At 59.3% G+C, this 208,263-nt stretch carries 179 protein-coding genes, 4 tRNA genes and 2 pseudogenes; 92 read left to right on the forward strand and 93 right to left on the reverse strand.

All coding sequences use genetic code 11. The features are described 5' to 3' along the window. Together M5G26_RS14195 and M5G26_RS14200 are read left to right on the forward strand one after the other, a co-directional pair. On the forward strand, positions 1-732 hold a 732-nt coding region (locus M5G26_RS14195), incomplete at its 5' end, for an RHS repeat-associated core domain-containing protein (RefSeq protein WP_273915764.1). Then, entirely contained in the window at positions 729-1,148 is a 420-nt protein-coding gene (locus M5G26_RS14200; RefSeq protein ID WP_273915765.1) for a DUF6896 domain-containing protein, read from the forward strand. The genes M5G26_RS14195 and M5G26_RS14200, both read left to right, overlap by 4 nt. Before the next feature lie 126 nt (positions 1,149-1,274). On the opposite strand, the pseudogene M5G26_RS14205 reads toward M5G26_RS14200, so the two are convergent. From M5G26_RS14205 to M5G26_RS14215, 3 genes and pseudogenes are all read right to left on the reverse strand, one after another. Beyond that, positions 1,275-2,276, reverse strand: a pseudogene (locus tag M5G26_RS14205) (chitinase); the annotation flags it as partial. Between the two features lie 43 nt (positions 2,277-2,319). After that, the gene (locus tag M5G26_RS14210) at positions 2,320-2,955 is read right to left on the reverse strand and encodes a lytic polysaccharide monooxygenase auxiliary activity family 9 protein (protein WP_134176569.1); all 636 of its coding nucleotides are present in this window, start codon (positions 2,953-2,955) and stop codon (positions 2,320-2,322) included. 221 nt (positions 2,956-3,176) lie between these two features. Continuing rightward, positions 3,177-3,614, reverse strand: coding sequence for a hemerythrin domain-containing protein (locus tag M5G26_RS14215; protein ID WP_134176568.1), 438 nt, complete (start codon positions 3,612-3,614; stop codon positions 3,177-3,179). 147 nt (positions 3,615-3,761) lie between these two features. On the opposite strand from M5G26_RS14215, the gene M5G26_RS14220 reads away from it, so the two are divergent. Continuing rightward, positions 3,762-4,187 carry a GNAT family N-acetyltransferase gene (locus tag M5G26_RS14220; RefSeq protein ID WP_007908103.1) on the forward strand — a complete coding sequence of 142 codons (426 nt, stop codon included), beginning with the start codon at positions 3,762-3,764 and terminating at the stop codon, positions 4,185-4,187. A gap of 116 nt (positions 4,188-4,303) precedes the next feature. On the opposite strand, the gene M5G26_RS14225 is transcribed toward M5G26_RS14220, so the two are convergent. Next, on the reverse strand, positions 4,304-4,654 hold the full coding sequence (locus M5G26_RS14225) for a hypothetical protein (RefSeq protein WP_273915767.1): 351 nt from the start codon (positions 4,652-4,654) through the stop codon (positions 4,304-4,306). A gap of 134 nt (positions 4,655-4,788) precedes the next feature. On the opposite strand from M5G26_RS14225, the gene M5G26_RS14230 reads away from it, so the two are divergent. The 8 genes from M5G26_RS14230 to M5G26_RS14265 all read left to right on the forward strand — a co-directional run bounded on the left by M5G26_RS14230 (position 4,789) and on the right by M5G26_RS14265 (position 9,515). Continuing rightward, the gene (locus tag M5G26_RS14230; RefSeq protein WP_134176699.1) at positions 4,789-5,118 is read left to right on the forward strand and encodes a DUF6388 family protein; all 330 of its coding nucleotides are present in this window, start codon (positions 4,789-4,791) and stop codon (positions 5,116-5,118) included. 25 nt (positions 5,119-5,143) lie between these two features. Continuing rightward, complete coding sequence (locus M5G26_RS14235) at positions 5,144-5,848, forward strand: YoaK family protein (protein ID WP_273915768.1); 705 nt, start codon at positions 5,144-5,146, stop codon at positions 5,846-5,848. Between the two features lie 200 nt (positions 5,849-6,048). Then, positions 6,049-6,441 (forward strand): sulfurtransferase complex subunit TusD, encoded by a 393-nt coding sequence (gene tusD, locus M5G26_RS14240; RefSeq protein WP_134176567.1) that lies wholly within the window; start codon positions 6,049-6,051, stop codon positions 6,439-6,441. A gap of 1 nt (position 6,442) precedes the next feature. Then, positions 6,443-6,799: a sulfurtransferase complex subunit TusC gene (tusC, locus tag M5G26_RS14245; RefSeq protein ID WP_273915769.1), complete on the forward strand. Its 357-nt coding sequence runs from the start codon at positions 6,443-6,445 to the stop codon at positions 6,797-6,799. Further along, positions 6,799-7,092 (forward strand): sulfurtransferase complex subunit TusB, encoded by a 294-nt coding sequence (gene tusB / locus M5G26_RS14250; protein ID WP_273915770.1) that lies wholly within the window; start codon positions 6,799-6,801, stop codon positions 7,090-7,092. The genes tusC and tusB overlap by 1 nt, the downstream gene beginning before the upstream one ends. Beyond that, a complete protein-coding gene (locus M5G26_RS14255; RefSeq protein ID WP_095118237.1) occupies positions 7,089-7,424 on the forward strand; it encodes a TusE/DsrC/DsvC family sulfur relay protein in 336 nt (111 codons plus the stop codon). Before tusB ends, M5G26_RS14255 begins: the two co-directional genes overlap by 4 nt. Continuing rightward, the gene (locus M5G26_RS14260; RefSeq protein ID WP_273915771.1) at positions 7,421-8,422 is read left to right on the forward strand and encodes a glycosyl transferase family protein; all 1,002 of its coding nucleotides are present in this window, start codon (positions 7,421-7,423) and stop codon (positions 8,420-8,422) included. The genes M5G26_RS14255 and M5G26_RS14260 overlap by 4 nt, the downstream gene beginning before the upstream one ends. Positions 8,423-8,513: 91 nt before the next feature. Then, positions 8,514-9,515 (forward strand): glutathione S-transferase family protein, encoded by a 1,002-nt coding sequence (locus M5G26_RS14265; protein WP_273915772.1) that lies wholly within the window; start codon positions 8,514-8,516, stop codon positions 9,513-9,515. A gap of 94 nt (positions 9,516-9,609) precedes the next feature. On the opposite strand, the gene cysG is transcribed toward M5G26_RS14265, so the two are convergent. The 6 genes from cysG to M5G26_RS14295 all read right to left on the reverse strand — a co-directional run bounded on the left by cysG (position 9,610) and on the right by M5G26_RS14295 (position 17,242). Beyond that, entirely contained in the window at positions 9,610-11,004 is a 1,395-nt protein-coding gene (gene cysG / locus M5G26_RS14270; RefSeq protein WP_134176563.1) for a siroheme synthase CysG, read from the reverse strand. Next, on the reverse strand, positions 11,005-12,285 hold the full coding sequence (serS, locus tag M5G26_RS14275) for a serine--tRNA ligase (RefSeq protein ID WP_038369693.1): 1,281 nt from the start codon (positions 12,283-12,285) through the stop codon (positions 11,005-11,007). Between the two features lie 15 nt (positions 12,286-12,300). Beyond that, positions 12,301-12,675: a fluoride efflux transporter CrcB gene (crcB, locus tag M5G26_RS14280; RefSeq protein WP_007908079.1), complete on the reverse strand. Its 375-nt coding sequence runs from the start codon at positions 12,673-12,675 to the stop codon at positions 12,301-12,303. Further along, entirely contained in the window at positions 12,675-13,997 is a 1,323-nt protein-coding gene (locus M5G26_RS14285) for a replication-associated recombination protein A (protein ID WP_273915773.1), read from the reverse strand. Before M5G26_RS14285 ends, crcB begins: the two co-directional genes overlap by 1 nt. A gap of 148 nt (positions 13,998-14,145) precedes the next feature. Then, positions 14,146-14,766, reverse strand: coding sequence for an outer membrane lipoprotein chaperone LolA (lolA, locus tag M5G26_RS14290; RefSeq protein WP_127928929.1), 621 nt, complete (start codon positions 14,764-14,766; stop codon positions 14,146-14,148). A gap of 67 nt (positions 14,767-14,833) precedes the next feature. Then, a complete protein-coding gene (locus M5G26_RS14295) occupies positions 14,834-17,242 on the reverse strand; it encodes a DNA translocase FtsK (protein ID WP_034155142.1) in 2,409 nt (802 codons plus the stop codon). Positions 17,243-17,539: 297 nt separating this feature from the next. Between M5G26_RS14295 and trxB the strand changes: the two genes are divergently transcribed. From trxB to infA, 4 genes are all read left to right on the forward strand, one after another. Beyond that, positions 17,540-18,499: a thioredoxin-disulfide reductase gene (trxB, locus tag M5G26_RS14300; protein WP_273915774.1), complete on the forward strand. Its 960-nt coding sequence runs from the start codon at positions 17,540-17,542 to the stop codon at positions 18,497-18,499. Between the two features lie 62 nt (positions 18,500-18,561). Then, on the forward strand, positions 18,562-19,242 hold the full coding sequence (gene aat, locus M5G26_RS14305; RefSeq protein WP_273915775.1) for a leucyl/phenylalanyl-tRNA--protein transferase: 681 nt from the start codon (positions 18,562-18,564) through the stop codon (positions 19,240-19,242). 57 nt (positions 19,243-19,299) lie between these two features. Continuing rightward, positions 19,300-20,007 (forward strand): arginyltransferase, encoded by a 708-nt coding sequence (locus tag M5G26_RS14310; protein WP_007908064.1) that lies wholly within the window; start codon positions 19,300-19,302, stop codon positions 20,005-20,007. Between the two features lie 112 nt (positions 20,008-20,119). Further along, positions 20,120-20,338, forward strand: coding sequence for a translation initiation factor IF-1 (gene infA, locus M5G26_RS14315; protein ID WP_002553999.1), 219 nt, complete (start codon positions 20,120-20,122; stop codon positions 20,336-20,338). An 890-nt stretch (positions 20,339-21,228) separates the two neighbouring features. On the opposite strand, the gene clpA is transcribed toward infA, so the two are convergent. Continuing rightward, positions 21,229-23,499: an ATP-dependent Clp protease ATP-binding subunit ClpA gene (clpA, locus tag M5G26_RS14320; RefSeq protein WP_016987404.1), complete on the reverse strand. Its 2,271-nt coding sequence runs from the start codon at positions 23,497-23,499 to the stop codon at positions 21,229-21,231. A 30-nt stretch (positions 23,500-23,529) separates the two neighbouring features. Next, positions 23,530-23,913 carry an ATP-dependent Clp protease adapter ClpS gene (gene clpS, locus M5G26_RS14325; protein ID WP_011334948.1) on the reverse strand — a complete coding sequence of 128 codons (384 nt, stop codon included), beginning with the start codon at positions 23,911-23,913 and terminating at the stop codon, positions 23,530-23,532. 224 nt (positions 23,914-24,137) lie between these two features. On the opposite strand from clpS, the gene M5G26_RS14330 reads away from it, so the two are divergent. Continuing rightward, positions 24,138-24,449, forward strand: coding sequence for a cold shock domain-containing protein (locus tag M5G26_RS14330; protein WP_134176558.1), 312 nt, complete (start codon positions 24,138-24,140; stop codon positions 24,447-24,449). Between the two features lie 82 nt (positions 24,450-24,531). Here the strand turns inward: M5G26_RS14330 and icd are convergent, their stop codons facing one another. Beyond that, positions 24,532-25,788 carry an NADP-dependent isocitrate dehydrogenase gene (icd, locus tag M5G26_RS14335; RefSeq protein ID WP_007920207.1) on the reverse strand — a complete coding sequence of 419 codons (1,257 nt, stop codon included), beginning with the start codon at positions 25,786-25,788 and terminating at the stop codon, positions 24,532-24,534. A 481-nt stretch (positions 25,789-26,269) separates the two neighbouring features. On the opposite strand from icd, the gene M5G26_RS14340 reads away from it, so the two are divergent. The 23 genes from M5G26_RS14340 to M5G26_RS14450 all read left to right on the forward strand — a co-directional run bounded on the left by M5G26_RS14340 (position 26,270) and on the right by M5G26_RS14450 (position 54,308). Next, the gene (locus tag M5G26_RS14340) at positions 26,270-28,495 is read left to right on the forward strand and encodes an NADP-dependent isocitrate dehydrogenase (RefSeq protein ID WP_038362626.1); all 2,226 of its coding nucleotides are present in this window, start codon (positions 26,270-26,272) and stop codon (positions 28,493-28,495) included. Between the two features lie 167 nt (positions 28,496-28,662). Next, positions 28,663-29,109, forward strand: coding sequence for an NUDIX hydrolase (locus tag M5G26_RS14345; RefSeq protein WP_038362629.1), 447 nt, complete (start codon positions 28,663-28,665; stop codon positions 29,107-29,109). 59 nt (positions 29,110-29,168) lie between these two features. Next, on the forward strand, positions 29,169-30,293 hold the full coding sequence (gene mnmA, locus M5G26_RS14350; RefSeq protein ID WP_134176557.1) for a tRNA 2-thiouridine(34) synthase MnmA: 1,125 nt from the start codon (positions 29,169-29,171) through the stop codon (positions 30,291-30,293). Continuing rightward, on the forward strand, positions 30,290-30,913 hold the full coding sequence (hflD, locus tag M5G26_RS14355) for a high frequency lysogenization protein HflD (RefSeq protein WP_273915776.1): 624 nt from the start codon (positions 30,290-30,292) through the stop codon (positions 30,911-30,913). Before mnmA ends, hflD begins: the two co-directional genes overlap by 4 nt. A 127-nt stretch (positions 30,914-31,040) precedes the next feature. Then, positions 31,041-32,411 carry an adenylosuccinate lyase gene (gene purB, locus M5G26_RS14360; RefSeq protein ID WP_003223822.1) on the forward strand — a complete coding sequence of 457 codons (1,371 nt, stop codon included), beginning with the start codon at positions 31,041-31,043 and terminating at the stop codon, positions 32,409-32,411. 86 nt (positions 32,412-32,497) lie between these two features. Then, positions 32,498-33,667 carry a ribosomal protein uL16 3-hydroxylase gene (locus M5G26_RS14365; protein ID WP_273915777.1) on the forward strand — a complete coding sequence of 390 codons (1,170 nt, stop codon included), beginning with the start codon at positions 32,498-32,500 and terminating at the stop codon, positions 33,665-33,667. Further along, on the forward strand, positions 33,660-34,085 hold the full coding sequence (locus M5G26_RS14370) for a GNAT family N-acetyltransferase (RefSeq protein WP_150693917.1): 426 nt from the start codon (positions 33,660-33,662) through the stop codon (positions 34,083-34,085). Before M5G26_RS14365 ends, M5G26_RS14370 begins: the two co-directional genes overlap by 8 nt. A gap of 233 nt (positions 34,086-34,318) precedes the next feature. Next, entirely contained in the window at positions 34,319-35,080 is a 762-nt protein-coding gene (locus M5G26_RS14375; RefSeq protein ID WP_273915778.1) for a secretin N-terminal domain-containing protein, read from the forward strand. Positions 35,081-35,554: 474 nt separating this feature from the next. Then, positions 35,555-36,880, forward strand: a complete 1,326-nt coding sequence (gene aceA / locus M5G26_RS14380; RefSeq protein WP_007920195.1) for an isocitrate lyase — start codon at positions 35,555-35,557, stop codon at positions 36,878-36,880. Positions 36,881-37,647: 767 nt separating this feature from the next. Continuing rightward, complete coding sequence (locus M5G26_RS14385) at positions 37,648-38,061, forward strand: NADH-quinone oxidoreductase subunit A (protein WP_003223812.1); 414 nt, start codon at positions 37,648-37,650, stop codon at positions 38,059-38,061. Positions 38,062-38,071: 10 nt separating this feature from the next. Continuing rightward, positions 38,072-38,746 carry a NuoB/complex I 20 kDa subunit family protein gene (locus tag M5G26_RS14390; RefSeq protein WP_003223809.1) on the forward strand — a complete coding sequence of 225 codons (675 nt, stop codon included), beginning with the start codon at positions 38,072-38,074 and terminating at the stop codon, positions 38,744-38,746. A gap of 74 nt (positions 38,747-38,820) precedes the next feature. After that, complete coding sequence (gene nuoC / locus M5G26_RS14395; protein WP_016987416.1) at positions 38,821-40,605, forward strand: NADH-quinone oxidoreductase subunit C/D; 1,785 nt, start codon at positions 38,821-38,823, stop codon at positions 40,603-40,605. Between the two features lie 2 nt (positions 40,606-40,607). Further along, positions 40,608-41,105, forward strand: a complete 498-nt coding sequence (gene nuoE / locus M5G26_RS14400; RefSeq protein ID WP_007920186.1) for an NADH-quinone oxidoreductase subunit NuoE — start codon at positions 40,608-40,610, stop codon at positions 41,103-41,105. After that, on the forward strand, positions 41,102-42,457 hold the full coding sequence (gene nuoF, locus M5G26_RS14405) for an NADH-quinone oxidoreductase subunit NuoF (protein WP_273915779.1): 1,356 nt from the start codon (positions 41,102-41,104) through the stop codon (positions 42,455-42,457). The genes nuoE and nuoF overlap by 4 nt, the downstream gene beginning before the upstream one ends. Positions 42,458-42,593: 136 nt before the next feature. Further along, complete coding sequence (gene nuoG / locus M5G26_RS14410; protein WP_273915780.1) at positions 42,594-45,308, forward strand: NADH-quinone oxidoreductase subunit NuoG; 2,715 nt, start codon at positions 42,594-42,596, stop codon at positions 45,306-45,308. Next, on the forward strand, positions 45,305-46,312 hold the full coding sequence (gene nuoH, locus M5G26_RS14415; RefSeq protein WP_007920179.1) for an NADH-quinone oxidoreductase subunit NuoH: 1,008 nt from the start codon (positions 45,305-45,307) through the stop codon (positions 46,310-46,312). The genes nuoG and nuoH overlap by 4 nt, the downstream gene beginning before the upstream one ends. 11 nt (positions 46,313-46,323) lie before the next feature. After that, entirely contained in the window at positions 46,324-46,872 is a 549-nt protein-coding gene (gene nuoI, locus M5G26_RS14420) for an NADH-quinone oxidoreductase subunit NuoI (RefSeq protein ID WP_007920177.1), read from the forward strand. Positions 46,873-46,881: 9 nt separating this feature from the next. Beyond that, a complete protein-coding gene (gene nuoJ / locus M5G26_RS14425; RefSeq protein ID WP_007920176.1) occupies positions 46,882-47,382 on the forward strand; it encodes an NADH-quinone oxidoreductase subunit J in 501 nt (166 codons plus the stop codon). 3 nt (positions 47,383-47,385) lie between these two features. Then, positions 47,386-47,694 carry an NADH-quinone oxidoreductase subunit NuoK gene (nuoK, locus tag M5G26_RS14430; protein ID WP_003223790.1) on the forward strand — a complete coding sequence of 103 codons (309 nt, stop codon included), beginning with the start codon at positions 47,386-47,388 and terminating at the stop codon, positions 47,692-47,694. Beyond that, positions 47,691-49,544: an NADH-quinone oxidoreductase subunit L gene (gene nuoL, locus M5G26_RS14435; protein WP_123376613.1), complete on the forward strand. Its 1,854-nt coding sequence runs from the start codon at positions 47,691-47,693 to the stop codon at positions 49,542-49,544. Before nuoK ends, nuoL begins: the two co-directional genes overlap by 4 nt. Before the next feature lie 39 nt (positions 49,545-49,583). Further along, positions 49,584-51,116 carry an NADH-quinone oxidoreductase subunit M gene (gene nuoM / locus M5G26_RS14440; RefSeq protein ID WP_007920174.1) on the forward strand — a complete coding sequence of 511 codons (1,533 nt, stop codon included), beginning with the start codon at positions 49,584-49,586 and terminating at the stop codon, positions 51,114-51,116. Between the two features lie 7 nt (positions 51,117-51,123). After that, on the forward strand, positions 51,124-52,587 hold the full coding sequence (nuoN, locus tag M5G26_RS14445; protein ID WP_007920173.1) for an NADH-quinone oxidoreductase subunit NuoN: 1,464 nt from the start codon (positions 51,124-51,126) through the stop codon (positions 52,585-52,587). Between the two features lie 395 nt (positions 52,588-52,982). Next, positions 52,983-54,308 carry an OprD family porin gene (locus tag M5G26_RS14450; RefSeq protein WP_273915781.1) on the forward strand — a complete coding sequence of 442 codons (1,326 nt, stop codon included), beginning with the start codon at positions 52,983-52,985 and terminating at the stop codon, positions 54,306-54,308. Positions 54,309-54,865: 557 nt separating this feature from the next. On the opposite strand, the gene M5G26_RS14455 is transcribed toward M5G26_RS14450, so the two are convergent. From M5G26_RS14455 to M5G26_RS14480, 6 genes are all read right to left on the reverse strand, one after another. Further along, positions 54,866-55,246, reverse strand: coding sequence for a DUF6124 family protein (locus M5G26_RS14455; protein ID WP_273915782.1), 381 nt, complete (start codon positions 55,244-55,246; stop codon positions 54,866-54,868). Positions 55,247-55,718: 472 nt separating this feature from the next. After that, the gene (locus M5G26_RS14460; protein WP_273915783.1) at positions 55,719-56,051 is read right to left on the reverse strand and encodes a DUF2790 domain-containing protein; all 333 of its coding nucleotides are present in this window, start codon (positions 56,049-56,051) and stop codon (positions 55,719-55,721) included. A gap of 78 nt (positions 56,052-56,129) precedes the next feature. Next, positions 56,130-56,333: a co-regulatory protein PtrA N-terminal domain-containing protein gene (locus M5G26_RS14465; RefSeq protein ID WP_150693910.1), complete on the reverse strand. Its 204-nt coding sequence runs from the start codon at positions 56,331-56,333 to the stop codon at positions 56,130-56,132. Positions 56,334-56,554: 221 nt separating this feature from the next. Then, positions 56,555-59,704 (reverse strand): CusA/CzcA family heavy metal efflux RND transporter, encoded by a 3,150-nt coding sequence (locus M5G26_RS14470; RefSeq protein WP_273915784.1) that lies wholly within the window; start codon positions 59,702-59,704, stop codon positions 56,555-56,557. Between the two features lie 15 nt (positions 59,705-59,719). Then, entirely contained in the window at positions 59,720-60,907 is a 1,188-nt protein-coding gene (locus tag M5G26_RS14475; RefSeq protein ID WP_273915785.1) for an efflux RND transporter periplasmic adaptor subunit, read from the reverse strand. 49 nt (positions 60,908-60,956) lie between these two features. Then, on the reverse strand, positions 60,957-62,204 hold the full coding sequence (locus M5G26_RS14480; protein ID WP_273915786.1) for a TolC family protein: 1,248 nt from the start codon (positions 62,202-62,204) through the stop codon (positions 60,957-60,959). Between the two features lie 536 nt (positions 62,205-62,740). Between M5G26_RS14480 and M5G26_RS14485 the strand changes: the two genes are divergently transcribed. Continuing rightward, positions 62,741-63,415 (forward strand): heavy metal response regulator transcription factor, encoded by a 675-nt coding sequence (locus tag M5G26_RS14485; protein WP_095048087.1) that lies wholly within the window; start codon positions 62,741-62,743, stop codon positions 63,413-63,415. Beyond that, positions 63,412-64,845 (forward strand): heavy metal sensor histidine kinase, encoded by a 1,434-nt coding sequence (locus tag M5G26_RS14490; protein WP_273915787.1) that lies wholly within the window; start codon positions 63,412-63,414, stop codon positions 64,843-64,845. The genes M5G26_RS14485 and M5G26_RS14490 overlap by 4 nt, the downstream gene beginning before the upstream one ends. A gap of 262 nt (positions 64,846-65,107) precedes the next feature. Here M5G26_RS14490 and M5G26_RS14495 read toward each other — a convergent pair whose 3' ends face one another. From M5G26_RS14495 to M5G26_RS14520, 6 genes are read right to left on the reverse strand one after another with little or no spacing between them, the layout of a single operon-like run. Further along, positions 65,108-66,850, reverse strand: coding sequence for an ABC transporter substrate-binding protein (locus M5G26_RS14495; RefSeq protein WP_123376407.1), 1,743 nt, complete (start codon positions 66,848-66,850; stop codon positions 65,108-65,110). Positions 66,851-66,897: 47 nt separating this feature from the next. Next, positions 66,898-67,170, reverse strand: coding sequence for a DUF2160 domain-containing protein (locus M5G26_RS14500; protein WP_007912485.1), 273 nt, complete (start codon positions 67,168-67,170; stop codon positions 66,898-66,900). 10 nt (positions 67,171-67,180) lie between these two features. Beyond that, complete coding sequence (locus M5G26_RS14505; protein WP_090284391.1) at positions 67,181-67,981, reverse strand: carbohydrate ABC transporter permease; 801 nt, start codon at positions 67,979-67,981, stop codon at positions 67,181-67,183. A gap of 9 nt (positions 67,982-67,990) precedes the next feature. Continuing rightward, positions 67,991-68,857 carry a carbohydrate ABC transporter permease gene (locus M5G26_RS14510; protein ID WP_007912484.1) on the reverse strand — a complete coding sequence of 289 codons (867 nt, stop codon included), beginning with the start codon at positions 68,855-68,857 and terminating at the stop codon, positions 67,991-67,993. After that, positions 68,854-69,963 (reverse strand): ABC transporter ATP-binding protein, encoded by a 1,110-nt coding sequence (locus tag M5G26_RS14515; RefSeq protein WP_038362660.1) that lies wholly within the window; start codon positions 69,961-69,963, stop codon positions 68,854-68,856. Before M5G26_RS14515 ends, M5G26_RS14510 begins: the two co-directional genes overlap by 4 nt. Next, positions 69,963-71,057, reverse strand: coding sequence for an ABC transporter ATP-binding protein (locus M5G26_RS14520; protein ID WP_007912480.1), 1,095 nt, complete (start codon positions 71,055-71,057; stop codon positions 69,963-69,965). The genes M5G26_RS14515 and M5G26_RS14520 overlap by 1 nt, the downstream gene beginning before the upstream one ends. A 340-nt stretch (positions 71,058-71,397) precedes the next feature. Here M5G26_RS14520 and M5G26_RS14525 point away from each other — a divergent pair, with 340 nt between their 5' ends. Beyond that, a complete protein-coding gene (locus tag M5G26_RS14525) occupies positions 71,398-73,236 on the forward strand; it encodes a sigma-54-dependent Fis family transcriptional regulator (RefSeq protein WP_273915788.1) in 1,839 nt (612 codons plus the stop codon). A 307-nt stretch (positions 73,237-73,543) separates the two neighbouring features. On the opposite strand, the gene M5G26_RS14530 is transcribed toward M5G26_RS14525, so the two are convergent. The 3 genes from M5G26_RS14530 to M5G26_RS14540 form a co-directional block, all read right to left on the reverse strand. Next, complete coding sequence (locus tag M5G26_RS14530) at positions 73,544-74,761, reverse strand: MFS transporter (protein ID WP_273915789.1); 1,218 nt, start codon at positions 74,759-74,761, stop codon at positions 73,544-73,546. 452 nt (positions 74,762-75,213) lie between these two features. Then, on the reverse strand, positions 75,214-76,596 hold the full coding sequence (cysS, locus tag M5G26_RS14535; RefSeq protein WP_016986558.1) for a cysteine--tRNA ligase: 1,383 nt from the start codon (positions 76,594-76,596) through the stop codon (positions 75,214-75,216). A gap of 21 nt (positions 76,597-76,617) precedes the next feature. After that, on the reverse strand, positions 76,618-78,315 hold the full coding sequence (locus tag M5G26_RS14540) for a glutamine--tRNA ligase/YqeY domain fusion protein (RefSeq protein WP_016986557.1): 1,698 nt from the start codon (positions 78,313-78,315) through the stop codon (positions 76,618-76,620). A gap of 250 nt (positions 78,316-78,565) precedes the next feature. Between M5G26_RS14540 and M5G26_RS14545 the strand changes: the two genes are divergently transcribed. Then, positions 78,566-79,072 (forward strand): peptidylprolyl isomerase, encoded by a 507-nt coding sequence (locus M5G26_RS14545; RefSeq protein ID WP_093434208.1) that lies wholly within the window; start codon positions 78,566-78,568, stop codon positions 79,070-79,072. Further along, entirely contained in the window at positions 79,069-79,815 is a 747-nt protein-coding gene (gene lpxH / locus M5G26_RS14550) for a UDP-2,3-diacylglucosamine diphosphatase (protein WP_038362679.1), read from the forward strand. The genes M5G26_RS14545 and lpxH overlap by 4 nt, the downstream gene beginning before the upstream one ends. Positions 79,816-80,050: 235 nt before the next feature. Here lpxH and M5G26_RS14555 read toward each other — a convergent pair whose 3' ends face one another. The 5 genes from M5G26_RS14555 to M5G26_RS14575 all read right to left on the reverse strand — a co-directional run bounded on the left by M5G26_RS14555 (position 80,051) and on the right by M5G26_RS14575 (position 86,447). Further along, positions 80,051-81,580 carry a DHA2 family efflux MFS transporter permease subunit gene (locus tag M5G26_RS14555; protein ID WP_016986555.1) on the reverse strand — a complete coding sequence of 510 codons (1,530 nt, stop codon included), beginning with the start codon at positions 81,578-81,580 and terminating at the stop codon, positions 80,051-80,053. Between the two features lie 155 nt (positions 81,581-81,735). Further along, a complete protein-coding gene (locus M5G26_RS14560; RefSeq protein ID WP_273915790.1) occupies positions 81,736-82,938 on the reverse strand; it encodes an HlyD family secretion protein in 1,203 nt (400 codons plus the stop codon). A 15-nt stretch (positions 82,939-82,953) separates the two neighbouring features. After that, a complete protein-coding gene (locus M5G26_RS14565; RefSeq protein WP_273915791.1) occupies positions 82,954-84,423 on the reverse strand; it encodes an efflux transporter outer membrane subunit in 1,470 nt (489 codons plus the stop codon). Then, positions 84,413-84,895, reverse strand: a complete 483-nt coding sequence (locus tag M5G26_RS14570) for a MarR family winged helix-turn-helix transcriptional regulator (RefSeq protein WP_150693898.1) — start codon at positions 84,893-84,895, stop codon at positions 84,413-84,415. The genes M5G26_RS14565 and M5G26_RS14570 overlap by 11 nt, the downstream gene beginning before the upstream one ends. A gap of 223 nt (positions 84,896-85,118) precedes the next feature. Beyond that, complete coding sequence (locus M5G26_RS14575) at positions 85,119-86,447, reverse strand: hypothetical protein (RefSeq protein WP_273915792.1); 1,329 nt, start codon at positions 86,445-86,447, stop codon at positions 85,119-85,121. Positions 86,448-86,625: 178 nt separating this feature from the next. Here M5G26_RS14575 and M5G26_RS14580 point away from each other — a divergent pair, with 178 nt between their 5' ends. The 8 genes from M5G26_RS14580 (at position 86,626) to M5G26_RS14615 (ending at position 99,732) form a co-directional block, all read left to right on the forward strand. Then, positions 86,626-87,630, forward strand: coding sequence for a fimbrial protein (locus M5G26_RS14580; RefSeq protein WP_150693896.1), 1,005 nt, complete (start codon positions 86,626-86,628; stop codon positions 87,628-87,630). Between the two features lie 94 nt (positions 87,631-87,724). Continuing rightward, positions 87,725-90,538 (forward strand): ATP-binding protein, encoded by a 2,814-nt coding sequence (locus M5G26_RS14585; RefSeq protein ID WP_273915848.1) that lies wholly within the window; start codon positions 87,725-87,727, stop codon positions 90,536-90,538. Continuing rightward, positions 90,525-91,712 carry an EAL domain-containing response regulator gene (locus M5G26_RS14590; protein ID WP_273915793.1) on the forward strand — a complete coding sequence of 396 codons (1,188 nt, stop codon included), beginning with the start codon at positions 90,525-90,527 and terminating at the stop codon, positions 91,710-91,712. Before M5G26_RS14585 ends, M5G26_RS14590 begins: the two co-directional genes overlap by 14 nt. Positions 91,713-91,798: 86 nt before the next feature. Beyond that, positions 91,799-94,963, forward strand: a complete 3,165-nt coding sequence (locus M5G26_RS14595) for a hybrid sensor histidine kinase/response regulator (protein ID WP_273915794.1) — start codon at positions 91,799-91,801, stop codon at positions 94,961-94,963. Between the two features lie 22 nt (positions 94,964-94,985). Next, entirely contained in the window at positions 94,986-95,633 is a 648-nt protein-coding gene (locus tag M5G26_RS14600; protein WP_273915795.1) for a response regulator, read from the forward strand. Between the two features lie 109 nt (positions 95,634-95,742). Further along, on the forward strand, positions 95,743-96,339 hold the full coding sequence (locus M5G26_RS14605; protein WP_099756666.1) for a fimbrial protein: 597 nt from the start codon (positions 95,743-95,745) through the stop codon (positions 96,337-96,339). A 72-nt stretch (positions 96,340-96,411) separates the two neighbouring features. Further along, positions 96,412-97,161 (forward strand): fimbrial biogenesis chaperone, encoded by a 750-nt coding sequence (locus M5G26_RS14610; protein WP_273915796.1) that lies wholly within the window; start codon positions 96,412-96,414, stop codon positions 97,159-97,161. An 84-nt stretch (positions 97,162-97,245) separates the two neighbouring features. Beyond that, positions 97,246-99,732: a fimbria/pilus outer membrane usher protein gene (locus M5G26_RS14615; RefSeq protein WP_273915797.1), complete on the forward strand. Its 2,487-nt coding sequence runs from the start codon at positions 97,246-97,248 to the stop codon at positions 99,730-99,732. 203 nt (positions 99,733-99,935) lie between these two features. On the opposite strand, the gene M5G26_RS14620 is transcribed toward M5G26_RS14615, so the two are convergent. From M5G26_RS14620 to M5G26_RS14630, 3 genes are all read right to left on the reverse strand, one after another. Further along, complete coding sequence (locus tag M5G26_RS14620; RefSeq protein WP_273915798.1) at positions 99,936-103,610, reverse strand: translocation/assembly module TamB domain-containing protein; 3,675 nt, start codon at positions 103,608-103,610, stop codon at positions 99,936-99,938. Beyond that, positions 103,607-105,334, reverse strand: coding sequence for an autotransporter assembly complex protein TamA (locus tag M5G26_RS14625; RefSeq protein WP_273915799.1), 1,728 nt, complete (start codon positions 105,332-105,334; stop codon positions 103,607-103,609). The genes M5G26_RS14620 and M5G26_RS14625 overlap by 4 nt, the downstream gene beginning before the upstream one ends. A gap of 66 nt (positions 105,335-105,400) precedes the next feature. Further along, on the reverse strand, positions 105,401-106,051 hold the full coding sequence (locus M5G26_RS14630; RefSeq protein WP_134178259.1) for a GNAT family N-acetyltransferase: 651 nt from the start codon (positions 106,049-106,051) through the stop codon (positions 105,401-105,403). 321 nt (positions 106,052-106,372) lie between these two features. Between M5G26_RS14630 and xthA the strand changes: the two genes are divergently transcribed. After that, positions 106,373-107,185: an exodeoxyribonuclease III gene (xthA, locus tag M5G26_RS14635; RefSeq protein WP_123450839.1), complete on the forward strand. Its 813-nt coding sequence runs from the start codon at positions 106,373-106,375 to the stop codon at positions 107,183-107,185. Positions 107,186-107,362: 177 nt separating this feature from the next. Further along, the gene (locus tag M5G26_RS14640) at positions 107,363-108,697 is read left to right on the forward strand and encodes a phosphate ABC transporter substrate-binding/OmpA family protein (RefSeq protein WP_273915800.1); all 1,335 of its coding nucleotides are present in this window, start codon (positions 107,363-107,365) and stop codon (positions 108,695-108,697) included. A 145-nt stretch (positions 108,698-108,842) separates the two neighbouring features. Here M5G26_RS14640 and M5G26_RS14645 read toward each other — a convergent pair whose 3' ends face one another. Beyond that, on the reverse strand, positions 108,843-110,072 hold the full coding sequence (locus M5G26_RS14645) for an acyl-CoA dehydrogenase (protein ID WP_134178261.1): 1,230 nt from the start codon (positions 110,070-110,072) through the stop codon (positions 108,843-108,845). Positions 110,073-110,229: 157 nt separating this feature from the next. Here M5G26_RS14645 and M5G26_RS14650 point away from each other — a divergent pair, with 157 nt between their 5' ends. The 3 genes from M5G26_RS14650 to M5G26_RS14660 all read left to right on the forward strand — a co-directional run bounded on the left by M5G26_RS14650 (position 110,230) and on the right by M5G26_RS14660 (position 112,761). Continuing rightward, on the forward strand, positions 110,230-111,165 hold the full coding sequence (locus tag M5G26_RS14650) for a LysR family transcriptional regulator (protein ID WP_007917233.1): 936 nt from the start codon (positions 110,230-110,232) through the stop codon (positions 111,163-111,165). Between the two features lie 151 nt (positions 111,166-111,316). After that, positions 111,317-111,715 carry a MerR family transcriptional regulator gene (locus tag M5G26_RS14655; RefSeq protein ID WP_042559912.1) on the forward strand — a complete coding sequence of 133 codons (399 nt, stop codon included), beginning with the start codon at positions 111,317-111,319 and terminating at the stop codon, positions 111,713-111,715. A gap of 146 nt (positions 111,716-111,861) precedes the next feature. Then, positions 111,862-112,761 carry a hydroxymethylglutaryl-CoA lyase gene (locus M5G26_RS14660; RefSeq protein WP_038362704.1) on the forward strand — a complete coding sequence of 300 codons (900 nt, stop codon included), beginning with the start codon at positions 111,862-111,864 and terminating at the stop codon, positions 112,759-112,761. 665 nt (positions 112,762-113,426) lie between these two features. Here the strand turns inward: M5G26_RS14660 and M5G26_RS14665 are convergent. Continuing rightward, positions 113,427-115,124, reverse strand: coding sequence for an AMP-binding protein (locus tag M5G26_RS14665; protein WP_273915801.1), 1,698 nt, complete (start codon positions 115,122-115,124; stop codon positions 113,427-113,429). 294 nt (positions 115,125-115,418) lie between these two features. Here M5G26_RS14665 and M5G26_RS14670 point away from each other — a divergent pair, with 294 nt between their 5' ends. The 4 genes from M5G26_RS14670 to M5G26_RS14685 all read left to right on the forward strand — a co-directional run bounded on the left by M5G26_RS14670 (position 115,419) and on the right by M5G26_RS14685 (position 121,166). Further along, a complete protein-coding gene (locus M5G26_RS14670) occupies positions 115,419-116,582 on the forward strand; it encodes an isovaleryl-CoA dehydrogenase (RefSeq protein ID WP_102901262.1) in 1,164 nt (387 codons plus the stop codon). A 97-nt stretch (positions 116,583-116,679) separates the two neighbouring features. Next, positions 116,680-118,284, forward strand: coding sequence for a carboxyl transferase domain-containing protein (locus M5G26_RS14675; RefSeq protein WP_273915802.1), 1,605 nt, complete (start codon positions 116,680-116,682; stop codon positions 118,282-118,284). A gap of 117 nt (positions 118,285-118,401) precedes the next feature. Then, complete coding sequence (locus M5G26_RS14680; protein WP_150693882.1) at positions 118,402-119,217, forward strand: gamma-carboxygeranoyl-CoA hydratase; 816 nt, start codon at positions 118,402-118,404, stop codon at positions 119,215-119,217. Further along, on the forward strand, positions 119,217-121,166 hold the full coding sequence (locus M5G26_RS14685) for an acetyl/propionyl/methylcrotonyl-CoA carboxylase subunit alpha (RefSeq protein ID WP_273915803.1): 1,950 nt from the start codon (positions 119,217-119,219) through the stop codon (positions 121,164-121,166). Before M5G26_RS14680 ends, M5G26_RS14685 begins: the two co-directional genes overlap by 1 nt. Positions 121,167-121,206: 40 nt before the next feature. On the opposite strand, the gene M5G26_RS14690 is transcribed toward M5G26_RS14685, so the two are convergent. Continuing rightward, positions 121,207-121,866, reverse strand: a complete 660-nt coding sequence (locus M5G26_RS14690; protein WP_134178266.1) for a LexA family protein — start codon at positions 121,864-121,866, stop codon at positions 121,207-121,209. Between the two features lie 130 nt (positions 121,867-121,996). Here M5G26_RS14690 and M5G26_RS14695 point away from each other — a divergent pair, with 130 nt between their 5' ends. Then, on the forward strand, positions 121,997-122,335 hold the full coding sequence (locus M5G26_RS14695) for a DUF6124 family protein (RefSeq protein WP_116030176.1): 339 nt from the start codon (positions 121,997-121,999) through the stop codon (positions 122,333-122,335). A 164-nt stretch (positions 122,336-122,499) separates the two neighbouring features. On the opposite strand, the gene M5G26_RS14700 is transcribed toward M5G26_RS14695, so the two are convergent. Then, complete coding sequence (locus tag M5G26_RS14700) at positions 122,500-122,718, reverse strand: hypothetical protein (RefSeq protein ID WP_273915804.1); 219 nt, start codon at positions 122,716-122,718, stop codon at positions 122,500-122,502. A 96-nt stretch (positions 122,719-122,814) separates the two neighbouring features. Here M5G26_RS14700 and M5G26_RS14705 point away from each other — a divergent pair, with 96 nt between their 5' ends. Both M5G26_RS14705 and M5G26_RS14710 read left to right on the forward strand, forming a co-directional pair. Continuing rightward, on the forward strand, positions 122,815-123,966 hold the full coding sequence (locus M5G26_RS14705; RefSeq protein WP_273915805.1) for a M14 family metallopeptidase: 1,152 nt from the start codon (positions 122,815-122,817) through the stop codon (positions 123,964-123,966). 148 nt (positions 123,967-124,114) lie between these two features. After that, entirely contained in the window at positions 124,115-125,308 is a 1,194-nt protein-coding gene (locus tag M5G26_RS14710) for an MFS transporter (RefSeq protein WP_273915806.1), read from the forward strand. On the opposite strand, the gene M5G26_RS14715 is transcribed toward M5G26_RS14710, so the two are convergent. Further along, positions 125,305-125,850, reverse strand: a complete 546-nt coding sequence (locus tag M5G26_RS14715; RefSeq protein WP_273915807.1) for a cytochrome b — start codon at positions 125,848-125,850, stop codon at positions 125,305-125,307. The genes M5G26_RS14710 and M5G26_RS14715 overlap by 4 nt on opposite strands. Next, entirely contained in the window at positions 125,847-126,953 is a 1,107-nt protein-coding gene (locus M5G26_RS14720) for a catalase family peroxidase (RefSeq protein ID WP_273915808.1), read from the reverse strand. The genes M5G26_RS14715 and M5G26_RS14720 overlap by 4 nt, the downstream gene beginning before the upstream one ends. 157 nt (positions 126,954-127,110) lie before the next feature. Between M5G26_RS14720 and M5G26_RS14725 the strand changes: the two genes are divergently transcribed. Further along, on the forward strand, positions 127,111-127,617 hold the full coding sequence (locus tag M5G26_RS14725) for a sigma-70 family RNA polymerase sigma factor (RefSeq protein WP_273915809.1): 507 nt from the start codon (positions 127,111-127,113) through the stop codon (positions 127,615-127,617). Continuing rightward, a complete protein-coding gene (locus M5G26_RS14730) occupies positions 127,614-128,369 on the forward strand; it encodes an anti-sigma factor family protein (RefSeq protein WP_273915810.1) in 756 nt (251 codons plus the stop codon). Before M5G26_RS14725 ends, M5G26_RS14730 begins: the two co-directional genes overlap by 4 nt. Positions 128,370-128,492: 123 nt before the next feature. Here M5G26_RS14730 and M5G26_RS14735 read toward each other — a convergent pair whose 3' ends face one another. From M5G26_RS14735 to M5G26_RS14765, 7 genes are all read right to left on the reverse strand, one after another. After that, positions 128,493-129,464, reverse strand: coding sequence for a Csu type fimbrial protein (locus M5G26_RS14735; protein WP_273915811.1), 972 nt, complete (start codon positions 129,462-129,464; stop codon positions 128,493-128,495). Further along, positions 129,461-131,818: a fimbria/pilus outer membrane usher protein gene (locus tag M5G26_RS14740; protein ID WP_273915812.1), complete on the reverse strand. Its 2,358-nt coding sequence runs from the start codon at positions 131,816-131,818 to the stop codon at positions 129,461-129,463. The genes M5G26_RS14735 and M5G26_RS14740 overlap by 4 nt, the downstream gene beginning before the upstream one ends. A gap of 80 nt (positions 131,819-131,898) precedes the next feature. Next, positions 131,899-132,687 carry a fimbrial biogenesis chaperone gene (locus M5G26_RS14745; protein WP_273915813.1) on the reverse strand — a complete coding sequence of 263 codons (789 nt, stop codon included), beginning with the start codon at positions 132,685-132,687 and terminating at the stop codon, positions 131,899-131,901. A 33-nt stretch (positions 132,688-132,720) separates the two neighbouring features. Further along, a complete protein-coding gene (locus tag M5G26_RS14750; RefSeq protein ID WP_016983916.1) occupies positions 132,721-133,221 on the reverse strand; it encodes a Csu type fimbrial protein in 501 nt (166 codons plus the stop codon). 4 nt (positions 133,222-133,225) lie between these two features. Then, positions 133,226-133,762, reverse strand: coding sequence for a Csu type fimbrial protein (locus M5G26_RS14755; RefSeq protein WP_122600521.1), 537 nt, complete (start codon positions 133,760-133,762; stop codon positions 133,226-133,228). Between the two features lie 20 nt (positions 133,763-133,782). Continuing rightward, positions 133,783-134,316 carry a Csu type fimbrial protein gene (locus tag M5G26_RS14760; protein ID WP_150693872.1) on the reverse strand — a complete coding sequence of 178 codons (534 nt, stop codon included), beginning with the start codon at positions 134,314-134,316 and terminating at the stop codon, positions 133,783-133,785. 100 nt (positions 134,317-134,416) lie between these two features. Further along, positions 134,417-134,938 (reverse strand): Csu type fimbrial protein, encoded by a 522-nt coding sequence (locus M5G26_RS14765; protein WP_208867546.1) that lies wholly within the window; start codon positions 134,936-134,938, stop codon positions 134,417-134,419. A gap of 287 nt (positions 134,939-135,225) precedes the next feature. Between M5G26_RS14765 and zapE the strand changes: the two genes are divergently transcribed. Continuing rightward, positions 135,226-136,356: a cell division protein ZapE gene (gene zapE / locus M5G26_RS14770; protein ID WP_273915814.1), complete on the forward strand. Its 1,131-nt coding sequence runs from the start codon at positions 135,226-135,228 to the stop codon at positions 136,354-136,356. Between the two features lie 213 nt (positions 136,357-136,569). Then, positions 136,570-137,883 carry a protein kinase gene (locus tag M5G26_RS14775; RefSeq protein ID WP_273915815.1) on the forward strand — a complete coding sequence of 438 codons (1,314 nt, stop codon included), beginning with the start codon at positions 136,570-136,572 and terminating at the stop codon, positions 137,881-137,883. Positions 137,884-138,009: 126 nt separating this feature from the next. Here M5G26_RS14775 and M5G26_RS14780 read toward each other — a convergent pair whose 3' ends face one another. Then, complete coding sequence (locus M5G26_RS14780; RefSeq protein WP_099756686.1) at positions 138,010-138,714, reverse strand: YebC/PmpR family DNA-binding transcriptional regulator; 705 nt, start codon at positions 138,712-138,714, stop codon at positions 138,010-138,012. A 221-nt stretch (positions 138,715-138,935) separates the two neighbouring features. On the opposite strand from M5G26_RS14780, the gene M5G26_RS14785 reads away from it, so the two are divergent. After that, complete coding sequence (locus M5G26_RS14785) at positions 138,936-140,333, forward strand: type VI secretion system Vgr family protein (RefSeq protein ID WP_273915816.1); 1,398 nt, start codon at positions 138,936-138,938, stop codon at positions 140,331-140,333. Positions 140,334-140,438: 105 nt separating this feature from the next. Here the strand turns inward: M5G26_RS14785 and M5G26_RS14790 are convergent, their stop codons facing one another. Then, positions 140,439-141,830 carry an FAD-dependent oxidoreductase gene (locus tag M5G26_RS14790; protein WP_273915817.1) on the reverse strand — a complete coding sequence of 464 codons (1,392 nt, stop codon included), beginning with the start codon at positions 141,828-141,830 and terminating at the stop codon, positions 140,439-140,441. 72 nt (positions 141,831-141,902) lie between these two features. Further along, positions 141,903-143,228: an MFS transporter gene (locus tag M5G26_RS14795; RefSeq protein WP_273915818.1), complete on the reverse strand. Its 1,326-nt coding sequence runs from the start codon at positions 143,226-143,228 to the stop codon at positions 141,903-141,905. A 283-nt stretch (positions 143,229-143,511) separates the two neighbouring features. Between M5G26_RS14795 and M5G26_RS14800 the strand changes: the two genes are divergently transcribed. Beyond that, on the forward strand, positions 143,512-144,384 hold the full coding sequence (locus tag M5G26_RS14800; protein WP_273915819.1) for a LysR family transcriptional regulator: 873 nt from the start codon (positions 143,512-143,514) through the stop codon (positions 144,382-144,384). 122 nt (positions 144,385-144,506) lie between these two features. On the opposite strand, the gene M5G26_RS14805 is transcribed toward M5G26_RS14800, so the two are convergent. Continuing rightward, positions 144,507-145,367, reverse strand: a complete 861-nt coding sequence (locus M5G26_RS14805; RefSeq protein ID WP_273915820.1) for a LysR substrate-binding domain-containing protein — start codon at positions 145,365-145,367, stop codon at positions 144,507-144,509. Positions 145,368-145,479: 112 nt separating this feature from the next. On the opposite strand from M5G26_RS14805, the gene M5G26_RS14810 reads away from it, so the two are divergent. From M5G26_RS14810 to M5G26_RS14820, 3 genes are all read left to right on the forward strand, one after another. After that, a complete protein-coding gene (locus M5G26_RS14810) occupies positions 145,480-146,589 on the forward strand; it encodes a 2-aminoethylphosphonate--pyruvate transaminase (RefSeq protein WP_273915821.1) in 1,110 nt (369 codons plus the stop codon). Between the two features lie 142 nt (positions 146,590-146,731). Further along, positions 146,732-147,559, forward strand: coding sequence for a phosphonoacetaldehyde hydrolase (gene phnX, locus M5G26_RS14815; RefSeq protein WP_095050807.1), 828 nt, complete (start codon positions 146,732-146,734; stop codon positions 147,557-147,559). 189 nt (positions 147,560-147,748) lie between these two features. Further along, positions 147,749-148,297 carry a cytochrome b gene (locus tag M5G26_RS14820; RefSeq protein WP_273915822.1) on the forward strand — a complete coding sequence of 183 codons (549 nt, stop codon included), beginning with the start codon at positions 147,749-147,751 and terminating at the stop codon, positions 148,295-148,297. A 3-nt stretch (positions 148,298-148,300) separates the two neighbouring features. Here M5G26_RS14820 and M5G26_RS14825 read toward each other — a convergent pair whose 3' ends face one another. Continuing rightward, positions 148,301-149,227 carry a 1-aminocyclopropane-1-carboxylate deaminase/D-cysteine desulfhydrase gene (locus M5G26_RS14825; protein ID WP_273915823.1) on the reverse strand — a complete coding sequence of 309 codons (927 nt, stop codon included), beginning with the start codon at positions 149,225-149,227 and terminating at the stop codon, positions 148,301-148,303. A 226-nt stretch (positions 149,228-149,453) separates the two neighbouring features. After that, positions 149,454-151,493 (reverse strand): NADPH-dependent 2,4-dienoyl-CoA reductase, encoded by a 2,040-nt coding sequence (locus tag M5G26_RS14830; RefSeq protein ID WP_273915824.1) that lies wholly within the window; start codon positions 151,491-151,493, stop codon positions 149,454-149,456. Between the two features lie 208 nt (positions 151,494-151,701). On the opposite strand from M5G26_RS14830, the gene M5G26_RS14835 reads away from it, so the two are divergent. Both M5G26_RS14835 and M5G26_RS14840 read left to right on the forward strand, forming a co-directional pair. Continuing rightward, the gene (locus tag M5G26_RS14835) at positions 151,702-152,832 is read left to right on the forward strand and encodes a carbon-nitrogen hydrolase family protein (RefSeq protein ID WP_134178287.1); all 1,131 of its coding nucleotides are present in this window, start codon (positions 151,702-151,704) and stop codon (positions 152,830-152,832) included. 3 nt (positions 152,833-152,835) lie between these two features. After that, entirely contained in the window at positions 152,836-153,876 is a 1,041-nt protein-coding gene (locus tag M5G26_RS14840; RefSeq protein WP_273915825.1) for an AraC family transcriptional regulator, read from the forward strand. A gap of 418 nt (positions 153,877-154,294) precedes the next feature. Here M5G26_RS14840 and M5G26_RS14845 read toward each other — a convergent pair whose 3' ends face one another. After that, positions 154,295-155,173, reverse strand: coding sequence for a DUF2242 domain-containing protein (locus M5G26_RS14845; RefSeq protein ID WP_273915826.1), 879 nt, complete (start codon positions 155,171-155,173; stop codon positions 154,295-154,297). Between the two features lie 92 nt (positions 155,174-155,265). Then, positions 155,266-156,165, reverse strand: a complete 900-nt coding sequence (locus tag M5G26_RS14850; RefSeq protein ID WP_273915827.1) for a LysR family transcriptional regulator — start codon at positions 156,163-156,165, stop codon at positions 155,266-155,268. A gap of 118 nt (positions 156,166-156,283) precedes the next feature. Between M5G26_RS14850 and M5G26_RS14855 the strand changes: the two genes are divergently transcribed. Beyond that, positions 156,284-157,489, forward strand: a complete 1,206-nt coding sequence (locus tag M5G26_RS14855) for an MFS transporter (protein ID WP_273915828.1) — start codon at positions 156,284-156,286, stop codon at positions 157,487-157,489. 638 nt (positions 157,490-158,127) lie between these two features. Here M5G26_RS14855 and M5G26_RS14860 read toward each other — a convergent pair. The 10 genes from M5G26_RS14860 to M5G26_RS14905 all read right to left on the reverse strand — a co-directional run bounded on the left by M5G26_RS14860 (position 158,128) and on the right by M5G26_RS14905 (position 167,525). Continuing rightward, positions 158,128-159,999 carry a SurA N-terminal domain-containing protein gene (locus tag M5G26_RS14860; protein WP_273915829.1) on the reverse strand — a complete coding sequence of 624 codons (1,872 nt, stop codon included), beginning with the start codon at positions 159,997-159,999 and terminating at the stop codon, positions 158,128-158,130. A 228-nt stretch (positions 160,000-160,227) separates the two neighbouring features. Next, positions 160,228-160,500 carry an HU family DNA-binding protein gene (locus M5G26_RS14865; RefSeq protein WP_003183171.1) on the reverse strand — a complete coding sequence of 91 codons (273 nt, stop codon included), beginning with the start codon at positions 160,498-160,500 and terminating at the stop codon, positions 160,228-160,230. Positions 160,501-160,648: 148 nt separating this feature from the next. After that, a complete protein-coding gene (lon, locus tag M5G26_RS14870) occupies positions 160,649-163,045 on the reverse strand; it encodes an endopeptidase La (RefSeq protein ID WP_007917325.1) in 2,397 nt (798 codons plus the stop codon). 163 nt (positions 163,046-163,208) lie between these two features. Beyond that, on the reverse strand, positions 163,209-164,492 hold the full coding sequence (clpX, locus tag M5G26_RS14875; protein WP_003223632.1) for an ATP-dependent Clp protease ATP-binding subunit ClpX: 1,284 nt from the start codon (positions 164,490-164,492) through the stop codon (positions 163,209-163,211). Positions 164,493-164,604: 112 nt separating this feature from the next. Beyond that, positions 164,605-165,240 carry an ATP-dependent Clp endopeptidase proteolytic subunit ClpP gene (gene clpP, locus M5G26_RS14880; RefSeq protein ID WP_007951559.1) on the reverse strand — a complete coding sequence of 212 codons (636 nt, stop codon included), beginning with the start codon at positions 165,238-165,240 and terminating at the stop codon, positions 164,605-164,607. 93 nt (positions 165,241-165,333) lie between these two features. Next, on the reverse strand, positions 165,334-166,644 hold the full coding sequence (tig, locus tag M5G26_RS14885) for a trigger factor (RefSeq protein WP_134178293.1): 1,311 nt from the start codon (positions 166,642-166,644) through the stop codon (positions 165,334-165,336). Between the two features lie 402 nt (positions 166,645-167,046). Then, a tRNA-His gene (locus M5G26_RS14890) sits at positions 167,047-167,122 on the reverse strand. 77 nt (positions 167,123-167,199) lie between these two features. Further along, positions 167,200-167,284, reverse strand: a tRNA-Leu gene (locus M5G26_RS14895). A gap of 56 nt (positions 167,285-167,340) precedes the next feature. After that, positions 167,341-167,416 (reverse strand) — tRNA-His (locus tag M5G26_RS14900). Positions 167,417-167,448: 32 nt separating this feature from the next. Beyond that, positions 167,449-167,525: transfer RNA gene (locus M5G26_RS14905), tRNA-Arg, on the reverse strand. Between the two features lie 275 nt (positions 167,526-167,800). Here M5G26_RS14905 and folD point away from each other — a divergent pair. Continuing rightward, entirely contained in the window at positions 167,801-168,655 is an 855-nt protein-coding gene (gene folD / locus M5G26_RS14910; RefSeq protein ID WP_007917331.1) for a bifunctional methylenetetrahydrofolate dehydrogenase/methenyltetrahydrofolate cyclohydrolase FolD, read from the forward strand. 230 nt (positions 168,656-168,885) lie between these two features. Continuing rightward, a complete protein-coding gene (pbpG, locus tag M5G26_RS14915; protein WP_095123374.1) occupies positions 168,886-169,824 on the forward strand; it encodes a D-alanyl-D-alanine endopeptidase in 939 nt (312 codons plus the stop codon). Positions 169,825-169,877: 53 nt separating this feature from the next. On the opposite strand, the gene M5G26_RS14920 is transcribed toward pbpG, so the two are convergent. The 3 genes from M5G26_RS14920 to M5G26_RS14930 form a co-directional block, all read right to left on the reverse strand. Beyond that, positions 169,878-170,084, reverse strand: coding sequence for a hypothetical protein (locus M5G26_RS14920; RefSeq protein ID WP_127929015.1), 207 nt, complete (start codon positions 170,082-170,084; stop codon positions 169,878-169,880). Between the two features lie 12 nt (positions 170,085-170,096). Then, a complete protein-coding gene (locus M5G26_RS14925) occupies positions 170,097-170,303 on the reverse strand; it encodes a DUF6021 family protein (protein WP_034154676.1) in 207 nt (68 codons plus the stop codon). Positions 170,304-170,393: 90 nt separating this feature from the next. Continuing rightward, positions 170,394-171,065: a peptidase C39 family protein gene (locus M5G26_RS14930; protein WP_134178295.1), complete on the reverse strand. Its 672-nt coding sequence runs from the start codon at positions 171,063-171,065 to the stop codon at positions 170,394-170,396. A gap of 234 nt (positions 171,066-171,299) precedes the next feature. Here M5G26_RS14930 and M5G26_RS14935 point away from each other — a divergent pair, with 234 nt between their 5' ends. Continuing rightward, the gene (locus M5G26_RS14935) at positions 171,300-171,470 is read left to right on the forward strand and encodes a hypothetical protein (RefSeq protein WP_166675008.1); all 171 of its coding nucleotides are present in this window, start codon (positions 171,300-171,302) and stop codon (positions 171,468-171,470) included. Positions 171,471-171,727: 257 nt separating this feature from the next. Here the strand turns inward: M5G26_RS14935 and M5G26_RS14940 are convergent, their stop codons facing one another. Continuing rightward, entirely contained in the window at positions 171,728-172,477 is a 750-nt protein-coding gene (locus M5G26_RS14940; RefSeq protein WP_007917342.1) for a TerC family protein, read from the reverse strand. Positions 172,478-172,506: 29 nt separating this feature from the next. Beyond that, positions 172,507-172,749, reverse strand: a complete 243-nt coding sequence (locus M5G26_RS14945; RefSeq protein WP_122597351.1) for a hypothetical protein — start codon at positions 172,747-172,749, stop codon at positions 172,507-172,509. Positions 172,750-172,882: 133 nt separating this feature from the next. On the opposite strand from M5G26_RS14945, the gene nhaR reads away from it, so the two are divergent. After that, positions 172,883-173,782, forward strand: coding sequence for a transcriptional activator NhaR (gene nhaR / locus M5G26_RS14950; RefSeq protein WP_038362809.1), 900 nt, complete (start codon positions 172,883-172,885; stop codon positions 173,780-173,782). Here the strand turns inward: nhaR and M5G26_RS14955 are convergent. After that, entirely contained in the window at positions 173,777-174,940 is a 1,164-nt protein-coding gene (locus M5G26_RS14955; protein ID WP_273915830.1) for an MFS transporter, read from the reverse strand. The genes nhaR and M5G26_RS14955 overlap by 6 nt on opposite strands. Before the next feature lie 336 nt (positions 174,941-175,276). Between M5G26_RS14955 and sstT the strand changes: the two genes are divergently transcribed. Next, positions 175,277-176,509: a serine/threonine transporter SstT gene (gene sstT / locus M5G26_RS14960; protein WP_273915831.1), complete on the forward strand. Its 1,233-nt coding sequence runs from the start codon at positions 175,277-175,279 to the stop codon at positions 176,507-176,509. A 243-nt stretch (positions 176,510-176,752) separates the two neighbouring features. On the opposite strand, the gene M5G26_RS14965 is transcribed toward sstT, so the two are convergent. Next, entirely contained in the window at positions 176,753-177,262 is a 510-nt protein-coding gene (locus M5G26_RS14965) for a DUF1993 domain-containing protein (RefSeq protein ID WP_007917351.1), read from the reverse strand. Positions 177,263-177,387: 125 nt separating this feature from the next. Between M5G26_RS14965 and M5G26_RS14970 the strand changes: the two genes are divergently transcribed. Beyond that, entirely contained in the window at positions 177,388-178,035 is a 648-nt protein-coding gene (locus M5G26_RS14970) for a YceH family protein (protein WP_273915832.1), read from the forward strand. Positions 178,036-178,236: 201 nt separating this feature from the next. On the opposite strand, the gene M5G26_RS14975 is transcribed toward M5G26_RS14970, so the two are convergent. Beyond that, positions 178,237-179,055, reverse strand: a complete 819-nt coding sequence (locus M5G26_RS14975; protein ID WP_273915833.1) for a shikimate 5-dehydrogenase — start codon at positions 179,053-179,055, stop codon at positions 178,237-178,239. 256 nt (positions 179,056-179,311) lie between these two features. Between M5G26_RS14975 and M5G26_RS14980 the strand changes: the two genes are divergently transcribed. The 3 genes from M5G26_RS14980 (at position 179,312) to M5G26_RS14990 (ending at position 180,381) form a co-directional block, all read left to right on the forward strand. Next, a complete protein-coding gene (locus M5G26_RS14980) occupies positions 179,312-179,671 on the forward strand; it encodes a hypothetical protein (RefSeq protein ID WP_007917357.1) in 360 nt (119 codons plus the stop codon). 230 nt (positions 179,672-179,901) lie between these two features. After that, complete coding sequence (locus tag M5G26_RS14985) at positions 179,902-180,096, forward strand: hypothetical protein (RefSeq protein WP_016984641.1); 195 nt, start codon at positions 179,902-179,904, stop codon at positions 180,094-180,096. A gap of 102 nt (positions 180,097-180,198) precedes the next feature. Then, on the forward strand, positions 180,199-180,381 hold the full coding sequence (locus M5G26_RS14990) for a hypothetical protein (RefSeq protein WP_007917359.1): 183 nt from the start codon (positions 180,199-180,201) through the stop codon (positions 180,379-180,381). On the opposite strand, the gene M5G26_RS14995 is transcribed toward M5G26_RS14990, so the two are convergent. Next, entirely contained in the window at positions 180,378-181,439 is a 1,062-nt protein-coding gene (locus M5G26_RS14995; protein WP_064389213.1) for an AI-2E family transporter, read from the reverse strand. The two genes, M5G26_RS14990 and M5G26_RS14995, sit on opposite strands and share 4 nt — an antisense overlap. 201 nt (positions 181,440-181,640) lie before the next feature. Here M5G26_RS14995 and trhP point away from each other — a divergent pair, with 201 nt between their 5' ends. Beyond that, positions 181,641-182,972 (forward strand): prephenate-dependent tRNA uridine(34) hydroxylase TrhP, encoded by a 1,332-nt coding sequence (gene trhP, locus M5G26_RS15000; protein WP_273915834.1) that lies wholly within the window; start codon positions 181,641-181,643, stop codon positions 182,970-182,972. Positions 182,973-183,254: 282 nt separating this feature from the next. On the opposite strand, the gene M5G26_RS15005 is transcribed toward trhP, so the two are convergent. Further along, positions 183,255-184,121 carry a LysR family transcriptional regulator gene (locus M5G26_RS15005; RefSeq protein ID WP_273915835.1) on the reverse strand — a complete coding sequence of 289 codons (867 nt, stop codon included), beginning with the start codon at positions 184,119-184,121 and terminating at the stop codon, positions 183,255-183,257. Between the two features lie 101 nt (positions 184,122-184,222). Here M5G26_RS15005 and M5G26_RS15010 point away from each other — a divergent pair, with 101 nt between their 5' ends. Beyond that, entirely contained in the window at positions 184,223-185,116 is an 894-nt protein-coding gene (locus M5G26_RS15010; protein WP_273915836.1) for a DMT family transporter, read from the forward strand. 163 nt (positions 185,117-185,279) lie between these two features. On the opposite strand, the gene M5G26_RS15015 is transcribed toward M5G26_RS15010, so the two are convergent. Both M5G26_RS15015 and M5G26_RS15020 read right to left on the reverse strand, forming a co-directional pair. Beyond that, positions 185,280-185,513 carry a hypothetical protein gene (locus M5G26_RS15015; RefSeq protein WP_038364610.1) on the reverse strand — a complete coding sequence of 78 codons (234 nt, stop codon included), beginning with the start codon at positions 185,511-185,513 and terminating at the stop codon, positions 185,280-185,282. Between the two features lie 92 nt (positions 185,514-185,605). Then, entirely contained in the window at positions 185,606-186,319 is a 714-nt protein-coding gene (locus M5G26_RS15020) for a FadR/GntR family transcriptional regulator (RefSeq protein WP_134178302.1), read from the reverse strand. A 345-nt stretch (positions 186,320-186,664) separates the two neighbouring features. Here M5G26_RS15020 and M5G26_RS15025 point away from each other — a divergent pair, with 345 nt between their 5' ends. Continuing rightward, entirely contained in the window at positions 186,665-188,011 is a 1,347-nt protein-coding gene (locus tag M5G26_RS15025) for an MFS transporter (protein WP_273915837.1), read from the forward strand. A gap of 24 nt (positions 188,012-188,035) precedes the next feature. After that, positions 188,036-189,379 carry a glucarate dehydratase gene (gene gudD / locus M5G26_RS15030; RefSeq protein WP_273915838.1) on the forward strand — a complete coding sequence of 448 codons (1,344 nt, stop codon included), beginning with the start codon at positions 188,036-188,038 and terminating at the stop codon, positions 189,377-189,379. A gap of 102 nt (positions 189,380-189,481) precedes the next feature. Here gudD and M5G26_RS15035 read toward each other — a convergent pair whose 3' ends face one another. Next, a complete protein-coding gene (locus tag M5G26_RS15035; protein WP_134178305.1) occupies positions 189,482-190,354 on the reverse strand; it encodes a LysR family transcriptional regulator in 873 nt (290 codons plus the stop codon). 169 nt (positions 190,355-190,523) lie between these two features. Here M5G26_RS15035 and ampC point away from each other — a divergent pair, with 169 nt between their 5' ends. Continuing rightward, a complete protein-coding gene (ampC, locus tag M5G26_RS15040; protein WP_443218390.1) occupies positions 190,524-191,681 on the forward strand; it encodes a class C beta-lactamase in 1,158 nt (385 codons plus the stop codon). A gap of 99 nt (positions 191,682-191,780) precedes the next feature. Here the strand turns inward: ampC and M5G26_RS15045 are convergent, their stop codons facing one another. From M5G26_RS15045 to M5G26_RS15055, 3 genes are all read right to left on the reverse strand, one after another. Beyond that, a complete protein-coding gene (locus M5G26_RS15045) occupies positions 191,781-192,047 on the reverse strand; it encodes a hypothetical protein (protein WP_134178307.1) in 267 nt (88 codons plus the stop codon). Between the two features lie 16 nt (positions 192,048-192,063). Next, positions 192,064-192,390: a DUF6124 family protein gene (locus M5G26_RS15050; protein WP_273915840.1), complete on the reverse strand. Its 327-nt coding sequence runs from the start codon at positions 192,388-192,390 to the stop codon at positions 192,064-192,066. Between the two features lie 423 nt (positions 192,391-192,813). After that, a complete protein-coding gene (locus tag M5G26_RS15055) occupies positions 192,814-193,377 on the reverse strand; it encodes a DUF4174 domain-containing protein (RefSeq protein ID WP_141130124.1) in 564 nt (187 codons plus the stop codon). Positions 193,378-193,585: 208 nt separating this feature from the next. On the opposite strand from M5G26_RS15055, the gene M5G26_RS15060 reads away from it, so the two are divergent. Continuing rightward, the gene (locus tag M5G26_RS15060; protein ID WP_273915841.1) at positions 193,586-194,050 is read left to right on the forward strand and encodes a GNAT family N-acetyltransferase; all 465 of its coding nucleotides are present in this window, start codon (positions 193,586-193,588) and stop codon (positions 194,048-194,050) included. A gap of 36 nt (positions 194,051-194,086) precedes the next feature. Here the strand turns inward: M5G26_RS15060 and M5G26_RS15065 are convergent, their stop codons facing one another. The 4 genes from M5G26_RS15065 to M5G26_RS15080 all read right to left on the reverse strand — a co-directional run bounded on the left by M5G26_RS15065 (position 194,087) and on the right by M5G26_RS15080 (position 197,615). After that, positions 194,087-194,413, reverse strand: coding sequence for a hypothetical protein (locus tag M5G26_RS15065; RefSeq protein ID WP_273915842.1), 327 nt, complete (start codon positions 194,411-194,413; stop codon positions 194,087-194,089). Between the two features lie 7 nt (positions 194,414-194,420). Beyond that, the gene (locus tag M5G26_RS15070; RefSeq protein ID WP_007918673.1) at positions 194,421-195,206 is read right to left on the reverse strand and encodes a sulfite exporter TauE/SafE family protein; all 786 of its coding nucleotides are present in this window, start codon (positions 195,204-195,206) and stop codon (positions 194,421-194,423) included. Between the two features lie 228 nt (positions 195,207-195,434). Next, positions 195,435-196,649 (reverse strand): MFS transporter, encoded by a 1,215-nt coding sequence (locus M5G26_RS15075; RefSeq protein ID WP_273915843.1) that lies wholly within the window; start codon positions 196,647-196,649, stop codon positions 195,435-195,437. Positions 196,650-196,865: 216 nt separating this feature from the next. After that, on the reverse strand, positions 196,866-197,615 hold the full coding sequence (locus M5G26_RS15080; RefSeq protein WP_273915844.1) for a hypothetical protein: 750 nt from the start codon (positions 197,613-197,615) through the stop codon (positions 196,866-196,868). Between the two features lie 278 nt (positions 197,616-197,893). Here M5G26_RS15080 and M5G26_RS15085 point away from each other — a divergent pair, with 278 nt between their 5' ends. Then, positions 197,894-199,042, forward strand: a complete 1,149-nt coding sequence (locus M5G26_RS15085; protein WP_273915845.1) for an aldose epimerase family protein — start codon at positions 197,894-197,896, stop codon at positions 199,040-199,042. Positions 199,043-199,179: 137 nt separating this feature from the next. Here M5G26_RS15085 and M5G26_RS15090 read toward each other — a convergent pair whose 3' ends face one another. From M5G26_RS15090 to M5G26_RS15115, 6 genes and pseudogenes are all read right to left on the reverse strand, one after another. After that, positions 199,180-199,575: a hypothetical protein gene (locus M5G26_RS15090; RefSeq protein WP_007918678.1), complete on the reverse strand. Its 396-nt coding sequence runs from the start codon at positions 199,573-199,575 to the stop codon at positions 199,180-199,182. An 80-nt stretch (positions 199,576-199,655) separates the two neighbouring features. Further along, the gene (locus M5G26_RS15095; protein WP_007918680.1) at positions 199,656-199,919 is read right to left on the reverse strand and encodes a PAAR domain-containing protein; all 264 of its coding nucleotides are present in this window, start codon (positions 199,917-199,919) and stop codon (positions 199,656-199,658) included. Between the two features lie 198 nt (positions 199,920-200,117). Then, positions 200,118-200,435: a hypothetical protein gene (locus M5G26_RS15100; protein WP_150693835.1), complete on the reverse strand. Its 318-nt coding sequence runs from the start codon at positions 200,433-200,435 to the stop codon at positions 200,118-200,120. Beyond that, the gene (locus M5G26_RS15105; RefSeq protein ID WP_273915846.1) at positions 200,432-205,087 is read right to left on the reverse strand and encodes an RHS repeat-associated core domain-containing protein; all 4,656 of its coding nucleotides are present in this window, start codon (positions 205,085-205,087) and stop codon (positions 200,432-200,434) included. Before M5G26_RS15105 ends, M5G26_RS15100 begins: the two co-directional genes overlap by 4 nt. Further along, positions 205,084-207,990, reverse strand: a complete 2,907-nt coding sequence (locus M5G26_RS15110) for a type VI secretion system Vgr family protein (RefSeq protein ID WP_273915847.1) — start codon at positions 207,988-207,990, stop codon at positions 205,084-205,086. Before M5G26_RS15110 ends, M5G26_RS15105 begins: the two co-directional genes overlap by 4 nt. A 126-nt stretch (positions 207,991-208,116) precedes the next feature. After that, positions 208,117-208,263 (reverse strand): annotated as a pseudogene (locus M5G26_RS15115) (Hcp family type VI secretion system effector); the annotation flags it as partial.

Here is a 208,263-nt window from a genome sequence, read left to right on the forward strand (position 1 = left end):
GACCACCTCGGCACCCCGCAGGAACTCACCGACTACAGCGGCGACATCGTTTGGTCCGCGCAATACGACGCCTACGGCAAAGTCGCCGCACTGACCCTGGCCGGCGACGACTACCTGAACCAGCCGCTGCGCTTTCAGGGGCAGTACTTCGATGGCGAAAGCGGGCTGCATTACAACCGGCATCGGTATTACGACCCGAGGCTGGGGCGGTATCTGACACCGGATCCGATCAAGTTGGCTGGTGGATTGAATCAGTACCAGTACGTGCCGAATCCGACGGGGTGGGTGGATCCGTTGGGGTTGAACTCCAATTGTCCGCCGCCGAATAAGCCTGGGTGTGAGGTGCCGGGTGGGGTTGGTGGGACTAAGGTTGATGAGGGTGATCCACAATTACCGGACTTGATTCATGGCGTTGACCCACATTCAGTGAAGCGAACGCATGCAATTATGGGAAAAAATTCAACTAAACGCGTCGAAAAAATAAGAGATCAGATGCGAGCAGGTGGCTACGATGTCAGCTATCCCATAGACGTAGCAGAACATCAGGGCACCTTCTATATTCTAGATGGACATCACCGTGCAGCAGCTGCAAAACAAACAGCAACGCCAATAACTATAAATTTGATCACGAACATCAGAGAGCACAAAGGACAACTTAATACGATCGAAGAAGTCATTGAATCAGCTAACAATGTCGGACACGACCGATTGGAGCATCACAGAAGAAGATGAAAATAGCCGATAAAAATCTTGAGAACCTAATAACTGACTTTCTTTCAAAAGTTGAAAGTGGAACAGAATTACTACAAAAAAAATTTGGCACTCGGAATATTTTAAGACTCTGGCGGAGCAAGCAAATCGAACGCTGCGGTGAAATAACTGATGAAATTCAATATGAACTGCACGGCGTAGGGTGCGCCATTCATTTCCCATCAGAATCAGTGGACTTCGATTACGGCTCGAACAGCAGAATCGACGGCTTTGACGTATGGCGCCTTTACATTTACGCTTTGGACAGGCCGCTTACATATGAAAAATACTGCGACAAGAAAACACTCGAAAAAGAATTCAAAGAGCTTATCTCTTTAAACAGAATCGAAAAGATGTCGATCAATGACAATCTTTATGTCCTGGTTAAAACCGAATAAAAACATACCCACACGCATTCCAAACCAACAAAGAAGCCCGGCAGCGCTACCGGGCTTCTTTATTTGCAACTAACGAGCGATGAGCGAACGCGTGTCATCGATATCCTGCTCGGCGAAAGAGACCCCGTGAATCAACGGCCCATAACGCCGGCTGAACTCCCAGTTGTACGGCAAGCCATCCTTGCTGCTGCCGTTGTCCCAGTTCACCGACCAAGTCATCAAGCCTTTGATCGGCAGCCCCTTGATAGCCAGACGCTTAAGAACGTTACCGACCACAGTTTTGTCGATCACATAACCGGTGGCCGCCGCATCGTTGTTGGCCGGCAGGCCGATGACGAACTTGTCCGCCGGAATTCTGGTGAAGCCGCGAGTACCGGTCACCAGGCTTTCAGTCAGGTAGTAAAGGAAATCCTCCTTCAGCGGGTCGTTGTTCTGCGCAATCCACGCACCTGCACCGTCGTTGGCTTCCTGCACCCAGACACCGTCGCCACCCTGGTTGTAGAACTGTGGGGCGATGAAGTCGTAGTAGCCTTCCAGTGCCTGCAGGTAGCTCACGTATTTGCCGGTGCTGGTCAGATAAGGAAACTCTGGGGCCATGCTGATGATGAAATGTTTGCCTTGGCCTGCGTAGTGATCCTTGACCAGTTTCAGTGCGGCCGGCAGGACGGTCTTGTTGGCAGCGAATTCAATCGCGCTCTGTTCAAGATCGATGTCCAGCCCGTCGAAGCCGTAGGTTTCCACCAGACGGATGATTTCATTGGCCAGCGGTTGTTCCTGACCGCTGCGCAACTCGATGTGCGCATCGGCGCCGCCGAGGGAAATCAGTACCGCCCGCCCCTGACTGTTGAGCACGCCAACCTGACGGCGGAACTCGGCATCGGAAACGTTGAACGGCTTGAAGGTCGGAATCCCGCTGCCCTTCATAAAGGCCACCGCGACCACGTTGTACTCCTTGGGCACTTCTTCCAGCGAAAGGCTGGCAAAGCGGCCCTGGCGGTAACCATCGCTCGGGCCTGCGGGCCAGTTGTGCCAGAAGCCCATGAGGATCTTTTTGCCGGCAATGCTCGGCATCAGCGAGGCGGCATCGCTCGCGGCGTTTTGCACTAAAGAGAAATCGATTTTTGACATGTTCTAATCCTTCAGAACGTGTGGGTTTGGCGACGCAGCGCCGTTATTTGAAGTCGACGTCGAAAGCCTGATAGAAAGCGTTGCCGGTGTTGGCGACGATCCACATCAGTACGATCACGTGATGGCCCGTCTTGTTGGTCGGCAGTTTCACCGCGTGATTGACCTTGGCCTTCAGCTCATTCGGGTAGCTGTAATAAGGCACCTGAGTGTAGAAGTCCTCGAAGAACGGTTGGGCTTCCAGTTGCGCACGGGTAATACGCTGTTTCGGGTCCCAGCCATCCTTGGTGATCAGCCAACGGTAGCCGCGAGTGGTGTGCGGTGCGGTGTATTCCCACTTGATTTCGAGAGTTTGTCCCGGGGTGACATTGAGCAGCGGCCAAGTGAACGGACGAGCGAGTTTCTTGCTCATCTCTTCATTGGTGAAGTTCACACAGTCGCGGGCATCGCTCTTGCCGCCGCTGAGGATGTAGCCATCGGCCGGTGGCGTAACACTGTCCGAGTCGCTCTGGTAAGGCGCCGGAAATGGCCCCGCTGCCAGCGCCGGGAAGTTCTTCCCGCCTTCCATTTCGTTGACCTGCCAAGCGCCGAGCAATCCTTGCTCGATCGCTACCGCACCGCGGCTTGCAGGGGAAATGACACGACCGTGTCGCAGTTGGGTTTGTGCTTGTGGTTGATTCATGTTTTTCACTCCGTTGATTTAAGAACTCTCCTTTCCGAGGAGAGGCCTTCAAGCTAACGGAGACGGATTTTTTGTCCATCGGCGGTTTTGTCGCAGTCAGCAGCCTTGAACCGTAAAAACACCGCAAATACTGGATGCATATACAGCCTTTTGCGACAATGCCCACCAAAGATGACGACAAAAGATTACACGCCAATGCTACAAAGACTGCCATTCAGTGCTCACGGCAATTGTTCCTGGAACTCCTTTTCGTATTGCCCGGCGAGTTGTTCTTTCTGTTTTTCGCTGAGCAATTTGCCAGCCATCTGGAAGAACTTCTGTTCCTCTTCCTTCAGGTGATGGTGAACTTTGTCAGAGAGCTTTTTGGCGGTGGCCAGCCAGGCCGGGCTGGACATCTCGGTCTCGTCGAGTTCTTCCATCATCTCGTCCATTTCATGGTGTTCGGAGATGGCATGGCGGCTCAGGTCGACGCCGTTATCGAACTCCATCAACGGAATGTAGAAATGGCGCTCTTCAGCAGTTTCATGAGCCTGGAGTTCGGCTTTGAGCTGTTTGTACGCTTCGACCCGTTCCGGCGTATCGCCGCTGGTTTCGATCAGGGTTTTGGCGTAGCTACGCTGGCGGTCATGGCTTTCGCGAAGGGCTTCGAAAATATTCATGGGGATTCCTCATCAACCGCGTGCTGGAATGACGCTGTAAAGGCTAGACCCCGAGGCGAGAGCGGCAGTTCCACCGGGTTGAGAGGGGCTTGGAAGATCACCGCCGGGCAGGATAGGCTGCGGGTTCAAACCACAAGGAAGTCAGGCATGAACTTACGCATCGAGCTGTCACAAAACCCGACCGAAGAAGAACGCACAGCCATCCTCGCGCCGCTGCGTGCGCACAACGTTGCCAACGCCGGACCGTCGACCTTCGAGCCGATCGCTCTGTTAGTGCGTGATGAACACGACGCGATCCTCGGAGGTTTGTATGCCCACACGTTCTATCGTTGGCTGTTCATTGAGTTACTGGCCGTGCCGGAGCAAGGTCGCGGCAAGGGTATCGGCTCGCAGTTGATGCAGAGGGCGGAAGATCTGGCACGGGAAAAAGACTGCGTTGGCATCTGGCTCGACACCTTCTCCTTCCAGGCACCGGAGTTTTACAAGAAGCTTGGATTTAGCGAATGCGGAGAGATTCTGGATTATCCACTGGGACATAAGCGGCATTTCTTCCAGAAGCGATTGATCGGTTGAATGTTGCGGCCCCTTCGCGAACAGGCTCGCTCCCACATTTGGAATGCATTCCACGGTAGGATTGAGCCTGCTCCGGGCGGCGTTCCGACGATGCCGGCAGCCACCTCAACGCATGATCAGAGGCAAGTCGCTAAAGCCGCCAACCGGCGCTTGGCGACAAAGTCATCCTTCTGCGCGTAGTAATTCAACGTCGTACCCGATGCCTCGGTAATCACGTCGACAAACGACTCCGCCGAACGGGTGTACACCGTCGTCCCGCCCGACTTGCGCGGTTCCAGATACGCCGCCGCGTCCACGCCGAACACCGCCTCGTCCTGCCAACCAAACTGCACACACTGCGCCACGACTTTTTCAGCCTTGTCCGACGTCAACACCTTGTACGGGGTTTTCGTGCGAGCATCGTCCATCACCGAGCCTGCGCAACCGGCTAACAGCGTCGCCGCCAGCGCTACCATCAGAGTTCGCATTGCATTCGCTCATTCAGAAAAAAGCGGACTGTATCACCGCAGCAGCAGAAATCGTTCTGCTTTACTGCATTTATAGCGCGACACGCGCAGGCCGCTGCGGCAACCTAAGCTCATCAGCCTCACAAGGAAAACCCATGGCGCCTACCGACCAGCGACATGAACATGCCCTGAAAGTATTTCTCGACGCGCGTCCCGAACTGCGCGAAACCCTCGATCACCTCAACCCGTTGCTGGCCCAGGCCAAAGGCGAAACTCAAGCGCACTATCGCGAAGAGCGACTGCATGAAGCATTTGAGGCCGAAGCGGAAAGTCTCGGACTTTTTGCCTGGGAGTTGACCTTGCAACTGACGGCTGATTCGCCTGAGGAGTATCAGGCGCAGCGGTTGGAAGTGCACCGTGAAGTCGCGGAAATGGCCGGGATGGGTTGGCCGGAATATTGCGATCTGTATGGCATAGAACCATAACCGCCGCCCAAGGACACTTCTACCGATGCTGCCATCCGCCTCGACTCACCGCGCCAGCCCCGGCCATCTGCACACTCAGAAGTGGCGCGGGCGGATTGGTCTGGCGCTGGTGGCCAGCCTCTCGGTACTGGCCGGCATGACCGACGCCATCGGCTTTATGGCCAGCGGCGACTTCGTCTCGTTCATGAGCGGCAACACCACCCGACTTGCCGTGGCGATTAGCGATGGTGATATCGGGCTGACCCTGCGTTTGTTGATCCTCGTCGCCACTTTTATAGCCGGGAACGCCTTGGGCGTTATCGTTGCCCGTTTCGGTGGACGCCGGGCGCTGCCGTTGCTGCTGTGTATCGCCACCCTGCTGTGCGCGGCGGCGGCCTGGCCATTCGACACGCAACTGCCAGCGCTGCTGGCGGCGATCATTGCGATGGGCATGCTCAACGCGGCGGTCGAAGAGGTGAATGGCTTGCCGGTCGGGCTGACTTACGTGACTGGCGCGTTGTCGCGATTCGGCCGTGGACTGGGCCGCTGGATGCTCGGCGAGCGGCGCAGTGGCTGGCGGGTGCAACTGGTGCCCTGGAGCGGGATGTTTATCGGCGCGATTCTGGGGGCGGTGCTGGAGCATCATCTTGGACTCAAGGCGATGTTCGTCAGCGGGTTGCTGGCCGCGATGATCGGGCTGCTCTCCCTGAAAATTCCGCGGCGCTGGCAACTGGGCTACATGCCTCGCTAATCAACGCCCGCCCCGTACTCCCTGTAGGAGCTGTCGAGTGAAACGAGGCTGCGATCTTTTGATCTTGTTTTTCAAAATCAAAATCAACAGATCGCAGCGTGCCGCAGCTCCTACAGAGATCGTGTTTCCCTGTAGGCGCTGCGATCCTTTGCGGCCTGCAATGCTTTATCATGGCCGCAGTTTTGCTGATCGAGTCCGTCATGAAGTTCGCCATTGCGCTGTTTTCCGCCGCCCATGCGCCCTCCTCGCGCCGCGCCCTGCTGTTTGCGCAAGCCGCGCTGGCCGGTGGGCATGAAATTGTCCGGCTGTTTTTCTATCAGGACGGCGTCTATAACGCTTCGGATGCGGTGGTCACGCCGCAGGACGAACTGGACCTGCCCAAACAATGGCGCACCTTCATCACCGAACAGAAGCTGGACGGCGTGGTGTGCATCGCCGCCGCCCTGCGCCGTGGTGCGCTGAACGCTGAAGAAGCCAAGCGCTACCAGCGTGAAGCGATTTCGATCAGCGCGCCGTGGGAATTGTCCGGCCTCGGTCAATTGCATGACGCGGTGCAAGACGCTGACCGCTTGATCTGCTTCGGAGGTGCGTGAGATGGCCAAGTCCCTGTTGATCATCAGCCGCCAGTCGCCGTGGTCAGGCCCCGGCGCCCGTGAAGCGCTGGACATCGTGCTGGCCGGCGGCGCGTTCGATCTGCCGATCGGCCTGTTGTTTCTCGATGATGGCGTGCTGCAACTCGCCGCCGGGCAGAACGCCAAGGCCCTGCAACAGAAAGACCTCAGCGCCAACCTGCAGGCACTGCCAATGTTTGGTGTAGAAGTACTGTTTTACTGCGCCGACAGCGCCAGCACACGCGGTCTCGGCAATCTGTCGCTGGCCGAAGCGCAGCCGCTGGCCGCCGAACAAATCACCGCCCTTATTGACCGTTACGACCAGGTGATCACTCTCTGATGTCGACTTTGCACGTGTTGTCTCATTCCCCGTTCGGCGATGATCGCCTGAGCAGTTGCCTGCGCCTGATCGGCAGCGCTGATGCCCTGCTGCTGTCCGGCGATGCCGTCTATGCATTGCAACCGGGCACAGCGTCATTCACCGATCTGCAAAGCCGCCAGATCAAACTGTGGGTTCTGGCCGAAGATGCACAGGCTCGTGCCATCGAAGTCCCGGACTGGGCCGACGCCATCGATTACCCGGCCTTCGTCGAGCTGTCGATCCACCACGACAAGGTCAACAGCTGGCTATGAATTCCATGACCGTCGGCGCCCGCGCCATCGAACTGGACAAGGACGGTTTCCTCGTCGACCTCAGCGACTGGTCGGCTGATGTCGCCAGCGCCCTCGCCGCCGCCGAAGAGATCGAGTTGACCGCCGAACACTGGGAAGTCCTCGAACTGTTGCGCAGCTTCTACGAAGAATTCCAGCTCTCCCCGGCCACACGGCCATTGATCAAGTACACCGCGTTGAAACTCGGCCCGGACAAAGGTAACAGCCTGCACCTGAACCGACTGTTCAAAGGCACCCCCGCCAAACTCGCCGCGAAACTGGCGGGCCTGCCCAAACCGACGAATTGCTTATGACCGACTTTCCAGCACTGACCCTCGAAACCCCTGCCGAACACCCGTTCGCCCAATTCGTGCGCATTCTCGGCAAGGGCAAACGCGGCGCCCGCGATCTGACTCGTGAAGAAGCCCGCGAAGCCATGGGCATGGTGCTCGACGACAAGGTTGAAGACACCCAGCTCGGCGCGTTCCTGATGTTGCTGCGACACAAGGAGGAAAGCGCCGAGGAAATGGCCGGCTTCACCGAAGCGTTGCGCGCACGTTTGCAGGCACCCACGTTGAACGTCGATCTGGACTGGCCGACCTATGCCGGCAAGAAGCGGCATCTGCCGTGGTACCTGCTGGCGGCCAAGTGTCTGGCACAGAACGGCGTACGCATCTTCATGCACGGCGGCGGCGCTCATACCGCCGGGCGGATGTACAGCGAGCAACTGCTCGGCGAGTTGAACATTCCGTTGTGCCGCACCTGGCAACAGGTCGGCGCAGCGCTGGACAACGGCGGCCTGGCGTTCATGCCGCTGGTGGACTGGGCGCCGCAACTGCAGAACATGATCGATTTGCGCAACACCCTCGGCCTGCGTTCGCCGATTCATTCGCTCGCGCGGATTCTCAATCCACTGGGCGCGCGTTGCGGCCTGCAAAGCATTTTCCATCCTGGCTATCAGGCCGTGCATCGCGATGCCAGTGGTTTGCTTGGCGACACGGCGATTGTGGTCAAGGGCGACGGCGGCGAAATCGAGATCAACCCGGATGCCGACAGCCACCTCTACGGCACCACCGGCGGCGAGAGCTGGGATGAGGAATGGCCGCAGTTGTCGGCGCAACGCCACGTTAAACCGGCGACCCTGGACGTTGAACATCTGAAAGCCGTGTGGCGTGGAGAGGTGGTCGACAGTTACCCGCAAATGGCCTTGATTGCGACCATGGCGCTGGCCTTGCGCGGACTCGGCCAAAGCCGTGAGCAAGCCTTCGCCACTGCCGAGCAATACTGGGCCGCGCGGAACAAATCGATTTAACCGATCATTCGCGCCCGATCATTGCGCTTTTTGTTCGAACTCATCGGAATAGACTCGACTCCAACGATTATTGGTTTACGGAGTCTTGATCATGGGTTTACTCGTCGATGGCCACTGGCAGGACAAGTGGTACGAAAGCAGCAAGGACGGCGCGTTCCAGCGTGAACAGGCCAAGCGCCGCAACTGGGTGACCGCGAACGGCGAACCCGGCCCCAGCGGCGAAGGCGGTTTTGCCGCTGAAGCCGGGCGCTACCACCTCTATGTTTCTCTCGCCTGTCCATGGGCGCATCGCACGTTGATCCTGCGCAAGCTCAAAGGCCTGGAAAGCCTCATCGACGTCTCGGTGGTCAGTTGGTTGATGCTGGAAAACGGCTGGACCTTCGACACCGCGCTCGGCTCGACCGGCGACAAGCTCGACGGCTTCGACTTCATGCACCAGCGCTATACCGCCGACACTGCCGATTACACGGGGCGCGTCACTGTGCCCGTGCTGTGGGATAAAAAGCTAAAACGTATCGTCAGCAATGAATCGGCGGAGATCATCCGCATGTTCAACAGCGCGTTCGATGATCTGACCGGCAATGATCTGGATTTCTACCCGGCACCATTACGCGGCGAGATCGATGCGCTGAACGAGCGAATTTATCCGGCCGTGAACAACGGCGTGTATCGCGCAGGCTTTGCGACGTCGCAACAGGCTTATGAAGAAGCGTTCGATGAGGTGTTTGCCGAACTCGATTACCTTGAAGGCGTTTTAAGCGCAAACCGCTATCTGAGCGGCGAATACCTCACTGAAGCTGACGTGCGCCTGTTCACTACGATCATCCGGTTTGATGCGGTGTATCACGGGCACTTCAAGTGCAATCTGCGGCGCATTGCCGATTATCCGAACCTGTCGAACTGGCTGCGGGAGATGTATCAGTTGCCGGGGATTGCCGAGACGGTGGATTTCCAGCACATCAAGAATCACTACTACGGCAGTCACAAGACGATCAATCCGACTGGGGTTGTGCCGAAGGGGCCGGAGCAGGATTTCAGCGTGGCCCATGATCGGGCGCGGCTGGCTGGGAAAGGGGTTTGGTTGAAGGGTTAATAGCAAAAAGCAAAAGATCGCAGCCTTCGGCAGCTCCTACAGGGAACGCATTCTCATGTAGGAGCTGCCGAAGGCTGCGATCTTTTGATCTGACTCAGACCTGCGCCTGAGCCCCTTCGAACCACGCCAGTTTCTCGCGCAGTTGCACCACTTCACCAACGATCACCAGTGTCGGCGCATGCACTTCATGCTCCGCCACCAGTCGCGGTAGATCAGCCAGCGTGCCGGTAAAGACCCGCTGATTGACCGTGGTGCCCTGCTGAATCAACGCCGCCGGGGTATCCGCTGAACGACCATGCTTGATCAGTTGTTCGCAAATGACCGGCAACCCGACCAGGCCCATGTAAAACACCAGCGTCTGCGCCGGGGCGACGAGGTCGACCCATGGCAGATCAGTGGAACCGTCCTTCAAATGCCCGGTGACAAAGCGCACCGACTGCGCGTAATCACGGTGCGTCAGCGGAATCCCGGCATACGCCGCGCAACCACTGGCCGCCGTAATACCCGGCACGACCTGAAATGGGATGCCATGAGCGGCCAGCTCTTCGATCTCTTCGCCGCCACGGCCGAAGATAAACGGATCACCGCCCTTCAACCGCACCACGCGTTTGCCGGCCTTGGCCAGATCGACCAGTTGCTGGTTGATCTGATCCTGCGGCACGGCGTGATCAGACCGACGCTTGCCAACGTAAACCCGCTCGGCATCGCGACGGCACAATTCTAGAATCGCTGGCGCCACCAAGCGGTCGTACAGCACCACGTCGGCTTGCTGCATCAGACGCAAAGCCTTGAAGGTCAGCAGATCCGGATCACCCGGACCGGCGCCAACCAGATACACCTCGCCGGTGGTGACCATGGCTTCGCCATCGATCTTGGCTTGCAGCAGACGCTCGGCTTCAGCGCCCTGCCCGGCCAGCTGTCGATCGGCAATCGGCCCCTGAAACACGTCTTCCCAAAAACCACGACGCTGCTGCACATCCGGAAACAGGCTTTTCACCTGATTGCGGAAACGCGCGGCGAGTCCGGCCAACTGACCGTAAGTCGAAGGAATCCAGGTTTCGATCTTGGCGCGGATCAAACGCGCCAGCACCGGCGCATCGCCGCCGCTGGACACGGCAATGATCAGCGGCGAGCGATCGACGATCGCCGGGAAGATCACGCTGCACAAGGCCGGCGCGTCGACCACGTTGACCGGCACGCAGCGCTTGTGCGCATCGGTGGAGACTTGTGCGTTCAGCGTCTCATCGTCAGTGGCGGCAATGATCAGCCCGCAACCGTCCAGATCCGCCTCGACGTAACCGCGCAACAGGCATTCACCGCCAGAAGCGGTAACCAGCTCACGCAGTTGCGTTTCGATTTCAGGTGCGACCACCCGCAGCAGCGCACCGGCATCGGCCAGCAGGCGGGATTTGCGCAAGGCAATTTCCCCCCCACCGACGACCAACACACGACTGCCGCGCAGGTTGTGAAACAGCGGCAGATATTTCATTTAGCCGATGACCTCAAGGCCACCCATGTACGGCTTCAGCACGTCCGGCACACGGATCGAACCGTCGGCCTGCTGGTAGTTTTCCAGCACGGCCACCAGCGTACGGCCAACAGCCAGACCGGAACCGTTCAAGGTGTGCACCAGCTCAGGCTTGCCGGTTTCCGGGTTGCGGAAACGCGCTTGCATACGGCGGGCCTGGAAGTCGCCGCAGTTCGAGCAGGAGGAAATTTCGCGGTACTTGTCCTGGCTCGGAATCCACACTTCGAGGTCATAAGTCTTGACCGCGCTGAAGCCCATGTCGCCGGTGCACAGCGCGAGGGTGCGATAAGGCAGACCGAGCAGTTGCAGGACTTTTTCGGCGTTGGCGGTCAGGCCTTCCAGTGCTTCCATCGATTGCGATGGCTCAACGATCTGGACCATTTCAACTTTGTCGAACTGGTGCTGACGGATCATGCCGCGAGTGTCACGGCCCGACGCGCCGGCTTCACTGCGGAAGCACGGGGTGTGAGCGACGAACTTGATCGGCAGCAGTTTCGAATCGACGATTTCGCCGGCAACGATGTTGGTCAGCGACACTTCGGCGGTCGGGATGAGGTACAGATCGGCTTCGCCTTCGCGGGCGATCTTGAACAGGTCTTCTTCGAACTTCGGCAGTTGACCGGTGCCTTGCAGCGCCGGGGCCTGGACCAGATAAGGCGTGTAAGCCTCCTCGTAACCGTGCTCGTTGACGTGCAGGTTGATCATGAACTGCGCCAGTGCGCGGTGCAGACGCGCGATCGGGCCACGCAACAGGGCGAAACGCGCGCCGGACAGCTTGGCGGCGGTTTCAAAGTCCAGCCAGCCGAACTTCTCGCCCAGCGCCACGTGGTCTTTCACTTCAAAGTCGAAAGCAGTCGGCGTGCCCCAGCGGCGCACTTCGACGTTGTCGTCTTCGTCTTTGCCGACCGGAACGGATTCGTGTGGCAGATTCGGGATGCCGAGCAGGATCGAGTCCAGTTCGGTCTGGATTGCGTCCAGCTCGACTTTACCGGCACTCAGTTCGCCCGCCATGCGCTCGACGTCCGCCATCAACGGCGCGATGTCTTCGCCGCGCTGCTTGGCCTGACCGATGGATTTGGAACGCGCGTTACGCTCAGCCTGCAGTGCTTCGGTGCGGGTCTGGACGGTCTTGCGCTGTTCTTCCAGCGCTTCGATGCGCGCGGTATCCAGGGCAAAGCCACGGGAAGCCAGGCGGTCCGCTACGTCCTGAAGGTTGCTACGTAACAGTTTGGAATCGAGCATGTCGGTTTCTCGTTATCAAAGTTTGGTCAAAGACAGGCCAGCCCACGTCGCGAGCAGCCCGCCGAATACGCTGAGTGCCGCATAGCCCAAGGCCAGCGGCACTTGCCCGCTTTCCAGCAGGCGCACCGTATCCAGTGAAAAGGATGAAAAAGTCGTCAGCCCCCCGAGGAAGCCGACCATCAACCCGGCACGCACCTCGATCGGCACTTCCGGGCGTATCAAAAACAGGCCGTACAACACGCCAATCAGCAGACAGCCCACGATATTAACGGCCAGCGTCGCGGTATAGAAGTGCCGCGGCCAATTGGCGTTGACCCAATTGCCGGTAGCGAAGCGCAACAAGGTGCCGGCAACCCCGCCGGCGGAGACCGCAATGATCAATGGAAGCACTATTTTCTCCGTTGCCGAGGGCTTAAACGATCGAGTTGAGCGAGGTGGTTGAGCTTCTCGCCGATCTTCAATTCCAGGCCGCGCGGCACAGGCTGGTAGAACGGGATGGGATCAAGCTCTTCCGGGAAATAGTCTTCGCCAGCGGCGTAAGCGTCCGGCTCGTCGTGGGCATAGCGATATTCATCGCCATAGCCCAATTGTTTCATCAGTTTCGTCGGTGCGTTGCGCAAGTGCAGTGGCACCTCAAGCGAGCCGTTTTCAGCGGCGGCGCGCAATGCGGTTTTGAAACCCATATAAACAGCGTTGCTTTTCGGCGCGCACGCCAGATAAGTGATCGCCTGCGCCACGGCCAATTCGCCTTCCGGACTGCCGAGACGCTCCTGCACCTCCCACGCCGCCAGGCACAGGCTGAGGGCGCGCGGGTCGGCGTTGCCGATGTCTTCACTGGCCATGCGCACCACGCGCCGGGCCAGGTACAGCGGATCGCAACCGCCGTCGATCATCCGCGCAAACCAGTACAGCGCGCCATCGGGATTGGACCCGCGCACCGACTTGTGCAGCGCCGAGATCTGGTCGTAGAACGCCTCGCCACCCTTGTCGAAACGCCGACGCGTATCGCCGAGCAGGCTTTGCAACAGTTCAGTGCCGATTTCGCTATTGTCGTCGGCCAGATCGGAGGCGTTTTCCAGCAGATTGAGCAGACGCCGGCCATCGCCATCGGCGGCCGACAGCAACATCTGGAAGCCTTCGTCGTTCAGCGTCAGGTTGCGCTTGCCCAGACCGCGCTCTTCGGTCAGTGCACGGTGCACCAGTTTGCGCAGCGCCGCTTCGTCGAGGCTTTTCAGCACGTAGACGCGGGCGCGCGACAACAAGGCGTTGTTGAGTTCGAACGAAGGGTTTTCGGTGGTGGCGCCGATGAAGATCAGCGTGCCGTCTTCAACGTACGGCAGGAATGCGTCCTGCTGGGACTTGTTGAAGCGGTGCACTTCATCGACGAACAGAATTGTGCGCTTGCCGTACTGGCCGGCCTGCTGCTTGGCGATTTCAACGGCCTGACGGATCTCCTTGACCCCGGCGAGCACCGCCGAGACCGTTTCGAAGTGTGTATCGGAGACTTCTGCAAGCAACCGCGCCAGCGTGGTTTTGCCCACACCCGGAGGGCCCCAGAAGATCATCGAATGCAGGGCACCCTGCTCCAGCGCCTCACGCAGAGGCTTGCCGCGAGCGAGCACGTGCTCCTGACCGACGTACTCATCCAGATTGGTCGCCCGCAAACGCGCGGCCAGTGGCTGGGCAATCGGTGCACTGCGAAACAGATCCATCACGTAGCGTTGAAACCTCTATTTGATCAAGTCGATCATTTGCCCTTGTGGGAGCGAGCCTGCTCGCGAAAGCGGTGTATCAGTCACTATTAATGCTGGATGAAATATCGCTTTCGCGAGCAGGCTCGCTCTCACAGGGTTTACGGGTTTATTCCTGGATCACGTCGGCACCCTTGGGGATGTCGAACTTGAACTTGGACGGCGACACCGGCTCGTTGGCCTTGACCCCGGTAAACAGGATGTTGGTGCGCTGGCCGACGCTGTCGATCAGTTGCATGTCATTGAGCAGACCGTTGCGGAACGACAAGCGCAGGTTGTCGAACAGGGTGTCCTTGGTTTTCGGCTTGAGGGTGAAGTCGATCACGCCGCCCGCCTCTTTCGCGCTGATGTCGAAGCTCTGGCTGATCTTTGACACATCACCGGACAGCAGCAGCGCCGGGGTCTGGGTCAGACGCTCGTCGAGCTTCTTGATGGTCGCCTGTTCCAGATCCGGGTCCCACAGGGTGACTTTCTTGCCGTCGGAGACCATGGTCTGCTCGGCCGGCGCATTGGTGTGCCAGTAGAACAGGCCCGGACGCTGCAGGGTCATGTTGCCGGTGGTTTCCTGCAACTGCGTGCCGCTGCCGTCGAGGGTCAGCTGCGAGAAGTTCGCGCTCAGGGTCTTGGATGTTTCCAGCAATTGGGTCAGACGCGCCACGTCCTTGTCATCGGCGTGGGCCGTGAGAGTGGTCAGCGCCAGTACTGGCAGCAACATGCGGATAAGACGCATGGGAGTCCTCTTGAATACTCGTTGGGAGAGAGGCGGCACATCATTGTCCCGCCTCTTGCGTTTGCAATCAGTCGCGTACCGGGCCCGGGGCCAGGACTTCACGGGAACCGTTGGTGTTCATCGAGGTGACGACCCCGGCCATTTCCATGGCTTCGATCATCCGTGCGGCGCGGTTGTAGCCGATCTTCAACTTGCGCTGTACCGCGGAAATCGAGGCGCGACGGCTTTCGAGTACGAACTGTACCGCTTCGTCATACAGCGCGTCGGCTTCCGGATCATCGCCGTCGCCACCACCGCTGCTGCCTTCAAAACCGCTGCCCGCTTCTTCGACACCGTTGAGGATGTCGTCGTTGTATTCCGGTGCGCCGCGCAGTTTCCACGCTTCGACCACCCGGTGTACTTCATCGTCGGAAACGAACGCTCCGTGAACGCGGATCGGCAGGCTGGTGCCCGGTGGCATGTAGAGCATGTCACCGTGGCCGAGCAGTTGTTCGGCGCCACCCTGATCGATGATGGTTCGGGAGTCGATCTTGCTCGATACCTGGAACGCCATACGGGTCGGAATGTTGGCCTTGATCAGACCGGTGATCACGTCCACCGACGGCCGCTGGGTCGCGAGGATCAGGTGGATACCGGCGGCACGGGCCTTCTGGGCGATACGGGCGATCAGTTCTTCAACCTTTTTGCCGACGATCATCATCATGTCGGCGAATTCGTCGACCACCACGACAATGGTTGGCAGCTTCTGCAGCAATGGCGCTTCGTCGTGGATGCTTTCGCGTTTGTACAGCGGGTCGCTCAACGGCTCGCCGGCGTCCTGGGCTTCCTTGACCTTGGCGTTGAAGCCGGAAAGGTTACGCACGCCCATCTTCGCCATCAGCTTGTAGCGGCGCTCCATCTCGGCCACGCTCCAGCGCAGGGCGTTGGCAGCGTCCTTCATGTCGGTGACGACCGGGCACAGCAGGTGCGGAATGCCTTCGTAGATCGACAGTTCCAACATTTTCGGGTCGATCATGATCAGCTTGGCGTCTTCCGGGCCGGACTTGAACAGGATCGACAGAATCATCGCGTTCACACCCACCGACTTACCGGAACCGGTCGTACCGGCCACCAGCAAGTGCGGCATCTTCGCCAGGTCGGTGATGACCGGCTTACCACCAATGTCATGACCGAGTGCCAGGGTGACCGGCGATTTGAAGTTATCGTACTCGGGCGTCGACAGCACCTCGGAGAAACGCACGATCTGCCGGTCTTCGTTGGGGATCTCGATACCGACGGTGGTCTTGCCCGGAATCACCTCGACCACCCGCACACTGGTCACAGCCAGAGAACGCGCAAGGTCTTTGGCGAGGTTGGCGATGCGGCTGACTTTTACGCCGGCGGCCGGCTGAATTTCGTAACGGGTAATCACCGGGCCCGGGTGGATCGAATCAACCGTGACTTCGACGCCGAATTCCTTGAGCTTGATCTCCAGCAAGTGGCCGACCGCTGCCAGGGATTCCGGTGAGTAATTGAGTTGTTTCTTTTCCGCAGGATCGAGAATCGAGATCGGCGGCAAGGTGCCTTCCACGGCGCTGTCGACGAACAACGGCACCTGTTTCTCTTTCTGCACGCGCTTGCTCGGCTCGGGCGCTTTGGCTGGAGCTGGCGCAATGACCGGCGGCACTTGTTTCTCGCGATCGGACATGTGCTTGCTCAGGGCTTGCTCACGTTCGATCAGGCGTTCTTTGACTTTGGCCTGCTCACGCTTGTCGGTGACCGTTGGCGCGACCACGTCATGCACGCGATCGTCGACTTCACGCAGTTGCGCGACCAGTTGCTTGCGTTCGGTACGCGCCGACCACCAGCGGTTGAGCGCGCCCTGGAACAGTTCGAACAGGTCGAGGGTGATCTTGCCGGTGATGTCCATCACCTTGAACCACGACAGGTCGGTAAACACCGTCAGGCCAAACAGGAACAGCGCGATGAACAACAGCGTGCTGCCCTGAATGTTCAGCGCATTCTTCGCCAGATTGCCGAGGCTTTCGCCCAGCGCGCCGCCCGCACCCGCCGGCAGACCCGACGCTGCGTGGAAATGCAGATGCGCCAGCGCAGCGCCGGACAGCACCAGGAACACCAGACCAATCAGACGCCAGGAGAACAGCCAGCCGCTCCACTGCCACGGTTCGTGGCGCTGGCGGAAAATCTGATAGGCCTTGATCGCCAGCAGCAACGGGAAGATGTACGCAAAGTAACCCAGCACCATGAATAGGATGTCGGCGCTGTAGGAGCCCGCCGGGCCGCCGAAATTCTGTACATCATCGATCTTGCTGTTGTGGCTCCAGCCTGGATCGTCCTTGCCGTAGGTCAGCAAAGCCATCATCAGGAACAGGCACAAGGCACCGATGGCGATCAATGCACCTTCCTTGAGCCGGTAGTGCAACTGTTGGCGCCAGAGCGGAACGACTGTTTTTGGTGCTTCGGTGGATTTCTTCAAAACGCTTCTTTTCCTGCGCCCGAGGCGCGTCCATCTATTGAATGACGATAAAAAACTGCCCAATCCAGGCAGGTAAAAAAGTGAACGAGCGCAACTGAGACTACTTTTAACACTGCGTCGCGCTTTTTATAAACACAACGCACCGCGAATATTCTGTAACAGCCCGGCATTGTACGGGTTTGTGCGTCTGATGCCATGCTTCAAGCCTCAGGACTGAGCATAGTCAAGCACACAGAACCCGCGACTCAATTTGAGCATGCATTACCTTTTGTGACAAAGGCTTATGAGGTGTATTTGATGAACGTAGCGAAGCATTCACGCCTGATCATCCTCGGCTCCGGTCCGGCCGGTTACAGCGCCGCCGTGTATGCCGCTCGCGCCAACCTCAAACCCGTGGTCATTACCGGCCTGCAGGCAGGTGGCCAGCTCACCACCACCGTTGAAGTCGACAACTGGCCCGGCGACGTCGAAGGTCTCACCGGCCCGGTACTGATGGAGCGCATGCAGAAGCACGCCGAACGCTTTGCCACAGAGATCGTTTACGACCACATCCACACCGCCAAGTTGCAGCAGCGCCCGTTCGAGCTTATTGGCGACAGCGGCACTTACACCTGCGACGCGCTGATCATTGCCACCGGCGCCTCGGCGCAATATCTGGGGCTGCCCTCGGAAGAAGCCTTCGCCGGCCGAGGTGTTTCTGCTTGCGCGACCTGTGACGGCTTTTTCTATCGCAATCAGGTGGTCGCAGTCGTCGGCGGCGGCAATACCGCCGTCGAGGAAGCACTGTACCTGTCGAACATCGCCAAAGAGGTGCACCTGATCCACCGGCGCGACAAATTGCGTTCGGAGAAAATCCTTCAAGACAAACTGTTCGACAAAGCCGCCACAGGCAATGTGCGTCTGCACTGGAATCAGAATCTCGACGAAGTGCTGGGCGATGCCAGCGGTGTCACCGGCGCGCGACTGCGTGACAGCCACACGGGTGAAACCGCTGAACTGGCGCTGGCCGGCGTGTTCATCGCTATCGGCCACAAACCCAACACCGATCTGTTTCAAGGGCAACTGCCGATGCGCGACGGTTACTTGCTGGTCAAGGGTGGCAGCGACGGTGATGCTACGTCCACCGAGATTCCCGGGGTGTTTGCCGCCGGCGACGTGGCCGACCACGTTTACCGCCAAGCGGTAACGTCGGCAGGTGCTGGCTGCATGGCCGCACTCGATGCCGAGAAGTATCTGGACGACATTCCGGTCATTTAACGGCACACTTTATCGCGGGCGAACAGCCCGCACCGCCCTCCCCTTCTGCAAGCCTGGATGCCATGCTGACTTGGTTACAACGTAATTCCCTGACTTTTCCACCACTGGAAAAGGCCATGCGCGACCCCAACGGACTGCTCGCCGCCGGTGGCGATCTGTCGGCCGATCGACTGATTCAGGCTTATCGCCATGGCTGTTTTCCATGGTTTTCCGAAGGCCAGCCGATTCTCTGGTGGTCGCCGGATCCGCGCACGGTGTTGTTTCCCGACGAACTGCATGTCTCGCGCAGCCTTGGCAAACTGCTGCGCCAGGAACGCTACCAAGTGACCTTCGATCGGGACTTCGACGCCGTGATCCGCGCCTGCGCTGCACCACGGGATTACGCCGACGGCACCTGGATCACCGAAGCCATGCAGGACGCCTACGTTGAACTGCATCGCCGCGGCTTCGCGCATTCGGTAGAGGTCTGGGATCAGGGCGAACTGGTCGGCGGCCTGTACGGCCTGGCGATGGGCCAACTGTTCTTCGGCGAATCGATGTTCAGCCGCGCCGACAATGCTTCCAAATTCGGCTTTGCCACTCTGGTGCGCCATCTGAAAGACTCAGGATTCGTGCTGATCGATTGCCAGATGCCGACCGATCATCTGCACAGCCTCGGCGCGCGGGCAATTCCTCGTCAGCAATTCGCCGACTATCTGGCAAATCACCTGGATCAGCCCAATCGTGCCACCTGGGTTTGCTGAGCGACTTTTGCGCGCGTGGCTTACACTTAATTCACCAGCTTATCCCGAGGGTTGATCATGACCGAGTTGGCGCGTTTGAAGTTCTATGCCACTCAGCCTCACTCTTGCAGTTATCTGCCCGAGGAGCAGGCCACGACCCTGTTCCTCGATCCGAGTCAGCCCATGGATGTGCACGTCTACGCAGACCTGTCGGAAATGGGCTTTCGTCGCAGCGGCGATCATCTGTACCGCCCGCATTGCCAGAACTGCAATGCGTGCGTGCCTGCGCGCATTCCGGTGGCGCAGTTCACACCCAATCGTCAGCAGAAGCGGATTTTCAAACGCAACACGGATTTGCAGGTGCGCCCGGCCAAACCGCAGTTTAGCGAAGAATATTTCGATCTGTACCAGCGCTATATCGAACAACGCCACGCTGACGGTGACATGTACCCGCCGAGCCGTGATCAATTCTCGACTTTTCTGGTACGCGATCTGCCCTTCTCGCGGTTTTACGAGTTCCGACTCGACGGACGGTTGCTCGCCGTGGCCGTGACCGATTTGCTGCCGAACGGCTTGTCAGCGGTGTACACCTTTTACGAACCGGCCGAAGAGCGCCGCAGCCTTGGCCGATTTGCCATCCTCTGGCAAATCGCCGAGGCACAGCGTCTCGGGCTTGAAGCGGTGTACCTCGGTTACTGGATCAAGAACTGCAAAAAGATGAACTACAAGACACAATATCGCCCCATCGAATTGCTGATTAATCAGCGCTGGGTCATCCTCAACTAAACCCAAACCGTAAACCCCTTGGCGTAAACCCCATTTTTCGGGCACAATGCACGCCGCTTTTGCCTGGCGCAGTTGCACCGGGCCATTCATTGGATACCGAGGGCTTTACTGCATGTCGAAAGAAGACAGCTTCGAAATGGAAGGCACTGTCGTCGACACCCTGCCCAACACCATGTTTCGTGTGGAGTTGGAAAATGGGCACGTCGTAACCGCGCATATTTCCGGCAAGATGCGCAAGAACTACATTCGTATTCTTACCGGTGACAAAGTGCGCGTCGAGCTGACGCCCTATGACTTGAGCAAAGGGCGCATCACTTACCGCGCTCGTTAATCAAGTCAATACAAAACGCCCGGTTTATGCCGGGCGTTTTTGTTTGTGCGTTTTGGGGGTTGGTTTGGGTTTGGGGGCATATCCGTTGCTGCGGGCGCTGCCGCTGGCGGTTTCGCTCTTACAGCGAGTCACCTTTTCCAAACGCCGAAAAGGTAACCCAAAAGGCTTTGCCCCGGCGTACGGCACTTCGCTGAGGCTCAGTGTTCCCTCGCTACGGTGTCCATCCGGGGGCATCGCCTACGGTTTGCTTCGCTGCACCTCCTCTCGATGTATGCGGCTGCGCCGCACGGCGCTGCGCGCCTACCCCCCGGATAGACACCTACGCTCGGCCTGCCGAAGGGGCAAAAGATCAAAAGCCAAAGCCAGAGCAAGATCAAAAGCCAGATCAAGAGCCCCTCACCCTAGCCCTCTCCCGGAGGGAGAGGGGACTCACCGCGTGGACTGGAAGAGATACGCCGACGTGCGATTCCGCGTTGAACTCAGGTTTTGAAAAGCCCGAAAATCGGCCCCCTCTCCCTCGGGAGAGGGCTGGGGTGAGGGGAAAACCCACCACAAATCCAAAGCCGAACACCCGCTCTTCACCACTCAATAGGCCGAGTGTCAGCTCGCCTGCTCTTGATCTGTAAGGCGACGTCGGAAGGGCTGAGGAAGCAAACCGTAGGCGCTGCGCCCGGATCGATCCCGCAGCGAAGGAACCCCGAGCCCCGGCGAGCGGGCCGCACGTAGGAGCAAGCGTTTTTTGCTTACTTTTTTTGGCGTTTGAAAAAAAGTGAGTCGCCGTAAGGGCGAAACCGTAATAAGCCATCACCGCAGCAACGGATATTCACCCAAAAAACCCAAACGACAAATAACAAAAAGGCGCCCGAAGGCGCCCTCTTGATCTCAGGCCATCAGGCCATTTCTGCGGTAGTTTCGAAGTCAAACGTCAACTCACCATCCTTGATGTCGATGTGCACCACACCGCCATGCTCGGCCAGCTCGCCAAACAGAATCTCCTCCGCCAACGGACGCTTGATCTTGTCCTGGATCAGACGCGCCATCGGACGTGCGCCCATCGCCGAGTCATAACCACCCGCCGCCAGCCAACTCCGCGCGGCATCAGTGACCTCAAGCAGCACACGCTTGTCTTCCAGCTGCGCCTGAAGCTCGGTAAGGAACTTGTCCACCACGCTCTTGATGACCTCATGGCTGAGGCGACCAAACTGGATAATGGTGTCCAGACGGTTACGGAACTCCGGCGTGAAGCTCTTCTTGATCACTTCCATCGCATCAGACGAGTGGTCCTGATGAGTGAAACCGATCGAAGCCCGAGCAGCCGTTTCGGCACCGGCGTTAGTGGTCATGATCACGATCACATTGCGGAAGTCCGCCTTGCGCCCGTTGTTATCGGTCAGCGTACCGTGATCCATCACCTGCAGCAGCAGGTTGAAGACTTCCGGATGCGCCTTCTCGATTTCATCGAGCAGCAATACGCAGTGCGGCTGCTTGGTGATCGCCTCGGTCAACAGTCCGCCCTGATCAAAGCCGACATAGCCTGGAGGCGCACCGATCAGACGCGAAACGGTGTGACGCTCCATGTATTCGGACATGTCGAAGCGAACCAGCTCGATCCCCAACGCCTTGGCCAATTGCCGCGCAGCCTCGGTTTTACCAACACCGGTCGGACCTGCGAACAGGAACGAACCGACTGGCTTGTCAGGCGATTTAAGCCCGGCGCGCGACAGTTTGATCGCGGTCGACAGCGAATCGATCGCCGCGTCCTGACCAAACACCGTCAGCTTCAGGTCACGCTCCAGGTTGCGCAGCAGCTCCTTGTCGGAACTGGTGACGTGTTTAGGCGGAATCCGCGCGATTTTCGCGACGATGTCTTCGACCTGTGGCACTTCAATGCGCTTCACACGTTTTTCGACCGGTTGCAGACGCTGATAGGCGCCCGCCTCGTCGATCACGTCGATGGCCTTGTCCGGCATATGCCGGTCATTGATGTAGCGCGAAGCCAGCTCAGCAGCGGCGCGCAACGACTCATCGCTGTATTCGATGTTGTGGTGCTGCTCGAAACGCCCTTTCAGGCCGCGCAGGATGCCGATGGTGTCTTCTACCGACGGCTCGACGACATCGACCTTCTGGAAGCGACGCGCCAGGGCACGATCCTTCTCGAAGATGCCGCGGAATTCCTGGAACGTGGTCGAGCCGATGCAGCGAATGTCGCCAGACGACAGCAGCGGTTTGAGCAGGTTCGAGGCGTCCATCACGCCACCGGACGCAGCGCCGGCACCGATGATGGTGTGGATCTCGTCGATGAACAGGATCGCCTGCGGACGTTTTTTCAGTTCATTGAGCAGCGCCTTGAAGCGCTTCTCGAAATCACCGCGATACTTGGTGCCCGCGAGCAGAGCACCGAGGTCGAGAGAGTAAACAACACTGTTGGCCAACAGATCCGGTACCTGGTTGTCGACAATACGCTTGGCCAGACCTTCGGCAATTGCGGTTTTACCCACGCCTGCTTCACCGACCAGCAGCGGATTGTTTTTGCGTCGGCGCGCGAGAATCTGCGCGACACGCTCGACTTCCGACTCACGGCCGACCAGCGGATCGATACGACCCTGGCGCGCGAGTTCGTTGAGGTTGCTGGCATAAGCATCCAGAGGATTGCCTGAAGAAGAAGACTCACCGCCCTCGTCGTCCTGCATATCTTGTTCACCTTCAGAGTGATCGCCATGCCCCGGCACTTTGGAAATGCCGTGCGCGATGTAGTTGACGACATCGATGCGCGCAACGCTCTGCTGTTTCAGCAGGAACACTGCCTGACTCTCTTGCTCACTGAAGATTGCAACCAGCACGTTGGCGCCAGTCACTTCGCGTTTGCCCGAGCTCTGTACGTGGAAAACAGCACGTTGCAGTACACGCTGGAAGCCCAGGGTTGGCTGGGTTTCGCGATCTTCGTCATGAACGGGGATCAATGGCGTGGTGGAGTCGATGAACTCCTGCAGGTCATGCTTGAGTTTGTCGAGGTTTGCGCCGCAGGCACGCAAAACGGTGGCGGCAGCCTCATTATCCAATAGGGCCAGCAAAAGGTGTTCGACGGTCATGAATTCATGACGTTTCGAACGAGCCTCCTTGAAGGCAAGATTGAGGGTGACTTCGAGCTCGCGGTTTAACATAGCTTCACCTCATACCCAAGTGGTCGGCGATTAACCGTCCTTCTCGATTTCACAGAGTAGCGGATGCTGGCTTTCCCTGGCGTACTGGTTGACCTGCATGGCCTTTGTCTCGGCGATGTCGCGGGTAAACACTCCACATACTGCCCGTCCTTCTGTGTGGACGGCCAGCATGACCTTGGTCGCCAGCTCGCGATTCAGGTTAAAAAACACCTCGAGCACTTCGACGACGAAATCCATCGGTGTGTAGTCATCGTTGAACAAAACCACCTTGTACATCGGCGGCGCCTGTAACGCAGGCTTTGCTTCCTGAACAGCAACGCCTGCCGAATCGTCGTCGTGCTCCTGTGGAAGATCCTTTTGGAGAAGCGGGCGATCCTGATTGAATGTTAGTCGAATCTGGCTGATTGCATGCATGGAAAGAAAGGTTCGTCAGTTGTGCAATTACAGTGGTGGGGGCGGTTGTCCACGTTTTCAACTCCGACTGCCCGGTCACCTTGACTATCGGGAAAACGGTGTTACAACCAATAGAGCCCACAGTGGGTAAAAAAGATCCGCGGAGTCAATCCTTTTAACGGATTAGATTGCGGATGAATTGGATGATACTCCAGCGATGGAGTCTGTTGCAGAGGGATTTGAGCATGGCTGTCGGCAAGGTGAAATGGTTCAACAATGCCAAGGGATTCGGCTTTATCAATACCGATGCCCGCGAAGGCCGCGATGAGGATGGCAAAGAGATCGATTTCTTTGCGCACTACTCCGCCATTCAAATGGAAGGATATAAAACCCTCAAGGCCGGACAAGCCGTGGTTTTCGATATTGTTCAAGGCCCCAAAGGGCTGCATGCCGTAGGCATAAATGCTGTCATCGAAAAACCATCCAGTGCCGCTGAGGGCTCTGCTGTCGGCGCCGCTGCGGCTGCCGCTACCGCGACTGCCAAAGCGATGAGCTGACTGATTTTCACCTGAATATCCCAAGCAATAAAAAACCGCCTGACTCAATGAAGAGTCAGGCGGTTTTTATCTGCCCGCGTTTTTACATATGCGAAATCAGCGCATCGCCGAAGCCCGAAGACGAAACCAGCTTGGCGCCGTCCATCAGTCGTTCGAAGTCATAGGTCACGGTTTTGGCCGAGATAGCGCCGTTGGTGCCCTTGATGATCAAATCCGCCGCTTCCGTCCAGCCCATGTGGCGCAGCATCATTTCTGCCGAGAGAATCAGCGAACCCGGATTCACCTGATCCTTGCCGGCGTACTTCGGCGCAGTACCGTGAGTCGCTTCGAACATCGCCACGGTGTCGGACAGGTTGGCGCCCGGCGCGATACCGATACCGCCCACTTCCGCCGCCAGGGCGTCAGAAAGGTAGTCGCCGTTCAGGTTCAGGGTCGCGATTACATCGTATTCTGCCGGGCGCAGCAGGATCTGCTGGAGCATGGCGTCGGCGATGGCATCTTTGACCACAACGTTCTTGCCGGTTTTCGGATTCTTGAACTGCATCCACGGGCCGCCGTCGAGCAGGGTCGCGCCGAATTCTTCGGCGGCCACTTCGTAGGCCCACTCTTTGAAGGCACCTTCGGTGAACTTCATGATGTTGCCTTTGTGCACGATGGTCAGCGAATCGCGGTCGTTATCGACCACATATTGCAGAGCCTTGCGCGCCAGACGCTTGGTGCCTTCCAGCGAAACAGGCTTGACGCCAATGCCGCAGTTTTCGTCGAAACGGATCTTGGTGACGCCCATTTCTTCTTTAAGGAATTTGATGACCTTGGTGGCTTCCGGCGAACCGGCCTTCCACTCAATGCCGGCATAGATGTCTTCGGAGTTCTCGCGGAAGATGGTCATGTCGACGTCGCCAGGCTTTTTCACCGGGCTTGGCACGCCTTCGAACCAGCGCACCGGGCGCAGGCAGACGTACAGGTCGAGTTGCTGACGCAGGGCCACGTTCAGCGAGCGGATGCCGCCACCGACCGGAGTGGTAAGCGGGCCTTTGATGGAAACCACGTAATCCTTGACTGCATCGAGAGTTTCCTGAGGCAGCCAGGTGTCCTGATCATAAACCTGAGTGGCTTTTTCCCCGGCGTAGACTTCCATCCAGGAAATCTTGCGTTTACCGCCGTATGCCTTTTGAACTGCAGCATCGACAACCTTGATCATCACCGGGCTGATGTCGACACCAATGCCGTCACCTTCGATGAAGGGGATGATCGGGTTATCAGGAACATTGAGAGAATGGTCTGCATTGACGGTGATTTTGTCGCCGACGGCTGGAACCTGAATCTTCTTGTAACCCATGCTGAACTCCATTGTTTGGATTGAACATCTGGCTTGGTTCGAGCGTAACCCAGTTAAATCAACACGCAAACCCTCTGTTCGTGGCGCGGCTACATCTCGTTTCGTACAAGCCTGAAAGCAAAGGGAAAAGCGCCAAACTCAAGCATTCCCGACGACTCTACGCCCCACCCTGCCCTGCGACCTTTAGACCAATGGACGAGAATCGTTGCATATGAACCATCGGCAGATTGCCAGCTACCTATGTATAATGCCGCCCGCTGACCACAGGGTCACGACGGCTGGCCTCTCTAGCACGAGACTTTCCGCCTGATTGGTCGGGTTGTTACCGCAACCTGACTGCTTGACGCTCTACTGATGCACCCAACATCACCGCGAAGAATCTCGACATTCGGTTCATGGATGACTTTGAACGAACGCGCTTACCCGGCGCCCCTCGAGTTTCTGCGCACGCTTTAGCAAAGAAGAGAGAGTTAATCCGAATATGCCCACCCGCTCGAAGATCATCTATACCTTCACCGACGAAGCTCCAGCCCTCGCCACCTATTCCCTGCTGCCGATCATCGAGGCTTACACCGCCTCGGCCGATATCGCCGTGGAAACCCGCGATATCTCTCTTGCAGCACGTATTCTGGCCAGCTTCCCCGAGCAACTGGGCGACAAAGCCGTAGCCGACCACCTCGCCGAACTGGGCGACCTGGCCGTTACGCCTGAAGCCAACATCATCAAGCTGCCGAACATCAGCGCTTCGGTGCCACAGCTGCAAGCCGCGATCAAAGAGCTGCAAGCTCAGGGTTACAACCTCCCGGACTACCCGGAAACCGTGACCAGCGATGCCGACAAAGATGCCAAGGCACGTTACGACAAGGTCAAGGGCAGCGCCGTGAACCCGGTTCTGCGTGAAGGCAACTCTGACCGCCGTGCTCCGCTGTCGGTCAAGAACTATGCGCGCAAGCACCCGCACAAAATGGGCGCCTGGGCCAAAGACTCCAAGTCCCACGTCGCTCACATGAGCACCGGCGATTTCTACGGCAGCGAAAAAGCTGCTCTGATCGACGCCGCTGACGCCGTGAAGATCGAGCTGATCGCCAAGGACGGTACTGCTACCGTTCTGAAAGAAAAAACCACCGTTCAGGCCGGCGAGATCCTCGACTGCGCCGTGATGAGCAAAAACGCCCTGCGCGCATTCATCGCTGCTGAAATCGAAAGCGCCAAGGCTCAAGGCGTACTGCTCTCGGTTCACCTGAAAGCGACCATGATGAAGGTCTCCGACCCGATCATGTTCGGCCAGATCGTTGCCGAGTTCTATAAAGACGCCCTGACCAAGCACGCTGACGTGCTGGCCGAGATCGGCTTCAACCTGAACAACGGCATCGGCGATCTGTACGCGCGCATCAAGGCCCTGCCGGCTGAGCAGCAAGCTCAGATCGAAGCTGACATGGCAGCGGTCTACGCTGCTCGCCCATCGCTGGCGATGGTCAACTCCGACAAAGGCATCACCAACCTGCACGTGCCGAGCGACGTGATCGTCGACGCCTCGATGCCAGCAATGATCCGTGACTCCGGCAAAATGTGGGGCACCGACGGTCAACTGCACGACACCAAGGCGGTGATCCCGGATCGTTGCTACGCGACCATCTACCAGGCTGTGATCGAAGATTGCAAAGCCAATGGCGCTTTCGATCCGACCACCATGGGCAGCGTGCCAAACGTTGGCCTGATGGCGAAGAAAGCCGAAGAGTACGGCTCGCACGACAAGACCTTCCAGATCAAGGCTGACGGCGTGGTTCGCGTCACCGACAGCAAGGGCAACCTGCTGATGGAACAGGCTGTTGAAGCCGGCGACATCTTCCGCATGTGCCAGACCAAAGACGCGCCGATCCAGGACTGGGTCAAACTGGCCGTCAACCGTGCTCGCGCCAGCAGCACTCCAGCGATCTTCTGGCTCGACCCAATGCGCGCTCACGATGGCGTAGTGATCGAGAAAGTTCAGGCTTACCTGAAGGATCACGACACCACCGGTCTGGACATCCAGATCATGGCGCCGGTCGACGCCATGAAGTTCACCCTGCAGCGCACCCGCGAAGGCAAGGACACCATTTCGGTGACCGGCAACGTACTGCGCGACTACCTGACTGACCTGTTCCCGATCATGGAACTGGGCACCAGCGCCAAGATGCTGTCGATCGTGCCGCTGATGAACGGCGGTGGCCTGTTCGAAACCGGCGCCGGCGGTTCGGCTCCGAAGCACGTGCAGCAACTGGTTGAAGAAAACTTCCTGCGCTGGGATTCGCTGGGCGAGTTCCTCGCACTGGCAGCGTCCCTTGAGCATCTGGGCGTGAACTACAACAACCCGAAAGCACTGGTGCTGTCGAAGACCCTGGACCAGGCCACTGGCCAGTTCCTCGACAACAACAAGTCGCCATCGCGCAAAGTCGGCAACATCGACAACCGCGGCAGCCACTTCTACCTGGCAATGTACTGGGCTCAGGCCCTGGCCGCCCAGACTGAAGACGCTGCACTGCAAGCGCAGTTCGCGACTCTGGCCAAGACTCTGACCGAGAACGAAGCAACCATCGTTGCCGAGCTCAACGCCGTTCAGGGCAAGCCAGTCGACATCGGCGGTTACTACCACGCCAATGCCGAGCTGATCAGCAAGGCAATGCGCCCAAGCGCAACCCTCAACGCGGCGATTGCTGCGCTGGTTTAAGGTTGTAGCGCTGTAAACGAACCCCGGCCCTGTGCCGGGGTTTGTGTTTCTGCTCAAGATCAAAAGATCGCAGCCTTCGGCAGCTCCTACATTGATCCTTGTAGGAGCTGCCGAAGGCTGCGATCTTTTGATCTTCAATGCACCGAAAATTTTACAGAGGAAGACTCATGGAATGGCTCCCCCACATCACCGTCGCCACCATCGTCGAGGACAACGGTCGCTTCCTGATGGTCGAGGAACACAAGGCCGGGCGTAACGTGCTCAACCAGCCCGCCGGCCATCTCGACCCGGACGAAACCCTGATCGACGCTGCCATCCGCGAAACTCTCGAAGAAACCGGCTGGGACGTTGAACCCACCGGCGTCATCGGCATTTACCTGTACACCGCACCAAGCAACGGCGTGACTTACCAGCGCGTGTGCTTCAGCGCCAAAGCGGTAAAACACAACGCGGATTACCAGCTCGACGATGGCATCGTCGGCGCCAAGTGGCTGACCCGCGACGAATTAATCGCTCAACGCGACAACTGGCGCAGCGAGCTGATCATCCGTTGCATCGACGATTATCTGGCCGGTCATCACTTCAGCCTCGAACTGATCCGCCCTTCTCTTTAGCCTTGAGGCCGCGAGCCTGCTAGAATCGCGTCCTTTTTCAAGACACTCATTGAATCCCTATGCGTGATCCAGCCCCTTCTGACACATCCAAGAAGCGCGTCATTGTCGGCATGTCCGGCGGCGTGGACTCTTCCGTTTCCGCTCTCCTGCTGATCGAGCAGGGCTTTGAAGTGGAAGGCCTGTTCATGAAGAACTGGGAAGAAGACGACGGAACGGAATACTGCACCGCCATGGACGACCTGGCAGATGCTCAGGCTGTCTGCGACAAAATCGGTATCAAGCTGCACACCGCCAACTTCGCCGCCGAGTACTGGGACAATGTGTTCGAGCACTTCCTGGCCGAATACAAGGCCGGACGCACGCCGAACCCGGACATCCTCTGCAACCGCGAGATCAAGTTCAAGGCGTTCCTCGACTACGCCATGATGCTCGGCGCCGACCTGATCGCCACCGGTCACTACGTGCGCCGCCGCGACATTGATGGTCGTACCGAACTGCTCAAAGGCCTCGATCCGAACAAGGATCAAAGCTACTTCCTGCACGCCGTCGGCGGCGAACAGATCGCCAAGACCCTGTTCCCGGTCGGCGAACTGGAAAAGCCAGAAGTTCGGGCGATTGCCGAGAAATACGAGCTGGCCACCGCCAAGAAGAAGGATTCCACCGGGATCTGCTTTATCGGCGAGCGTCGCTTCAGCGACTTCCTCAAGCAATACCTGCCGGCGCAACCGGGCGAGATCAAAACCACCGAAGGCGAAGTCATCGGCCGTCACCACGGCTTGATGTACCACACCATCGGTCAGCGCCAGGGCCTAGGCATCGGCGGTTTGAAAGACGCTGGCGATGAGCCGTGGTACGTGCTGCGCAAGGATCTCGACAGCAACGAGCTGATCGTCGGCCAGGGCAACAACCATCCATGGCTGTTCTCCGGCGCCCTGCTCGCTTCGGAAATCTATTGGGTCAACCCGATCGACCTGAGCCAGCCGCTGCGCCTGACCGCGAAAGTGCGTTATCGCCAGAGCGATCAAGCCTGCACCCTGGAAAAAACCGCCAGCGGCTACCGCGCCGTGTTCGATGAACCGCAACGCGCGGTCACGCCGGGCCAATCGGTGGTGTTCTATGACGGTGAAATCTGCCTCGGCGGCGGCGTGATCGAAGTCGCCGAGCCGTGGAGCGGCCAGGCATGAGCCCGACTCAGGAGCAACTGACGGCGCTCGGCGGCGTTTTTCTCGCCGCCGTGCTGGTCGACCGGATCGCCAAGACCGGCCAGACCAGCGAAGCCGGCCTGACCTGCATGCTCGGCAGCCTGTTGGTGCGCGATCCGAAGGACACGCTGGACGTGTACGGCGGCGACGATCTCAATCTGCGTGAAGGTTACCGAGCGTTGATCGGCGCCCTCGAACGCGACCCGAGCACCTTGCAGCGCGAACCACTGCGTTATGCCCTGTCGATGCTTGGCCTGGAGCGTCAACTGGCCAAACGTGACGACATGCTCGATATCATCGGCAAGCGCTTGCCGCAGATCCAGTCGCAGGTCGAGCATTTCGGCCCGGCCCACGAGAACGTGGTGGCTGCCTGTGGTGCGCTGTATCAGGACACCCTGAGCACCTTGCGCCAACGCATTCAGGTGCACGGCGACATGCGCAACCTGCAGCAACCGAGCAATGCGTCGAAGATCCGCGCCCTGCTGCTTGCCGGTATTCGTTCGGCGCGCCTGTGGCGACAGCTCGGCGGCCATCGCTGGCAGCTGGTGATCAGCCGGCGCAAGCTGCTCAAAGAGCTGTATCCGTTGATGCGCAGCGAGTAAAACGCCGCGCAATAAAAGCTTTGTAGTCTGTAACGCGTAATACGCCGGTCAGTTGGCAACGGACCGGCGGATTTTTTCATGTATGATACGCGCCCCATTTCGTTGCCCGACTGTCCGAGAACACCCCATGCAGCTTTCTTCGCTCACTGCGGTTTCCCCTGTTGACGGCCGCTACGCCGGCAAAACCCAGGCCCTGCGCCCGATTTTCAGCGAGTACGGCCTGATCCGTGCCCGTGTTCTGGTTGAAGTGCGCTGGCTCCAGCGCCTGGCCGCCCACGCTGGTATCCCTGAAGTGCCAGCCTTCTCCGCCGAGGCCAACGCCGTTCTCAATGAACTGGCTGAAAACTTCTCGCTGGAGCACGCCGAGCGCGTCAAAGAGATCGAGCGCACCACCAACCACGACGTCAAAGCGATCGAATACCTGCTCAAAGAGCAGGCGGCCAAGCTGCCGGAGCTGGCCAAGGTCAGCGAGTTCATCCACTTTGCCTGCACCAGCGAAGACATCAACAACCTGTCCCACGCCCTGATGCTGCGCGAAGGCCGTGACGACGTGATGCTGCCGCTGATGCGCCAGACCGCCAACGCCATCCGCGAACTGGCCATCCGTTTCGCTGACGTGCCGATGCTGTCGCGCACCCACGGTCAACCGGCCTCCCCGACTACTTTGGGTAAAGAGCTGGCGAACGTGGTTTACCGTCTCGAGCGTCAGATCGCTCAGGTCGCTGCCGTTCCACTGCTGGGCAAGATCAACGGCGCTGTCGGCAACTACAACGCACACCTGTCGGCCTATCCGCAGATCGACTGGGAAGCCAATGCCCGCGCCTTCATCGAAGATGAGCTGGGTCTGGGCTTCAACCCGTACACCACGCAGATCGAACCGCACGACTACATCGCCGAGCTGTTCGACGCGATCGCGCGCTTCAACACCATCCTGATCGACTTCGACCGTGACATCTGGGGCTACATCTCCCTGGGCTATTTCAAGCAGCGCACCATCGCTGGCGAAATCGGCTCGTCGACCATGCCGCACAAGGTCAACCCGATCGACTTCGAAAACTCCGAAGGCAACCTGGGCATCGCCAACGCATTGTTCCAGCACCTGGCGAGCAAACTGCCGATCTCCCGCTGGCAGCGCGACCTGACCGACTCCACCGTTCTGCGCAACCTCGGTGTCGGCTTCGCCCACAGCGTGATCGCCTACGAAGCCAGCCTCAAAGGCATCAGCAAACTGGAGCTCAACGAGCAGAAGATTGCCGCTGACCTCGACGCTTGCTGGGAAGTGTTGGCTGAGCCGATCCAGACCGTGATGCGCCGCTACAACATCGAAAACCCGTACGAGAAGCTGAAAGAACTGACCCGCGGCAAGGGCATCAGCCCTGAAGCGTTGCAGACTTTCATCGATGGCCTGGACATGCCTGCCGAAGCGAAAGCCGAGCTCAAGCAACTGACCCCGGCCAACTACATCGGCAACGCTGTAGCGCAAGCCAAACGCATCTGATCGACCGCTTGATCCGTTTGAGACGCCCGGCCGCGCCGGGCGTTTTTATTCCCGTCTGAAAAGTGCTTTTTTTCAATAGGTTACATATGAATTCCGATATTCCTCTTCAACTTCTGGGCGGCCTCACTGCACGCGAATTCCTGCGCGACTACTGGCAGAAAAAGCCACTGCTGATCCGTCAGGCGATTCCTGACTTCGAAAGCCCGATCGACGCCGACGAACTGGCCGGCCTGGCCCTGGAAGAAGAAGTCGAATCGCGCCTGGTGATCGAGCACGGCGAGCGTCCATGGGAACTGCGTCGCGGCCCGTTCGCTGAAGACGAATTCAGCAAACTGCCGGAAAAAGAGTGGACCCTGCTGGTTCAGGCCGTCGACCAATTCGTCCCGGAAGTCAGCGAACTGCTGGAAAATTTCCGCTTCCTGCCGAGCTGGCGCGTCGATGACGTGATGATCAGCTTCGCCGCCCCGGGTGGCAGCGTTGGTCCGCACTTCGACAACTACGACGTGTTCCTCCTGCAAGGCCACGGCAAGCGCAACTGGAAAATCGGCCAGATGTGCGACTCCGAGAGCCCGCTGTTGCAACACGCCGATCTGCGCATCCTCGCCGAATTCCACGAGACCGAAGAGTGGGTGCTGGAACCGGGCGACATGCTCTACCTGCCGCCGCGTCTGGCTCACTGCGGTGTCGCGGTCCACAACTGCATGACCTACTCGGTCGGCTTCCGCGCACCAAGCGCTTCCGAAGTGCTGACTCACTTCACCGACTTCCTCAGCCAGTTCCTGACTGACGAAGAGCGCTACACCGATGCCGACGCGCAGCCAGCAGCCGATCCACACCAGATTCAACACGATGCACTGGATCGCCTGAAAGCCCTGCTCGCTGAGCACATGAGCGACGAGCGTCTGCTGCTGACCTGGTTCGGCCAGTACATGACCGAGCCGCGTTATCCGGAACTGGTGGCTGGCCCGGAAGAAATCGAAGAAGAAGACTTCCTCGCTGCCCTGCAGGATGGCGCCATCCTGATCCGCAACCCGAGTGCGCGCTTGGCCTGGTCGGAAGTCGATGACGACCTGCTGCTGTTCGCCAGCGGCCAGAGCCGTTACCTGCCGGGCAAACTGCGCGAACTGCTGAAGCTGATCTGCGCCGCTGACGCCCTGCACACTGACAACCTCGGTGAGTGGCTGAACGACGAAGACGCTTGCGGCCTGCTGTGCCAGTTGGTCAAGCAAGGGAGCCTGGGGTTCGCCGATGAATAAGATTCGCGTACGTGTCGCAGACTGGCAGAAGGACATCGCCGAGATCCGGCGCATTCGTGAAACGGTGTTCATCGCCGAACAATCGGTGCCACCCGAGCTGGAATGGGACGCGGATGACGCGACCGCCGTGCATTTTCTGGCGTTTGAAGGCGACTTTCCGATTGGCACTGCGCGCTTGTTGCCCGACGGGCACATTGGCCGGGTTTCGGTGCTGAAAGACTGGCGCGGGATGAAGGTCGGTGATGCGCTGATGCAAGCGGTGATCGCCGAAGCTGAAGAACGTGGTTTGAAGCAGCAGATGCTCAGCGCTCAGGTGCAGGCCACGGCGTTCTATGAGCGCTTGGGTTTCAAACTGGTCAGTGAGGAATTCCTCGAAGCCGGGATTCCGCATGTCGACATGGTTCGGCATTCGGCCTGAGCCCCGCCCTGATCGTTCCCACGCTCTGCGTGGGAATGCCTCTCGGGACGCTCCGCGCCCCTTGCGGCATGTGACGCAGAGCGTCACTGGCTGCATTCCCACGCAGAGCGTGGGAACGATCACGCCCCGACATCAACCGATGCCGGGGCGTTTTGCTGTCTACGATTCAACTTGCCCCACCCCAGGCCGACAAACTGGCAATATCAAGCCTTTCGAAAGCGGAGATAACGGACATGTCCCTACGCACCCTGCTCACCACCCTGCTGCTCGGTTGCAGTTTTTCGGTGATGGCAGCCACAGAAATCGTGCCCCTTAATTACCGCACCAGCGCCGACATGCTGCCGATGGCGCAAGACTTCCTCGGCAAGGACGGTCAGGTCAGCGCCTACGGCAACCAGCTGATCATCAAGGCCGAGCCGGACAAGATTCAGGAACTCAAGGCGCTGATCACCCAACTGGACACTGCGCCCAAGCGCTTGCTGATCACCGTCGACACCAATGAAAACAATGGCCGTGGCGACGAAGGTTATTCGGTCAACGGCGCTCAGCCGAATCAGACCCGCATCATCAGCCGCAGCACCACCAGCCGCGAAGGCGGCGTCCAGCAAGTTCAGGCCACCGATGGCATGCCCGCGCTGATTCAAGTCGGCCAAAGCGTACCGATCACCAATGTTCAGAGCGATTCCTACGGCGGTTACAACAGCCAGACCCAATACCGCAACGTCACCCAGGGTTTCTATGTCACCGCCAGCGTCACCGGCGACATCGTTCATCTGGCGATCAGTACCAACCGTGACCGCATGAGCCAGGAACGTCCCGATGTAGTGAACGTGCAAAGCACCGACACAACTGTCAGCGGGCGCCTCGGCGAGTGGATCACCCTCGCTGGCGTCAATCGCCAGACTCAGGCCGACAAACAGGGCCTGACCCGCAGCTACTCGACTCAAGGCCGGGACGACATGACCTTGCGGGTGAAAGTCGACGCCTTGGACTAAAGCACCGAAAACTGACTGATTAGTCGTATTAGACGAAAGATGTAGTGCTTGAAAAAAAGCACTACAAAACGTTTGACGGGGTAAAAAAGCGAAGGCATGATGGCCTCGCTCCCGCTAATCAGAGGCCCTGGCAAGGGCCTTCGAAGCGATGTTCGCACCTACCCCGCGAACCGCTTCGTGTCTGTACCGCCCACAAGGTGTGTTTGACGAGGTTGCCGACTGGAACGAAGTTGTCCCGAGGGACGGAAGCGTATTTAGGTAACCCGGCATCACACTGTAGACCGTATAGAGGCCCACGACGCCCGAATGCGCCCGCAGTCCGCCACTACCTGCTCACTTCCCCTCGAGCCCATCGTTCATCCCGTCGCCTACCCCGCCGAATCCGACTTGACCACCTAAGCTTCTGGTCAGCGAGCGCAGGAATTTTCCACCGCAGAACAACTTTTCATAAAAGACGCGACGAGGTTTATCTCCATGGCACTGACACGCGAACAGCAAATTGCAGCCCTCGAAAAAGACTGGGCTGAAAACCCGCGCTGGAAAGGCGTGACACGCACTTACTCCGCTGCTGACGTCGTCCGTCTGCGTGGCTCGGTTCAACCTGAGCACACCTTTGCAAAAATGGGCGCCGACAAGCTGTGGAACCTGGTCACCCAGGGTGCCAAGCCGTCCTTCCGTCCTGAGAAAGATTTCGTCAACTGCATGGGCGCCCTGACCGGCGGCCAGGCTGTTCAACAGGTTAAAGCCGGTATCCAGGCAATCTACCTGTCGGGCTGGCAAGTGGCTGCGGACAACAACTCCGCTGAATCCATGTACCCGGACCAGTCGCTGTACCCGGTGGACTCGGTGCCAACCGTGGTCAAGCGCATCAACAACTCGTTCCGTCGTGCTGACCAGATCCAGTGGAAAGCCGGCAAGAACCCGGGCGACGATGGCTACATCGACTACTTCGCGCCGATCGTGGCTGACGCTGAAGCCGGTTTCGGCGGCGTTCTGAACGCTTACGAGCTGATGAAGAGCATGATCGAAGCAGGCGCCGCTGGCGTTCACTTCGAAGACCAACTGGCTTCCGTGAAGAAGTGTGGTCACATGGGCGGCAAAGTACTGGTTCCGACTCAGGAAGCCGTACAGAAGCTGACCGCTGCGCGTCTGGCGGCTGACGTTGCCGGTACCCCGACCATCATCCTGGCCCGTACCGACGCCAACGCTGCTGACCTGCTGACTTCCGACTGCGACCCGTACGACCAGCCGTTCGTGACTGGCGAGCGCACTCAGGAAGGCTTCTACAAGGTTCGTGCCGGCCTCGATCAAGCCATCGCCCGTGGCCTGGCTTATGCGCCGTACGCCGACCTGATCTGGTGCGAAACCGCCAAGCCGGATCTGGACGAGGCTCGTCGCTTCGCTGAAGCGATCAAAAAGGAATACCCGGACCAACTGCTGTCGTACAACTGCTCGCCTTCCTTCAACTGGAAGAAAAACCTCGACGACGCGACCATCGCCAAGTTCCAGCGCGAACTGTCCGCCATGGGTTACAAGCACCAGTTCATCACCCTGGCCGGCATTCACAACATGTGGCACAGCATGTTCAACCTGGCGCACGACTACGCCCGCAACGACATGACTGCCTACGTGAAGCTGCAAGAGCAGGAATTCGCTGACGCCGCCAAGGGTTACACCTTCGTGGCTCACCAGCAGGAAGTGGGCACCGGCTACTTCGACGACATGACCACTGTGATTCAAGGTGGCTCGTCGTCGGTCACCGCACTGACCGGTTCGACTGAAGAAGAACAGTTCCACTGATTCGGCTTCGCTGAGCAAACGGCCTTTGCGGATCGTATAGAAAGCTAACCGCAGAGCCGCAAAACTGACGCCCCGACTGGTTCGGGGCGTTTTTTTTGCGCCCGGAAAACACACCCTCCCCTGTAGGAGCTGCCGAAGGCTGCGATCTTTTGATTTTGCTTTTAAAAGACAAGATCAAAAGATCGCAGCCTTCGGCAGCTCCTACAGGGAGCATGTGTTGGGTTCAAGACCTCCCAAGCGCCACGAAACCTTGTGGGAGCGAGCCTGCTCGCGAATGCGTTGTGCCAGCTTGCACACGTGGTGACTGACCCACCGCTTTCGCGAGCAGGCTCGCTCCCACAGGTTTTCTCTTCAGCCCGGGAGAGAAAACATTGATCCAGCGCGGTACATCCGTCAGAAAAATCCGCTAAAACGGGCGCCGTCGCTACTTGCAGTAACGTGCAAGTAAGACAACTTCCCAACTGACATCCCGTTAAACAGTTACAAAACCACTCCAAACGATATCAATTATCATTTAGCCGCAACTATGTTCGTTACATTCCCTACAAAACATTATTTGCATAAACCCGCCTAATGCCCGCAACGCATGGGCTGCAGGGCATTGGAGATGCGCTATGTCCTTATTCCAATAAATAATTTCGCTATAGGAATTTTACTTGCAGGGTGTTTAGCCATAAAATCAGCGCGATTGATTGCTGCGACATATCGTCACTGCCTATTTCTTTATCAAGCTCAGAGACCTTTGCTCTCTGTTAAGGATTACCAGCATGCCCGAAGCGACAGGACTCATGGCCCACAACTGGGGCTTTGCCATTTTCCTTCTGGGTGTCGTCGGCCTGTGTGCCTTCATGCTTGGCGTCTCCAGCCTCCTTGGGTCAAAAGCCTGGGGCCGCAGCAAAAACGAACCGTTCGAGTCGGGCATGCTACCTACCGGTGGCGCCCGCTTGCGGCTCTCAGCCAAATTCTATCTGGTCGCGATGCTCTTCGTGATCTTCGATATCGAAGCCCTCTTTCTCTTTGCATGGTCTGTGTCCGTCCGCGAAAGCGGCTGGACCGGATTCGTCGAAGCTCTCGTTTTCATAGCAATTCTGTTGGCAGGTCTTGTCTACCTGTTCCGAGTGGGCGCCCTTGACTGGGCTCCGGAAGCTCGTCGCAAGCGGCAGGCGAAGCTGAAACAATGAGGCTTTGGCAATGCAATACAATCTCACCAGGATCGACCCCGATGCTCCTAACGAGCAATATCCGATTGGCGAACGGGAAACCGTTTCCGATCCGTTAGAAGATCAAGTCCACAAAAACATTTTCATGGGCAAGCTGGAAGACGTGCTGAGTGGCGCGGTCAACTGGGGACGTAAGAACTCCCTGTGGCCGTACAACTTCGGTTTGTCGTGCTGCTACGTGGAAATGACCACCGCCTTCACGGCGCCCCACGACATCGCGCGCTTTGGCGCCGAAGTTATCCGGGCATCGCCGCGTCAGGCCGACTTCATGGTTATCGCCGGTACCTGCTTCATCAAGATGGCGCCGATCATCCAGCGTCTCTACGAGCAGATGCTCGAGCCGAAGTGGGTTATCTCCATGGGTTCGTGCGCTAACTCCGGCGGCATGTACGACATCTACTCTGTGGTTCAAGGGGTGGACAAGTTCCTGCCCGTGGACGTCTACGTACCTGGCTGCCCGCCCCGTCCGGAAGCATTTCTGCAAGGCTTGATGCTGTTGCAGGAATCGATTGGACAGGAGCGTCGTCCGCTTTCCTGGGTCGTTGGTGATCAAGGCGTTTATCGCGCCGACATGCCTTCGCAGAAGGAACAGCGCCGCGAACAGCGAATCGCAGTCACCAACCTGCGCAGCCCTGACGAAGTCTGATCCAGATCTGTTCTTACAAAAGAAACGAGAAGCTGGCTTCATTCTTTACGTTGACCGAAAGCGAAAAAATAACCATGACTACAGGCAGCGCTCTGTACATCCCGCCTTATAAGGCAGACGACCAGGATGTGGTCGTTGAATTGAACAACCGTTTTGGCCCGGAGGCGTTCACCGCCCAGCCGACCCGCACCGGCATGCCGGTGCTGTGGGTGGCGCGTGCCAAACTCGTCGAAGTCCTGACTTTCCTGCGTAACCTGCCCAAGCCGTACGTCATGCTCTATGACCTGCACGGCGTGGACGAGCGTCTGCGCACCAAGCGTCAAGGGCTGCCGAGCGACGCCGAGTTCACCGTGTTCTATCACCTCATGTCGCTGGAGCGTAATAGTGACGTGATGATCAAGGTCGCCTTGTCCGAGAGCGACCTCAGCTTACCGACCGTCACCAGCATCTGGCCGAACGCCAACTGGTACGAGCGTGAAGTCTGGGACATGTTCGGTATCGACTTCAAAGGCCACCCGCACCTGTCGCGCATCATGATGCCGCCGACCTGGGAAGGTCACCCGCTGCGCAAGGACTTCCCGGCGCGCGCCACCGAATTCGATCCGTACAGCCTCAACCTCGCCAAGCAACAGCTTGAGGAAGAAGCCGCGCGCTTCCGTCCTGAAGACTGGGGCATGAAGCGCTCCGGCCCGAACGAGGACTACATGTTCCTCAACCTTGGCCCGAACCACCCTTCGGCGCACGGTGCGTTCCGCATCATTCTGCAACTGGACGGTGAAGAGATCGTCGACTGCGTGCCGGACATCGGTTACCACCACCGTGGTGCCGAGAAGATGGCCGAGCGTCAGTCGTGGCACAGCTTCATTCCGTACACCGACCGTATCGACTACCTCGGCGGCGTGATGAACAACCTGCCGTACGTGCTCTCGGTCGAGAAGCTGGCCGGCATCAAAGTGCCTGAGAAGGTCGACGTCATCCGCATCATGATGGCCGAGTTCTTCCGGATCACCAGCCACCTGCTGTTCCTCGGGACTTACATCCAGGACGTTGGTGCGATGACCCCGGTGTTCTTCACCTTCACCGACCGCCAGAAGGCGTACACGGTGATTGAAGCCATCACCGGTTTCCGTCTGCACCCGGCCTGGTACCGCATCGGTGGCGTCGCCCACGACCTGCCGCGCGGCTGGGAAAAACTGGTGAAAGACTTCGTTGAATGGCTGCCAAAACGCCTCGACGAATACACCAAGGCTGCCCTGCAGAACAGCATTCTCAAGGGCCGTACCATCGGCGTTGCCCAGTACAACACCAAAGAAGCCCTGGAATGGGGTGTCACCGGTGCTGGCCTGCGTTCGACCGGTTGCGATTTCGACCTGCGTAAAGCGCGTCCGTACTCCGGCTACGAAAACTTCGAGTTCGAAGTACCGCTGGCTGCCAACGGCGATGCCTACGACCGCTGCATGGTTCGCGTCGAAGAAATGCGCCAGAGCATCAAGATCATCGACCAGTGCATGCGCAACATGCCGGAAGGCCCGTACAAGGCGGATCACCCGCTGACCACGCCGCCGCCGAAAGAACGCACGCTGCAGCACATCGAAACCTTGATCACGCACTTCCTGCAAGTTTCGTGGGGCCCGGTCATGCCGGCCAACGAATCCTTCCAGATGATCGAAGCGACCAAGGGCATCAACAGTTATTACCTGACGAGCGACGGCGGCACCATGAGCTACCGTACCCGGATCCGCACTCCAAGCTTCCCGCATCTGCAACAGATCCCTTCGGTGATCAAAGGCAGCATGGTCGCGGACATGATTGCGTACCTGGGTAGTATCGATTTCGTTATGGCCGACGTGGACCGCTAAGCATGAACAGCACGCTTATCCAGACAGACCGTTTCACCTTGAGTGAAACCGAGCGCTCGGCCATCGAGCACGAGCTGCATCACTACGAAGACCCGCGCGCGGCGTCGATCGAAGCCCTGAAGATCGTTCAGAAAGAACGCGGCTGGGTGCCGGATGGCGCCCTGTACGCGATCGGCGAGATCCTCGGCATCCCGGCCAGCGACGTTGAAGGTGTGGCGACGTTCTATAGCCAGATTTTCCGTCAGCCGGTTGGCCGTCACATCATTCGCGTCTGCGACAGCATGGTCTGCTACATCGGCGGCCACGAGTCGGTGGTCAGCGAAATCCAGAACAATCTGGGCATCGGCCTGGGTCAGACCACCACCGACGGTCGTTTCACCCTGCTGCCTGTCTGCTGCCTCGGCAACTGCGACAAGGCACCGGCGCTGATGATCGACGACGACACCTTTGGTGATGTGCAGCCTGCTGGCGTCGCCAAACTGCTCGAGGGCTACGTATGACCCTGACATCTTTCGGTCCTGCCAACCGCATTCAGCGTTCGGCCGAGACTCACCCGCTGACCTGGCGTCTGCGCGATGACGGCGAAGCCGTGTGGCTCGACGAGTACCAGGCCAAGAACGGTTACGCCGCTGCGCGCAAAGCCTTCGCCGACATGGATCAGGACGCCATCGTCCAGACCGTGAAAGACGCCGGCCTCAAAGGTCGCGGCGGTGCAGGCTTCCCCACTGGCGTGAAGTGGGGCCTGATGCCCAAAGACGAATCCATCAACATCCGCTACCTGCTGTGCAACGCGGATGAAATGGAGCCGAACACCTGGAAAGACCGCATGCTGATGGAGCAACTGCCCCATCTACTGATCGAAGGCATGCTGATCAGTGCTCGCGCGCTGAAAACCTACCGTGGCTACATCTTCCTGCGTGGCGAATACACCACCGCCGCCAAGCACCTCAACCGTGCCGTGGAAGAAGCCAAGGCTGCGGGCCTGCTGGGCAAGAACATTCTGGGCAGCGGCTTCGATTTCGAGCTGTTCGTCCACACCGGCGCCGGGCGTTACATCTGCGGTGAAGAAACCGCGCTGATCAACTCCCTCGAAGGCCGCCGCGCCAACCCGCGCTCCAAGCCGCCCTTCCCTGCCGCCGTCGGCGTGTGGGGCAAGCCGACTTGTGTGAACAACGTGGAAACCCTGTGCAACGTGCCGGCGATCATTGCCGACGGCGTGGACTGGTACAAATCGTTGGCCCGCGAAGGCAGCGAAGACATGGGCACCAAGCTCATGGGCTTCTCCGGCAAAGTGAAAAACCCGGGCCTGTGGGAACTGCCATTCGGCGTCACTGGTCGAGAGTTGTTCGAAGACTACGCCGGCGGCATGCGCGACGGTTTCAAACTCAAGGCCTGGCAGCCAGGTGGCGCCGGTACCGGTTTCCTCCTGCCAGAACACCTCGACGCGCAAATGTATGCCGGCGGCATCGCCAAAGTGGGCACCCGTATGGGTACCGGCCTGGCCATGGCGGTGGACGACAGCGTCAACATGGTCTCCTTGCTGCGCAACATGGAGCAGTTCTTCGCTCGCGAGTCGTGCGGTTTCTGCACCCCATGCCGCGATGGCTTGCCATGGAGCGTCAAGCTCTTGATGGCCATCGAACAAGGCCGCGGTCAGCCAGGCGACATCGAGACCCTGCTGGGTCTGGTCAACTTCCTCGGCCCAGGCAAAACCTTCTGTGCTCACGCACCGGGTGCCGTGGAGCCGTTGGGCAGTGCCATCAAATACTTCCGTCCAGAGTTCGAAGCCGGTATCGCGCCAGTCAGCGTCGCCGTCCCGCCTCTGGCAAGGCCGATCGTAATCGGCGCGTAAACGCTTAAAAAGGCGAAGGGTCCGTGCCCTTCGCCTTTCGTCCGATGACGCCTTTCGGGGCTGACTGGATTCGGACGGATAACAAGATTCCATTAGCCACGCCCGCTGACACCGGGCCAACGAAGACCTTTGAACCATGGCCACTATCCACGTAGACGGCAAAGCGCTCGAAGTCGACGGGGCAGACAACCTGTTACAGGCATGTCTGTCGCTGGGCCTCGACATCCCTTATTTCTGCTGGCACCCCGCGCTCGGTAGCGTCGGGGCTTGCCGCCAGTGCGCGGTCAAGCAGTACACCGACGAGAACGACACCCGTGGTCGCATCGTCATGTCCTGCATGACCCCTGCCACCGACAACACCTGGATCTCCATCGAAGATGAAGAATCCAAGGCGTTCCGCGCCAGTGTTGTCGAATGGCTGATGACCAACCACCCGCACGACTGCCCTGTGTGCGAAGAAGGCGGTCATTGCCACCTGCAAGACATGACCGTGATGACCGGCCACAACGAGCGCCGTTATCGCTTCACCAAACGCACCCACCAGAACCAGCAACTGGGGCCGTTCATTTCCCACGAAATGAACCGCTGCATCGCTTGCTACCGCTGCGTGCGTTTCTACAAGGATTACGCTGGCGGCACCGACCTCGGTGTGTTCGGCGCCCACGACAACGTGTACTTCGGTCGCGTTGAAGACGGCACCCTCGAAAGCGAGTTCTCAGGCAACCTCACCGAGGTCTGCCCGACCGGCGTGTTCACCGACAAGACTCACTCCGAGCGCTACAACCGCAAGTGGGACATGCAGTTCGCGCCGAGCATCTGCCATGGCTGCTCGAGCGGTTGCAACATCTCTCCGGGCGAGCGTTACGGCGAACTGCGTCGCATCGAAAACCGTTTCAACGGTTCGGTGAACCAGTACTTCCTGTGCGACCGTGGCCGTTTCGGTTATGGCTACGTCAACCGCACCGACCGTCCACGTCAGCCGCTGCTGGCCGACGGCACCAAGCTCGGTCTGGATGCCGCGCTGGATAAAGCCGCTGACCTGCTGCGCGGTCGCAACATCGTCGGTATCGGTTCGCCGCGCGCCAGCCTCGAAAGCAACTATGCGTTGCGCGAACTGGTTGGCGCCGAGCACTTCTACTCGGGTATCGAAGCCTCCGAACTGGAGCGCATCCGTCTGGTCCTGCAAGTGCTGAAAGACAGCCCGTTGCCAGTGCCGAACATGCGCGACATCGAAGACCACGACGCGATTTTCGTCCTCGGTGAAGACCTGACCCAGACCGCCGCCCGTGTGGCGCTGTCGCTGCGTCAATCGGTCAAAGGCAAGGCTGAAGACATGGCCGAAGCCATGCGCGTTCAGCCTTGGCTCGACGCTGCGGTGAAGAACATCGGTCAGCACGCGCTGAACCCACTGTTCATCGCCAGCCTGGCGGAAACCAAGCTCGACGACATCGCTGAAGAATGCGTACACGCCGCGCCTGACGATCTGGCGCGCATCGGTTTTGCCGTTGCCCACGCACTGGACGCCAGCGCCCCGGCCGTTGAAGGTCTGGACGCTGAAGCACTGGAACTGGCCAAGCGCATCGCTGACGCCCTGCTCGCTGCAAAACGTCCGCTGATCATCGCCGGTACTTCGCTGGGCTCCAAAGCCTTGATCGAAGCCGCTGCGAACATCGCCAAAGCCCTGAAGCTGCGCGAGAAGAACGGTTCGATCAGCCTGATCGTGCCGGAAGCCAACAGCCTTGGCCTGGCCATGCTCGGTGGCGAATCGGTCGACGCGGCGCTGCAAGCTGTGATCGACGGCAAGGCCGACGCCATCGTCGTGCTGGAAAACGATCTGTACACCCGCACCGCCAAAGAAAAAGTCGATGCTGCACTGAACGCTGCGCAAGTGGTGATCGTTGCTGACCATCAGAAGACGGCTACCAGCGATCGCGCGCATCTGGTTCTGCCAGCCGCCAGCTTCGCTGAAGGCGACGGTACGCTGGTCAGCCAGGAAGGTCGCGCCCAGCGCTTCTTCCAGGTTTTCGACCCGCAATACATGGACGCGAGCATCCTGGTTCATGAAGGCTGGCGCTGGCTGCACGCCCTGCGCGCGACCCTGCTGAACCAGCCGATCGACTGGACGCAACTCGACCACGTCACCGCTGCCGTTGCTTCGAGCACCGAGCAACTGGCGCGTATCGTCGACGCTGCACCGTCCGCCGCGTTCCGCATCAAGGGTCTGAAACTGGCGCGTGAGCCGCTGCGTTACTCCGGTCGCACCGCGATGCGCGCCGACATCAGCGTTCACGAACCACGCACCCCGCAAGACAAAGACACCGCGTTCGCCTTCTCCATGGAAGGTTACTCGGGCTCTGCCGAACCGCGTCAGCAGGTGCCATTTGCATGGTCGCCGGGCTGGAACTCGCCACAAGCGTGGAACAAGTTCCAGGACGAAGTCGGTGGCCACATCCGTGCCGGCGACCCGGGCACTCGCCTGATCGAAAGCACCGGTGATTCGCTGAACTGGTTCGCTGCAGCACCGCGCGCATTCAACCCGGCGCCGGGCACCTGGCAAGCCGTGCCGTTCTTCCACCTGTTCGGCAGCGAAGAAAACTCTTCGAAAGCCGCACCGGTTCAAGAGCGCATTCCGGCTCCATACGTGGCTCTGGCCAAGTCGGAAGCGGATCGTCTCGGCGTCAACGACGGTGCCCTGCTGAGCCTGAACGTGGCCGGTCAGACCCTGCGTCTGCCGCTGCGCATCAATGAAGAACTGGGCGCCGGTCTGGTGGCATTGCCTGCGGGCATCGCTGGCATTCCACCGGCATTCGCCGGCGTATCCGTCGACGGTCTGCAGGAGGCAGCGCAATGACCTGGTTCACCCCTGAAGTGATCGATGTGATCCTCTCGGTCGTCAAAGCCATCGTGATTCTGCTGGCCGTTGTGGTTGCAGGCGCGTTGCTCAGCTTTGTCGAACGTCGCCTGCTGGGCTGGTGGCAGGACCGTTACGGTCCGAACCGCGTTGGCCCGTTCGGTATGTTCCAGATCGCCGCCGACATGCTGAAGATGTTCTTCAAGGAAGACTGGACCCCGCCGTTCGCCGACAAGGTGATTTTCACCCTGGCACCGGTGGTGGCCATGTCCGCCCTGCTGATCGCCTTTGCGATCATCCCGATCACCCCGACCTGGGGCGTCGCGGATCTGAACATCGGCCTGCTGTTCTTCTTCGCCATGGCCGGTCTGTCGGTCTACGCGGTGTTGTTCGCCGGCTGGTCGAGTAACAACAAGTTCGCCCTGCTCGGCAGCTTGCGTGCGTCGGCGCAGACCGTGTCCTACGAAGTGTTCATGGGCCTGGCCCTGATGGGCATCGTGGTCCAGGTCGGCTCGTTCAACATGCGCGACATCGTCGAGTACCAGGCGCAGAACCTGTGGTTCATCATTCCGCAGTTCTTCGGCTTCTGTACTTTCTTCATCGCTGGCGTCGCCGTGACTCACCGTCACCCGTTCGACCAGCCGGAAGCGGAACAGGAACTGGCCGACGGTTACCACATTGAATACGCCGGTATGAAATGGGGCATGTTCTTCGTCGGTGAATACATCGGCATCATCCTGATCTCGGCGCTGCTGGTCACCCTGTTCTTCGGTGGCTGGCACGGTCCGTTCGGCATCTTGCCGCAACTGGCCTTCGTCTGGTTCGCACTGAAGACCGCGTTCTTCATCATGCTGTTCATCCTGCTGCGCGCTTCCATCCCGCGTCCGCGTTATGACCAGGTGATGGATTTCAGCTGGAAATTCTGCCTGCCACTGACCCTGATCAATTTGCTGGTGACCGCTGCGGTCGTGTTGTGGAACACGCCTGCAGTCGCGGTTCAGTGAGGATTTGACCCATGTTCAAATATATTGGCGACATCGTTAAGGGTACTGGTACCCAGTTGCGCAGCCTGGTCATGGTCTTCGGCCATGGCTTTCGCAAGCGCGACACCCTGCAATACCCGGAAGAGGCGGTCTACCTGCCACCACGCTACCGTGGTCGCATCGTCCTGACCCGCGACCCCGATGGCGAAGAGCGTTGCGTAGCCTGCAACCTGTGCGCCGTGGCTTGTCCGGTGGGTTGCATCTCGCTGCAGAAAGCTGAAACCGAAGACGGTCGCTGGTACCCGGACTTCTTCCGTATCAACTTCTCGCGCTGCATTTTCTGCGGTCTCTGCGAGGAAGCCTGTCCGACCACCGCGATCCAACTGACTCCGGATTTCGAGATGGCCGAGTTCAAACGTCAGGACCTGGTGTACGAGAAAGAAGATCTGTTGATCTCCGGCCCCGGCAAAAACCCTGATTACAACTTCTATCGTGTTGCAGGTATGGCAATCGCTGGCAAGCCGAAAGGCTCCGCGCAGAACGAAGCCGAACCGATCAACGTGAAGAGCTTGCTGCCTTAAGGAAGAACGATGGAATTCGCTTTCTATTTCGCATCGGGTATCGCTGTTGTGTCCACGCTTCGCGTAGTCACCAACACCAACCCTGTGCATGCCCTGCTCTACCTGATCATCTCGTTGATCGCCGTGGCCATGACCTTCTTCGCACTCGGCGCACCGTTCGCCGGCGTGCTGGAAGTGATCGCTTACGCTGGCGCCATCATGGTGCTGTTCGTGTTCGTGGTGATGATGCTGAACCTGGGCCCGGCCTCGGTTCAGCAAGAACGCGTCTGGCTCAAGCCCGGCATCTGGGCCGGTCCGGTGATTCTCGCCGCGCTGCTGCTGGCCGAACTGCTGTATGTGCTGTTCGCTCACCAGAGCGGCCAGGCCATCGGCCACACCACCGTAGACGCGAAAGCCGTGGGCATCAGCCTGTTCGGCCCGTACCTTCTGGTGGTCGAACTCGCCTCGATGCTGCTGCTCGCTGCAGCCGTCACGGCGTTCCATTTGGGCCGTAACGAGGCGAAGGAGTAAGACATGCCTGCTATCCCTCTCGAACATGGATTGGCCGTTGCCGGCATCCTGTTCTGCCTTGGTCTGGTCGGCCTGATGGTCCGCCGCAACATTTTGTTCGTGTTGATGAGTCTGGAAGTGATGATGAACGCCTCTGCACTGGCGTTCATTGTTGCAGGCGCCCGTTGGGGCCAGCCGGATGGACAGATCATGTTCATTCTGGTGATCAGCCTTGCAGCCGCCGAGGCCAGTATTGGTCTGGCGATCCTGCTGCAACTGTATCGCCGCTTCCACACGCTCGATATCGACGCTGCCAGTGAGATGCGCGGATGAATCTTATCTTTCTGACTTTCGTATTCCCTCTGATCGGTTTCCTGCTGCTGTCGTTCTCCCGTGGACGCTGGTCGGAAAACCTCTCGGCGCTGATCGGCGTGGGTTCCATTGGCTTGTCGGCGATTGTCGCCGCCTACGTCATCTGGCAATTCAACGTCGCGCCACCGGAAGGCGGTCACTACACCCTGGTGTTGTGGAAGTGGATGGCGGTCGAAGGCTTCAAGCCTGACTTCGCCCTCTACATCGACGGCCTGTCGATCACCATGCTCGGCGTGGTCGTTGGCGTCGGTTTCCTGATCCACCTGTTCGCGTCCTGGTACATGCGCGGTGAAGCGGGCTACTCGCGCTTCTTCTCGTACACCAACCTGTTTATCGCCAGCATGCTGTTCCTGGTGCTCGGCGATAACCTGTTGTTCCTGTACTTCGGCTGGGAAGGCGTGGGCCTGTGCTCGTACCTGTTGATCGGTTTCTACTACAGCAACCGCAACAACGGTAACGCCGCTCTCAAGGCCTTCATCGTGACCCGGATCGGCGACGTGTTCATGGCCATCGGCCTGTTCATCCTGTTCCAGCAAGTGGGCACGCTGAACATCCAGGAACTGCTGGTGCTGGCACCGCAGAAATTCCAGGTCGGCGACTTCTGGATCACCTTGGCGACTCTGATGCTGTTGGGTGGTGCGGTCGGTAAATCGGCACAACTGCCACTGCAAACCTGGCTCGCGGACGCGATGGCTGGCCCGACTCCGGTTTCGGCACTGATCCACGCCGCGACGATGGTTACTGCCGGTGTCTACCTGATCGCCCGTACCCACGGTCTGTTCACCCTGGCGCCGGAAATCCTCCACCTGGTGGGCATAGTTGGTGGTGTGACGCTGGTTCTCGCAGGTTTCGCCGCTCTGGTACAGACCGACATCAAACGTATCCTCGCCTACTCGACCATGAGTCAGATCGGCTACATGTTCCTGGCGCTGGGCGTTGGCGCCTGGGATGGCGCGATTTTCCACCTGATGACCCACGCCTTCTTCAAGGCCCTGTTGTTCCTTGCTTCCGGTGCGGTGATCGTTGCCTGCCACCACGAGCAGAACATCTTCAAGATGGGCGGTCTGTGGAAAAAACTGCCACTGGCCTACGCCAGCTTCATCGTTGGTGGTGCCGCCCTCGCCGCTCTGCCACTGGTCACCGCCGGCTTCTACTCCAAGGACGAAATCCTTTGGGAAGCGTTCGCCAGCGGCAACCACGGTCTGCTTTACGCAGGTCTGGTCGGCGCGTTCATGACTTCGCTGTACACCTTCCGCCTGATCTTCATCACGTTCCACGGTGAAGCCAAGACTGAAGCCCACGCTGGTCACGGCATCTCGCACTGGCTGCCACTGTCGGTGCTGATCGTACTGTCGACTTTCGTCGGCGCCATGATCGTGCCACCGCTGCACGGCGTTCTGCCAGAAAGCGTTGGCCATGCCGGTGGCGAAGCCAAGCACAGTCTGGAAATCGCCTCGGGCGCCATTGCCCTGGCCGGTATCCTGCTGGCAGCGCTGCTGTTCCTCGGCAAGCGTCGCTTCGTCACGGCGATCGCCAACAGCGGCATCGGCCGTTTCCTTTCGGCCTGGTGGTTCGCTGCCTGGGGCTTCGACTGGATCTACGACAAACTGTTCGTCAAGCCTTACCTGGCGATCAGCCACGTACTGCGCAAAGACCCGCTCGACCAGACCATCGGTCTGATCCCGCGTATGGCCAAGGGTGGTCACACTGCCCTGAGCCGCACCGAGACCGGTCAACTGCGTTGGTACGCTGCTTCGATGGCTGCTGGTGCCGTGCTGGTCATTGGCGCCATCGTGCTGGTAGCGGTCTGATATGAACCTTGCGAATTTGCGAAAGGAAACGAGCCCGTCATGATTCTGCCTTGGCTAATCCTGATCCCCTTCATCGGCGGCCTGCTGTGCTGGATGGGTGAGCGCTTCGGCGCTACCCTCCCCCGCTGGATTGCGCTGTTGACCATGACCCTGGAACTCGCCCTCGGCCTCTGGCTGTGGGCCCACGGTGACTATTCATTTGCACCGGCGCCTGGCGCCGATCCGACCTGGGCGCTTGAGTTCAAGCATGTCTGGATCCAGCGCTTCGGCATCAACGTGCACCTGGCCCTCGACGGCCTGTCGCTGTTGATGATCCTGCTGACCGGTCTGCTGGGTATCCTCTCGGTACTCTGCTCGTGGAAAGAGATTCAACGTCACGTTGGCTTCTTCCACCTGAACCTGATGTGGATCCTGGGCGGCGTTGTCGGCGTGTTCCTCGCCCTCGACCTGTTCATGTTCTTCTTCTTCTGGGAAATGATGCTGGTGCCGATGTACTTCCTCATCGCGCTCTGGGGTCACAGTTCTTCGGACGGCAAGAAAACCCGGATCTACGCGGCGACCAAGTTCTTCATCTTCACTCAGGCTTCCGGCCTGATCATGCTGGTGGCGATCCTCGGTCTGGTGCTGGTCAACTTCAACAACACTGGCGTGATTACCTTCAACTACGCCGACCTGTTGAAAACCAAGATGTCGATGACCACCGAGTACATCCTGATGCTCGGCTTCTTCATCGCCTTCGCGGTCAAGCTGCCAGTGGTTCCGTTCCACTCGTGGTTGCCTGATGCCCACGCCCAGGCGCCGACTGCCGGTTCCGTCGACCTCGCCGGTATCTTGCTGAAAACCGCTGCTTACGGTCTGCTGCGTTTCGCCCTGCCGCTGTTCCCGAATGCTTCGGCCGAGTTTGCGCCGATCGCCATGACCCTCGGTCTGATCGGGATCTTCTACGGTGCGTTCCTTGCTTTCGCACAAACCGATATCAAGCGTCTGATTGCCTTCTCGTCCGTTTCCCACATGGGCTTCGTGTTGATCGGCATCTATTCCGGCAGCCAACTGGCCCTGCAAGGTGCAGTAATCCAGATGCTGGCGCACGGTGTGTCGGCGGCGGCACTGTTTATCCTCAGCGGTCAGTTGTACGAGCGTCTGCACACTCGTGACATGCGTGAGATGGGCGGTGTGTGGTCGCGTATCGCTTACCTGCCGGCGATCAGCCTGTTCTTTGCAGCCGCCTCTTTGGGTCTGCCGGGTACCGGTAACTTTGTCGGTGAGTTCCTGATCCTGATCGGCTCCTTCGCCAGCTGGCCGTGGATCACCGCAATTGCCACGTCCGGTCTGGTGTTCGGTTCGGTCTACTCGCTGATCATGATCCACCGTGCTTACTTCGGTCCGGCGAAATCGGATTCGATCCTGCACGGTATGGACGCTCGCGAACTGATCATGGTGCTAGGCCTTGCGGTGTTGCTGATCTACATCGGCGTCTACCCGCAACCGTTCCTCGACACGTCTGCCGCCACGATGCATGGCGTGCAGCAGTGGCTCGGCACCGCCTTCACTCAACTCGCTTCGGCCCGGTAAGAGCGCTATGGAATTCACGATTCAACACTTTATTGCGCTTGCGCCACTGTTGATCACCAGCCTCACCATTATCGTGGTGATGCTGGCAATCGCCTGGCGCCGCAACCACTCGCAGACCTTCCTGATCTCGGTCGCCGGTCTGAACCTGGCCTTGCTGTCGATCCTCCCAGCCCTGAAAGTCGCGCCTCTGGCCGTGACCCCACTGCTGCAAATCGACACTTTCGCTTGCCTGTACATGGCGCTGATTCTGGTCGCCACCCTCGCCTGCGTCACCCTCGCCCACGCCTATCTGGGCGATGGCGGTTCGGGTTACCCGGGCAACCGTGAAGAACTCTACCTGCTGATCCTGATGGCCGCCGCCGGTGGTCTGGTTCTGGTCAGCGCGCAGCACCTGGCCGGTTTGTTCATCGGCCTGGAACTGCTCTCGGTACCGGTTTACGGTCTGGTGGCTTACGCCTTCTTCAACAAGCGTTCGCTGGAAGCCGGCATCAAGTACATGGTGCTGTCGGCTGCAGGTTCGGCGTTCCTGTTGTTCGGTATGGCGCTGCTGTACGCCGACTCGGGTTCGCTGAGCTTCGTCGGTATCGGTCAGGCCCTGGCTGCGACTGGCCTGCCTAGCTCGCTGGCACAACTGGGCCTGGGCATGATGCTGATCGGTCTGGCGTTCAAGCTGTCGCTGGTACCGTTCCACCTGTGGACGCCGGACGTTTACGAAGGTGCACCGGCTCCAGTGGCTGCGTTCCTTGCGACCGCTTCGAAGGTTGCGGTGTTTGCGGTGATGGTGCGTCTGTTCCAGATCTCCCCTGCTGCCAGCAGCGGCGTGCTGAGCGACGTGCTGACCGTTATCGCCATCGCCTCGATCCTGTTCGGTAACCTGCTGGCCCTGACCCAGAGCAACCTCAAGCGTCTGCTCGGTTACTCGTCCATCGCGCACTTCGGCTACCTGCTGATCGCGCTGGTGGCGAGCAAGGGTCTGGCGGTGGAAGCCATCGGCGTCTACCTGGTCACCTACGTGATCACCAGCCTCGGCGCGTTCGGCGTGATCACCCTGATGTCCTCGCCGTACAACGGCCGTGACGCGGATGCCCTGTACGAATACCGCGGCCTGTTCTGGCGCCGTCCGTACCTGACCGCCGTGCTGACCGTGATGATGCTGTCGCTGGCGGGTATCCCGCTGACCGCTGGCTTCATCGGCAAGTTCTACATCATCGCCACCGGTGTCGAATCGCACCAATGGTGGCTGGTCGGGTCCTTGGTACTGGGCAGCGCCATCGGCGTCTTCTACTACCTGCGCGTGATGGTCACCCTGTACCTGATCGAACCAAACCTGCGTCGCCACGACGCCCAGCTGCACTGGGAACAGAAGGCAGGCGGCGTGATGCTGCTGGCCATCGCCCTGGTCGCGTTCTTCCTGGGTGTGTACCCGCAGCCATTGCTGACACTGGTTCAGCAGGCGGGTCTGGCGGGCTGATTGCTTGGCTGGCTAGAAATGAAAACGGCACCTTCGGGTGCCGTTTTTGTTTTTGCGGGATTTAACATCAAAAAGATCGCAGCCTTCGGCAGCTCCTACATTGGGATGGTATGCGGTCTGTAGGAGCTGCCGAAGGCTGCGATCTTTTGACTTACTACGCTCTCCCCTTTTTAGGAATTTGTCTGAAAAGCGATCTATCAGACTCCCACAGTTTTATGTGGTGTTCACTCAATCCCTATAACCACATGACGAAATTGTAATTCCCCCATCACCTTGGCGTTATCCGCAGCTTGCAACGATGTGACCCGGCGACCATGCCGGCGGGCCCAGCCCCGCCGAACAATAAAACCCACGCCGAAGCACGTTCCCGTTCTGCCGAACCCAAGGAGTGTTTGATGGTTAACAATACAAAAATGTCGATGGCCGCTTTAGCGGTGGTGGTCGGCTCCGGGCCGTCCATGGTGTTTGCAGAAGAAAAAGCCGAAGGCTTTATCGAAGGCAGCAGCCTGACGGTGCTCAACCGCAACTTTTACTTCAATCGTGATCACCGCAACGGCCAGTCCAGCCCTACCGGCAACGGTTATTCCGAAGCCTGGTCGCACGCGGTGATCAGCAAGTTCGAATCCGGCTTTACCCAAGGCACCGTCGGGGTGGGTGTTGATGCGTTTGCGATGATCGGTTTGAAACTCGACACCGGTGACGGGCGCAACGGTGGGCGCAGTTCGTTTGATGTGTTGCCGGTCAACAGTGACGGCGAGGCGCGGGACGAATACACCAAGGTCGGTGGCGCGGCGAAAGTGCGGGCATTCGATACGGTGGTCAGGGTCGGTGATGTATTCCCGGCCAACCCGGTAGTGGCGGCGGGTGACTCGCGTTTGCTGCCGGAAAGCTTTCGCGGCGTGACAGCGACCAACACCAGTATTGAAGGTCTATCGGTTCAGGGCGGTCGACTGCATGCGATGAGCCAACCGGTGTCCAGCGACATGCGCGAGAACTTCGCGACCTTTTATGCCGGCCCGGTCAATTCGCCGTGGATCGCTTATGGTGGCGGCGACTATGTGTTGAACAAAAACCTCAGTTTCAGCCTGTATTCCAGTCGCCTCAAGGATGCCTGGAATCAGTACTACGCCGGCACCGCGTGGACGTATCCGCTGTCGGATGACTTGTCGCTGTTCGGCGGCCTGAACTATTACAAGGCAGTCGACGAGGGCAAACAACTGCTCGGCGAATTCGACAACAACATCTGGAGCGGCCGCGCCGGCGTGAAGTTCGGCGCCCACTCCGTCGCCCTCTCCCACCAGCGCAACAACGGCAATGACGACTTCGATTACCTGCGCCAGTCTGATTCGATTTTCCTCGACAACTCCATCCAGTACAGCGACTTCAACTCGCCCAAGGAACGTTCATGGATGGTGCGCTACGACCTCGACATGACCCCCTATGGCGTGCCCGGTCTGTCGTTCATGACCCGTTATGCGCGCGGCACCGACGCCGATTATTCCAACGCCAACGCCGTGTACATGCGCCGCGATGCCGAGGGCAATCCGCTGACTGATCAGAAGCGTTGGGAGCGCGATATCGAAGTCAAATACGTGGTGCAGAGTGGTTCGATGAAAGACCTGTCGCTACGCTTGCGCCAAGCCACAACCCGCGCCACGGCGTTCGAGTCGGATCTGGATGAAGTGCGGGTGATTGTCGAGTATCCGTTGGCGATTCTCTGATTACGCGGTTGATGCAAATTCACCTTTAGAAGCTCCTTGCTCCTTTGGTAAGAGGTGAATCTTTTGGCGTCCTTCGGGGCGCCTTTTTTTGCTTTGCGTTTTGCCGTGGTTATGTTTTCCAGGTTTAGGCCCGGCCCTCACCCTAGCCCTCTCCCAGAGGTAGAGGGGACTGACCGAGTTGGCTGTTGCAGATACATCGACCTGAAAAACCGGGGCGCACTCTGGTTTTGAATGGCTTGAAAACCTGCTCCCTTCCCCCTCGAGTAGAGGGGACTGACCGAGTTGGTTGTCGAAGATACATCGACCTGAAAAACCGGGGCGTACTCTGGTTTTGAGTGGCTTGAAGATCTGCTCCCCTCGCCCCCCTGAGGGAAAGGGGACTGACCGAGTTGGTTGTCGAAGATACATCGACCCGAAAAACCGAGGCGTACTCTGATTTTGAATGGCTTGAAGATCTGCTCCCTTTCCCCCTCGCCCCCTCGGGGGAGAGGGCTGGGGTGAGGGGGCAGGATTTTGAGTCAACGCAAAAACAACGGATAAAACCCGGCCATTGATAGCTACGCTGCAGGCTCGACGTTATCCAGCGCCTTGTTCACCGCCAGTTCGCCAAGCATGACCACCTGCGCGATACCGAGCAGGGTCTTGCGATGGGTGCCGCCTAGCAGCGCGGCGAAGTCACCGAGCATCACCGTGGCCGAGGCCAGGGATTCGCTGGCGTTGGCCAGTAATGATTCGGTGTCGGCTTTGGGATTGACGAGGAACATCTGGTTGGGGATGTACGGTGCGGACATGATGGCGGCTGAGGGTTTGAGGTAGAAATCGAGGGCGCGGTCGGCGGCTTCGTGGAGTTTTCGGGTGTCGACGGAGGCGTAAGGGGATGTTGAGTTGGCGTCGGGGATTGCGTCTGCTTCGGGGGGATTTGGGGTTGGCTTTTTCATGGTGTATCTCCAGTCTTGCGGTGGAGCTGGCCCATTCGGTTCCACGCGAGGGGTGGCAGCTGTACGCAGGTTGGAACCCGGGGACCAGAGAAAACCCGGCAGACTCGAAGTCTCCCGCGCACAGCCGCCATAACAGAGAGCACACCATGAAGGTGCGCAAGCATACGTCATGAAAGCCACTTTTGCGCTTCTTGGGTCCCGGGGTTCCAATCCCGATCGCTGAATTGGCAGCGACCCACACAGGCTAGAGAGCTGACGTCCGACGGACAACCTGAAAACATTGTGGGAAGGTTCCGTATTTCCAACACAGCCTTTAAACATCACGAATTGAAATACGCATCGTGATATTGAAATTCGGCCCTGTAGGAGCTGCCGAAGGCTGCGATCTTTTGACTTTGATTTTCAAGATCAAGATCAAAAGATCGCAGCCTTCGGCAGCTCCTACAGGGGACCGCGTTCAGACGTTACAGATTCAGCTCCCGCCGTTTCGACACACGCCCATCACGTTGTACTTGATGGTGTTGAGCTGCCCCTTGGAGTCCTCGTAGGTCATGGCCGTTGGCACCACTTTGCAAGCAGGCTGCGGCTTCACCACGCTCACCACCTTGGCCACGTCCAGCTTCATTCCGTAGGTGTAATCCTTCACTACCGGCGGCGCTTTGCCCTGGTTGGCGGCGTACTGTTCCATGGCTTTGCTGTTGGCGCTGAGCGCGCGTTCAAAAGTGCGGTCACCACCGCCTTCGGCCAGCACATTCACAGACATCGCCATGACAGCGGCGAATGCGATCAACTTGAGTACTTTCATATCTCTTTCCTTCCCGTCCGGGCGTAAAAAAAGCCCGGCATCGATGCGCGATAACGGGCTTGTTCAGGTGCAGCAGGCTTACAGATCGCGGGTCTTGTCATCTTTCTTGTCGTTGACGACTACCGGGTTGCCGGCGGCTTTTTCCTTGGCGACGAAGAGTTCCATAGAGCGGTCGTGGCTGGTCATCATCCGCTCGAAAGTGCGGTCGCCACCGCCTTCGGCCAACGCCACGGAAGAGATCGCCAGAGCGGCTGCGAAGGTACTGAGTTGGGCAAGTTTCATCGTTGATTCCTCGTTTAAGTAGCTGACGGGATCAAGGTAACAAGGCGCACCTTTCGTGACGGTGGCGGGGAAATTACATATCCGTTATGTGCCCGACACTCTTCTGAAGTCGAACACAAAACCTGTAGGAGTGAGCCTGCTCGCGATAGCGGTGGGTCAGTCAATGTAGATTTGACTGATAGACCGCTATCGCGAGCAGGCTCACTCCTACAGGAGATTACCTATTCAGATGAAACCGGTTCCTCATCCCGGCGATGGGCGAGTTGGTAGAGCGCCGGCAAGATCAGCAACGTGAGGATCGTGGAGGACAGGATTCCGCCGATCACTACAGTCGCCAGTGGTCGCTGCACCTCCGCACCTGTGCCGGTCGCAAGCGCCATCGGAATAAAGCCAAGCGACGCCACCAACGCCGTCATCAACACCGGCCGCAGACGCGTTAGCGCACCCTCATGAATCGCGTCCGACAGCGACCGCCCCTCTTCCCGCAAATTACGAATAAACGCAATCATCACCAAGCCGTTCAACACCGCCACCCCGGACAACGCGATAAACCCGACCCCGGCCGAGATCGACAGCGGAATATCGCGCAACCACAGCGCCATCACGCCCCCGGTCAACGCAAACGGAATCCCGGTAAACACCAGCAAGCCATCCTTCAGATTGTTGAACATCATGAACAACAACCCGAACACCAGCAGCAACGCCACCGGCACCACGATCTGCAAGCGCTTGGCCGCTGATTGCAGTTGCTCGAACTGCCCGCCCCAACTGGTCCAGTAACCGGCCGGCACCTGCACGTCACGCTCGATCACCTCGCCCGCCTCTGCGACGAATGAACCGATATCGCGCCCGCGCACGTTGGCGCTGACGATCACCAGACGCTTGCCGTTTTCGCGGCTGACTTGATTCGGCCCCAGCACCAGGTCGAGGCTGGCGACGTCTTGCAGGGCGATGAAACCAATCTGATTGGCCGTGCCGTTCACAGCAGGCACCGGAATCAAAAGCGCTGACAAGCCGTCGATGTCCTTGCGCATGGCATCGGACAAACGCACGACCATGTCGAAGCGCCGATCACCCTCATATAACGTCCCCGCCTTGCGCCCTCCCACCGCGACAGCGATCGTATCCTGCACATCACCGACGTTGAGCCCGTAACGCGCCGCTTTGTCGCGATCAATGTTGATGGTCAGCACCGGCAACCCGGTGGTTTGCTCGACTTTGACTTCAGAGGCGCCGTTGACCTTCTGCATCGCCGCTGCAATCTTCGCGGCGGTGGCGTTGAGCACATCCATGTCATCGCCAAACACTTTCACCGCCACGTCACTGCGCACGCCGGAAATCAGTTCGTTGAAGCGCAACTGAATCGGCTGCGACAGCTCGTAGTTGCTGCCCGGCAACGTCGCTGCGGCGGCTTGCAGCTCAGCCATCAGAGTCTCGCGGGACTTGCCCGGATCCGGCCACTGCTCTTTCGGCTTGAGCATCACGTAGCTGTCGGAGATATTCGGCGGCATCGGATCGGAGGCGATTTCGGCGGTGCCGGTGCGGGCGAACACGCGTTCGACTTCCGGCACTTTCGCCAGAATCAACGTCTCCAGACGCTGCTGCATATCCACCGATTGCGTCAGGCTAGTGCCCGGCACACGCAACGCTTGCAGGGCAAAATCGCCCTCACTGAGGCTCGGTACAAACTCGCTGCCCATACGACTGGTGAGCACACCGCTGAGCACAATCACACCCAACGCCGCGCCCACTGCGATTGCGCGATGGGACATGACCCAGGCCAGCGCCGGCGCATAAACACGACGTGCGCCACGCATCACCGCGCCCTCTTCTTCCTTGACCTTACCGGTCACGAACAACGCAATCGCCGCCGGCACAAAGGTCACCGACAACAGCATCGCGCCAAGCAAAGCGATGACCACGGTGAACGCCATCGGGTGAAACATTTTCCCTTCGACGCCGCTCAATGCGAAGATCGGCAGGTACACGACCATGATGATCAACTGGCCGAAAATCAGCGGTCGCCGCGCCTCTTTCGCCGCAGCGAACACTTCCTTGAACCGCTCGGCGCGAGTCAGCAAACGGCCGTGATGCTGCTGCGCATGGGCGAGTCGACGCAGGGTGTTTTCGACAATCACCACGGCGCCGTCGACGATGATGCCGAAGTCCAGTGCACCGAGGCTCATCAGGTTGGCGCTGACCTTGTTGCTGAACATCCCGGTGAAAGTGAACAGCATCGACAGCGGAATCACCATCGCGGTAATCAGTGCCGCGCGAATGTTGCCGAGGAACAGGAACAGAATCGCGATGACCAGAATCGCGCCTTCGATGAGGTTCTTTTTCACCGTGGCGATGGCTTTGTCGACCAGGTGCGTGCGGTCGTAAACCGGCACGGCGATCACGCCTTGCGGCAACGATTTGTTTATCTGTTCAAGCTTGCTGGCGACGGCTTGCGAGACGGTGCGGCTGTTCTCACCGATCAGCATGAACACCGTGCCGAGCACCACTTCACGGCCGTTTTCCGTGGCCGCGCCGCTGCGCAATTCGCGGCCGATTTCCACGCTGGCGACGTTCTTCACCCGGATCGGCGTGCCGTCGACATTGGCCATGACGATGTTGGCGATGTCTTCGGTGCTCGCCACTTGCCCCGGCGCGCGGATCAGCAACTGCTCGCCGCTGCGCTCGATGTAACCGGCGCCGACGTTGGCGTTGTTGCGCTCCAGCGCGGTGACCAGATCGGTGAGGGTCAGCTTGTACGCGGCCAGGCGTTTCGGGTCCGGCGCAATCTGGTACTCCTTGGCGAAACCGCCGATGGTATTGATCTCGGCAACACCTGGGACGTTGCGCAATTGCGGCTTGATGATCCAGTCCTGAATCACCCGCAAATCGGTCGGCGTGTAGGCTGTGCCGTCGTCCTTGAGTGCGCCCTCCTTGGCTTCCACCGTCCATAAGAAGATCTCGCCGAGGCCGGTAGAGATCGGCCCCATGACCGCCTCCGCGCCTTCAGGCAATTGCTCCTTGGCGATCTGCAAACGCTCGTTGACCAACTGGCGGGCGAAGAACAGGTCAGTGCCGTCCTTGAAGATCACCGTGACTTGCGACAGGCCGGAGCGCGACAGCGAACGGGTCTGCTCCAGCGCCGGCAAACCGGCCATCGCGGTTTCAATCGGGAAGGTGATGCGCTGCTCGGTTTCCAGCGGCGAGAACCCGGCGGCGCCGGTGTTGATCTGCACCTGGACGTTGGTGATGTCGGGTACGGCGTCGATCGGCAGTTTTTGATAACTGGCGATGCCGAGGCCGGCCATGAGCAGAACGGCGAGCAGGACGATGATGCGCTGCTCGATGGCAAACTGGATCAGGCGTTCGAACATGAGGACCTTCCAGAATTAATGACTGTGCTCGGCTGAGGCTTTGCCCAGCTCCGACTTGAGGACGAAGCTGCCGGCGCTGGCGACTTGCGCGCCCGCTTCCAGCCCTTGGGTGATTTCCACATGGCCGGCGGCGCGGCTGCCCAGCTCTACTGCGCGCGCTTCGAAACCATCGTCGGTACGCACGAACACCGTAGGTTTGTCCTCGACGGTCTGGATCGCGGTTTCCGGTACGGCGACTTTCGCTTCGCGGCTGTCGGTCGCCACCAGCGCAGTGACGAACAGACCGGGGCGCCACGAGCCTTGGGGGTTTTCCAGAGTGACGCGAACCGTCGCGGTGCGGGTTTGTTCGCCGAGTAAGCTGCCGACGTAAGCCACGCTGCCGACCACCTCAGCGTTCAGTTCGGGCGCGCTGACAGTGACCGACTTGCCCACTTGCACCTTTTTTAAGTCCTTCGGCGACACCCCGAACGTCACCCACACTCGCGACAAGTCCGAGAGCGTAAATGCCGCAGTGGTTTCATCAACCACCTCCCCCGGCGTCAGGTGTTTTTCCACCACCACACCATCGAACGGCGCGCGCAATTCGTAGCGGTTGCCGCCAGTGGCGACCACGCTGCCGCTGAGCACGCTGATCTTTTGCTGCGCATTGCTCAGGGCAATTTCAGCCTCTTGGAGTGCCTGGCGGGCCTGGAGGAAATCCTGCTCGGCGGAGATTTTGTCCTGCCAGAGTTTTTTCTCGCGCTCGTAGGTGGTACGCGCCAAGGCCAAACGACGTTGCGCGGCGGCTTGTTCGCTGCGCTGATCGGAGATCTGCTGACTGGCGATCACTGCCAGCAACTGGCCCTTCTTCACGGTTTGCCCGAGGTTGACCGTCACCGACTCGACCACGCCCGGGACGCGCGGCACGACGTGGGCGGTGCGGTCTTCGTCGAAGCGCACTTCGCCGGGGAATGGCAGGCCGCGGCTGATGCTATGCGCCTTCGCTTCGGCGAGTTGAATACCGGCAGCCGTGATCTGTTCGGCGCTCAATTCGATGTGCCCTTCTTCGGCATGTTCAGCCGCTGCGCCTTCTTCAGCGTGATCGGCGTGCTCGGAAGCCTCGTCGGCATGCGCGTCGATGCTTGCGTTACCTGACCACTGCGAGCCGATACCAATGCCCAGCGCCAACGTCGCCACCGCGACCACCATCAGTTTTTTATCCATGGAAACTCCTCTGCGTCATACCTGCGCGCAGTGCTGTGAAAAGTGAAATTCAAGGGCTGACGTTGAGGTCGCCGAAGATCCGTTCGATGCGTACGCGGGCGTCGGTGGCTTCGCTGACGGCCTGGATGTACTGGCTGCGCGCTGCGATCAGCGTGCGTTGCGCATCGAGCACATCAAGGAAGCCGAACTTGCCCATTTCGAAACCGCGCGTGGCACTGTCGACCGCACTTTGCGCGGCAGGCAGGATGGTCTGGTTGAACGCAGTGACTTCGCCGTTGGCGGTCTGCCATTGCTCAAGGCTGGTCTGGATTTCCGTGCGCAATCGCAGCTCGGTGGCGTTGCGCAGATCCCGCGCCTGATCGGTTCGGCGGGCGGCGGCGAGCACGTTGCCCTGATTGCGGTTGAACAGCGGAATCGGCATCGACAGGCCGACCACGTTGACCCGCTCGCGCTCGGTTTCGCTGTACTGGCTGCCGATGCTCACGGTGAGATCGGGAATGCGCTGGGACTTTTCCAGGCCCAACGATGCTTCACGCTGATCGATCTGCAACTTGGCCAGACGCAGTTCGGCGGTCTCGTTCAGACGCTCGAGCAATCTTGTCGCTGGTGGAACGGCCGGCATGCTTTGCGTGGGTGCCTGCACCTTGGTCGATGTCGGCAATGCCGCGCCCATGACTTGCGCCAATTGTTGGTACGCAGTGGCCTGATCGCGCTCTGCCCGGCTCAATTCAAGGCGCACTTCCGAGAGCTGCACTTGCGCGCGCGTACCTTCGACCGGGGATGATTTGCCTGCTTCGATGCGCCCTTGCGCCACGCGCACACCGTGCTCGGCCAGTTGCAGCGACTGGCGAGACAACTGCAAACGTTGCTGCGCGGTTTGCGCGCTGTTGAACGCCTGAATCACATCGGCACGCAAGACATTGCGCCTGCGCTCCAGTTCAATCCCGGCGGCATCTTGCGCACGGCTGGCGACGTCGATCCGTGCGCCGCGTTTGCCACCCAGTTCGATTGGCTGACTGAGCATCACCGTGGTGGTGCGTGAGTCACGGCGGGTGTCTTCGGCTTCCCACGACACCTCAGGGTTGGGGATCAGGCCAGCCTGCTGCCGATCGCCCTGGGCGATGCCGATTTCCCACTGCGCAGCGGCCAGCTCCGGGTTGCCGGCGAAGGCACTTTGCAGGGCTTGGTCCAGCGTCAGGGTCGATGCGTTCGCGAGGCTGGTACAGGCCAACAACAGGATGCCGCTGGCGGTTTTTTTCAGGCGTGATCGCGCCGTCAGTTCTATTAAACCGGGCAATGGAAGACTTCCTTTATTCAAGAATCTCGGATGCCGCCACGGTAGGGTTTTGAACTTATCGACAAGGTGACTGGAACATTACAAATCCGTTATCCACGGTTTGGGGAAGTTGTTTTGTTCTAGGATGCGAAGTGCAAACGGCTTTATCGAAATACATCGAAACAAAAACACGGTAGTTATCTGCTGAATTGCACTTGCCGGAATCAAACTGATGGGAATTTTGTGGCTTTTGCTGCGACCGGCTGTCGCAGAGCACCGTTTTAAAGGGCTTGGTGGTTGACCCTGTAGCCACTTCAACCTTTATCGTCCGGACTTCCCCTCACCCCAGCCCTCTCCCAGAGGGAGAGGGAGCCGACCGAGGTGTATGACACTTTCCATCGACCTGTTAAATCAAGTCGATTATGGATTCAGTAATGTTTTTTCACGTCGGCGTAGTTCTGAAATATCCCGCATTCAGTCCCCTCTCCCCCCGGGAGAGGGCTAGGGTGAGGGGCCTTTTTAATTAAATACCCATTAAATAAAAGTGGTGAAAGATCATGCGAATCCTTGTCGTCGAGGACGAGCTTAAAGCTGCCGAATACTTGCATCAGGGTTTGACCGAAAGTGGTTATGTCGTTGACCACGCAGCCACCGGTGCCGATGGCCTGCACCTGGCGCAACAACAGGCCTATGACCTGATTATTCTCGACGTGAACCTGCCGGAACTCGACGGCTGGGGCGTGCTGGAACAACTGCGCCGCACCCATTCGACGCGAGTGATGATGCTCACCGCGCGCGGGCGCCTGGCCGACAAGATTCGTGGTCTTGATCTGGGCGCTGACGATTATCTGGTCAAGCCGTTCGAGTTCCCCGAACTGCTGGCGCGGGTGCGCACATTGATGCGCCGCAGCGAAAACATCCCGGTGCCGCAGGTGCTGAAAGTGGCTGATCTGGAACTCGATCCGGGCCGCCATCGCGCGTTTCGCGGACAACAGCGTATTGACCTGACCACCAAGGAATTCGCCCTGCTGCATCTGCTGATGCGCCAGTCCGGCGAAGTGCTGACGCGCACACAAATCATCTCGTTGGTGTGGGACATGAATTTCGATTGCGACACCAACGTGGTCGAAGTGTCGATCCGCCGCTTGCGGGCGAAGATCGACGATCCGTTCGACAGCAAGTTGATCCACACCCTGCGCGGTGTCGGTTATGTGCTGGAGGCGCGGGAATGAAGCCTTCCAGCCTGTCGATGCGCTTGGGTTTGACAGTGAGTATTCTCGGCGCGCTGTTGGTGGTGTTCCTCGCGATCCTTGCCTATTTCGCGTTGACCCATGAGCTGAATTCGCTTGCCAGAGACAGTCTGGAAAAGAAGATGGCGCAGGTGGAGCACAGCCTGTCGTTGTACGTCGATGCCAATGAAATCACCGGCAAGCCGCATATTCTGCTCGATCAGGTGATGGGGCATGACAACCTGACGCTGACCATTTACGACCGACTCAATCAGCGCTCACCGCTGCTCAAATCCGGCTCGGGATTGAGCGAACCGCGCGTCGAACTGAAAGCGGTGCGCGCCACCACCGATCAACTGGCTTACAGCGACAGCACCGACGCTGAAGGCAAGAAATTCCTCACCGCCTCGAAACTGATTCGCCTCAAGGACAGCAGCAGCGTGCCGGTGCTGCTGTCCGTGGATAACGCCCACGATGAGGCCCTCCTCAGCGCCTATCTGCGCTCGACGCTGATTGCCTTGCCGTTGTTGCTGGTGTTTATCGGCCTGACCGCGTGGGGCGCGGTGCAACGCGGGTTGGCGCCATTGCGCGAGTTTCGCAAAGTGGCGGCGATGGTCTCGACCCAGGACCTGGAACATCGATTGTCCGTGGTGAACATGCCGCAGGAGTTGAGTGAACTGGCGCAAGGCATCAACTTCATGCTGCATCGGCTGGATGCCGGGGTGCAGCAGTTGTCGCAGTTCTCTGATGACCTGGCGCATGAGTTGCGTACGCCGATCAACAATTTGATGGGCAAGGCGCAGGTGACGCTTTCCCGCGAACGCTCGGTTGAGGAATACAAGGATGTGCTGGTGTCCTGCACCGAGGAGCTGGAGCGGGTCGCGCGGATTGTCTCGGACATGTTGTTTCTGGCGCAGGTGAGTCATCCGTCGGCGCTGGCGCCGTTTGAAGCGGTGGCGCTGGAGGTTGAAGTGACGAAAGTGGCGGAGATGTTTTCGTTGTCGGCGCAGGATAAGGGCATTCATTTGAACGTGGTCGGGAGCGCGACGGTGCTGGGTGATCGGCTGATGATTCAGCGGGCGATTTCCAATTTGTTGTCGAATGCTTTGCGGCACTGCCCCAACGGGAAAACCGTCACGTTGTTGATAGAACAAGGTGCGAACCAGGCCTCCCTGCTGGTCAGCAACCCCGGCGCCGGGATTGAGGCGCAACATCTGCCACATCTGTTCGACCGCTTCTACCGTGTCGACAGCAGCCGCTCACGCTCGCAGGGCAGCACTGGATTGGGGCTGGCAATTGTGCGCTCGATCATGAGCCTGCATCAGGGTGTGGCGGAGGTGAAGAGTTTGCCGGGTGCGATGACCGTGTTCCGGCTTGGGTTTCCTGCGGTGCCGCCAATGGCCCCTTCGCGTGCAGGCAAGCTCCCACAGTGATTTGCGGGGTACCCGAATCTTGTGAACACTAAAAAAACCTGTGGGAGCCTGGCTTGCCAGCGATGGCGGTGGGGCAGTCGATATCAATGTTGAATGTCAGATCGAATCGCTGGCAAGCCAGCTCCCACAGTGATCTGCGGCGTGCCCGGAGTTTGTGAGCGACGCAGAAACCTGTGGGAGCTTGCCTGCAAGCGAAAACGGTAGATCAGGCGCGAAAGAAAACGGCACCTTGCGGTGCCGTTCGCCTTTCACATTTCAGCTTTTACTTACGCGCATCCGCCCAGGATTTCAGCAGTTCGTTGTAGCTCACGGTCTCGCCCTTCGGCTTCTCGTTCGCCAGTTTCGGTTTCGGTGCGCCCGGTTGATCGAACCAGTACTGCGCGTCGCGCTCCGGATTCATCTTCGGTGCACAAACGGCCTGGGCCTTGGAGCGTTCGAGGCGCGTCATGATCGCGTCCTGATCCTTGGCCAAACCATCGAGCGCCTGTTGCGGGGTCTTCTCGCCGCTCGCCGCTTCGGCAATGTGGCTCCACCACAGTTGCGCCAGACGCGGATAGTCCGGCACGTTGGTCCCGGTCGGGGTCCATTGCACGCGGGCCGGGCTGCGGTAGAACTCGACCAGACCACCGAGTTTCGGCGCCAGATCGGTCATCGCCTGCGAGTTGATGTCCGACTCGCGAATCGGCGTCAGACCGACGATGGTTTTCTTCAGCGAGACAGTTTTCGAGGTGACGAACTGCGCGTACAGCCACGCTGCCAGCTTCTGCTTCTCAGGCGTGGATTTCATGAACGTCCACGAACCCACGTCCTGATAGCCGAGCTTCATGCCCTCTTCCCAATACGGCCCGCGCGGCGATGGCGCCATCCGCCATTTCGGCGTGCCGTCGGCGTTGACCACTGGCAGGCCCGGTTTGGTCATGTCGGCGGTGAACGCGGTGTACCAGAAGATCTGCTGAGCAATGTTGCCCTGCGACGGCACCGGACCGGACTCGGAGAAGGTCATGCCCGCCGCTTCCGGTGGCGCGTACTTCTTCAGCCAGTCGACATATTTGGTGGTGGCGAACACTGCCGCCGGACCGTTGGTGTCGCCGCCGCGGGTCACGCTGGAGCCGACCGGATGGCAATCCTCGACGCGAATCCCCCACTCGTCCACCGGCAAGCCGTTGGGAATGCCCTTGTCGCCGCCACCGGCCATGGAGAACCAGGCATCGGTGAAGCGCCAGCCCAGCGACGGATCTTTCTTGCCGTAGTCCATGTGCCCATACACACGTTTGCCATCGATTTCCTTGACGTCTTCGCTGAAGAATTTGGCGATGTCTTCATAGGCCGACCAGTTCACCGGCACGCCCAATTCGTAGCCGTACTTTTCCTTGAACTTGGCTTTCAGATCGGCGCGCTCGAACCAGTCGGCGCGGAACCAGTACAGGTTGGCGAATTGCTGGTCAGGCAACTGATAGATCTTGCCGTCCGGCGCGGTGGTGAACGAGATGCCGATGAAGTCCTTGATATCGAGGGTTGGCGAGGTGAAGTTCTTGCCTTCGTTGGCCATCAGGTCGGTGATCGATTCGGTCTTGCCGTAGCGAAAGTGCGTACCGATCAGGTCCGAGTCGTTGACCCAGCCGTCATAGATGTTTTTGTCGGACTGCATCACCGTCTGCATTTTCTCAACCACGTCGCCTTCTTGCAGCAGGTCGTGGGTAAGCTTGATCCCGGTGATTTCGCTGAAGGCCTTGGCCAGCACTTTCGACTCGTATTCGTGGGTGGTCAGGGTCTCGGAAACGACCTTGATGTCCATGCCGCGAAACGGCTCGGCGGCCTTGATGAACCACTTCAATTCTTCGAGTTGCTGCTCGGCCGTCAGGGTCGACGGTTTGAATTCACTGCCGATCCATTTTTTCGCCGCGTCTTCGTAGGCATCGGCCCACGCGGCGGCGCTCAAACCGCTGAGTGCCAGCATGGCTGCCAATGAAATGCTATGTCGCAGCTTATTGTTTTTGTCGAACATAGAGACCTCCTGTTTAAGTTGTGGAGCCGCGTTGCCGAACGACTCGACTAGCCCCAACGCATCACAGCCAACAGCCACACCAGGGACAACGCGGACGCCACCCAGATGCTCCAGTCGGTGGCGCCGATCACCAGCAAATGCAGGTAGGCGCTGCCGAGAAGACCGATAAACAAACGATCGCCACGGGTGGTGGCAATCGGCAGAAAACCTCGCCGCAGGATGCTCGGCGAACGCAATTCCCAGGTAGTCATGCCGACCAGAATCAGGCCGATGACGATGAAGAATGCTGCGGTAGGCGTGGTCCAGCTCATCCATTCCATCATCAGCTCCTCAGACCCGACCGAGGGCAAAGCCCTTGGCCACGTGGTTGCGAACAAACCAGATCACCAGCATGCCCGGCAGAATGGTCAACACCCCCGCCGCCGCCAGCACGCCCCAATCGATACCCGAGGCCGACACCGTGCGCGTCATCACCGCCGCAATCGGCTTGGCGTTTACCGAGGTCAACGTGCGCGCGAGCAGCAATTCGACCCAGGAAAACATAAAGCAGAAAAACGCCGTGACACCGATGCCGGAACCGATCAGCGGGATGAAAATCTTCACGAAGAACTTGGGGAAACTGTAGCCGTCGATGTAGGCGGTTTCGTCAATTTCCTTCGGCACCCCGGACATGAACCCTTCGAGAATCCACACCGCCAATGGCACGTTAAACAGGCAATGTGCCAAGGCCACGGCGATATGCGTATCGAACAGGCCAATCGACGAATACAACTGGAAGAACGGCAGCAAAAACACCGCCGGTGGCGCCATGCGGTTAGTCAGCAGCCAGAAAAACAGGTGCTTGTCGCCGAGAAAACGGTAGCGCGAAAACGCATACGCCGCCGGCAGCGCCACGCTCAGGGAAATCACCGTGTTCAGGCTGACGTAGTACAGCGAGTTCAGATAACCGGTGTACCAGCTCGGGTCGGTGAAGATCACCTTGTAGTTCGCCAGCGTAAAGGCCTGTGGGAACAGCGTCAGGCCGCCGAGGATTTCGGTGTTGCTCTTGAACGACATGTTCAGCAGCCAGTAGATCGGCACCAGCAGGAACAGGATGTACACCAGCAACGGAATCAGCTTTCTTTTGCTCATGGCCGGGCCTCAGCGGTTGGCGTCGGAGTGCGTCATGGCGGTGTAGAACAGCCAGGACACCAACAGGATGATCAGGAAGTACACCAGCGAAAACGCCGCTGCCGGACCGAGGTCGAATTGCCCTACGGCCATCTGTGTCAACGTCTGACTCAAGAAGGTCGTGGCGTTGCCCGGCCCGCCGCCGGTGAGCACGAACGGCTCGGTGTAGATCATGAAACTGTCCATGAAGCGCAGCATCACCGCGATCAGCAGCACGCTCTTCAGCTTGGGCAACTGAATGTGCCTGAACACCGCCCAGGCCGAGGCGCGGTCGATGCGCGCGGCTTGGTAATACACGTCGGGAATTGCGCGCAAACCGGAGAAACACAGCAGCGCCACCAACGAAGTCCAGTGCCAGACGTCCATCACCAGCACTGTCACCCAGGCGTCCATGGTGTTGGCCGCGTAGTTGTAGCTGATGCCCATCGCGTTAAGGCTGGAGCCGAGCAAACCAATGTCGGCACGGCCGAAAATCTGCCAGATGGTGCCGACCACGTTCCATGGGATCAGCAGCGGAATCGCCAGAATGATCAGCACCACCGACGACCAACGACCCTTGGTCGGCATGGTCAGCGCGACGGCAATACCCAAAGGAATTTCAATCAGCAACACGCAGGCCGAGTAGATGAACTGGCGCAGCAATGAGTCATGCAAACGCGGATCGAGCAGAACCTGCTTGTACCAGTCAGCGCCGACGAAGTAGCGGCTGGACTGGTCGAAGATGTCCTGCACCGAATAGTTGACCACGGTCATCATCGGGATCACCGCACTGAATGCCACCAGCAGGAATACCGGCAACACCAGCCACCAGGCCTTGTTGTTCTGCACCTTGTTCATGGCTGCACCTCTTCATCGGCTTCAAGCAGAAACTCATCGGCATAGACCATCAGCCACTGCGCCGGGAAACTGATGTACGCCGTGCCCTGTGGCACCGGTTTGTCTTCGGCCAGACGCACTTTCAGCGGTGCGCCGTCGAGATCGAGGGTCATGATTTTGTAGGTGCCGAGGTCTTCGACGTGTACGACCCTGGCCTGCATCGCGTCATCAAACGGCTCGTCCCACACATGAATAAACTCGGGGCGGATGCCGACCTTCAGATTCTTCCACTGACCGTGTTCGATATGTCGCTGCATGGCGTCGGACAACGGCAAATGCGTCGAGGCGAAACCAACGCCGCCGGGCTGCGGCTGCACGTCGATCAGGTTCATCCCCGGGCTGCCGATGAAATAGCCGACAAAGGTGTGGCTCGGCCGCTCGAACAATTCCCGTGGCGTGCCGAACTGGACGATCTGGCCGCCGTACATCACCGCAATCTTGTCGGCGAAGGTCGAGGCCTCCAGTTGATCGTGGGTGACGTAGACCATGGTGATGTTGAACTGCTCGTGGATCTGCTTGAGCTTGCGCCGCAGTTTCCACTTCAGGTGCGGGTCGATCACTGTCAGCGGCTCGTCGAAGAGGATCGCCGAAACGTCATCACGCACCAGGCCACGGCCCATCGAGACTTTCTGTTTCTCGTCGGCGGTGAGGTTGCGCGCCTTCTTGCTGAGGAGGTTTTGCAGGTCGAGGACTTCGGCAATTTCCTGCACCTTGCTGTGCACTTTCGCCTCGGCCATGCCCTGATTGCGCAGGGGAAACGCGAGGTTATCGAACACGGTCATGGTGTCGTAGACCACCGGAAACTGGAAAACCTGGGCGATGTTGCGCTTCTCCGGCGTCAGGTCGTTGACCGCTTTGCCGTCGAACAACACGTGGCCCTGCGAAGGGCTGAGCAGGCCGGAGATGATGTTGAGCAAGGTCGACTTGCCGCAACCCGACGGCCCGAGCAAGGCGTAGGCACCACCCTGCTCCCAGACGTGATCCATCTCGCGGATCGCGTAATCCTCGGCGCCGCTCGGGGTTTTGCTGTAGCTGTGGGCGAGGTGCTGCAAACGGATTTCGGCCATCAGGCAACCCTCGCGACACGCCGGCCCGGTGCTTGCACCAGACGGCCCTGCGCATCGAAAACGAACAGTTTGTGGGTCGGGATGTAAATGCGGATCGGCGCATCGACGTCGTACTCATGAACGCCGGGCAGGTGCAGCACCAACAGGAAATGCTCGTTGCGCACATGCAGGAAGGTTTCCGAACCGCTGATCTCGGCGACTTCGACGGTGACTGCCAGTTCAAGGTCGTCATCGTTGCTTGGCACCAGCGAGATGTGGCTGGGGCGCACGCCAAAACGGAACTCGCCCTCGCCCACTGGGCGCAGATCAACGTTCAACGGAAAGTGTACGAAGTTGGCGAAGCTGACTTCATTGCCGGCGATGCGTCCGGGCATCAGGTTGATCGGCGGTTCGGAGAACAATTCGGCGGCGAGCACGGTTTGCGGCTGGTGATAGACCGAAGTCGACGGGCCGCTCTGAATCACCCGGCCTTCGTGAAGAATCGTCGTGGTGCCGCCGAGTGCCAGCGCTTCGTTGGGCTCGGTGGTGGCGTAAATGGCGATGGTGTGGCGCGCCTTGAACAGCTCGCGCATTTCCTGGCGCAGTTCTTCACGCAGTTTGTAGTCGAGGTTGACCAGCGGCTCATCGAAGAGGATCAACTCGGCATCCTTGACCAGTGCGCGGGCCATGGCGGTGCGCTGCTGTTGACCGCCGGACAGTTCCAGCGGATAGCGCTGCAGAAACTTCTCGATGCGCAGCATCTTCGCGGTTTCCTGCACTTTGCTGTGGATGATCTCTTTCGACACACCGGCCTGACGCAACGGCGAGGCGATGTTCTCGAACACGGTCATGGTCGGGTAATTGATGAACTGCTGATAGACCATCGACACGTTGCGCAGACGCACCGGGCGTTGGGTGACGTCGACGCCATTCATCAGGATGCGGCCGCTGTCGGGCTTGTCCAGACCGGCCATTAAACGCATGAGGCTGGTTTTGCCGGACAGCGTGCGGCCGAGCAAAACGTTGAAAGAACCGGGTTCGAATTTCAGGCACGCATCGTCGATCCAGGTCTGGCCCTCGACGGTACGGCTGACGTGCTCCAGGGTGAGTGACATGGCTCGGCCTTTTTATTATTGGAGTCAAGCGACCTGTGCACGGGAGCGAGTTTCGTGCCAGAAATGGCAAGTGGTTGATTTGGTGTGAAAATCGTTGAAAGCGCGGGGAACAGGCGTTCATTGCTGAACACATTTGAACAGTTGGCCGATTGACAATGAACAATAGTGAACAACACTCTATGAACGCTTTTTGCGAACCGATCCCCTGTAGGAGCTGCCGCAGGCTGCGATCTTTTGATCTTGATTGTCAAAAAACAGGATCAAAAGATCGCAGCCTGCGGCAGCTCCTACAGGGGATCGAATAACAATAATAAGAATGCTGCATCAGAGGCTGACTGCCATGGCCGCACCTGCCCCGCCGCTGTCCCACGACGCGATCGTCCAGACTTCCTGGCAACGTTGCCGCGCGTTCGGTCTCGACCACCAAAGTACGCCCGCTTTCGATCAACTGCCCGCCGCCGGCATTGCGCAGTTGCTCGACAGCCATCATTCACTGGTGCAGACCACGCACCAGGAAGTCCTGCCCTACTACGAAAACATCCTCAGCAACTCCAACTGCCTGATCATGCTCGCCGACAATCAGGGCCAAGTGCTGACCTCGTGGGGCACGCAACGCTTTATCGAGCCGAATCTGGCCCGGGGTTTTCAGGCTGGGGCGAGCTGGATGGAGCGCTGCAGCGGTACCAATGCGATCGGCACGGCACTGGCGTGTGAGCAAGCGGTGCACATTGAACACGATGAACACTTTCTGAAAGCCAACCGCTTCATGACCGGGTCCGCCGCGCCGATTTTCGACGCCGAACGAAAGGTCATTGCGGTGCTCGACGTGTCCAGCGACAGCTATCTGCCGCCCTCACACACGCTGGGCATGGTCAAGATGATGAGCCAGACCGTGGAGAACCGGCTGATCCTCAACCTGTTCCATGGCCAGCATTTTCAACTGACTTTCAACACCGGGTTGAACAACCTCGACAGTCAGTGGGCGGGGTTGTTGATCTTTGATGAGAGCGGTCAGGTGCTGTCGGCCAATCGGCGGGCTGACAATTTGCTGGGTGTGCGTTTGTCGCGTATCAGCGTTGAAAGCCTGTTCAAGGTGTCGCTGCTGGAGTTGATCAACCAGCCGGACGGCTTGCCGTTTGCCTTGCAGACGTCCGGGCGCAACCGCTTCCAGTGTTTGTTGAAGCGGCCGAAACAGGCGTCAATTCAGCCGCGCGTTTTTGCTGCTGAACCCAAAACCGCCGCGCCCACCGCCATCAGCCTCAACACCCTGCACTTCGGCGACAGTCGCGTGGAAAAAGCCGTGCGTCAGGCTGAGCGGTTACTGGAGAAAGACATTCCGCTGCTGATCCATGGCGAAACCGGGGTCGGCAAGGAAGTTTTCGTCAAAGCCCTTCATCAAGCCAGTTCGCGTAGCAAACAGGCGTTCATTGCCGTTAACTGCGCAGCGATCCCCGCCGAACTGGTCGAATCCGAGTTATTTGGCTACGAGAAAGGCGCGTTCACTGGCGCCAATCAGAAAGGCAGCATCGGGCTGATTCGCAAGGCGGATAAAGGCACGTTGTTTCTTGATGAAATCGGCGATATGCCGTTGCCGACTCAGGCGCGGTTATTGCGGGTGTTGCAGGAGCGTTGTGTGCAGCCGGTGGGCAGTAGCGAGTTGTTCCCGGTGGATTTGCGGATTATTTCGGCGACTAACCGTTCTTTGCGCGAACAAGTGCAATTGGGGCGGTTTCGTGAGGATTTGTATTACCGCATTGGTGGCCTGACGCTGGAGCTGCCGCCATTGCGCGAGCGCAGTGACAAGGAGGCGTTGTTTAAACGACTGTGGGAGCAGCATCGTGAGCCGACGCAATGGGCGGGGTTGAGTCAGGAGGTGTTGGCATTGTTTGAAAGGCATCCGTGGCCGGGGAATTTGCGTCAGGTTAGTAGTGTGATGCAGGTGGCACTGGCAATGGCTGAGGAACAGCCGGTGAGGCCTGAGCATTTGCCGGATGATTTTTTTGTTGATCTGGAGATGGAGCCGGTTGAGAGCGCGGCGCCGTTGGGGCTGGATTTGAATGATGTTGAGGCGTTGAACCGGGAGTTGAAGGCTTCAGGGGGGAATATTTCACATTTGGCGCGTCGGCTTGGAGTTAGCCGCAACACCCTCTATAAGCGGTTGCGGCAGATTGAAGGTTGAGTGAATCCCACGCCCCTCACCCCAGCCCTCTCCCAGAGGTAGAGGGAGCTGACCGAGGTGTCTGGCGCTGGACATCGACCTGAAACATCGTGGCGATTATGGATTCGGCGCAAATCGATCAGGTCGGCGTATCTCGTGAACATCCCCCAATCAGTCCCCTCTCCCGGAGGGAGAGGGAGCTGACCGAGGTGTCTGGCGCCGGACATCGACCTGAAACATCGTGGCGATTATGGATTCAGCGCAAATCGTTCAGGTCGGTGTATTTCCTGAACATCCCCCATTCAGTCCCCTCTCCTGCGGGAGAGGGCTAGGGTGAGGGCGAAAAGGCCGGCTCAACATGCGCAACCGAAGCCGCCTCCAATGTGCGCAACCCGACCAGCACAACAACCACCATCATGATCCCAGCGCCAATGGCCACACCGAAACCCGCCCGCGCGCCCCACGCATCAATGACCAACCCCGCCAGCATGCCGCCCAGCGCGACGCCGATGCTGATCCCCGTGGTCATCCACGTCAGCCCTTCGGTAATCCGCGACGGCGGGATGATGATCGTCCCAAGCTTCATGACCACGACCATCGTTGGCGCAAACGAAATGCCGGCAATAAACAGCGTCGCTGACAGGACGTAAACGTCCGCGGCAAAAATCGGTAAAACGCCGGTGAACGCCGTGACCAATATCCCGATCAGGAACTGTTTTTCGATCGCCAGGGAAACCCGCAATGCACCAAACGTCAGGCCCGCCACCAGTGAGCCGAACGCATAAGCAGCGAGGATGAAAGTCGCCGACGCTGGCCAGCCTTGTGCATTGGCGAACGCGACAACGGCGACATCGATTGCTCCACCAATGACCCCCATTGCCAACAACGCGAGGACAATAGTGCGCACACCGGGGATCAGCAAGGTCGAGCCGCTATGGCTGGCGTGACCCACGACAACCTTGGGTTCAGTCTGGCGTTGCAGGAGAAACGCCGTGACTCCGACGGCCAGCAGCCCGACCGCGACCAGTGGCCCGGCCTCGGCAAAAAAACTAACGCTCAAGCCAATCGCCAGCGGCGGGCCAACGATGTAGGCCATTTCGGTGAGGACCGTGTCCAGCGAGAACGCCGTGTGCAGCTGCGGCTTGCCCCGGAACAATTGCGACCATCGCGCGCGGATCATCGACGGCATGCTCGGCATCGTCCCCGCCAGTGCCGCCAGCACAAACAGCAGTATGGCTGGCGCGCGCAAGTAGACGGCAATGATCAGCGCCAGCAACATGGCAATGCTGAACACCGTGACAACGGGAAGCACGCGGCTTTGGCCATGCTGATCAACCAGTCTGGAGATGGGCGGGCCCAGCAGCGCGTTGGCCAGGGTGAACGTACCGGCGACGGCACCGGCCAGCCAGTAAACCCCGGTTTGCTGCACCAGCATGGTGATGATGCCGATGCCGATCATTGCCTGCGGCAAGCGTGCGATAGAACTCGCGAGCACCAGCCCGGTGGCACCGGGGGTCCCCAGAAGTTCGCGATAGTGATTAGCCATGGTGTCTCCATTCGATATTCGTCGCCACTCAGCATCCTGCTGAACGCGTTGCCGACATCAAGACCTACGCGAACGTCAAAAGCAACCCTCACCCCAGCCCTCTCCCAGAGGGAGAGGGAGCCGACCGTGGTGTCTGACGTGATGCATCGACCTGAAAGAACCAGTCGATTATGGATTCGGTGCAGCACCTTCAAGTCGGCGTATTACTTGAATATCCCCCAATCAGTCCCCTCTCCCTCTGGGCGGTCCGACGTTTCGGGAGGGCTAGGGTGAGGGGCTTTTCTCGCGGCCAAACAAAAACCCGCACAAGGCGGGTTTTGTTGATCGTTCCCACGCTCCGCGTGGGAATGCAGCCCGGGACGCTCTGCGTCCCTGCAAAACCGAACGCGGAGCGTCCGAGGAGGCGTTCCCACGCAGAGCGCGGGAACGATCATCACGCCGAGCAGGTTCGGTCAGTCAGCCAGACGCCAGGTAGTCCCACCCTTGCCGTCTTCCAACACAACGCCCATCGCCGTCAGCTGATCACGAATACGATCCGACTCAGCCCAATCCTTACCCGCACGCGCCGCCAGACGCGCCGCAATCAGCGCATCAACCTCTGCCGCATCGACACGCCCTTCAGCGCCCGCCTGCAAAAAGTCATCGGCTTCGAGCTGCAACACACCCAACACACTCGCCAGCTCTTTCAGACGTGCCGCCAGACCTGCCGCCGCATCAAGATCGCTCTCGCGCAGACGGTTGATCTCACGCACCATCTCAAACAGCACGGCACAAGCTTCCGGCGTACCGAAGTCGTCGTTCATCACCGTGGTGAAACGTTCGACAAACGCTTCGCCGCCCGCCGGCGCCACAGTCGGCAGGCCTTTCAACGCGTGGTAGAAACGCTCGAGGGCGCCTTTGGCGTCCTTGAGGTTGTCTTCCGAGTAGTTGATCGCGCTGCGGTAGTGGCTCGACACCAGCAGGTAACGCACGACTTCCGGGTGGTACTTTTCCAGCACGTCGCGAATGGTGAAGAAGTTGTTCAAGGACTTGGACATCTTCTCGCCATTGATGCGAATCATGCCGCAATGCATCCACGCGTTGGCGTAGGTCTTGCCGGTGGCCGCTTCGCTCTGGGCGATTTCGTTTTCGTGGTGCGGGAACTCGAGGTCGCTGCCGCCGCCATGAATGTCGAAGGTCTCGCCGAGGCAGCAGGTGGACATCACCGAGCATTCGATGTGCCAGCCCGGACGCCCGGCGCCCCATGGCGATTCCCAGCTCGGCTCGCCCGGTTTGGCGGCTTTCCACAGCACGAAGTCCAGCGGGTCCTGTTTCGACTCGTCGACTTCGATGCGGGCGCCGATGCGCAGGTCTTCGATTTTCTTGCGCGACAGCTTGCCGTAGCCCATGAACTTGGCAACGCGGTAGTACACGTCACCGTTGCCCGGGGCGTAGGCGTAACCCTTGTCGATCAAGGTCTGGATCATCGCGTGCATGCCCGGAATGTGATCCGTGGCGCGCGGTTCCATGTCCGGCTTCTTGATGTTCAGGCGCGCTTCGTCTTCGTGCATCGCGGCGATCATGCGCTCGGTCAACGCTTCGAACGATTCACCGTTCTCGTTGGCACGGTTGATGATCTTGTCGTCGATGTCGGTGATGTTGCGCACGTAGGTCAGGTCGTAACCGCTGAACCGCAACCAGCGGGTCACCAGGTCGAACGCGACCATGCTGCGGCCGTGGCCGAGGTGGCAGTAGTCGTACACGGTCATCCCGCAGACGTACATGCGCACCTTGTTGCCATCCAGCGGCTTGAAAACTTCTTTGCTCTTGGTGAGCGTGTTGTAGATCGTTAGCACGTTATTTCCTTTGACGCTGAATCACTGGCCCCACGAATCACGCAGGGTCACGGTACGGTTGAATACCGGCTGACCTGGTTTCGAGTCCTTCAAATCAGCGACGAAGTAACCTTCGCGCTCGAACTGGAAACGGTCTTCCGGCTGTGCATTGCCAAGCGATGGCTCAGCACGACAACCGGTGAGTACCTGCAGCGAATCAGGGTTGATGTTGTCGAGGAAACTCGCGCTGTCTTCGGCCTTCTCTGGGTTGGCCGAACGGAACAGACGATCGTACAGACGCACTTCGCACTCGACGCTGGCCGCGGCCGGCACCCAGTGGATCACGCCTTTGACCTTGCGGCCTTCAGGGTTCTTGCCGAGGGTTTCCGGGTCGTAAGAGCAACGCAGTTCGACGATGTTGCCATCGGCGTCCTTGATCGCTTCGTCGGCACGGATCACGTAGCTGCCGCGCAGACGCACTTCACCGGCCGGTTCCAGGCGCTTGTAGCCCTTCGGCGGCTCTTCCATGAAGTCGTCACGGTCGATGTAGATTTCCCGAGCGAATGGCAGTGCGCGTACGCCCATGTCTTCTTTCGGGTGGCGCGGCAGTTCGAGGTTCTCGACCTGGCCTTCCGGGTAGTTGGTGATGACGACTTTCAGCGGACGCAGCACGCACATGGCGCGCGGTGCGGTCTGGTCGAGGTCGTCACGGATGCTGAATTCGAGCATGCCGAAGTCGACCACGCCGTCGGAACGGTTGGTGCCGATCATTTCGCAGAAGTTGCGGATCGATTTCGGCGTGTAGCCACGGCGGCGGAAGCCCGACAGCGTGGACATGCGCGGATCGTCCCAGCCGTTGACGTGCTTTTCATCGACCAGTTGCTTGAGCTTGCGCTTGCTGGTGATGGTGTAGTTGAGGTTCAGACGGCTGAACTCGTACTGACGCGGGTGCGCCGGCACTGGCAACGCGTCGAGGAACCACTCGTACAGCGGACGATGGCTTTCGAATTCCAGGGTGCAGATCGAGTGGGTGATGCCTTCGATGGCGTCCGACTGACCGTGGGTGAAGTCGTAGTTCGGGTAGATGCACCACTTGTCGCCAGTCTGGTGGTGATGGGCGTGACGGATGCGATACATGATCGGGTCGCGCAGGTTCATGTTCGGCGAGGCCATGTCGATCTTCGCGCGCAGCACACGGGCGCCGTCCGGGAACTCACCGGCGCGCATGCGCGCAAACCAGTCGAGGTTTTCTTCTACCGAACGGTCGCGGAACGGGCTGTTCTTGCCCGGCTCGGTCAGGCTGCCGCGGTATTCCTTGGCCTGCTCTGGGGTCAGGTCGTCGACGTAGGCCTTGCCGGCCTTGATCAGCTCGACGGCCCAATCGTGCAACTGGTCGAAATACTGCGAGGCGTAGCGCACTTCGCCGGACCATTCGAAGCCCAGCCATTTGACGTCGCTTTCGATTGCGTCGATGTATTCCTGATCTTCCTTGGCCGGGTTGGTGTCGTCGAAACGCAGGTGCGTGACGCCGCCGAACTCCTGGGCCAAGCCGAAGTTCACGCAGATCGACTTGGCGTGGCCGATGTGCAGGTAGCCGTTGGGCTCAGGCGGGAAACGGGTGACGATCTGCGTGTGCTTGCCCGAGTCCAGGTCTGCCTGGATGATCGGCCGCAGGAAATTGACCGGCACGGCAGGGCCGGACTTGGCATTCGAGGTAGGGTCGACAGTGGGCTTGCTCATAGGATCCTTGACTTACATGTGCGCGGCCGCAGAGGGGGCCAGACAAAACAAAGCCGCTATCATAGCCGATGCTGTCAAGGGGCTGACAGAGCACGGCCTTAAATCAGGTGCGTTTAATGCACCTGATTTCAAAAAACAGCCTCGAAATTCGCGCCTGTCACGCTAAACTGCGCACCTTGGCCCACGGGCTGAACCGGTAACGGGCGCAAATGTCCCATTGCCCACGAATTCCTTATAAAGAGTAGCGATCATGACTCAAGTTAAATTGACCACCAATCATGGCGACATCGTCATCGAACTGAACGCTGAAAAGGCGCCGATCACCGTCGCCAACTTCATCGAGTACGTCAACGCCGGTCACTACGAAAACACCGTTTTCCACCGCGTCATCGGTAACTTCATGATCCAGGGCGGCGGTTTCGAGCCAGGCATGAAGGAAAAGAAAGACAAGCGTCCAAGCATCCAGAACGAAGCTGACAACGGTCTTTCCAACGACAAATACACCGTTGCCATGGCCCGCACCATGGAACCGCATTCGGCGTCCGCACAGTTCTTCATCAACGTCGCCGACAACACCTTCCTCAACCACAGCGGCAAGAACGTGCAAGGCTGGGGCTACGCGGTATTCGGTAAAGTGACCGCCGGCACCGACGTTGTCGACAAGATCAAAGGCGTGTCGACCACTTCCAAGGCCGGCCACCAGGACGTACCCGCAGACGACGTGATCATCGAGAAAGCCGAGATCATCGAAGCGTGATATTGCTGATTTCAGACTTGCATCTGGAAGAGGAGCGCCCGGACATTACCCGGGCGTTTCTGGATTTGCTCGCCGGACGCGCCCGCTCGGCGAGTGCGTTGTACATTCTCGGCGACTTCTTCGAAGCGTGGATTGGCGACGACGCCATGACGCCCTTTCAGCGTTCCATCTGCCAAGCCCTGCGCGAACTGAGCGACAGCGGCACGGCGATTTTTCTGATGCACGGCAATCGCGACTTCATGCTCGGCAAGGCCTTCTGCAAGCAGGCCGGCTGTACGTTGTTGAAGGACCCGAGTGTCGTGCAGTTTTACGGCGAGCCGGTGCTGTTGATGCACGGCGACAGCCTCTGTACCCGCGACGTCGGCTATATGAAGCTGCGGCGTTATCTGCGTAATCCGATCACGCTGTTTATCCTGCGCAATCTGCCGCTCAGCAGCCGCCATAAACTGGCGCGCAAACTGCGCAGCGAGAGCAAGGCGCAGACGCGGATGAAGGCCAATGACATTGTCGATGTCACGCCGGAGGAGATTCCGCGGATCATGCAGGCGTTTGGCGTGAAAACCTTGATCCACGGGCACACCCATCGCCCGGCGATTCACAAGTTGCAGCTTGGTGAGCAGGCGGCGAAGCGGATTGTGCTGGGGGATTGGGATCGGCAGGGTTGGGCGTTGCAGGTGGATGAGAGCGGCTACGCGTTGGCGCCGTTCGACTTCGCCCCGCCACTGGCTTTGCCGCACGGCTGAAGATCGCTACCCCCTCACCCCAGCCCTCCCGAAACGTCGGACCGCCCCCAAGGGGGCGAGGGGGAAAGGGAGCCGACCGCATGCAGTTCAATCCCTGAGTTCGACTCACAATCTGAAATCATGCTTTCTCCAAACCGGAGCTCAACTCGGTGGCTCAGGTCGGCGTACCTCGAAAGCAAACCACGATCAGTCCCCTCTCCCTCCGGGAGAGGGTTAGGGTGAGGGGCTTTTGATCTTAGTGCCCTGAAGCCGCCGGCCCTGCCTTGGCAGCAAACGGCGGTTTCGCCAGCCATACAATCAGAATCAACCCCATAAACCCCCAGCCCAACAACGTGAAGTAATCCACGGTAGAGAGCATGTACGCCTGACTGGTCAAAATCTGATCCATCTGTGCATACGCCGATTGGCTCGCCCCGCCCAAATGATTCAAGGTCTCGCGAGTCGCCGGTTCGAAGGTGCTGATACTTTCACTCATATACGCATGATGCTGATCCGCCCGTCGAATCCAGATCCACGTGGTCAGCGACGCCGCAAAGCTACCGCCCAACGTCCGCAGAAAAGTCGCAAGACCAGCACCATCGGCAATCTGGCTCGGCGGCAGGTCCGACATCAGAATGCTCAAGGTCGGCATGAAGAACAGCGCCACGCCAATGCCCATGAACAACTGCACGAGCGCGATGTGCTGGAAGTCCACCTCATTGGTGAAACCCGCCCGCATAAAGCAACTCAAGCCAATCGCCAGAAACGCCAGTCCGGCCAGCAATCGCAGGTCGAACTTGTTCGCGTACTTGCCGACAAACGGCGACAGCAGCACCGGCAGAATGCCGATCGGCGCTACGGCCAGACCGGCCCAGGTCGCGGTGTAGCCCATTTGTGTCTGCAACCACTGCGGCAGGATCAGGTTGATGCCGAAGAACCCGGCATAACCCAGCACCAACACCAGCGTGCCAATGCGGAAGTTGCGGTAGGCGAACAACCGCAGATTCACCACCGGATGCTGGTCGGTCATTTCCCAGATAACGAACACCGCCAGCGCAATCACCGAAATCGCCGCGCCGATGATGATGAAGTTCGACTCGAACCAATCCAGGTCATTGCCCTTGTCGAGGATCACCTGCAACGCGCCGACACCAATGATCAGCGTGATCAGACCGACGTAATCCATCGGCTGACGGCTGGTCTCAACCGGACGTTTGGCCAGTTGCGAGCGCACCACCATCACCGCAAAGATGCCGATCGGCACGTTGATGAAGAAGATCCACGGCCAGCTGTAGCTGTCAGTAATCCAGCCACCGAGGATCGGCCCGGCAATCGGCGCGACCACCGTGACCATCGCCAGTAACGCCAGGGCCATGCCACGCCTGGCGGGCGGATAGACCGCGATCAGCAGTGTTTGCGTCATCGGATACAGCGGCCCGGCGACCAGCCCTTGCAGGACGCGGAAGCCAATCAATTCCGGCATCGACGTCGAGATACCGCAGAGAAACGAGGCCAGCACGAACAGAATCGTGGCCCAGAGAAACAGCTTCACCTCGCCGAACCGACGGCTAAGCCAACCGGTCAGTGGCAGCGCAATGGCGTTACTGACGGCGAACGAGGTGATCACCCAGGTGCCCTGCTCCGAACTCACCCCAAGGTTGCCGGAAATCGTCGGCAACGCCACGTTGGCGATGGTGGTGTCGAGCACTTGCATGAAGGTCGCCAGCGACAGGCCGATGGTGCTGAGCAACAGGCTGGGCGGCGTGAAAGAGGCGTTATTGCTCATTGTGAATCCTTTGGAACCGGGTTGGCGCCCTGTCTGTTACAGACACAGCAGCCCTTGTGGGAGCGAGCCTGCTCGCGAATGCTGACTGACATTCAACATGGAAGTTGTCTGACACACCGCTTTCGCGAGCAGGCTCGCTCCCACAGGGGAAAGATTCAGCGTTGCGCGGTTTTGCTCACCGCTGCGCTGTTGTCGTGGATCAGCTGCGCAATCATCGCGTCGGCTTCGGCCAGTTGACGGTCGTAGACGCTGGTGCTGAACGAGGCCTTTTGCGGCGGCTGCTGCGCCAGTACCGGGCCGCTCTGGTCGTGCAGGTTCACTTCAACATTGGTCGACAGACCGACGCGCAGCGGATGCTTGGCCAGTTCTTCGGCGTTGATGTGAATGCGCACCGGTACGCGCTGCACGATCTTGATCCAGTTACCGGTGGCGTTCTGCGCCGGCAGCAGAGCAAACGCGCTACCGGTACCGGCGCCGAGGCTGTCGACGGTGCCGCTGTATTTCACGTCGCTGCCGTAGATGTCGGACTCGATATCGACCGGCTGACCGATGCGCATGTCACGCAGTTGGGTTTCCTTGAAGTTGGCGTCGATCCACAGTTGATCCAGCGGAATCACCGCCATCAACGCCGTGCCCGGCTGCACGCGCTGACCGAGTTGCACGGTGCGCTTGGCGACGTAACCGGTGACCGGCGCGATCAAGGTGCTGCGGGCATTGGTCAGGTAGGCCTGACGCAGATCGGCAGCGGCCGACATCACGTCCGGATGCGACGACACCACGGTGTCATCGACCAGCGCGCTGGTGGTTTTCAGTTGCTGCTTGGCGTTGGCCAGGGCGTTTTGCGCCGAGGTCAGGTCGTCGCGAGCGTGGGACAGTTCTTCCTGGGAAATCGCCCCGCCCTGCGCCAGATTTTTCCGGCGGTTGTAGTTGTCCTGGGCTTTCTGCACTTCGGCCTGTTGCGCGTTGACCTGGGCTTTCATGCCATCAACGTTGCTGTACAAGCCGCGTACCTGACGCACGGTGCGCGCCAGTTTTGCTTGCGCACTTTGCAGGCCGACTTCAGCGTCGTTCGGGTCGAAGTTGATCAGCACCTGGCCTTCGTGAACCAGATCACCATCGTCAGCACCGATGCTGACCACGGTGCCGGTCACCAGCGGCGTGATTTCGACGACGTTGCCGTTGACGTAGGCGTCGTCGGTGCTTTCGTTAAAGCGCCCGATGAATTCGTGATACGCCCAGACGCCGGCGCAGGCGAGTGCAACCACAACGGCCAGCAGCAACAGCATGACTTTGCGTTTGCGCGGGTTGCCGGTGTCCGGGGTGTTGCCTTGAGCTTGGGTGTTTTCGGCAGTGGCCATGACAATTACCTTGAATTAGTTGTGCGGCGTAGCTGGGCTGGCGTTGACTGCGGTCAGGGTTTGCTCCTGGAAGCCGCCGCCCAGCGCTTGCATCAGTTGAATCGACAGGTCGATCTGCTCGGCATTGAGGTTGGCCAGTTGACGCTGGGCCTGGAGCAATTGCTGCTCGATGCTGAGCACGTCCAGATAGTTGCCGATGCCGGAACCGTAACGCTGGACGACGGTGTTGTAAGAATCCTGAGCAATGTCGGTGGCGTGTTGCTGCGCACCGATCTGCCGGCCGATGTCACGCAACTGGTTGATCGTGTCGCTGACATCGCCCAGTGCTTTCACCAGGCTTTTGTTGTACTGCGCCACCGCCAGATCGTAATCGGCGTCGCGCGCATCGAGGTTGGCGCGCAGGCGTCCGCCGTCGAAGATCGGCACCGAGATGGTCGGGGCAATGTTGAAGAAGCGACTGGCCGAACCGAACATCGCGTCACCCAACAAGGACTCGGCACCGGCCGAGGCCGTGAGGTTCAAGTTGGGATAGAAGCGGGTTTTCGCCGAGTCGATGTCTTTGCTCGCCGCCTCGACGCGCCAACGCGCAGCAACCAGATCCGGGCGCCGACCGAGCAGTTCCGCCGGCAACACTGATGGCACGGCGACGGCGCTGGCTTGCAGGACTTTCGGCCGGGCGATTTCGTTGCCGCGATCCGGGCCTTTGCCGAGCAGCACGGCCAAGGCGATCTTGGCGCTGTTCAAGCGTTTTTCTGCGTCGATCAGGCTGGCTTCGGAACTGGCTTCCAGGCTCTGGGTTTGCTGGAACTGGTACTGGCTGTCGATCCCGGAACTGAGGCGACGCTGGCTCAGGTCGAGCATCTGCTTGGTGCGTTTGAGGTCTTCGTTGGCCAGGTCATAAACGATGTGCGCCTGACCGAGATCGCTGTAGGCACGGGCGACGTCGGCGGCGAGGGTCAACTGCGCAGCCTGACGATCAACTTCAGCGGCGCGGGCCTGACCGAGTGCTGCTTCCCAGGCGTCACGCTGACCGCCCCAGAGGTCGAAGTTGTAATTGAATCCGGCGCTGACGTTACGCACGGTGGCGTAGGCATCGCCCTGCCCTCGCGGGTCCTGATCCTTGGCCAGGCGCGAACGGCTGATGCCGGCGCTGGCGTCGAGGGTCGGATAGCGTTCGGCATCGGCGGCATACGCGGCGGCGCTGGCCTGATGCGCGCGGGCTTCGGCGATTTGCATGTCCGGGCTGTCGTGCAGGGCTTCGCGGATCAGACCGTCGAGTTGCGGGTCGCCGAGGCTGGTCCACCAGTCGCTTTTCGGCCACGCGGCTGGCGACAGGGTCACGCCGTTGAGGGATTGGCTGGCGTTGAGGCTTTTCGCATCAAGGCTTTTGCCTTGAGTGTCGAGGCCGCTGTAGTTGGCGCAGCCGGCGAGGATCATCGCCGACAGCACCAGCGTCAGGCTGCTGCGCAAGGTTTTACCGCTCATTGTGTTCACCTAACCGCTGGATGGTGATCGGGTCACCGGCTGCCAGCAGGATTTTCTTGAGGATGTATTCCAGGGTCTTCAACTCGTCCGGAGTGACGGCGCCGGCCAGTTCATTCATCGCATCGGCGCCGATGTGCGGCAGGCGATCGGCCAGTTGCTGGCCTTGTTCGGTCAGCTTGAGCTGCACCTGACGGCGATCGCCTTCGCAGCGGTGGCGAGCCAGGAAACCTTTCTGCTCCAGACGATCGAGCATGCGTGTCATCGAACCGCTGTCGAGCGACAGATGCCGGCATAGCTCGGCCGGGGTATCGACGCCGAACTGGGCCATGATGATCAACACCTTGAACTGCGCGGCGGTGATGCCGTGGGGTTCCATGTGGGTGTCGATGATCCGGTCCTTGAGCAGCGCCGCACGGCCAAGCAACAGGCCGAGATGGCAATGTTTGAATTCGTCCGGGGTGAAATGCTTCATTTGCTCACCTAATAACTGCCTAGGCAGTGAATGTGTGTCGAGATGTTACTGCCTAGGCAGCGAATGTCAACGCAATAGTTAGGTTGCTTTGCAATTAGTTGACCAGTGGAGTTGGTTTTTGTGCTGAAGAGGGGTGACGAAGATCAAAAGATCGCAGCCTTCGGCAGCTCCTACAGGGATGTGAAACATGTAGGAGCTGCCGAAGGCTGCGATCTTTTGACCTTTATGAGGATGTCGAGGATTCGTCGGAAGGATGCGCAGGCGGCTGCACCGGATGCACCTCACGCCCCCGCAACGCAGTGGCCACATACCCAAACGCCCGCTTGCTCACCGCATAAATGCTGTGCCAGCCCGGCGGTGCCGGCTCGATGGCGGCATGCAACGCCCGCGCATAATCGAGCACCAGTCCGGGCGTCCACGCCATCGCCTCTGCCCGTTTGCGCACTTGCGCGGCGACCCAGAACTCGGGGCTGAAGATGACCCGGGCGAAATCCAGCATGCTCGAATGCCCCCGGTTCATCGCCCCTTCCAAGGCCGCTTCGAGGCTATGGGCGACGGCGCTGGAACAGTTGCGACTGGTGAGGTTGTACGTGCTGTTCTGCCGATACTCCGTCCAGAATGCATGCAGGCGCCGGGCGTCGTAATGGGCAAAACTGACCTGCACCGAAGACGGACACCAGTCAGCCACCTCCCCCGCATAATCCGGCAAAAACCTGCCGGCAACATCGTTGTTCGGCGTCGCCCGCAGCAAGCGCACGAAATCTCCCGCCGAGCGATCAATGTCGTCCTGCGGGTAATGGCTGATGTAAATGTCCGGCCCGCATTCCAGCGCTGCATGACCGGCGGAGATCACGCCGTTGATATCGACCGCCGCGATGTAGCGGTTGAGCAGGCGATTGCGCACCAGAGTGTCGTCGACGGTGCCGCTGGGAGTCCAGACGTGAATCACCAACGCGTCGCTGCTGACCGGCGCACTCACTGCAGCAGGACTCGTCAGCGGCAGCTGGTTTTTGAAGCGCACGGCTTGCCGCAACAAGGCGCAACCGGTCAGGAAAAGGCTCATGCCAATGCAAAACGGCACCGTGCCCTTATACAGCGTCGGATACGGCTCAAGGATAAACACGCCAAAGCCGATTTCGAACAACCCCGCCAGCAGCGACACTTGCCAACCGACAAAGCGCACCACCAGCGCCGCCGCCAACCGAAAACCGCCATCGAGCAAAAAAGCCCCGCCAAACAGCACAGCCAGAATCAGCCCGGCAGCGTGTTGCCGGTCGACGATCAGCAGTCCCAGCAAGAGAAAAGCCAGTCCGCGCGCTCTGCGCAGGGCCGCAGCAGTTCCGGCTTGCGGTGCCGGCACCAGCAGCAGGATCAGCGCTTCGAGCAGCAACAGATAGCCGAAGAGATGCAGCGGAAAATACAGCACGCCGTCCAGCGCATCAATGAAGATGCCCACTCCGGCCGCGCCCCAGACGATGCCCGTCAGCGCCAGCGCGGACCAACGCTTGCGGACGAATTCGTGACCGAGCAAGACCATACTCAAGCGGATCATATGACCTCTCTGGTGAACCGGGGGCCGCACAACCTGCACGGTTTTCAGGCTGTGGTGAGTCTAATACATCGCCGCGTTTGCGCAGGCGCGGGAGCGTGTTCTAAGAATCGCCTGATGTCCATCGGCAAACGGCGTGTTTAACGTAAGCCGCTCTTTGGCCAATTACGTAAACCCCTTCATGAAGCGTTTCAAACTCCAGCGCCTGCTCCAGCTAACGAAAATGATTCACACGCTATGTCTGTCGTTACTTTTCGCGCCCAGCTACGCAGGCGCGGCTAATTGCTCGTTCTTCCCGGGTCATCATCAAACAACTCTCACTATGCAATTACCCACTACACTTTCGATTCCTCGTGATACACCTAACGGCACCGTAATATATGAAAGTCCTTCATTAACACTTGGACCTACGCCCAGCTCGTATAGATGTACTAACGAGTTTTCATATGGTGTTCAGAACAACGTCGGTGTGTCTAAATCGGGTGACCTTGTTTACGCAATCGGAAACACCGGGCTCGCATGGCAGTGGTCCTTCAGAGAAGGTATAACCATACCCATTTATCCGGCTATTCGCCGAGCAGCGGGCGGGTACGGATGGGACACCACAAGACACGTGCTACGACTATTCAAAATAGCGGATGTAATCGATGTACAGAAAATCCCGGCAGGAACACTGGGGACTTTCCATGCAGATGGTGTATCACCACTAGCAATGGCGACCAATGGCACAACGATTGTGCCTCAATCCTGTGAAACGCCTGACATCAAAGTAGACATGGGGTCGCATGACATGAGTAGCTTTGCCCACAACGGAGCATATTCTGAGCTGGTCAAATTTGACATCAGCCTTAACAATTGTCCGCCAGGCATAAAAAAAGTAACTTATACACTCAAGCCTACCCCAACTTCTCCCTCGCAAAATTCCACGAGGGGTATCGTACAGCTGAGTGCAGATTCGACTGCTCAGGGTGTGGCTTTGCAAGTACTCAATAGCGATGGAAACCCCTTGGTTTTAAATCAAAGCTATGTATTCGCAGACTATCCCTCTGTGGGAGGCAACTTGAAGATCCCCCTGAGCGCTCGTTACTTTCGCGTCGCTGAAACAGGTGGCAATGGTGGGTTTGACAAGGGCATGCGCGCCGGAACAGCCAACGCAACGATTGCATTTGTAATGAGTTACCTTTGAATCCATTGATGCGTTGCTATAGCCAATTGTTTGCGCAGCTCTCTTTAAGAATCGTCTGATTTTCATCATGCCCGGCCGCTTCTACTGTGCCGGGATGCGATTGAAGAACTACCTCCACCAGATCAGCCCGATCCTGTCCTCGCCCGATGCGGCGCGGCGTCTGCTGCGCATTTTTGCCCTGGTGCTGCTGGTGGGCATTCTCGGCGGCGTCTACAGCTTTCTGCTGTTTACCTTCAACAATGAGATTTCCCAACGGCGCAGCTACATGAGCAGCGCCATCGCCGAAGCACATACCTTTTTCACCACCCGCGAAGCACTGCTGGAAAGCCTGAGCCTGTCGGCTACGCACATGGCCAACATGGATTTGCCGGTCTCCGAGGAAGAGATCCGCCTGCTGCTCGGGCAAGCGCCGGGGCAGCAATGGAGCATCTGGCTGACCCGACGCATGCGCGATTACCTCAAGGCCCGGCAGCTCAACCTGGTCTACGTCAGCAGCGGCCCCCGGACCCAAGTGTTGCGGCTGTACAACGCAACCGCGGTGATCGGCCGTGTCCCCGAGACCATGCTCGAACAACTGCAGACCCTCAAGCACCACAACAGCGGCAACGTCAAAGAACTCTGGCTGACCCATGCCGCCGACGGCCACTCGCAGCTATACATCTTCATTCGTCTAGACGCGCGCGATATCAACTCCGGCTGGCTCGGCCTGGAAATGGACGACCGCGAAGTCTCCAGCGCCCTGAACGACCACAGTGCCGGCGAGTTCACCATGTTCAACTCCCAAGGCAAACCGCTGTTCAGCAACAGCCACAAACCACCGCCAGAACAGCACCTGCCGTTGCTGCGACAACAGGATTTCTTCGGCTTCGTCGGCGATGGCTGGCTGCCCGAGCAATTGGTGTTGCGCAAGCAGCTGAAATCCTCGGACTGGCAGCTGACTTACTCCATCGACTTGCTGGCGGTGCTGCGCGCCCTGTGGCCACAAATGCTCGGCGCGCTGCTGTTCTGCGTGTTGAGTATCAGCCTGGTGTGCCTGTTGGTCCGTCGTCTGGAGCATCGTTTCATCACCCCGGCGATCCAGCGCATTCAGGCGCTGGTGGAAAGCGAACTGTTCAGCCGCGACGTGATTCAGACCGCGCCGGTGGCGCTGTGCGTGCTGCGCCGCAGTGACGGCCAAGTGGTGCTGGATAACACCCTCGCTCGGCAATGGCTCGGCCCGTGCAGCGAGCAACTGGGCGCCGGCTGGATCCGCGATGCGTTCGACCAACACTCGCCGTGCCTGACCGATTACTTCGAGACTGCCGACGGTCGTCACCTGTACCTGAGCTGTGCGCCGACCCGCTACAAAGGTGAAGACGTCTTGCTCTGTGCGTTCAGTGACATCAGCGCTCGGCGACAGATCGAAGCAGCACTGGAACAGGCACGCCAATCGGCCGATGCCGCCAACGAAGCCAAGACTTTGTTTCTGGCGACCATGAGCCACGAAATACGCACCCCGCTCTACGGCGTGCTGGGCACCCTGGAGTTGCTCGCGCGCACGCAACTGGACACTCAGCAGAAAAGTTACCTGCGCGCGATCGAAGGATCATCGGCCACCTTGTTGCAGTTGATTTGCGACGTGCTCGATGTGTCGAAGATCGAGGCCGGGCAATTGGCGCTGGAGCTGAGCGAGTTTTCCGTCCCGGAACTGGTGCACGAAGTGGTGCAAGGCTATGCCGCCGCCGCGCAAAGCAAAGGCCTGCAACTCTATGCCTGCCTCGATCCGCAACTGCCCGATTGCCTGCTGGGGGATGTCAGCCGCGTACGGCAGATCCTCAATAATCTGCTGAGCAACGCGGTCAAGTTCACCGATTCCGGGCGCGTGGTATTGCGGGTCAGACTGCTCGCTCGCGAAGGCGAACGCGTGTGCCTGCAATGGCAGGTTTCCGACACCGGCAAAGGCATCGCCCATGACGATCAGGCGTTCATTTTCGAGCCGTTCTACCAGACCGCCGGCAACACCAATGTGGTCGCCGGCACGGGCCTCGGTCTGCCCATTTGCCAACGTCTGACGCACTTGATGAACGGCACTCTGCGCATGGTCAGCGAGCCGGGCCTGGGCAGCAGTTTTTCCCTCAGCGTGCCGCTGGAGCAACGCTGCGGCAACGCACCCTCTACTGCTTTGCCGCCCTTGGCCGCGGACCTCATCTATGTCGTTTCGCCCGTGCGCGAACTGGCCGACAGCATCAGTGGCTGGTTGCGCCGCTGGGGCGCCCGCGCGCATATCGGCGCACCGGACGGCATCGAGCCTGATGCGACGGCGGTGCTGCTGGAACTGTACCCCGCAGCCTTCGGACAGCGCCCGAACCTGGCATGGCGTGGCCCGCGCGTACTCGCCAGCGGTGACGGCGCCCATGAGCCGCAGTTCAGCGGCGACGGTTGGCAGGTCAATCTGAATGATCTGCTGGCGATCCAACGCGCCGTTCGCCAGGCCCAGAGCGGCCAGATCGTTCACCGCCCGCAAGACAGTGAACCCCATGCCCTGCGTCCGTTGCGCCTGCACATTCTGGTGGCCGAAGACAACGTCATCAATCAGTTGATCCTGCGCGATCAGCTCGAAGAACTGGGCTGCACCGTAGCGCTGGCCAGCGATGGCGAAGAGGCCTTGTCGCTGTGGCCCGACGCTGCGTTCGACATCGTCCTGACTGACGTCAACATGCCCCGACTCAACGGCTACGAACTGGCCAAAGCCCTGCGGCGCCTCGGTTGCAGCATCCCGATCATCGGCGCGACCGCCAACGCCCTGCGCGGTGAGGATGCGCTGTGCCTGGCTGCGGGCATGAATCACTGCCTGGTCAAACCTTTTACGCTACGAGCCTTGTTCGCTGTCCTGGCTCCCTACGAACGAGTCGTCCATGAAGCCCTGTAGCATTCTGATTGTCGAAGATCACCCCTTCCAGCACCTGTATTTGCAGAACCTGTTCAGCGAGTTGGGCGACTTCGATCTGGCGTGCGCCAAGGACGGCGAAGAAGCGCTGGACTGCCTGAAACAACGTGATTTCGATCTGGTGCTCACCGACCTGCTGATGCCGGGCATGGACGGTGTGCAATTCATTCAGGGCCTCGCCGCGCAACGTTCGCGCCCGGCACTGGCGATCATGAGCGCCGCCTCACGACGCATGCTGATGGGCGCGAGCCTGGTGGCGAGCAACCTGCAAGTGAAAGTCATCGGGCTGATTTCCAAACCGGTGAATGCTGCCGCCCTGCGTTGCCTGATCGATCAATTGCAGGCGTTGCGCCAAAACGTCCCGGCGGCGATCCATCCCGGCATCGATCGCCAGAGTATTTGCAACGCCCTCGACAACGGTGAACTGCAAGCCTGGTTTCAACCGAAGAAGGCTTTGAACAATGGCCGGATCGTCGCCGCCGAAGCGCTGGTACGCTGGAATCATCCTGAACATGGCACGCTGCTGCCCGGGGTATTTTTGCCGGCGTTGATTGCGTTCGGTCTCGAAGAGCCGTTGCTCTGGTGCGTGCTGAAACAGGCGATCGCCGCCCAAGCGACCTGGCGCGAACAGGGCTATGACATTCCGGTTTCGGTCAACCTGCCCACGCACCTGCTCAACAGCCACGACCTGCCCGACCGCATCCTCGCTTTCGTGCTTGCCCATCAAGGCTTGCCCGCGCGGATCTGTTTCGAGTTGATGGAGTGCTCGGTGCCCGATGACATCAGCAATTTCTACGCTGGCGCGTGCCGTCTGCGGATCAAGGGTTTCGGTCTGTCGCAGGATGATTTCGGCAAGGGCTACAGCTCGTACATGAACCTGGTGTCGGCGCCGTTCACCGAACTGAAAATCGACCGCGCGCTGGTGCAAGGCTGCAACGCCAACGCCGAACTCGCGCAGGCGCTGACCAGCATTGTCAGCCTCGGTCGACAATTGGGTCTGACCGTGGTGGCCGAAGGTGTAGAAACCGCACAAGAACTTGCTCTGTTGCGTAAAATCGACTGCACTCAGGTTCAGGGTTTCCTGATCTCCCACGCCGTTTCAACCGATCAGTTCCAGCACTTGCTGACCCACGACGGGCCGGCGAACGCCTGGTGAGCGGCACGTGGCTATTATTGAACGTCGCTCGCTACCGAGGTCACTGTGTCCCAAGGCTGCTCCATCACCGCTGGTCAGGCGCTGTAATGCCGCATACCAATGCATTTCTGGACAAACTGGCCAGCAGTTCGCTGCGTTTGAACAAAAGTCTGCTGCTGCTCGGCGCCTTGGTATTGCTGCTGTTGGGCATCAGCTATCTGGGCGTGCAGCGCATGCTCGAAGAGCAGCGCGACACCCTGCAGTTTCACTTCGCCCGGTTGATGGAAAATATCCATGAGCAGGAAGTGTTCCTGCGCGATATCTCCCAGGCCAGTGCCAAAGGCCAATATTTCCCTTTGGTGGTGTTGCCCACCTATTCGCAAAAGCTGCTGCCCGATGAAGGCCCGAATATCTATGAAGGTCGCGGCTTGCCGTTTTCACTGCCGTTCAGTGTAAAGATCGATCCGCAGAGAATCGCCGCCGACCAATACCCCAAGGTTTTCGCGCTGGGCAGTTATCTGGCCGCCTACTACAGCGCGTTCTGGGCGGCATCGCACTATCAGTCGCCGCAAGTGATCCTGCTCAATGGCCCCGACAATTTCGACGTGGCCGTGCCCTCCGCCGGGCGCTTGCGCGGTGCCGGCCCGATGCAGATCGGCGCGTTTGCCCAAGTCATGAGCCAGGTGAACCAGCATGCACGCGAGCAGTCAGCAGTCGCTGATCATCAAGTGCATTGGGTGCCCTACCCGTCTACTCAGGACAACGAGGCAACGCCGACGCTGCTGGCCTACGTCAGGATCAATCTGCTCCAGCCTATGCAGGCGATCGAGGGCGCCGATTCCTGGGTGGTGCTCGGCACGTTGCTGAAACTGTCCCAGGTCAACAACATCGAGCGATTGATGGAGTGGTCGATCTACGATGACTTCACCTTGATCACCCCGGCCGGCGTGGTCTTGACCGGCGCACAGAGATCCGACCAGGAACTGGATGAGGGGATAAATTTCGACCGTGACGGCCTGGTGTTCAAACTGAGCAGCCCCGGCGAGCAACACTGGACCGCAATCTACGTCATCAGCCTGCGCAGTTTTCTCAGCTATGCGTTGTGGCCATTGCTGTGCCTGTTGGCGGTGGTGTTGGCGTTGCTCGGTTGCGGTCGGGCCATCAATCGCTGGTACACCGCGCGCGTGATCATTCCCGCCCAAAGTGCCCACGCGAGCATTGCCGAAAGTGAGGCCTTCAGCCGTGCGGTGATCGACACCGCACCGATCGGCCTCTGTGTGATTCGCCGCAGTGATCACCACGTGCTTCTGGAAAATCAGCGCGCCCAGCAATGGCACGACAGCAGTCGTTTGATGAGCCTGCTCAAGTCACACAGCGAGTCCGGCCATGCCGATCTCGAGATCGACGGGCGTCATCTGCATCTGGCTTTCGTCTCGACGCGCTATCAAGGCCAGGATGCCTGGTTGTGTGCGTTGCATGACGTGACCCGGCATATCGAAGACGCCGCCGCCCTGGAAGAAGCCCGTCAGGCCGCCGACTCGGCCAACCAGGCCAAGAGCCGCTTCCTCGCCACCATGAGCCATGAAATTCGTACCCCGCTCTACGGCGTGCTGGGCACCCTCGAATTGCTCGGGCTGACACCGCTCGCCCCACGCCAGCAGGATTATCTGGACACCATCCAGCGTTCCTCCGCCAGCCTGTTCAAGCTGATCAGCGATGTGCTGGATGTGTCGAAGATCGAGGCCGGGCAAATGACCCTTGAGCTTCAGGACTTCTGCCCGCTGGAGCTGACTGAAGATGTCGTGCGTACTTACAGCGCATTTGCCCGCGCCAAAGGCCTGCAACTGTATGCCTGCATCGATTCGGGCTTGCCGGATCAACTGCGCGGTGACCCGTTGCGCATCCGCCAGATCCTCAACAACCTGCTGAGCAACGCGATCAAGTTCACCGACAACGGTCGCGTGGTGCTGCGCGTGCGCGTGGTGCAAAACATTACTGGCAGCGCCGAAGTGCAATGGCAGGTCAGCGACTCGGGGGTGGGGATTTCCCCGGCGCAGCAACAGCAATTGTTCGACCCGTTCTATCAGGTCAACGATGCCGACAGTCAGGCCGGCGCGGGTCTGGGCCTGGCCATTTGCAAATGGCTGTGCGAGTTGATGCTAGGGAAGTTGAGCGTGGTCAGCGAACCGGGACTGGGCAGCAGTTTTACCCTGCAACTCACGCTGGAGAACGTGCCGGGCGCATTGGCCGACTGCCCCGCTTTCGTGACTGGCAGCCCCGCCGTTTATGTACGTGCACCGATCAGCGAACTGGCGCTGCACCTGATGGCGTGGCTGAACCGTTTTGGTCTGGATTGCCGCTTGGTAACGACCGAGATGCCACCATCCTCGGCGCTGCTGGTGGACCTCACGCCTCTCGACAACGCTCCGCACTGGAGCGGGCCACGGATCCTCGCCATTCCGGGCGGCCCCAATCCGGCGCAGCCAAGCGGTGAAGACTGGGCGGTCGATGCCGACGATGTGCGAGCGATTGCCTGGGCTATTTATCTGGCACAAAACGGCGCCAATGCGCAGCGCCCCGCCTCGTTGCAGGCAAAGACCCGCCCCCTGAATCTGCAGGTGCTGGTGGCCGAAGACAACGTGATCAACGCGGCGATCATCAAGGAACAACTGGAAGCCCTCGGCTGCTCGGTGGTCGTCGCCGCGAATGGCGAACAAGCCTTGGCGCAGTGGGCGCCCGGCCGCTTCGATCTGCTGCTGACCGACGTCAACATGCCGGTCATGAACGGTTACCGACTGGCCGAAGCGGTACGCCAACAGGACGCAACGCTGCCGATCATCGGCGTCACCGCCAACGCCCTGCGCGAAGAAGGCGAACGCTGCGCCGCCGTCGGCATGAACGCGTGGATGGTCAAGCCGCTGAACCTCGCTACCCTGCGCACGCAACTTGAGCAGCATTGCAAAATCGCTGTTGCCCCCGTTATCGATACCCCGCCGCCGCTATCGGCAAAAATGCGCGAGTTGTTTGTCACCACCCTGCGCCAGGATATTCAGACCACCCTGGCGGCACTGGATGCGGCCGACGCCAACAGCGTCGCGCAGCAACTGCACGGCATGGCGGGGGCGCTAGGGGCAGTGCAGATCAACGCCTTGGCCAGCGCGTTTGTCGAGCTGGAATGTCGCTTGACCGGTATGGCCGTGACGCCCGCTCTGGCCGTGGCGGTGCGACAGAATCTGACGCGGCTGCAAGATCTGCTCGACTCCCTCGAATAACTTCACTCTGGATAAATCACTCATGGAAACCTTCAACGTTGTCATTGCCGATGATCATCCCATCGTGCTGCTGGGGGTGCGGGAACTGGTCGAGCGTGACCAACGCTTTCGCGTGGTGGGCGAAGCCGTTGGCTCCGATGAGCTGATCCAGCTGCTGGAGACCAAGCCTGTAGATCTGTTGATCACCGACTTCAACATGCCCGCCGATTCGCCTTACGGTGACGGCCTGAAACTGGTGGAGTACCTGATAAGGCACTTTCCCAAGGTTCGAGTGCTGGTACTGACGATGATTTCCAATCCATTGATCCTGACGCGCCTGCAGGAACTGGGTGTGCTGGCAGTCATTCAGAAAAACCAGTTGCACGACGAAATCGAGACCGCACTCAAAGCCATCGCCAAAGGCAACCCGGTGCGCTGGCAGGCACCCGCGCCGACATCTGTAGTGAACGACGGCGCTGATCTGGATGAACGGTTTTCCCGGTTGTCGCCCAAGGAACATGAAATTCTGCGTTTGTTCGTTCAGGGCCAAGGCGTCAACGACATTGCCCGTTACTTGAACAGAAGTGCTAAAACCATCAGTACGCAAAAAATATCGGCAATGCGCAAACTTGAAGTCAGCAGTGATCAGGAATTATTGGCTTATTGCATAGAGCGCAACTTGTTTAACTAACAGGTAATGACACCCTAGTTAAAGACGACTTCTAGGAATCGTCTGATGTTCCAGCAAAAGTGCGCGCTATATCGTGTTGTTGTTTTAACCCCAACCATTGGAAAACAACATGAAAAAGCTGACTCGCGCACTTCTCGCCCTTTCGATCATTGCCGCTGCCGGCAACGCTCTGGCAGAAGATCCACCGGCCCCAACCCCGACCAAGGCTGGTAGCGGCACCATCAATTTCACCGGCACCATCAACAACGATGCCTGCTCGGTTGAAGGCGCCGGAAGCAACAAAACCATTTCGGTCAACATGGGCGAAGTGTCGATCAAGGACATGGGCACCGCCACTGCACCTAAAGGCAACGGCACCCTGAGCGCCGAAAACTTCGACATGAAGATCAACTGCAACGCCGGCACAAAAGTGGCGATGATTTTCGAACCGACCAAGGGCGCAGGCTCGGGCATCGTTGCCGGGACCAAAGTGCTGAAGCTGATCGACGGCCTGGGCGCTGCGAAGAACATCGGTATCGCCTTGCTCGACTCCAATGGCGCGTTGATCGACCTGAGCTCGCCATCCACCGCGAAGATCGAAAACACCCTGCAAGACAGCAACACCACGCTGAAATTCTCGGCCGCCTACGTCACCACCGCCGACGTGGCAACTGCCGTTGCCGGTCGCGGCGATGCCACCCTGCCGTTCACCCTGCAATACGAATAACCCGCGCGAATGCTCGAGCCCGGTGCGGGGCCACGCGGCCCCGCGCTTTCAATCACTTGCGCGGTAACCATCATGTTTTATCGTCACTCATTGTCCTTTTGCGCAGGCCTGCTGGGCCTGTTCGTGGTCAATCAGGCCACCGCCGGCATTTCCTTGAGCAGCACCCGCCTGGTCTTCGACGGCCAGCACAAGGAAGCCGGCATCACCGTACGTAACAGCGGTGCAGATGTCCTGGTCCAGTCGTGGATCGACACCGATGCCAGCGAATCCGCTTCCGTGCCGTTTGCGGTTACGCCGCCGTTGGTGCGCGTCAGCGGCGACGAACAGCAAATACTGCGGGTCATCTACGAAGGCACCGGCATGCCGAGCGACCGCGAATCGGTGGTCTGGCTCAACGTGCAGGAAATCCCGCAGAACGCGAAGACCCAGAACACTTTGCAGCTTGCCGTGCGCCAGCGCATCAAGGTGTTCTTCCGCCCCGCCGGCCTGAAAAACAACGCCTATCTGGCGCCGAGCGAATTGACCTGGCGCCTGGCCGAGCGCGCCGGCAAAAGCGTGCTGGTGGTAAACAATCCCGGCCTGTATCACGTGTCGATTGCCGATATCACCCTGCAATCCGGCGCACTCAGCGAGCACCCGTTTGATTCGATGATGATCGCCCCCGGCGAACGCAAAGAGTTCGCCCTCAAACAACTTCATTCAACTAATGCGGCAAATTTGTTGTTCAGCAGCATTAACGACTATGGCGCACAAGATCGTTTTACCGCGCAACTTTCCAACAGCGCCGACACCAGCGCCAGTCCAAAGAAAGAAACGCCATAACTCGCGAATCGCTCTGATCGCACACTTTCACTGTATTTCTCTTCGCTCCGTTAGTTCGTATCGGAGGTGATATAGGGTTCCTGCATGTTTTTACTCAAACGCGACGGTTTGACGTCGTTGTTGATCGCCTCGGCTATCAGCACGGCGTGCCAGGCTGACGGCGATGAACAGTTCAACACGTCGTTTCTGCAAGGTGCCGCGTCGACTGTCGATGTGCAATCGCTGCTCGCCAGCAACAGCGTGCTGCCCGGCAACTACCGGGTTGACCTCTACAGCAACGACACGCTGGTCGGTCGTCGCGACATCGACTTCCGCCGCCACCCCGGCAACGGCAAGATCCAGGCCTGCCTGACCCTGGAAATGGTCCAGCAGTTGGGCGTCGACATCGCCAAGTTGCAAGCCAGCGGCAAACTCAACGCTGACGACCCGAACGCCTGCCTCGACCTGCCCGCACTGATTGAGCATGCCAGCGTGCGTTACGACGTGCCACGCCTGCGCCTGCTGGTCAGCGTGCCGCAAAGCGCCATGGAACGCGGTCGACGGGGTTATGTCGACCCGGCGTTGTGGGACGACGGCGTGCCTGCAGCGTTCATCAACTATCAGCTGAGCAGCAACCGTAACAGCACGCAAACGGCCAATACGATCTCCAATAACATCGGCCTGCGCAACGGCATCAACTTCGGTGGCTGGCGCCTGCGCAACGAGTCCAACTTCAACAGCAGTACGGGCCAGCCAAGCACCTTCAAGAGCAACCGCAGCTATCTGCAACATGACCTGACCGCGTTGAAAGGCCAGTTCAGTGCCGGCGATATTTTCTCCGACGCCGACCTGTTCGACAGCGTGCGCTATCGCGGCCTGAAACTGGCCTCCGATGACGGCATGCGCGCCGACAGCGAGCGCGGCTATGCGCCAGTGATTCGCGGGATTGCCCAGTCCAGCGCCACGGTGGAAATTCGTCAGAACAACTACATCCTCTACACCACCAACGTGCCGCCGGGCCCTTTCGAGATCAGCGATATCTATCCCAGCGGTTCCAACGGCGATCTGGAAATCACGATTATCGAGGCCGACGGCCAGCGCCGGGTGACCGTGCAGGCGTTTTCCAGCCTGCCGATCATGGTGCGCCAGGGGCAGTTGAAGTACAGCGTCTCGGCCGGCCGCTACAACAGCAACAGCGACGATCAACAGTCGCCGCAGTTTGTCAGCAGCACGCTGGCCTATGGCATCAGCAGCAACTTGTCCGGCATCGTCGGCGTGCAGGCGACCGAGAATTTTCAGGCGCTGTCCGTGGGCGCCGGGCGTAATACGCCGATCGGCGCCGTGTCACTGGACGTGACGCACTCCGCCAGCCGCACCTTTGGCCAAGTGGTCAAAGGCAACAGTTTGCGCGCGCTGTACGCCAAGACATTTACCGGCACCGACACCAGCTTCACCCTCGCCGCCTATCGCTATTCGACCGAGGGCTATCGCACCCTCACTGAGCACGTCGAGGAGCTGAGCCACGAGGGCGAAAAACGCACGGGCAACTCGAAAACCCGCACCGACCTGACCGTCAACCAGAGCCTGGGGAGTAACCAGCAATTTGGCAGCGTCTACCTCAACGCCAGCGACCAGCGTTATTGGGGGCGCGGCGGATCGCAAAGCCTGTCGGCGGGTTACAGCAATTATTGGGGTGATGTCAGCTACAACCTCGGCGCGACTTACACCAAGGATGTCGGCAACTATGGGCCGGCGAACAATGACACTTTGGTCAATCTGTCGCTGTCGTTCCCGCTGGGTTCAAAACCGCGCGCGCCGCGAGCGTTCGTTTCCGCCAGCACACAGAAAGCCACCGACAGCACTCAGGTCGGGATCAACGGCTACCTGACGGAAGACAGCGACACTTATTACTCGGTGCAAGGCGGCAACAGCAGCACTGGTGGCAGCAGCGGTTCGGCCAATATCAGCACGCGAACATCGGTGATGGATATCAGCGCCGGTTACAGCCAGGGGCGCGGCTACAACTCGCAGAACCTTAATCTGGCCGGCTCGATCGTCGGTCACGGCGGCGGGATCAACCTGGGCCAGACCGTGGGTGAGACGTTTGCGCTGGCGCAGGTCGAAGGAGTGTCCGGGGTGAAAATCGGCAGCTTCTCCGGGGCGAAAACCGGGCGTAATGGCTATGCCGTGGTGCCCAATGCGCAACCCTATCGGGTCAACTGGATCAACCTCGACACCCGCGATCTGGGTGGTGATATTGAAATCGATAACGCGACCCGGCAAGTGGTGCCGCGCCGTGGTGCGGTGGTGCTGGCGCGCTATGCGAGCAAGACCGGGCGGCGGGTGCAATTCGCCTTGTTCGATGCGCAGCACCGGCCGATCCCGTTTGGTGCGGCGCTGGAAGATGGCGCCGGTAAGCAACTGGCAATCTCCGACCCGAGTGGCAAGGCGCTGGCGCTGGTGGAAAGCGACACCGGGACGCTCACGATCAATTGGCAAGGCCAGCGTTGTGAAGCACCGTATGCGTTACCTGAACGTGACAAGGCGTTGAACTACGAGCGGGCCTCGCTGGTGTGCCGTCCGTCCCAGTAAATCCAAGATCAAATCAGCAACGAGCCTGATCGCGAAGAGGTCGGCAGCTTCAGCATCATCGATGAATGAGAAGACGCCTTCGCGAGCAGGCTCGCTCCCACAGGGGGGGGCCAGCGAACACAAATCCGTGCCTGGCACAGATCGAATGTGGGAGCGAGCCTGCTCGCGAAGGCCGCGCCTCGGTTCAAATAACCAGTTACGGTCTAGAAATCCCGCTTGTAGAAAATATCCAGCGAACTGGCGACGCCACTCGCCGCTTCGACATAGACCTTCTTGCTCAGCTTGTAGCGCAGCGCAATAGTGCTGGCCGGTTCAAACACGCCAACGCCATAACGCAAACTGAGCTTCTCGGTAATATTGCCGCTGGCCACAACACTGGTGGCATCGCCGCTGCCTGCCGTGTCGAGCTGAAAGTCCTGAATCCCCAGATCCTTGGCCAGGCTGCTGGTGACCCCGGAACTGCCCATCAGGCCCAGACCCAACGCCGCTTGCGCGAGCATGTTGTTGTCTTCGCCGTTGGTGCTCAGCGGACGACCCAAGACCAGATAGGACAACGCCTGCTCCTGACTCATCGCCGGCTCGGAGAAGATCTGTGTGGTCGGCTGCTCGGCGCTGCCGCTCAGGCGAATACCGGCGATCACGTCGTCGGTTTGGCGGATCGCTTCGATGTCCAGATACGGCTGATCGAGGGGGCCGGCGAACAACAGACGTGCACGCCGCACTTGCAGGCGCTGGCCGTAGGCACTGTAGCGGCCGTCGTTGAGCCACAACTCGCCACGGGTGTCCATGTTGTCGCCGATGTGCACATGACCTTGCACATTGGCGGTCAGGCCAAAACCGGCGAAGGCCAGTTTGTCTTCGCCGACCACCACGTCGATGTCCATTTTCATCGCCATCGGTGGTTTGCCCTCTTCGGTCTGCGCGCCGACGATGATCGTGTCATCGGAGACTTTTACCGTTGATGGCGGCAATTCACGCACGGTAATTTCGCCTTTGGGCACCTGCACTTTGCCGGCGATCTTCAGTTCGTCGCCGGCCATGGAAATCTTCAGGTCCGGCGCCACTTCAAGTTTCGCGTACGGCTCGACGGTGACCGGCAACTGCGTGCCTTTCAAAGCCAGATCGACCACCAGCGCCTGGCCCCAGGCGACGTTACCGTTCAGGCTGCCCTGCCCGCTCTTGCCGCTTTTCCAGCCGCCGTCGAGGCGTACCGATTCGCCGGCAATCAGGGCGGTGAGTTGCAGGTTCTGCAGCTCCATCGGCAACTCGGCGCCGGACACTTCGCCGTCGCTGAGTTGCACGGTGCCGTTGACCAGCGGTGCAAGCAATCCGCCGGAAATCGTGCCACTGCCATTCAGGCGCCCGGTGAGTTTTTCGACCATCGGCACAAACGGCCGCGCCACCGACAGATCCAGCCCGCTGAGACGGAACGAGCCGCTCAGCGGTTTGTTTTTCGGCAGTGGATTGAGCTGCGCCTGCACCATCAATTCGCCCAGTTTGCCGCCGACGAAATTGAGTTCGGTGTCGACGCGCTTGGGCGTGAGTTTGCTGGTGAGTTTCAGCGTCTGGTAGGGGAAATCCAGCCACTGATCCTTTTCCTTCATGCGCAAGGTGCCACCGCTGGCGTCGATGCTGACCACGCCGTTGGGGCCGCTGGCCGGCAGATCCAGTTGCAGGTCGGCGTTGAGTTTGCCTTGCCAGGCGAAGTCTTTGGGCAGCCATTGCGCGAGGCTTTCGATCGGGAATTGCTTGAGGTGATAGCGCAGTTTCGGTTCCGGCATCAGCCGTTGATCTTCACCGCACAGACTGGCATTGCCGGACATCCAGCAATGCGCGCCGAAGTTGATTTTGCCGTCAGCCAGACGTTCCAGTTTGGCCGGATTCTGCAGTTTCCAGTCCTGGCCGCCGGCCTGAATATCGCCGCTGGCCAGGCGCCCACGCCAGTTGCCTTTGTCCAGATTGCCGTCCAGACCCAGGGCGAGTTTCAGCTTCGGCCCGATCAGGTCGAGGTTGAGTTTCTGGTTCTTGATGTCGCCCTGAGCACTCGCGGTCAGCACACCCAAGTTGGTGTCGCCGGCCTGAATGCCGCTGCCCTTCAGATCAATCTTTGCCCGCTGCGCACTGTCGAGGGTGGCATCGAGGTTGAGGCTTTGCAGGCGATTGTCCTGGAAGGCCAGTTGCGAACCTTGCAGGTCGAGTTTGCCCTGCGGCGCCTTCAACGTACCGGCCACATTGACCTGACCGGTGACCTGGCCGCGCAGCTGCGGCCAGAGCTGGGCCAGACGCGACAGCTTGATGTCGATCTGCCCGGTGAGCTTCTGTTGCAGACTGCCCTTGCCGTTGATGCTGTTGTCGCCAAGGCGGATTTGCAGGGCGTTGAGGTTCCACTGTTCGCCAGCGCCGTCAGCCTTGGCCTGGAGAATCGCCGGTTGCCCGCGCAGCTTGCCTTTCAAGTCGAGATCGGCGGTGAGGCTCAGCCGTTCATTCTTCATTTCGCCTTGGCTTTTCAGCGGCCCGGCCAACGTGCCCGGCAACTCGGCGACCCAGTACGCCGGATTGAGCGCCGACAGCTCCAGCGCCGTGTCCCAGGCGATGCCATCGGCGAACTGGACGTTGACGTGCCCTTCAGCCTTGCCCTGCCCGGCTTGCATTTTCAGTTGCGGCAAAGCGATCTGTTTAAGACTGCCGCTGAACGGACTGCTCAGGGTAAACGCGCCCGCCGGGCCATCCAGCGCGGCGGCAAAGTTACCGAGGTACTGACCGTCGGTGTAGGAGACTTCACCAGTAAAGGTGCGTAAGGCGACTTGTGGCTCGTCGATTTCGTTGTAGAGCCGATGCCACGGAAAGTCCTGCCAGTTGATGTTGGCTTGGGCGCTGAGGCCTTTGCTCCAGTCGACGCTGCCCGTGAGTTTCAGGCTTTGCTTGTCGTTGGCTGTCAGGTCGAGACCGGCAATCTGCGCGCCGCTGGCGTCGACTTTACCTTTGAGCAACAGCGCCACCGGACCTTTGTCGGCGGGCAGCGTGGCGTTGCCGTTGAGCTGGTAACCGTTTTTCAGATCGCCTTCGCCGGTCAGCAGCAATTGATTGAGTTGCAAGGTGTCCGGCAGGTCGGCGCTCGGCTTGAACGCTTCGGAGGTGATGCGCACCTTGGCCGGCAGGTTTTCCGCCAGCGGTTGCAGTTCGCCGCTCAACTGGCCGTCGAGGTAACCCCGGCTGTCGGCGTGCAGGTTGAGGGTTTTCAACAGGTCGCCATCAACCTTCAACGCCAGTGTCCACGGCCCAGTGCCCGGGGATGGCAACGTCAGGTCACCGGCGATGTTCAGCGGCCAGTTGCCGGTCGGCGTGAGTGTGCCGGACAGGTTCAGGCTGAGGTCGTCGCGCTGCAATTTGATGCTTTCAATCTGCATACCCTGGGCAGTCCAGTGCGCTGCCAGTTGCAAACCCTTGAGCTGTTCGCTGCCGTTGAACAGCAGACTGCCGACCTTTACGTCGCCCAGTTCGATGGCCACCGGCAATTGCAGATCCGGCAGTTTGATCGGGCCGCTTTCGGTGGTTTCTTCACTCGGCGGGAATTGCAGGATGACCTGATCAGCCTGCAGTTGCTCGATGCACAGGGTCATGCGCGTCAGGCACAGCGGCGACCAGGCGAAGATCGCCTGGTTCAGCTCGACGCGGCTGCTGTCCTGCTGCCACAGCAGATGATCGGCGCTCCACTGCCCGCCGAGACGACCCTGGAAATTCTCCACTGTCAGACCCGGCACGAGGCCCAGCACCCAGCGGCTGCCGGCCGCCGTGCCGAGTACGGCGGTGACACTCAATACAATCAACAACACCAGCGCCAACAACGCCAGCGCCGTAATTTTCAAACCACGCTTCACAGCTCAGGCCCCATGGAAAAGTGCAGCCGGATGCCGCCATCGTCGTCGAGTGCGTGGGCCAGGTCGAGGCGGATCGGCCCCACCGGCGAGACCCAGCGCACACCAATACCGACCCCGGTCTTGAGGTTCGGCAGTTCGAGTTTGTTGAAGGAGTTGCCCTGATCGACGAAAGTCGCGACGCGCCATTTTTCGGCGATCGAGTATTGATACTCGACGCTGCCGGCGACCATGTAACGCCCGCCGATCCGGTCGCCGTCGGAGTTTTTCGGCGACAGGCTCTGATAGTCGTAACCGCGCACGCTCTGATCGCCACCTGCGAAGAACCGCAGCGACGGCGGCACCGAATTGTAACCATTGGTGGCGCTGCCGCCGACCTGCACGCGACCAAGGAAGCGGTGCTTGTCGAACACCGTGGTCAGGCCTTTGACCAGCGCGGTGCCATATAAAAGGTTGTTGTCCGAGCCGACGCCTTCTTTCGCCACTTTACTTTCGAAGCTCAGGCGATAGCCGTTGTGCGGGTCGATGCGGTTGTCGCTTTTCAGGTACGAGTAACTGATGCCGGGCATCAGCAAGGTGCTCAGGCCGGAGTCATCGCCGAGTTCATATTCTTCACGCTGCCATTTCAACGAGATCACCCGCTGCCAGCCGCTCGGCAACTTGCTGTGCCATTCCGGGCCGAAGGTCAGCAGCTTGCTGAGCGTGTCGGAACCGTCGATGTCTTCGAACTGATAACCGCCAGCCCAACGCAATTTGTCGGTCAGCGGCGGGTCGAGCGGGATGTCGTAGAACAGCCCGACGTTTTGCCGTGGCGCCGACAGCTCGGCTTCCCAACCATAACTGTCGCCTTGCGGGTTGACCCAGTGGCGTGTCCAGTTGGCTTTGATGCGCGGGCCGACGTCGGTCGAGTAACCGAGGCCCAGGCCCATGGTGCGCGGCTTGCGCGTGTCGAGTTTGACGTCGACCGGGATCACGTCATTTTTCGCTGTCGTCGGTGCGGCATCGACGCGCACGCCTTCGAAATAGCCGCTCGATTGCAGGTCGCGATTGAGTTCAGCGATCAGCTCGGAATCGTACGGCTCGCCTTCCTTGAACGGCACCATGCGTTGCAGCAGGTCTTCGTCGAACGGCGTGTCGCCTTCGAATTTGACTTTGCCCAGCGCATAACGCGGGCCGCTTTCGTAGATCAGTTCGATGTCGGCCACCCCGGCGCGCGGGTCGACCATAAGTTTTTGACTGGTGAAATGGCCACTGAAGAAACCGAAGCGTGAAGCCTGATTCTGAATAAGTCTTTTGGCGTCTTCGTAACGGCCATGGTTGAGCACCGCACCGGACTTGAGCGCGTCGCTTTTCGGTACACGAAAGGATTTGAGGGAGGCAGCCGGGCCGTCGACACGGAGGGTGACGTTGCGCAGGTGAATAGGCTCGCCGGGATCGATGTTCAACACCAGGCGCGGCTTGTCGCCGCCCTTGACGTCACTTTCGATCTGCGGCTGGTAGTAGCCCAACGCCTGGGCCGCTTTGCGCGCCTGCTCTTCGGCACCGCGACTGAAGCGCTGCAGGGCTTCTTCGTCACGATCGCCGAGGCTGCCGATATAGCCTTCTATATTGGCCTTGAGTTCATCGTTGGACGGTTTGATCCGCACATCCAATTCACTTTGCGCCAGCGCCGCGCAGCTGGTTAACAGCAGGAGCACGCCACTGGTAAATCTTCCTGGAAACTTCATAGGCGCGGATGCTATCACGGGCTTGGGAGCGTGATAGAACAGGAAATTTCCCAAGAAGTTCGATTGTCATGCTGTTGCAGTTTGTAACACCTGCGGATTGGCGTGGAAAAATACGTGTTCACGCACCGGGCCGACGGCAACTTCGCCGATCTCTTGGTAACCCTGCCTTTTGTAGAATTCCAGATAGCGTGGGTTGCCGGTGTCGAGTACCACGCCTTGCGAGGTTTCGTCGACCGCGCACCAGTTGTGCACGGCGCTCAACAGTTGCTCGCCGAAATGTTTGCCCTGGAACTGCGGGTGAATGCCCAGCAGCGGCAGCATGTGCACGGAATCGCTGGGCACGCAGGCCGCCACGGCGTCGTGATATTCGAGATAGCGGCGGGTGCAGCGGAAACCGGTGCTGAGCACCATGCGCAGGCGCCACGCCCAGCTTTCGGTGATGCCCAAACGGCGTTGCGGTGGCGCGATCAGGGCGATGCCGATCAGGCGATCGTTGACCAACAGGCCGATGGCGGGCAGGTCCTGCAGAAAGTGTTGCTTGACCAGTTCGCGCACCGTTGCCCGCACGCGCTGTTCGTAACCGGGGCGCTCGGCTTCGAACAGGTAGCCGAAGGTCGGTTCGTGGCGATAGGCCTGATAAAGCAGCGAGCGGGCTTCGCGGGAATAACCGCGGTCGAGCATATGAATGTCGGCGATTGCGGTCTGGGTTTCAGGCATGACGATGATTCTCCCCGGGGCGCGTTCAAATGGCGGCGCTCTTGTTGGTACGAACCTTTTGCGGGTGGCGTGGTTCCCCACAGGTATAGACCAACTCGGGATCTTCATCGACCGGGTTGGCCTCATCGCTGGCAAGCCAGCTCCCACAGGTTTCTCTGGTGTACATGAATGTTATGAACGACGCGGACATTGTGGGAGCTGGCTTGCCAGCGATGGGGCCCTCCGGGGCAACACATGTCCCACAGGCCAAAATGATTTCTCCCACACTGGCCCATCTCCCCCATGTCAGCTAGCATCGCCCTTTTGCCAGGACTGCCGACCATGAAGATCGTTTCCTTCAACATCAACGGACTGCGTGCCCGTCCGCATCAGCTGGCAGCGCTGATCGAAAAACACCAGCCGGACGTGATCGGCCTGCAGGAAACCAAGGTCCACGACGATCAGTTCCCGCTCGAAGAAGTCCGCGCCCTCGGCTACCACGTGTACTTCCATGGCCAGAAAGGCCATTACGGCGTGGCGATGCTCTCGCGTCAGGAACCGATCGCCATCCACAAAGGTTTCGCCACCGACGAAGAAGACGCCCAGCGCCGCTTTATCTGGGGCACCTTCGCCGACGCCAATGGCGTGCCGGTGACCATCATGAACGGCTATTTCCCTCAGGGTGAAAGCCGCGACCACCCAACCAAGTTCCCGGCCAAGCAGCGTTTCTACAGTGATCTGCAAGCACTGCTGGAAAGCCAGTTCCACAACGAACAGCCGCTGGTGGTGATGGGCGATGTGAATATTTCCCCGGAAGACTGCGACATCGGCATCGGCCCGGACAACATGAAGCGCTGGCTGAAAACCGGTAAATGCAGCTTCCTGCCGGAAGAGCGCGAGTGGATGGCGCGCCTGAAAAATTGGGGTTTGACCGACAGCTATCGCCACTTGAACCCGGACGTGACCGACATGTTCAGCTGGTTCGACTACCGCAGCCGAGGCTTTGAAGATGAGCCGAAGCGTGGCCTGCGCATTGACGTGATTCTGGCGTCCCATGGTTTGTTGCCGCGGGTCAAAGCCGCCGGTGTTGACTATGAATTGCGCGGAATGGAAAAACCTTCCGATCATGCGCCGATCTGGCTTGAACTAAGCTGATATCAGCCAAGATCAAAAGATCGTCCGATCGCGGCCCGAGCCTTCGGCAGCTCCTACATTTGGAATGCCTTCCTCTGTAGGAGCTGCCGAAGGCTGCGATCTTTTGATCTGTCATCTTTCGGTCATGCGCCTGACTTAATCTCCCCGGCAATCCCCTTGGCTTGATTCGGTGCCGGCATGACCCTGCGTGTTCTGTGCGTTTTTCTCTTGAGTGCGTGGCTGTCGGTTTCTGCCGCCGCCCTGCCCCTTCCTGAAAACGGCCCCGCGCTGCGCATTCAAGGCTCCAACACCATCGGCGCCGAACTCGGCCCGGCACTGGTCGAAGGCCTGCTGCAGGAACAGGGTTTGCTGAAGATCCACCGCGAAACCCCGGACACCGCCAATGAATTGCGCATTGTCGGCCAGACCGCCCAAGGCAAACGTGTGGTCGTTGAAGTGGCCGCCCACGGGTCCAGCACCGGTTTCACCGCGTTGAAAAATGCCAGCGCCGATCTGGCGGCGTCCTCTCGCGAGATCAAAGACAGTGAGCTGCTCAGCCTGCAATCGCTCGGCGATCTGAAAAGCCCCAGCGCCGAACAAGTCATCGCCATTGATGGCCTGGCGATCATTCTTCATCCCGACAATCCATTGCAGCAACTCGACACCGAGCAACTGGCGCGGATCTTTGCCGGCGAGGTGAAAACCTGGGAAGACCTCGGCGGTCGTGGCGGTGCGATTCATTTATATGCACGGGATGATCAATCCGGCACCTACGACACGTTTAAGGAATTGGTCCTCAGCCGGCGTGGGAAAAGTCTGAACAGCGCTGCGAAAAGGTTTGAGTCCAGCGAACAATTATCCGACGCCGTCAGCGCGGATCCGCAAGGCATCGGTTTCATCGGTTTGCCTTATGTGCGCCAAGCCAAAGCCGTGGCGATTGCCGATGGCGCATCGCAGTCGATGCTGCCGCTCAACAGCCTGATCGCTACCGAAGACTATCCACTGTCGCGGCGCTTGTTCTTCTATCTGCCGCCCGACAGCAACAATCCTTGGGCGAAGGCGTTGGTGACGTTCGCGCAAAGTCGTCAGGGCCAGGCGATCGTGGCGGCCAATGGTTTCATCAGTCAGACCGTGCACGCCATGAGCGTCGCGCCGAATGCGCTGATGCCCGAGGGTTATCAATCCCTCAGCCGTCACGCCCAGCGTCTGACGGTGAATTTCCGTTTTGAAGAAGGTAGCGCGAATCTCGATAACAAGGCGCGTCAGGATCTGGCGCGGGTGTTCGACTATATAAAGCGCCATGACAAGACCGAGCGCGCGGTAACATTGGTTGGGTTTGGTGATGCCAAGGATGACCCGGCACGGGCAGATCTGCTGTCGAAGCTGCGGGCGATGGCGGTGCGGCGGGAATTGGTGAAGAACGGCGTGGTATTGCGTGAGGTTCGTGGCTTTGGCGCGTTGATGCCGGTGGCGGCGAACAATGCGGATGAGGGGAGGATCAAGAATCGGCGGGTTGAGGTTTGGGTGTATTGAGCCTGATGTTGATGGGTTGAACCGGCTTACGTCATCGCTGGCAAGCCAGCTCCCACAGGGATCTCCAGTGAACACAAATTTTGTGAACACCGAAGAATCCCGTGGGAGCTGGCTTGCCAGCGATGAACGATAACGCGGTACTGGATCAGCGTTCGCTACGCAACATTTCCTTCGGCACATATTTGCCGATCTCGAACTTGCCGATCGCCGCGCGGTGCACTTCGTCCGGGCCGTCGGCCAGGCGCAAAGTACGTTGCATGGCGTACATGTAGGCCAGCGGGAAATCGTTCGACACCCCGGCCCCGCCATGCATCTGGATCGCCCGGTCGATCACCCGCAGCGCGACGTTCGGCGCAACCACTTTGATCTGCGCGATTTCGCTCTTCGCGACTTTGTTACCGACGGTGTCCATCATGTACGCCGCTTTCAACGTCAGCAGGCGCGCCATGTCGATTTCCATCCGCGAGTCGGCGATCTTGTCGACGTTACCGCCCAGCCGTGCCAGCGGCTTGCCGAACGCCGTGCGGCTCACCGCACGTTTGCACATCAACTCCAGGGCACGCTCGGCCATGCCGATCGAGCGCATGCAGTGGTGAATCCGGCCTGGGCCGAGACGACCTTGAGCGATTTCGAAACCGCGTCCTTCACCCAACAGTACGTTTTCATACGGCACACGTACGTTGTCGAACAGTACTTCGGCGTGGCCGTGTGGTGCGTCGTCGTAACCGAATACCGGCAACGGACGGACGATTTTCACCCCGGGGGTGTCGACCGGCACAAGGATCATCGAGTGCTGGGCGTGGCGTGGTGCATCGGGGTTGCTCAGGCCCATGAAGATCAGGATCTTGCACCGCGGATCACAGGCGCCGGAGGTCCACCATTTTTTGCCGTTGATCACCCACTCGTCGCCATCACGCACGGCGCGGGCGGCCATGTTGGTTGCATCTGAGGAGGCCACGTCCGGTTCGGTCATGGCGAATGCCGAGCGGATTTCGCCGCGCAGCAGCGGTTCGAGCCAGCGCTGTTTCTGTTCTTCGTTGGCGTAGCGCACCAGCACTTCCATGTTGCCGGTGTCCGGCGCCGAGCAGTTGAACGGCTCCGGGCCTAACAGCGAGCGGCCCATGATTTCCGCCAATGGTGCGTATTCGAGGTTGGTCAGACCGGCACCGAGTTCCGACTCCGGCAGAAACAGATTCCACAAGCCTTCAGCTTTGGCCTTGGCTTTGAGCTCTTCCATGATCGCCGTCGGCTGCCAGCGATCGCCTTCGGCAACCTGGCGTTCGAACACCGCCTCAGCCGGGTAAACGTAAGTGTCCATGAACGCGGTCACGCGCTCACGCAGTTCTTGCACCTTGGGCGAATAAGCGAAATCCATGATCAATTACCTTCTTGGGCAGAGGTTGTTCAAGTCATGCAATCGATGCTAGAACAGCGTTGATAATTTACCTAGCCTATTCTCGGCGTGTATAAACATTCATCACCGATATATGATCCAGTGATCGTCAGCCCTTAAAAACAAGAGAAGCCGCGTTATGAATCTGAGCAAGGTCGACCTCAACCTTTTCATCGTCTTTGACGCGATCTATACCGAAGCCAACCTGACCCGCGCCGGGCAGATTGTCGGCATCACCCAGCCTGCGGTATCCAACGCCTTGGCGCGGTTGCGCGAAACCTTTAATGATCCACTGTTCGTGCGCACGGCTCAGGGCATGGTGCCGACGCCAATGGCGCAGAACATCATCGGCCCGGTGCGCAACGCCCTGTCGCTGCTGCGCGTATCGGTTCAGGAGAGCCGCATTTTCAACCCGGCCCAAGCGGTCAAGACTTACCGCATCAGCATGACCGACCTCACCGAGGCGGTGATTTTACCGCCGCTGTTTCAGCGCCTGCGCCGCCTGGCGCCGACGGTGATCATCGAAAGTTTTCTGTCCAAACGCCGCGAGACCACCAAAGAGCTGGCCGCCGGGCGTCTGGATTTCGCCGTGGATGCGCCGCTCAACACCGACCCGCAGGTGCGCCACGTCAAGCTGATGGAAGACCGTTACGTGTGCGCGATGCGCAAGGGTCATCCGATGGCGGGCAAAGAAAAGCTATCGCTGGATGACTATCTGTCGCTGACCCATATCCACATTTCCAGCCGTCGCAGTGGTCTGGGTTATGTCGATCTGGCGCTGGGCAAAATGGGCATTCAGCGCAAGATTGCCCTGCGTTCGCAGCATTACTTGATGGCGTCGCAGGTGATGCAGCAGACCGACATGGTCATGACCGTACCGGAACGCTTTGCCCGCCGGCATGAGTTGCAGGCGTTTAACCTGCCGGTGAATGATGTGCCGCCGGTGGAGACGCATCTGTATTGGCATGAAAGCACTGACCAGGATCCGGCGAATCGCTGGATGCGCGAGCAGATGATCGAGTTGTGCCAGCAGGTGACGGCGCAGGAGAAGAAGCTCGATAAGCAGGTGGTGTAAGGAAAGATCAAAAGATCGCAGCCTTCGGCAGCTCCTACATTTGGAATCCATCCCCCTGTAGAAGCTGCCGAAGGCTGCGATCTTTTTCTTGCTTGACGTAAACGTCAACCTGCCATTAGCTTAGCGCCAAGACCTTTTTCCGAGCGCTTCCATGAGCAGCCAGACTTACAGCATCTCCGACCTCGCCCGCGAGCTGGACATCACCACCCGGGCGATCCGCTTTTATGAAGAGCAAGGCCTGCTCAGCCCTGAGCGCCGTGGCCAGGAACGCATCTATTCACCGCGCGACAAGGTCAGCCTGAAGCTGATCCTGCGCGGCAAGCGCATTGGTTTCTCGCTGGCCGAATGCCGCGAACTGATCGAGCTTTACGACCCGTCCAGCGGTAACACCAAACAGCTCAACAGCATGCTGGCGAAAATCAGCGAGCGCCGCGAACAGTTGGAGCAGCAGTTGCTGGATATCGAACAGATGAAACTGGAACTCGATACCGCTGAAGAGCGCTGCGTGCAGGCGTTGGAGCAGACGCTCAAGAGCCAGCAGGCGATCTGACTAACATCATAAATTCCCTTGTAGGAGTGAGCCTGCTCGCGATAGCGGTGTATCAGTCAAGCAATTTTTATCTGGCACTCCGCGATCGCGAGCAGGCTCACTCCTACAGGGGTTCTCCACGAATTCAAAAGAGCAGGTCAACCATCATGTCCCTCCCCTCCCAAGTACGCCTGATCGAAGTCGGCCCGCGCGATGGCCTGCAGAACGAAGCCCAACCGATCAGCGTCGCTGACAAGGTGCAACTGGTCGATGCTTTGAGCGCCGCTGGCCTCGGCTATATAGAAGTCGGCAGTTTCGTCTCACCGAAGTGGGTGCCGCAAATGGCCGGTTCCGCCGAAGTGTTCGCGCAGATTCAGCGCAAACCCGGCGTGACCTACGGTGCACTGGCGCCGAACCTGCGCGGCTTCGAAGATGCCATAGCCGCCGGGGTCAAGGAAGTCGCGGTGTTCGCCGCCGCGTCTGAGGCGTTCTCACAGCGCAACATCAACTGCTCGATCAGCGAAAGTCTGGCGCGCTTTGCGCCGATCATGGAAGCGGCGAAACAGCACGGCGTTACCGTGCGCGGTTACGTGTCCTGCGTGCTCGGCTGCCCGTACGAAGGCACGGTCGCGCCGGAGCAAGTGGCGATGGTCGCGCGCGAGTTGTATGCGATGGGCTGCTACGAAGTATCGCTGGGCGACACCATTGGCACCGGCACCGCTGGCGCGACTCGCCGCTTGTTTGAAGTGGTGTCGGCGCAAGTGCCACGGGAAAAACTCGCCGGGCATTTCCACGACACTTACGGCCAGGCCATGGCCAATATCTATGCCAGCCTGCTTGAAGGCATTTCGGTGTTCGACAGCTCTATCGCGGGCCTCGGCGGTTGCCCGTACGCCAAAGGTGCGAGCGGTAACGTTGCTACCGAAGATGTGGTGTACCTGCTCAACGGCCTCGGCATCGAGACCGGTATCGACCTGGACGCCTTGATTGCCGCGGGTCAGCAGATCAGCGCGGTGCTCGGTCGTCCGAGCGGTTCGCGCGTGGCCAAGGCTCGAAGCGCGCAGTGAGGGGGGAAGGTGTTACCGCTGTGTCCGAAATGTGGGTTTAAGCGAGTAACACGGAAACAAATTGTCTGGTTTCGCTGGAGTGAAAATTTGCCGAAATTCTCAAGCCATTGATTTATAAGTACTTTTAAAAGTTGGCACGGCTTCTGCTATCTCTATGGCATAACAAGAATAAAAAGCAGCAAACCAATAAAAATAAGACGTACCGACTCTGACATAACAAAAACAACACGGCAGAGACGCAGCTAACAGATTTTTTTGGAGAAGGTGTGCTTTTCAGGGTGCTCTCAGGAGTGACCCGCAACCGGGCAGAGAACAATAAAACTACCTTCAGGTAGCTCCCGAATCGGTTGGATCGCTTAGCGAGAAAGTAGATCAGCGCTCAAAAAAATACGTTTGCTCTTGACCCCGGATGGGGGTCGCCAAAAACAGCGGTAAAGGGCCACGGTTGCCAAAAACAACAACAGACCGACCCTCAATAATAAAAAAGAGCACGCGACGACAAAATTAAAGGGGAGCTTCGGCTCCCCTTTGTGCTTTCTATAATTCCTCAATCCCCCCAAATCCCTGTGGGAGCTGGCTTGCCAGCGATTGCGGTAGATCATTCAACATTGATGCTGGCTGATCCGACGCCATCGCTGGCAAGCCAGCTCCCACAGTGTTTGTGTTCACCGCTCGATTGTTTTCAGTTCTTCGATACTGATCTCACGCATCCTGAATTTCTGAATCTTGCCCGTGACCGTCATCGGAAACTCTTCAACGAACTTGAAGTGCCGTGGCGTCTTGAAGTGCGCGATGCGTTCCTTGCACCAGGTTTGCAGCTCCAGCTCGGAAGCATTGTGCCCGGGGTGGAATTTGATCCAGGCGACAATCTCCTCGCCGTAACGCGAGCACGGAATGCCGATCACCTGCACATCCGCCACCGCCGGATGGGTGAAGAAAAACTCCTCCAGCTCACGCGGGTAAATATTCTCGCCGCCACGAATGATCATGTCCTTGTTACGTCCGGCGATGTTGACGTAACCCTCTTCGTTCATGCTCGCCAGGTCGCCGGTGTGCATCCAGCCCGCCTCATCGATGGCTTCAGCGGTGGCCTGCGGATTGCTCCAATAGCCGAGCATCACGCTGTAACCACGGGTGCACAGTTCGCCGATGGTGCCGCGCGGCACGAGGTTGCCGGCTTCGTCGATGATCTTGCTTTCCAGTTGTGGCTGGGTGCGGCCGACAGTGGTCACGCGCAATTCCAGCTCGTCGTTCGGGCCGGTTTGCAGCGACACCGGGCTGGTTTCCGTCATGCCGTAAGCGATCTGCACTTCGCTCATGTGCATCTCGCTGATGACCCGGCGCATTACTTCGATCGGGCACGTCGCGCCGGCCATGATCCCGGTGCGCAGGCTCGACAGATCGAATTCGCCGCGTTGCGGCTGGTCGAGCATGGCGATGAACATGGTCGGTACGCCATAAAGGCCGGTGGCTTTTTCTTCGGCGACGGTTTGCAGGGTCAGCAATGGATCGAAGGCGTCGTTGGTGTAAATCATCGTGCTGCCGTGGGTGATGCAGCCGAGGTTGCCCATGACCATGCCGAAGCAGTGGTACAGCGGCACCGGGATCACCAGACGATCGCGCGGAGTCAGACCGATGCTTTCGCCAACCATGTAACCGTTATTGAGGATGTTGTAGTGGCTGAGGGTTGCGCCTTTGGGGAAACCGGTGGTGCCGGAGGTGTACTGGATGTTCACCGGCTGATCGAAGTGCAGGCTTTCGCTGCGTTCGCGCAGTTGCGCGGGGGAGATGCTGGTGGCCAGATCGGCCAGTTGCGACCACGGCAAAAAACCTGACGGTGGTTGCGCATCGAGGCTGATCACCCCGCGCAACTCGGGCAGACGTTCGCTGCGCAATTGGCCGATGGGTTGTTCGGCCAGTTCCGGCACCAGTCCCTGCAGCATGCCGTGGTAGTTGGAGGACTTGAACGCCCCGGCGCAGACCAGCCATTGGCAGCCGGATTGCTTGAGCACGTATTCGAGTTCGGAGCTGCGGTAGGCCGGGTTGATGTTGACCAGGATCACGCCGATTTTTGCGGTAGCGACTTGAGTGATGCACCACTGCGCGCAGTTTGGCGCCCAGATGCCAAGCCGATCCCCCGCTTGCAAACCCAGAGCGAGCAGCGCTCTGGCGTGCAGGTCCACCGCATCGGCCAGTTGTTGCCAGGAATAACGCAGTTGCTGATGGCGGACGACGAGCGCTTCGCCGTCGGGATACTGCGCGACGGTCTGATCGAACTTCTGCCCGATGGTCATCGCCAGCAAGGCTTTGTCCTGAGAGCCACGGGTGTAGCTGCGCTGCGGGTTTGCACTGGGTTGATCCATGACGACCCCTATTGTCTTTATTTATGGGTTGCCGACGGTCACTTGTAGGAGTGAGCCTGCTCGCGATCTCGATCCAACTGTCAACATTTACGTCGACTGACACGACGCCATCGCGAGCAGGCTCACTCCTACAAAAACCAATCAGCTTTCAATCTTGAACTGCCCTTACTCTCGCTCAAGTTGACGTTAACGTAAAGGGTGATTGACAGCCATCCATCACAGGCTTACGTTAACGTAAAGGTGAGAGCTGAGTGACCGCCCTCCCCACCCTACAAAAAAGCCAAAAGGTGCCCCATGAGCTATCCATCCCTGAACTTCGCCCTCGGTGAAACCATCGACATGCTGCGCGATCAGGTTCAGTCCTTTGTCGCCAAGGAGATCGCCCCGCGCGCGGCGCAGATCGACAGCGACAACCTGTTCCCCGCCGACATGTGGCGCAAGTTCGGTGACATGGGCCTGCTCGGCATCACCGTGCCGGAAGAGTACGGTGGCGCTGGCCTCGGTTATCTGGCGCACGTCGTGGCGATGGAAGAAATCAGCCGCGGTTCGGCCTCGGTGGCGCTTTCCTACGGCGCGCATTCCAACCTCTGCGTCAACCAGATCAACCGCAATGGCAACCACGAACAGAAATCCAAATACCTGCCGAAGCTGATCAGCGGCGAGCACGTCGGCGCACTGGCGATGAGCGAACCGAACGCCGGTTCCGATGTGGTTTCGATGAAACTGCGCGCCGACAAACGCGGTGACCGTTACGTCCTCAACGGCAGCAAAACCTGGATCACCAACGGCCCTGACGCCAACACCTACGTGATCTACGCCAAGACTGATCTGGAGAAAGGCCCGCACGGCATTACCGCATTCATTGTCGAGCGCGACTGGAAAGGCTTCAGCCGTAGCAACAAGTTCGACAAGCTCGGCATGCGCGGTTCCAACACTTGCGAGCTGTTCTTCGATGACGTCGAAGTGCCGGAAGAAAACATCCTCGGCGTGCTCAACGGCGGCGTCAAAGTGTTGATGAGCGGCCTCGATTACGAGCGCGTCGTGTTGTCCGGTGGCCCGACCGGGATCATGCAGTCGTGCATGGACCTGATCGTGCCGTACATCCACGACCGCAAACAGTTCGGCCAAAGCATCGGCGAGTTCCAGCTGATCCAGGGCAAAGTCGCCGACATGTACACCCAACTCAATGCCAGTCGCGCCTACCTCTATGCGGTTGCCCAAGCTTGCGAGCGCGGCGAAACCACCCGCAAGGACGCCGCCGGGGTGATCCTCTACACCGCCGAACGCGCTACGCAAATGGCCCTCGACGCGATCCAGATTCTTGGCGGTAACGGTTACATCAACGAATTCCCGGCAGGTCGCTTGCTGCGTGACGCCAAGCTGTACGAAATCGGCGCCGGCACCAGTGAGATCCGTCGCATGCTGATCGGTCGCGAACTCTTCAATGAAACGAAATAAATTTCGTCAGCTGCGAGCTGCGAGTTTCAAGCTGCAAGAGAACAGCTTTAACTTGCGGCTCCAAGCTTGCAACTCGTAGCTGCTTACGGAGTAAGCCATGATTCTGCACACTCAACTCAATCCTCGTTCAGTGGAGTTCGCTGCTAACAGCGCGGCGATGCTTAAACAAGTCGACGCCCTGCACACCCTGCTCGCCCAAGTGGCGCAGGGTGGCGGCGCGAAAGCCCAGGAACGCCACACCTCGCGCGGCAAACTGCTGCCGCGTGAACGCATCAACCGTTTGCTCGATCCGGGCTCACCGTTTCTGGAAATCAGCCAACTGGCCGCCCACGCTGTGTATGGCGAAGACGTCCCAGCCGCTGGTGTGATCGCCGGGATCGGTCGAGTCGAAGGCGTCGAATGCATGATCGTCGCCAACGATGCCACGGTGAAGGGTGGCTCGTACTATCCGCTGACCGTGAAAAAGCATCTACGCGCACAAACCATCGCTCAGCAGAATCGTCTGCCGTGCATCTATCTGGTGGACTCCGGCGGCGCCAACCTGCCGCGTCAGGACGAAGTGTTTCCGGATCGTGAGCACTTCGGGCGGATCTTCTTCAACCAGGCCAACATGAGCGCGATGGGCATTCCGCAGATCGCCGTGGTCATGGGCTCGTGCACTGCCGGCGGCGCCTATGTGCCGGCAATGGCGGACGAAGCGATCATGGTGCGCAATCAGGCGACGATTTTCCTCGCCGGCCCGCCACTGGTGAAGGCCGCGACCGGTGAAGTGGTCAGCGCCGAAGACTTGGGCGGTGCCGATGTGCACTGCAAGATTTCCGGGGTCGCCGACCATTACGCCGAGAGCGACGAACACGCCCTCGCCCTCGCCCGCCGCAGCGTCGCCAACCTTAATTGGCGCAAACTCGGTGAAGTGCAGCAACGCGCGCCGATTGCGCCGCTGTACGCCAGCGATGAGTTGTACGGCGTGGTTTCCGCCGATGCCAAGCAGCCGTTCGACGTGCGCGAAGTGATTGCGCGGCTGGTCGACGGTTCGGTGTTCGATGAATTCAAAGCGCTGTTCGGTACCACGCTGGTCTGCGGTTTCGCCCATTTGCACGGTTATCCGATCGCGATTCTGGCCAACAACGGGATCCTCTTCGCCGAAGCCGCACAGAAAGGCGCGCACTTCATCGAGCTGGCTTGTCAGCGCGGCATTCCGCTGCTGTTTTTGCAGAACATCACCGGTTTCATGGTTGGTCAGAAATACGAGGCCGGCGGCATCGCCAAACACGGCGCGAAACTGGTAACAGCGGTGGCTTGCGCCAAGGTGCCGAAATTCACCGTGATCATCGGCGGCAGCTTCGGCGCCGGTAACTACGGCATGTGCGGCCGCGCTTACGACCCGCGCTTCCTGTGGATGTGGCCGAACGCGCGGATCGGCGTGATGGGTGCTGAACAGGCAGCCGGCGTGCTGGTGCAGGTCAAGCGTGAACAGGCTGAACGCAGTGGCCAAAGCTTCAGTGCCGAGCAGGAGGCCGAGATCAAGCAACCGATCCTCGACCAGTACGAAGAGCAGGGTCACCCCTATTATTCCAGCGCACGGCTGTGGGACGACGGCGTCATTGACCCCGCGCAAACCCGCGATGTACTGGCCCTGGCCTTGTCCGCGTCGCTGAACGCGCCAATCGAACCGAGCCGCTTCGGCGTGTTCCGGATGTGATTTTTTGTGGGAGCGAGCCTGCTCGCGAATACGGTTTGTCAGTCGACATCTCTGATATCTGAAACACCGCTTTCGCGAGCAAGCCCGCTCCCACAAGAACCGTGGAGACGGATGAATATGAGTGACTTCAACACCCTCGAACTGCAAAGCGACCCACGCGGTTTCGCGACGCTGTGGCTCAACCGCGCGGAAAAGAACAACGCGTTCAACGCCGAGATGATCCGCGAGCTGATCCTCGCTCTCGACAAGGTTGCCAGTGATGCCAGCCTGCGTTTCTTGCTGGTGCGTGGCCGTGGCAAGCATTTCAGCGCCGGCGCCGATCTGGCGTGGATGCAGCAATCGGCCGAGCTCGATTACCACACCAACCTCGACGACGCCCGCGAACTCGCGGAGCTGATGTACAACCTCGCCAAGCTGAAAATCCCCACCGTTGCCGTCGTGCAAGGCGCAGCGTTCGGTGGCGCGCTGGGGTTGATCAGTTGCTGTGACATGGCGATTGGCGCCGATGATGCGCAATTCTGCCTGTCGGAAGTGCGCATTGGTCTGGCGCCAGCGGTGATCAGCCCGTTCGTGGTGCAAGCCATTGGCGAACGTGCTGCGCGGCGCTATGCGCTGACCGCTGAACGTTTCGGCGGCCAACGCGCTCGGGAAATCGGCTTGTTGTCCGACAGCTATCCAGCCGCCGAACTGGAACAACAAGTAGAACAGTGGATCAACAACTTGCTGCTCAACAGCCCCGCCGCGATGCGCGCCAGCAAGGACTTGCTGCGTGAAGTCGGCAACGGCTCACTGACCCCGGCGCTGCGTCGCTACACCGAAAACGCCATCGCCCGTATCCGCGTCAGCCCTGAAGGCCAGGAAGGCTTGCGCGCCTTTCTGCAAAAGCGTCCGCCGAGCTGGCAAGCTGCAACCACCACCAAGGAGCCGCGTTGATGAGCGCACCCGTTCTCACCACCCTGCTGGTGGCCAACCGTGGCGAAATCGCATGCCGCGTGATGCGCACCGCCAAAGCGCTGGGCCTGACCACCGTCGCCGTGCACAGCGCCATCGATCGCGAGGCGCGGCACAGCCGTGAAGCGGACATACGCGTTGACCTCGGCGGCAGCAAAGCGGCCGAGAGTTATCTGCAAATCGACAAACTGATCGCGGCGGCCAAAGCCAGCGGCGCGCAGGCGATTCATCCAGGCTACGGGTTTCTCTCGGAAAACGCCGGATTCGCTCGCGCCATCGAAGCCGCCGGGCTGATTTTCCTTGGCCCACCGGCCTCGGCCATCGATGCGATGGGCAGCAAGTCTGCCGCCAAAGCGCTGATGGAAACCGCCGGTGTGCCGCTGGTGCCGGGTTATCACGGCGAAGCACAGGACCTCGACACCTTCCGTGATGCTTGTGAACGCATCGGTTATCCAGTGCTGCTCAAGGCCACGGCCGGTGGCGGTGGCAAAGGCATGAAAGTGGTCGAGGACGTCAGCCAGTTGGCCGAAGCCCTCGCCTCGGCTCAGCGTGAAGCGCAGTCGTCGTTCGGCGATTCGCGGATGCTGGTGGAAAAATATCTGCTCAAGCCGCGCCACGTGGAAATCCAGGTGTTCGCCGATCAGCATGGCAACTGCCTTTACCTCAACGAACGGGATTGCTCGATTCAACGGCGCCATCAGAAAGTCGTCGAAGAAGCGCCGGCACCGGGCTTGTCCACGGAACTGCGTCGGGCGATGGGCGAGGCGGCTGTGCGCTCGGCGCAGGCGATCGGTTATGTCGGCGCCGGTACGGTGGAGTTTCTGCTGGATGCGCGCGGTGAATTCTTCTTTATGGAGATGAACACGCGGCTGCAAGTCGAACACCCGGTGACCGAGGCTATCACCGGTCTCGATCTGGTGGCCTGGCAGATACGCGTTGCTCGTGGTGAGGCATTGCCGATCACTCAGGAGCAAGTGCCGTTGAACGGCCATGCGATCGAAGTGCGCTTGTACGCCGAGGATCCTGCGAATGACTTCCTGCCGGCGACCGGGCGTTTGGCGTTGTATCGCGAATCGGCTGAAGGGCCTGGGCGCCGGGTCGATAGCGGGGTTGAAGAAGGCGATGAAATTTCGCCGTTCTACGACCCGATGCTGGGCAAGCTGATTGCCTGGGGCGAAGATCGCGAACAGGCCCGGTTGCGCTTGTTGAGCATGCTCGACGAGTTTGCGATTGGCGGTTTGAAAACCAACATCAACTTCTTGCGGCGGATCATTGCGCACCCGGCGTTCGCAGCGGCGGAGCTGGATACCGGGTTTATTCCGCGTTATCAGGAGCAATTGCTACCCGCCCCGGGCACGTTGAGCGATGCGTTCTGGAACGCAGCGGCTCAAGCGGTGGCGCAGAGTCTGCCGCAGTTGGCGCGTCAGGATGACCCTGCTTCGCCGTGGTCACTCAACAGCGGTTTGCGGGCGGGTCTGCCAAGGGAAATCACCCTGCATTTGAGTTGCGAGGGACAGGATCGAGCGCTGACGCTGAGTACCGATGATCACGCCAGACTGTCCGGCGAAGCACTCATCGTCGAGCACGAGGGCGTACGTCGTACGTTGCGGGCTATCCGCCAGGGCGATTCGCTGTACCTGCAATGGGAAGGCGAATTGCGGCGCATCGAAACGTACGACCCGATCAGCGCCGTCGAAGCCAGTCACAGCCATCAGGGCGGACTGACCGCGCCGATGAACGGCAGCATTGTCCGTGTGCTGGTCGAGGCCGGGCAATCGGTCGAGGCCGGTGCGCAACTGGTGGTGCTGGAAGCGATGAAGATGGAACACAGCATCCGTGCGCCGCATGCCGGGGTGATCAAAGCGCTGTATTGCCAGGAAGGCGAAATGGTTGGCGAAGGCAGCGCTTTGGTTGAACTGGAAGCCGTGTGAACATGAGGATCGATCCTGCGCCTGGCGCGGATCGATCTGACTAATAACGCGCCGTTGCCTGAACCACAACGCCGATGATTCGGCACTCGTCGGTCAGCAGGGCTTTCGGCCAGGTCGGATTGAGCGGCACCAGGTAACGCTGGCCGCCCTCTTCATCGAGTTTGCGAAAAATCGCCTCAGCGCTATCGGGCCACTGGGCAATCACCAGTTTGCCGGGCACCGCCTCGGCCGCCGGGTCGACCAGAATCAACATGCCTTCGGCAATGCTCGGGCCACTGGGGGCAGTCATCGAATCCCCCGTCACCGTCAACCAGAACGCCGGGCCACGCGCATGGTAATCCGTCAGTTCGAAGCGCTGCTTGCCTGACGCCTTGGTGTAAGACGCCGGATCGTTCTCGCGCACCTCGCACGTCGTCTGCCAATCGCTGACCGGGTAACGGAAGTACGGGTTGTACTTCTGCGCCAGTGGCATCTCGTCGTCCGCTGTGGGTTGCGGTTCACGGATGACCAGCACCACTTCAAGGAAATCCATGCCCAGCGCCTGCAGCACGCGGTTCATTTCCGTGATACCGGGTTCGCGACGCTTGTTCAGCCAATGGCCGATCCCGCCCTGGGACATGCCGACGCGCTCTCCGAGCTCTGTTTGAGTGATTTTGAGTTCACTCATCTTGGCCTTGACCAACTCAATCCATTTATCCATGTGCAGCACCTTACGTCGACGCCTTCGGCCAGCAAAACACATATTGTAGTATTTAAATTCTCGTCACAACTACGCGTCGTACTATTCTGAAGGCACGGATTTTCAATCGCCCAAGGAGTGCCTCTTCATCATGAATATCAGCAGCAAAGACTTGCCCGATCTGCAAATGGACACCACCTTCACCTCGCCCCAAGGCAACGCGGCGGCGCAGCGAGCGCTGGACTATTACTTGAAACCAGCTGTGTCAGAACCAGCGGTCGACGAACGTTTTTTCGATGTCAGGCGCCATCTCAGTGGCGAAGAAGCCCTGGTGCATGCGTCGGACTTGCTGCGCTGTGCAGCGGCCACTGCATTCAAGGCAGCCGAAAACCTGCAAGGCGCGAGTCGCGATCTGGCCTTTTCAGTGGTGCACATGGTGGATATGGCGCGGGCGATGGTCGACCATTCGCTCGATGGCGATGAAGCCTGAGGAACGGAAACGCAAACGGACGGGAAAGAATTTTCCAATCGCGCAGATAAAAACATTTGACTTGCAAATGATAATGATTATTATTGCATGCAGCTGGTCGCGAGATCAGTCGATGGACCAGAGACCTTAGGTCGGTCTTCTGGACTATCTCCTCATCAGGCTAATCACGGTTTTTGACCCGGCTTTTTGCCGGGTCTTTTTTTGCCCTTTTTTCGGGCTTGTGGCTTCAGGCTAATGAAGTCTTTAGGTGCTGCAAATTCGATGGCGCGGATAATATCAAAAGAATATCGGTTGGCAAGCCAGGCCCGGCTACATTGGGTCAAACTAATGACAATTAGCACTTGAGAATCAATCGCACAGTCTCTAAGCTGCTTGCGCGTCATGGAGGACGCCCCCCGCCACACCCCGCAATTCCCCTCGGTTTCAGTCCTGCCTGCGTGTACAGTAACGGCCATAAAAATCATATTCAGGAATCGATTATGACCGTGGCCAAATCTTCGTTCGACATCAGCGCCAACTTCGACAGCGGCAACATCCAAGTCATCGACATCAGCAATCCGCTCAATCCGGTCCTGGCCATTCGCCCGGATACCCGCAGTGCCCATTTTCAGTGGTTTCACTTCAAGGCCAGCGGCCTGCACGTCGGCCAGGAACACTGGTTTCGCCTGAACAACGCCAGCCAATCCACCTACAGCAAGGGCTGGCCGGGTTATCAGGCCGTAGCGTCTTATGATCACGTCAACTGGTTCCGCGTGCCGACCATTTTCGAAGGCGACTGTCTGCGTTTCTGCCTCGAAGCCACCCAGACCCACGCCTGGTTTGCCTACTTCGAACCTTACAGCCGTGGCCGTCACGACTGGCTGATCGAGCAGGCGCTGAGCAAGGCCGGCACCGAACTATTTGCGACTGGTAAAAGTGTCGAAGGTCGCGACATTCAATTGCTGCGCAAAGGCACGGGCGCCGAAGGCCAGCGCAAAATCTGGATCATCGCTCAGCAGCACCCGGGCGAGCACATGGCCGAATGGTTCATGGAAGGCGTGATCGAGCGCCTGGAAAGGCACGATGATCCGGTGCTGAACAAGCTGCTCGCCAGTGCCGATCTGTACCTGGTGCCGAACATGAATCCGGACGGCGCGTTCCATGGCCATCTGCGCACCAACGCCATGGGCCAGGATTTGAACCGGGCCTGGCAGAACGCCAGCCAGGAGATCAGTCCCGAGGTGCTCTTCGTCCAGCAGCAAATGGAAAAGTACGGCGTCGATCTGTTCCTGGACGCCCATGGCGATGAAACCATTCCTCACGTATTCACCGCCGGCTGCGAAGGCAATCCGGGCTACACGCCGCGCATCGAAAAGCTCGAAGAGCATTTCCGCAATCACCTGAAACACACCACCAAAGACTTCCAGACCAAGTACGGCTACACCCGCGACGAACCGGGCCAGGCCAACATGACGTTGGCGTGCAACAGTGTCGGCCAGAAATACGACTGCCTGTCGTTGACCCTGGAAATGCCGTTCAAGGATCACGACGACCATCCCGACAAGGAAACCGGCTGGTCGGGCAAACGCTCCAAACAGCTTGGCAAAGACGTGCTGACAACCATCGCTGACATGGTTGATACCCTGCGCTGATCCCCTCCTCCTTCCCTGAAAAGATCGCAGCTTGTCTGCGATCTTTTGCTTTCTGCCATTCGTACCTTCGCGCAAACAGGTTGCAAAATAAAACCTTAATCAATACCGTAATCAAGGTTTTATTTTGAAACCTAAAAGGATGCGGGATATGAAACCTCTCAAAAGCAGCGTCGTTTTGCTTTTCTCTGTGGCCTGCGGTTTGGCCGTGGGTAACGTGTACTACGCCCAGCCGCTGCTGGACGCGATGGCTGAAGCGTTTGCGATGTCGCCGGTAACCATCGGCGTCGTGATCACCCTGACGCAAATCGGCTACGGCATCGGTCTGGTGCTACTGGTGCCCCTCGGCGATCTGCTCAACCGACGCCGCTTGATCGTGACTCAAACCCTGCTGTCGGCAGCGGCGTTGTTGATGATCGCGTTGGCGCCCAGCAGTGTCTGGTTGTTGCTCGGCATGACATTGACCGGGCTGCTCGCCGTGGTCACGCAAGTGTTGGTGGCTTACGCCGCGACGTTGGCAATCCCGGCCCAACGCGGGCGCGTGGTCGGAGTGGTCACCAGCGGCATCGTCGTCGGCATCTTGCTGGCGCGCACGGTCGCTGGCGGCATGGCCGATTTGGCCGGGTGGCGAGCGATCTACTTTCTGTCAGCCGGGCTGACCCTGGTGATGGCATTGCTGCTGTTTCGCGTGCTGCCCAAGCATGAACCCCCGCAGCCGACGACTGGCTACATCGCACTGATCGCCTCGGTGTTCAGCCTGTTCAAAGAAGAACCGGTGTTGCGCCAACGCGCGATCCTCGCATTGTTGACCTTCGCCAGCGCGATGGTGCTGTGGACGCCGATGGTATTGCCCTTGGCCGCCCCGCCACTGTCCTTATCACACAGTGAAATCGGTCTGTTCGGACTGGCCGGCGCTGCCGGTGCACTGGCCGCCGCACGGGCCGGGCATTTGGCCGATCGCGGTCTCGGACAATGGGTCAGTGGTCTTTCGCTGTTGTTGATGCTCGCTTCGTGGCTGCCGATTTCCCTCACCCAATCCTCGCTGTGGGCCTTACTGCTCGGCGTGATCACTCTGGATTTGGGCTTGCAAGCCGTGCACGTCACCAGCCAGAGCATGATCTACAGCGTGCGCCCCGAAGCGCAAAGCCGTCTCACCGCCGGTTACATGCTGTTTTACTCGATCGGCAGCGCGCTCGGCTCCATCGGCTCGACCGCGATGTACGCGTGGGCCGGCTGGATCGGCGTGTGCCTGCTCGGTGCGGCCATCAACGTCGTGGCGTTGGTGTACTGGTGGCTGACCCTGAAACGCGGCGCACCGGTACGATGCGCCACTCAAACGGGTTAGTCGCGATCGCGACCGCGCAACATGCTGTCGAGCACCTCGTCGCGGCGGATCCAGCCATGAAACAACGCCGCCGCCAGGTGCAGCAGCACCGTCAGGAACAACAGATAGGCCAGATACCCGTGCGCCTTGCGCAGAAACGCGAACAACTGTGCGTCGGCCGGAACGATCGCTGGCAACTGCAACGTTGTACTGAGCATGACCGGTTCACCCGAAGCGCTGATCATTGCCCAGCCAAGCAACGGCAACACCAGCATCAGCGCGTACAGCAATAGATGTGAAGCCTTGGCCGCCAGCACTTGCCAACCCGGCAGATCCGCTGGCAGCGGTGGCTGGCGCGTGGTGAGGCGCACCAGCAAACGCACAATCACCAGCGCCAGAATCGCAATGCCCAGCGGTTTGTGCAGATTGATCAGCCATTCATGCCGTTCGGAAACCGAGGTGACCATGCCGGCGCCGATAAACAGCATGGCGATGATCATCACCGCCATCAGCCAGTGCAGCAGCCGCGCCAACAGGGCGAAATGCGTCGGTTGAGTGCTCATGGGCGAGCCTCCTGTTTGGCGGCGGGCAACTGGCTGACTTCGCTGGTGCGACGCAGATAGGAATTGGCGTAACCGGCCGAACGCGCCGCGAGTAACGGGTCGTCGGAACCTTGAATCCCGGCCGGCAGCACCAGCGGGTCATAGTTGATGTCACGGCATTCGCCGCTCAGTTGCGGCTGGGTTTTCTCCAGCACCAGTGTGCCCGCGTTCAACACTTTGCGCCCGGCCGGCCAAGTCTTGCTGGCGTCGTTCACCGGATCCTCGGGATTGGCCAGAGTGATATTCAACTGAAAACGCAGCGGTGCAGACGACAACCGTTGCACCAGATCCTTCTCGAGAAAATCGCCGCCCTCAGGCGCACTGGCGCCCGCAGCATCGCGCGCCAACGGCGTCATGCTCCAGCGCACGGCCTGCTTTTTACCGCTGGCGTCGACCAGATAAAACGCGTTGACGCTGTTGTAGGTTTCGGTGGCGTAACTGGCCGAAGGTTTGGCGGTCTTCACCCACGTCAGAAACGGCACGGTTTCCGGGTGCGCGGCAAAGAATGCCGGGACCTTCGCCGGATCCGGTTTACCGGTGGCCGGATCTGGCGATTGCGCCTGCTGCAATTGATAAAACGCCTCAGGCGTACCGACCGGGAACACCGGCATGCTGTTCATCCCGGTGCGCCATTGCTGCCCGTTGGCCTGGGTGAACCGCAACGCCAGACTGCGAATCGGCACGCTGCTGTCCGGTGCATACGGATTGCCCGCCGGCAGCGCGAAACGCCCGACCACCGGAGTCCGCGATTCGTTGAAAACCTGCGCGGTCGAAAACACCCGTGCCTCACCACTGCTCTCGAAATGGCCGATCACGCACACGCCTTTGGCGTGGTTACGGCGAAACCCGGGGTGCACGCCGTTGTTCTTCTCCAGAACATCGACCAGCGCTTTTGGCGTCAGGCGTTGTGGGTCAAAGTTGCCGTGAACGTAGGCGAATGCCCCGGCCACTGCGGCGACTACCACGGCAATGCCGCCCAGACGCAGAACCAGGCTCGCCGCACTCAGTGGCGGGCGCTGCGGCCTGCCGGGCGGTGCAGTATCGGGTGATGAACGATCAACCATGAAAAACTCCAGGGCCATCGGCCACAAGTAGGAAGAATCAGCAAGACGCGCCTCGTCCGGGTTTATTCCACGCGACGGTATTTATTTTTCCGAACGTGGAATAACCTCCAACGACGGGCGTCTCCCTAGTCCACAGCGTAGTGACTAGCAGAATTTCATGAGCGAATTCGACGAACAGTTGAGAGAAATCATTCCCAGATTGCGCCGCTTTGCCGTGTCACTGACACGCAACAGCAGCAGCGCCGACGATCTGGTGCAGGCCAGCCTAGAGCGGGCGCTGTCGAGTTGGGGCGATAAACGCGCCGACGGCGACTTGCGTGCCTGGCTGTTTGCGATCCTCTATCGGCAGTTTCTCGACGCCCATCGTCGCTCCCGACGCTATGCGCGCATGCTCGAACTCTTCACCGGTCGCGACGACGCCGAGCCCTCGGTCGAGCGTACCGTCATCGCCCAGTCGACCCTGCAAGCCTTCGATCGCCTGCCCAGCGAACAGCGCGCGCTGCTGCTGATGGTCTCGGTGGAAGGCCTTTCCTATAAAGAGGTCGCCGAGATTCTCGGCGCCCCGATCGGCACCGTGATGTCGCGCCTGTCCCGCGCCCGCCAGGCCTTGCGCCAACTCAGCGACGGCGAAATCAGCAGCCCTTCTTTGCGGATACTCAAATGATCAGCCTGCCTCCCAACGAGCGTGACCTGCACGCCTATGTCGACCACCAGCTCAGCGACGCCGACCGGCGTGTGCTGGAGACCTGGCTGGCCACTCACCCGGACGAAGCGGCGCAGGTTCGCGCCTGGCAACAGGATGCCCAGCAATTGCGCGCGGCACTCAGCGGCGCGTTGCAGCAACCGGCCAACCCGGCGCTTGATCCGGCGATGATTCGCCAGCGCCGCCAGCGTCAGTCGCGTCGTCATCTGGCCAGCGCGGCGGTGTTGCTGATCGCGGTCAGCGTCGGCGGTTTCAGTGGCTGGCAGGCGCGGGAAATGACTCTCGTGCGCCCATCCATGTTGCCGATGACCGACGCCTTGCAGGCCTATCGCCTGATTGCCCAGCAAGGCATGCTGCCAGCCGATTACAAGGTCGACAGTGATGGCGACATGCAGCGCTGGCTCGATCGTTATTTCAACCGGGCCAGTCGTTTACCGGATCTGAAGGCGGCCGGGTTCGAACCGGTCAGCGGGCGCTTGCTCAGCACTGATGAAGGTCCGGCAGCGATGGTGATGTATGAGGATGGCAGTGGCCACAAGGTGAGTTTCTACGTGCGCCCGCCCGGACCGAAGAACACCTTTTTGCCGCGTGGAAGCCGCAGTGATGGCGACTTGCAGGCCGAGTACTGGTCGGGTGGCGGGTACAACTACGCCATGGTCAGCCCGGTCGATACACCGGCGGCGCAACAGCTCAAGCAATCACTGCAATTCTGAAAACACCGCTGTTCTATGTAGGAGCTGCGGCACGCTGCGATCTTTTGATCTTGTTCTTAAGGGCAAGATCAAAAGATCGCAGCCTCGTTTCACTCGACAGCTCCTACAAAGGATCGTGTCAGCTCAGAAACCTACGTCCAAAACCACATTGTCCAGATAAGTGCCCGCCGGCGGTGTGGTCTGGTCGGTGTAGATCTTCGCGTTGTAGTTGAAAATCTGGCTGCCCGTGCCCAAGCCGTTTCCCGGATTGACCTCGGCGTCGGTACTCGCCCGCCGTGCCGCGCCGACACTGCCCCAACGCGTGGTGCCGGCACTTTTGAAAATGTCGTAGGCCAGATAATTGCTTCCGGAAATCATCCGTCGCCGGCCGCCGACACTCACCGCGTTCTGCCCGTCGCTCAGCCCCACGGTGTAGGCACTGCCCTTGGTGCAGGCCAGATTGATCGTCTGTCCGGTCACCGGTGTGAAAGCGCTGACCACCGGCGCGCTGCCGAAGGCAATGTTGGGCGCAGTAATCGTGCAGTCGTTGGACACCGTCAGGTTCACCGTCAACGAGGTCGTGCCGTTGGCGATATCACGCCCGAGGCAAATAGCGCCGATGCCGATCCCGGAACAGTAATTCCAGTTCCAGAAAATACTCAGGGTCTCGGTATACACCCCGGCGGCGACGTTACTGCCGATGGTGGTACCGAGATACAGCGGCACGGTTTTTGGCGTCGTACCGTTGAGCAGGCCCAAGGCATCGATGATGCCGTTGCGTGCGAAGTCATAGGCGGTGCCGCGCGTCAGCGGGTAGCTGGTGCTGTTGTTGGCGTAAACCGTGTAACTGATGACATCGCCGGTCGGCCCGACCAGACCGCTTTGAGTCGATGATACGGTGCCCCAGAAGTGGTCGTTGCTGGTCAACAAGGACAGTAATGAACCGGTGCAGCTCAAACCCGCATTCAGCGTGGAACTGGGTTGCGAAGTCGTGCGCACGGCGATCGAGCTGAGCATGCCGAACGCCGCCGGCGTGGTGCTGACTACCGAACACGCGGCCTGCGCCGCCCCGGGTATAAGCAGTGCCAGACATAACAGCCATCGCCGGAACATCATTGGCACACCAACGGGCCAATCAAAGGCACCTGATCCTGATTCAGGTCGACACTGAACTGCGCCTGACAGGTCTTGCCGTCGGCCAGCGTCACTTGCAACGAGTTCTGCGCCTGCAGGTTTTCCAGATACACCAGCCCATCCCAACCGACCACCGTCCGCGTGCCGCTCTGCTCATGCAGCACGCCCGCACCCAGCGGCAGTTCGCGCTGCTGCGGATCGACCAGCACGATGCTCGCGGCAATCACTCGGCTCAGCGGAAATTCCAGCAGATAACCGCTGCCACGCCGCACCGCGATGCGTTGTTCGACGTTGGGGCTGCGCACGTTGGCCGGCAGATTCAGTGGGTCGATTTCATACTTGCCCCGGTAATACGCGCTACTCCATGGCACCAGCAGATGACCGTTCTTGTCGGTCTGACCGACCTGCTGATTTTCGTAGCGCACCGGAATGTCGGCAAATCCCTCAGTACTGACCACTACAAATGCATCGTCGATACGATTGGCGGCGAACACCTGACGGTCCATCCATACCAGCGAACCACTGGCATCGGCCCAACGGGTTTCGGCGTCGGAAGTACCGTAGACGCCGGCCTGCAACTGCACCGATTGCAGCCGCCAGGTGACGTCGGCCTGACGATAATCAGCGCCGTCACCCTTGGCGTAACCCAGATTGAAACCTACGCCGCCCTCGGTCGGCACCGCGCGACTGTAATTGACCCGCTGCTGGCTCTGCCCGGTTTTACTGCGATCGCTGCTGATCGCCAGACTGCCGCGCAGATCGAACGGGATCACCAGTTGCGCCTGCACCGCCCAGTTGCTGTCGCCGATCTCGCGGTTGGCCGACAGGTAGAAACTGCTGTTGCGCCACAGCGGTTTGCTCCAACTGAGGTTGAGCAGCCGCGTGCGCGAATCATCCGCCGCGCGCACATCGAAATAACCGGCGCCAAGGCTGCCCCAGCGATCGAGGTTGAGGCTCAGGGTCGCCTGTTCGCTGCGCCGACTCAGGCTGATGTAGGGGCTGTCGACCACGCTGAGATCGGCGTATTGATCGTGGCGCTGCAGGCGTTGGTAGGAAAAGCTGAAACGCTGGTTGCTGTACTGATAGCCAAGGCTGACCTGGTGACCGCCCTCGCCGTCGAAACGACTTTGGCTCAAGGCACTGTTGAGCACACCGAAGTTACCGAGCTGCCAATTGCCGCCAAGGCCGCCCAGTGTCAGCGAGTCGGCCGCTTCGGCATGACTTTCCAGGGTGAAACTGTCGCTGACGCCATAGCGCAGGCTGCCGGAGGTGACTCCCGGGCCGTAACTGAAATCCTTCAAGCCGTAGTCGCGGCGCAACGTACCGGCGGCCACGGAAAAGTCGCTCAAGCCTTTTTGCAGCAAGGTGCTGGTGACATAGAACGGCACCGTGGTCGACACCTGTCGGCCCAATGCGTCGGTGGTCACCACCACCGCTTCGCCAGCACCGTTGATGAACGGAATGTTGGTCAGCGTGTAGGGCCCAGGCTGTAAATCTGCGCTGCTGGACTTGTAGCCATTGATGAACAGATCCACCGAGGACGGCACTGCTGCTTCACCGGCAAATTGCGGCAGCGGATAGGTCACCAGATCCGGCCGCACCGCGAAATCCCGAGAGAACTGCACGCCGCCCAAACGCACCGAACTGCTCCACGGCAACGCACCGCTGATCACGTCACCGGCCTCGTAGGTGAGCATTCGCTCGTCGTCGGAGTAACGCCACGTGGTGTCGTAACGCAGGTAGCCGTTGTCCAGCGTGTTGAGCGAATCACCGGACAAGGTGCGCCGGTATTGCCCGGTGTTGGACAACGTGCCCCAGCTGTCGAACAGCCGCACTTCGTTCCACGCCGCCAGGTAAGTGCCGGCATCGTCAGTGTCATTGAGGTACAGGTCATAATTGAACAGCGCGCCGAAACTGCTCAGCGCCGGGGTACGCGGGTAAGCCTGGCGGTTGCCGATGAACTGTTCCGGCAGCCAGTCCGGCGGCACGTCCAGCAGCAAGCGTTGACCAACACTGTCGTAGTCACTGTGCAGCCCCGCCAGACTGTCGAGATCGACCTCGGCGCCGAGGCTGTCGGGCAGTCTCATACCGGTTTCGCGCAACGCCGTCGCCGGGACAAACAAGCGCCCGTCGCGCTGCTGCACCGCCACCACGCGTCCGGTATTCATCTGATTGACCACCAGTTCCAGAAACAACTGTGCATCACTCACGGCCTCCATGCCGCTGGGAGGCGGCGGCAGATCGCCGGCCCCGGATGGTTGAATGAACATCAGGCAACACGCGCCGGTGATGAGCCACAACGGACGCTGAATACGGCGAACCCGTCCTGGGTTCATACGCGTTTTACGTCCGTCAATGGACTGAGTCCTCCCTGATACCGCTTTAGCCGCCGCCAGATACTTGCGCTACGACTCACTCACTTGGCGGGCGTAATGCTCTGCACCTGCGTCGCGCCATTTACTCGTACCTGCAACGCCGAATCATTGGTCAGCGGCGTCGGTGCCGGCCAGCGCATTACCGCGCCGGGTAGCACGTAACCCAGCAGCCCTTCGGCCAATGGTTTGCTCTGCCCAGCCTGTTTGATGGTCACGTCAGTCAGTCGCGCATGCACCGCGCCCTGATTGCGCACCTCGACATAAGGCTTGCCGTCGACGGCCACCGTGCGCCAGCTCAACTGCGGCAGGCCGACACCCTTGGGATCACGCGCGCGGGTGCTGTCCTCTTTGCTCCACAACCCTGCGCCGTAGGCAAACAGCGGCACCGAATAACGCATCTGGAAGCGAATCGCTGCGGCGGTTTTGCTCCCGTCAGCGGTTGCGGGTTGTGCGGAAGGAATTTCGTCGATGATGATCCGGTAGGCCAATTCCTGCCCCGGCGGTACGTCCTTGGTGCGAGTCAGACGCACCAGCTGCTTCTGCCCTGGCTCGATTTTCGCCACCGGCGGGCTGCCGATCACATCGCGCTGGTTCTGGTATTGCTCGGCGAAACCACTCTGGCTCCAGCCGAATACGCGGATCTGCAGATTGGCGGTTTCGCTGCCACGGTTTTCCAGCCACAGCGCACTGGCCTGCTGATCAGCCTCCAACACCGGATCGATCGGCCAGATCAGCACCGAACTCGCCGCTTGTGCCTGGCTTGCCCCAAGCATGACCATCGTCCACATCACACAACGCACGAAAGAATGCCGTGACGTAACTGACCCCATAAACCTGCTCCTTGTCGGCCATTCAACTTCGCCTTACCACGACAGTTGCACCTGCAACACGTCGCTGTACGTCCCCCCAGGCTGATTGCCCGGCAATTGCACCTGACCGTAGATCGGCAGGCTGATGTTGTTCGCATCGCTGTAGGCCACCGCCACACTCTGGCCGATGCCCAGGCTTTGGCTATACGCCGCATCGCGAAACAGCGCATAGGCCACCCGCGCACTGCCGCTGTTGACCTGCATGTGCCGGCCGCTGCTGTTGTACTGGCCGCCATCGACGCTCATGTTCAGTGTCACGCCCGGCGTGCATTGCAATTGCACCCCACCGGTCAGTGCGACCTGCACGGTGCCGGTGGCCAGTGCCGAACGCGAACCGAAATTCAGCCCGCCATAGTTCGACACCCCACCCACCACCAGACACCCGGCAGTGACCGTGGCGCTGACCTGAAAGCTCTGGCTCGTCGCTGCGGTAAGCGGCAGCGGTGCACTGCCGGCACAGAGCAGGAGCAGCGCGGCACAGCCATGGCGGCGCATGGCATCAGAACGTCAGTTCAACGGCGACTGTGTCGGTGTACGTCCCCGCTGGCAAACCGGCCTTGCCCACCGCCTGACCGTAGATGTTCACCGTCTGCGCGACCCCGGTGCTGGCGGCGAGGTTGATCGTCCCGTCGATCGCCAGCAGTTGCGAGTGCCCGGCGTCGGTGTACAAGTCGTACGGCACGTAATTGGCAACACCGTCGTACAAAGCTCGCGTGCCCCCCGGCGACATGCCGTCATGGGCACCGGCGCGCACCTTGACCGTCGGCGTGGTGCCGCTGGAGCAGAGAATCGACAGCGCCCCGCCGCCACCGCCCAACACTTGCCCGGTGGCGGTGGTGAACAGGCTGTTGGCGGTGCCGAAGTTCAACGCACCGAAGTTCAGCCCGGTGGAACCGCCGGCACCGTTGACCTGACAACTGCTGATCAGAATCAGGCTGGAGGTGATCTGGCCGGTGACCGTGGTGGCGGCGTTGGCACTGGAAACCAGCGCCAGGCCAAGCAACGACAAACCTATCCTTGATGCAAACGTACGCATGGTGTCCGTCCTCTACGGGGTTACCAGTCGAGCGTCACCGTCAGCGTGTCGGTATAGACACCTGCCGGTACCGCGCGGGTATTCGCCACCACCGAGCCAAATACCGGAATGGGTATCTGCGCAGCGCTGGTGACAGCGAAATTGTGTTGCTGGCCGATGCTGTAGCTCCGGGCGCCGGAGGGATCGACAAACAGCTGATAGGGAAGGGTCTGGCGGCCGTTGCTCAGACGCCGGGTGTTGCCGTCACCGTGGGCGCCGCCGTCGATGGTGACGGTGAAACCGGTGACCGAAGGATTGCAGGCGACGTTGAGTTTGCCACTGCTGTCGGCGCCGAGGCTGGCCTTGATCGGCGCGTTCCAGGTGGGCCCCTGAAGGCCGAAATCAAGGGTGCCGAGGTCGCTGACCGGGCTGGCGGGAGTGCTGGTGTTGGTGACTTCACAGCCGGCAATCAGGATCAGCCGCGCATTGATCTGCCCGCTCATCGCCGCTTGCGCGTCGTCTGCAAGGATTGCCAGCGTCCCTGCCGCCACCACCATCCAGTGTTTGCCTGTCATTGCGCCGTCCCTGCTCCTTTACGCTGACTCGATCACCGCGCTCATCATTGAACGCCTTCCTTGCGCACCCGCGTCCACGGAGTGCCTGTTGCCATCGCGATCACCAGGTGACCGTCACCTTGACCAGATCCGAATAACGGCTGACTCGCGGCACCTCAGCCAAGCGCTCGATCCGCGCGTACAGCGGTAATTCCACCGTGCCACTGTCCGGCACCCGCCCGCTGACCGGCACATCCACCACCAACGGCTGCCGTCGCGCAGCGTCCTGATACAAGCGATAAGGAATCGGCTTGCTGCCCGCCGCCCCCGCCATGTAACGGACTTCCCCGACACCGCCGTGCAGACCGCCGTCGACGCGCATCTGGTACGGCGTGTCGGGGTTGCACTCCAGCCGTGGCAGACGTTGATTGGTCAGCGCCGCTGCCAAAGGCCCCGCCGGATCATCGAGGCGTGCGGTGCTGCCGAAGTCGAGCACACCCAATTGCTCGATGCCTGCCTCCCGCTGCTGGCCAACCAACTGGCAGCCGCGCTGCACATCGACGCGCACTTCGACCTGAAGATCTGCCGCATAAGCAGGCGTAGCGAGTACCCCCAGCAGGCCCATGACCACCCGTATATTCACTGCGCCGTTCCTTGTCAGTGATCGCTTGCGACGTCGTTGCTGTGATTGAGGTTAGCAACGGTCGACGATTCCGCCAGTCGATTGGATCCAGGGATCTCCCGGGATATGTTTCGAAAGGTTGGCAAGAGGTCGCGCCATGTCGCTGAAAATAGCTGTACGTGCCGGACAAATTTGTTCAATAACCGCCCACTGTCGATCCGCCATGGTGGCTGGCCAACCCGGCGTCTGGTTACACTGTGTCGCCGCGCTCCCGGGAGCCGGTTTTGACGAACACGGAGACGCCCACAGTGCCTGCCCACCTGCCGAAACGATCGCGACTGATCCAGCGCTGGCCGGCGTTGCGCCGCTGGTTCGGCAAGGGTTTGCCGGCCAGCGCAGGCCAAGACGCCAGTGCCCAGTCGATCCGTGATTACTTCCGACACAAGGCCAGCGGTCAGGGCTACACCCTCAGCCACAGCCAGCAGCGCGTCATCGATTGCATGGCGCAGCAGGCCAGTCTTTTGCTGAGCGCAAGCGCGCGCACACCACAGAGCCTGTATCTGTTCGGCGCCGTTGGGCGTGGCAAGAGCTGGTTGCTTGACGGCTTCTTTCAGGCCCTGCCGATCACGCAGAAACGGCGCCTGCATTTCCATCAGTTTTTCGCGCAATTGCATCAGGGCATGTTCAGCCATCGCGAGCAGGACGATGCCCTCGAAGTGACCCTCGACGAACTGCTGGAGGATTGTCGGGTGCTGTGTTTCGACGAATTTCATGTGCATGACATCGGCGATGCCATGCTCATCACCCGGTTGTTCAAGGCGTTGTTCAAACGGCGGATTGTGCTGCTGGTAACGTCCAACTATGCGCCGGAAGGTCTGCTGCCCAACCCGCTCTATCACGCTCGTTTCAAACCAGTGATCGAACTGATCAATACGCGCATGCAGGTGATGGAAGTCGGCGGCCCGCATGATTACCGCAGTCAGGCGCGCCACTCTGCACATCAGATCTTCACCCAGGGACATTACGTGTGGCCGGCCACGCCAGCACAACGCGCGGCCCTGGATCTGCCCCCCGCAAATGCACCGACCGTTGCGCTAACGGTCGGCACCCGGCAGTTTCAGGCGCGGTTTTGTGAGGAGCGGCGGATCGGTTTTACCTTCAACGATCTGTGTGAACAGCCAACGGCGGTCATGGATTATCTGGAGTTGTGCCGACGTTTCGATCGCTGGGTCATTGACGATCTGCCGGAACTGGCGGAGTGCTCGATCGCCGCGCAACAGCGCTTTATCAATCTGATCGACGTGTTGTACGACCAGGACAGGCACCTGACGCTGCTCGGCCGGTTGCCCTTGCGTGAAAGCCTCGACGGCCATGCCATTGACCTGGCGCGCACACGCAGCCGGTTGGGGCAATTGCAGGAAGTGCACGAACCCGCCTGACCACACAGTTTCAGTGGGAGCGAGCCTGCTCGCGAAGCGCCCTATCAGTCAAAACATCAGCGGCTGACACTCCGCTTTCGCGAGCAGGCTCGCTCCCACCCAAGGCATCTGAAGTTTCGCCACCTGTCCAATTCAAACCCGGACTTTGCCGTTATCATGTCGCCCATTCCCAGCGCCCCAGCGGCGCGCCCCTGATCAAAGCGAACACCCAACATGCACACCCTTGCTCAATTGCGCGCCGGCGAGTTGTCCGGCATCACACGGCTGGATCTGTCTTGCGGACTGAGCGAATTCCCGGTCGAGATTTTCGAGCTGGCCGACACCCTGGAAATCCTCAACCTCAGCGGCAACCAATTGAGCAGCCTGCCGGACGACTTGCATCGCCTGACTCGCCTGCGCGTGTTGTTCTGCTCCGATAACACCTTCACCGAACTGCCCGCCTGCCTCGGCCAGTGTGCGGCCCTGACGATGGTCGGCTTCAGGGCCAATCGCATCGTCAACGTACCCGGTGCCGCCCTGCCGCCTCAGCTGCGCTGGCTGATCCTGACGGACAACTGCATCGAAAGCCTGCCGAGCGAACTTGGCGAACGCCCTGCCCTGCAAAAACTCATGCTCTCGGGCAACCGTCTGCAAACGCTGCCGCCCTCGCTGAGCAACTGCCATCGACTGGAGCTGCTGCGCGTCTCCGCCAACCGCCTGAGCGAACTGCCGCAATGGCTGCTCAGCCTGCCGAGCCTGACCTGGCTGGCTTATGCCGGTAACCCGCTGGAAACCGAGGCCGACGCCGCCGCACTCGAGGCAACGCCGCAAATCCCTTGGTCGGCGCTGCGTCTGGAACAACGGCTGGGTGAAGGCGCCTCGGGGGTGATTTCCCGGGCGAGCTGGCAACGCGCCGATGGCGCAGTGACGCCGGTCGCGGTGAAACTGTACAAAGGTGAAATGACCAGCGACGGTTCGCCACTGCACGAAATGAATGCCTGCATCACTGCTGGCCTGCATCCCAATCTGATCCGCGTCGAGGGTCGCATCAGCGGCCATCCCGACGACCAGCAAGGATTGGTGATGCAGTTGATCGATCCGTCTTTCCGCAACCTCGCTGATCTGCCGAGCCTGGCGTCCTGCTCGCGAGATGTTTATGCCGACGACTGTCGGTTCAGTGCCGAGGTTGCGCTGAACATTGCCAAAGGCATCGCCTCGGCAGCAGAGCATCTGCATCAGCAAGGCATTACCCACGGCGATCTCTACGCGCACAACATTCTGTTGAATGAACGCGGCGATTGCCTGCTCGGAGATTTTGGCGGGGCATCGTTCCACGCCATTGCCGATACTGCGCAAACCCGCGCATTGCAACGCGTCGAAGTGCGTGCGTTCGGGGTTTTGCTGGGGGAATTGCTGGCGCGCATCGACTCGGGGTTGAGTGATGAGCAGCGTGCGGTGCTTGAAGAGCTGGAGCGGCGTTGCTGTCAGGCGGATGTGCTGGCGCGGCCGGGGTTTGCTGAAGTTATTGCGGTGTTGCAGGAAAGCTGACTGCTGCGCAGTCAATCGCGGGCAAGCCCGCTCCCACAGTGTCCGGGTCGTTCACAAAATGTGTGGACACCTCTGAACCTGTGGGAGCGGGCTTGCCCGCGATGAGGCCATCACTGACGAAACAGATCAGCCCGCCAGGCCGACAAACATGTCCTGCACATCATCATGGTTGTCGAGGCCTTCGAGGAATGCTTCAACCTCAGCCATCTGCTCGTCGCTCAAACCGCTGACCGGGTTCTTCGGCTGGTAGCCCAGCTTGGCCGACAGCACGGTGAAGCCTTGCTCTGGCAACGCTTTCTGCACCGAGTCCAGATCGGTAGGATCGGTCAGGAACAGCGTCGCGCCGTCTTCGCCCGGCTCGAAATCCTGCGCGCCGGCTTCGATCGCGGCCATTTCCGGATCGGCGTCCGGGGTGTCCGGCGAGGCTTCGATCATGCCAACGTGGTTGAAGTCCCAGGCCACGGAGCCGGACGCCCCCAGTTGGCCCTTACGGAATGCCACGCGGATTTCCGCGACGGTACGGTTGATGTTGTCGGTCACGCACTCGACGATCAGCGGCACCTGGTGCGGGGCGAAGCCTTCGTAGGTCACGCGATGGTATTGCACGGTTTCACCCAGCAGACCGGCGCCTTTCTTGATCGCGCGGTCCAGGGTTTCTTTTGGCATCGAGGCTTTCTTGGCCTGTTCGACCACCAGACGCAGGTGTGCGTTGGTGGTGGTATCGGCACCGTTGCGGGCAGCGATGGTGATTTCCTTCACCAGTTTGCCGAAGATCTTGCCCTTGGCGTTGGCTGCCGCTTCTTTGTGTTTAACCTTCCACTGTGCGCCCATTACTCACTCTCTTGATCTGTGGCGCCGAGACATCTATTGGCCGACGCGTGGCGCCAAGTTTATACGGCCTAAAGTCGGCAATCGACCAAAAAAACACAATGCAGAATCGACATCTTCACCAGTGCTTGTAGGGGGATTCTGAAAAACACCTTTGACATGACCATTCAGCGCTGTGGTTTCGTACCCTCTCAAGCCCGTATTGCCTGACAGAGCCTGTTCGAATGCTCAATGACAAGGAAAGTCCTTTTACCCTGACCCTGACCGACAGCGGTCTGTGCCTGCCGGTGGTGCGCTTTCACGGCGAGGAAGCGCTCAACCAGCCCTACCGTTTCGACATCGAGCTGATCGGCCTCGCCCCCGCCGTGGCGCCGGGTACCTTTCTGCATCAACCGGCCTTTCTGCGTCTGAACGATCAACATGGGATTCACGGCATGATCGACAGTGCCAGTTGCGAACATCGCGGTACACATCGCATCGGCTATCGACTGACTGTTGTGCCGCGCTTGCAGAGTCTTGCCGAGCCGAGCAAACGCCGCGTGTTTGTGCAACGCAGCGTGCCGCAGATTCTCCAGCAATTGCTCACGGAAAATGCCCTGCCCGTTGATGGCTACCGGATTGAAATGACTGTCGGCCAATACCCGCCCCGACCGTTTTGCATCCAGTACGAAGAAAGCGATCTGGCGCTGCTGCACAGGCTGTGTGAAGAGGAAGGCATTCACTACCACTTCGAACACCGGGTGGACGGGCACATTGTCGTGTTTGCCGATGACAGCCTGAGCCTGCCGCAAGCGCCGGTACTGATTGCGTTCAAGGCCTGCGAGCAAACGCCATCACCCTGCGTCAGTGCGCTTTACCAGCATCACCACGCCGCGCCGATCGCCACCCTGCATACCGTGCGTAATCGAGGCCAGCAGGCGGTCCGCGACGAGGCTGCCAACCACATCACGGCCAATCCCCTGCTGCCGATACCTTCTCTTGAACAACGTCACCACGAGCAGCGCAGCCGTCGGCATCTGGAACGGCAACGCTGCCAACATCGCACGATCAACGGCCGCAGCGACCGGGTCGGCTTGCTCAGTGGGCATCTGCTGCAAGTGTCGGCGCATCCGATCAGCCACTTCAACGAACAATGGCGGCTCACCGCCCTACGCCATCACGGGCAACATCCGTCGATTCTTGACCCGACGCCGACCCTGCACCGCTACCACAACGACTTCACCGCCCAGCCGTGGTCCAGCGACTTTCGTCCAGCGCTCAAACAAGCCCGCCCGAGCATTGCCGGGTATCACCTGGCGCAGGTGTTCGGGCCTGCCGGGCAACCGGCGCAGCTCGATGAACAGGGTCGAGTCGCCGTCAGGCTGTGGCCCTCGGAACATCTGCAAACCCTTGAAGACGACGCGATCTGGCTGCCCATCGCCATGACGCGGACCAATGGCCGGATCGCACTGGAAGAACTGCCCTGCGCCGGCAGCGAAGTGTGGGTGAGTTTCCTCGACAGCGACCCCGACCGGCCGATCCTGTTTCTGGGCAACTCACGCAAGCCCACGCCTCGCGAGTCACCACCCGCGCGCGACAGCAGCTTGTTGCTCGACTGGCTGCTGAACAGCGACGCCCGCTGATCTTTTTGTAGGAGCTGCCGCAGGCTGCGATCTTTTGGTTTTGATCTTAAAAACAAGATCAAAAGATCGCAGCCTGCGGCAGCTCCTACAGCAACACACCTTGCCTCAGGCTTTATCAGCCTTGCCCGCCGCTGCGGCGAATTTCGCCAGGCGCACGTCGAGATGCCGAGGACGTCGCCCGTGATCTTCGGCGCGCTCCTTGCGGCGGATGGCGTTGCGCACCATCAACGAGCCGAGGTAACGGATCGGCTCCGGCGGGAAATAGCCCAGTGGCCCGTTGACCAGCGGCGAGCGCGTCCACGGGTTGTCCAGGCCTTGCACCAGCGACGCGAGAATCTGCCCGCCCATGTGGCACGGGCCGACGCCGCTGCCCGAATAGCCGAAACCGTAAAACACATTGCCCGCACTGCTCATCTGGCCGAAGAACGGCAAACCGGTGACCGAGCGATCCGACGGGCCATTCCAGGTGGCGTCGACTTTTACATCGGCAAACGCCGGGAAAAAGTCGGCGAGGCTGTTTTTCAGCAGGCCGGCATACGGCGATGGCTGATCGAACACCGGCAGCATTCGCCCGCCAAAGGCGAAGGTGTTGCCGCCCTTGCCGAGCATGATTCGGCCGTCGGGGGTGTTGTGGTAGTAGTGCACGAAGATCCGTGAATCAAGCACGGTGACGCCACTGGTCAAGCCGATTTCCTGCAACAGATCCGGGCGCGGTTCGGTGATCAGCATGTCGCTGGAAACAATCGCCACGCTGCGCTCGAATTGCGGGAAGGCACGGGCCATCCAGGCATTCATCGCCAGCACCACGCGGTCAGCAACGATGCTGCCGTTCGGCGTTTGCAGGCGCGCCGGGCGCCCCTCCTCCAGCCCGGTCATTGCCGTGTTTTCGTGAATTTTCACACCCAGTTGCAATGCCACCCGACGCAAGCCGCGCACCAGTTTGCCCGGCTGCACACTGGCCGCCGCTGGCGAGAACCAGCCTTCCAGATGCTTGCTCGAACCGGCCATGCGTTGCACATCGGCGAGCGGACGCTGGGTGAACGAGTTGATGCCGTTGCGTTCCAGTGCGGCGATCACCGCGTCGGTCGAACCGACTTGTGCGCGGTTGGTCGCGGTGTACAGCGTGCCGTCGAGGCGGTAATCGGCATCGACGCCGTACTGCTCGCAGAACTCACCGATCGCGTGAATGCTGCGCTCCGATTCCTTGACCAGACGTACCGCTTCCTCGACGCCAAACAGGCGTTCAAGGGTGAAATATTTCGCCGACCACGACAGCGCACATCCGCCATTACGCCCGCTGGCGCCGGCGCCGCAGATGTCCGCTTCGATCAGCAACACATCGAGTTCGGGGTTCTGTTGCTTGAGCATGATCGCCGTCCACAACCCCGTGTAGCCGCCGCCGACGATGCACACATCGGTGCGTACTTCGCCGTGCAACGGTGGGCAGGTTTCCGAGGTGTCGGCCTGCAAAGCCTGCTCCAGCCAAAACGGTCTCATGGGGTTTCTCCAAGTCAGATGGCCACGACCCAGCCTGCCGCGAGCACCGCAGCAGGCCGCGAGGCAAGGGTTTCAGGAACGCAGGGGTTTGATCGTCAGCGGGCAATTGGGGATCGCGGCGCGCGGCTCCATCACGCCAACCGGGCGGCTGTTCCAGTGCGGAATCAGCACCAGCGCCGAGAACAGCGCGCAACCGGCGAAGACGATGAACACCGTCACCGAGTCGAAGTAACCCGGCAGCAAACCGCCAAGTACCGCACCAACCGAGCCGCAGCCGTTGACGAAACCGGCCGCCGTGGCGCCGGCCTTGGCTTTGCCGAAGTCGATCGCGGCGGCACCGCTGATCATCGAGTCCGGCCCGTACAAGGTCAGGCCCATGACGAACAGCAGCGCGACCACCAGCAAGACACTGCCGCTCTGCAACGCAGCCATGAACAGCGCCAGCGTCACGGTCAGCGCCAGCAGGCTCAACACGCAGGCCGGCATGCGCCGGGCACCGAACAGTTTGTCCGAGGCCAGGCCGATCAGGATCGGCCCGAGCAACCCGGCCAGTTCAAACGAAGTGGGAATGATCGCCGCGCCAACCTTGCCGACACTGGGCATCTGTTCAAAGACAATCACCGGGCCCCACAACAGAATCGCGTAACGCGCCGGTTTCAACATGAAATACGCCAGGCCCAGCACCAGCACCGTGCGGTTACGCAGGATTTCCTTCAACGGCTCCCAGACACTGAGCTTGCTGTTGGCTTCGGTTTCTTCCGCCGTCAGTTCAGGTTCCGGCTCGACCGCCGGCAAGCCGACGTCTTCCGGCTTATTGCGCTGGAAGATAAAGAACAACACCGCCACCACGGCAACCATCACCGCACTGGAAATGAATGCCGCGTGCCAGGTGCCCATCAAGGTATACGCCCACCAACCGGCGAACGGCGACGCTACCAGACCACCAAACGCGTAGCAGGAACTCCATAACCCGAGCACTCGCCCGCGTTGTTGGGAAGGGAAAAAACTGCCGAGGTTTTTGCACAATCCCGACCATCCGGTGGACTGCGCCAACCCCTGAATCAGCATGCAGGTGGCGAAGATTGGCAACGTCGCGTAACTGCCCATCACCAGCGCCGCTGCGGCGGAAATCAGCAAACCGCCGAGCACCACGACCCGTGGGCCAAAGCGGTCAGCGAGCATGCCCCAAGTGAACTGGCCGAGGGCATAAGCCGCCAGATAAATCGCATCGAGGTTGGCCATGGCCATCTTGTCGAGCATGAAGGTGGGGTCTTCGGCGATGCCGAGTTTGGCCACCGAAAACGCTTTGCGGGTGAAATAGAAAGCGGCGTACGCCAGCCAGGTAATCGCGAAAATCTGCACGCGCCAACGCGCAATGGTGCCGATGTGCTTGTTCATGGTGGTTCTGACCTCAGGGTGTGAGTGTGCCGGCAGAATCGTTAAGCAAAACGCCTGTGTTTTTTTATTGTTGAGCACTGCGATATCACCCCGTCCCTAAGGCGATACCGGTCAGATGAGTCCTGTTGTTGCACGCACAGGCTCATGGCCACCGTGCGGCCCGAGCGGGCAGTCAGCGATGGCGTGAGCCGATCAAAGCAATTACTGTTTAATAAATAAAATCGATTTATCGTATTTCACACATAAGCTCAGCTTGTTACTGACTTAACGATCAGGTGACTGCATGTCGGTGTCCCACGCCCAACTCAAAGCCTTCCACGCCGTGGCCGTGCATGGAAGCTTCACCAAAGCCGCCGAGCGCCTTTTTCTCACGCAACCGGCGATATCCGACCAAGTGCGCAAACTCGAAGAGCGTTTCGGCGTTTTGCTGTTCCACCGCAATAAACGTTCCGTACGCCTGACCGACTTGGGCGAGCGCTTACTGGCAATCACTCAGCGTCTGTTTGTAATCGAAGCCGAAGCGCAGGAATTGCTGCAGGAATCCCAGGCCCTGCAGACCGGCAGCCTGATTCTGGCGGTGGATGCGCCGGTGCACGTGCTGCCGCAGATCGCGCGGTTCTGTGAGCGCTATCCGGGAATCAGCGTGAAGATCGAGACCGGCAATACCGATGAATCGCTGTTTCGCCTGTTCAACTATCAGGCCGATCTGGCGTTGCTTGGGCGTGATGTCAGCGATGAACGCCTGCTCTGTGTGCCGCTGCGCAATGATCCGATGGTGGCGTTCGTGTCGCGCAATCATCCGTGGGCCGAGCGTGAATCGATCTGTCTGGAAGATCTCGATGACACGCCGCTGGTGTTGCGTGAGCACGGTTCGGTGACGCGGCAGACGCTGGAAGAGGAAATGGCGCGGGCGGGGTTTCGCATTCGCCCGGCGATTCAGGTGGAAGGCCGGGAAGCGGCGCGTGAGGCGGTGGTGGTCGGGATTGGTGTCGGCGTTGTTTCGGCGGCGGAGTTTGGTGCGGATTCGCGGGTGTGTGCGTTGCCGATTGTCGATTGCACACGACGGCTGACGGAGACGCTGGTGTGTTTGCGCGAGCAAAGCAATCGACGGGTGGTGGCGACCTTCCTCGATATGGTCCGCGCCAGCCTTGTGTAAGTAATACCGGCCCCATCGCTGGCAAGCCAGCTCCCACAGGTTTCTTGGCTGTACCCAGCACCTTTGAACGACCGAGATCACTGTGGGAGCTGGCTTGCCAGCGATTGGGGCGACTCGGTGTATCAGACTGGCGCAAGACCGAAGAACGCCTGAATCAGGCGCAACTCCCTCCGCCGCTCCATGCAACCGATCATGTGCCGATTGACCAGCCCGTCCCCGACAATCGGAATCGCCACCACCCTCGGGTCATGACTAACCTCAACCGATGACACCACGCCAACGCCCAACTCAGCGGCAACAGCTTCGGTCACCGCCTCACGGCTATCGAGTTCCAGCAGCACGCGCGGATGGATCGACGCCTGCGCGCACGCCTGATCAAACGTACGCCGGGTGATCGAACTCGGTTCGCGCAGCACCATGATCACCTGATCCAGTTCTTTGAGTTTCACTTCCCCGGCGCGCATCGCCCACGGGTGCCCTGCCGGCACCAACGCGCAAATCCGTGATTCGCTCAACGCTTGCAGATGCAGACCTTTGCGCGGCTCGACTTCGGTCAACACCGCCACATCGGCGTGTTCCGACAACAACGCCGCCAAGGTTTCCTGGGCATTGCCCAAGCGCAGATTCACCGTGATTCCCGGATAGCGTGCACGCAGGCTGGCGAGCATCGGCATGACCATGTGCGGCCCGTCCGCCGCCACTTCCAGCCGTCCGGTGAGTAATTGCCGGTTGGCCTCGAGCATTGTCTGCGCCTCTTCTGCGAGGCCAAACATTGCGCGGGTAATCGCCGCGAGTTTGGTGCCCTCCTCGGTCAGTTCCACCCGTCGCGCGGTGCGCCGCAACAGGGTGATCTGATAGTGCTCTTCCAACGCCTTGATGTGCCCGGTAACCGCCGGCTGACTGATGAACAACCGCGCGGCGGCGCGGGTGAAGCTGCCTTCACGGGCCACGGCGTCGAACGCACGGAGCTGGAACAGGTTCATGAATAACTCTCGCTGATGGCTGGCATAACAACAAACAATTTGATTGATGCAACGGCGAATTGCAACGTATGCCCCGTAGCTTCATCCCACAGCGCAATCCGAGGACATACGAATGAGTATCGCCGAACCCATCCTGCTCACTCCCGGCCCGTTGACCACTTCGGCCCGCACCCGCCAGGCGATGATGGTCGACTGGGGGTCATGGGATGACCGCTTCAATCAACTGACCGCCAGCCTGTGCGAACAACTGCTGGCGATCCTCAACGGCGCCGCCACTCACCACTGCGTACCCTTACAGGGCAGCGGCACCTTCGCTGTTGAAGCGGCAATCGGCACATTGGTGCCGCGTGACGGCAAAGTGCTGGTGCTGATCAACGGCGCCTACGGCAAGCGTCTGGCGAAAATCTGCGAAGTGCTCGGCCGCTCTTTCAGCACTTTTGAAACCGCTGAAGATGAACCAACCACCGCCGCTGACGTCGATCGCCTGCTGCGCTCCGACAGCAACATTACCCACGTTGCGCTGATCCATTGCGAAACCAGCACCGGGATTCTCAACCCGCTGGCGGAGATCGCTCAGGTCGTCGAGCAACACGGTAAACGCCTGATTATCGATGCCATGAGTTCCTTCGGCGCGTTGCCGGTGGATGCGCAACAAGTACCGTTTGACGCGCTGATCGCCGCCTCCGGCAAATGCCTGGAAGGCGTACCGGGGATGGGTTTTGTCTTCGCACGTAAAGAGGCGCTGGCCGCTGCCGCTGGCAATTCGCACTCGCTGGCGATGGACCTGTTCGATCAGCACGCCTACATGATGAAAACCGGTCAATGGCGCTTCACCCCGCCGACCCACGTCGTCGCTGCGCTGCACGAAGCGCTGCTGCAATACAACGAAGAAGGTGGCCTGCCGGCGCGGCATGCGCGCTATGCCGCCAACTGTCAGGCGCTGATGGAAGAGATGGGCAAACTCGGTTTGCGCAGTTTCCTGCCGGCGGCGATTCAAGCGCCGATCATCGCCACGTTCCATGCGCCGCAAGATCCGCGCTATCAGTTCAAGGATTTCTACGAACGCGTGAAGGCCAAGGGTTACATCCTTTATCCCGGCAAATTGACTCAGGTCGAGACCTTCCGCGTCGGTTGCATCGGCCATGTCAGCCCGGACGAAATGCGCCAGGCCGTCGCGGCGGTCGGCGAAGTGTTGCGCGAGATGGAAGTCCTCGAAGTCTAAGAACACCACCAATCCCCTGTGGGAGCGAGCCTGCTCTCGAAAGCGGTCGCACATTCAACATAGATGTCGACTGATCCGACGCCTTCGCGAGCAGGCTCGCTCCCACATTTGAACTGCATTTCAAATCAGGAATTTAATTGCCATGAACTACGTCAATCCAAACAAGCTGCAAGCCGCGATCCTCGACTGGGCCGGCACCGTGGTCGATTTCGGCTCGTTCGCGCCAACGCAGATTTTCGTCGAAGCCTTCGCCGAGTTCGACGTGCAGGTCTCCATCGAAGAAGCCCGTGGCCCGATGGGCATGGGCAAGTGGGACCACATCCGCACCCTCTGCGATCAGCCGCAAGTGGCCGAACGTTATCGCAAGGCGTTCGGCCGCACGCCGACCGATGACGACGTGACGGCGATCTACAACCGCTTCATGCCGCTGCAGATCGAGAAGATTGCCGAGCACTCGGCGCTGATTCCCGGCGCGCTGGAAACCATCGCCAACCTGCGTCAGCAGGGGATCAAGATCGGTTCTTGCTCCGGTTATCCGAAGCAAGTGATGGACAAGGTCGTCGAACTGGCTGCCACCAACGGCTACGTCGCCGACCACGTGGTTGCCACCGATGAAGTGCCGAATGGTCGCCCATGGCCGGCGCAGGCCCTGGCCAACGTGATCGCGCTGGGCATCGACGATGTCGCGGCGTGCGTGAAGATCGATGACACCGTGCCGGGCATTCTCGAAGGCCGTCGCGCTGGAATGTGGACCGTGGCGCTGATCTGCTCGGGCAACGCGTTGGGTCTGGACTACGAAGGGTTCCGCGCCTTGGGCAGTGATGAACTGGCCAGCGAGCGCAAACGCATTCACGCGCTGTTCGAAGGCTCGCGCCCGCACTACATGATCGACACCATCACCGATTTGCCGGAAGTGATTGCCGACATCAACAAACGTCTGGCCAACGGCGAGATGCCGCAATCGAGCTGATTGCTGCCGCTTGCTGCAAAGAAAAACGCCAGTGTCTTGCCGACACTGGCGTTTTTTATTGGCAAAGCCCCGATTCAGAGCACTGAAAGTCCGATCAGCCTCAGGCAAATCCGCCAAAGCGGATTACAGTTAAAGCATGCCGTCGCCCAAGAACGGCAGGTTCGCCCCTGATCTGTGAGGAAACAGCGTATGCCGTGGACAAGCTCAGAATCACGCTACAGCACCGTATCGGTCCTGCTGCACTGGCTGATGCTGGTGTTGTTGGTGCTGGTATACGCCAGCATGGAGTTGCGCGGCCTGTTTCCCAAAGGCAGTGGCGGGCGCACGCTGATCCGCGAAGTACATTACATGCTCGGCCTCACCGTGTTTGTGCTGGTGTGGTTTCGCCTGCTCGCGCGCAGTATTGGCCCGGCACCGAAGATCTTCCCCGCCTCACCGCAATGGCAGACCGTGCTGGCGCGGCTGATGCACTGGGCGTTGTACCTGTTCATGATCAGCATGCCGATTCTGGGCTGGCTGATCACCAGCGCCGAAGGACATCAGGTGATGTTCTATGGCTTTGATCTGCCGCTGCTGGTCGCGGAGAACAAGGAATTCGCCAAACAAGTCGAGGGCTGGCATGTACTGATCGCCACTATAGGTTACTGGCTGATCGGGCTGCATGCGCTGGCGGGGCTCTATCACCATTACGTGGTCGGTGATAACACGCTGCTGCGGATGATGCCCAAGCGCGGCTGAATATCAGCGGCTGGCGCTGAACCCACGGCGGCCCTGCAAGCCGCCGGTATGAATGAAGATCAGCCGCGTGCCGGGCGAGAACCTGCCTGCCTCGACCTGTTGTTTGAGTGCCAGCAACGCCTTGCCGGTGTACAGCGGCTCCAGAGGAACGCCGCTGGCCTGCCCGGTCTGCTCAATGAACGCGAGCAGCAGCGGATCGACCTTGGCAAAACCGCCGCGGCTGGCGTCGATCAGTTCATAGCTCCCGATGCCCTGCCCTGCAGCTTGCAGGATCAACTCGACTTGCGGCGCCACGCCGTGATCTTCAGGTACTGCCAGCGCGCCATAGACCGGATGCGCTCCTGCTTCGGCGAGCACCAATCCCGCCAATGTCGTGCCGGTGCCGCAAGCCAGCCACCATCCGTGGTAATCGCTCCAGCCCAGTGTGTGCAATTGCGCTTGCGCCTGCAGTCTGATGGCCGCACAACCGAGCGCCCCCGTTAAGCCGCCACCGCCCTCCGGCACCGCATACAACTGCGGATACTGCGCGTGCCATGGCTCCCAGAATCCCGGCTCGTTTCGTGCGCGATAGCCGCCGTAACCCAACCAATGCAGTTGCATGCCGAATGCCTGCAAATCCTGCACTGTCGGCGTTTCCTGTGCATGCCCGCGCAACAGTCCCACGGTTTTGAACCCCAGCCGTTTCCCCGCCGCTGCCAATGCGTGCAGATGATTGGAATGCGCTCCACCGAGACTGATGATGCCTTTCGCGCCCGCACGGTCGGCGGCTTTGAGGTGTTCAACGAGTTTGAACCATTTGTTGCCGCTGATCAGCGGGTCGATCTGGTCGAGCCGCAGGATCGCCACTTCAATGCCGGCGGATGTCAGCCAGTCAAGGTGAAGGTGTTCGAGAGGGGCTTGGGGGAGCCAGTTGGCGGGAGGCAAAAGCATGGGCGGCGATTCGATCTGGACAGAGCCCGCATTCTAGTCGCTCATCAGCAGCCATCGCGAGCAGGCTCACTCCTGCATTGGTTGGGTGGTGCTCACCGAATCTGTGAACAACACAGCCCTTGTGGGAGCGAGCCTGCTCGCGAAAGCGGAGTGTCAGCCAATACATATGTCGACTGACACCACGCCTTCGCGAGCAGGCTCGCTCCCACAGGTTCAGCGGCGGAGCTTAAAGTTCAGCGGCGAGGCGCGAACCCTGGTTGATCGCACGCTTGGCATCCAGCTCGGCCGCGACATCCGCACCGCCGATCAGGTGCACATTCTGCCCCGCTTCAACCAGACCGTCGTGCAGTTCACGCAGCGGATCCTGACCCGCGCAAATCACGATGTTGTCCACCGCCAGCACTTGTGGCTCGCCGGTTTCACCGATGCGGATGTGCAGGCCTTGATCATCGATGCTCAGGTATTCAACGCTGTTGAGCATCTGCACCTGTTTGTTCTTCAGACCGGTACGGTGAATCCAGCCAGTGGTTTTACCCAAGCCATCGCCGACCTTGGTTTTCTTGCGCTGCAACAGGAACACCTCGCGTGCCGGTGCATGCGGTGCGGCTTTGATACCCGCCACGCCACCACGGGCTTCGAGTTGCGTATCGATGCCCCACTCTTTCCAGAACGCGGCGCGATCCTGGCTGGTGGCCACGCCTTGGTGAACGAGGAATTCCGACACGTCAAAACCGATACCGCCGGCGCCGATCACCGCGACACGCTTACCCACCGGTTTGCGCTCAAGGATCACGTCGAGGTAGCTCAGCACCTTGGCATTGTCGACACCCGGAATCGCCGGCACACGCGGCGCAATGCCGGTGGCGAGGATGATTTCGTCGTAACCGCCTTCAACCAGTTTCGCCACATCGACGCGGGTGTTCAGGCACACCTCGACGTGGGTGGTCTGCAGCTTGCGCTTGAAGTAACGCAGGGTTTCGAAAAACTCTTCCTTGCCCGGCACACGCTTGGCGATGTTGAACTGGCCGCCGATTTCACTGGCCGAATCGAACAAGGTCACCTGATGGCCGCGCTCGGCCGCCACAGTGGCGGCGGACAAACCGGCAGGGCCAGCGCCGACCACGGCGATTTTCTTGATCTGCTGCACCGGCAGGTAGTTGAGTTCGGTTTCGTGGCAAGCACGCGGGTTGACCAGGCAACTGGTCAGCTTGCCGCCGAAGGTGTGGTCGAGGCACGCCTGGTTGCAACCGATGCAGGTATTGATCTCGTCCGCGCGACCTTCAGCAGCCTTGTTGACGAAGTCCGGGTCGGCGAGGAACGGCCGCGCCATCGAGACCATGTCGGCATCGCCTTCAGCCAGAATCTGCTCGGCGATTTCCGGGGTGTTGATGCGGTTGGTGGTGATCAACGGGATCTTCACCGAGCCGCGCAGTTTGGCCGTGACCTTGCTGAATGCCGCACGTGGCACTTTGGTGGCGATGGTCGGGATGCGCGCTTCGTGCCAGCCGATGCCGGTGTTGATGATGGTCGCGCCGGCCTGCTCGATGGCTTTGGCCAGGGTGACGATCTCATCCCAGGTGCTGCCGCCCTCGACCAGATCGAGCATCGACAGACGGAAAATGATGATGAAATTCGGGCCGACCGCTTCACGCACGCGACGAACGATTTCCACCGGCAGGCGCATACGGTTTTCGTAGCTGCCGCCCCAACGGTCGGTGCGGTGGTTGGTGTGCGCGGCGAGGAACTGGTTAATGAAATAACCTTCCGAGCCCATGATCTCGACGCCGTCGTACTCAGCGGTCTGCGCCAGTACCGAACAGGTGACGAAATCGCTGATCTGCTTCTCGATGCCTTCCTCGTCCAGCTCTTTGGGCTTGAACGGGTTGATCGGCGCCTGAATCGCGCTCGGCGCCACTTGTTTCGGGCTGTAGGCATAACGCCCGGCGTGGAGAATCTGCATGCAGATCTTGCCGCCCGCGTCGTGCACCGCGCGGGTGACGATGCGGTGCTTGAGCGCTTCTTCCTCGGTGGTCAGCTTGGCCGCACCGGAGTACACGCCACCCTCGTCGTTCGGACCGATACCGCCAGTGACCATCAGGCCAACGCCGCCACGGGCACGTTCGGCGAAGTACGCCGCCATGCGCTCGAAACCACCCGGTTTTTCTTCCAGGCCGGTGTGCATCGAGCCCATCAGGGTGCGGTTGCGCAGCGTGGTGAATCCCAGGTCCAGCGGGGCCAACAGGTGCGGGTAATGAGCGGCGGTCATCGGTAACTCCACATCGAGCAATCACGGAAAAGTTGCGGGCGCTCTGCGGCTCCCGTCAGTCATGTTCGACAGACTAAGAGTCGCATCGCTGTCACTCAATGACCGTAACTGACAACTTATTGATCCAAATGCGCAGCGCCCCTTGGCAACCAGGCCCATGCGCCCTACCCTAGTCGCCATACCCTGTACCCGGTCGCTGTTGGTTTTCATGCGCAAACTTTTGTACCTGTTCTTCTCCATGGCCCTTGTCGCCGCCCTGACCACCTACGCCATGTGGGCGGCGGACCGGCCGGCGGGGCATTACCTGTCGGACTTACGCATTAATGTGGCGGTCGATCAGGGCAGCCCCGCCGACCGCGGCAATCTGCTGGGCATCCAGCCCGAACTGTTTCCCACTGACTATCAAAGCCCCGAGCGCTTGCACCGCAAACTCGCGGCGTATTTGCAGCAGGCCCAGGATCAAGGCTTGTTGAACGATAAAACCGTCGTGGTGTTGCCGGAGAACGTCGGCACCTGGCTGCTGCTCAGCGGTGAGAAAGACGAGCTGTATCAGGCCCCGACCCTCGCCGAGGCAATGAACTGGCTGGCGGCGAGCAATCCGTTGTTGTTCGCCCGCGCCTGGCTCAGTGCCAACGGCAGCGACCGCCTCAATGACGCGTACCTGCGCATGAAATCCAAGGCGATGGCCAAGGACTACCAGGCACTGTTCGGTGGTCTGGCCAAAGAGTTTCATGTGACGCTGGTAGCGGGTTCGATCGTGCTGCCGGAGCCAAGCATTCGCGACGGCCAGCTCAAGCCCGGTAGCGGCGCGCTGTTCAACAGCAGCGTGGTGTTCGGTCGCGACGGCGTGCCGCTCGGCCAACCGCAACGGCAAATGCACCCGGTGTTCGATCAACGTGAAGTGATCGAAGCCGCAGACAAACACTTGCTCAACGTGGTCGATACTCCGGCCGGGCGCCTTGGCGTATTGATTGGCAGCGACAGCTGGTATCCGGACAACTATCGCCAACTCGACGAGCAAAACGCGCAATTGGTCGCGGTGCCGGCACAGGTGCTCGGTCAGGGTGCGTGGAACCAACCGTGGCGTGGCTACAAAGGTTCAAGTACACCGGGATCGGTCAGCCTCAAACCCGGTGAAGTCACCGAAGGACAGGCTTGGCATCGGTTGACGCTGACCGCTCAGCCGCCAAGCAGTCGGGCGATTGCCGGCATCAGCGTGTTCTTGCGCGGGCAGTTCTGGGACAAGGCCAGCTCCGGTCAGAGCTTCCTCAGCAGCAACGGTCAGCAGTTCGCCGATGGCGAGGCCCGTGGCGCGCGCTTGCTGAACATCTGGTTGTAAGCCATGAAGCCGCTGCCGATGCGTCTTGGGGATCTGTCGGTAGGCTTCGTTCACAGCCTCGCCGATGCCGTGCGCAGTCATGCGGTCGATCCGCAGCCGCTGCTGGAGCAATATGGCCTGGACGCCGCGCGACTGGCTGAGGCCGGGGCGCGCTTGTCGATTCCGCGCTATATGCGCCTGGGCCACGCGGCGATCCAGTTGACCGGTGATTCGGCGCTGGGCTTGCGCATGGGCCAGCTCAGTCGCCTTAGCCAGGCCGGGCTGGCCGGCGTCACCGCTGCACAAGCGCCAACCGTGCGTGAAGCCGCGCGCTGTCTGATCCGCTTCGAGGCGTTGTACGGTTCCAACTATCGTGGCCAGTCGAGTTTTCACGAAGATGCCCATGGCGCGTGGCTGCGTTTCTATTCGATCAGCCCGTATAACGCCTATAACCGTTTTGTCGTGGATTCGATCATCGCCGGGTGGCTGCATCAGCTCTCCAGTGTCTGCCGCGAACCGCTACGCGCGGAACGCATCGATATCGAATTCGAAGCGCCGGATTACCGAGAGTCCTATAGCTTGCTGGGTGATTGCCCGATCCAGTTCGGCGCCGAGCGCAATCAACTGCGCCTGAACCTCAACAGCCTCGCACTGCGTAATCCCGAGCATTGCCCGAGTACCTGGCGGCATCTGCTGCAAATGTGTGAGCGGGAACTGGAGCAGTTGACCCGCACCCGCAGCCTGCGCGAACGCATCACTCAGTTATTGGGGCCGTTGCTCAATGGTGGCCGGGAACCCGACCTGGAAGAAGTGGCGGCACGCCTGAAGCTGCCGACCTGGACCTTGCGGCGCAAACTGGCCGAGGAAGGTACGCAGTTTCGCGCGATCCTCAACGACACGCGCCGGGATCTGGCGATGACCTACATCCGCGATACCGAACTTGCCTTCGGAGAAATCGCTTATCTGCTGGGGTTTGCCTCAGCCGAAGCGTTCCAGCGCGCCTTCAAACGCTGGAGCGGTCAGACGCCGGGCGAATTCCGCCGCAGTCACCGCAAGACGGCATAAACGCAGCTGCGAGCTATCAGTTTCAAGCTGCAAGTCAAAGCTCAGTGGCGTCTTCGGCTGGCTCGGGTTGGTCCAGTTCAAAGGCTTGGTACTCGAGCAGCTCTTCTTGATATTCGTCCATCGTGTAATCCCCCTGCTGCTCTCTTGAATGGGCCTGAGCAAATGCCCAGTGCCTCGAGCTTAACGTGCTCGTGTGAAGGAAAAGTGAAACCCGGCCTTCATGAATAAAACGTAGCAGGTGGTCAGGAATTTATCGCGGGAATTTTGTCAGGGGAATGTAACGAGATTTTAAGTGCATCAGAAACCACTGTGGGAGCGAGCCTGCTCGCGAAGGCGTCGGTCCCTTCAGCACCTAGGTGACTGAAGGTCCGTCTTCGCGAGCAGGCTCGCTCCCACAGGGATTTGGGGTGAGGCTGGTTTATTGGCCGGACGCTGGCATCGCCGGAATCGGCTCGGATGGCGGCGGGATGTCCGGGTTGGCCGGTGGCGTGATGGTTTCGGTCGTCGATGCTGGCGCCGGTTCCGCGCTCGGGGCCGGAGTGATCGGCGCGGCCTCTGCTGGTGGCGCAACCGGTTCAGACGTCACTGGCGCGACCTCGGCAGGTGCGGGAGCGGGCTCCGCTGCAGGCGCAGGGGTTGCGGCGGGCGCAGGCGCAGGCGTTGGAGTCGGCGTTGGTGTTGGCGTTGGTACCAACGCTGCCGGAGCCGCCTTCGCCTCAGGCACGCCGAGGTCAGCCTTCGGCTTCTCTTCGATATGCGCGGCTTTTTTTGCTTCCGCCGGCAGGAACAACTCCACCAACGTGAAGAAACGCTCATAGAACTTCTGCGACGTCACCGTCTCGCTGGCAACCTTGACCATCGAATCGTCGGACGAGCCGATCGGCATCGACACCGAACCCAACACACCCACGCCGAGACTGGCCGAGTTGTTGGTTTTCTTCAGCGCGTAGCGATCCTGCAAGGCGTTGGCGAACATCGTCGCATGGTGCCCGGCGCTGCCGTCATCGGCGCAGACCACGTTGAAGCTGATCTCCATGTGGGTATCGCCGGTTTGCTGGAAACTCTTGTGGCCGCTGACCAGTTTCGGGTCGCTGCTGGTGATGATGTAGCCCTGGCTGAGCAACGCACGACGGGCCGCTTCGCAACTGACCGAGTCGGTCACCGGGTAATTACGCGAAAACGTACCAGAGTCATCGAAGTTCTCATGCTCATACATCGGCTTGTCTTTCGAACAGCCGGCAACAGCGGTCAACAACAGCGCCAGCCCGACAACACGCATGGGAGTGGAAATCAACATTGAACATCCTGAGAGAAAACAGTCCGGGGCGTATTGTGCAACAGATCGCTGGCCGGCGGCGCATGGATTAGTGTCTTAAAGCAGTTACAACTCTATCGACCGCGCGTTGCGGGAAAAAGTCGCAATGCCAGATGATCGATGAACACGCGCAATTTCGCCGTGGCGTGGCGACTGGACGGCCATAGCACCCAGAACTGCCCCGTGTGCTCCAGATGCGCATCGAGCACCCGCAGCAAGCGCCCTTGCGCCTCGGCCTCGCGGGTCATGAAATCCGGCAGACAGGCGATACCCATACCGGCCAGCACCGCGTGGCTCACCGCTTCTATGGACGTGCTGACCAACCGCGTCGGCAACGTCGGCTCGGCGGCGCCCTCCGCGCGAATCAACGGCCAGGCTTCCAGTTTGCCGGTGGCATGAAACGTATGCCGCAGGCACGCATGAGTCGCCAGATCCCCGGGCGTTTGCGGCACACCGCGTTGCTGCAGATAAGCCGGGCTGGCCACCAGCACCATATGAAACTCGCCCAACGGTCGCGCCATCAGTCGTGAATCCCGCGGCTTGCCGGTGCGGATCACGGCGTCGAAACCTTCTTCAACCACATCGACCATGCGATCGGTCAAATCCAGATCCAGTTCAATCTGCGGATACAACGCCATGAACTCGTTCATGACCGGCATCACCAGGCCATGCACCTGCGGCAGACTGATACGCAACTTGCCATGGGGTTTCGCAGCCGCGTCACACAACTCGAACTCTGCCGCCTCGACCTCCGCGAGAATTTTGCGACAGCGCTCCAGAAACAGCGCCCCTTCACTGGTCAGCGTGACACTGCGAGTGGTGCGCTGAAACAGCCGCACGCCGAGTCGCGCTTCCAGCCGCGCGATACTTTTGCCCACCGCCGACGATGACACCCCTTGCAGTCGGCCAGCCTCAGTGAAACTGCGCGTCTCGGCGACCTGAACAAACACCGAAATACTGCCAAGGCTATCCATACCAACCTCCCATTGCTGACATCCGTGTCCGATATGTTCGGAACCTTAACCCGTTTTTCGCGGATGTGCAGCGCCCTACCCTGTGCTCCTCGTCAACTTTGCACATGGATGCCGGCTCATGAACGACGCACAACTCAATTGCCCCACACTTGAACACCCTGTCGATCGCCACGAGCGATTACCCCTCGGCGCCCTGTTGGCATTGGCCACCGCCGGATTCATTACGGTCATGACCGAAGCCATGCCCGCCGGCCTCTTACCGCAGATGAGCAGCGGCCTGAATGTGTCCCAGGCGCTGATCGGCCAATTGGTCACGCTGTACGCGATCGGTTCGATACTCGCAGCAATTCCCCTGACGATCGCCACCCGCGGCTGGCGCCGCAGACCACTTTTGCTGTCCGCTATCGGCGGCTTTGCCATCGCCAACAGCATCACCGCCCTGTCGGAGCTGTACTGGCTGACTTTGATCGCACGCTTTATCGCCGGGCTATTTGCCGGTTTGCTTTGGGCACTGCTGGCGGGATACGCGAGCCGCATGGTCGCCCCACACCTGCAAGGTCGCGCCATTACCGTGGCCATGCTCGGCGCGCCGCTTGCGCTGTCGCTGGGAATACCCGCAGGCACCCTGCTCGGCACCCTGGTCGGCTGGCGCCTGAGCTTCGCCATCATGACCGCGCTGACCGTTGTGCTGGTGGTCTGGGTGCGCTTGCAAGTACCGGATTTCGCCGGCGAACGCGTGGGAAACCGCATGCCGCTGCGTCAGGTGTTTACCTTGCCGGGCGTGCGATCCGTCTTGTTTGTCACCCTCACCTACGTCGTCGCGCACAACTTGCTCTACACCTACATCGCGCCCTTCCTGCAGCCTTCCGGACTGGACGCCAATGTCGACCGCGTGCTGCTGGTATTCGGCCTCGCCTCAGTGCTGAGCCTGTGGATCGTCGGCAGCCTGATTGACCGCTGGCTGCGCGAACTGGTGTTGATCAGTGCCGGACTGTTCCTGCTGTCCGCGATAGCACTGGGCCTGTGGCGCGACTCGCCAAGCGTGGTTTACATCGCCACCGCTGTGTGGGGACTGGCGTTTGGCGCAATGCCCTCGCTGCTGCAAACCGCCTCGGCGAAAACCGCGAAAGAGGCTGCTGACACAGCGCAATCGATGCTGGTTACGCTGTGGAATGTCGGGATTGCTGGCGGGGGGTTGGTGGGTGGTTTGTTGCTGGGCGACCTTGGTGTGGGGGTATTCCCGTGGATTGTTGCTGGATTGTTGGTGTTGACACTTTATGTGGCGGCAATGGCTCGGGGACATGGTTTTCCAAGAGCCGAATGAGACCGAATGCGCTGTTGGATTGAGGCCAGACAGCTGGAAATCGGTCGATTGGCAGGCCGCCATCGCGAGCAGGCTCACTCCTACAGTGGAACTGAGTACATCAGACAGAAGATTGGTCGGCTGGCAGGCCGCCATCGCGAGCAGGCTCGCTCCCACAGGTTTAATTCGTGTGCGGCCCACGCGGCAAAGCCGCCCCACTCAACAGGATGAGCGTTAGCTCGGCTGCAGCTTTTGATCTTGATCTGAAGGCCCGTCGGCAGGCTGAGTGGAGGGATTTATCCGGGGGTGGGAGCGCAGCGACCGTTCGACGAAGTCGAACACATCGAGAGGAGGTGCAGCGAAGCAAACCGTAGGCGATGCCCCCGGATGAATCCCGGAGCGAAGGAACCCCGAGCCCCAGCGAGCGGGCCGAACGTCAGGGCAAAGCCTTTTGGGTTACCTTTTCGGCGTTTGGAAAAGGTGACTCGCCGTAAGGGCGAAACCGCCAGCGGCAGCACCCGAAGCAACGGATATTCACCCAAAACCCCAAGAACATGGTCGGCCCAAAGGCCGCCACTACCCAACGCCCCAAAAAAAACCCCGACCATAAGGCCGGGGCTTTCACATCACATCACATCACATCACAGCTCAATCAGACATCAAAACCGCTTGATCTCAGCCTGAGCTTCCAACTGCTTGCGATACGCCGCAAAGTCCTGCTGCCCCTCACGCGAAGCAAGGAAACGACGGTACTGAACCTTCTCTTCATCCGTCGGCGCAGCCGCTTCGTTAACGCCGTTCAGACGCACGATCATCAGACTGCCATCCGCCAACGTCACACTGGTGAACGTCGGCTTATCCTTGGCAGCCGGCTTCGGCATACGGAACAACGCTTGCAGCACCGCCGGATCAACACCTTCCTGACCACGGGTGGCCGCTTCAGTGGTTTTCCAGTTCTGACCCTCAACGGCCTTGTCCAACGGCGCCTTGCCATCACGCAGATCAGCAATCAGCTTCTCAGCCTTGGTCTTGGCAGCCGCGCTGGCGTGCTCTTTGGTCAACTGAGTGCGGATCGCCGCATTCACGCTTTCCAGCGGCAGTTGCGCAGGCTTGAGGTGCTCCTTGGAGCGCAGCACGATCACGGTTTCCGGATCCAGTTCGATGGCGGTGCTGTTGGCACCTTCGTCGATCACTTCAGTGCTGAACGCTGCGGTGACCACGGCACGGTTGGCCGCAACACCTTCGCCACCCTCACGGCCGAACGGCTTGGAGGTGTGCACGGTCAGCTTCAGATCCGCCGCTGGCTGAGCCAGGTCAGACGCTTCGAACGCGGAGTCTTCCAGTTGCTTGGTCGCCTCGACGAAACGTTGCTCGACCTGCGCGGCTTTCAGCTCGCGAGTCAACTTGTCTTTCAGGCTGGCCAGGGTCGGCACTTCAGGCGCTTCCACACCCAACAGCTTGATCAAGTGGTAACCGAAGTCGGTACGAATCGGCTCGGACACCTGGTCTTTCGACAGCGAGTACAAGGCTTTTTCGAACGCCGGGTCGTAGACGCCCGGGCCTGCGTAACCGAGGTCACCGCCGTTATTGGCCGAACCCGGATCCTGCGAGAACTCTTTGGCCAGCGCTTCGAACTTCTCGCCCTTGGCCAGACGCGCCTGGACTTCGTCAATCTTCGCCTTGGCCTGTGCTTCAGTGGTCTTGTCGTTCACTTCGATCAGAATGTGCGCGGCACGACGCTGTTCCGACAGGTTGGCGACCTCTTTCTGATACGCCGCCTGCAGGTCTTCGTCTTTCACGGCAACCTGATCGAAGAACGAAGACTTCTTCAGCTCTACGTAATCGATGATCACTTGGTCAGGAGTCATGAACTCCTTGGCGTGCTCGTCGTAGTAAGCCTTGACTTCGTCGTCGGTCAATTTGACCGCCGCCGGGTCAGCCTTGACGTTCAGGGTGGCGAAATCGCGGGTCTGTTTTTCCAGACGGGCAAATGCCAGCACTTCGGCGTCGGTGACGAAACCGCTGCCCGCCACACCGGCGCGCAGTTGGCCGATGAGCATTTCCTGAGCCAGCATCTGGCGGAATTGCATGCGGCTGTAACCCAGTTGACGGATCACCTGGTCGAAGCGCTCGGAGCTGAACTTGCCGTCCACCTGGAATTCAGGCGTCTGCAGGATCACTTGATCCAGTGCGCCTTCGGAGAAAGCGAACTTCGCTTGTTCGGCGCCTTGCAGCAGCAGCTTGCGATCGATCAGACCCTTGAGAGCCGATTCGCGAAGCATTTTTTCGTCGAGCAAAGAAGCATCGAAGTCTTTGCCCAGCTGTTGCATCAGCTGACGGCGTTGCATATCAACGGCCTGGCTCAGCTCGTTCTGGCTGATTTCATCACCGTTGACCTTGGCCGCCTCATTCTTGTGAGTCGTGGCCTGGAAAATGGCGTCGAAACCGGTCAGAGCCATCAGTGCAACGATGACCCCGATAATGGTCTTGGCAATCCAGCCTTGTGAATTGTCCCTGATATTCTGCAGCATGCGTCCCCCAGAAACGGTTGAACTTCAAAATTAGGCAACCGTGGAGCGTGGGTAGAATCCGGATAGAAGAAAGGCGCATCCGAGGATGCGCCTTCTCGTAACTGGCGGAGCGGACAGGGCTCGAACCCTCGATCCCGGCGTTACAGGCAACTGTTTCAGCGACCTGCTCTACCGCTCCGCTGCCAAGTCAGGCATGACCCCGACCCGGATGGGTAAAAACCTGAAAACTTAGTTAACAGCTTCTTTCAGTGCTTTACCGGCTTTGAAACCTGGCTTCTTGGCAGCCGGGATTTCCAGAGTCTTGCCGGTCTGCGGGTTACGACCGGTACGAGCCGGACGGTCCGTCACGGAGAAAGTACCGAAACCAACCAGAACAACGGAGTCGCCAGCCTTCAGAGCGCCAGTGACGGATTCGATTACAGCGTCCAGCGCACGGCCAGCAGCAGCTTTCGGGATATCAGCGGATGCAGCGATAGCATCAATCAGTTCCGACTTGTTCACTCTAAGTCCCCTTATATCTATTTTGAGATGATTCTAAGTTTTTTGGTGAAAGCAAAAACGAGTGCTGAATGGCCTACAGACACTTAAGAGCCGCTTTATAACAAGGGCTCTAAAAAACTGTCAAGGAAGCCCCCCAGGCAAAAGCGTATTAATGCGTGCTAATTCTTTCCTTAGAGTCAGACTCACGTTTTTCGTCCTTGGCAACTATCTCCGGAGCCACATCCGGCAAGGGCTCCGGCGCGTATTGCAGCGCAATTTGCAGGACCTCGTCAATCCATTTAACCGGTTTAATCTGCAGATCCTGCTTGATATTGTCAGGAATCTCCTTCAGATCACGCACGTTCTCTTCCGGAATAATCACGATCTTGATTCCGCCGCGGTGAGCCGCCAGCAGTTTTTCCTTCAGACCGCCGATCGCCAGCACCTGACCACGCAAAGTAATTTCGCCGGTCATGGCTACATCAGCGCGCACCGGAATCCCGGTCAATGCCGACACCAGCGCCGTGCACATGCCTACACCAGCGCTAGGGCCGTCCTTCGGCGTCGCCCCTTCCGGCATGTGAATGTGCGTGTCGCGCTTCTCGTGGAAGTCCAGGGGAATGCCCAGGCTCTTGGCACGGCTGCGAACCACGGTCAGTGCGGCAGTGATCGATTCGACCATCACGTCGCCCAGCGAACCGGTCTTGATCAATTGCCCTTTGCCCGGCACAACAGCGGCTTCGATGGTCAGCAATTCACCACCAACCTGAGTCCAGGCAAGGCCGGTCACTTGACCGATCTGATCCTGCTGCTCGGCCAGACCGTAGCGGAATTTGCGCACACCGAGGAAGTGTTCCAGCAAGTCAGCTGTCACTTTCACCGAGAAACGTTTTTCCAGCGCGTGCTCTTTAACGGCCTTGCGGCAAACCTTGGCGATCTGACGCTCAAGGCCACGCACACCGGCTTCACGGGTGTAGTAACGGATGATGTCGCGGATCGCTTCGGCGTCGAATTCCAGCTCGCCCTTTTTCAGACCGTTAGCGGCGATCTGTTTTGGCGAGAGGTATTTGACGGCGATGTTGATCTTCTCGTCTTCGGTGTAGCCCGGCAGACGGATCACTTCCATCCGGTCGAGCAGCGCCGGCGGGATATTCATCGAGTTCGAGGTGCACAGGAACATCACATCCGAGAGGTCGTAATCGACTTCCAGATAGTGGTCGTTGAAATTGTGGTTCTGCTCAGGATCGAGCACTTCCAGCAACGCCGACGCCGGGTCGCCACGCATGTCGCTGCCCATTTTGTCGATTTCATCGAGCAGGAACAGCGGGTTGCGCACACCCACTTTTGTCATCTTTTGAATCAATCTTCCCGGCATCGAACCGATGTAAGTCCGACGGTGACCGCGAATTTCCGCTTCATCGCGCACGCCACCGAGGGCCATGCGCACGAATTTGCGGTTGGTAGCATGTGCGATCGACTCTGCCAGCGAGGTTTTACCTACACCCGGAGGACCGACCAGGCACAACACCGGGCCACGGATTTTCTTCACGCGTTTTTGCACGGCGAGGTATTCAAGGATACGTTCCTTGACCTCTTCGAGGCCGTAGTGATCGGCGTCGAGAATGTCTTCTGCGCGCGCCAGGTCCAGACGTACCTTGCTCTGGGCCTTCCACGGCACTTGCACCAGCCAGTCGATGTACGAGCGCACCACGGTGGCCTCAGCGGACATCGGCGACATTTGCTTGAGCTTGTTCAGCTCGGCAGTGGCTTTGGCCAACGCGTCTTTCGGCAGACCGGCAGCGTCGATACGCTTTTTCAGGTCTTCGATTTCGTTGTGGCCTTCGTCGCTGTCACCGAGTTCTTTCTGAATGGCCTTCATCTGCTCATTCAGGTAGTACTCGCGCTGACTGCGCTCCATTTGCTTTTTGACGCGACCACGAATGCGTTTTTCGACTTGCAGCAGATCGATCTCGGCATCCAGCAACGCCAGAACGTGCTCGACCCGGGCCGACAAATCGATGATTTCGAGGATTTCCTGCTTCTGCTCGATTTTCAGCGCCATGTGCGCCGCCATGGTGTCGACCAGGCGACCCGGCTCATCGATGCTGTTGAGCGACGACAGGACTTCAGCCGGGACTTTCTTGCCCAACTGTACATATTGTTCGAACTGCGACAGCAGTGTGCGCACGAACACTTCGGATTCGCGCTCGGCGGCGTCGACTTCTTCGATCAACGAGACTTCGGCACGGCAGTGGCCGTCGACTTCGCTGAAACGTTCGACGGTGCCACGCTGCTCACCCTCGACGAGAACCTTTACGGTGCCGTCAGGCAGCTTCAGAAGCTGTAGAACAGTGGCGATGGTACCTACGCGATAGAGAGCGTCTTCACCGGGATCGTCGTCAGCCGGGTTTCTCTGGGCCAGCAGGAGGATCTGCTTGTCGCCCGTCATCGCGGCCTCGAGGGCTTCGATGGATTTCTCGCGCCCCACGAACAGCGGGATAACCATGTGCGGATAAACCACGACATCACGCAATGGCAGGAGAGGCAATTCGATGGTTGTCTTCATGATTTCGCCTCTACGGCGGCCATATGGCCGTAATCAGATGGAATTGAGCTTGAAACCAAGATGGGGGCTGCCTTGAAAAAAAACAAGCGCAAAGCGGATGTAAAAAATGACATAAAAAAAAAGAGGCCCGAAGGCCCCTTCTTTATTCCAGCAGACTGGACGCTTACGCGTCCGGCGCTGCCTTGGCCGTCGGCTCACTGTTTTCGTAGATATACAGTGGCTTGGACTTGCCTTCGATCACGCTTTCATCGATCACGACTTTGCTCACCTCGGACTGCGAGGGGATTTCATACATCGTGTCGAGCAGTACACCTTCGAGAATCGAGCGCAGGCCACGGGCACCGGTTTTACGTTCCAGGGCACGCTTGGCGACCGATTTCAGCGCGTCTGTACGGAATTCCAGATCCACGCCTTCCATCTCGAACAGCTTGGCATACTGTTTGGTCAGAGCATTTTTCGGCTCGGTGAGGATCTGCATCAGCGCAGCCTCATCCAGCTCGTCCAGCGTCGCGAGGACCGGCAGACGACCGACGAATTCCGGGATCAGACCGAACTTGACCAGATCGTCAGGCTCGACTTCACGCAGGGACTCACCGACTTTCTTGCCTTCTTCCTTGCTGCGCACTTCTGCGTTGAAACCGATGCCGCCTTTGGTGGAACGGTTTTGAATAACCTTTTCCAGACCAGAGAACGCACCACCGCAGATGAACAGGATGTTACGGGTGTCGACCTGCAGGAATTCCTGCTGCGGGTGCTTGCGACCACCTTGCGGCGGTACGGAAGCGACCGTGCCTTCGATCAACTTCAGCAAGGCCTGTTGCACGCCTTCACCGGAAACGTCCCGGGTGATCGACGGGTTGTCGGACTTGCGGGAAATCTTGTCGATTTCGTCGATGTAGACAATACCCATCTGGGCTTTCTCTACGTCGTAATCGCACTTCTGCAGCAGCTTCTGAATGATGTTCTCGACATCTTCACCCACGTAACCCGCCTCGGTGAGGGTAGTTGCGTCGGCGATGGTGAACGGAACGTTCAGCAAGCGGGCCAGTGTTTCGGCCAGCAGGGTTTTACCGGAGCCTGTCGGGCCGATCAGCAGGATGTTGCTCTTGCCGAGTTCGACGTCGTCAGCCTTTTTGTCACGCTGGTTCAGGCGCTTGTAGTGGTTGTACACCGCTACGGCCAAAACCTTTTTCGCACGCTCCTGACCAATGACGTACTGGTCAAGGATGCCGCTGATTTCTTTAGGCGAAGGCAATTTATGCGCGCTGCTTTCGGCCTGGGCTTCCTGCACCTCCTCACGGATGATGTCATTGCACAGGTCGACGCACTCGTCGCAGATAAAGACCGAGGGGCCGGCAATCAATTTGCGCACTTCATGCTGGCTTTTGCCACAGAAGGAGCAATAGAGCAGCTTGCCGTTGTCCTCGCCGTTGCGGGTGTCAGTCATTCGTTCGATCCAAATCCGATAGGCTTGCAACACAAGATGAAGGCTATTGCGGGCTTTTTCAAGCCCGCCGCTGATCAGACAAGCCGACCAAGCCTATTTTGAGCTGCTTATTTTAAGCTGGGCGCTGGTTGATCACTTCGTCGATCAGGCCATATTCCTTCGCAGCTTCTGCACTCATGAAGTTGTCGCGATTGGTATCGCGCTCGATTTCTTCCAGAGTACGGCCGCTGTGCTTGGCCATCAGCGTGTTCAGACGCTCGCGAATGAAGAGGATCTCCTTGGCGTGGATTTCGATGTCCGACGCCTGGCCCTGGAAACCGCCCAGTGGCTGGTGAATCATCACACGCGAGTTCGGCAGGCAGAAACGCTTGCCCGGGGCACCTGCGGTCAGCAGGAATGCACCCATGCTGCAGGCCTGGCCGATGCAGGTGGTCGACACGTTCGGCTTGATGAACTGCATGGTGTCGTAGATCGACATGCCCGCTGTCACCGAACCGCCCGGGGAGTTGATGTAGAGATGGATGTCCTTGTCCGGGTTTTCCGCTTCAAGGAACAGCAGTTGCGCGCAGATCAGGTTGGCCATGTAGTCCTCTACCGGACCAACCAGAAAGATCACTCGCTCCTTGAGCAGGCGCGAATAGATGTCATAGGCGCGTTCGCCACGAGCAGATTGCTCGACAACCATCGGGACCAGGCCGCCGGCGGCCTGGATATCAGAGTTCTGCTGAATATAAGAATTACGGAACATGCTCTGCAGTCGCTCCCAAATAGTTATGTCTTGAATACGCATAAGCCAGCTCGAGAGCTGGCTTATGGTGTGTACTTCTTAACGCAAATTCAATCAGTCGGCTGTTGGAGCTTCTACCGGCTTGACTGCTTCTTCGTAAGAGACCGCTTTGTCGGTCACACTAGCTTTCTGCAGAACAGTATCCACAACTTGTTCTTCCAGCACAACCGAACGCACTTCGTTCAGCTGCTGCTCGTTTTTGTAGTACCACGACACGACCTGCTCAGGCTCCTGGTAAGCGGAAGCCATTTCCTGAATCATTTCGCGAACGCGAGCTTCGTCAGGCTTCAGGTCGAACTGCTTGACCACTTCAGCAACGATCAGGCCCAGCACGACGCGGCGCTTGGCTTGCTCTTCGAACAGCTCGGCCGGCAGTTGATCAGGCTTGATGTTGCCACCGAACTGCTGAACAGCCTGCACGCGCAGACGGTCAACTTCGTTGGACAGCAGCGCCTTAGGCACTTCGATCGGGTTGGTGGCCAGCAGACCGTCCATAACCTGATTTTTTACCTTGGATTTGATCGCCTGACGCAGTTCGCGCTCCATGTTCTTGCGAACTTCGGTGCGGAAACCGTCGATGCCGCTTTCCTTGATACCGAATTGAGCGAAGAACTCTTCGTTCAGTTCTGGCAGCTTAGGCTCGGAAACAGTGTTCACAGTCACGGTGAACTCGGCGGTTTTGCCAGCCAGGTCCAGGTTCTGATAGTCCTCTGGGAAGGTCAGGTTCAGAACGCGTTCTTCGCCAGCCTTTGCACCGACCAGACCTTCTTCGAAGCCCGGGATCATGCGGCCGGAACCCAGTACCAGCTGAGTGCCTTTGGCGGAGCCGCCAGCGAACACTTCGCCGTCAACCTTGCCAACGAAATCGATGTTCAGTTGGTCTTCGTTCTGGGCAGCACGATCGGCCACTTCAAAACGGGTGTTCTGCTTGCGCAGGATGTCGAGCATTTTGTCCAGGTCAGCGTCAGCCACGTCAGCGCTCAGGCGCTCAACGGTGATGCCTTCGAAACCGGCAACGGTGAACTCAGGGAACACTTCGAATACAGCAACGTATTCTAGGTCCTTGCCAGCTTCGAGCGACTTAGGCTCGATCGATGGCGAACCAGCAGGGTTCAGCTTCTGCTCAACCACAGCTTCGTAGAAGGAAGACTGGATCACGTCGCCTACAGCTTCCTGACGAGCATCAGCACCGAAACGGCGCTTGATTTCGCTCATTGGCACTTTGCCTGGACGGAAGCCAGCAATCTTGGCCTTTTGGGCAGTCTGCTGCAGACGCTTGTTGACCTGAGTCTCGATGCGCTCTGCCGGCACGGTGACGCTCATGCGGCGCTCGAGAGCAGTAGTATTTTCAACAGAAACTTGCATGGATATTCCTCGTTGCACAGACGTTAGCCGGCCGTTTCCGACCCCAGAATCAAGGGCATGCATTCTAGTGGGTCAAACTCAAGAAGTCACCCTACTGAAAACGGGTAAAAAAACAGCAGGCATTTAATAGAGGCCGCCACACCAATGCAGCGCGCCCCACAGGCGAATACAACCAATCACGCCAGGGCCCTGCGCCAACCGCTTCTATATATAGAAGAGACTGCCAATCAGTCCCTGACGGCCGTTCTTGCAAGCAAGCCCGACGAGCAGCGCAGCATCATCGCGCAACATAAATACGACGAAGCGCCCTGCCCCTGCGCCCCGAAACCGGCACTCGCCGGTTTTCAGAACCGCTAAAACAAAAAAGGCGCCAGACTGTTAAATCTGGCGCCTTTCGAAATATGGGGTGGACGATGGGGATCGAACCCACGACAACGGGAGTCACAATCCCGTGCTCTACCAACTGAGCTACGCCCACCATATTGCGTAACAAAAAAGCCAAACAACTTCTTTGTTGAAACCTCACCAGCCCGAAGACATGAATGAAGCTTTAATTGGTGCGGATGAAGAGACTCGAACTCTTACGCCTCGCGGCGCTGGAACCTAAATCCAGTGTGTCTACCAATTCCACCACATCCGCGGGTGAAGCTTTAAAGCAAAGGCGCCAGACTGTTACATCTGGCGCCTTTCGAAATATGGGGTGGACGATGGGGATCGAACCCACGACAACGGGAGTCACAATCCCGTGCTCTACCAACTGAGCTACGCCCACCATATCGCGTTACTTGTGCCAAAGCTGCCTAATGGCGCACCCGGCAGGACTCGAACCTGCGACCATCCGCTTAGAAGGCGGATGCTCTATCCAGCTGAGCTACGGGCGCCTTATTAATCTGTACTCTTAAAGGACTACAAACTAAGTGCTTTCCAGTGTCGCAGAACCTTGATTCCGCTTCACCTTCTTAACCAGTGCTAGGCTGTGCCCGACAAGTGCGACGAATAGTATAGAGCGCTCCGAAGGTCGTCAAATCCTTTTTGAAAAAAATTCATTTAATTAAAGGAGTTAGAGGAATTTGCTGACCAAGCGCCTTTGCCCTCACCGCTCGACATGCGAGAATGCGTTCTCATTTTTTCCCCTCTCGATGGTTAATCACGCGCAATGACTGCACAACTAATCGACGGCAAATCGATCGCCGCCAGCCTGCGCCAGCAGATCGCCCAACGAGTTGCCGAGCGTCGCCAGCAAGGCCTGCGCACTCCCGGCCTCGCGGTGATCCTGGTCGGCAGCGATCCTGCCTCTCAGGTTTATGTCTCGCACAAGCGTAAAGACTGTGAAGAGGTTGGCTTCCTCTCTCAAGCCTACGACCTGCCCTCTGACACCACGCAAGACGCGTTGACCGATCTGATCGATCGCCTCAACGACGACCCTGCAATCGACGGCATCCTGCTTCAGTTGCCGCTGCCCGAGCATCTGGATGCCTCCAGACTTCTGGAGCGCATCCGCCCGGACAAAGACGTCGACGGTTTCCATCCTTATAACGTCGGTCGTCTGGCCCAGCGCATTCCGCTGCTGCGTCCATGCACGCCTAAAGGCATCATGACGCTGCTGGAAAGCACCGGCGCTGATCTTTATGGCATGGACGCAGTGGTCGTCGGCGCTTCCAACATCGTCGGTCGCCCGATGGCGATGGAGTTGTTGTTGGCCGGCTGCACCGTGACCGTGACTCACCGCTTCACCAAGGATCTGGCCGGCCACGTCGGCCGTGCCGATCTGGTGGTCGTGGCCGCCGGCAAGCCGGGCCTGGTCAAAGGCGAGTGGATCAAGGAAGGCGCGATCGTGATCGACGTCGGCATCAACCGTCAGGACGACGGCAAACTGGTCGGTGACGTTGTTTACGAAACCGCCCTGCCCCGCGCCGGCTGGATCACTCCGGTACCGGGCGGCGTCGGTCCGATGACCCGCGCCTGCCTGCTGGAAAACACCCTCTATGCGGCAGAAACCCTGCACGCCTGATCGGTACTTTCAGCAATAAGAAAAACCCGCCTTGTGCGGGTTTTTTCATGCCTGAGAAAAAACTGTAACCGTTCGCCGGAAACCCCTCTTTTTACAGGCCTTTTCACGAGATTTTCAGGTCACTCAAACAACCATCGACAGATCTTCAGCCATACTCCTAGAATGCGACGCTTTGAAGAAATAACCCGTTACAAACTAACGGAATATCCAACTTTTATGAGTTCGCCCGCGTGAAAATTCGTCTTTCGATTCTGAGCCTGTTTTTTGCAGTTTCAGGCACATTCATCACGCCAACGATCAACGCTGCGGAAACCACCGCTGCCCCACGTGACGCTTCGAGCTTGAAGATCGCCTCCGGCAGTGCCCTGCTCATGGATATGCAGACCAACAAAGTCATCTACTCCAGCAACCCTGACGTGATCGTGCCGATCGCCTCTGTCAGCAAGTTGATGACCGGTTTGGTAGTGGTTGAAGCCCGGCAAAACATGGACGAATGGATCAATGTCGATATCAGCAACACGCCGGAAATGCGCGGTGTGTTCTCCCGAGTCAAACTCAAGAGTGAGCTGCCGCGTCGCGAGATGCTGCTGATCGCCTTGATGTCATCGGAAAACCGCGCCGCCGCCAGCCTCGCCCACCACTACCCGGGCGGTTATGCAGCCTTTATCGCCGCAATGAACGCCAAGGCCAAGGCACTGGGCATGACCAGTACGCACTTTGTCGAGCCGACAGGTCTGTCGGAGCGTAACGTTTCCACCGCCCGCGACCTGAGCAAGCTGCTGGTGGCCGCGCACAAGTACCCGCTCCTCAGCGAACTGACCACCACCAAGGAAAAAACCGTGTCGTTCCGTAAACCCAATTACACCTTGGGTTTCCGCAACACCGATCACTTGGTCAATAAAGCCGACTGGGACATCAAGATCACCAAAACCGGCTTCACCAACCCCGCCGGGCATTGCCTGGTGCTGGTGACGAAAATGGGTAACCGCCCGGTCGCTTTGGTGATTCTCGACGCGTTTGGCAAGTACACCCACTTTGCCGATGCCAGCCGCATCCGCAGTTGGGTGGAAACCGGCCGAAGCGCCAACGTTCCAGCGGTGGCTCAACAATACAAGGCGCAGAAAAACCTCAAATCGCGCCAGAGCGGCGTGGTTGAAGCCTCCAAGTAACCCGTCGCACAGGAAAAAGCCCCGAATCCTCGGGGCTTTTTTTCGCCTGCATTTCAGTCATTGGGCAGCGGCATCTTGTCGTCATCAGGAATGCCATCGCCTGCACTCGGATCCCGTGCAGGCTCGGGTGTCAGCACATTAGGCCGAGCCATCGGGTCACGCATCGGGCTGTCCGGGTCCAGCACCGGATCAATCTCTGGCTCCGGCGTCGTGGGTACGCTGTCCGGTTTTTGGTCATCGAAGCTTGAATCGGTACTCATACGCACCTCGCATCAAGGTTTCAGATTGGCTAACGGGTCATAAGGCTTGGCCGGCTTCTTGGCATCCTCGCCGGGCTCGACGTCGAGAGGCGCTTTGGCGGGGCCGACAGGATCGACTTGCGGATCATCAAGATCGGGCGAGTCCGGATCGAACCCCAAATCATCTCCCGAAGAATGCTCGGAGGAATGCGGGCCTTTCGCTGCTGGGGAATCTTTCATATCGCCTCCTGATTCACCCGCAAAACACGGGATGTATAAGTAGGAGGATTGCCGGGCGCCGTCGTGCCCGGCAGATGACGAACGGAAAACTCAGTGTGCGGCCAACGCCTTGCGAGCCTGCGCTGCTTCGTTTTCCTGCCCGGCCTGAGCCAGTTCATCGGCCGCTTTGAGCCAGCGCTGACGGTCGACGGCAGCAGGAATCTGCGACGGTTTCTGAATCAGCACGGCCCAGCCACCGGATTTCTCCAGTGCCGACTCAAAGGAACTGAAACTCATCAATTCGCGACGGTTCATCCCTGCACGCAGCAGCACCTTCTGCTTGTTGCGGTCGTAGCCGGACAGGATCGCGTAACGCGGCTCGGCCCAGAATGCCGAACCCTCGCTGAAGCGCACCATCACCGGATAGCCTGCCGCCACTTGGGTCAACAGCGCGGGCAGGTTGCTGTCCAGCGGATAAACCACCATGCCGTACTCACGGGCAAGGTTCTGGATATTCTGCTGCAGTTTGTCTTCGGCGCCCGGCAGATGCAGGGGTTTTTCCAGCAAGCCCGGGGTGATCACGATGCCTTGCTGCGACAGGAGACTGGCCAGCACTTGCGGGCCGCTCTGATTGGCTTCACCGCGATAGAACGTGCCGCTGAGTTCGACCCGCTCCGGCAGACGCTTGACCTCGGGCGCGACACTGCCTGCACACCCGGCCAACATGGCCGCGCAACCGGCCACCAGTAGCGCCACACGAATTCGAGAAAATACCTGCACCATCATCACTCTCTGTTCAGACGCCGGTCATCGTGTTCCGGCAACGCCTGCGATCATAGGGCCGCGCCCGGCTGCGGTATAGCCTTAAGCGGCAGACCCGTCGATTGCATAGAGCAAACTGATTGGTCGCAATCGACCTTTGGTCAATAGTCTGAAACACCCCATTGTTTAGACTGTCATTGAAACAGAGCAAATTGAAAAAGTGGGCGCCCGATGCAGGGCGAAGAGGAGGCACTGATGAGCCTGACCATGACCATTGTGATGTTGATTGCCGGCTGGCTGGCCGTGGCCGCTGCCATGTTGTGGGGGGTGCTGCGTGTTTCGCGGCGCCATCATCACCATCCGGTTCAGCCTGCTGCGGTTGAGAAAAACGAGAAGCACCGGGTACGCCACGCCGCCGCGCATTGAGGGTTAACGTCAAAAGCGAAAAGCCCCTCACCCTAGCCCTCTCCCAGAGGGAGAGGGGACTGACCGAGTGGCAGGCTCGAATTACGTCGACCTGAAATACCGAGCCGAACTCAAGTTTGAAACCACACAGATCGGCTCCCTCTCCCTCGGGAGAGGGCTGGGGTGAGGGGCTGGTTCTACCAGAGCATTGAGAACCTGAAATGAAAAAAGGCCGCCTGAACTCAGTTCAAGCGGCCTTTTTGGCTTACTGCGCGCGGTTACGCCTGCTCAGCCAGCTTCTTCTGCCTCGCCCGACGAGACATCATGTTCAGCACTTCAATCGCTGCCGAGAACGCCATCGCCGCATACACATAACCTTTCGGTACATGGGCGCCGAAGCCTTCAGCGATCAAGGTCATACCGATCATGATCAAGAAGCCCAGAGCCAGCATCACCACAGTCGGGTTGTCGTTGATGAACTTGGCCAGCGGCTCAGCAGCAAACAGCATCACCAGTACCGACACCACCACCGCGATGATCATGATCGGCAAGTGTTCGGTCATGCCGACCGCAGTAATGATGCTGTCGATCGAGAACACCATGTCGAGCATCAGGATCTGGCCAATGGCAGCGGCAAAACCGAGGGTAACCGTGGAGGTCGCCGACTTCGGATCTTCCGGGGCCGGGTCCATGCTGTGATGGATCTCGGTCGTGGCTTTCCAGACCAGGAACAGACCACCGGCAATCAGGATCATGTCCTTCCAGGAGAAGGCCTGACCCAGGATCTCGATCACCGGCGCAGTCAGCTGCACGATGAAGGCGATGGTACTCAACAGCGCCAGACGCAGAATCAGCGCCATGCCGATACCGATGCGGCGCGCCTTTTGCTGGTACTGCTTGGGCAATTTGTTGGTCAGGATCGAGATAAAGATCAGGTTATCGATGCCGAGCACGATTTCCATCACCACCAATGTGGCCAAAGCAACCCAAGCGGTGGGGCTGGCGGCGAGCTGTAACAGATATTCCATGGGTCAGTCCTGACTCTGTGTAAGACGAATTAGATGGTCTTGGAGGAAGATTCGGATTGTTCCGCATCTTTTTCCGGTGTTTCTTTCTTTTCAATCAACCCGCCGGTGGCATCGCTGAGTGCTTGCTCAGCCGCTTTGTGGGTGTCGTCAATCGCTTGTTTGGCGCTTTCGGCAGCCTTGCCCATCAGTTGCTGGGCGCTTTTCTCGGCCTGATCGCAACCGGCCAGAAGCAGTAAAGACGTAAACATCAATGCTGGGATTGTATATTTCATAAGGTTTCCTTCGAATGAACAGACAGGCTCACAGACCGGCCGTCGATGGCTGGGCATTCTAGGGAGATGAACACTTCAGGAAAATTCGTATTTTTAGCGGCTATACTTCGGTTTTCACGAACTGTAGAACGTCATGCTCAATTACCGACAACTGCATTACTTCTGGGTCGTAGCCAAGACCGGCAGCATCGTGCGCGCCTGCGAGCAGCTGAACCTGACCCCACAAACCATCAGCGGGCAGATTTCTTTGCTCGAACAGACTTACGGCATCGAGTTATTCAGACGGGTCGGCCGGCAACTCGAATTGACCGAAGCCGGTCGACAAGCCCTGCCCTACGCCGAGCAAATGTTTCAACTGGGCGGCGAACTGGAATTGATGCTGCGCGCGCAACCCAACGAACAGCAGATTCTGTTCCGCGTCGGCGTCGCCGACGTAGTGCCGAAATCCATCGTTTATCGACTGATCGCGCCGACCATGGAGTTGAACGAGCCGCTGCGCATCACCTGCCGCGAAGACAAACTCGAACGGTTGCTCGCCGATCTGGCCATCCAGCGCCTGGATCTGGTGATTTCCGACAGCCCGATGCCCTCACACCTCGATATCAAGGGCTACAGCCAGAAGCTTGGCGAATGCGGGATCAGTTTCTTCGCCACCCCGGAACTGGCAGCCAGATACGGTCAGGACTTCCCGCGCAGCCTGCATGGCGCGCCGCTGTTGATTCCCGGCGCGGAAACCGTGGTGCGCAGCCGTCTGCAGCGCTGGTTTGCCGAACAGCAGATCCAGCCGCAAATCGTTGGGGAGTTTGATGACAGTGCCTTGATGCAGGCCTTCGGCCAATCCGGCAGCGGGATTTTTATTGGCCCGAGCGTGATTGCCGATGAAGTGAAGCGCCAGTACGGCGTCGAGCTGATTGGCCAGACCGATGCGGTGACCGAGTCGTTCTATGCCATTTCGGTGGAGCGCAAGGTCAAGCACCCCGGCATCGTTGCGATTACCGAAGGTGCCCGACGCGAGCTGTTTACGGCGTTATGAGGCCTCGGCGCACATCTCGCGCGGCTTGAGCGTCATCAGCACCATGGCGAGGAACACCGACAGCAAGATGAATCCGGCGGCGGCAAAGCCGAGGAACCCCAGACCTGCGCTGTCGATGACCCGACCACCAACAATGGCGCCCAGGCCGATCCCAAGATTAGCCCCGGCGATGTTCAACGAAGCGGCAAAGGCCGGCGCTTCCGGCGCGGCTTTCATCAGACGCACATGGCTGACCAGGAACAACGCGGCCTGGGTAATCCCCCAGATCCCCATGGCCACCGCCAACCCAAGCGGCGAATGAATGTTCGGCACCAGCGAGACCATCCCGGCAATCATGAACGCACAGAACAACACCGACGCCCCCAGCGGATGCTTATCGACCGCACGACCGCCCAACGAGTTACCAATCAACCCGACCGCACCGAAGGCCATCAGGCACCAACCGACCACGGTGCCGTTGAAGCCGGCGAGGCGCTCAAGAATGTCGGCCAGATAGGTGTAAGCGGTAAACATGCCGCTGAACACCAGAATCGACAGCACGATATGGCCGATCATCAACGGGCTGCGCAGGATCTTGAACTGCGAGCGGAAGCTGACCTGATGCTGGTGCAGGCTGGTTTTCGGCAAGTAGACAAACAGCAACAAAGCCTTGGCAAAGGCGATCACCGCCAGAATGCCAAAGGCACTGCGCCAGCCGAAGGCGTCAGAAATCAGCGTGCCGACCGGAATGCCAAACACCGTGGCGCAAACAATACCGAAACCGATCTTGGCGATGGCGCGCCCGGCGAAATCCGGGCCGACAATATCCACGGCGGTCTCGCTGGCCAAGGCCCAAAACACTGGCAAACCGAGGGCCGGGATCAACCGGGCAAATGCCATCACCCAGATGTTCGGCGCCAATGCCGCCACCGTATTGGCCAAGCCAAACATGATCAGGATGCTGATAAACAGCTTGCGCCGCTCGAAGCGGGCGAAATAGGCGGTCAGGAAAGGCCCGAACATCGCCACCGTGAAGGCGAATAGAGTCACCAGCAACCCGGCCTGCGGGATGGTGACGGCGAGGTCTCGGGCAATCGCCGGCAACAGGCCGACGATGACGAATTCCGTGGTCAGCACCGTGAAGCCGGCGGCGGACAACAGAAGAATGGGCAACAGCATGCGCAACTCCAGCAAAACGACGACACCAGCGTTGACCCGGAGGCCCGCTGGCAGAGTTTGAAAATAAGGATGCGCAATCTTAACAGAGTGTGTCCGGGCTGACTTGCACAAACCTGCCGACTTTGTTGCCTGATCCGGTGGCAGATCGTCACATGCCTGAAGGATAAGGCCTACGCTGTGATAAAGTCCGCGCCCTGAAAAACGTACAGCCTGTTCAACGACCGGTTTATTGGCGTTGATGTCGCATCAACACTTTCGGTTCGTGGCGGTGGCCTGCCCCTGTTCTGCCATCGCTTTACGCAACCTTGCACCCTATAAAAAATCAGAGATGCCGCTATGACCGCTTCATCCCCTTCTCTATTGCAACGCCTCAAGAACCTCAGCCTGGTCACGCAGATCCTCATCGGCCTGATCGCCGGTATCGCCCTGGCGCTGTTTGCCCCGGAAGCGGCGAAAGGCACGGCGTTCATCGGCAAAGTGTTTGTTTCAGCGTTGAAAGCCGTCGCACCGATTCTGGTGTTCGTGCTGGTAATGGCCTCGATTGCCAACCACAAGCACGGCCAGGAAACCCATATCCGCCCGATCCTGTTCCTCTATCTGCTGGGCACCTTCGCGGCAGCAGTCGTGGCGGTGGTCGCGAGCATGGCGTTCCCGTCGCACCTGGTGTTGTCGACCGACAACGTTTCGGTGACGGCGCCGGGCGGTATCGGCGAAGTGCTGCAGAGCCTGCTGTTGAGCGTGGTCGACAACCCGGTCAGCGCGCTGATGAACGCCAACTTCATCGGCATTCTGGCCTGGGCGATCGGCATGGGCATCGCGATTCGCCATGCCGGCGACACCACCCGCGAAGTGCTGGGTGATCTGTCCAATGGCGTGACAGTGATCGTGCGTGTGGTGATTCGCTTTGCACCGCTGGGTATTTTCGGTCTGATGGCTTCGACGCTGGCCACCTCCGGTTTCGGCGCCTTGATCGGTTACGCACACCTGCTGGCCGTGCTGCTCGGTTGCATGCTGTTCGTCGCGCTGGTGATGAACCCGCTGATCGTGTTCTGGAAGCTGCGTCGCAACCCGTACCCGCTGACCCTCAAGTGCCTGCGTGAAAGTGGCATTACCGCGTTCTTCACTCGCAGTTCGGCGGCGAACATTCCGGTGAATCTGGAGTTGAGCAAACGTCTGGGCCTGCATGAAGACACCTATTCGGTGTCGATCCCGCTGGGCGCGACCATCAACATGGCCGGTGCGGCGATCACCATTACCGTGTTGACGCTGGCGGCCGTGCATACATTGGGTATTGCCGTGGATATTCCGACGGCGATTCTGCTCAGCGTTGTCGCCGCCATTTGCGCGTGTGGCGCATCGGGCGTGGCCGGTGGTTCGTTGCTGTTGATTCCGTTGGCGTGCAGCCTGTTTGGCATTCCGAGCGAGATCGCCATGCAGGTGGTGGCGGTCGGTTTCATTATTGGCGTGTTGCAGGATTCGGCGGAGACCGCGCTGAACTCGTCGACTGACGTGTTGTTTACCGCTGCGGCGTGCCTGGGTGAAGAAGCGAAAGCCCAACGCACGGCTTGATATTCGCTGTAATGAAAAGCCCGCCATGGTGTGAACCTTGGCGGGCTTTTTTGTGGCTGAGATCTTTTCCCCCCTCACCCCAACCCTCTCCCCCCAAGGTGGGCGAGGGGGAAAGGGGGCAGACCGAGTGTTGTTCAAAACCTGAGTTCGACTCGATAGATCAGGTCGGCGTATCTCGAACAAACAACTCGGTCAGTCCCCTCTCCCTCTGGGAGAGGGTTAGGGTGAGGGGCTCTTAAAAAATCAGAACGCGCCCATGTAATCACGCTTGCCCACTTCAACACCGTTATGACGCAGCAGCGCATAAGTAGTAGTGACATGGAAGAAGAACTGCGGCAGACCGTAGGTCAGCAGGTAAGCCTGACCACTGAAGCGCTTCTCTTTCGGCGTGCCCGGACGGGTGACGATTTCGATGCCTTCCTTGCCATCGATCTGCTCTGGCTTGATCTCGCCGATGTAGGCTAGAACCTTGGCGATCAGGGCTTGCAGCTCGGCGAAGGTGGTTTCGGTATCGTCGTACTTCGGCACTTCGACTTCAGCCAGACGCGAGGAAACGCCTTTGGCGAAGTCCACGGCGATCTGCACCTGACGGGTCAGCGGGAACATGTCCGGGAACAGACGGGCCTGCAGGAACGCGTTCGGGTCGATGTTTTTCTCGGTGGCGTGGGCTTCAGCCTTTTTCAGCACATCGCTCAAAGCGTTGAGCATTTGTTGAAAAACCGGGACGGATGCGGCGTACAGGGAAATGGTCATGGCAGTCTCGTGTGGTGGCTGGGTGGAACAAGGAGGCGATTATAGCCATGCTTGATGACCACACGGCTTGCCTTTTGTTTGGCAAGGATTAGGCTAGGCGCCTTCGACTGCAGAGGGAACGCGCGATGACCACAGAACCAGAATCCACCTTCGACGAGCCACGGCTCAATGCCACGGAAATCCGCATCCTCGGCTCGTTGATCGAGAAACAGGCCACCAGTCCGGAAACCTATCCGCTGACCCTGAATGCACTGGTCACGGCGTGCAATCAGAAAACCAGCCGCGAACCGGTGATGAACCTGACCCAGGGTCAGGTCGGGCAGAGTTTGCGTGCGCTGGAAGGTCGCGGTTTCGCCAAGCTTGTCATGGGCAGTCGCGCCGACCGCTGGGAGCACAAGGTCGACAAGGCGTTGGAGCTGGTGCCGGCGCAGGTGATTCTCAGCGGATTGATGTTTCTGCGCGGCCCGCAAACCGTCAATGAGCTGCTGACCCGCAGCGGACGCATGCATGATTTCGAAGATGCCGAGCAAGTGGTGCATCAGCTTGAGCGCTTGATTGCGCGGGGGTTGGCGGTGTTGATTCCGCGCCAGGCCGGGCAGCGTGAAGATCGTTATACCCATGCCCTCGGAGATCCGGCGGACAGCGAGGCGATCATGGCAGCGCGGCAGAATCCGCAGGATCGCAGTGCCAGCACTGGCGTTTCAGTTGAGCGCATCGAAGAGCTGGAAGCGCGGATTGCGGCGCTGGAAGAGCGTCTGGCCCGCCTCGAATAATCACCTCCGTTTTACTGTTGGAGCGAGCCTGCTCGCGAAGAGTTTGTGTCAGCCACTTCATTTTTGAATGACACACCGCATCGCGAGCAGTCTCGCTCCCACAGGGGATCTATAGCGAACACACAATCTGTGTAGGACTAAATCCAACTGTGGGAGCGAGCCTGCTCGCGAATAGGCCCGCCCAGCCACCACAACACTCAATCAGCTCCGGGCAAACGCCACCGCCGCCGCAAACTGCTCTTCAGTCGGGCGCACGCCGGTGTACAGCACAAACTGCTCCAGCGCCTGAATCGCAATCACCTCAAGTCCGGTAATCACCCGCTTGCCCTCGGCCCGACCCCGCACGATCAACGGTGTCTCCGACGGAATCGCCACCACATCAAACACCGTATCCGCAGCCTTGATCACCTCAGGCTCAAACGCCAGTTGCCCCGCCTCTGGCCCGCCGTCCATACCCACAGGCGTCACATTGATCAGCATCTGCGGGCGCTCCTCGCCCAGTTCCGCCTGCCAGCGATAACCCAGCGAATCCGCCAGCGCACGCCCGGCGCGTTCGTTACGCGCAACAATCAAACCGTTTTTGTAACCACCATCACGCAGGGCACTGGCCACCGCTTTGGCCATGCCGCCGCTGCCACGCAGGGCGAAGGTCGAGTCCTTGGGCACCGCGTGGGTTTCCAGCAACTGCGCGACAGCGATGTAATCGGTGTTGTAAGCCTTGAGATGGCCATCGGTGTTGACGATGGTGTTGATCGACTGGATCGCCGCCGCCGACGCATCCAGCTCATCGACCAGCGCGATGCACGCCTCTTTGAACGGCATCGACACGCCGCAACCACGGATGCCCAAGGCGCGAATGCCGCCGACCGCGCCGGTCAGGTCTTTACTGCTGAATGCCTTGTAGTAGAAATTCAGGCCCAGCTGTTCATACAAATGGTTATGAAAACGCAGACCGAAATTGCCTGGGCGCCCCGACAGGGACATGCACAGTTGGGTGTCTTTGTTCGGGTTCATCTGCATGAAACTTCTCCTTCAAACGCACTTTCGGATAGACGGGATTAGCCAGCCCATCGGGTTCTGAACGATCATAGAGGCCTGTTTTAAACGGGTTCTGTGGCCCTTGCACGGCCCGGTAAAGAAGCCGGTACAGACCTTACACAAAATTTACCCAGCGGCTGTGCTGATTTTCAGAATTTCGCTGTCTTAGAAGTATCCCCGCGACAACTGTGGGCCTGGTGCAGGCCCTGCCGCCGGGTCGAAGAACCGAGGACTTATCATGATTCGTAAACTCCCCATTCTGGCCTTGCTGATTGGCGCACTCGCTGTCACAGGTCAGGCAGAAGCCGGTGGTGGCCACGGCTGGCAAGGCCCTGCGGTGTTTGGCGCGATCGTCGGCTCGGCCATCATCGGCTCGGCACTGATCAATCAGGATCGGCCGGTGTATGTGCAACAACAGCCGGTTTATGTTCAGCCGCAACCGGTCTACGTGCAGCAGCCACCACCACCGGTCTACTACCAGCCGGCACCGGTGTACGTGCAGCAACCGGTTTACATTCAACAGGCCCCCGTCTACTACGGCCCGCCTCGCGGTTATTATGGCCGGCCACATGGCTATTACGGCGGCCCACGCTGGTAATCGCCACACAAAGCCCCGCTTTTACAGCGGGGCTTTTTTATGACCGTTGGTCGGCGAGCGTCTGAAAAAATCTCGCCAAGGTCGCTGTGAGGACAGTTTCACCGGCTAAAGTCGGCATGATTGATTGACCGTTATGTACTTTTCCATAAAACGGTCATCTATTTGTCATGACGGAACCGCAATCTGAATCCGTCCGTAAACAACAGGTTGATAACAACAAGGACGACTGTATGCCAACACAAAACCCGCACCGCATCGTCGGCCTGTGCACCTCAAGCAAGGTGTACAGCGCGCTGACCGAACTCAAGCACCTGGAAGGCCATCGCTGCGCCAAGTTCCTTTCGCTGCTGGCGGAAAACCTCGTGCACAAAGGCTTGCTCAACGAGCGCGAAGTCATGCACATGCTCGATCAAGTGGTCGATTGAGCCAGCCCTCAACGGCGTCAATGACCACTATCGAAAGCGTTGATTGTCCGTAGAAGCGGCGAATCTTTAAGGTAGCTCCATTGTTAGATGGAGGTACTCGTCATGGCTCAGGTTCAAATCATGTCCGTTATCGGCAGCGCCGTTCCCGCCTCGCTCAGAGCATCGGGCTTGCTCGCCTGCTGGTATCTGATGCGCGACGGCGAAGCGATCAGCGGCCCGCTCACTTCGCTGCCCGCCGCGCAGGCACTGTCGCAGAAGATCGTCAGCGAGCCGTTCCACGCTTAAGGTAGTTGCACCTTGGGCTTGGTCTCGGCGAAGAGCGCCCAGCTCGACATGAACAGCGCCGCGATCAGCGGCCCGATCACAAAGCCATTCAGGCCGAACACCGCCAGGCCACCCAGGGTCGAGATCAGAATCAAGTAATCGGGCATTTTGGTGTCCTTGCCCACCAGAATCGGACGCAGTACGTTGTCCACCAAACCGATCACGAACACCCCGAACAAGCCCAGCACCACGCCCTGCCAGATCATCCCGCTGAGCAGGAAATACACCGCCACCGGCGCCCAGACAATCCCCGCGCCCACGGCTGGCAGCAACGACAAAAACCCCATCAAGACCGCCCAGAGCAATGCGCTGGGGATGTCGAGAAACCAGAAAATCGCTCCGCCCAGCGCGCCTTGAGTCACCGCGACCACGAGATTGCCCTTCACCGTCGCCCGTACCACGCGGTTGAACTTCAACTGCAAGCGCCGCTTGTGGCCTTCCTCCAGTGGCACGGCAGTGCGCACCTTGCGCGCCAGTTCGGCGCCGTCACGCAGAAAGAAAAACAGCAGATACAGCATGATGAAGAAACTCACCACGAACTCGAACGTACCCTGGCCAAAACTGAACGCTTGAGTGGCCAGGACCTGACTGCCCTGCATCGCCGATTTGACGATTTTCTCGCGCAGGCCATTGAGTTCGCCCATGCCGAAACGGTCGAGCAAGTGCTGAAAGTACGGCGGCAAGCTGTGCTTGAACTGCGCCAGATACGCGGCAATGTCCAGCTCACCACTTTCGATATTCTTGTAGACCGTCGCCCCTTCCTGCACCAGCAACACGCTGACGATGATCACCGGCAAAATCGCGATGACCAGACAGATGCTCAACGTGCACAGCGAGGTCAGGTTGCGTTGCCAGCCGAATTTCGCCTGCAACTTGCGTTGCATCGGCGCAAACAGGATGCCGAGGATCACTGCCCAGAACACCGCACCGTAGAACGGCAACAGGATCCAGATAAAGGCCACCGTGACCAGCACCAGCAGCACGGTCAGGGATTTGAATTGCAGACTCTTTTCGTTCATGTCCGGTCCATGTCAGTCAGGCGTCATGCACGCCCCGATGCTTAGTCAGCCGCGGCGTGCACGAGTGCCATCTTTATTCATGGAGCATAGTTGCGGATCGGCGCGAGCCGGTTATCAGACCGGCAACTGGGCATAGATCCAGATCAATAAATCCCGTCCGGATCTGCATTACCCTGCCGCGCTTTTGCGACCGACACCGCCATGACCTCGATCCTCGCCGCCCCCGAACTGCTCGCTCCCGCCGGCACCCTGAAAAACATGCGCTACGCCTTTGCCTACGGCGCCGATGCGGTCTACGCCGGCCAGCCGCGTTACAGCCTGCGGGTGCGCAACAACGAATTCGATCACGCCAACCTGGCGCTGGGCATTCGTGAAGCCCAGGCGCAAGGCAAACGCTTCTATGTGGTGGTCAACATCGCCCCGCACAACGCAAAATTGAAAACCTTTCTCAAGGATCTGGCGCCGGTCATCGAAATGGCGCCGGATGCACTGATCATGTCCGACCCGGGCCTGATCATGCTGGTGCGCCGGCATTTCCCGCAGATGCCGATCCACCTCTCGGTGCAGGCGAACACGGTGAACTGGGCGAGTGTCGAGTTCTGGCAGCTGCAAGGTGTGAGCCGGATCATCCTGTCGCGGGAATTGTCGCTGGAAGAAATCGGCGAGATCCGCGAACACGTGCCGGGCATGGAACTGGAGGTGTTCGTTCATGGAGCGCTGTGCATGGCCTATTCCGGGCGCTGCCTGTTGTCGGGTTACATGAACAAGCGCGACGCCAATCAGGGCACCTGCACCAACGCCTGTCGCTGGAAATACTCGGCGCAAGAGGCCACGGAAAATCAGCTCGGCGAGATCGTCCAGACTTTCCAGCCCGAGCCGACCCTGGGTCTGGGCGCGCCCACCGATCAGGTGTTTCTGTTGCAGGAAGCGAATCGTCCCGACGAGTTGATGCCGGCATTCGAGGACGAGCACGGTACTTACATCATGAACGCCAAGGACCTGCGCGCGGTGCAGCACGTCGAGCGTCTGGCGCGCATGGGCGTGCATTCCTTGAAGATCGAGGGCCGGACCAAATCGCACTTCTATTGCGCGCGCACCACCCAGGTGTATCGCCGGGCAATTGATGATGCGGTGGCCGGGCGTGAGTTTGATCGCAGCCTGATGACGGACCTGGAGTCACTGGCGCAGCGTGGCTACACCGAAGGTTTTCTGCGTCGGCATGTGCATGACGAGTACCAGAATTATCAAAATGGCAGCTCGGTGTCGGAGCGTCAGCAATTTGTGGGTGAGCTGACTGGGGAGCGGCGTGAGGGGCTGGCCGAGGTCAAGGTGAAGAATCGTTTTGCACTGGGTGATCATTTGGAATTGATGACGCCCGCAGGCAATTTTCATTTTGATCTGCATGAGTTGCAGAGTGTTAAGGGTGAGGCGATCGAGGTGGCGCCGGGGGATGGGCATACGGTTTATCTGCCGATTCCGGAGGTTGTGGATTTGCGGTTTGGGTTGTTGATGCGGGATCTGCGGGGTGCCTGAGAAGCCCCTCACCCTAGCCCTCTCCCAGAGGGAGAGGGGACCGATTGGGGGATATTGGAGAAATTCACCGACCTGACCGTGCTGCGCCGAATCCATAATCAACTCTTCCGATCAAGCACACTGGACTTGATCGAATCCATAATCGACTCGCTCGTTCAGCTTGGCTGAATCCATAATCGACTCGGTTATTCAGGTCGGCGTATAACCCGAGACACCTCGGTCGGCCCCCTCTCCCTCCGGGAGAGGGCTGGGCGGGCGGCGTTCCGATGAGGGAAGCCTTTTTTACGCAACAAACTCCTCCCGCAACATCGCCACAAACGCCTCCCGCGCCGGATGCACCCCGGCGTTTTCATGCCAGTAAAACAAGTTGTCGACGGCCGTCAGCTCAGCAAACTCATACCCCACACACCCGGCTCCTTTCGCGTACTGCTCGAACACGCCCTTGGGCACCAGCGCCACCCCTGCCCCGGCACTCACGCAACCCACAATCGCCCCATAACTGGCGAGACTGACGATCGGCAGCGACAGCCCCTGACGCAACAACCAATGCTCCAGCGCCGCCCGATACGGACAACCTTGCGGCCACATGAACACGGTTTTGTCCTGCAGGTCTTCAATGCCGCGCACCGGCCCGAACGACGTCGACGCGATCAGCAGCAGTTCTTCGCGATACATCGGCGTGCGCTTGAGCTGCGAACGTTCGACATCCACCGCGACAATCGCGCCATCGAGGCGATGGCTGACGGTATCGTCGAGCAACTGCGCCCAAGTGCCCGTGGTGAGTTCCAGCGCCACCTGCGGGTAGCGCTGGTGAAACTTCGCCAACAAGCGCGGCAAGCGCCCGGTCGCCGAAGATTCGATCGCGCCAATGCGCAACGGCCCGGACGGTTCGGATGAAGGATCAACCGCACGTTTGGCCTCGGCGGTCAGCGCCAGAATCTTTTCCGCATAGGCGAGAAACGTCTGCCCCGCCGGACTGATGCGCAACCCGCGTCCCTCACGCAGAAACAGCGCAACGCCCAGTTCCGCCTCGAGCGCCTTGATTCGCGCAGTGATGTTCGACGGCACGCAGAACAGCTTTTCCGCCGCCCGCGCAATGCTGCCGAGCTCGGCTACGGTCTTGAACATACGGATTTGTGCGAGCTCCATAACCATCACTCTGAGTGAACATTGCGAGCAGTATAAGTCAGTTGTGGCGAATGATTGGCGACCCGGATACTCGGCGCATCAACACCACTGAGCGCCTGATCATGCCGCACCCTTCCCCACTGAAAATCCTTCTGGCGATGGCGTTTGTCGTTGCTTGCTGGGCCTATTCGCCGACCGGTATTCACATCGGCCTGCAAGCCTACGACCCCGGACATCTGGCGTTGCTGCGGTTTCTGTTGGCGTCGTTGTTCATGGCGCTGATCGCCGTGTTTAAAGGCATTCGCCTGCCGCACTGGCGCGATGCGCCGCTGTTGTTTGCCCTGGGTTTTTTCGCCGTCAGCCTGCACCACGTCGCTTTGAACATCGGCCAGCAAAGCGTCAGTGCCGGCGCTTCCAGCGTGTTAGCGCAATCGAGTCCGCTGTTCAGCACGTTGCTGGCGCGGTTCTTGTTCAAGGATCAGGTCAGCGCCTGGCGTTGGGGCTGCGTGTTGCTTGGTTTTGTCGGCGTGGTGATCGTGGTCAGCGGCGATAAGGGCTTAGGCGATATCGATGCGCATGCACTGCTGATCTTGCTGGCGGCGCTTTCATGGAGCGTTTACTTCGCCCTGCAAAAACATCATGCGCGGCGTTACGACGGCTTCAGTCTGGCGTGTTACGCGGTGTGGTCGGGAACGTTGATGCTGCTGATTTATCTGCCCGGGCTGGGCCAAGCCGTGCTGAATGCGCCGCTGCGAGTGCAGTGGGCGGTGTTGGCGTTGGGCGTTTTCCCCAGTGCGCTGGCCTATCTGGCGTGGGGCTTTGTGCTCAAACATGTGGATTTGAGCCGGGCGACGATGACGTTGTACCTGATACCGCCGACGGCGATGGGGATTGCGTCGGTCGGACTGGGCGAGCGGCCGACGTTGCTGGTGCTGGTGGGGTCGGTGGTGGTGTTGATCAGTGTGTTGGCGTTGAATCTGGAGCGGCGGATTGGGGGTGTTCGGGCAGCGATCTGATCAATGATTGTTGTTGAGGCAAATGCCGACATCGCTGGCAAGCCAGCTCCCACAGGGTTCTATGGTGAACATAGTTTTCAGGTACATCCGCATAACCTGTGGGAGCTGGCTTGCCAGCGATGGGGCCAGCCCAGACAACACATTAATCAAAGCCAATCACTGATCAGCGCCGATCATCCGACAACGGCGTCGGTTCATCCGCCGGCGGCACATCCTCATCATCAGCCGCCGGATCCTGCCAATCCTCCGGCCGATCAGCATCGCTCAACGGATCACGCCCCGGGGGCATTCCCATCGGTGCATCGTGATCAGCCAGTGTCGGTTCATCGGTACCAGGCATCGGCCGGGTTGGATCGGTTGGCAGCACACCACCCTGAAACAGCAAATCATTAGCCATGACACACCTCACCAAGGAGGTCCGGAATACCCGGGCCGTACAACTTGGAATCAGGCCTGTGGACGGCGTGCTATCGACCAGACCAGCGGTGCTCAACCTTGCGCGGAAAAGCGGTCGCGGCTGTTGGTCAGGTGCAGCCACATGGCTGCCCGCGCCGCATCCGCATCCTGACGCTTGATCGCGTTCAAGATCGCCTCATGCTCCAGATGGGCCAGTTGCCCGAGTTTGCTCAAATCTGCCGCGCCACGTTCAGCAGCATTGAGCCGGTTACGCGGAATCATCGCACTGCCCAGGTGCTGCATGATCTCGCTGAAACAGACGTTACCCGTGGCTTCGGCAATCAGCAGATGAAAGCGTCGATCGGCCTCGACGCAACTGTCGTTGTTGTCGAGCAGCCGTTGATAGTCATCCAGCGCCTGACGCATTTGCAGCAATTGCGGCTCCGTGCGCCGTTGCGCCGCCAACGCCGCCGCTTGGGTTTCCAGGCCCAGACGCAATTCAAGAATGCTGCGCACGCCGAGCGCCGTGTCGACATTCAGGCGCAAGCCCTGCTCCGGCGCACGCTCGATGACAAACGTGCCGATGCCGTGCCGGGTCTCCACCAACCCGGAGGCCTGCAATTTGGAAATCGCCTCGCGCACCACCGTACGGCTGACGCCGTGTTCCTGAACGATGGAATTCTCCGACGGCAGCTTGTCGCCGGGCGACAGCTGACCAAGAAGAATGCTCTGGGTGAGTTTCTCCACCAGATCATGGGCGAGGTTGTGCGCACGTTTGCGTGCGGGAGCGTCGAGGTCTTCTTGCATGGTCGGTTCCGGTGATCGGGGCTTGCCGATCGTAGCATTGCGAGGCTGGCTGACGGGATTGATTCTAGCGCCTCAACTTGTATGACAACATTCAAATAAATCGGAAAAAATCAGGACCTCTTGAAGATTACTCGTGCGCAGCCGGGGAAATTGATCGCGACCCCCAAAGTTAAAAACCCAATAAACATTAGAACAAAACACGAAAAAGCATAAGAAACCGGCCTTCCAGATAAAATTAATCGGCACTTCCCACTTGTAGGACAAAAAATCTCAGTTGTATGATGTCTAGCAACAACGCAGCACCTGCCCTACCCCGCATAAAAATAATCAGTGGGAGAAAACCAAGTGAAAACCTCCGTCTCCGGGATAAACGAGGGCGTCGATTCGACACTCGCGTCCGCCATCTCGAAAGTGAAACGCCACGTCCTGCCGCTTTTCGTGATCATGTTCATCGTCAATTACATTGACCGGGTGAACATCGGTTTCGTCCGCACCCACATGGAACATGACCTCGGCATCGGTGCCGCCGCTTATGGCTTTGGCGCCGGTCTGTTCTTCATCGGTTACGCGCTGTTCGAAGTACCCTCCAACATGCTGCTGCAGAAAGTCGGCGCACGCATCTGGCTGACTCGCATCATGTTCACTTGGGGCCTGGTCGCCGCCGGCATGGCGTTCATCCAGAACGAAACCCACTTCTATGTACTGCGCTTTTTGCTAGGCGTGGCCGAGGCCGGGTTCTTTCCCGGGGTGATCTATTACTTCACCCGTTGGCTGCCCGGCGCCGAACGCGGCAAGGCGATTGCGATTTTCCTCAGCGGCTCCGCCGTGGCCTCGTTGATCTCCGGCCCGTTGTCCGGTCTGCTCCTGCAAATCAACGGGTTGGGCATGCACGGCTGGCAATGGATGTACTTCATTGAAGGGATGTTCTCGGTGTGCCTGTGCGTGTTCGTCTGGTTCTGGCTCGACGCCAAACCCCACGACGCGAAATGGCTGAGCCGCGCCGAACAGGATTCACTGGTCAACGCCATCGACGCTGAACAGAAGGCCCGCGAAGCCGCGACGCCGATCCGGCCATCCATGGGCAAACTGCTCAAGGACCGCCAGATCATCCTGTTCTGCCTGATCTACTTCTTCATTCAGTTGACCATCTACGCGGCGACTTTCTGGCTGCCGAGCATCATCAAGAAAATGGGCGAGATGAGCGACTTCCAGGTTGGCCTGTTCAACTCGATTCCGTGGTTGTTGTCGATCATTGGCATGTACGCCTTCGCCTCGTTCTCGGCCAAATGGAAACACCAGCAGGCGTGGGTCGCCACCGCCCTGTTGATTGCCGCAGCGGGGATGTTCATGTCCACCACCGGCGGGCCGATCTTTGCTTTCGTCGCGATCTGTTTTGCCGCGCTGGGTTTCAAATCCGCATCGTCGCTTTTCTGGCCAATTCCGCAGGCGTATCTGGATGCCCGCATCGCGGCGGCGGTGATCGCGCTGATCAACTCGGTCGGCAACCTTGGCGGTTTCGTCGCGCCGACCACGTTCGGCCTGCTCGAAGAACACACCGGTTCGATTCAGGGCGGCCTCTATGGTCTGGCCGCGACCTCGATCATTGCCGCGATCATTGTCTTCTTCGCACGCACCACGCCGAAACCTGCTGCTGATATCGCCGTGGCCGATGCCGCGCCGAAACACGCCTGAATTCTTTATTAAAAGGATAAAAACATGACTGCACACGACACCGCCAAAGCCCCGATCATCACCGAAATGCAAGTCATCCCCGTGGCCGGCCACGACGGCATGCTGCTCAATCTGAGCGGCGCCCACGGGCCGTTTTTCACCCGCAATATCGTCATTCTCAAAGACAACGCCGGCCACACCGGCGTCGGTGAAGTGCCCGGTGGCGAACGTATTCGCCAGACGTTGGAAGATGCGCGTAGCCTGGTGATCGGCAGTCCGATCGGCACCTGGCAGAAGATCCTCAATCAAGTGCGCCAGACCTTCGCTGACCGCGATGCCGGCGGCCGTGGCCTGCAGACTTTTGACCTGCGCATCACCATTCACGCCGTGACCGGACTTGAAGCCGCGCTGCTCGATCTGCTCGGTCAGCATCTCGATGTACCGGTGGCGGCATTGCTCGGCGAAGGCCAGCAACGCGATGAAGTGAAGATGCTCGGCTATCTGTTTTATGTCGGTGATCAACGCGAAACTGACCTCGCCTATCGCAGCGAACCGGACGCCGACAATGACTGGTTCCGCGTGCGTCACGAGAAGGCCATGACTGCCGAAGCCGTAGTGCGCCTCGCTGAAGCGGCCCATGCCAAGTACGGTTTCAAGGACTTTAAACTCAAGGGCGGCGTGCTCAGTGGCGATGCGGAAATCGAAGCGGTGACGGCGCTGGCCGAACGCTTTCCTGAGGCGCGCATCACCCTTGATCCGAACGGCGCGTGGTCATTGAAAGAAGCCATTCGCTTGTGCCGCGACCAGCATCATGTGCTGGCCTATGCCGAAGACCCGTGCGGTGCGGAAAACGGTTATTCCGGTCGCGAAGTCATGGCCGAGTTTCGCCGTGCCACGGGGCTGAAAACCGCCACCAACATGATCGCCACTGACTGGCGTGAAATGGGCCACGCGATCCAGTTGCAGTCGGTGGACATCCCGCTGGCCGACCCGCACTTCTGGACCATGCAGGGTTCGGTGCGCGTGGCGCAGATGTGCCATGAATGGGGGCTGACCTGGGGTTCGCATTCCAACAACCACTTCGACATTTCGTTGGCGATGTTCACCCATGTCGCTGCGGCCGCACCGGGCGAGATCACCGCGATCGACACCCACTGGATCTGGCAGGACGGCCAGCGCCTGACCAAGGCACCACTGCAAATCGTCGACGGTCTGGTGCAGGTGCCGAAGAAACCGGGGCTGGGTGTCGAGCTGGACATGGACCAGGTGGCCAAGGCTCATGAGCTATATAAAGGCATGGGCCTCGGCGCACGCGATGACAGCGTGGCGATGCAGTTTCTGATTCCGGGGTGGAAATTCGATAACAAGCGGCCGTGTCTGGTGCGCTGATGCCTCACTAATAACTGTAGGAGCTGCCGAAGGCTGCGATCTTTTGATCTTAAAAACAGAATCAAAAGATCGCAGCCTTCGGCAGCTCCTACAGGGTTTGTATCAGGTAGAGATTTGCAGCAGCCAGGTTTTGAACGCTGTCATCGCCGCCGTTTCAGGCCGCGACTGCAACCGCGTCAACCAGTAACTCCCCGTCGTAATCTCAATCGCAAACGGCTGACAAATCGCCTCCGCCGCCAGTTGCCGGGCGAACATCAGCGGCGGCGCCAACGCCACCCCGCTGCCCTGCAAAGCCGCTTCCATCATCGCCAGCGACGAATCAAACACAATGCTCTGCGGCGGTGCCGCCTGAGTAGCCAGACCGGCCGCCTGAAACCATTCCGGCCATTCATCGGTGCGATACGAACGCAGCAGCGTCTGCTGCAACAAATCCCCCGGCGAATGCAATTGCCGGGCGATCTCCGGCACGCACAACACCGACAGCGGCGCCTCGAGCAAACGCGTCGCCTCGATGCCATGCCATGCCCCGGCGCCAAAACGGATCGCGTAATCCAGCCCTTCCGCCGCCACATCCACACGGTTATTGTTCGTCGACAGCCGCAAATCTATGAGCGGATGTTTCGCCCGGAAGTCCGCCAGCCTCGGCAACAACCAACCTACGGCGAAGGTGCCCACCGCGCCGACGGTCAACATTTCACGATACTGTCCTCCCGCGAGACGCTCGAGAATCTGCGCGATGTGATCGAACGAAGTGCTCAGCACCGGCAACAAAGTTTCGCCCTCGCTGGTCAGCATCAGCCCACGGGGCAGGCGTTTGAAGAGGGTAACGTTGAGTTGTGCCTCAAGGCTTTTGACCTGATGGCTGACAGCCGCTTGGGTGACGCACAGCTCCACGGCGGCGCGGGTGAAGCTCAAATGCCGCGCGGACGCTTCAAAGGCGCGCAGTGCGTTGAGCGGCAATTGCGGTCGAATCATGCCCAGTCCCAAATTTTTCTAATGGCTCGTGGGAGTTTTCGTCGTTTGTCGATTGGCGTCGCGCTGACTAAATTGGCGGCGCTGATCAGTCGCCCAACGAAGAAATCGCCCGCAGTGTAGCGGGATAACGTCATCAACACTCATGGAGAGTGGTTCATTCATGCCATCCATTCAATCGAGCAAAGTCATTTCCTGCGCTGCTTTCGGCCTTTTTTTGGGCGCCACATCCTGTCTCGCCGCCGCGCCCGACGCTGCGCAGTTGCAAGCATTGGTCAACGACGCAGTAACGCCTGTGATGCAGCAGCAGAACATTCCCGGCCTCACCGTAGCGCTGACCATCAACGGCAAGGCGCATTACTTTAACTACGGCGTCGCCAGCAAAGATACCGGGCAAAAGGTCAGCGAAAACACCCTGTTTGAAATCGGCTCGGTGAGCAAAACCTTCACCGCCACCCTCGCCGGTTATGCCCAGGCGACTGGCAAACTCGATCTGTCGACCAAGGCCAGTCAGCTCTGGCCTGATCTGAAAGGCAGCGCCTTCGACAACATCAGCGTGCTGCAATTGGGCACCTACAGTGCCGGCGGTTTGCCGCTGCAATTCCCGGACGACGCGGATTCGTCTGACAAGATGCTCGGCTATTTCCAACAGTGGAAACCGGTATATCCCGCCGGCAGCCATCGCCAGTACTCCAACCCGAGTCTGGGCCTGTTCGGTTATCTGGCCGCGAAAAGCCTCGGCCAACCGTTTGATCAGGCGATGACACAATCCCTGCTGCCTAAACTTGGCCTTTCGCACACCTACCTCAGCGTGCCTGCTGCGCAAATGGACCTGTATGCGCAGGGCTATGACAAGAACGGCAAACCGGTGCGCGTCACGCCCGGTGCGCTTGACTCACAGGCCTATGGCGTGAAAACCAGCGCGGTGGACATGCTGCGTTACGTGCAGGCCAACCTGAAGCCTGAAACGCTGGAAGCGTCCCTGCAAAAAACCATTGCCAACACCCACACCGGTTACTACACCGTCGGCGACATGACCCAAGGCCTCGGTTGGGAAATGTACCGCTATCCGATCAGCCTCGAGCGTTTGCTGGCGGGCAACTCGACGGAAATGGCCATGGAAGCACACAAGGTGCAGTGGCTGACCCCGTCGCAACCGCAACCTGAAGATGTGTTGATCAACAAGACCGGCTCGACGGGTGGCTTCGGGACCTACGTGGCGCTTGTGCCGAGCAAAGACGTGGGCATTGTGATCATGGCCAACAAGAACTTCCCGATTCCTGAGCGGGTGAAGATCGCCCACAAAATCCTCAGCGCTGTCGCTGACTGAAAATCAAAAGATCGCAGCCTGCGGCAGCTCCTACAGGATCGGGTTTTCACTCGGTCAATGTAGGAGCTGCCGCAGGCTGCGATCTTTTCGTTTCAGCCGTTAAAGCTGTGCCTGCAACTTCCAGCCGATGACATCCATCAAGTCGCAGCTATCGCGCAACGGGATCGCCATCACCCGGGCGAAATCCTGCAGCAGCAAAGCGTCTTGGCCCTTGCCATCCCCCAGCGCCAGTGTCTCCATAAGTTGCGTGACACAACGCAAACGGTAAGCCGCCGTGCCATGCAGCACATCCACCGGCGCCTCGCGGTCGATCAGCAAAGAGGGAATCTTGCAGTCGATCCCGGTCAGCGGAATGTATCGCGTCATGTTTGAACCTCCCTGTTCAATGTGGCGTCGCCGCCAGTGGATCGAGATTGTCCAGCGCACGGTTAACCAGCAACTCACCGAGCACAGCCAACTGCTGAATCGACAAGGCGAGGCTGCGCGGCGAACCTTTCAGCTCTGCGGCGAGGTCAGTGGTCAGGACGTTCAGTGAGGCGAGAGTTTCGCAAGCGTGGCAGAGCAGCGTGGGGGTATCGATATCGGGGAGGATGGTGAAGAGGTGGCTGATGGGATCGGGGTGATGGGGGTTGCGCAAGCGGGGGTTGTTGGCGTCGAAGGATCCTGAATCCATGGGGGATTCGGGAGGGTTTGGCGTGTGTTTTTTCATAAGTAAATGACCTCTAAACATGGGAGAAAAAACTGCCAAACTCACTTCCACGAGAGGGTGGCAGCTTTGCGCAGGGGTGGAAGTCCGGGGAGGTCGAGAGACCCGGTGCACTCGAGAGTGCTCCTGCGCATAGCTGCCATAAGCAAAGAATGTTGGCATAAAAACCGCCAACATGTGTTCACAGGCGCACATGCGCTCACGACCAACACCGGACTTCCACACCCGACCACTGTGTTTTGCAGCGGCCAAAGAAGACTATCCCTCCTCACCCAAGCCCACCAGTTCACCACCGCCGCCGCGACTTGCAGGAAAAATCCGACGAGGTTGAAGGGCTTTGCGTCGCAGCATGCAGAAACAGAAAAGGGGCGAGAAGATTGAATCCTCTCGCCCCTTTTGACGTGAAATCGTCTCTACAACAACCGATCAATCATCCGGCATTTCCGGCGGCTTGGCTGGTTTCGCAGGCTTGGCGGGTTTGGCGTTCTTCGCGCCTTTTGCAGGTTCCGGGGTAGCAGCAACCGGCGCTTGAGCCGCAGCGGCCGCTTCTTTCTCGGCCATCGGCATGGCATCGATGGTGTCGAAGATCTTCTTCAAATCCACCGCTTTCGCCTCATCCCCCGAAGCCGAAAGTTTGGTCTCGCCGTCCTTGCCCACCAGGAACACTTTCGGATAGGCCCCAGCGCCCAGTTTCAGCGAGCGCAGCAGCGCCATGGTGTCTTGCTGGCCCATGTCCTTGCCGTCGAGCTGACCGGACATGTTGAGGATGGTGTAGACCTTGATGTTGCGGTCGGTGACGCCCTTTTTGTTGGCGGGATCCTCCAGCGACTTTTTCAGGGCTACCCACACGGGGTCGACGGTGCTTTGTGCGATCACGATCAGCGGTCGGGCGCGGCCCATGTCCCCGGCGATGGGCGAATCGTTGTCAGCGGCGAACAAGGGGCCGGCAATCGCCAGCAAGAGTGTCAGGGTCAATGACCTGATGAGCATGCGCATCTCCTTTTGATATCCACGCTCTAATGATTGCGCATCGTGGCGATTGTTCCGGGACAACCCGGCAAATATCTTCCGCCTAGTCAGAAGCTTAGGACAGGCGCGACATTGCGCAACATATCCGAGGTGATCGCAACGCGGATTTGATTACCTTTTATGACCGCATTAGGGTGGCAGTTCTGCCCATGAAATGGAGTTCACCCGTATGCACATCGATTACCTGTGCGATCACCCCGAATTGATTGAAGAACTGGCCACGCTCAACTTCGAGGAGTGGGGCGAGTTTCGTCCCGGACAAACCGTCGAGGACCGTATCGAACACATGCGCGAGTCCTGCGGCAAACGTGCCGTGCCGAGTGTGGTGGTTGCGCTTGAGGGTTCGCGACTGCTGGGCGGCGCGCTGCTGATCGAAAGTGATCTGAAGCTGCGCCCGAATCTGACGCCATGGCTGGCCGGGGTTTATGTGAAGGCTGAAGAACGCGGTCGCGGGATTGCTTCGCAACTGGTCAATCGAGTGGTTGAAGAAGCGGCGGCGCTCGGTGTGCCTGAGTTGTATCTGTACACCGACACGTCGCAGTCGCTGTATGCGCGACTGGGTTGGGAGGAGGTTGAAGAGCTGGTCTACGACGATTTGCCAGTGACGGTGATGAAATACGTCATTCAGCGTTAACCCGTGGTGAGGCGGCGCGCCGCAAGCTGTACCGCCTCACACCAGCGCTGAATCGAGCACCGAGAGCAATTGCGAAGGGTCGACAGGATGTCCCCCGAGCTTGAGTTCACCGCTGTCGAGTTCAACGCTCAACCTCACCGACGCCCGATCACCCGGGTACTTGCGCAGTACCAGATCGATGCCATTGGCCGTCTCGTCGGCGGTACTGAGCAAATCCCACAGGCTCTCGCTCAGATCCAGCAGCACTCGCTGGCGCTGCAAATCGACTACTCGCGGTGCGTACAGCCAATGGCTCATGCGCATCTCACGCGGTTCGACGGTGATCGCGAGGCGGCCATCGCAGTGGACAGTGGTTTCAGGCATGGCCGGATCAGAACGCCAGTTTGTAACCGATCAGCACCAGCATCGTCGCCAGGCACGGGCGCAGCACTTCATCGGAGATGCGTCCGGTCAGGTGGCTGCCGAGCCAGATGCCTGGCAACGAGCCGACCAGCAAGAAGCCCAGCACGCCCCAATCCATATTGCCCATGCTCGCGTGGCCGAGGCCTGCAACGAGGGTCAGCGGCACGGCGTGAGCGATTTCAGTGCCGACCAGGCGACGGGTCGGCAGCAGCGGATAAAGGATGAACAGCGCGACAGTGCCGAGGGCGCCTGCACCGATCGAGGTCAGGGCAACCATGGTGCCGAGGATCAGACCGGTGATCACGGTCATCACGTTCAGCCGTGAACCGCTCGGGTTGTAGTTGCCGCCGGCGCGTTTGTGGGCGAACTCGAGCAAGCGTTTCTTGAAGAAGATCGCCAGCGCCGTGGCGAACAGGACGAAGCCCAGCGCCTGTTTGATGATGGCGTTCATCGCGTCCGGCGCGGTGTGCAGGGTACTGAGGAACCACAGGGTCATGGCCACCGCCGGCACGCTGCCGAGGGTCAGCCAACCGGTGATGGCCCAGTCGATGTTTTTGTTTTTGCGGTGAACGAGGACGCCACTGGATTTGGTAATGGCGGCGTACAAAAGGTCAGTGCCCACCGCCGTTGCCGGGTTGATGCCGAACCACAGCAGGATCGGCGTCATCAACGAACCACCGCCGACACCGGTCATGCCGACGATAAACCCCACTACCAGCCCGGCAATCACCAGGCCGAAATTTGCCAATTCCATTAAACCGTCCAGAAAAACGACAGGAAAAATCTGGCCCGCAGCATAGCGATTTTTCTTATAACCACATATATCGATGCGGTCTATCGTTATGCCATAACGAACTCACCATCACTTTACTGTAGGAGTGAGCCTGCTCGCGATAGCGGTCTATCAGTGACGGATTCAGTGACTGACCCTCCGCTATCGCGAGCAGGCTCACTCCTACAGGGTTAGGTGGTGGATGCAGATTCAGTGCACCCTTCGGCCAGGTTTGAAGCTGTGGTTTTTGTTGACCCACACCGTGGCCAGCGCGATCAGCGACAAAATCAGCAACGCCCACGGAAACGACATCGCTCCGGCCCGATCCAGCAACAAGCCACCAAACAACCCGCCCCCGGCAATCGCTACGTTCCAGGACGTGGTGAGCATGGCTTGCACCACATCGACATGTTCACCGGCGGAGTCCGCCGCCGAGGTCAACAGCAAAGTGGCCGAGCCGCCAAACGACAAGCCCCACACCGCCATGCAGGCATAAATGATCAGAGGCGACGGCGCTGCCAATGCCAGAACCAATGCCGTCAGCGCAAACACCGCGAGGCTGATCAGCGTTAGCCAGCGCAACCAGCGATCCACCAGCATGCCGATGATCCAGATCCCCACCAGCGAACACAGGCCAAACACCAGCAGCACCAGATCGACCCGGTCAGCCAATCCGGCCTGCATCAGAAACGGCGCGATGTAGGTGTAGAGAATGTTGTGTCCGAGCATCCACGTCAGCACCACGAACAACACCGGTCGCACACCCGGCAGGCGCATCGATTCGAGCAGCGGCAGACGCTCGTCACTGGCCTGCCCCGGACGATCCGGCACGGCGATGACAATCCACGCCGCCAACACCAGAGCCAGCGCCGACATGATCCCGAACGACGCGCGCCAGCCGATCAGATTGCCCAGCCACGTCCCTGCCGGCGTGCCCAGTGATAACGCCACCGGTGTGCCGAGCATGGCAATCGCCAGCGCCCGCCCCTGTTGATGCACCGGCACGATGCCACGCGCATAACCGGCCATGATCCCCCACGACAACCCCGCCGCCATCCCGGCGAGGAAGCGCGAGGCCAGGGTCAGGCCGTAATGGCTGGAGAAGGTGGTGACGGTGTTGAACACCAGAAACCCGCCGACCGTCATCAATAAAACACGGCGTCGAGGCCAGCCGCGCGTGGCGACGGTCAGCGGAATCGCCGCGACAATCGAACCCAGTGCATACAGCGTCACCAGTTGCCCGGCGAGTACTTCGCTGACGTTGAGCCCGGCGCCGATTTGCGGCAGCAGCCCGGCGGGCAGGGTTTCGGTGAGGATGGCAATGAAACCGGTCATGGCGAACGCCAGCAACGCGGCATAGGGCAGTTTGTCCGCACGGGCGGTGCGGTCGACGCGGCTGAAATCGGCGCTGGCGGGGTCGGTCATGACGGGGGCGGCTCCTTTTGACTCAACTATGGCGGATGATTGTATACAACTTATCCCCGTGCCACGCCACCAACACCGTACGGACTGACAAAACACCGAATCCCTGTAGGAGCTGCCGAAGGCTGCGATCTTTTGACCTTATAAACAGCAAGATCAAAAGATCGCAGCCTTCGGCAGCTCCTACAGGGGAAAGGTGTTTGCAGACCATCGCGGTGGTTATTGCACCGGCAAGAAATTCAAAAACAACAAACTCTGCGCGTAGTTGAGGCCGATCCGCCGGTAACGCTCATCGAGCATCTGCGTGATCAGATCCAGTCGCGCAACGATTTTGCCGAACTCGGTGGCGAAGCTCAGGTTGCTGCCCTCCTCCGAGATCTCATTGGAAAACAGCAGCGGCTGACCTTCCTTGTTCTGCCGCTGGGACAAAATCCACGTGGCTTTTTCGATATTGCGTGCGGCGTTGTGAACGAACGTCGGGTTGATCGCGTCCGTCATATAGAACTCGGTGCGATTGCCGTGGGCGGTGACCAGCATGCTGCCGATGGCATAGATGAACGCGCCGACGCGGTCGCCGAGAAACTCCGGACTCATCGCATAGCTCAGCGCCGCCAGGTCCTTTCGGCCACCCAACACCGGCAGCGGCTGTTGCTGCTCTACGGCCATACGCACCTGCTTCACAGCGGCATGGATGTTGAGAAACCCTGACTTGCGCAGTTCTTCCGGGTTGCGCAAGTACAGCTTGCCCTGCAAGCGATAGAGGCTGCTGAGGTTGTCGCGCATCGCCAGCGTGGCCATGCGGTCGACGCTGGTCTGCAGGAACTCCTGCGGCTTCCCTTCACGCATCTGATTGAAGAAGCCGTTGCCGTCCTGGTGACTGCAACCGCTAAAAAACAGCGACGACAAACACGCCAGCAACAGGCACGGGCGGCGGAAAAAAGCAGTGATCAGGGCAAAAGCTCTCGGCATGAAATCTCGAACAGGCACATTCCTGTGCGGCGGGAGTCACCGCATCCTGGCCATGGATAGAGCCGCTGATTGGGAAAAAGTGCAGTGCGCCGAATGCCCGGTCGTCCTTCCACCTGCCACGACCTGCAATTTAGTCTGTCTTTATTGTTGAAATAAACGATTAATCAGCTATAAATTTTCACCTGATGAGTATTTAGTATGACTACTTTGTTTTTTCGGTGATTAACATACCGATAGAACGCCGCTTTCAAAAACAACAACAAAAAGGAAGGTCAACCATGCTTCAATCCCGTCACCTGCTCTCCGGCCTCGGACTGTCCCTGATGATCGCCACCCTCTCCGCCAACGCGGCCGGCCTCAGCGCCGAACACAAAGCCTTCGGCAAAACCAATGACGGCACGCCCGTCGAGCAATACATCCTGCGCAACAGCCACGGCATGCAAGCCACCGTCATCACCTACGGCGCGACCCTGCAATCGCTGAAAGTGGCGGACAAGCACGGCAAGTTCGACGACGTCGTGCTCGGTTTCGATGATGTGCAGGGCTACCAGAAAGGCACCGCCTACTTCGGCGCGACCATCGGCCGCTTCGGCAATCGCCTCGCCGAAGGTGCGTTCGAACTCGACGGCAAGCGCTATCAAGTGCCGCAGAACGACAAGACCAACGCGCTGCACGGCGGCACGCTGGGCTTCGACAAGAAAGTCTGGAAAGCCCAGGAAACCAAAGACAAGGACTCAGTCGGCGTGACCCTGACCTATCTGTCGGCGGACGGCGAAATGGGCTTCCCCGGCAACCTCACCACCGAAGTGACCTATAGCCTCACCGACAACAACGAACTGCGCATCGACTACAAGGCCAGCACCGACAAACCGACCGTGCTCAACTTGACCAACCACAGCTACTTCAACCTCGCCGGCGCCGGCAATGGCGACATTCTCAAACAGGTCGCCACCCTGCACGCCAGCCATTACACCCCGGTCACCGCCAAACTGATCCCGACCGGCGAACTGGCACCCGTGGCCGGCACACCGATGGACTTCAGCAAACCGACGGCGATCGGCACGCACATCAAGGCGGATCATCCGCAGCTGAAATTTGCCGAGCCGAAACAGGGTGGGTTCGATTTCAACTGGGCGCTGGATACCAAGGGCGATATCGGCAAAGTTGCGACTGAGGTGAGTGATCCGCAGTCCGGTCGTGTGCTGCAGTTGTTCACCACGGAGCCGGGTGTGCAGTTCTATACCAGCAACTTCCTCGACGGTACGGTCAAGGGCAAGGGTGGCAAGGTCTATCCGCACTGGGGCGCGTTTACCCTGGAGACTCAGCATTATCCGGATTCACCGAATCAGCCGGACTTCCCGAGTACTCGGCTTGATCCGGGGCAGACTTACAGCCACAGCGTGGTGTTGAAGTTCTCCGCTAAATAACCTCCAACGCTGATCGTTCCCACGCGCAGCAAAGGCATGCAGCCCGGGATGCTCTGCGTCCCTTCGAGAACTGGAACGCGGAGCGTCCCTAGAGGCATTCCGTTGCTGCGAGTGGGAACGATCAATCACCAAGGAGATTACAGACCCACACGCTCCAATCCCTGACGCATGCCTTGATCCGCCTGCTCGCACCATTGCTTGAGCGTCAGACTCGGCGGCAGATTGGCCTCCAGGGTTTTGTATTGACCATCGTCCAATACCTCACCCTTGCGACCATGGGCCTCGTTCTTATCGCCGTCGCTCTTGTCCATCTGCCCTGGAATACCAGCAACAAACGCCACCATTTTATTGGCGTTCGTAGCGCTTTCAGCTTTCAGGAAACCTTTGTCAACGCAATGGTTAATCAGACCGGACATGTTGCGCCCAGTGTCGTACATCCCTTTCAACGTAGCGGCGTCCGGTCCTTCTGCGTGAGCAACATTGACGGTGCCGAGAGCGGCGGTCAGTGCGAGGATCAAAGCGGTGTTCTTCATGTTTATTCCTTTAATGGATGAAGCCAGGTTGTTTACTTGCAGTATTCCTGAGGGCGAACGAAGAGCTCACCCTCGCGGATTCAACTGACCACCGCTCCTTTCGGGCCACTGGCAATCAGCGCGGCCCCGCAGGCGGTTTTCATGCCGTCCAGCGCGATGGGCGTTCCATCGACGGTGTAAGTGCTGCTGCCTTCGGCAATTGGAAAAATGCCTTTGCACAGAGGACAACTGACTTTGTGGCCAACCCCTGCGATGGGCTTGCCGTTGAGGTCAGTCTGGGAAAAGGCTTCGAGGACTTTGCCACCGTGAGTGGTGGAGTCGCCCAAGCGAATGGCGTCTTTCATGTTGTCATTCCTTCGACTACGAGGGTTGACTGCAGCCTCGATCAATTTCGCGTCTTTCGACCACCAATGGCAGAGAGTTTTATCAGAGGCAGGTTGCGTTTAATCAACCTTCAAAAACGTGGCCTGCCCCTGATATATTTCATAAATTTTTAGAGATTAAAAAGTGGCTATTCGGCTGCAATTTGACCGAGAGTCAACCTACACGCGGAAGGCCTCATTTAAGCCAACCTCTTCATCCTCGTCCCCATCTTCAAGACACCTGAAATTTCTTCCATTGAGTGCTGTTTTAAGTAGGGCGTACAGTTCTGCTGATTGGAAATTCACTTGGAGCCACAGGGATTCATCATCCCCATAAATGAGACGAGTATCGTAAGCCCCACTGCTATTCAACGAGTGATCCTTCAAATAAAGATCACCGTCGCCCGAGCGAACACAAGCACTACTAGCTTTAACAATGTCGATGACATGCTGAGCTGTAGAGTTGTCGTCAAACACCAATTTGTATTCATAACTCATGATCCGTGTGGTCTCCCTCGGACAGCTGGTAAATCGGCAGGATTACGAATGCCAATGTGAGTTTTATTAGGATCGGTGGAAACTTTACCCTCATCATCCAGTTGATGATTGGACGGATCCTGTTTATGGATGTGTGCATTGTTGCCAGATTTGTGAGGGCAGGCATTCAAGTTTCCGTACTTGTGAACCCTGACCTCTGAACCGTCTGCATGCTTCCAGGTTTCGTTAACCCCATTGTCTTTGGTTTTCGAAAATCCGGCGCTGTTCAACGTTCTACCGGCGCGAGGAATACTCGTACCTTTCATCCGAGGTAGATCAGAAGAGGCGGAAAGGCCAAGTGGATCAATCCACTCCAGCGGGTTAGGTACGTAATGATAAAGGTTCAGTCCACCAGCCAGCCCAATCGGGTCCTGTGAAATGAAACGCCCTACCTCAGAATCGTAGTATCGGTAGCGATTGTAATGCAGCCCCGTCTCATGATCGTGATACTGCCCCTGGAACCGTATCGGGTTCATCACGCCATGCTGCCGCGCCCATTCCGAACGCTGCTCCGTCACCTGCCCCCACGCCTTGTACTGCGCGGTCCACGCCATGTTGCCTTTGGAATCCGTCAATTCCTGCGGCGTGCCGAGGTGATCACACTGGTACCAGGCCAACGCATCAAACGGTAATGCCGTTGCCTCGTGATTCCACACCGGGTCTTCATCGAGGCTGTATTCACCACTGTAATCCGGCAGCCTAATCAGATCGATCGGCGCTTGCCGCACAGCCTGTGCCACAGGGACAAAAGTCCCCGGTTCGAAGACGTAGTGCACCGTGCGACCCGGTTCGCCATCGCTCTGCGCCGGGCTGCTTTCAAAGGCGAGGTTGTCACCATCCCAACCGTACAAGGTGAAACCGCAGCCGAGTTCGCGCTGTTTGCGCGCGTGTTCGTTTCTGTTCCAGAGGGAACCTGCTTCCGGGCGCTGTTTGTAGTGCGCGCGGGAATTTTTGTGCAGGCGGCGTCCCAGTGCGTCGTAGGCGAAATCAACGCTGAGGCGCGGGTCTTCGAAATGCACCAGTCGATCAAACAGATCCCAACGCAGGTCGCTGCGTTGGCCGTTGTGCCAGCGTTGGATCTGGTTGCCGCGGTCGTCGTAGTCGTAGTGGGTGCCGGCGTATTCGCGCAGCAGGTTGTCGACCAGTTTGCTGCGCGGCGGGGTCAGGTCGAGCGGGCGGCGAATTTCTGTCGCCTTGTCGTCGAGCAGGTTGCCGGCCGGGTCGAAGGCGAAGGTTTCCACGCCTTGACGTGTGGTAGCGCTGAGCAGTCGGCCGACGGGATCGTAACGATAGGCGAGCGGGCCACGACGGCTGTCGTTGATGTCGGTCAGTTGGCCGGCTGCGTCGTAGGTGTACTCGCGTTTGAGCAGTGTGGATTTGTCGTCGCTGCGTCCCAGCAACTGTTCCTGCAAACGACCGGCCGGGTCCCAGCTTTGGGTTTGCAGCAGGTGATTGCCTTGATGGCGGGCGACTTCGCGGTGCAGGTCGTCGCGTTCGTAGCCGATCAGTTCGTGTTCATCGAGGCGCAGGCCCAGCAGGTGGCCGCTGCCGTAAGTCAGCCAGCTGACGCGGTGGCCGTCGGGGCGCACGCTGGCGACTCGTTGGTTGAGCACGTCGTACTCGTGCTGCCAGATTGCGACGGTGGGCTTTTCCAGTCCGAGATAATGCTGGTGCTCGCGCAGCAGATTGCCGGCCGGGTCGTGGAACCATTGCAAGCGGCTGTCGGCGTTGTCGGCCAGCACCAGGTTGCCGTTGCCGTCATAGGCAAAGGTTTCGCTTTGCGACTGGTCGCCCAGAGTGGCGCGACGCTCGGTCAAGCGGCCCATCGGGTCGAAGCTCAACGAGATGACGCGTTGGCCATTGATCGATTGGGCGAGGCGTCCGGTGAGTGGGTCGTACTGATAGCGTGTGCTGCGGCCGTCGAAACCGCGTTCCTCGAGCAGACGACCGACCGGGTCGTAGTGGAAGTGCGCGCGTTGTTCGTTTTCGTTTTCCAGCGCCGTTAACCGTCCGAGCCGGTCCCAGCGATAGCGCAGGGTCTGCTCGGCAGCGTCGATGCGTTCGGCGATCAAACCGGCGGCGCTGTAGCTCCAAGTGGTGCAACGATCAAGTCCATCAACGTGCGCCAACAACCGACCTTCGGCATCACGATCAAAGCGCTCTTCGGTCTTGTCCGGGTGCTTGATCAGCACCGGTTGGCCGGCCTTGTATTCGTATTCGGTGGCGTTGCCGGCAGCGTCGGTGAAGCAGATCATCTGCCCCAGTTCGTTGTACTCCCAGGCGCTGGTTTTACCCGAGCAATCGACGTACTCGACCAGTTGCCCGGCATCGTTGTAGTCGAGGGTTTTTTCGTTGCCGTTGGCGTCCTTGATCGCGGTGGGCTGGCCGGATTTGTTGTAGGCGTATTCGGTTTTGTTGCCGAGCGGATCCAGCGCTTCAACCAGATTGCCTTGGTCGTCATAGGCGCGTTGCCACTGACCGCCCTCGGCATCGCTGATCTTGATCAGCAGATCCTGATCATCGTAGGCGTAATGCATCACCGTGTGGTCGGCGCGGATGTGTTCGAGCAAGTTGCTGCGTTCATCGTAGCTGTAGCGATCGGTGCTGCCGTCGGCATTGACACGGCGCACGATGTTTTTGGCCTCGTCGCGGAAGAACCATTCCGAACGCTCGTCGGCATAGCGAATGCGGTAGGTGTAGCCAAGGATGTCGTAGTAGTGCCAGGTCTCGTTGTCGAGGGCATCGGTGACGTAGGTCAGACGGATGTTTTCGTCCCATTCCAGACGCGTGTCGAAACTGCCGTCGTCGGCCCATTCGCTCACGGCTTTGGCCTTGGCGCTCTGGCCATCCCACTGCAGATTCATGCCGCGCCCGGTGCGGTCGGTGTAGCGGGTGATCAGGTGATGCTGGAATTGATACGACCAGACGGCGCCGTTCTCGTCCTGCGCCTGAATCAGGTCGCCATAGGCGTCGTACTGGTAGGCGCAGAGCTGACGCAGCGGTTCGCCGTCAACGATCTGCCAAAGGCCGATAAACCGGCCGTGATCGTCGATCATCGTGCCGAGGTGCAAATGGACTTTGGTGTAGTCGTTTTCCTGATAGGTGATCAGGTCGGAGAGCACCGAGTGTTCGCCGTGACGATGCTCGTAATGCAGCATCACTCCGGCGCCGTTGCGCAGCGAAATGTTACTCAGCACAAAGCGCTGGCCACGGCGGACGTAGGTTTCCTTGCGTTCGAAACCACGGCACAGCAACAACTGATCTTCGCTTTTGCGGACCAGGGTGATGTTTTCAATGGCGTCGTAGTGGAACAGGCCGACCTTTGGCAGTGGGTAGCTGTGGTCGCGGCCGTCAGCGCCGTAGAACGTTAGGCCATCGTCCACGCAGTCAAAACGCGTGGTGAATTCACTGATCCAGCGCGCGCCGAGTTCGCTCTGATCGTAGGCGTCGAGGCGGGAGTTGTAGGTGCGCGTCCATTCGATCGGGAAGGGGCCGGGCAGGCTGAAATCGGTATGGCTGAGGCTTTCAGAGCCTATGGCGAAATTGATACTGCGCCCCGTGCTGGCGCAGGCGCAGTTTTTTTTCGGCTCGGGTGCGTGAGTCGCCGAAGCCTGTTGGCCGTTAGAGGCCAACTGCCCCTCGGATGCCGTACGCTTCGCCTGACCGGTCTTGTCCGGGTGGACCGCGGCGTTCTGCCCATGGGCATTGCGCTTGCGCCACAAGGTCACGGCACTGGAGAGGATCAGCAGCAACCAGCCGATCGAGTTCTGCACCGACTCAACGTCGAGCTTGCTCAACTGCGTGCGCAACTCCGGCCCCATCGCCCGCAGTTTTTTGGTTTCGTCGGAAACGGTTTTTTTGAAGTCATCGGGAACGAGGTTTTGCGCCACGCTGTTGGCCAGACCTTTGCCTGCCGACTTCAGAGCACTGTTGGCAGCCCCAAAAACATTGCTGAATGACGCCAGCGGATCATTCTTGAATTGATCGGCTGCGGCGCTCGCCTGGGCGCTGGCTGCATTCAAATCACCTTTGGCATCCAGATTGCCGAACGCCACCGCTTCGATGCCTATTGCAATCTGATCAATGATTTCTTCGCCGAGCTTGCCAGCGTCCGCCAAAATGCCCGGTAACTTGCCTTTGGCTTGCTCAACAAAATCATCAAGCGTGCCGATAATCGAGGCGTTCAGGTGACCGACCAGCACCTCGATCACGGAAGTGCTGAGCAACACCTTGCTGCTGGCCCTCATTTCCTGACGCACCAGAAACAGCGTCGGGCGCAGGGTCATCCGCGCCGCGGCCATCGACGGCGGCAACGGCAAGACGCCGATCAGGTTGATGCCAAGACTGGCCCAAGCGAGCAAGTCGCGTTGCTTGGCGTTCGACAGGGTGACGATGTCACCCAGCGCATCGACCAGCGCCATGATGTTGCCCACCACCGGCAGGAAGCCGGCGTAGTTCTTGATTCGATCAAGCGTGACCACGCCATCCGTAGCCGATTGCAGCCAAGCATCGAAGGTTGCCGCACTGCTGGCGACGTCCTGAATGTCGATGGCATTGAGTGGAACGATGGCAACCTGAGGTTCACGTTTTACAGCAGCTACTTCATTAGTCATGACAGCATCTCACCCGCCAACAGGCCCGGGGTTTTCAAGGAAGGTTTTGGCAGACTCGGTGCAGGCAGGCTCGGCAACTTGCCCGCCTTGCTCGCCGCCCCTAGAAGCCCCGAAGCACTCGGCATTGAGGCACTGGCAAGTTTCGGCAACCCGGCCACCCCGCCCTGCACAACACCCTTCACCTGCTGCGCTGTTTGCATCGCACCTTGCGCCGTCTGCATCGCACTCATCCCTGTTTGCGCCATGTCCTTGCCCTTCTCCAACATCTCCCAGCTCTTGCTCGGCAACACCTGCGCGACCATGGCTTGCACCTGACTTGGCACGTCTTCGGCACCCGGTGGATTCAACGGCCATTCCGGCTTGCCGATGTAACTGCCATCGCTCCAGGTATCCGCCGGATCCTTGCCGAACAGCACTTGCGCCGGCCCCGGTGCGGCGCCGGCGACGCTGGCGAAACCCTTGCCGTCGAGCTTGCCCTTGATGCTTTTGCCCAGCGCATCGATGACTTCGTAATCGCCCTCTTTGATGCCTTGTCGCCCGGCGTACTGGTTGAACAATTCCAGATTGCCCTTGCCCGGTTTCGGCGGTTCCGGGAACACCCCAGCGAGACTTTTCGCGCCGGTGTAGGCGAAGTTCGCCGCGTGCGCGGTGTAAGGGCCGCTGGTGGCGTGGGTGATGCCGCCGGCGTTGTAGGTGGTGGCGCTGCCACCGCCCTGAATCACCAGTTCGGTTTTCGCGGTGATGGTGATGCGGTCGGCGTTGGCGGTGATGTTGAGTTTGGCCAGCAGGTTGATGCTGTCCTTCAGTGCGCGCACGTCGATGTCGCCGGACGCTGCGACAAGCCGCCAGCCCATGCTCTGCACGAACAGGCGCATGCCTCGACTGGCGCTGGCGAGCAGGCGTTTGCCGATCGACAGACTGGTGTGGCCGGTGCTGCTCAGCGCCAGGTGTTCGCCGGTGGCGATGTGGCTGGAGCGCGGCGTGGTCAGGGCAATACCAGCCGGGCTGGCGAGGACCAGATGCGGCTCGGTGAACTCGGGGAATTCGTTGGCGGTGAGGTTGGCCGGGCCGCTGCCGAGCACGCCTTGATGCTGGGCGTGCAGCGCTTTGGCGACGTCGTCCTGATCGCCAGCTTCCTGGGCTTGCAACTCTTTGGCTTGCACGGCAAAACCGTCTTGCTGATCGCTGGCGGTGGCCAAGCGTTCAGCGGTTTCCGGCAGATCTTTGTGGTGCTTGGATTCGTTCGGCCGTGGTTCGGTGGTGATCAGCAAACCAGCGGCCGCACGCACCGCACCGTGGCGGTCGGTTCTAAGTTCAAAACCTTCACCACGCGGCTGACCACCGCTCGGGCGCGGATGGGTCAGATAACCCAGGTTGATCGCACTCGCACCATGATCACTGCGCAGCGCGATGCTGATCTCGCTGGTGGTGTCGTCGATGCGCAGTTCGTTGGCGCGGCTGCCCTTGTATTCCTTGCTCTTGACCGTGGCCAGGGTCTTGAAATCCGGCAGTTTGTACGGCGGCAGATTGGCGCCGTGGTACAGGCAGCCGGTGATCAGCGGCTGATCGGGATCGCCCTCAAGAAAGGTGATCAACACCTCCATGCCGACCCGTGGAATATTGATCGAACCAAAGGTCTCGGCCGCCCAGCTCGATGCGACACGCATCCAGCAACTGGTCATGTCGTCGTGCTTGCCTTCGCGATCCCAGAAGAACTGCACCTTCACGCGGCCGTACTGGTCGCAGTAAATCTCTTCGCCCTCAGGGCCGCAGACCACCGCACTTTGCGTGCCGAGGACTTTCGGTTTCGGGTGATCGAGCGGCGGACGGTACGGCACATCCCACGGGATCGCGCTGAAGCGGTTGCGATAGCCCTGGTGGAAATCGTCCTTGAGGTCGGTGGTGTCGCTGGTCACCGACTCTTCGAGCACTTGCGGCTGCTTGCCTTCGTGGAAGATTTCGGTGAGCAGCCACAGGTCGTTCCAGGTCGAATTGGCGTGGTCGGTCAGGGCGAGGAAATGCCCGCTGACCAGAATCGGCTGATCGCTGTTGCCCTCGGCCAGACGATAGTCGCTGCGATGACGTTCCAGTGCGCGATTGGCCAGATGCTTGCCACGCTCGCGATCGACGAAACGGCCCGGGTAATCGTAGTCCTCGAGGTCCGGTTGCGCGCTGCTTTTGGCGTCGCTCTCCAGCTCGATTTTCGGTTTGACGAAGTCGTAATCGCGACGCGTGGTGCGGCTGGTGCGCGTGGCCAGACGCAGGCCGAAACGCTTGACCACCGGTTTGTCGGCAACCAGTCCGGAGTCCTGCTGATAGGCCACCGGCGCCAATTTCGGGAACACCGTCTGGTCATCACCGAATGTCAGCTTGTGGCCGCTGGACGTGTGCTGGAAGTGGTAGTGAATACCTTCTTCCTCGCACAGCCGCTGGATGAAATCCAGGTCCGACTCGTCGTACTGCACGCAGTAGATCCGTTCCGGATAAATCGCGCTGAGCTGGAAGTGGTAATCGCTGGCGAGGATGCCGTGTTCTTCCAGCACCTGGCTGATGATCTGCTGCACGGTCATCTGCTGGAAAATGCGCTGATTGACTCGATGCGCGAGGTACGCCAGTTGCGGGCGCAGGGAGATTTTGTAGCGGGTCAGACGCTTGCCCGCCTCGCCCTGGGCGATGCTGTAGACCAGCCCGTGGATGCCCGTACCGGTTGGCGACAGCTGAAGAAACGCCAGTTTGTGCAGCACGCTTTCGAGGTTGATCGAGGCCTTTTCACTGACCAGTTCCAGCTCGAATTCGAATGGCGTGTTAAGGGCCTCACGACCGGTGAACGACAGCACTTGAAAGTCGCTGTCGATGCCATCGACGGTCAGATTGAAATGAGGCTGGTTGGCCGGTGAGAACATCCCTTGTTCCTCGCGCAGTGCTGCGACGCGCAACAGCCCTCAAGGGGCTATTGGCAAAAAATTCTTTAGAAGTGAATCCGCCCCGACCAGTCATGCCGATCGGGGCGGTACAACCATCAGCCGTAATTAAACGACTGGAGCACGCCAGTCATCGGAACCCGAAGTACCGGACACTTCGTGGGTCCAGGTGATTTTGCGGTAGGTGAACTGCACTTCTTCCAGGTGGGTGAAGTGCGCGTTGCCTGGATCCTGACAGTTGTGCATTTTGTTGTT

The sequence above is a fragment of the Pseudomonas sp. TNT2022 ID642 genome, from assembly GCF_028656995.1.
Lineage (GTDB): Bacteria > Pseudomonadota > Gammaproteobacteria > Pseudomonadales > Pseudomonadaceae > Aquipseudomonas.

Coding starts and splice junctions, on each gene's coding strand:
- M5G26_RS14200 (WP_273915765.1), top strand. CDS start 729: ATGAAAATAGCCGATAAAAATCTTGAGAACCTAATAACTGACTTTCTT.
- M5G26_RS14210 (WP_134176569.1), bottom strand. CDS start 2,955: ATGAATCAACCACAAGCACAAACCCAACTGCGACACGGTCGTGTCATT.
- M5G26_RS14215 (WP_134176568.1), bottom strand. CDS start 3,614: ATGAATATTTTCGAAGCCCTTCGCGAAAGCCATGACCGCCAGCGTAGC.
- M5G26_RS14220 (WP_007908103.1), top strand. CDS start 3,762: ATGAACTTACGCATCGAGCTGTCACAAAACCCGACCGAAGAAGAACGC.
- M5G26_RS14225 (WP_273915767.1), bottom strand. CDS start 4,654: ATGCGAACTCTGATGGTAGCGCTGGCGGCGACGCTGTTAGCCGGTTGC.
- M5G26_RS14230 (WP_134176699.1), top strand. CDS start 4,789: ATGGCGCCTACCGACCAGCGACATGAACATGCCCTGAAAGTATTTCTC.
- M5G26_RS14235 (WP_273915768.1), top strand. CDS start 5,144: ATGCTGCCATCCGCCTCGACTCACCGCGCCAGCCCCGGCCATCTGCAC.
- tusD (WP_134176567.1), top strand. CDS start 6,049: ATGAAGTTCGCCATTGCGCTGTTTTCCGCCGCCCATGCGCCCTCCTCG.
- tusC (WP_273915769.1), top strand. CDS start 6,443: ATGGCCAAGTCCCTGTTGATCATCAGCCGCCAGTCGCCGTGGTCAGGC.
- tusB (WP_273915770.1), top strand. CDS start 6,799: ATGTCGACTTTGCACGTGTTGTCTCATTCCCCGTTCGGCGATGATCGC.
- M5G26_RS14255 (WP_095118237.1), top strand. CDS start 7,089: ATGAATTCCATGACCGTCGGCGCCCGCGCCATCGAACTGGACAAGGAC.
- M5G26_RS14260 (WP_273915771.1), top strand. CDS start 7,421: ATGACCGACTTTCCAGCACTGACCCTCGAAACCCCTGCCGAACACCCG.
- M5G26_RS14265 (WP_273915772.1), top strand. CDS start 8,514: ATGGGTTTACTCGTCGATGGCCACTGGCAGGACAAGTGGTACGAAAGC.
- cysG (WP_134176563.1), bottom strand. CDS start 11,004: ATGAAATATCTGCCGCTGTTTCACAACCTGCGCGGCAGTCGTGTGTTG.
- serS (WP_038369693.1), bottom strand. CDS start 12,285: ATGCTCGATTCCAAACTGTTACGTAGCAACCTTCAGGACGTAGCGGAC.
- M5G26_RS14285 (WP_273915773.1), bottom strand. CDS start 13,997: ATGGATCTGTTTCGCAGTGCACCGATTGCCCAGCCACTGGCCGCGCGT.
- lolA (WP_127928929.1), bottom strand. CDS start 14,766: ATGCGTCTTATCCGCATGTTGCTGCCAGTACTGGCGCTGACCACTCTC.
- trxB (WP_273915774.1), top strand. CDS start 17,540: ATGAACGTAGCGAAGCATTCACGCCTGATCATCCTCGGCTCCGGTCCG.
- aat (WP_273915775.1), top strand. CDS start 18,562: ATGCTGACTTGGTTACAACGTAATTCCCTGACTTTTCCACCACTGGAA.
- M5G26_RS14310 (WP_007908064.1), top strand. CDS start 19,300: ATGACCGAGTTGGCGCGTTTGAAGTTCTATGCCACTCAGCCTCACTCT.
- infA (WP_002553999.1), top strand. CDS start 20,120: ATGTCGAAAGAAGACAGCTTCGAAATGGAAGGCACTGTCGTCGACACC.
- clpA (WP_016987404.1), bottom strand. CDS start 23,499: ATGTTAAACCGCGAGCTCGAAGTCACCCTCAATCTTGCCTTCAAGGAG.
- clpS (WP_011334948.1), bottom strand. CDS start 23,913: ATGCATGCAATCAGCCAGATTCGACTAACATTCAATCAGGATCGCCCG.
- M5G26_RS14330 (WP_134176558.1), top strand. CDS start 24,138: ATGGCTGTCGGCAAGGTGAAATGGTTCAACAATGCCAAGGGATTCGGC.
- icd (WP_007920207.1), bottom strand. CDS start 25,788: ATGGGTTACAAGAAGATTCAGGTTCCAGCCGTCGGCGACAAAATCACC.
- M5G26_RS14340 (WP_038362626.1), top strand. CDS start 26,270: ATGCCCACCCGCTCGAAGATCATCTATACCTTCACCGACGAAGCTCCA.
- M5G26_RS14345 (WP_038362629.1), top strand. CDS start 28,663: ATGGAATGGCTCCCCCACATCACCGTCGCCACCATCGTCGAGGACAAC.
- mnmA (WP_134176557.1), top strand. CDS start 29,169: ATGCGTGATCCAGCCCCTTCTGACACATCCAAGAAGCGCGTCATTGTC.
- hflD (WP_273915776.1), top strand. CDS start 30,290: ATGAGCCCGACTCAGGAGCAACTGACGGCGCTCGGCGGCGTTTTTCTC.
- purB (WP_003223822.1), top strand. CDS start 31,041: ATGCAGCTTTCTTCGCTCACTGCGGTTTCCCCTGTTGACGGCCGCTAC.
- M5G26_RS14365 (WP_273915777.1), top strand. CDS start 32,498: ATGAATTCCGATATTCCTCTTCAACTTCTGGGCGGCCTCACTGCACGC.
- M5G26_RS14370 (WP_150693917.1), top strand. CDS start 33,660: ATGAATAAGATTCGCGTACGTGTCGCAGACTGGCAGAAGGACATCGCC.
- M5G26_RS14375 (WP_273915778.1), top strand. CDS start 34,319: ATGTCCCTACGCACCCTGCTCACCACCCTGCTGCTCGGTTGCAGTTTT.
- aceA (WP_007920195.1), top strand. CDS start 35,555: ATGGCACTGACACGCGAACAGCAAATTGCAGCCCTCGAAAAAGACTGG.
- M5G26_RS14385 (WP_003223812.1), top strand. CDS start 37,648: ATGCCCGAAGCGACAGGACTCATGGCCCACAACTGGGGCTTTGCCATT.
- M5G26_RS14390 (WP_003223809.1), top strand. CDS start 38,072: ATGCAATACAATCTCACCAGGATCGACCCCGATGCTCCTAACGAGCAA.
- nuoC (WP_016987416.1), top strand. CDS start 38,821: ATGACTACAGGCAGCGCTCTGTACATCCCGCCTTATAAGGCAGACGAC.
- nuoE (WP_007920186.1), top strand. CDS start 40,608: ATGAACAGCACGCTTATCCAGACAGACCGTTTCACCTTGAGTGAAACC.
- nuoF (WP_273915779.1), top strand. CDS start 41,102: ATGACCCTGACATCTTTCGGTCCTGCCAACCGCATTCAGCGTTCGGCC.
- nuoG (WP_273915780.1), top strand. CDS start 42,594: ATGGCCACTATCCACGTAGACGGCAAAGCGCTCGAAGTCGACGGGGCA.
- nuoH (WP_007920179.1), top strand. CDS start 45,305: ATGACCTGGTTCACCCCTGAAGTGATCGATGTGATCCTCTCGGTCGTC.
- nuoI (WP_007920177.1), top strand. CDS start 46,324: ATGTTCAAATATATTGGCGACATCGTTAAGGGTACTGGTACCCAGTTG.
- nuoJ (WP_007920176.1), top strand. CDS start 46,882: ATGGAATTCGCTTTCTATTTCGCATCGGGTATCGCTGTTGTGTCCACG.
- nuoK (WP_003223790.1), top strand. CDS start 47,386: ATGCCTGCTATCCCTCTCGAACATGGATTGGCCGTTGCCGGCATCCTG.
- nuoL (WP_123376613.1), top strand. CDS start 47,691: ATGAATCTTATCTTTCTGACTTTCGTATTCCCTCTGATCGGTTTCCTG.
- nuoM (WP_007920174.1), top strand. CDS start 49,584: ATGATTCTGCCTTGGCTAATCCTGATCCCCTTCATCGGCGGCCTGCTG.
- nuoN (WP_007920173.1), top strand. CDS start 51,124: ATGGAATTCACGATTCAACACTTTATTGCGCTTGCGCCACTGTTGATC.
- M5G26_RS14450 (WP_273915781.1), top strand. CDS start 52,983: ATGGTTAACAATACAAAAATGTCGATGGCCGCTTTAGCGGTGGTGGTC.
- M5G26_RS14455 (WP_273915782.1), bottom strand. CDS start 55,246: ATGAAAAAGCCAACCCCAAATCCCCCCGAAGCAGACGCAATCCCCGAC.
- M5G26_RS14460 (WP_273915783.1), bottom strand. CDS start 56,051: ATGAAAGTACTCAAGTTGATCGCATTCGCCGCTGTCATGGCGATGTCT.
- M5G26_RS14465 (WP_150693910.1), bottom strand. CDS start 56,333: ATGAAACTTGCCCAACTCAGTACCTTCGCAGCCGCTCTGGCGATCTCT.
- M5G26_RS14470 (WP_273915784.1), bottom strand. CDS start 59,704: ATGTTCGAACGCCTGATCCAGTTTGCCATCGAGCAGCGCATCATCGTC.
- M5G26_RS14475 (WP_273915785.1), bottom strand. CDS start 60,907: ATGGATAAAAAACTGATGGTGGTCGCGGTGGCGACGTTGGCGCTGGGC.
- M5G26_RS14485 (WP_095048087.1), top strand. CDS start 62,741: ATGCGAATCCTTGTCGTCGAGGACGAGCTTAAAGCTGCCGAATACTTG.
- M5G26_RS14490 (WP_273915787.1), top strand. CDS start 63,412: ATGAAGCCTTCCAGCCTGTCGATGCGCTTGGGTTTGACAGTGAGTATT.
- M5G26_RS14495 (WP_123376407.1), bottom strand. CDS start 66,850: ATGTTCGACAAAAACAATAAGCTGCGACATAGCATTTCATTGGCAGCC.
- M5G26_RS14500 (WP_007912485.1), bottom strand. CDS start 67,170: ATGGAATGGATGAGCTGGACCACGCCTACCGCAGCATTCTTCATCGTC.
- M5G26_RS14505 (WP_090284391.1), bottom strand. CDS start 67,981: ATGAGCAAAAGAAAGCTGATTCCGTTGCTGGTGTACATCCTGTTCCTG.
- M5G26_RS14510 (WP_007912484.1), bottom strand. CDS start 68,857: ATGAACAAGGTGCAGAACAACAAGGCCTGGTGGCTGGTGTTGCCGGTA.
- M5G26_RS14515 (WP_038362660.1), bottom strand. CDS start 69,963: ATGGCCGAAATCCGTTTGCAGCACCTCGCCCACAGCTACAGCAAAACC.
- M5G26_RS14520 (WP_007912480.1), bottom strand. CDS start 71,057: ATGTCACTCACCCTGGAGCACGTCAGCCGTACCGTCGAGGGCCAGACC.
- M5G26_RS14525 (WP_273915788.1), top strand. CDS start 71,398: ATGGCCGCACCTGCCCCGCCGCTGTCCCACGACGCGATCGTCCAGACT.
- M5G26_RS14530 (WP_273915789.1), bottom strand. CDS start 74,761: ATGGCTAATCACTATCGCGAACTTCTGGGGACCCCCGGTGCCACCGGG.
- M5G26_RS14540 (WP_016986557.1), bottom strand. CDS start 78,315: ATGAGCAAGCCCACTGTCGACCCTACCTCGAATGCCAAGTCCGGCCCT.
- M5G26_RS14545 (WP_093434208.1), top strand. CDS start 78,566: ATGACTCAAGTTAAATTGACCACCAATCATGGCGACATCGTCATCGAA.
- M5G26_RS14555 (WP_016986555.1), bottom strand. CDS start 81,580: ATGAGCAATAACGCCTCTTTCACGCCGCCCAGCCTGTTGCTCAGCACC.
- M5G26_RS14560 (WP_273915790.1), bottom strand. CDS start 82,938: ATGGCCACTGCCGAAAACACCCAAGCTCAAGGCAACACCCCGGACACC.
- M5G26_RS14565 (WP_273915791.1), bottom strand. CDS start 84,423: ATGAGCGGTAAAACCTTGCGCAGCAGCCTGACGCTGGTGCTGTCGGCG.
- M5G26_RS14570 (WP_150693898.1), bottom strand. CDS start 84,895: ATGAAGCATTTCACCCCGGACGAATTCAAACATTGCCATCTCGGCCTG.
- M5G26_RS14575 (WP_273915792.1), bottom strand. CDS start 86,447: ATGATCCGCTTGAGTATGGTCTTGCTCGGTCACGAATTCGTCCGCAAG.
- M5G26_RS14580 (WP_150693896.1), top strand. CDS start 86,626: ATGAAGCGTTTCAAACTCCAGCGCCTGCTCCAGCTAACGAAAATGATT.
- M5G26_RS14585 (WP_273915848.1), top strand. CDS start 87,725: ATGCGATTGAAGAACTACCTCCACCAGATCAGCCCGATCCTGTCCTCG.
- M5G26_RS14590 (WP_273915793.1), top strand. CDS start 90,525: ATGAAGCCCTGTAGCATTCTGATTGTCGAAGATCACCCCTTCCAGCAC.
- M5G26_RS14595 (WP_273915794.1), top strand. CDS start 91,799: ATGCCGCATACCAATGCATTTCTGGACAAACTGGCCAGCAGTTCGCTG.
- M5G26_RS14600 (WP_273915795.1), top strand. CDS start 94,986: ATGGAAACCTTCAACGTTGTCATTGCCGATGATCATCCCATCGTGCTG.
- M5G26_RS14605 (WP_099756666.1), top strand. CDS start 95,743: ATGAAAAAGCTGACTCGCGCACTTCTCGCCCTTTCGATCATTGCCGCT.
- M5G26_RS14610 (WP_273915796.1), top strand. CDS start 96,412: ATGTTTTATCGTCACTCATTGTCCTTTTGCGCAGGCCTGCTGGGCCTG.
- M5G26_RS14615 (WP_273915797.1), top strand. CDS start 97,246: ATGTTTTTACTCAAACGCGACGGTTTGACGTCGTTGTTGATCGCCTCG.
- M5G26_RS14625 (WP_273915799.1), bottom strand. CDS start 105,334: ATGAAGTTTCCAGGAAGATTTACCAGTGGCGTGCTCCTGCTGTTAACC.
- M5G26_RS14630 (WP_134178259.1), bottom strand. CDS start 106,051: ATGCCTGAAACCCAGACCGCAATCGCCGACATTCATATGCTCGACCGC.
- xthA (WP_123450839.1), top strand. CDS start 106,373: ATGAAGATCGTTTCCTTCAACATCAACGGACTGCGTGCCCGTCCGCAT.
- M5G26_RS14640 (WP_273915800.1), top strand. CDS start 107,363: ATGACCCTGCGTGTTCTGTGCGTTTTTCTCTTGAGTGCGTGGCTGTCG.
- M5G26_RS14645 (WP_134178261.1), bottom strand. CDS start 110,072: ATGGATTTCGCTTATTCGCCCAAGGTGCAAGAACTGCGTGAGCGCGTG.
- M5G26_RS14650 (WP_007917233.1), top strand. CDS start 110,230: ATGAATCTGAGCAAGGTCGACCTCAACCTTTTCATCGTCTTTGACGCG.
- M5G26_RS14655 (WP_042559912.1), top strand. CDS start 111,317: ATGAGCAGCCAGACTTACAGCATCTCCGACCTCGCCCGCGAGCTGGAC.
- M5G26_RS14660 (WP_038362704.1), top strand. CDS start 111,862: ATGTCCCTCCCCTCCCAAGTACGCCTGATCGAAGTCGGCCCGCGCGAT.
- M5G26_RS14665 (WP_273915801.1), bottom strand. CDS start 115,124: ATGGATCAACCCAGTGCAAACCCGCAGCGCAGCTACACCCGTGGCTCT.
- M5G26_RS14670 (WP_102901262.1), top strand. CDS start 115,419: ATGAGCTATCCATCCCTGAACTTCGCCCTCGGTGAAACCATCGACATG.
- M5G26_RS14675 (WP_273915802.1), top strand. CDS start 116,680: ATGATTCTGCACACTCAACTCAATCCTCGTTCAGTGGAGTTCGCTGCT.
- M5G26_RS14680 (WP_150693882.1), top strand. CDS start 118,402: ATGAGTGACTTCAACACCCTCGAACTGCAAAGCGACCCACGCGGTTTC.
- M5G26_RS14685 (WP_273915803.1), top strand. CDS start 119,217: ATGAGCGCACCCGTTCTCACCACCCTGCTGGTGGCCAACCGTGGCGAA.
- M5G26_RS14690 (WP_134178266.1), bottom strand. CDS start 121,866: ATGGATAAATGGATTGAGTTGGTCAAGGCCAAGATGAGTGAACTCAAA.
- M5G26_RS14695 (WP_116030176.1), top strand. CDS start 121,997: ATGAATATCAGCAGCAAAGACTTGCCCGATCTGCAAATGGACACCACC.
- M5G26_RS14700 (WP_273915804.1), bottom strand. CDS start 122,718: ATGACGCGCAAGCAGCTTAGAGACTGTGCGATTGATTCTCAAGTGCTA.
- M5G26_RS14705 (WP_273915805.1), top strand. CDS start 122,815: ATGACCGTGGCCAAATCTTCGTTCGACATCAGCGCCAACTTCGACAGC.
- M5G26_RS14710 (WP_273915806.1), top strand. CDS start 124,115: ATGAAACCTCTCAAAAGCAGCGTCGTTTTGCTTTTCTCTGTGGCCTGC.
- M5G26_RS14715 (WP_273915807.1), bottom strand. CDS start 125,850: ATGAGCACTCAACCGACGCATTTCGCCCTGTTGGCGCGGCTGCTGCAC.
- M5G26_RS14720 (WP_273915808.1), bottom strand. CDS start 126,953: ATGGTTGATCGTTCATCACCCGATACTGCACCGCCCGGCAGGCCGCAG.
- M5G26_RS14725 (WP_273915809.1), top strand. CDS start 127,111: ATGAGCGAATTCGACGAACAGTTGAGAGAAATCATTCCCAGATTGCGC.
- M5G26_RS14730 (WP_273915810.1), top strand. CDS start 127,614: ATGATCAGCCTGCCTCCCAACGAGCGTGACCTGCACGCCTATGTCGAC.
- M5G26_RS14735 (WP_273915811.1), bottom strand. CDS start 129,464: ATGATGTTCCGGCGATGGCTGTTATGTCTGGCACTGCTTATACCCGGG.
- M5G26_RS14740 (WP_273915812.1), bottom strand. CDS start 131,818: ATGAACCCAGGACGGGTTCGCCGTATTCAGCGTCCGTTGTGGCTCATC.
- M5G26_RS14745 (WP_273915813.1), bottom strand. CDS start 132,687: ATGGGGTCAGTTACGTCACGGCATTCTTTCGTGCGTTGTGTGATGTGG.
- M5G26_RS14750 (WP_016983916.1), bottom strand. CDS start 133,221: ATGCGCCGCCATGGCTGTGCCGCGCTGCTCCTGCTCTGTGCCGGCAGT.
- M5G26_RS14755 (WP_122600521.1), bottom strand. CDS start 133,762: ATGCGTACGTTTGCATCAAGGATAGGTTTGTCGTTGCTTGGCCTGGCG.
- M5G26_RS14760 (WP_150693872.1), bottom strand. CDS start 134,316: ATGACAGGCAAACACTGGATGGTGGTGGCGGCAGGGACGCTGGCAATC.
- M5G26_RS14775 (WP_273915815.1), top strand. CDS start 136,570: ATGCACACCCTTGCTCAATTGCGCGCCGGCGAGTTGTCCGGCATCACA.
- M5G26_RS14780 (WP_099756686.1), bottom strand. CDS start 138,714: ATGGGCGCACAGTGGAAGGTTAAACACAAAGAAGCGGCAGCCAACGCC.
- M5G26_RS14785 (WP_273915816.1), top strand. CDS start 138,936: ATGCTCAATGACAAGGAAAGTCCTTTTACCCTGACCCTGACCGACAGC.
- M5G26_RS14790 (WP_273915817.1), bottom strand. CDS start 141,830: ATGAGACCGTTTTGGCTGGAGCAGGCTTTGCAGGCCGACACCTCGGAA.
- M5G26_RS14795 (WP_273915818.1), bottom strand. CDS start 143,228: ATGAACAAGCACATCGGCACCATTGCGCGTTGGCGCGTGCAGATTTTC.
- M5G26_RS14800 (WP_273915819.1), top strand. CDS start 143,512: ATGTCGGTGTCCCACGCCCAACTCAAAGCCTTCCACGCCGTGGCCGTG.
- M5G26_RS14805 (WP_273915820.1), bottom strand. CDS start 145,367: ATGAACCTGTTCCAGCTCCGTGCGTTCGACGCCGTGGCCCGTGAAGGC.
- M5G26_RS14810 (WP_273915821.1), top strand. CDS start 145,480: ATGAGTATCGCCGAACCCATCCTGCTCACTCCCGGCCCGTTGACCACT.
- phnX (WP_095050807.1), top strand. CDS start 146,732: ATGAACTACGTCAATCCAAACAAGCTGCAAGCCGCGATCCTCGACTGG.
- M5G26_RS14820 (WP_273915822.1), top strand. CDS start 147,749: ATGCCGTGGACAAGCTCAGAATCACGCTACAGCACCGTATCGGTCCTG.
- M5G26_RS14825 (WP_273915823.1), bottom strand. CDS start 149,227: ATGCTTTTGCCTCCCGCCAACTGGCTCCCCCAAGCCCCTCTCGAACAC.
- M5G26_RS14830 (WP_273915824.1), bottom strand. CDS start 151,493: ATGACCGCCGCTCATTACCCGCACCTGTTGGCCCCGCTGGACCTGGGA.
- M5G26_RS14835 (WP_134178287.1), top strand. CDS start 151,702: ATGCGCAAACTTTTGTACCTGTTCTTCTCCATGGCCCTTGTCGCCGCC.
- M5G26_RS14840 (WP_273915825.1), top strand. CDS start 152,836: ATGAAGCCGCTGCCGATGCGTCTTGGGGATCTGTCGGTAGGCTTCGTT.
- M5G26_RS14845 (WP_273915826.1), bottom strand. CDS start 155,173: ATGTTGATTTCCACTCCCATGCGTGTTGTCGGGCTGGCGCTGTTGTTG.
- M5G26_RS14850 (WP_273915827.1), bottom strand. CDS start 156,165: ATGGATAGCCTTGGCAGTATTTCGGTGTTTGTTCAGGTCGCCGAGACG.
- M5G26_RS14855 (WP_273915828.1), top strand. CDS start 156,284: ATGAACGACGCACAACTCAATTGCCCCACACTTGAACACCCTGTCGAT.
- M5G26_RS14860 (WP_273915829.1), bottom strand. CDS start 159,999: ATGCTGCAGAATATCAGGGACAATTCACAAGGCTGGATTGCCAAGACC.
- lon (WP_007917325.1), bottom strand. CDS start 163,045: ATGAAGACAACCATCGAATTGCCTCTCCTGCCATTGCGTGATGTCGTG.
- clpX (WP_003223632.1), bottom strand. CDS start 164,492: ATGACTGACACCCGCAACGGCGAGGACAACGGCAAGCTGCTCTATTGC.
- clpP (WP_007951559.1), bottom strand. CDS start 165,240: ATGTTCCGTAATTCTTATATTCAGCAGAACTCTGATATCCAGGCCGCC.
- tig (WP_134178293.1), bottom strand. CDS start 166,644: ATGCAAGTTTCTGTTGAAAATACTACTGCTCTCGAGCGCCGCATGAGC.
- folD (WP_007917331.1), top strand. CDS start 167,801: ATGACTGCACAACTAATCGACGGCAAATCGATCGCCGCCAGCCTGCGC.
- M5G26_RS14920 (WP_127929015.1), bottom strand. CDS start 170,084: ATGAGTACCGATTCAAGCTTCGATGACCAAAAACCGGACAGCGTACCC.
- M5G26_RS14925 (WP_034154676.1), bottom strand. CDS start 170,303: ATGAAAGATTCCCCAGCAGCGAAAGGCCCGCATTCCTCCGAGCATTCT.
- M5G26_RS14930 (WP_134178295.1), bottom strand. CDS start 171,065: ATGGTGCAGGTATTTTCTCGAATTCGTGTGGCGCTACTGGTGGCCGGT.
- M5G26_RS14935 (WP_166675008.1), top strand. CDS start 171,300: ATGAGCCTGACCATGACCATTGTGATGTTGATTGCCGGCTGGCTGGCC.
- M5G26_RS14940 (WP_007917342.1), bottom strand. CDS start 172,477: ATGGAATATCTGTTACAGCTCGCCGCCAGCCCCACCGCTTGGGTTGCT.
- M5G26_RS14945 (WP_122597351.1), bottom strand. CDS start 172,749: ATGAAATATACAATCCCAGCATTGATGTTTACGTCTTTACTGCTTCTG.
- nhaR (WP_038362809.1), top strand. CDS start 172,883: ATGCTCAATTACCGACAACTGCATTACTTCTGGGTCGTAGCCAAGACC.
- M5G26_RS14955 (WP_273915830.1), bottom strand. CDS start 174,940: ATGCTGTTGCCCATTCTTCTGTTGTCCGCCGCCGGCTTCACGGTGCTG.
- sstT (WP_273915831.1), top strand. CDS start 175,277: ATGACCGCTTCATCCCCTTCTCTATTGCAACGCCTCAAGAACCTCAGC.
- M5G26_RS14965 (WP_007917351.1), bottom strand. CDS start 177,262: ATGACCATTTCCCTGTACGCCGCATCCGTCCCGGTTTTTCAACAAATG.
- M5G26_RS14970 (WP_273915832.1), top strand. CDS start 177,388: ATGACCACAGAACCAGAATCCACCTTCGACGAGCCACGGCTCAATGCC.
- M5G26_RS14975 (WP_273915833.1), bottom strand. CDS start 179,055: ATGCAGATGAACCCGAACAAAGACACCCAACTGTGCATGTCCCTGTCG.
- M5G26_RS14980 (WP_007917357.1), top strand. CDS start 179,312: ATGATTCGTAAACTCCCCATTCTGGCCTTGCTGATTGGCGCACTCGCT.
- M5G26_RS14985 (WP_016984641.1), top strand. CDS start 179,902: ATGCCAACACAAAACCCGCACCGCATCGTCGGCCTGTGCACCTCAAGC.
- M5G26_RS14990 (WP_007917359.1), top strand. CDS start 180,199: ATGGCTCAGGTTCAAATCATGTCCGTTATCGGCAGCGCCGTTCCCGCC.
- M5G26_RS14995 (WP_064389213.1), bottom strand. CDS start 181,439: ATGAACGAAAAGAGTCTGCAATTCAAATCCCTGACCGTGCTGCTGGTG.
- trhP (WP_273915834.1), top strand. CDS start 181,641: ATGACCTCGATCCTCGCCGCCCCCGAACTGCTCGCTCCCGCCGGCACC.
- M5G26_RS15005 (WP_273915835.1), bottom strand. CDS start 184,121: ATGGAGCTCGCACAAATCCGTATGTTCAAGACCGTAGCCGAGCTCGGC.
- M5G26_RS15010 (WP_273915836.1), top strand. CDS start 184,223: ATGCCGCACCCTTCCCCACTGAAAATCCTTCTGGCGATGGCGTTTGTC.
- M5G26_RS15015 (WP_038364610.1), bottom strand. CDS start 185,513: ATGGCTAATGATTTGCTGTTTCAGGGTGGTGTGCTGCCAACCGATCCA.
- M5G26_RS15020 (WP_134178302.1), bottom strand. CDS start 186,319: ATGCAAGAAGACCTCGACGCTCCCGCACGCAAACGTGCGCACAACCTC.
- gudD (WP_273915838.1), top strand. CDS start 188,036: ATGACTGCACACGACACCGCCAAAGCCCCGATCATCACCGAAATGCAA.
- M5G26_RS15035 (WP_134178305.1), bottom strand. CDS start 190,354: ATGATTCGACCGCAATTGCCGCTCAACGCACTGCGCGCCTTTGAAGCG.
- M5G26_RS15045 (WP_134178307.1), bottom strand. CDS start 192,047: ATGACGCGATACATTCCGCTGACCGGGATCGACTGCAAGATTCCCTCT.
- M5G26_RS15050 (WP_273915840.1), bottom strand. CDS start 192,390: ATGAAAAAACACACGCCAAACCCTCCCGAATCCCCCATGGATTCAGGA.
- M5G26_RS15055 (WP_141130124.1), bottom strand. CDS start 193,377: ATGCTCATCAGGTCATTGACCCTGACACTCTTGCTGGCGATTGCCGGC.
- M5G26_RS15060 (WP_273915841.1), top strand. CDS start 193,586: ATGCACATCGATTACCTGTGCGATCACCCCGAATTGATTGAAGAACTG.
- M5G26_RS15065 (WP_273915842.1), bottom strand. CDS start 194,413: ATGCCTGAAACCACTGTCCACTGCGATGGCCGCCTCGCGATCACCGTC.
- M5G26_RS15070 (WP_007918673.1), bottom strand. CDS start 195,206: ATGGAATTGGCAAATTTCGGCCTGGTGATTGCCGGGCTGGTAGTGGGG.
- M5G26_RS15075 (WP_273915843.1), bottom strand. CDS start 196,649: ATGACCGACCCCGCCAGCGCCGATTTCAGCCGCGTCGACCGCACCGCC.
- M5G26_RS15080 (WP_273915844.1), bottom strand. CDS start 197,615: ATGCCGAGAGCTTTTGCCCTGATCACTGCTTTTTTCCGCCGCCCGTGC.
- M5G26_RS15085 (WP_273915845.1), top strand. CDS start 197,894: ATGCTTCAATCCCGTCACCTGCTCTCCGGCCTCGGACTGTCCCTGATG.
- M5G26_RS15090 (WP_007918678.1), bottom strand. CDS start 199,575: ATGAAGAACACCGCTTTGATCCTCGCACTGACCGCCGCTCTCGGCACC.
- M5G26_RS15095 (WP_007918680.1), bottom strand. CDS start 199,919: ATGAAAGACGCCATTCGCTTGGGCGACTCCACCACTCACGGTGGCAAA.
- M5G26_RS15100 (WP_150693835.1), bottom strand. CDS start 200,435: ATGAGTTATGAATACAAATTGGTGTTTGACGACAACTCTACAGCTCAG.
- M5G26_RS15105 (WP_273915846.1), bottom strand. CDS start 205,087: ATGACTAATGAAGTAGCTGCTGTAAAACGTGAACCTCAGGTTGCCATC.
- M5G26_RS15110 (WP_273915847.1), bottom strand. CDS start 207,990: ATGTTCTCACCGGCCAACCAGCCTCATTTCAATCTGACCGTCGATGGC.